This window comes from Acinetobacter gerneri DSM 14967 = CIP 107464 = MTCC 9824 (genome assembly GCF_000368565.1).
GTDB classification, from domain to species: domain Bacteria; phylum Pseudomonadota; class Gammaproteobacteria; order Pseudomonadales; family Moraxellaceae; genus Acinetobacter; species Acinetobacter gerneri.
Window position 1 is genome coordinate 73,258 of record NZ_KB849542.1, and the last position, 198,785, is coordinate 272,042.

The window sequence follows — 198,785 nt, forward strand, 5'->3', positions numbered from 1 at the left end:
CCATCAGGATTTGTCGTTGGGGTAACAAGCGTGTTTTTACCTGCAATGACAGTTGATTTTGCGGCTTTGGCCGTTGTATCAATCGCTTGAATTGCATCATTAACATTATCTTTGCCTGTACCGCCAATGTTCGATGTAGTCACAGTGCCATCAGGATTTACGGCAGCATTACCACCGATCACCGTTTTAAAGCTATCCGATACGCCGTAAAGCTGACTGCCATTGATCGCATCTTTAGAGTCGCTTGCTACTGTACCCGCAGTTAAACCTGTAATTTTTCCAGTTGTTGCATCGGCACGGATTGCACCGACGGTGACGGAGTTAAAATCAACATCATCTGCAGTTTCAACTTTATATTCAGTTGAGCCATCAGGATTTGTACTTGGCGTAACAAGGGTATTTTTACCTGCAATCACTGTTGATTTTGCGGCTTTGGCGGTTGTATCAATCGCTTGGATTGCATCATTGACATTGTCTTTACCTGTGCCACCGATGTTGGATGTGGTTACAGTGCCGTCTGGATTTACAGCAGCATTACCACCGATCACCGTTTTAAAGCTATCCGATACGCCATAAAGCTGACTGCCGTTGATTGCATCTTTTGAATCACTTGCTACTGCACCAGCAGTTAAACCTGTGATCTTGCCTGAGCTTGCATCGGCACGGATTGCACCCACTGTGACTGAATTAAAGTCAACATCATCTGCTGTTTCGACTTTATATTCGGTTGAGCCATCAGGATTTGTGGTTGGTGTCACAAGTGTATTTTTACCTGCAATCACTGTTGATTTTGCGGCTTTGGCGGTTGTATCAATGGCTTGGATTGCATCATTGACATTGTCTTTACCTGTGCCACCGATGTTTGATGTAGTCACTGTGCCGTCTGGGTTCACTGCAGCATTACCACCAATCACAGTTTTAAAGCTATCCGATACACCATAAAGCTGACTGCCATTGATCGCATCTTTTGAATCGCTTGCCACTGTACCCGCAGTCAAACCTGTGATTTTACCTGAGCTTGCATCGGCACGGATTGCACCCACTGTGACGGAGTTAAAATCAACATCATCTGCGGTTTCGACTTTGTATTCGGTTGAACCATCTGGGTTTGTGCTTGGCGTTACAAGCGTGTTTTTACCTGCAATGACAGTTGATTTTGCAGCTTTTGCCGTTGTATCAATGGCTTGGATTGCATCATTGACGTTGTCTTTACCTGTGCCACCGATGTTGGATGTAGTTACAGTACCATCAGGATTTACTGCTGCATTACCACCGATCACCGTTTTAAAGCTATCCGATACACCATAAAGCTGACTGCCATTGATCGCATCTTTTGAATCACTTGCTACTGTTCCTGCAGTTAAACCTGTGATCTTGCCTGTAGTTGCGTCAGCATTAATTGAGCCAACAGTTAATGAACTTGCTGTCACAGAGTTGAAATCTACATCATCTGCTGTTTCAACTTTATATTCAGTTGATCCATCTGGATTGGTGCTTGGCGTTACAAGGGTGTTTTTACCTGAAATCACTGTTGATTTTGCGGCTTTGGCCGTTGTATCAATGGCTTGAATCGCATCATTGACATTGTCTTTGCCAGTGCCGCCAATGTTTGATGTAGTTACAGTACCATCAGGATTTACTGCTGCATTACCACCAATCACCGTTTTAAAGCTGTCTGAGACACCATAAAGCTGACTACCGTTGATTGCATCTTTTGAATCGCTTGCCACTGTACCTGCAGTCAAGCCTGTGATCTTGCCTGTGCTTGCATCGGCATTAATTGAACCGACAGTTAATGAACTTGCTGTTACAGAGTTAAAATCAACATCATCTGCTGTTTCGACTTTATATTCGGTTGAACCATCAGGATTTGTGGTTGGCGTAACTAAGGTGTTTTTACCTGCAACCACGGTTGATTTTGCAGCTTTGGCAGTTATATCAATGGCTTGGATTGCATCATTGACATTGTCTTTGCCTGTACCACCAATGTTTGAGGTAGTTACAGTGCCGTCTGGATTCACTGCAGCATTACCACCAATCACAGTTTTAAAGCTGTCTGAGACACCATAAAGCTGACTGCCATTGATCGCATCTTTAGAGTCGCTTGCTACTGTACCAGCAGTTAAACCTGTGATTTTTCCAGTTGTTGCATCGGCAACTATCGTTCCAACCTTTAACCCACTTGCGGTTAAGTTGACATCATTACCAATGGCCACACCATCATTATTTACAAGAGTTTGGCCAACTTTTAAACTACCTGTATCACCAAGATCAACATCTTTAGCCAACGCAATATTGAGATTGCCATTAGCATCAGAATTGACACCAATGTTGCCTGAGGTTAATTCTCCCGTTGCTCCACCCAAAACACTGAGCGTTTCACCGAGATTTTTATGTACAGTTGTCGCATTATCCGCAACATAGTTTGTTCCAGCATTACTCAGACCATTTGTAACTGCAAACAATTGTGAACCATTAACAGCATCTGTACTTGTTGCACTTACATTACCTGCTGCAACATTTATAATTTGGCGCTCGGTTCCTTTACCACCGACACTCACCACACCACTTGCTACTGAACCTTTACCTGCAAAATTTTGATTTAGTCCCGCAATAACCATACCTGTTTCTACGGTTGCTGCTCGGTCAGTCGTCGCATTCCCCAATAACACACTATTATCTTGAGTCGATTTAATCGAGTTACCTACTGCCACTGTATTTTTATTTGCAACATTTGCGCTGGCACCTATGCCAATTGAATTAGCTCCTGCCACATTCGCCTGTCCCCCCATAGCAATCGAATTTGTACCCGTTGCCTTTGTTGCAGATCCAAGTATGCCTGCTCCACCAATAGCAATGGCTGAACTACCTGTTGCTTGCGCACCATTCCCTTGTGATGCTGCACCACCTAAAGCAACACTTCCAGTACCTGATGAAGTTGAATTATTACCTAATGAGACGGAACCTATTCCAGATGAATTACTAAATGAACCGAGTGCTGTTCCGTAACCAAAAGTACCTGTAGTTGCCTTGTATCCTACAGCTACGCTGTAACCGCCCTCAAGTATACTACTATAATTACCCGGCGCATTTGCCATATAGCCAAGTGCTGTTCCGTTATACCCAGCATTACTGTTATAACCTACCGCAACGCCATGTACACCGGCATTATTTGATCCACCGCCACCCGCACCAGAACCGACATTACCACCACCAATCGCAACCCCATATTCACCCGTTACGCTCGAATTGTTACCCAGTGCAACACCCCAATACCCTTCTCCAGTTCCTGCTGTATTTTTTGCATTTACAGAGGCACCACTACCAATTGCAATACCTGATAAAGTTTGTACGTTAGCGTCACTACCAATCGCTATTGAATTGTTGGCACTTGCCGCAATTGCACCATTACCCATTGCAATACCATTTGTCGCACTCGCTGTACTATTCACACCTGCAGCCAATGCATTAGTACCTGTCGCACCATCATTGTTATAATTTGAACCCTGAGTTCCACCATCATTCACACTGTAATAATGCGTTTCTTGCGCCTTAAGTTGAGCTAAATTTACCGCATCTGTATCAGCCTGACCTGCAGCCACATTTTCGATTTTATTAGATGATGCATCCAAACCTTGCGCTGTAACCTTACCAGCAAAAACAGGAGCATCGACAACATCATATTTATACGTTTTGCTTACAGGATCAAATGTGGCTTTGGTATTTTTACCATCAGCCATATTTAAAGTGCTTCCCAAAGGTAGATTTGTTGCTGTGCCACCATTCACAGCAAAATTTAACCCTTTATTGGCTGTCGTTAATGCAGTATCAGCAGTCGTTTTAACGATTCCAATGGCACCATCAATTGTAGAAGATGTGGTTCCACCGATATTTTTTGCAGTCATTTCTCCTGTTCCAGAGTCAATCATTGCACTCGGACCGATAAGATCAGCTAAATTACTTTGTGCAGCATAGAGTTGTGATCCATTTACAGCATCTTTGCTTTGTGCTGTGATTAGACCATCACCAACATTAGCAATATACAATCCTGCCGCATCTATACCAGTAGCAGTAAAGCTTGGACCATTTGTAATGCTCAACCCTTCTGAATTAACTAATGTGTCGCCAACAGCCACACTACCATTTTCTGTTAAATCAATATTTTTATTTAAATTAACTGCAATTTCAGCATTATTATCTGTACCCGTTTGCTGAACAGCTACGTTATTATCACCAGTAAATTTGACTGAGCCACCAGGTCCAATATTGGCAGGTGTCGTCCCATCAGTCGCTGTCCAACCTGAAGATGCCAATGTTTTCACAGCTTTTAACTGTGCAAGGTTTACAGCATCAGTGTCTTGACTCCCCGCCGCTACGCCTGTGATTTGACGGGTAATATTATTTGCACTGTCTCCAATAGACACAGCACCTGCTGTACTTTTCCAAGTACTAGTCGTATCAGTAGAAGCTGCTGAGGTTTTCGGATCATACCCCGCAGCTCCTGCCGCTGTATTTGATACAGAACTTGCACCTAATGCCACGCCTTTGTCCACAGATACATTTGTAGCATTACCTAGCGCAGTAGTGTTATCTCCCAGAGCAACTGCCGTGTTACCTAGTGCAACAGCGTTGGCACCAAGACCAGCTGCCCCTCGTCCTACAGCAACAGCATTCTCACCTTGAGTAAATGCAAATAAACCAGTTGCTACAGAATTTGTTCCAACAGCATTGGCACTACCGATCGCAATTGCATAATCTGCTGAATTTGAACCATCACCTATTGCAACTGAATTAAATCCAGCACTCGTGTTGTAGCCAACAGCAACCGCATTATCTTTTGCAACACCGTTGGCACCTATTGCTACGCCGCCATTTAAACTAGAATTATTATAACCAATGGCTACACTGCTTCTATTATTAAAATTTTGATTTACAGCAGTATTATTATTTCCAAGTACAACTTCATTACCAATCCCCTTGGTGCTGGAATTACTACCAACAACGATACCTCCAGCCGCTTTTGAATTACTACCAATGGCGATATCACCAGTTGTCGGTCCATTTATTGGTGTTAATACTGTCTCAGCATTTACATTTGAACCTATGGCAACTCCATTTTCACTATTACTAACTGCACCTACACCTGAAGCAATGGCATTTTTACCTGTTGCACCATCATTATTATAATTTGCACCAGTGCTGCCATTATCATTCACACTATAATAGTGAGTTTGTTGTGCCTTAAGTTGCGCCACATTTACAGCATCATTCGGTGCGACACCATTTGCAACATTTGAAATAACTTGATTGCTTGCATCGAAGCCTTGTGCTGTCACTTTCCCAGCAAAATTTGGCGCATCAACTACGCTATATTGATATGATTTTGTTGAAGAATTATAAGTTGCTGTAGTATTTTTCCCATTAGAAAAATCAACCGTTCCACCCAAAGGGATATTACTAGGATTTGCACCATTTGTAGAAAAATTCAAACCTAAATTTGCAGTTTTCAGCGCGTTATCAGCTGTTGTTTTAACAAAGCTGATCGCATCATCAATCGTATTTTGATTTGTTCCTGCAACATTTCGAACAGTAATCTCACCCGTATTAGAATCTATAAGTGCTGATTTACCAATCGCTGTCGCAACATTACTCATCGAATTGTAGAGTTGAGAGCCATTAATTCCGTCTTGACTCGAAGCTGTGACCAGACCATCAGCTAAATTTGCAAGATACAAACCATTTGCATCAAAAACCTCTCTGGACAATGTTGGGCCATTTTCAATATATAAGCCATCACCCGCTATAATCGAAGTACCATTTGAGTCCGTGATAGCCATCTCAGCATGGCTTAATTGCACTGCACTTAAAACTAAAATGCCACCAACAACCGTCACTTTACTGCTTTTTTTTCCAGCTTTAGCGAGTTCGGAGACAACGACCCAAACACCTAAAGCCTTGTTCCATACAATTTTATATACCTTATTCATGGGGGAATTCCTCAAAACATCACTTTTTATTCTGTGATTTAATATAGATTGTTGTGTTAAAGTGTGAACTTGTTATTGTTTTAGGATAGTTTATGTTTATTCTTTGAGCAATTAATATTTGAATAATTATTAAAATATTTTATAGATTAAGTTAACAAATACTTATCTTTTTGAATGGAATAATTAAATAAGAAACTGTGTTGGTGAGTATTTTACGTAGAATAGTCAAATTATTAGGATGACTTTTAATATATTTTTATTATTTTCACATAATTTTTCTAATAATATAAGTAAAAGTATAGATTTAGCTTAAATCTATACTTTTAAATTTTTATTTATAATATTTCAAAGTGGATGAACAGAAGCTATTTTTTCACTAATCATCGCTGCGGTTGCCGCAGACAATGTCCACCCTAGATGACCATGACCTGTATTATAAAAAATACGTTCATTTTTACCTTGCCGTACCACAGGCATCATATTGGGCATCATTGGACGTAACCCCGCCCAAGGCACACAACTTTTAGTTGAAATATTAAAGTTACGATTTGCCCAATCAATCAGAGGTTGGATTCGATCTGCCCGAATATCCCGATTATAGCCATTAAATTCGGCAGTACCTGCTATACGTAAGCGATCTTTACCCAATCGTGAAGTCACAATTTTTGCGCTTTCATCCAACAAGCTCACCCACGGCGCGACATCAACACTGTGTTGATCTAACAGATTGATCGTAATCGAATATCCCTTTACAGGATAAACATTGATTCGTTCACCTAATTGATGCGACAACTGATAACTCCCCACACCACCACAAACCAAGACAGCATCAGCTTGCAGAGTTTCAATTTGCTCTGCATCTGACTGCATGTTCTCTATACTTGCTTGATATTGGATTGAAACTGCGTGCTCTTGTTTTTTTATATCCATCACGTCATAGCCAAATAAATATTTAACGCCTAGACGCTCTGCTACTTTTGCCAATGCCACAGTAAATTTATGAATATCACCCGTTGCATCTTTTGGACAATAAAACCCAGCATAATATTTTCCTGTCAAAGCAGGTTCTATTTGCTTGATCTCATCTGCGCTGACTGCATGACGTTCTAAACCACCACTACACAATAGATCATTGACTTGGGTCGCAATTTTAAAATCATTTTCATTATGGTAAAAATGTAAAATCCCACGTTTTTCCAAATCAAACTGAATATTTTCTTGTTCAGCAATTTGAAATAATCGTTCTCGTGCCAGCAATGCAAGACGCACTGTTTCTCTTGTATTTTCTTGGTAATGCTTAATTTGCCCCAAGAACTCAACCAACCATGCATATTTATGTAAATCAAACGAAGGATTGAGCAATAAAGGTGCATCTTTTCTTGCCATCCACTTAATGCCTTTCAGTACAGTTGATTTTTGATTCCAGACTTCTGCATTACATGCAGACAACTGCCCACCATTGGCAAATGAGGTTTCCATGGCAGGATAAAGATGCCGATCGATGACAGTGACTTGATAACCTTTTTTTATCAACTCATAGGCGGAGGTCACTCCAGTAATCCCAGATCCAACAATCACAATATGACACATAGCACACTCCTTGAAATATGATCTTCCAACGTATGCCCCATCTGTCTCTTGTACCTGAGAGTTTCGATATAAATTTATAAATTTCAAATCTATACCATCCCCTTCGGTGAGCTATTAATCTATAAAAAAACAGCTACTCTCCAGATTTTGGTCATGAATACAGTCCTTTTGCCTGAGAGTTTCCGGGGTCGTTGCTCCTTCGGCGAGTGTTTAGCACTGCTCTCCTGCATTCATTTTGTGTTTTTATTGCACACTCTTTCTCAAATATATCGCTATTTTATGAACAATTGATGATGAACTATGGAGCAATAAATATGCCATCTATTCAACTTCATAAGCCCAAATGCTAAATTTAACGATATTTTCCTAGTTAAGATTTTGAAATATAACGACTTACATCCAAATCATCTGCTTGAATTTTTGGTGTTTGATTTGAGATCAAATCTGCCAATAACTGTGCAGAACCACAAGACATTGTCCAGCCTAGCGTTCCATGCCCTGTATTGGTATATAAATTTGTATATTTGGTTTTACCGACGATCGGTGTGCCATCAGGAGTTGCTGGACGTAAACCTGTCCAAAAATTTGCATTACTCATATCGCTTGCCAATGGGAACAATTGTTGTAAAACCATCAACAACGTCTCCTCACGACCTTGCTCTAATGAATAATCAAATCCAGATATTTCCGCCATACCACCTACACGAATACGTTCATCAAAACGTGTTAAGGCAATTTTATAGGTTTCATCCAAAATAGTTGAAACGGGTGACAATTCTGGATTTGAAATCTGAGTAGTGATCGAATAGCCTTTCAAAGGATAAACTGGCGCTTCGATATCCAATTGATGCAACATTTCATGGCTAAAACTTCCTGTCGCCATCACATAAATATCGCCTTTGACTGTACGACCATCTTTGAGTTTGACCGCAGTTATTTTATCTAGTTGTTTTTCTACACTTTCAATAGTTGAATTAAATAAAAAATTTACGCCTTGCTTGGCAGCGAGCTCCGCCAATTCGGTTGTAAATTTTTGACAATCTCCCGTCTGATCATTGGGAAGTCTTAAGCCTCCAACAAAGTCCACTGTCGCTTGCAATAATGCAGGCTCTGCTTGTATCACCCCTTTTTTATCCAACAGCTCATACGGTACGCCTTCTTCTTTTAATACGGCTATATCTTTCTCAGCAGCATCTAATTGTTGTTGTTTTCTAAAAAGTTGTAGAGTACCCAGTTGTCTTTCATCAAAATGGATCCCTGTTTCTGCACGCAATTCATTCAAACAATCACGGCTATATTCGGACAAGCGCACCATTCGTTCTTTATTGATTTTATAACGGTGAGTATTACACTCAGCCAGCATTTGTACCATCCAATGATACTGATAAAAATCGCCAGTCAATTTGATCGAAAGTGGTGCATGATGTTGAAATAGCCATTTGAATGCTTTTAAAGGCACACCGGGCGCTGCCCACGGTGATGCATAACCTGGAGAAATTTGACCTGCATTGGCAAAACTGGTTTCTAGAGCAACGCCCGGTTGACGGTCAATCACAGTGACTTCATGACCTGCTTTATTGAGATAATATGCTGTAGTCGTTCCAATGACCCCTGCACCCATTACGATTATATGCATAAAGCACCTTCAGTATCTTGAGTTATAAAATGTTCTAGGTTGTTATGACTATGCCGACTGAAAAACAGGGTTCTAATTTTGCTTAAAAATAATTCGATGTTATAAAATTAGCATGAATAATTGATTATTGTAATATCTGTTTTAGCACTTTTTCTTTACACTTAGCACATAAAAATAAGGCTCTAATCAACCTAATTGTTGTCTTTATCTTATTAAATGGACTTTTAGAATCATTTCAGAACTTAAAAGCCCTTATTCGATTAGAATTATTTAAAATAATAAAATCAATAATTCGGTAAATTAATGTGATTGCGACTGTAAAATCAGCTTAGCCAATTGTAAATCATCATAATAGGTTATTTTGATATTATCAGAACGCCCTTGCACAACTTCAACATTTACGCCGACATGCTCCAAAGCACTTGCTTCATCTGTAATCACTACTTGATCAGCCAATGCTTGTTCAATCGCATTTTTCAATATACTTAACGGCGCAATTTGAGGCGTTTGAGCTTGCCATAAAAACTCACGACTCACTGTTTTTTCGATCTTATTTCCAGATAAAACCTGCTTTAAAGTATCACGTACGGGTACAGCCAAAATTACACAACAACTTTTATCCTGTGCAGTTTGCAATAATTGCTGTAAAGACTCAAAACTCACACATGGACGAGCAGCATCATGTACCAAAACCAAATCATTCGGATCGGCGATTTTACTGAGATAATTTAAGGCATTTAAGACAGAATCAACGCGCTCTTTGCCACCCTGACAAAAATGTGCTTTATCTTTGTTTGAAAATGGCAAAGTCTGAGCAAGGTCGTCATCTGCTGAAATCGCCAAAACGTAACCCGCTAACGGCAGATCGTTTAAGCGCTGAACAGTATGTTCGATCACAGTTTTTTCTTGGATCAGTTGGTATTGTTTTAACTCGGTTTTTGAAAAACGACTTCCAGAACCAGCAGCAGGGATCACTGCCCAAATTTTAGTGGGCATCTTCTGTCAGAGCTCCATCACCATCTTCACTTCCAGTATTTTGTTTCAAACTTGGATCAAGATAAATAGGTTTATAATTGGTACTGACGGTACTCATTTGCACAAAAGTTTCATGTGGCTTAATTAGACCTAGATCTAAACGTGCATGCTCTTCAATTGCTTCTGCACCATTTTTCAGATCATAAACTTCAGCCGCTAAAATGCGATTACGCTCTTTCAGCTCAGTATTGACTGCTGCTTCTTGTTTGATTTGATCAAGCAAGGCTTGATGAGGGAAATACCCTCCCTCTCCGTACCAAAAGCTATATTGCAGTGCTGCAACAATAATCAGCGCAACAACCAATATCACTTTACTCGAAGTTGTCTTAAATACTTCTAACATACTATTTTATGTCTAAAATGTCTTATACCCACTAACACGCTAATATACAGCAATTTATATAGGCTAAAAACATCAACCTGCAAAAATATGCAAAACTATACAAAACTTTTATTCGATAAAAAGCTAAAAATTCAAATCATCACTATTTCCACAAAAAAACGATCTAAAACTAAAATTTATTGAAAGATTTGATATCCCAAATCTACTTTTAAAACATAGAAATAAGTGACTATTTTATATACTCAGCAATCTGATATTTTCAGCTCATACACACTTTGCATTTAAAATCCGATATATAAAAAAACGCCCAATGTGAACCATTGGACGTTTAATCAATAAGCTGTACTTATTTTAAAGATATCTAAACATTAAATGATTAGACTCGGTGAATTAATCACCTGTATAACCTTTTAATTTTAAACGCGCAGCATGTAAAAGTGGCTCTGTATAACCAGAAGGCTGTTCGCCACCTTTAAAGATGAGATCATAAGCTGCTTGGTATGCATAGCCATCAAAACCAGGTGCCATTGGCGTATATTCTGGATCATTCGCATTTTGCTCATCCACAATTTTAGCCATACGTTGCATCACTTCTTCAACTTGCTCTTTGCTTACGATACCGTGACGTAACCAGTTTGCAACGTGTTGAGAAGAAATACGAAGTGTTGCACGGTCTTCCATCAAACCAACGTTATTGATATCTGGAACTTTCGAACAACCTACACCCAAGTCAACCCAACGAACCACATAACCCAAGATACCTTGGCAGTTATTTTCAAGTTCTTTGGTTTTTTCTTCTTCAGACCAGTTGGTGTCTTTTGCTAACGGTGGAGTCAACAAATCATCAAGTGGTAATGCTTCAGTTTGCAACAATTCTTGCTGACGTGAAGGTACTGAAACTTTGTGATAGTGAATCGCATGGATCACAGCACCTGTTGGCGATGGAACCCAGGCACAGCTTGCACCTGCTTCAGGATGTTCGATTTTGCTGTTGTACATATCAAGCAACATATCAGGTTTTGGCCACATGCCTTTACCGATTTGCGCTTTACCACGTAAACCTGCTTGTAAACCAACCATAACGTTGCGGTTTTCGTAAGCTGGGAACCAAATTTGCGCTTTAACTTCACCCTTACGAACGAAAGGACCAGCTTCCATAAAGGTATGGATTTCATCACCAGTACGGTCCATGAAACCAGTATTGATGAAAATGGTACGATCTTTCGCTTGAGCAATACAGTTTTTCAAGTTTACAGATGTACGGCGTTCTTCATCCATAATCCCGATTTTTAAAGTTTTTGCAGGTAAACCGAGTGCTTGTTCCGCACGTTCGAACAATTCAACTGCAAATGCAACTTCTTCTGGACCATGCATTTTTGGTTTAACGATATACATAGAACCTTTACGAGAGTTCTTGATTTCGTTTTGACCTTTGATGTCTGCAAATGAAAGCAATGGAGTAATCAATGCATCCATGATGCCTTCATAGATTTCAGCACCATCAACCAAGATCGCAGGGTTAGTCATTAAGTGACCAACATTACGAAGCAACATCAATGAACGACCATGAATTTTTGTTTCACCACCGATCAAGTTTTTATGCGTTAGATCAGGATTAAGTTTACGTGTGATCGTCTTACCATTTTTCTCGATAGACTCTTCAAGCGTACCTTTCATCAAGCCTAACCAGTTACGGTAGCCTTCAACTTTTTCTTCAGCATCAACCGCTGCGATCGAATCTTCCAAATCTTGGATCGTTGTTACAGCAGCTTCCAATGTTAAATCTTTAACACCCGCTGTATCAGTTTGACCAATTGGGCTAGATGCATCAATTTCTATGACTACATGTAGACCATTGTTTTTGAGTACGATTTGAGTCGGTGCAGATGCTTCACCATTGAAACCAACAAATTGAGCTTCATGTTTTAAAGATGTTTTTGCGCCATCTTTTAAAGTCACAACAAGTTTATTTTGCTCAACCACATACGAAGTTACGTCTTTGTGCGAACCTTGTGCAAGTGGGAAAGTTTCGTCTAGGAAGTTTTTAGCAAATTCGATAACTTTTGCGCCACGAACAGGGTTATAGCCCTTACCTTTTTCAGCGCCACCTTCTTCTGAAATGACGTCAAAACCATATAATGCGTCATATAGAGAACCCCAACGTGCATTTGCTGCATTTAAGCAATAACGCGCATTACGCACAGGTACTACAAGTTGTGGACCAGCCAATAATGCAATTTCTTCGTCTACATTTTCAGTGCTGATTTTGAAATCTTCTACTTCTGGTAATAAGTAACCAATTTCTTTAAGGAAAGCTTTGTAAGCTTCTAATTCAAATTTATTGTTGCGGTGCCATTCATCAATTTTAGCCTGAATATCATCACGCTTCGCTAAAAGCGCTTTGTTTTTTGGGCTAAGATCGACAACAACTTGTTCAAAATTCTTCCAGTATGTTTCACTGTCCAAACCTGAACCTGGTAAAGCTTCATTTTCGATAAAATCGTAGAGTTCTTTAGCAATCGCTAACTTGCCTTTTTGAATACGTGCAGTCATTGTCTTTCCTGAATATTGCTACTTTTTATAACAAGAGATTCTTAGTATACCGATTTATACCTTGCTGAATAGTAATATCACGATCCTAAATAGTAAGCATTTTAAATTGAATACATGGTGATATTCCCAAATAAAATACAGATCAAGATATGAACAACATCAACAATTTGAATACTCTTTCCACAGTGTATAAAGTTTTGAAAATGTCGAAATTAGACTTAAGTGAAGAAAGTGCCATTATTTTTGATCATTTTTCATTTTATACAGTTTTATGCCCCTAGTGATTAAGCCATGAATATGCAAAAATGTCGATGATTTATACAAATCGTTAAATATTAAAATCGTAAAGCGGGATGAGTCGCTAAATGCCAAAACAAAAAATTAAAATAGCGATCGTAACGCCAACCTATCAACGTGATTTTTTTCTTGCCCAAACACTGTCCTATATCGAACAACAACAGCAAGCGTGTTTCGAATTGCGTTGGTTTGTCTTAGACGATTCAGCGCAAATTTCAAGCCATGCAATATATTTCCAAGATAAAAAATTTGTCGAATATATGTGGCTCGAAAAAAAATTACCTTTAGGGGAAAAGCGCAATCTTCTCAATCAAATGGCAAAAAATTGGGGCGCTGAAATGATTTGCAGTATGGATGATGATGATTGGTACGGACCAACCTATATTTCTGAAATGTACAATCTATTATTTTCCCAATCCGATTTGTTATTTTCAGGTTCAGCCGAAGACTATTATTATGATCTCGCGCACGATCGTATCTTGCGCATTCCTGCTTTCTATCCTGATTCAAGCTGCAATGGTGTTTTGTGCTACAAAGTTGCGGCACTTGATCAGCACCGTTACCAAGCTACAGCTCAGTTTGCAGAGGAAAGTCATTTTTTAAATCATGCAAAAGTGCTACAACTCCCTGATATCAAAAGTGTTCACTTAGCCTTGGCTCATCCAAGCAATACTGTTTCAAAAAAGAATTTTTGTTCGGAACAATATACAACTCAACTAAGTTTAGATGATTTGCCAATGTTGGAAAAAGACAAAGCATTTTATAGACAGTTGCATTTAGATTTTAACAATCGACAATAAGCCATTTTGCTTATCCATAAAAAAAGAGTGCCATAGCACTCTTTTAAAACTTGAAATTGAAAGTTTTATTCAACTTTCAACTCTTTTTCTTGGATCAGGCGATGTTCTGATTGTAAATAATCATCCGATTGCATTTCGAGTAAACGTGAACGTGTACGCTCAATCTCAAATGCCAATTTTTCGCCTTCATAAATTTCAATAATTGAATCAGCAGAGGTCAATAACAGTTTTACTCCACGATCATAAAACTCATCGACCAAATAAATAAAACGACGCGTTCCTTCAGACAGGTTGTCGTTTAAATGCGGCACATTGCTGACCAGAACAGTATTATAAATATTGGCAATTTCAATAAAGTCCGACGGGCTACGTGGCTTCATACAGAGTTCAGAAAATTCACACCAAAGTACATCTTCGGTATGACCCAATGTTTCGACGATACGATGGTTGATGGTAATCGGTGAACTTGAAACGGTTTGCGTTTGAGTCAATGCTGTAAAACGCTCATTCATCCATGCTTTATTTTCATCATTTAATGGCGTTTTAAATAATTGAGCTTGTTTAAGTACACGTAAACGGTAATCAATCCCTGCATCTACATTTAAAACGACACAGTATTTTTTAACCATTTCAATGGTCGGTATAAAACGATCACGATGGATACCATTTTTATAAAGTCCATCTGGTGCGATATTTGAAGTTGCCACCAAAGTGATCCCACGAGAGAACAGCTTTTGGAACAAATCGCTCAAAATCATCGCATCTGTTACGTTTGAAACGAAAAACTCATCAAAACAAATCACAACAGCGTCTTTGTAGATTTGATCTGCAACGATATCTAGTGGATTACGCTGACCTGAAAGTTTATTCAACTCTTTATGTACATATTGCATAAAGTGATGAAAATGCATACGTGTTTTACGACGAAATGGAATAGATTCGAAAAATTGATCCATCAACCAAGTTTTACCACGACCAACCCCACCCCACATATACACACCACGTGGCGAAGTTTGACGACGAAAACGTCTAAATGCTTTTTTAGAAGCTTTATAGCGGTTGATTAGCTCTTGCCAAACTCGGTCTAACTCACGAACGGCTTGCTCTTGAACAGGATCTGATACAAATTTTCCAGAACTAATCGCCTGTTCATATCGTTCCGCAGGTGAAACTGGAGTAAAAGATGTATTTTGACTTGATTTTAAATCTAACATAGCGCTCGTGTACTTTATTTTTGGCCGATGGAAGTATATCGAATTATCAACATTGGTAAATAACACTTTCGCATATTGCGCAAATTTCACTCATTTATCGACCATATTGCCGTGGGCTTCTGCCAAACCAGCGTTTAAATGCATGGTTAAATGCGGCTGGTTCAGAATAACCGAGCAATTCAGCGATTACTTCGATTGAATATTCTTTATATTCAATCAAACTGAGTGCTTTGTGTTTTATCAATTGTTCACGAATTCGTTTATAACTGGTATTCAATTGTTGCAATTGGTGTCGCAATGTCCTTTCTGGCAAGTTTAATGCCAAAGCGGTTTCTGCCATCGTAGGCATGACTCCATGTTGCAGCTCAAGATAATCATGAACACGCTGAATCAGTGAATGTTTCTCCAATTCTTCATGATTTAGACGTTCAATTTCAGCAATACATTTCGCTTCATAAACACGAAAAGTCATCGCATCAGCTGAAGGAATCTTGATATCTAATACATCTTGATCTAAGCAAAATGCAGCTTGTTCACAGTTGAAATGCAAATCAGCCCCATAATAATCCTGAAACTGCTGATAAACCTCGATAGAGTCAGGACTTGGAAATGGAAGTTCAACTCGTATATCGGGTAAGCTCAAACCTACCATTTTGTAAATATCTTGGATAAATTTAAAAGTCCCAGATATTTCACATTGGGCACGTAACAGCCCCATTTCAGTTGATAAATCGACAGGTCGATAAATCAGTGCAGCTTGTCCTTTGCTTTCGCGTAGCCCAAGTTGCCCAAATAAATGCGTAAGGCTTTGATATTGAATACCACAGTGCAAGGCTTTTTTAACCGTTTCACAGGTCACTAATAACATCAGCATTGGACCGTAACCCGCCAAAGCATAATGTTGTCCAATAAATAATCCCCGCTCAGGCTTCACACCCTCACCGATGACTTTTTGGATATCCCACTCTAAACTTGGATGGATAATCGAACTTGGATCTAATGCATCTGCCTGAATACCAATCTGCTTTAAACGAGTATCAACATCTATACCCGCATTACGCATACCTTGTATTAAGTACATCAAACCCAAAATTGAACGTTTCATGATTGCATATCTTCCTTGATCACCATTTTTTACAGCAAAGTGGCTTTTTTGGAAATTGCCGAATATATCAATTTTTATGTCGCAGAAATCATGTTTCATATACAGAAAAATCGCTAAGCTTAAAAACATGGAAAATCTCTGAGATAAAAACAATGAATCCCAATACAGTAGATCTAAATCAATGTCGTGTAGCCATTATCGGTGCTGGTTTTGGTGGACTTGCGATGGCTATACGCCTACTTCAAAATGGCATAGATGACTTCATCATCTTGGAAAAAGCCAATGAGGTTGGGGGAACATGGCGTGAAAATCAATACCCTGGCGCAGCATGCGACGTACAATCACATATGTATTCGCTTTCATTTGCACCGAAAAAAAACTGGTCTAAACGCTATGCTGAAGCACCCGAAATTTTTTCATATATTCAAGATTTGGTCGAAGAATACGACTTAGACAAATTTATAAAATTCAATCAAGAAGTCATTTCAGCTCAATACGATGAAAAACAAGCGCATTGGCAAATTGAGCTAAAAAGTGGCAAAAGTGTTCAATCCCAATTTTTAGTCTTTGCTTCTGGACCGTTACATGTACCACAAATTCCAAAAATTAAAGGTATTGAGCATTTTAAAGGAGAGATTTTTCACTCCTCCTCATGGAATCATGACTACGATTTAACTGGAAAAAATGTTGCTTCCATCGGCACTGGCGGAAGCGCTATTCAATATATTCCTGAAATCGCACACAAAGTAAAACAGCTTTATGTCTTTCAACGCACTGCCGCATGGGTAATCCCTCGTGATGAACGAGCTTATGGTGCTTTAGACAAAAAATTATTTGCCAAATATGACTGGTTTAGAAAATTACATCGTGCACGCTTATATTGGTCAAATGAATCCCGCGTAGTCCCTATCGTCCAGCCTAAGCTCATGAAATATGCTCAAAAACTCGCAGAGTTTTTTATAAAGCATCAGGTCAAAGATCAAAATATCGCTCAAAAACTTACCCCTGACTTTGTGATGGGCTGTAAACGTATATTGATTTCAAATAAGTATTTCCCAACATTTAACCGAAAAAATGTTGAGCTAATTACAGATGCAATTCAAGAAATCACCGAAGACAGCATCATTACAAAAGACGGTAAAAAACGTGAAATAGATTGTTTAATCTACGGAACAGGCTTTATTACAGATCCACGTATTTATTTGAAAAATTTTAAATGTATCGGACAACATGCAATTGAACTCAATGATGCATGGAAAGATGGTGCTGAGAGCTACTATGGCATCACCACCAAAAACTTTCCAAATTTATTTCAATTGCTTGGTCCAAATACGGTACTTGGACATAATTCGGTTATTTTCATGATCGAATCTCAGGTCGACTATATCCTGCAGCTCATCCAGTTGGTCGAAAAAACCAATACTCAAGCCATTGTTGTCCGTCCTCAAGTTCAAGATGATTTTAATGAGAAAATTCAAGAGAAACTGAAAGGAACTGTATGGCAATCAGGCTGTGTCAGTTGGTATCAACAAGATGGTGGAAAAAACTTTTCACTTTGGCCTACTTATACTTGGAAATATTGGCTAGAAACTCAAAAAGTGAACCCTGCTGACTATCAATTGTTAAGTTTTAGTCAACAAGTTAATGCAGCTTAAATAAATCCTTGCCATAATAAGCAGATGTTTATCATCTGCTTATTTTTATGCAATCTCTTTGGTTGATTACTCAGCTTCTTGTCTGTTTATTTTTAGGTTTCGTATTTGCACGACGTTTGCCAAATTGGCTTGAAAAACTCGCATTTAAGATCCTACCTTACTTTACTTATATTCTTTTGGTTGCAATTGCAGTTGAGTTTTCACAGACACTACACAGCATCGCTCATCCAGAAAAAATCCTGTCCAATGCCTTGATTATTGCAACGATGACGTCTGTAGGCGCATTTTTAGTCTGTTATGCGCTCTTCAAACTGATTGGTGTAAAACCAACTTCTGGTCGAGTTTCTCCAGAGCTACTAGTTAAATCATTGATTAATATTAGTTATGCATTTATTGCACTTGCTGTCGGTTACGGTTTAGCTGAATTTTCAGGATATTTAGGTTACCAATTGCATCTCAGTACTTGGAATCTACTTTTAGTCTTTATGTTCTTAATTGGACTTGATTTAGCTTATTCACCTTTGAATCGCTCTTGGCTTAATTGGAAAATTTTGCTGGTCCCGATCGGCTGCATACTTGGGTCACTGCTAGGAGCTTTTGTATCATTGTATCTCGTGCACGGAATTGGATTCAAAGACTTGATTATGCTGTCACAAGGTTATGGTTTTTATTCAATGACAGGCATCGTTGTATCTGAGCTTAAAAATGCAGAATTGGGCAGTGTTGCATTAATGAACGATTTATTTCGTGAAATTATCGCAATTTTATTTATGTATATCATTGGTTGGCGTTATCCACGTTCCGCAATTTCATCTGCAGCAGCAACAGCCATGGATGTCACCTTGCCAATGGTAAAACAAGCTTGTGGTAATGAGTTTATTCCACATGCGATGGTCAGTGGATTTATTCTTTCTGTGCTTGCACCGATTGCTGTGAGTGTATTGGCTGCGCTTTAGAATATAAAAACTCAGATAAAATATCTTATTATAATCAATGACATATAAAATAATCACACTCACCACAGCGATCATTTCTGTGGTGAGTGTGCAAGTGATCTCGTATTTTTTAGTCAATTAAAATACTCAATCATCCCCTATATTCACTGTTGAAAAAGATAATCAAATTACAATGTCGCTAAAATATCTTTTAAAGTTTGAGTCGGATTTTCAGACTTGGTAATTGGGCGACCAATCACCAAATGTGTTGAACCATCTAGCATGGCTTGTTTTGGAGTCACAATGCGTTTTTGATCATCGGCACTAGATCCTTCAGGACGAATGCCCGGTGTAACCAAAGCGAATTGTTGTCCCAAGTCTTCACGTAACATTTTTGCTTCTTGAGCAGAACAAACCACACCATCTAAGCCACTGTCTTTAGTCAATTTTGCGAGACGTTTTACTTGCTCAAAAGGTTCAATATCTAAACCTAAATCACGTAAATCTTCACGTCCCATTGAAGTCAAAATAGTCACTGCAATCAATTGAGTTTGATAATTTCCTGCTTTTAGACGTTCAACACATGTTTCCATCATTTTACGACCACCAGACGCATGCACATTGACCATCCATACACCTAGATCAGCCGCAGCACAGACGGCTTGAGCCGTTGTATTTGGAATATCATGAAATTTTAAATCAAGAAAAACCTCAAAACCTTGACCATGTAAAGCTTTTACAATGCTTGGTCCTTCATGAGTAAAAAGCTCTTTCCCCACTTTTACGCGACATAAAGCAGGATCTAACTGCTCAGCAATTTTTAATGCATCTAATTGGCTTTTCGCATCTAAGGCAACAATAATACTCAAGAGATATTTCCCAAAAACAAATTTTCGATATTATAAAGGTCTTTATCCACATGACAAAGCCTTGTGACTAACTTATTTAAGATCTTAGATGAGCAATCTCAAAACTGATTTAATTTTGTTCAGAAACTAATATCGCACGTGTACCACTTTCTAGTGCATCGAAAATATGTTCCTGATCAGCAGGATAGCAAATATAATCGCCTGCTTTTAATTCTACTGGATCTTCAATTAAACCGACCCTAGCACTGCCTTGCATCATAATAATATGCTCAACACTACCGATTGGATGTGGCTTTGAACAACGTGCTTCACCCGGTTCAACAGTCAAAATATACAAATCTCGTCGACTGCCCGGCGCACAAGTGGCAAGCAATACAGCTCGATAATGTGCGATTTCTGAATGTATTGAAACACCCTCACCAAAACGAATCACCTGAGTTTTACTTGAACTTTCTTCCATCAATTGCGCAAACGGAATATCCAAAGCCACACATAATGCCCACAAAGTTTCCAAACTTGGATTGCCTTGCCCTGATTCAAGTTGAGATAGCGTTGATTTAGCAATACCCGCCCGACGTGCAAGTTCAGCCAAAGATATCCCTGCTTTTTGCCGTTCTCTGTGCAAGCCTTTCGCTACAATTTCTATTGGAAGTGTCATATTTCACCATATATCGAACATTCGTTTTATTTGACGAACGATTTAATTCTATCTATTATATCGTACGTCCGTTCGATATAGATAAAAAAATGCCCAATAAATTGAACTTAGCATTGATCAAAGCCATCATATTACTCGCAATAGCGACTTTTCTCGTCGGAGTTTCGCTTGGGTCTCTCGCTGCGAGTTATAAATTAGCATTGTGGATTCCAATACTGCTTTCTTTAACTGTACTTGCTGGCGCAGCCGAATTTACCTTTATTGGGATGATCGCTACAGGTAGTCATCCTATTTTTGCAGCACTAACAGGTATCTTGATCAATCTACGCCATTTACCTTTCGGCTTGTCTGTTGATCATTTTATCGAAAAAAACGCACTCAGATTTCTTGCCAGTCATATCTTAAATGATGAAAGTGTCATGTTTGGTCTCAGCCAAAATGATCCTGCAACGCAAAAAACCGCTTACTGGTCTTGCGGCTTAAGCATAGCGATCGCTTGGCCTTTAGGTGTCTTTTTAGGATATTTATTAGGGCAAAATATACCCAATATTTATGCCTTTGGGATAGATGCAGCATTTCCTGCGATCCTTTTTGCCTTGATCTTAGCTTTACTCAAAAATAAAACCAGTAGAAATCGGGCATTGCTCGGCGCTGCATTTTCAGTCCTTACGATTCCATTACTTCCAACTGGTCTACCTGTTCTTATTTCTCTATTTGCATTATTTTTTTGGAAGCACTCGACATGATCAATCAGCAACTTATTCTCATAGGCATCTTATTGCTTGCAGGGGGAACATATATGATTCGGTATTCTGGATTTTATTTAGCAGATCGTTTTAGTTTCAGCTCAAATCAAAAACAAATGTTTTCTGATGCTGCTTGCGTATTACTATTCTCACTTGCAGTGCTCAGTACCTTTTTTAATGAATCAACGTTTAGTGGCAGTAGCAAAATTATAGGGGTAATGGTTGCACTCATCTTCGCTTGGAAAAAATATTCTTTAATCGTCGTCATAATAGTTGCCGTCATTTTAACAGCCCTATTTCGCTATATAGGTTTGTCCTAAAATGGCCCTTTTACAAATAAAGGGCTATTAAAAACTCTGAATGAGCATACCGAATACTGACAAAAATTAATTTTTTTAGAACATTTCAGAATTCTTTTTCTCATGTTGAGAGAATCAAACCACATTGAATAAAAATAGTCTAAGCTATTATAAATAAAAATTAAACTAGCCTTGAAATATGGCTTATATCATTTTCAAAGATTATTATTTTCATTAAAATGCTAAACAATTACTTACCATTCTTTAAAATAATTTAACAATAAATACATTAGTATGTTTTTACTTCATCAAATAAAAACATATACAGAATGCCAATTTATAAATTATCAAAGTCAAAACAAATCACTCTTGTTATCTTTTCCGTGTTGATCATTTTCATTTTGATCTACATTTTCAAAGATAACTCAAAAAATGTATCACAAAATACAAGCGCTGCCCCGCCAGCTTCGCAAACTCAAAAAAACAGCACAACAGATCAGGAGGTTAACCCGAAAAACGTATCTAATAATACAAATGCTCAACAACAATCAGATCATCCATCTGAGCAAGAAACATTGTATGACACCAAAAGTGACTTAACAATCCAACCTATTGATCCAGAAAAAGATCCTGGTAATCAAAGCAATTAGAGCAAATACCTATGAACAAAAATATCTTTATACCTCTTATTCTAGGAAGCTGCGTCATCACCACAGTTTCCGCAGCGAATATCACACCTGCTGCAGCTGAAAAACGTTTAAACACGGCAGCAGTAGATAAAGTCAATAAAGCACGTATCAATTTAAAATCATTAGTTCAAAACGACTCAAATGATCTCATTGTTGAATACAATATAGATACAGGTCCTTCTACGACTAGTGCAGAAAAAAGAAGCGCTATAGCCTCTGATAAACAAACGATCCGAAGAAATCATCTTCAATCCAAAGGCATTACAATATTGCGAGATTATAATAGCTTACCAATAACGACGTATCGAATTAATGATCGTGAGGCCTTAGTTGAATTACTCAATGACCCCAACATAAAAGCAGTCTATCCAAATCGTATCAACAAAGCTTTTGCTACAGATAATTTAAACCTTATCAATCAACCACAAACTGCTGCCAAAAAGTTTACTGGTGAAGGAACGAGTGTCGTCATCGCTGACACAGGCGTAGACTATCGACATTCGGATTTTGGTAATTGTACTGCTGTAAATACGCCCGCTTCTACATGTCGAGTCATTCAAGCATTTGATACTGCAACTGATGATCACCAATTGGATGATAATGGGCATGGTACCAATGTTGCAGGTATCGTTGCACAAGTCGCTCCCAAAACAAAAATCATTGGAATCGATGTATTTAGTAGCTCGGGAGGAGCATATGATAGTGACATTTTAGCTGCAATCAATTGGACTTCAAATAACGCGAAAACATATAACATTAAAGCAATTAACTTAAGTTTAGGCGTTTCTGATGAATACTCAGATGAATGTACACAAAGTAGTTATTCAACAGCATTTCAAAATTTGAGGAATAACAATGTTGTACCTGTCGTAGCCAGTGGAAATGACCAATTTACCAATGGCGTTGCTTACCCAGCTTGTAGCAAAGGTGCTGTTCGAGTAGGCGCTGTATATGCGGGTAATTATAGTGGCTTAACATGGGGTTCATTTAAGCAGTGTACTGACCGCGCTCCTGCACCAGATCAAGTGACTTGCTTCAGCAATAGTGGCAAACTTCTAACCTTACTTGCACCAGGAGCACTTATTACAGCAGGTGGTACTACTCAAGGAGGTACATCTCAAGCCACACCACATGTTGCAGGTGCTATTGCAATTCTACGTGCAAATAATGTCGTACCAGCAGAAACGATTGATCAAACCATCCAACGTCTGCAAACAACTGGTAAACCAATTCGAGATCCTCGCAACGGAATTGTTACCTCGCGAATTGACTTACTTGCAGCCACCAATAGTTTGAATATCAAATGATGTAGCGACATAAAGAATAAGCTCATTGAGCTTATTCTTTATCCAAAAATTTAGGCTTCAAGCCTTTTAGTAATAATAATAATAAGTGATCAAGTTAAATCTTTACTCCCCCTTCAAATCGTAAATCTGAATAATCTAAACTCGCTAATACCATTATAGAACCTTAAATAAAAACAATTCTTCTGATGATTTTCGTCTTCAACCCATCAAACTCAATATAAAAAAATAGCCCTTTATCAATAAAGGGCTATTTTGAATCTCGATCAGCTATGAATTATAACGGACGCTGATTTTGATCTTCAGGATGAATATCAAGCACCGTTTTTTCATGTCGGCTAGTTGCAGCAGCTTCTGCAGCAGCAAGTTGAGCAGACTGAATTTGTTCTTTACGTAACCGATCAATGTCTTTACGTAAGCGCTTTACTTCCCAGTTGTTTTGGAAAACGCGGAACACTTGCACACCAAGGAGCAAACCGACCACGATCCCAATCGCTAAGGTGAGTAACACTAACAAACCTAAACGCATTGCTGGTACAGTAGTAAATAACAGATCAACTTGTACTTCAGCGCTATTTTGTAGCACTAAAGCCAGTGCATAACCAAATATAACGATTAAAAGAACAACTAAGAAATAACGCATAAAGACTCCGTAAGAATTTTTATTTTCCTGCAGTTTCGTTTACTGCATCACGAAGCGCTTTCCCTGGTTTAAAATGCGGAACTGCTTTAGCAGCAACATCCACAGATTTACCTGTTTTAGGATTACGGCCTAAACGTGGTTCACGATGATGTAGCGCAAAGCTACCAAAACCACGAATTTCAATACGGCTGTCACTTGATAATGATTCGATCATTTGATCGATCATAATTTTTACAGCTTCTTCTACCAATGGTTCTGCTAAATGAGGGTTTTTTAAAGAAATACGCTCAATTAAGTCAGATTTGTTAAGTGCTTCTGTAGTCATCTATGACCTCGTTAATTATCATACTACTTAGGTATAACTAGAATAATAACCTGTTTAAATACAAAACGGTAGCGTAATAAGTAAATACTACGCTACCGTTTACAGTATTTGTGTAAATAAATTGATTAACTTACATTAACAATACAATTTACACAGACCTGATTAGTTGCCCATTTGAGCTTTAATCAAGTCACCAATAGTCTTAGGACCATTGTCTTGAGAGTTAGAAGTTTGACGCAAGTTAGCTACAGCTTCTTTCTCTTCAGCTTCGTCTTTCGCTTTGATAGACAAGTTGATTGTACGAGATTTACGATCAACATTGATGATCTTAGCTTCAACTTCTTGACCAACTTCTAAGAATTTAGTTGCATCTTCAACGCGGTCACGGTTGATTTCAGAAGCTTTCAATTGAGCTTCAACTTCGTCAGCTAACTTAACAGTTGCGCCTTTAGCGTCAACAGCAGTTACAGTACCTTTAACAAGAGCACCGCGTTCGTTAGCAGCTAAGAAATCGTTGAATGGATCGCTGTTCAATTGTTTGATACCAAGGCTGATACGGTTGCCTTCAGCATCTACAGACAAGATAACAGCTTCAACTGTGTCACCTTTCTTGTAACGACGGATAGCTTCTTCGCCTTGTTCGTTCCAAGAAATATCAGACAAGTGAACTAAACCATCAATTCCGCCTGGTAAACCGATAAAGATACCAAAGTCAGTGATTGATTTAATTGTGCCAGATACTTTTTCGCCTTTTTCATGGTTTTTAGAAAACTCTTCCCATGGGTTAGCACGAGTTTGTTTAATACCAAGAGAAATACGACGACGTTCTTCATCAACTTCAAGAACCATAACATCAACTTCGTCACCGATCTGAACAACTTTAGATGGGTGGATGTTTTTGTTAGTGTGGTCCATTTCTGAAACGTGTACTAAGCCTTCAACGCCTTCAGCGATTTCAGCAAAACAACCGTAGTCAGTTAAGTTAGTCACACGTGCTTTAACGATAGAACCTTTAGGATAACGGCTCATGATCGCTAACCATGGATCTTCGCCTAATTGTTTAAGGCCTAAAGATACGCGGTTACGTTCACGGTCAAATTTAAGTACTTTAACAGTAACTTCTTGACCCACTTCAACAACTTCTGAAGGGTGTTTGATGCGTTTCCAAGCCATATCTGTGATATGTAGAAGACCGTCAATACCACCAAGGTCAACGAATGCACCGTAATCAGTAAGGTTCTTAATAGTACCTGTAACTGTTTGACCTTCTTCAAGTTGAGAAAGCAATGCTTCACGGTCAGCTGAAGATTCAGCTTCCATAACAGCACGGCGAGATACAACAACGTTGTTACGTTTTGCATCTAATTTGATAACTTTAAATTCTAACTCTTTACCTTCAAGGTGAGTAGTGTCACGGATAGGACGAGTGTCTACCAATGAACCAGGCAAGAACGCGCGAACTGGACCGATGTCAACAGTGAAACCACCTTTAACTTTACCAGAGATAACACCAGTAACGATTTCACCATCTTCAAAGATTTTTTCAAGTTTAGTCCAAGTTTCAGCACGTTTAGCTTTTTCACGTGATAAAACTGTTTGACCCATACCGTTGTCAAGCGCTTCAACAACAACGTCTACAGTGTCACCAACATTAACTTCAAGTTCACGTTGGTCGTTTAAGAATTCAGAACGTGCTACAACGCCTTCAGATTTAAGGCCTGTATCAACAGTTACCCAGTCAGAATCGATGCTAACAACAACACCTTGGATGACTGCACCCTTTTCTACGTTGAGGTTTAATTCGCTTTCTTCAAAGAGGGCTGCAAAAGATTCGGTCATGATATACCTAGTAAAGTCAGCGGTCTTGGATCAGACAAGGCCGGTTTAGTTAAGTTTTCACATAGTCCATAAGAACTGATCAAGCTATGCTTCCACTAATATCTGTTATTTAGCTAACATTTTGTCGGCGTAATTCACCATTAAATTGAAGACTTCCTCAATAGATAATGTAGAACTATCAATAATATAGGCGTCTTCAGCAGGCTTCAAAGGAGCTACGGTTCGTTCCATATCTCGCTTATCACGAGCCTGTATGTTAGCTAAAATGTCGCTTATTTTAGCATCCAAACCCATGCCCTGCAACTGTTTTACACGGCGCGATGCTCGTGATTCAGCCGATGCAGTCAGGTAAATTTTAGCCTTTGCTTGTGGAAAAATAGAAGTGGCCATATCACGACCATCAGCGACCAAGCCCGGCTCGCTCGCAAATGCATGTTGACGATCAACTAAAGCCGCGCGTAATGCAGGAATCGCAGCCACTTTAGATGCATATTCACCGACTTGTTCAGTACGAATGGTTTGACTCACATCTTCGCCATCCAGTAAGACCTGAGTGCCCTGCTCCGTACTGACAAATTTGATGTCTAAATTTGTTGCAATTTTTACACTTTGTTGCAAAGCATTTTCATCATCTAATTTTTCTAATAACGCATTTTTAAACAATGACAACCCAAGTAAACGATATAACGCACCCGAATCCAATAAATGAAAGCCATAATGCGCTGCGAGTTTTGCTGCAAGTGTGCCCTTACCAGAACCACTTGGCCCATCAATAGTGATAATTTGAGTTGTCATTCAAGATCCTGTTAGACAGATTTAGCTAATTTGGAAAATCCTAGTGTAATCGCTAGCTTGAGCTGTGCAAGTATTATTTTGCTGATAAAGGGTGCACGTGCTTGCAATTCAATCGTATAAGTCACCAACGTTTTATTTGGTGCAAGTGATTGAAATTCTATCACCCCGAGGTGATGCTTAATCAAAGGATTTTTAATCAATTTATATTCAATACGTTGATTCGGTTCGAGCAGTGTAATTTGTTCTTGAATCGGTTTAACTGGTCCAAAACCCATACGACGAATTGAACCTAAACCATCAGGGCGCTCTGGATCAGCAGAATCTTTGACACGGACCACTTGGATCGGTGCAAATGCGATATTGTAAGTTGCATGTTTAGACAATAAATCAAACACTTGCTCTACAGGTGCATTAAACTCTTTTTTTACTTGGATTGAATTCATTTTTATCGCTTCCAGATTTGTTTATATTTGACAATTTCAATTGTCATGATTCGTGTTTATTCTAAATTATTTATCTGGATCATTTAAGCTTTTTTGTCGTACACGTTCAGCTTTTTTTTGTTCTCTGCGATTTTTAAAAAATTCAGAAAGTTGACTCGAACATTCAGCCTGCATACAACCTTGTTCAAAATCAAACTTGTGATTGTAATAACCATTTTCCAACAATTGCCTAGCACTCATCAAAGAGCCTGCTTTAGGTTCTGTAGCTGCAAATACAACACGATGAATCCGCGCATGAATCAAAGCCCCTACACACATCGTGCAAGGTTCAAGTGTCACATAAAGTGTGGCATCTACTGGTAGGCGATAGTTTTCGATTTTCTCACAAGCATTTCGGATCGCAATAATTTCAGCATGTGCGGTCGGATCATGTGAGCAAATCGGCGCATTGTGACCTATACCAATCACTTTACCTTCACTTACGATCACAGCACCTACAGGTATTTCACCTATAGAAGCAGAAAATGCAGCTTGCTCATAGGCAAGCTGCATCCATTTTTGGTCTTCAAGTTGATCAATATCAGACATGTTCAGTGCTTAGATCACACCATATTGTTTCAACAAAGCATTCCAACTTTCATTATCTGTCACAGGAGGATGATCACCTAAAATGCCTTTAAGCGACATATCTGCTGTTTTTTTCCATTCTGGAGATAAATCTTTGTCTACCAAGCGTGCACGCACACCTTCAACAAAATCAGGATGCGCTATTTTCCAACTAGAAATCTGAGTTTCGAGTGCAAAAACTTCATTCCAAGAATGCACTTGTCTGCCCCATTGCCATAGCAACCAAGTAATTGCAGCAGTCGCAGGAGAACCTTTTTGCAAGTTTTCACTGGCTTGACGCAACCAATCACTACGTGCATCACTCAGACCAATGATTGCTTCATAATCGTGCTCAAAATTGGCACCACGACTCACACTATGAATCACATCCAATGAGTTTTGTAATGGACCTGGTGCAACAGGACGATGCAGACTATTTAAAGTATCATCTAGCGCACGGAAGTCACCCGCTGGATAATGATCCCAGTCGATATTCAATAATTTTTGCAAAACTACATCACGTTGAGTATCACAAACATGGGTAGCCCAGCCGATACTATAAGCACCTGCCGCTGTCATAATTGAGCCTGTTAGACCTGTAAATAGACCAATTGGTCCACGATCTGCAAGGAAACGTGTTGCACCAACATCTGGATACAAACCGATATTGATTTCAGGCATTGCTAAACGTGAATATGGTGTCACCAATCTAAATGGTGCAGCCATAAATAAGCCTAAACCACCACCCATGACATAGCCTTCACCCCATACGACGATCGGCTTAGCATAATTGTGCAATAACAAATCTAGTGCATATTCTTGTTCAAAGAATTTGTTGGCTGCTTCTGATTCATTATTGATCACCAATTGGCGCAATTTACGCACGTCCCCACCAGCACAGAAAGCTTTAGGAGTTGTTGAATCAAACCAAATTGCTTTGATTGAGTCATCATGATGATAATCTTCAAACAATTTAAGTAATGCAGTGACAATAGACTCATCTAATGCATGCAATGATTTTGGTCGATTTAAACGAACGATACGCCATCCATTTGAAGCGGTTTCAACTATTAAATCAGGATGATAAAGATTTGAATCGGGAGAATTTGTCATGCGTCCAGCTGCCAGTCAATTGGCTCTATGCCATTTTGTTTCAGATAATTATTGCTTTTCGAAAACACTTTACAACCAAAAAAACCACCACGGTTTGCAGATAAAGGCGATGGGTGTGCTGCCTTTAAAACCAAATGTTTTTCTTGATTGATGCGTTGTCCTTTGCGCTGCGCATAAGCACCCCAAAGAATAAAGACAACATGCTCACGTTGTTCATTTAACACATCAATTACATTGTCAGTAAAATCTTCCCAACCTTGTTTTTGATGTGATGTAGGTTGTCCAGCCTCCACAGTTAACACACTGTTGAGTAATAAAACACCTTGTTCAGCCCATTTACTTAAGTCGCCATGACTTGGTGTATCAATGCCTAAATCGGTACGTAATTCGTGGTAAATATTACGCAAAGAAGGAGGTAAAGTAACACCCTTTTGGACAGAAAAGCTTAATCCATGTGCTTGATTGGGTCCATGATATGGATCTTGACCCAAAATTACAACCTTAACCTGATTGAGTGGAGTAGTATTTAATGCATTAAAAATTAAAGAATTTGGCGGATAAATCACTTTATTTGCCTGTATTTCTTCACGTAAAAAATGCCCTAATTGTTGCATTTTCGGACTGAGCAAAAACTCAGCCAAATTTGCCTTCCAACTATCATCCAACCGAACCTGATTTAACTTTTGTTGTTCTTGTTCAGTCAACTGCATTACGACAACATCCTAAATTTTTTTAAAAATGATTAATTAAAGCTTAACTTGCAAAGTCACTTCTGGATTTTGAAACTTCATTCCTTGTAGCAATTTGGCATACATTTCATGATCTGCCCATTCAGCTTGAATCTGATCAGAGAAAATGATGTCTTGTAGGCTCAATACCCCCATTTGTTCATTTTCAATATCTTCACGGAAGCTTTGTGCATAGCCTGTATCTGTTTCATGAACAATCACAGAATAAACCTCTACATCACCTTCCCCATTTTGGGTGATGGTTGATTTCAGCACTTGATCTGCCAAATAAAAAAACACACGCGAAAACTGTTCAGCTGATGGCGATACAGGTAAAGCCACCCATCTTGCACTAAACGTTTTACATGCACGAATGTATTCTGGATCATCATTTTGCCAAAAGCAGATTGCATGATCAAAACTATCATAAATGTCTTTAATCACGCCTTTAAGCAGTCCAAAGTCATATACCATTTGACCATGATCTAACTTCGAAGCCTTAAGCAATAATTCTACTTTGTAGCTATGCCCATGAATGGAACGCTTACAACGATCCGAAGTACAGTTTCGTACAATATGTGCATTTTCAAACTTAAATAACTTACGTATTAACATGCGCCAAAAAATATCAACAATTTGCTAAGAAACTTGATTATAAAACAAAATCCTCATGTTGAGGATAGATTTTAACGTTCATGACAATTAGCAAAAGGTATCAATCTGTGTATCTGGCTTTTCAGTCAAAAAAAACATGGATCAAAATGGGGCTAAACTTCGTGTATAAACATAGACTTGTTTATTGTTACGGTATAAATAACTTGAAAATTGACGTTTTCTATTGTTTAAAACAACTTCTGTTTGTGCTTTGAAATAGTTGCTTTTTACATCAAATAAGCGATTGGCTATATCTTTAGACGACTGTTCTAGGTTAGAAAATGGTGCTGTTGCTAACAATTCAGGGGCAGTATTGAAATGTTCTAGCTTAGCTAATTTCTCTTCTAAAAGGCTATTGACCGCATTTACATCAACATTTGGATCAATACTGGCGAGCACCAAAGCAGGAGCCGTATTGATATTTATTTTAGAGTTAATATCTGGTGAAGCCGTTACATAAGCTTCGATTAATTTGTATTTATTTCCTTCAAAACCACGCACCAATTTAAGCTCTTCAACACTTCTAAACTTACTGTTTGGTGTCAGATAAGGTTTGGTTAAACCTTGATAATAACTACTTTCTGCCCCCATAGAACCCACTGTTGCATCGTCTGGATCTTGCCAATCGATCACGGCTTGAGAAAGTTCTGCTGGCAAGCCAACTCGTTGTAAAAGCTTTTCAAAATAAGCTTTAGCAACGTCATTTGGCGTACCATCACTTTTCAACAAACTATTGAGATTGAATTTACCAGATTCATCCACGATCAGACCAGAGATCGTTCCACCATCAACAGGAAATGGTGGCATCGGTTTTGCCCATGTTTCTTGTAAATCATCAACATTTGGTGCATTTTGGCTGTCTTGGATCAACAACTCAGAAAAAAATGCTTCAGCACTTTTTGCATAAAGCAGCGATTGATTTTGTCGAATCAAATAAGCCGTATCTTCAGTCGTACTCATCTGCCGCTTAGCAATTGTGGCTGCAAGAATGGTTGCCAAAGCCACCATGATTAGGATCGTAATCAATGCGACACCACGTTGCTGTTTCATGTCAAAATCCTAATCTGTTGCATCTTTTTGCCACCTCAAGAATCAGTCTTTGGTGTGGATGTACTACTTTCACTATCCGCTGGATTTAATTTTTTCAAGAAATCAGTATTCAGCAAGCTAAAAATCCACTCATACTCGACATTGTCGATACTAAAACGGATGCGCAATCCCTTTGGTAAAGTCTGCAAAAGCTGTTTGTTATTAAAATCTATCGTAGGGTCAGGCCATTGAGTCATTTCATCAGGGTTGAGCACTGTCACTTGATACTGATCCACATGATTTAGTAAGACACTTGATTTGGGTTGGACTGAGTTTGAAATGTTTAAGTTCTCATATTTCAGTCGATAGAGTTTTTTTGCCTGTGCATCATAGCGATATTCGATACGTTCATAAGGTGATAACCCTTGCTGTAATGGATCGCTTACCCCTGCTTTGCTCATCACTAAACGCGGATTATCAGTATTATTACTCAGTGATAATGCCGGCTCAAGCTGCCCCCCCACATTGGCCGTCAATGGGATAATTTGCAAAGTATCACGTTGTACTTGCTGATATGCGCTCTGCAATTCTCCTAACTTTTGCTCTTTTACGACATTTCGTTCTTTAACTTTGATCAAATAGTCAAAAACTTTCCAACCAAGTGCAGTTAAAATTGCAAAAATCGCAATAGCAACCAAGACCTCAACCAAAGTAAAGGCTGCTTGCTTATGTGCAGGCTTTCTCATGATGTACCTGCCTGCTGACTATGGATATAGAACACTAGATCCGTCACACCATTGACGACTTTTGCCGTATCTTTATCATATAAACTAATTTGAATTGAAACCCGCTGTACATTTGGGCTAATAGTCGATTCGGCTTTTTTATCTATTTGCCAAGTTTCACCTTGTGAGGTGACTTGCTTTGATTCAGTACCCGTGAGCCATTCCCGATTGATCTCCATACGATGGATTTCATTCATCGCCACAAATTGCCCTTTGGTTTTTAAAATTGAATTTGCAGTTGCTTTCGTATACTGCATTGCCACTTTACTGAACGCCAAAGCTGCAACCGCAAAGATAGCCAAGGCAACGATGACTTCGATCAGGGTAAATCCACGACTAGTTTTGCTCATCGACCTTACCCATATAATCTACGTTGATTGGATCACCAACAGGTTTTTGATCATAATAAATTTGGATCCGTACAGGTTTTGCCTCACCATTGCCATACCAAATTAAGCTCGGTGCATTTGCACCCGTCAAATCTGTATTATTTGAATTTTGCAATGAATGATCACTCGCTTCGACCATAAAAGTCACTTTATTTGGCAAAGTTCGCGGTTCATAATCACTCACGGCTTTCCATTTATTTTGTTGAATTACTTGAATATTATTGTTTTTATCAACGACTGATGGCTTATATTCAACCACTGCATATTGAAATGGCGCAACATCCGTCGCATTTTGCACACCTAAGGCATATATACGAGATTGATCATTGGCTTCACGGTTAATCTTACGTAAATCAAGGATCAAAAGCTCTCGTGCTTGCATCGCTTTACGCTGGTTTATCCCTTCAATATTGAGAATAACCAAAGATGCCGTAATGCTCATAATCACAATAACCACCATCACTTCAACCAAAGTAAATCCAGCTTGAGATGATGATGGTCTATTCATAATGAACCTTTAAGCAAACTGTTCTGATTCAATATTATGTTTTGGCATAGCCAAAGCTTGATCAATCAATGCAACACGTAAGGTGTCACGATTTTCCAGATAACGCTGATAAAAACTAGAATTTAAAATCGCAGCGCCGCCATGGGTGATAGACCAAATCGAAGCCAAATAATCTCGAACCGTCATTTCACTTTGAATGGATTCAAGGTATTGCTCAGTCATACGAATGATAATGCGCAATCTCGCCTTACGAACTTGGTACAACTCTTTAAAAAGTTGATGTATTCCCTGACCTGTCGTAGACAACCTTTCTTCAATCTGGTGAAACAACACCGTACGTTCTGGATGATGCAAATGGTGCAACATAAAGAAAGCTAAATGTTCAGGAAAACCTTTTTCTTCATCTCTGACCATTTCGAGTAGCATATTTTCATTGCGGATAATGAGCAGCATATACAGCTCATCTTTACTCTGAAAATGCTTATAAAGGGTCCCTTTCGCCAGATCAAGCTCTGCCGCAAGAGCGTCCAAGGTCATCCCTGACTCACCGTTTTCTAAAAGTAGCTGTTCTGCTATTTGAAATATTAATACTTCTCTTGCTCGGAACTGAGCTTGACGATCCATCTTCACCCTATCACTCTCTTTTTCTCGTATGCTCTTCAAAAATTTTTACTTCATTTTTAGGAGATTATCAAAGTTTTGTGAAGTAATTAATGCCATCTCCTCTAATGACTTATGATATACATCACTCAAGGCTTTGGCTACATAAGGAACATATTTTGGTTCATTTGTTTTACCACGATAAGGGACAGGAGCCAAATATGGGCTATCTGTTTCAATCAATACACGATCAAGTGGTACTTGTTTGGCAACATCTCGTAAATCTTGTGCATTTTTAAATGACACAATACCCGAAAAAGAAATGTAATAACCGCAATCGAGAACTGCTTTTGCAGTTTCCCAATCTTCCGTAAAGCAATGCAAAATCCCGTGTGTTGAATTTTCTGCACGAATAATTTCAACCGTGTCCTGTTTGGCAGAACGGGTATGCACGACAACAGGTTTTTTTAAAATTTGTGATGCCTGAATATGTCGAGCAAAACATTGTTTCTGTTCTGCGATAAAATCTGTGCTATGGAAATAATCCAAGCCTGTTTCACCGATCGCCCAAGCTTTCTCAGCACGACCTTTTTCAACTAAATATTCAACTGTTGCTTGAGCCATCACGTCTGGATCTTCACACGGATGAACACCAACGCTATAACCAACGTCGCTATTCTCACTTGCAATCTTGGCAAGTTTTGCATGATCAGCCATATCGACTGAAATACCCATAAATCTTGAAACCCCTGCTTGACGTGCCGCATCAAGTGCAAGGTTTAAGTCACCTGCATAAGGTTCCAAGTCCAACATGGTTAAATGACAATGCGTATCAACAAACAAAATATTTTCCTAAACAAGCTTTGCAAAGTCACATTGTAAAGCTTAGACAATCTAAAGACATACTACCTGCAAGCAATTTTTCTGCTTCATTTTTGTAATAGTTGCCTTTTTCACCAGACAATTGCATTGCAAATCCCTGTGGCTTATCACCCATTTGCTTATACGAAATCCAAACTACTTTGCCAGTCAATGGGATTTTTTGAGACTGTCCAGGTAAATTGGCCAGTACAAAAACCTCATCACCAAGACTCACTTTTTTATCTGTGCAAACAAATAGACCACCACCAGATATAGCAGGCATATAACAGGCTTGCAGGGTTTTACGATCAGGGATACTGATCTGGATTACTCCGCTTTTTGCCATCATGATTATTCTCCCCAAGTATGTAATAAATATTAAAATTCAAAAAAAATAGTAAGGTATTTTAAAATTTTCAAATAAAACTCAAGCAATTTTCCATATAAAGTATGCTCGATCTACCCCAAAAGACTGTTTATTCATGGCACACTAAATTGTATGCTCAGCATAAATCAGCATAGCAAATCACAGTTCATGTATATTTAAAGATGAAAATCTCACTAGAGTTTGCTTGTGCTAAAGACCAAGAGGCAAGTATAAAGAAGAATCTACTCAAACGCGATGCTAAGCAAAATTAACATTGTATATCTTGTACTAGACAGGTTATTACCAACTACAAAAGGAATATTTTTTGTACTGCAACATTTAAAATATTGTTGTATTTCTAAAGAAACAAAAAAGGGATTTAATTTTTTAAAATATTTATAGTTTATTTTTCAGGCAGAGTAATGCTCTGTTTTAGGATGTTGTAATGAATAGAATTATTATTGATAAAAATGATGCATTTTATAAATCTAACATACAAATCATTTATCTTACATTGATATTCGCCTGTATAGGCAATATTTTATTTTACGTGACAGAAGAAGATATTTTTTGCTCTATTTATGCAGCATTCATGACCTTATTTATGTTTGGTTTTAGCTATTTTATAAAAAGTGCTTTCTCATACTCCTTATATATATTTTCACTTTATTTGTATTTTATTTTTCTATCGATTGGATTTCAAATTTATTATTCTTCAAAATACATTGGTTCTTATACATTTATTTTTATATTCTATTTAATTTTACTTTTCCTTGTGTTTTTAGATTATTTAACACTCAAGCGTAAAGGCTTGTTCAACCGAATTTTCACTAGCTTTGATAAAAGTATTGTTCATGTTGTGGATGTCTTTGGGGAAAGAACAAGTTATTTAAAAATATCAAAAGCTCGAGAGAACAAGCATGAAATTAAAATTTCTGAAGGAAATATATTTTTTACAATTATTCTTGCGTCAGTTTTATTAATTTCATTCATACTCGCACCATTTGTAAAGAATGTACCAGTCATTGCAGGGTATTTTGTCTCCAAACTTGATACGCCAATTGAGCTTGATATAATATTTATATGTACCTTACTATTAAATTTTATATTTTTTAAATTCATATATATAGGCTATAGTTCAGTTCTGTACTTTTATAAAAAATAGTATTTTTTGTATATAAATGATCACTACGTTATAAAGCTATAATCTAACCAAGTTTGACTTACAAAATATCAAATTTAATCTAAGCAATGTGATAACAAAAGATGAGTTATGAACAACCACAGGTCTTTTCATATTTAAAGGAAAGCTAAAATAAAACGCATTGCTAAATAAATAACCATAAATTCATTATTAAGCTAAGAATGAATGTGCCTATAAAATCACACAATATTAACAATTCATCATTTGAATAAAAAGCTGATCTACAACCAGATTGGTTTGTACATTTTGTTCAACTTGTAGTTTGGATTGTTGCAACTCTTGATAAATATGAAATAAACTTTCCAGATTGTATTGTTCAGCCAAAACACTCAAATCAAGATCTATATTTTTATAAGCTTGTTCAAGTTTAATCGCGACTATATCTGCCAGCAAATATTCAAACATTTGGATAAAATCAGCAAAATTAAGCTCTTTATTCCATTTGGTTGCATACTGCATTGGCATATTTTTTTGCACAACTAGTTTTTGCCAATCTTGCACAAACTCAGCACGGCGGTTTAGCCAAGCACTCTCAGCCAAAGCAACTGCAGCAAGAGGCATTTGATTGGACAAATTCATCAACAACTGACTTTGTTGCGCTGCTTGTTCTGGTAAATGTTGCTGTATATATTGTTCAGCTTGGGCTGTACTCACCCGATCCAAAGCAAAATGTTGTAAACGACTGCGTATCGTTGCTGGCAGTTTTAAATAATGATCTGCAAGCAAAATAATGACTGTGCGCTCACCCGGCTCTTCCAAGGTTTTGAGCAAAGCATTACTCGAAGCGACATTTAAGGCTTCAGCAGGTTCAATCACAATTACCCGCCAACCATCGACAGTCTGCTGCACAAAAGGTAAAAGATCACGGATTTTTTCTATCTTGATCTTGGCATTTTGCTTTTTATTTTCTTCATCGGTCGTGATATGCACATAATTTGGGTGTGTATCAGATTTCAACCACTGACAACTACTACACTCACCACAAGCTGCATCTGCGTGTTTATTTAAACAGAGCACCCAAGCCAAAAACTGCTGAGTAAATTCAGCTTTACCCGCACCTTTCTTTCCATAAAATAACAAACCATGTCCTAGATTTGGAAAACGCTTGGTGAGTGTTTCCCAAACAGGTTGTTGCCATGGATATATTTTTGACTCAGTTTGCATAGACTCTGTTTGCACCATCTTCTCTTACTCGAAATGCTCAACAGCCATCGCATTTAAGCGATCAAGATCTTCTTGGGTATCTACGCCTGGTGGTAAATTGACTTGTGCCACATCAATTGCAATACGATGACCATTTTCCAGAACGCGTAATTGTTCCAAACTTTCTAGTTTCTCAAGACTACCCATATCCCAAGTTACATATTCTTGAAGTAACTTGACGCGATATGCATACAAACCTAAATGACGAAATGCCATCGCATGTAATTTCAAATCTGCTTGTTTTGCACCATCACGATCATAAGGAATCGGTGAGCGACTAAAATACAAAGCTTCATTGCGATTTGACATCACCACTTTGACAATGCTGTCTTTTTGAAACTCTTGTAAATGGTGAATAGGCTCACACAGAGTTGACATCGAACATTGTGGTTTTTCAATCAAAAGTTCAGCGACTTGTTGCACCAATTTTGCAGGCAATAATGGCTCATCACCTTGCACATTTACAATAATATCGTCAGCATCCCAACCTTTGATGCGAGCAACTTCGCTTAAACGATCTGTACCCGATGGATGGTTTGGATTGGTCAATACCACATCCACACCTTCAGCACGGCATACGGCTGCAATTCGCTCATCATCTGTGGCAACGCACAAATCATCAAAACCTTGAACTTTTTTTGCCTGATCAACCACACGCAAAATCATCGGGCGACCATGAATATTGAGCAAAGGTTTGCCCGGCAAACGTGAACTTTGATAACGCGCAGGAATAACGATATGTTTCATTAAATTAACCTAGTGGATTTGAATACCCAATGCGCCCAATTGTTGATCTAACAATTGATAACATTGTTCAGACAAAATTGCCTCTACAGGGACAACCCAAATTTCTCGTTGATATGAGGGATGTTTCTTGAGTAATGGTAATAGTTTAACAGCATCTTTTTCAGTAGTGATAATCGGATTCATGTCTTCAAAATGCAGATCGCTTATTTCATAATCATAATGATCTGGAAATTCGTGACATTGGAACTCACACACTCCCATCGTTTCCAAAGTATGGTAAAACCGCTTTGGAAAACCAATCCCAACCACCGCATAATAATCCAGTGTTGGATCAAAAATAGATGCTTGATCAAATTGTGGATTGAGCAAATAAGGCTCAGCAACTTCTAAATGCATATGCAGATGTGAGTGAGGTTCATGTGCATGTTCAATCACAGTCCCCTGTTCAAGTCTTGATACAGGTTCACGCAGATAACCTTCAGGCAGAATTTTTTGGTTACCTAGACCACGATTATTGTCCAGTACAATCCATTCTAACTGACGATCGAGTGCCAGATGCTGTAAACCATCATCACTAATAATCAAGTCTAGTTCGTAGTGCTGCAATAACAACTCAATCGCTTCACGGCGATTACTTCCAACCGCCATGGGCACACCAGTAGACTGCACAATCAGACAAGGCTCATCACCAACCACATCAGGAATCGAATCCAAAGTCACTTGATGAGGAAATGGACCTTCACCACCATAACCGCGACTGATCACTCCGACTTTTACATTTTTTGATTGGAGATATTTCACCAACTGAATTAATAACGGGGTCTTACCACTACCACCAACCGTAATATTTCCAATCACCATAACAGGGATGGGTGCATGATATTTATGTTTAATACCCGATTGGTATAAAAATTTGTTAAAACCAAAGCCAAAACCGTACAACCACGACAGTGGGCGCAAAGCAATCAGCCACTTGGATTGTTTATTCCAAGCATTTTGAATGATTTGCGCTATAGACATGTCGTTATTCCTCGAAGTTTCGTTGATATAACTGGTAATACGCACCATGCTGTGCAAGTAACTCAGCATGCGTACCTTTCTCAATAATACGACCTTTATCCATGACCACGATACAATCTGCATTTTCAATAGTAGAAAGTCGATGCGCGATCACAATGGTTGTTCGATGTTGCATCGCCTCATCAAATGCTTTTTGAATATAATGTTCAGACTCATTATCCAAAGCACTTGTTGCTTCATCCATAATGAGAATGGGTGCATTTTTCAAAATCGCACGCGCGATAGCAACACGCTGACGTTGACCGCCAGAAAGTGTTAAACCATTTACACCCAATATAGTGTCATAACCATGCGGTAATGCCATGATAAAGTCATGTGCATAAGCTGCTTTTGCCGCCTTGATAATATCCTCTTCACTGGCACCTTGCAGTTGACCATAAGCGATATTTTCACGGACTGTTCGATCAAATAAAACCACTTGTTGATTGACCATGGCAATATTTTGACGCAGATAAGAAAGTTCAATATCTCGAATCGCATTTCCATCAAAGCTAATTTGCCCTGAAGACAATTCTTGAAATCTCACCAAAAGATTGACCAGAGATGATTTACCAGCTCCAGAACGCCCTACCAATGCAACCGTTTGCCCCGCTTGAATATCTAAGCTAAAGTCATGGATTGCATGTGAACCATCTGGATAAACCAAATTTACTTTGTCGAAAGTCACTTGACCATCCAACTTTGGTTTTAATGTGCCGTTATTTTCCTCTTCTGGTAAGTCCAAAAGCTCAAATACTGAGTGCGCTGCAGCCAAACCACGTTGCAATTTTTCATTGATATCAGTCAGATTTTTAGTTGGCTTACCGAGTAAACCCGCCGCAGTAATGTAGGCAACAAATGCGCCCGCAGAGGTATCACCCAAAATCTCAGGACGTAAAGCTAACCAGACAATGATACTCATCGAGATCGCCATGATCAGCTGAACAACGGGGCTATTCAGTTGCTGCACTACAACCATTTTCAAGCCACGTTTTAAATTTTCATTGGAATGACGATAAAAACGCTCTTTTTCGTAATCTTCACCAGCAAAGCCTTTTACTACACTTTGACCAATGACAGTTTCCTGTACCACGTGGTTAATATCACCCATGGTATTTTGAACTTGAATAGAAAGTTTACGAAGTCGCTTCGCTGCTTTACGAATCAAACCACCGATCAATGGCGCAAAAATAAGGATACATAAAGTCAATTTCCAGTTGGTATACAACAAGAAACCAAGCAAACCAATCGTTACCAAGCCCTCTTTAATCAAAGTTTGTAACGATTCTGTTGAAGCTGCTGTGACTTGCTCGACGTTATACATCAATTTTGCAGAAATCTGACCACTTGAATGATCAAGATAATACTGTGAAGGTAAACGCATCAATTTCGAGAACACTTCTTGACGCAAATTAAATACAAGACTTCTAGAAATAACTGCCGAAAAATAACCGCCAACAAATAACCCCAGACCACGAAAAAAGATCAAAGCAACGATCAATAATGGAAATAAATTTAAATTTTGCTGATTGTGATTTTGAATCGACTCAATAATATATTTGAGCAATCTTGCAACAGAAACTTCAGTACCCGCATTAATCGCAAAACCAACAATGACAAGTATGATTGCCCATTTAAAACTCTTTAAATAAGATAGCAATCGTAAATAAACTTTAAAATCCTGTTTCACTAATTAATAACCTCGAGCAGGAACCTTTGTGCTGATATTGACATTCACAAAACCGAGTTGACCCGCAACATCCATAACACGAATCACATCTTGATGAGTGGCTTTTGCATCTGCTGCAATCACAAACATTAAATCTTTTTCATGATTGGTCGCTTGTTTAATTGCAATAATCAAATCAGATACTTCTGTGCTGGAAAGGGCTTGACCATTTACAGCATAATGACCCGTAGAGTCTACCATGACTTCAACTTTATGATCATATTGTTTTGGTGGAACACCCTCTGCATCAGGCAGAGTGAGATTTATACGACTACTTTGACTAAAAGTGGTTGTTAATAACAAAAAAACTAATATAAACAACAAACAATCAATCATAGGCGTCAAATTTATCTGAATATCCTCCACATTTGTACGTTTAAATTTCATTTTTGATCGCCTAAAACTTCATCTGTCGATTCATCTGCGCTATTTCGATAAAACAAAGTTGCATGAAATAAAGTGGATTGTTGTTCCAACTCAGCTACATAATCTTGTACTAAACGCTGAAAATATCGATAAGCAAATAAGGCTGGAATTGCTACAAGCATCCCCGCAGCCGTAGTAATCAGCGCTTTAGAAATCCCAGGAATCATTGCCGTAGGATTACTACTACTCCCTAGATCCATCATCAAAAAAGATTCAATAATCCCAATCACTGTACCTAATAACCCAAGTAAAGGCGCTGCAGCACTCAACGTTCCCAAAAAATTGATATTCTTTTCCAAAAATGAAATTTCAACCGATGCTCTCACTTGCATCTGCGCCTGAGCGAAATCCCCACTTTGACTTTTTGCTAAAAAACCCGCTGTAAAAATTTGCCCTAATGCAGACTGTTCCGATCTTTTATCCTGTTCTATCGTTCGAATTATTTTAGATATATCACATGACTGTGATAATAAAATTTGCTTAGGTAAAACCAAATTGCGTCTTAAACGAATAAATCTTTCTAGCACTATGGCTACGGTACAGATTGAGCACAATGCAAGAGGCAGCATTAACCAACCACCAGCCTTAACCAATTCCCACATAAATTCCCCACAAAATAAAATATCACAAAAAACTAAAACTTAAAAAACAACAAACAGTATTAAAAACTTATATTAATCAAAATATTAATCAAAAAAGAAATAGTAGACTACAACCGCACCCCGTTTCCAACTTAGAAAAACATGATCAGTATAAAATATAGAAGCATACAAATAAAACCAGACTTACAATTTTTCTAAACTTTATAAAATATAGATAAATTACTGAAAATATTAGAATAATTTACAGACATGTATTTATAAAATACACATATTTGCTTAGGCTATTTTCAAAACAGCTCAAAACGTATTACCCGAACCTTATTCCAAATCAAAAACAAAAAAACGGCGCATTTCACGCCGTTTTAATCTCGTATCCAACTTAACTTTCTGGCAAACAGATATTTAAAATTCCATCCAATTCATCTAGTGAATGGTAATGAATTACAAGTTTACCTTTGCCTTGTTTATTGTGATCAATTTTCACATTTGCACTAAAACGCTCAGATAGTTTTTGTGTCAATTGCTCTAAGTCTGCAGACATACGTTCTTGTGGTTTGTCTTGTTTAGGTGCATTCCATTCACGAACCAATTGCTCAGTTTGGCGCACCGATAAACTTTTAGAAACAACGATTTCAGCAACTTTCAACTGATCTTTTGCCTTCAAAGTCAAGATGGCACGGGCATGCCCCATATCCATTTGACCTTGTTGCATATAGTCTTTGACTTGCTCTTCAAGACTAAGCAAACGCAGTAAATTACTGACTGTAGTACGTGCCTTGCCTACGGTATCGGCAATTTCTTGGTGACTTAAACCGAACTCTTCATGGAAACGCTGCAATGCCAATGCTTGATCAATCGGATTGAGATCTTGACGTTGAATATTTTCAATCAATGCCAGTGCAATCGCCACTTGGTCAGATAGATCACGCACAATTGCAGGGATTTCAGTTAATCCAGCAATTTGTGCAGCACGCCAACGACGCTCACCCGCAATAATTTCATAATCAAACTGTTCATTTTCAACAGGACGAATCACGATAGGCTGCATCACACCATGTTTTTTAATTGATGCTGCTAGCTCTTGTAAATCTTGTTCATTGATAAAACGACGTGGTTGATATTCACCACGACGTAAAGTTGCTACATCAACCTGTTTCAATTGCCCATGATCAAGGGATTGCGCTTCAAGTTGTAATTTTTCTTTTTGGATTGAGCCTAATAACGCATCTAAACCACGACCTTTAGCCAATCCGCGTTTTTTTGTGGTCATGCTTTATTTCCTTTCTTCACTTTGCTCTTCTTTAACAATTCTGCTGCCAAATTTAAGTATGCGATCGCACCTTTGGAGCTTTTTTCAAAATATATAATCGGTAAACCGTGTGCTGGCGCTTCAGCCAAACGCACATTTCGAGGCACAACTGTATCATATAGCTTTTTGCCAAAATACTGCTCAAGCTCAGCAGATACATCACGTGTTAACGCATTTCGTGCGTCATACATGGTACGAACCACACCGATGATTTGCAATTCTGGATTTAAAGCTTGTTGAATACGATCAATCGTTTGGGTCAAATCAGCCAAACCCTCAAGCGCATAGTATTCACATTGCATCGGGATAATCACACCTTCTACCGCAGCCAAAGCATTGACGGTAATCAAACTCAAACTCGGTGCGCAATCGACGATAATATAATCAAAATTCTTTTCAACTTCTTGCAATGCATTACGCAAAATAAACTCACGGCCCTCTTGCTCTGCAATAGCAAGTTCGACACCTGATAAATCACGGTTTGCACCTAAAACTTTATAACCAACTTCAGCTTTAGTAATGGCATTTTCAATTGAAACTTCACCTAAAAGCACATCAGTTATGGAGTAAAGCAAATCATTTTTTTGAATGCCTGACCCCATCGTTGCATTCCCTTGTGAATCCATATCCACCAAAAGAACACGCTTTTTTAAGACTGCGAGTGAAGCAGCTAAATTGACTGCTGTGGTCGTTTTGCCCACACCACCTTTTTGGTTCGCAATCGCAATAATTTGAGCCATGATAACCCCAGTCCTTAATACATTAGATCTGTTTTAATAAAAGTAAATGACGTTGCTCGTCTAAACGCGGCACGTGTAATTCAATAATTTCACATGAAAAATCATTTTTAAGCTGTGCAATTTCATCATTTGGCACCAAGCCTTTCATGGAAGCAATGATGCTTTTTTCATGCATATAAGGCGCTGACGCTTTAACAAAATCTGTCAATGAAGCAAAGGCACGGCTGGTGATCACATCAAACTGCCCCAATTCTTGAATAGAATCTTGATCTTCTACTCGCGTTTGAACCGCAATCACATTTTGTAATTTTAAGTCTGCAATAAACTGTTTGAGAAAACGAATTTTTTTACCATTTGAATCAAGCAATACACATTGGCGTTCTGGTTGACATAAGGCAATAATCATCCCAGGCATACCACCGCCCGTACCGATATCAAGCAAACGCCCTTGCGGTAAATCTTTTAAAATACTTAAACTATCGAGCAAATGCTTCACCAGCATTTCTTTCGGATCACGAATCGCTGTCAAGTTATAAGCTTTATTCCAAAGCACCAAAGCATCTTGATATTTTAGTAATAGGCCGAGCACATCTTCACTTAGATTTAAACCAAGCTTACGACTGCCTTTCTCTAAGTCTTGAAAAAATGGATGCATAAACAATTCACATCTCAAAAAAATTTAGTTGGAAGTATACCGATTTATTAACATTGTCACAGTAGTTAACGATTAGTGAATACGCACTTAAGCGTATTCACCCTGTCTAATTTGTAGATCTAAGGCTGTTAATCGTTCAGGTGTCCCCACATCTACCCAAGCACCCTGCATTTTCTCTGCTGAGATTTTAGCATTATTCATGGCATTTTTTAAAAATGGTAGCATGGGTTGCTTACCCGGTTTTGCACCTTCGAATAGTTTAGGCGAAATCACCGCAACTCCGCTATAGGTTAAATTTTCACCTTGGTGATTTTGCTCAAATGTATATGCACGACCATCAGCCAAAGTAAAATCACCCTTAGGATGTTGTATTGGATTTGGTACAAATACAAGATGCGCTACATCTTGCTCAAGCTGAATCTCCAACAATGATGCGAAATCCATTGTCGTCCAAACATCACCATTCACCAAAATAAAAGGATCGTCACCAAGCAAAGGCAACGCATTGATAATACCACCTGCTGTTTCAAGCCCTTCCTCTTCACGTGTCCACAAAATCTTGACACCAAACTGAGAGCCATCACCAAGCGTGCCGATCAAGACATCTGCAAGCCATGCAGAGTTGATCACAATCTCTGTCACACCAATGTTCTTTAGTTTTTCAATATGCCATACAATCAAAGCCTTACCACCAACTTCAAGCAATGGTTTTGGCTTGTATAATGTTAGCGGACGCATACGATTACCTAAACCTGCCGCTAAAATCATCGCTTTCATGCTGTGACAACCTCGTATTGACCATATTTTTCAATAAATGCAGGCATGACTTTAGAATGAATGAACTGCATAAACGGTTGAAGTTCTGTGTAATTTTTACTTTCTTCAAGTAAATACCACATCACACGAGGCAAATCTTTGAGATAACCCGTTTTACCATCACGTTCAAATAGACGTACAAAAATGCCTAAAATCTTGATATGGCGTTGAATCGCCATCAAATCCGCATCACGAATCAATTGCTGTTCGCTACGAGCGGCACGGATCTCTTCTGGCAAAAGCGCGTAGAACTGTTTAAACCAGGTATAAACACGTTCTGGATTCCATTGCACATAAGCATCACGAGTCAATGAAATCAAATCATAACTATAAGCACCAATGACCGCATCTTGGAAATCAATCACGCCAAGATCGCTTTCATTTTCAAGTTTCATCAAGTTTCGACTATGAAAATCACGGTGTACGATCACTTGAGGCTGCGCTAAAGCTTCTTTTGCCAAGAAATCAAAAGCATTTTCGATCATGGCTTTTTCAGTCTGATCTGTTTCGATTTTTAAAGAAGGTAACATCCACTCGGTCAATAAATGCATTTCTTGCATGAGTTTTTCATAAGCATAAGCAGGAAAATGCCCTGTTCCATCAATTGATTGCAACTGAATCAATTGTTTAAAACATTGCAAATAATATGCATCTACCGTGTCTTCATCGAGCAAGGTCGATAACAAAGTATCACCAAAATCTTCCAGCAATAAAAAGCCATTGTCTAAATCTTTAGCAACAATATGCGGTACACGGACGCCATTTTTATCGAAAAAATCATCTATTTTGACAAAAGGCACACAATCTTCTTTATCTGGAGGTGCATCCATGAGCATAAATGTTTTATTATTCAGGATAATTCGTGCATAACGACGGAAGCTCGCATCGCCTGCTAAAAAGTTGATTTTAAATTGATCTGAATCTAATACAGATGCAACCCATGTTTGTATCAATTGTTCACGTTGTGTATTCATTTGCAATTAAATCTAATTCAGGCTGATTTTTTTAAAGTGCTAAGTGTAGCCACTTATCAACTTTTTCTCTATCATGCGACAATAATTAATTGCGATCAGCATACTTGGTTAATGAGACAAATGAAGCATCAGTTTAAATTTAATCCTTTAGCGACTGCTATTTTGACACTACTCTGTGGAACTTCTGTATCAAGTTATGCAGAAACTACGGATGGCGTCGTTTCGACTGTCGATAACAACCAGTTAAAGCAAAGCATTAAAGAAAGCTATCCTGGACAAAATTTCTTTGAACAATACTATGTCAGCAAAGACTCACCTGAGGCGATGCAGCATCAACAAAGTTTAAAAGCCAATAAAAATGCCAGTAGTGATCAATTTTGCCAAAATGTTTGGGTAACACCAGTTGATCCAAATACCCCTGCTGTTGCACCTAAAGATGCCACATCAGTGATTACTGCGGACAATGGTTATTACAATCCAAATGGTGATTCCACTTTAACGGGGAACGTCGTGATCGACCAACAAGGTCGTATGATTCGTGCGGATAAAGTCACCATTGATAAAACGCAGACCCATGCCAATGCTGAAGGTAATGTTCAGCTTGCTCAAGCAGGTATTTTGGCGCAAAGCGACCAGATTAATTACAATTTAGAAACATCGACAGGTGATCTAAACAATAGTTTTTATATCGCTGAACAACAACATGCGCACGGACATGCCGAAAAAATTATTCGCAAATCTCCAGATGTGCTTGAACTTGAGAATGCAACCTACACCACTTGCCCACCTGATGAAAAACCAACTTGGAATATCAAAGCTAAAAAGATCGAGCTTAACCAAGATACAGGCCGTGGTGTAACACGTAACACTCGTATTTATGTCAAAGATGTCCCTGTTATTTCAGTACCGTATTTCAACTTCCCTATTGATGATCGTCGTACCACAGGTATTTTAAACCCTAACTTTGGTTATACCAATGATGGTGGTTTACAGCTTACAGTTCCTGTCTACCTCAACCTTGCACCAAATTATGATACGACCATTACCCCGAGCATTTTGGGTTCACGTGGTGCAATGTTACAGGGTGAATTTCGCTATTTGACGGAAAACTTTGGTGCTGGTCAGTTAGAAGGTAGCTTCTTACCTCAAGATAGAAAGTATAATGACGAAGACCGTAAAGATTTCCATTTCCGTCATTACTGGCAAATCAATGACCAATGGTCAACCAATGCTGAATACAACTATGTATCAGATAAGGACTTTTTCTCAGATTTTGATAGCAATCCAAACTCAAAAACTGAGTTAAACCAACGTCGTGCATGGCAACTAAACTATGCTCATGGTATTCCTGGTTTGAAAGCACAATTACGTGTTGAAGATTTCCAAACTTTGGATAAAACATTACCTGATGTTGATAAACCATATGCTCGTTTACCGCAGCTTTTAGTGAACTATATTGCAGGTAATCCACAAGGTGTCCAATTTGAATATAACAATGACACAGCATATTTCAAAAAATCAATTAATGATGTAACCGACTACAATACTCAACCTAGCGGTACACGTTTATATAATGAATTTGCCGTACGCTATAACTTTCGAAACCAATATGCATTTTTGATTCCTGAAGCATCAGTTCGTACATTAAATACCTTCTATGATCAAAATACGATTGATGCACTCAATGCGACTGGTAACACCTCTCAGGACAACAAAAACAAATCTGTCGTCGTACCACAATTTACTTTAGATGCAGGTTTAACCTTTGAAAAAGAAGGTAAATACTTACAAACCATCTCACCACGTATGTTCTATGCTTATGCACCATACAAAAACCAAGATGGCTATCCAAACTTCGATACAACATCAGCTTCAATTAGTTATGACCAGTTGTTCAACCCATCACGTTTTTATGGGCATGACCGTTTAGATGACAACAACTTCATGTCTTTAGGTCTAAGTTATAGCTTGTTTGATACAGCCGGATTAGAACGCTTAAGAGCAAGTATTGGTCAAAGTTATTACTTTGAAGATCGTCGTGTTAACTTATCCAATAACCCAGATATTATTGACCGACAATCAAAAACTGGACCTGTGATTAGCTTATCAAGCCAGTTAAATCAAAATTTTACGATTTCTGCTGATTCCGCTTGGATGTCAAATGGCGACAATGCGCAGCGCGATTTCCAAGTCTATTATTCTAATGAACACGGTAATCTTTACAATTTAGGCTATTTTAATCGTAAGTACATTGCGGATCGTCAAGAAAATTATGATCAAGTTGTTGCATCCTTTATACAACCAGTACATAACAACTGGAGTATTATGGGGCACGCTCAATATGACATCGATAACAGTATTTTCCGTGAATATTTACTCGGTGTAAATTATGAGTCTTGCTGTTGGGGTATTTCAGTATATGGTCGTTCATACTATAACGATCTTGACAACGTAAATGATTCAAATGTAAAACCAAAACGTGCGGTTATGGCCGAATTCACACTCAAAGGCTTAGGTGGTTTGAATAATAAGCTCGCTTCTTTACTTCAAAACCGTATTTTAGGCTTCGACAAAACAAACCAAACTTGGACACAACGTTAATGAAGACGCAAATTTTTAAAAGTTTATTTAAGGCGGCAACTTTGTCGCTCCTAATTTCTTCATCTATGCCTTCATTTGCAGAACCTACTGATGAAATTATTGCGATCGTAGGAAATAGTGCCATTTTAAGAAGTGATCTTAATCAAGCAGTTAATGAAGTAAAACAAACTTATCAAGCACAAAAGAAAGAAGTACCGCCTGAACAATATTTAAAAATGCAAGCACTTGATGCCATCATTATCCGTGATGCTCAGCTTGAACAAGTTAAACGTTATGGCGTAAAAATTGACGAAGCAACGTTAAATGATGCAGTACTCAAAGTTGCCAAACAATCTGGTAGCAATAGCTTAGAGAGTTTTCAGCAAAAACTTGATGCTTATAGCCCCGGTGCTTATGCAGGCTTACGTGATCGAGTTGCAGAAGATTTAAGCGTACAAAAACTTCGCCAACAAATGGTGATGTCACGTATTAAAATCAGTGACCAAGATGTCGATAACTTCTTAAAATCGCCACAAGGTCAAGCTGCAGTAGGCAGTCAAGCTCATATTTTACATATGCGTATCGCAGGTAGTGGTTCAGAAGCTGAAATTAATCAAACTGCCGCAAATGTTAAAAATGCCTTACAAGACAGCAATGATACTGCTGCAATCGCCAAAAAATTCAGTACTGCCAATGTTACAGTTGATGGCGCAGATATGGGGTTCCGCAGTTTTTCAGACATCCCTGCTGAACTCGCTGCACGAGTGACTAATATTAAAGTAGGTCAAACTTCCGAGTTGATACCCGCTAAAGACGGTATTCACATTTTAAAGCTTCTTGATCGTAAATCGAATGATCAAAAAGCCCTTGTTCATCAATACCAAGTTCGCCACATTCTCATTCAACCCTCAGAAGTTGTAACTGCAGACATGGCAAAACAAATGATTGATAGCATTTATAGCCGATTAAGCAAAGGTGAAGATTTTGCAACGCTTGCAGCAACTTATTCAAATGATCCTGGTTCAGCACGTGATGGTGGTAGCTTAGGTTGGGTGAGTCCTGGCACAATGGTTCCTGAATTTGAACAGCAAATGAAAGATACACCAGTCAATCAGATCAGTCAGCCCTTCCAAAGTCAATTTGGTTGGCACATCTTACAAGTGACGGATACTCGTGACCAAGATATGACTTCAGAATTGCAAAAGCGTATGGCGAAACAAATTTTAGGTGAACGTCAATTTGACTCTGAGTTAGACAGTTGGTTACGTGAGCTTCGTGCCAGCACTTATGTAGATATCAAAGACAAATCGCTAGATCAAAAAGCAATTGAAAAAGCTCAAAATGACTCGACTCAAGAAGCTGAACAAAAATAGTCATGTCACCATAACATAGACAGATATCAAAAAAGCCCAAATCAATTTGGGCTTTTTTAATCGTTAATTTTTCATGTCAAACATCGATACAACTCGAAAAATGCTAGATATTGCTTACATCGAATTTTTAACACAAAAAAAAGACGCATGATGCGTCTTTTTTTTCAATTCTTAGATTAACGATTATTTTCGTCTTCTTGTGAATCTTCAAATTTAGTTTCGCTTTCAAAGCCACCTTGACCGCCAAAACCACTTTGACCACCGAAGCCACCTTGACCGCCGAAGCCACCTTGACCACCGAAGCCACCACCTTGACCACCGAAGCCACCTTGACCACCAAAACCGCCTTGACCGCCAAAACCTTGACCACCAAAACCGCCTTGTTGACCGCCACCGAAGCCACCTTGTTGACCGCCACCAAAGCCACCTTGACCACCAAAGCCGCCAGCTGTGCCTTGAGCACCAGCAGGAGCACCAGCAGGACGTGGGTTACGTGCAGGAACAACAGTTGAAATAGCGTGTTTGTAAACCATTTGGCTTACAGTATTTTTAAGTAACACTACATATTGGTCAAAAGATTCAATATGACCTTGTAATTTAATACCATTTACAAGAAAGATAGAAACTGGAATACGTTCTTTACGGAGAGAATTCAAGAACGGATCTTGTAAAGTTTGGCCTTTAGACATTTTATAACTCCAAAAAAATTTTTAAATCAGCGCAAAAAGCCATCTTTATTTTTCAATTAAAATTTATAAAAAAGATGGTCATTGAATTTTGCTTCATCCATACAACTTTCGCAAGTCTTCATGTGCCTGCTTTATCGACGAATAAGTTTTAAAATGGTGTAATTCTTGCAAAGATCGTAACCAAGTGTATTGACGTTTTGCAAGTTGTCGTGTCGCGAATAAAGCTTTGTCCTCCATTTCAGCATATTTTTTGAGACTTCTATCACCATTATTTAAAAAATCTAAAGCCTGACGATAACCGACGCAGCGCATGGAAGGCAAATTTTCATTTAGATCGTATTTTTTAATAAGGTCTTCAACTTCATTTAAAAAACCGATTTCCCACATTTTTTTTAGGCGAAGTTGAATCCTCTCGTGTAATTCTACACGATCAGGCAACAAAGCATAGTTATGAAATGTGTAACGATACGGTATATTTTTAGGTTGTTCACGCTGTAATTGTGTAATTGGCGTGCCAGTTATACGAAAAACCTCTAAAGCACGGATGATCCGTTGGCGATCACTGACCTTAAACTTTTCACCTGCTTCAGGATCAACACGAGCTAGCTCATCATAAACCTCTTGCCAACCGTTTGCTTCAGCCTGAGCTTCAATTTCAGCGCGAATCTGAGGATCTGCATTGGGTAGATTTTCCGACAAACCTTCAAGTAATGCTTTGAAATACAACATAGTGCCACCCACTAAAATTGGGGTTTTAGCACGTAAATGTATGTCATCAATCAGGCGACATGAATCTTCAACGAATTGTGCAGCAGAATAAGTTTCTAATGGCGTTATCACATCGATCAGATGATGCGGATAAAGCGCCTGTTCTTGTTTTGTAGGTTTGGCAGTACCGATGTCCATGTCTTGATAAACCAACGCAGAATCCACTGAAATAAGCTCAAAACCGCCACGCTCATAAAGTTCACAAGCCAAAGCAGTTTTACCACTTGCAGTAGGTCCCATTAAGTTAATCACAGGTAATTGTTTAGACATCAAAAATTACTCTCCACGAGCAAAAAGTTTATCAAGTTGTGAAAGTGGAAATGCCCGCCATGTTGGACGACCATGATTACATTGGCTAGCAAACTCAGTTTGCTCCATTTGTCTCAACAAAGCATTCATTTCAGAAAGGCTTAGCATACGATGCGCGCGCACAGCACTATGACACGCCATACCTGCCAAGATTTGATCACGTTTTTGTTGTAGCGCTGTTGCCTGATCGTTTGGATCTAAATCATTTAACAGTTCAGGGATAAGCTCTGCAAAATCTGCTTTTTGTAAAATAGCAGGCACACCACGCACAATGACTTGATCATCACCATATTGATCAATATCGAGTCCCAAACGCTCCAATTGTGGTTTTAGCTCATCAATACGCATGGCTTGCATACGTGTAATTGAAACAACTTTTGGAATTAATAATTGTTGTGAAATCCAAAACTCAGGTTTATCCCAAGCCATTTTCATTTGCTCAAGCACAATACGCTCATGTGCTGCATGCATATCAACGATGATCAGACCTTCAGTATTTTGCGCCAAAATATAAATACCGTGTAGCTGCGCAATCGCAATCCCCAATGGATGCTCATCAACATGAGAATGCTGATCAACTTTAGGCGCGATATTTTCCAATGCATGGTTAAATTCAGATTCAATTGCACCTTCATCTGAAGATTCACGTAAAGGCGCAAGATAACTTTTCAATGCATTATTGAGCTGTTGACTACCTTGATATGAACTTTGCGGTTGATAAGCGACAGATTGCGGCTGAGTGCTATTAAAATCAGTTAAGCCACCATTAAATCCTGTTTCACGATAAGATTCAGGTGAATTTTGCTGCTGTGCTTGTTGATCGCGATGTAAACTAAATTGTTCTTGATATCGTGGCTGTGCCACAGAAGCATGAGAATCTTGCTCATTTTGTTTCATCGCTGAAGACAATTCTGCGCTTGCTGTTTGAAATTGCGATAATGTTTCTTTGGCAAAATGGCGCACAAACTCATGCACTTCACGTTGATTTAAAAAGCGGATTTCATGCTTCGTTGGATGCACATTGACATCGATATTTTCAGGATCAACTTCTAAAAATAACAAATAGGCTGGGTGCTGATGACCATGTAAAATCCCATCATAAGCCATGCGCAGTGCATGCGAAATGGTCTTATCTTTGACGATACGTCCATTGACATAAACATACTGTAAATCAGCCTGAGCACGTGCATCAGAAGGATGCCCTAACCAACCCGATAAGCGCATGCTGATACTATCCGAATCAGTCCAGTAGGCATTTTCAATAAACTGACGACCAAGTAACTGCTGCACACGTTGAAAGCGCAATTCGCCACTATCTGCGACTGGAAGATTCAAACGAATATTATCGTTATGTTCCAAGACAAATCGTATATCAAAATGCGTCAATGCCAAACGACGAACAATTTCTTCGATATGTCCGTATTCAGTGGTGGGTTTTTTTAAGAATTTCCGACGTGCTGGCACATTAAAAAACAAATCCTGCACACGAATATGTGTACCACGCTGTGCAGCAACGGCTTGGATTTCTTGATGATCAAAAGCAGTACCATTCACCTCAACTTGATAGCCCACACCATCATCATTTTGACTACTGGTCAAAGTCAAACGTGACACAGCTGCAATCGAAGCTAATGCCTCACCACGGAACCCCAAACTCACAATCGCATGCAAATCTTCCGCTGATTGAATTTTACTGGTGGCATGACGCGTCACGGACAATGGCAAATCTTCAGGATGAATCCCTCGCCCATTGTCGATAATTTCGATCAGCGTACTACCGCCTTGAGCGATACGAATAATCAATTCTGATGCACCTGCATCAATTGAATTTTCAAGTAATTCTTTTACGACAGATGATGGTCGTTCAATCACCTCACCCGCTGCAATCTGGTTTGCCAAAGCTGGATCAAGCGTATGAATACGACGCAAACTTAAACGATCATCTGTCATCTTGTCTTCCTAATGGCAACAATTCAATTTAATGCTGAAGGGCTTGAATGAATTCTAGAGAATTTGAGTGAATCGTTACAAAACGCATATGTTCTTGACTGGTATCATCTGCTGATTTTTCAATTTCAATGACATAGTCCGCTTGTGGAATTTCATCACCACCTTTAGACGGCCATTCAAACAAAAAAAGCGCATTTGGAATATCCAAATAATCTCGGATCCCCATCAGTTCAAGCTCATAAGGATCGTTTAAACGATACAAGTCAAAATGAAAGATTTCTTTTCCATTAATTTTATAAGGCTCTACCAAGGTATAGGTCGGACTTTTCACCGCCCCTTGATGTCCCAAACTTTGTAATAAATAGCGCGTCAGCGTTGTTTTACCAGCACCCAAATCCCCAATCAGATAAATCACACCTTGGTTGAGTTGCTTCGCCAGCGTTTCTGCTAACTTTTGAGTATCTTGTTCATGACTTAAAGTTAATTTAAACGAATGCAACATAGGGTCCACAACATGATTCAAAGCAAACGAATATGATAACATTGACCAAGCCTAAAGCCTATGTGCAATTTAATGCTTTGAAACAAATGCTTTAAATTTTGCGCAAATCAAAGCATTAATAGCTATTTTTTAGTTTATCTACTTAACCCAGTCAGCTCAAACCTTTATGTCTAATTTGCCCTTACAACCAAATTTTATTCCTCCGATGCGAAATGGCGTTACGGCAAGCAAGGTTTTTATTGAAAAATCTACGCATTCTTTTAGCAGTTTATACGAATATTTATGCCAACATTTTTCGCATATTTTGCCACAAGAATGGCAGCAGCGTTTTGATGATGGTCTGATCTATGATTTTCATGGGCAAGTTTTAAACCGACATAGCCCCTATATCGCCAATACGCATATTTACTATTACCGTTTTTTGGCACATGAAATTCATGTTCCTTTTTATGAGAAAATTCTCTTTGAAAATGACGATATATTGGTCGTCGATAAACCTCATTTTTTAACCATGAGTCCAACAGGTCAATATGTTCAAGAAACTTTACTTGTTCGCTTAAAAAATACGACAGGAATAGCGGAACTCACACCGATTCATCGACTAGATCGAGAAACAGCAGGTGTTGTTTTATTTTCCAAACGAGCTGAAACGCGTGGTATTTATCAACAAATGTTTGCAAATCGACAAATCCAAAAAATCTATCATGCGATTGCGTCTTACGATTCGAGCTTAAAGCAAAACTTAACGATTAATTTAAGAATGGAAAAGGGACAACCTTTTTACACCATGCAAGTCGTGGATGGCGAAGCCAATACCCATACCGAATTAAAAATAATCGAGCATGATACAAACTGGGCACTATATGAACTAAAACCAACAACAGGTAAACAGCATCAGTTAAGAGTTCACATGAATCATCTTGGAATTCCAATCAAAAATGATCCGTTTTATCCCGTTATTTCACATAAAAATGAACAAGATTTTACTCAACCGTTACAACTACTTGCCAAAGAGATTTTATTCATCGATCCGATAACAAAGCAGCAAAATCACTTTTGTTCGGAACAAGTATTGACGCTATAATTTCATTGTAATGACAAAAAATACACTTTTTATCGCTAAAAGATTGAAATTACATTTAGTTTCATTAAAATAAACGCTTAAAGCTAATGATGTTTGGTCACCATTCATGAGAAAAACAGAAGTTTATCAAGTCCGACTTGATTCACAAGAAAAAAAACAAGCGTTTGCTGTCTTTAAACAGCTCGGGATTACCCCTGCTCAAGCGGTTCGTTTATTCTTCAAACAAGTGGTTTTAACAAAATCCATTCCCTTTGCAATTGAAAACCAAAATATCAACATGGAACAATTGTTAAAGCTACGTAAACTCAAACAAGAGCAACTGGATACCAATGCTCAAACACCAGCGACAGAACTTGACTTAGATGATCATGATGACATTTTTGAAGAGTTAAATGCCCTGCTTGGTGAAAGTGACAAAACTTAACAGTGAAGCATTTATAAACAAACTTTAACTCGATCCTTATTCATTTTTCGTTATGCTCTATTGCCAAACAAATAAAAATGACAGTGATACCAAACTGTTGTAATAAAAAGTGCAAGGAGCTGAAAATGATCGTAAGACGCGCAACACAAGCAGACTTAAACCAACTTGCAGTTTTATTTGATGAATATCGCCAATTTTACGGCGCATCTTCCAACATTGACCAATCTTTAAATTTTTTAATTCAACGCTTTGAAAATCAAGAAAGTGTCTTCTTTGTTCATGTGAAAGATGATGTATTTACAGGTTTTGTTTTACTTTATAAAGGGTTCAATTCTGTCGCATGTTCGAGTTATTATATTTTAGATGACGTCTATGTGACTCCAATTTTTCGACGTCAAGGCTCTGCAAAACAACTCATAGACACCGCAATTTTATTTGCACGACATGAAAATGCGCTTCGCATCAGCCTCGAAACTCAAAAGACCAATTATCAGTCACAGCAACTTTACGAAAAAATGGGCTTTGTTCGTGATGATGAATTTATCACTTATCATTGCTTCCTCAAGTAAGTTGATTTTTGGCAGCCAAAATTTGTGATTCATCAAGATAAGTCCAGTTGGATTCTTCAAGTGAATTTTCCTTAAAATCATCAAGTGAAAGTTGTCCGATTTGGTGGCGATGTAATGCTTCAACTTTATTACCAACCGCTGCCAACATCCGCTTAACTTGATGATAAACGCCTTGGTGAATCGTCATTTGCAATTCGTTTTCAGCACGTTTTATCACATCTGTCGCTGCAAAGACTCCTTTTTCATTTCGCAGTTCAACACCGTGTTGTAAAGTTTCAATCTGTTCATGATCGATTGGATCAGCCAAAAGCATGCGATAAACTTTGGGCACATGCTTACGTGGATTCGTCAGTGCCTGTAAAAATTGACCATCATCTGTCAATAACAATAATCCAGAGGTATCCTGATCTAAACGCCCTACACATTGCAAACCACGATTGAGTAAAATCTCATCAAAAAGCTCAAAGACACTTAAATGATGTGTCGCTTGATGTGAGCATTCATAGCCTTTGGGTTTATTCAGTGCAATATAAACTTTTTCACGGTAAATATACGGAATATTAAACACAGAAAATTGCAAATTTTGCGGTTTAAATTTCTGTTTTAAATCATGAATTGTTCCATTTTCTACGCATACAGCACCACTTTTAATCAATTGCTGACAATATTTTCGAGAGCCAAAGCCCTGACTCTGTAAAATTTTTTCAAGCAAAATCATAAAAGCACCTCATTTTCAATTTTGCATAGTCTAATCTGTTTTGGAGCTGATTGAGCAATTTCGTTGCATGCAACTTGTCTTTTTGCTGTAATTATTGTCTATAATGCTGTCATTTTCCTGTTTTCATAAAGAAAGAACGAATATGGCAAATTTAGATCTCAACCTAATCGTATTAATTATTTTATTAGCGTGTGGGATTTTCAGTCACAATACTGCTGTGACCATTGCTGCTGCCGTATTGATTGTTTTTAGAATCACACCTTTATCAGAGTATTTTCCACTTTTACAAAATCATGGCTTAAATATTGGGATTATCATTTTAACCATCGGCGTACTCACACCGATTGCAAGCGGTAAAATCCCAGGGGATGAGATTTTAAAATCATTTATGAGCTGGAAATCTATCCTTGCGATCTTAGTCGGACTTACAGTCGCGTGGTTAGGCGGTCGTGGTGTAAAACTCATGACCTTACAACCCAATGTCGTAGCAGGTTTATTGATCGGAACAGTAGCAGGAGTTGCACTACTACGTGGCGTCCCAGTAGGACCACTCATCGCAGCAGGCATCTTGTCACTTTTGATCGGAAAAGGATAATTGTTGCAATAAAAGCTGTCTTTGATTTTTTCGCTCACGTTTACTTTTATACATTCGCAAATCAGCCATTTCTTGCAATTTTTCAATCGTTTGGGCTTCATCTGGAAAAACCGCACTTCCAATACTTGCGCTCATTTGTAGAATTTTATCTTCGAACTCAAAGGGCATGCTGCAAAGTTGCTCGATATGTGCTGTAGCAGAAACAACTTCTGAAGCTTCGGAAATATGATTGAGAATAATAGCAAACTCGTCACCACCTAAACGCGCAACCAAATCTTCTTTGCCTACGGCATTGACCAATCTTCTGGCAATTTCTTTAATCGCTTCATCGCCAAAACGATGCCCAAACTGATCGTTTATTTTTTTTAATCCATCCATATCAATCGCAAGGATTGCCATAAGATGTTGATCTTGTTTTGCTTGTGAAATAGATAAATGTAAACGATCACGGAACAACGAACGATTTGCCAATCGTGTTAAAGAATCACGTGTTGCGAGTTGATATAACTCCTCTGCCCCATAACGCGAGCTATGATAAATCGCAGCAGCAACCTGTTCCGCAAGCAAGCTTAAAATTTGAATATCTTGTTCACCAAAACCGTCCAAATGTTCAGAATAGACTTTTAAAACACCAAGTGGCTCACCGACATGCGCAAGTGGAACGACAACCATAGAACGAAATTCTATTTTTCGGCGATTAATTGGGTCTATTCGTGGATCATTTTCAGCATCAGGGGAATAAAAAATTTCGTTTTGTAAATAACACAAACCGGACAAACTATGATTTTTTTTAAGGCGTATTCCCAATAACGAAGCTGCACTTTGTGAAACAACGCTATAGAGCATTTCATCGCCATCAGGAAGCTCAATGACCACACCTTTGGCATTGGTCATCTCTTGAATTTTATCAACTACTGTAGCCATTACAGCTTTACTGTCCAGACCCAATTTTGCAATCTGAATCTGCAGTTGAATAATACTCATGAGCTGTTTTTGCGTAAGCAGTCTTGATCTAGGCATACACCTTTCCCAGTTGGATTTTTACCAAATAAGGAATTTAAATAGTAATACATTTTTCAGATATATTATGATATTTTCGAACAAAGTTACACATATTTATCATATAAAATTCAAACAGATATTTAAAATGAAAACCAGATCACAATAGTTTAAAAAAATACAATTTAACTTGCATAATAGCTGTTACGTTTTTGCGAAAATTTTTCTAACTGTTTCAAGAAACCTTCGAAATAATTCTTCTCTTTCTCCTCTATTCGATATCCTGCATACAAAGTTCGACGTAAGCCATTTGTTGCGACACAGTCTAATCTTTTAGAAGTTACCCAGCCTTTTTGCTCATATTCGTTGACGACCCAATCAGGTAAAGCTGCAATCCCTCGACCACTTGCCACCAATTGAATCAACATCTGAGTTAAATCTGTAGTACGTACCTGCTTTGGTAAAATATTTGCAGGAATGAACAACTTTGCTATGATATCTAAGCGGTGTTTATCAACTGGATAGGTAATCAAAGTTTCTTCAGCCAACTCTTGAACCGTAATATTTTTTGCACGAACCAATGGATGAGTATTGGACAAAACCAAACGCGACTCGTACTCAAAAATTGGAAAGTATTCAATACCTTTTAATGCAATTGGATCGGCTGTAATTAACAAATCAAACTCAGCATTTTGTAAAAGTTCATGCGGATTTGCCTCAAAACCAGAAGCAAAATCCAGATCAACATCAGGATATTGTTGGCGGTATTGATTAAGCAAAGGCATTAACCAGTCAAAACAACTATGACATTCCGATGAGAAAATAATCCGCCCCGTTTGACCATGTACAATCCGCGTAATATCCGTTTGCGCAATTTGAATCTGCGGCAAAATGTCATCCGCAAGTTTTAACAGGCGTTGTCCAACATTGGAAAAGGTGACTGGACGACTACGTCGATTGACTACTTCTACCCCGTACCAATGATCAAGTTCTTTAAGTTGATGAGAAATCGCCGAAGGTGTCAAACACAAATCATTTGCAGCAGCAACCAATGAACCATGTTCACGTAAAGCAATTAAAGTTTTTAAATGGCGAATTTCCAACATGAATAAGGTTCCAACATTGCGCTGATTTCTGAATCAAAATTTCTAAATTTTTTAAACTAATCTAACAATTTTAAACTTATAAAATGTGAAGCATTTATCACAAAAATAAATATAAAAGACAGATTAGTATAAATGAATAGTATTCACTATATCATGAAATTAATTAGTTTGTCTCATCATGAGAAATATTTAATTATTATTTTAACAAATGAATTTTATTAATTAGATTTAGGGCTAAATAAAATGACTATTCAAACTCATATTTTAGGATATCCACGTATTGGTGCAAAACGTGAACTTAAATTTGCATGCGAAGCTTATTGGAAAAATGAAACTTCACAAACTGAATTTTTAGAAAAAGCATATGCCGTTGAAGCAAGCAATTGGCAAGCTCAAATCGATGCTGGTACATCATTGCTAACTGTAGGCGATTTTGTTTTATATGACAGTATATTGACTCATGCTGTACGCCTTGGTGTCATTCCAGCTCGTTTCCATGAAGCCTCAAAACTCAATCAGATTGATCAACAATTTTACTTGGCGCGTGGACGTGCACCGAACTGTTCTGACGTCGCCGCACTTGAAATGACCAAGTGGTTTGACACCAATTATCATTATCTCGTACCTGAATTAGATTCAGCTCAAACATTTAATGCTGATTTTTCTGAGCTATATGCACAAGTTGACCGAGCAAAAACATTGAAACAGCCACTTAAAGTCGTTGTTCCTGGTTTACTCACTTTCCTTTACCTTTCACGCATTGTAGATCAGCAACAAAGCTCTGAAGTTCAGGATCATCATAAAGAGCATGACTGTGAATGTGGCCATGAACATGCCGAACTTGCAGCTGATAAAGCGACACTTCAGTTTGTTGATGCTCTCATTCCCATTTATGCCAAATTATTTGATGAATTGAGTGCCCGTGGGGTTGAATATGTGCAAGTCGATGAGCCTATTTTAGTACTCGATCTCGCTCCAGAATGGCAAGCAGCTTTTGAACGTGTATATCACTTATTGCAACGTCGTGATGCTCTAAAACTTATCATCACCACCTATTTTGAAACTTTGGGTGAAAATCTAAATCTCGCGGTAAATCTACCAGTTGCAGGTTTGCATATCGACATTAGCCGTGAAAAAGCAGGTGAATTTTTCTGGAAAAAAGTCATCGATCAACTTCCTTCACATAAAATCCTCTCTTTGGGTGTGATTAATGGCCGTAGTGTTTGGGCGAGTGATTTGGTCAAACTCGATGAAATTGTCCAAACTGCACAAAAAACCTTAGCTGATCGTCTATGGTTATCCACTGGTTGTTCACTTTTACATGTCCCAGTAGATTTAAGCTCGGAAACTGTACCAAGCAATATCGATGGTAAACTTGCTTTTGCTCGACAAAAACTTGATGAATTGGTTGCACTTGCGTCTGGCAACATTTATGTAAATGAAAAACTCAGTAAGGCTGCAGAACATAGCTTTGATCTCGTTGCTCAATCACGTCCTGAAGCATTTGAAATCCGTTTCAAAGCACAACAAGAAAAATTTAACTTACCGCTTATACCAACCACCACAATCGGCTCATTCCCACAAACAACAGAAATCCGAGCAGCGCGTGCAGCATGGAATAAAGGTCAACTTTCAGATGCTGATTATGAAACAGCAATGAAAAAAGAGATTGCATATGCAATAGAGCAACAAGTAGCATTGGGCCTAGATGTTTTGGTGCATGGCGAGGCTGAACGTACTGACATGGTTGAGTACTTCGCAAGTCTGCTCGATGGTTTCTGGTTATCAAAATTTGGTTGGGTACAATCTTATGGTAGTCGTTGTGTACGTCCACCGATCATCGTAGCTGATATCAGCCGTCCAAATGCAATGACTGTGAAATGGATTGAATATGCAAATAGTCTATCTGACAAAATTGTTAAAGGCATGTTGACGGGTCCTGTCACCATTTTGAACTGGTCATTCCCACCTGCGCATCGCACACGCCGAGAAGTCTGCTTACAACTTGCTGAGGCGATTCGCCTAGAAGTTTCTGATCTGCAAACAGCAGGTGTCGAGATCATTCAAATCGATGAAGCAGCATTCCGTGAAGGTTTACCTCTACGTAAAGCTGATCGTCCAGAATACTGGGATTGGGCAGTTAAATCATTTAAACACTGTTCAAGCAGTGCCAAGTTAGATACCCAGATTCATACTCATATGTGTTATTCAGATTTTAAAGATTGCTTAGCTGAAATCACAGCAATGGATGCGGATGTCATTACCATTGAAACCTCACGCTCAGGTTTACAGCTTTTAGAGGTATTCCACCAACAAGGCTATCCAAATGCAATCGGTCCGGGGGTATATGATATTCATAGTCCACGCACTCCAAGCAGTGAAAATATGCGTAGCGTAATCGATGGTGCTTTAAAAACCATCCCTGCTGAGCGTCTTTGGGTCAATCCTGACTGCGGTTTAAAAACACGTAACTGGGCAGAAACGAAAGCTGCACTGACAGAATTAGTCAAAATGGCAAAAGAAATACGAAAAGAATTAGAAGCTGCTTGAAAATAACAATTGAAATAATTATAAATTGCGCAAAGCCTCAGAAATGAGGCTTTTTTTATCATATGCCTGTAAAGCAATACAATTAAAATTCAATATGCTTATAACTGCTCTTGAGCTATTTTTAGTCCACTATCGGCTGCTTTTTGAAACCAATAGTTTGATTTTTCAGGATCAATCTCAACCACGTTTCCGCCCTTTTTATAAATAGCGCCCAAATTGTACATCGCTTCAGGCAAGCCTAAATTTGCTGCTCTTGTAAGTAAATCTATCACTTTAGTTTTATTTTCATCCAGCAACTTTTGATTAGATAAATAAATCGAAGCAAGATTATACATTGCCTTTGCATTGTTTTTTTCAGTAGCCGCCTGCAAGATTTCAATCGCCTTATTTTCATCTTTAGCAACACCATATCCAAAACTATAAAGCGTTGCCAAGCCAACCTCTGCTTCTTGATTGCCATGCTGAGCAGCTTTTTGATAATAGTCTTTTGCGATTGCATAGTCTTGAACTACACCATCGCCATGAAAATATAAAGTCCCAAGATTATATTCTGCATCAGCCAACTGTTGATCAGCAGCTTTCTTCCAAAGTTCAGCCGCTTTCTTATAATCCGGACTCACGCCCAAACCATCTTTATACATCATAGCTAGATTATTTTGTGCATAAGCATTGCCCTGCTTCGCTGCCAAGCTAAGCCAATGAATAATTTCAGCATAATGTTCAGAACCTCCTTTCCTAAACAATACTTCGCCCAATTCACTTTGCGCGCCAACATCATTTTTCTGAGCTGCAAGCCTATACCAATCAATAGCTTGGTCTAAATCCTCATGTCCATAAGTGTTATCTCTATAAATCAAACCCAAATAATTTTGCGCCAAGGTATCACCTCGATCCGCAGCTTTTTTAAACCAATAAATCGCTTGATCAATATTTTTTGGAATTTTTTCACCATCCAAATAATGCTGTCCCAACACAACTTGAGCATCAAGGTTTCCACTTTCTGCTAGAGACATAATATTTTTTATATTGTCTTCTTTTTTCTGACTTGAACATGCAGAAGCACTTAATAAGATTGAAATTATAAAAATAATATATTTTTTCTTATTGATCAAAATGTTCTGCATTTGACTAAATCTCCCATTCCCCTTGCTGTGGATCGAACTTAGCAAACTCTCCTGTATCAGTAAACTCTGAAGCTGTCATACTTATCTCGAAAATATCATCCGCATTTGAAGCCGCACTAAAATACAATCCAAATTTTGTGAGTATTGCTTGGACACTAAAATCGACTTTACGAAATTCTAAATAGTCTTTCTTCGTGACAAGTAATTCATAATCATAAGCAATCAAGCGATCTTTCAGCTCTTCAAATTGTTGTTCAGTCAACTCACTCAAATTTTCACTATGTTCAAAAAAATCATCGGTATGTAAATTTTCAAAATTTCGCATGGTCTGTATATTAAATATCTGTACGTTATAGCTCATTGTTATCTTCTTTTATCAAATTGATTTATTTAAAAATCAAAGTTGTAATTAAAATTGCATTAAAATCATGCTTTAGCTTTTTCTTTTGAAAATTATATCTTCTCTATTTCCTATTTCCTATTTCCTATTTCCTATTTCCTATTTCCTATTTCCTATTTCCTATTTCCAGATAGTATCTCATGTAAATATCGAATAATGTTCATTTAATATTTCACAAAAAAATGCGCTCATTTAGCGCATTTTTTTGATTCATTTTAGAAAAATTTAATGATGGTTTGTATGACCACGGCATTAATAATATCGATAAAGAAAGCACCACAAAGTGGAATGATCAAAAAGGCTTTATGCGATGGCCCATAACTATTGGTGACCGCTTGGATGTTTGCAATTGCTGTTGGGGTTGCTCCCATTCCAAAACCACAGTGACCTGCTGCAAGTACCGCAGCGTCATAATTGCTGCCCATAATTTTAAATGTCACAAAACCAGCATAAAGTGCCAATACCAAGGTTTGAACCAATAAAATGATAATCAATGGTCCTGCCAAATCCGCCAATAACCATAATTGTAATGACAATAACGCCATTGCCAAATAAAGAGATAAGGAGGCATTACCAAACACATCAATCGCACGATCGAAAATTTTAATTTTAAAAATATTTTCAATAATATTACGTAAAACCACGCCTGATGCGAGTGCCCAAACAAAAGTAGGAAGCTCAAACCACTGCCCACGTCCGATTTCAGTCATCCAATTGGCTACAAAAATACAGGTCGCGAACATACCTAAAGTTGTCACCGCATTGCTTGCTGTAATTAAACGAGTTTTTGTCGGATATTCAAACGGCGCAACATCAGTTGTCGGAGGAGTTTCATCACTTTGGCTATCATGCGTCAAACGTTCTGCTAAATGGTGTTTTTTGATCAAAAATTTGGCGACAGGTCCGCCAATAATACCACCAATGATCAGACCAAAAGTCGCACTTGCCATCCCTAAAACAATCGCACCTTTGATACCATGCTGTGACTCTAAAATAGAACCCCATGCACCTGCTGTACCATGCCCACCCGTTAATGTAATGGAACCTACTATTAGCCCAATTAAAGGATCAAGTCCAAGCAAGGTTGCAAGCCCCATACCAACAGCATTTTGCACAATTACGAATACAGCAACACAGATCAGAAAAACAAATAATGCTTTTCCACCCTCTTTTAATTTGACAAAACTTGCACTTAAACCGATCGATGTGAAAAACATCAGCATCAGTGCCTTCTGGATTTCAGCATTAAAAGTCGCACTAATATTGAAAAACTTATATAAAATATAAGCACATATGGCTGCAACCAAACCACCAACCACGGGTTCTGGAATATTGTAGTTTCTAAAAAACTTAATTTTATTGACTAAAAACCGTCCAATTAAAAGAACAACCACCGCAATTACGATTGTTCCAAATGCATCAATGCTAAATGTCATAAATTCCCCACGAATGCATAAATAAAAGTTTATTATTATATTAAAAATTTATATTGAGAATTTGTCATGTATAAAAATGTAATTTTTAAGTTATTGTGTTTATTGATTTAAATAAAATATATAAACAAATCAGCTGTATAAAATACTTTCTATTTCATCAGATTTTCCATAGAAAATTATTGTTTTGGGTGTCGCACATTATTGATTTAATGAAAACCAATTCTCGTTTTACAAATCTTAAGATAGACAGAATAAAATTAAAGCTCAATCGATCAAAATGTTTATAACTCCATTTTGATCGATAAGATTGACAACAATGCTTTTTAATTATCAGGAAGTTTTTTTCCGCAATGCGGACAATAGCAATACTGCTCTCGTTCTTCTTTCAACTCCTGTTCTTTTTGTTCACGTAATAGTTGCAGCAAAATATCATGTGTTTGCTCGACCGTTAAACCTACGTGTTTACGCAATTCTTCGATTTTGTCCTGATCGGTGACCAAATCAATATCTTTATCATTGATGACCATTTCACGAAATTTTAATTCTAGTTTTTGCTTTCTTTGTTCTAACTCATTTGCAAGACCATTCGCCAAAATACCTGCGGGTAATGCTGCCAAACCCACACCAAGTATGGTGATCAAAGCACCTAAAAAACGTCCCAGTGGCGTGATTGGCGTAACATCTCCATAACCTACTGTAGTTAATGTCACAACTGCCCACCACATCGACGCAGGAATTGAGCTAAACACGGCGGGTTGGGCGCGACTTTCTACAACATAAACACCGGCAGCCGACATCACGATCATAATCAATAAGATAAAAATAACCGCTTGGAAAGAGCCTTTTTCACGTTCTATTACACGTAATAAAATCTGTAAAGACACAAAATAACGTGTCAGTTTTAACAGACGTAATAAACGTAAAATTCGCAGGAATCGTAAGTCGATATGCACTAAGAAATTGAGATAAGCAGGCAAAATAGCCAATAAATCAATAATCGCAGCACCGCTTGTGATCCATTTTAAGCGTGCTTTCCAAGCAGGCATAAAGGGATCTTTTTCAACAACGCTCCAAAATCTAAGCAAGTATTCTGCTGAAAATATCACGATCGAAAGATTTTCAAAGATATCAAAATAGATTTGATATGCTTTATAGATATCATTCACAGACTCAAGTAAGACCGCAATAACGTTACCAATAATGAGAATAATCAACAAATAGTTAATCGAACGACTAAACCATGTTTCATAATCGTCATTGTGCAAATTGTTATAAACAAACTTTCTTAACGAGTACCAAGCGGTAATTCTCATACTTCGTGCTTATTTTTTTCAAAAAAGCATGTTAATACGTGACCAATAAAAATAATATATTTCAACTGATTTCTTATAACTTTTCATACAATTTTGAGTGTTAAATAAGCAATATTCATCATTCATAAATATAATTACTCAATTGAATAAAAAAATATTATATTTGTGCGATAATTTCATTATTTTTCAATCTTTCACCCAAAATATATGGGATGTTATGTCTTCCAGCACTAAAAGTCAGCTTAAACATGGCTTATCAAATCGTCATATTCAATTGATCGCACTTGGTGGTTCGATTGGCACAGGTCTTTTCCTCGGTATTTCACAAACCATTAAACTTGCAGGTCCATCTGTCATATTGGGTTATGCCATTGCAGGTTTGATCGCCTTTTTTATGATGCGTCAGCTCGGTGAAATGGTGGTTGAAGAGCCTGTCAGCGGATCTTTTAGTTATTTTGCCTATCGTTATTGGAGTCCATTTGCAGGCTTTATGTCTGGCTGGAATTATTGGGTGTTAAATGTACTGGTCTGCATGGCAGAGTTATCTGCTATCGGACTTTATGTGCAATATTGGTTTCCAGATATACCGACATGGGTTTCAGCATTAGGCTTTTTTATATTCATTAATATCATTAACTTAATGCATGTCAAAGTATTTGGTGAAACAGAATTTATATTTTCTATTATCAAAATCTTAGCCATTATCGGTATGATCGGCTTTGGTGCTTATTTGCTCGCAACTGGAAATGCTGGAGCGCAATCACACATTAGCAATCTTTGGGCATTGGGTGGATTTTTCCCAAATGGCTTGATGGGCTTAGTGATGGCAATGGCGGTGATCATGTTCTCTTTTGGTGGTATAGAATTGGTCGGTTTGACTGCTGCTGAAGCAAAAGATCCTACGACGACCATTCCAAAAGCAGTCAATCAAATCGTTTATCGCATCTTGTTGTTTTATATTTTGACGATTTTCATTTTGCTTTCACTCTATCCATGGAATCAAATTGCGGAAGGTGGTAGTCCTTTTGTACTGATTTTTGATTCACTTGGCTCGCAGTATGTCGCAACAATTTTAAATTTTGTCGTGCTAACTGCTGCAATTTCTGTATATAACGGAACCAGTTATGGAACGAGCCGTATGCTTCTAGGACTTGCAGAACAAGGCAATGCTCCAAAATTTTTAGCCAAAATCAATCATCGCGGTATTCCTTATTATGCGATTTTGACCTCAGCTGCTGTAACACTGATTTGTGTTATTTTAAATTATGTCTTTCCAGAGAAAGCTTTTAAATTACTCATGAGCTTAGTTGTTTCTGCAATTGTGATTAACTGGATGGTGCTTTCGCTTACCCATTTAAAGTTTAAACGTCGCATGAATAATCAAAAGAAAAAGACTATATTTCCAAGTATTGCGTATCCTTTTTCAAACTATATTTGTGTCGTATTTATGCTGGGTATTTTACTGATCATGTGGTATACCCCCGATATGAAAATTGCAGTCATTTTGATTCCATTTTGGTTAATGATTTTGACCATTGCTTATCGTTTAAAACAACGCAAACTTAAGAAAGTTTAAATAGATTCTCTTGATCATAGATTGGAATGGTTTTATTTATTTTTTTAAAATCTTAAAATATAAATGAAGTCGACAAATAGCACCTTTAAAGCACCCTTCTCTAAAGGTGCTATTTGTACAATCAAAGCCAGTCTCCCAAATGACTTCGATTTCATGAGACTATTTTAGCGTATGATGTATTTAAAATTTTCCCTAATTCGCCCCTTCTCGCACCCAGTTTCAGCAAAATTTTTCATATTTTTGTCGATTAACAGAAAATTTTTCTTTGGTTTAAATTATGAATGACTCTAAACATACATTAGACAAGATTGATCGCAAAATTCTGTCAGCACTTCGCCAAGATGGTCGGCTAACTGTTGCCCAATTGGCTGATATCGTTGGTTTATCAACATCCCCTTGTTGGACTCGATTAAAACGTTTGGAAGCGCTAAAAATTATCGATGGTTATAGTGCCAATATTGATCCCAAAGCCATTGGTATAAATGAGTTATTTTTCATTGAAATCACTTTGGAACGTCATGATGACGAAATACTTGAACAATTTAGTGAAGCTTTAGCCGATATTCCTGAAGTAATAGAAGCACATTTGGTTACTGGTGATTATGATTATTTGGTGAAAATTGCAGTAAAAGATGCGGAACATTATGAGCGGTTTTTACGTAAAAAATTATATGCAATGAAAGGTATTCGTCATACACGTTCTATTTTTGCCTTGCGCCCTCTAAAGCTTGAAAATAAAGCTGATTTGATGTTAATTGATTGATTAGCTCATGATAATAAACTATTGAATTATCATTTAAAATGAATTGATCTTTTGAAGAAAATGGCAAGCCACTACATTGTATTTAAAAGATCAATTTGCGAATTAAAATCTCTTCTCATTGAACTTAAACTCGCAAGACGCGACACTTAATCTAACAAAAATCAATCTAAGAAAAACCAGTTAAGCAGTTTTAGTCCATATTTTACAAAGCAACTATTTTGTGGCTTGTATCATATAGTTATTATATTACGTGAAATATTCATCAAAATAAATTGCTTTTAGAGGCTGTAAAATGTCAAAAATATTGAAAATCTCCTTAGTGCTAAGTACTTTAGCACTCAGCGTAGAGATGCTTCATGCTGCCACTGTAAGCTCAGAATTCTATGGCAAAACAGCAAGTGGTGAAAATGTTCAGCAGTTTATTTTTAAAAATGCAAATGGCATGAATGTCAAAATTATCAATATTGCAGGCGCAATTACTGAAATTAATGTGCCTGATAAAAATGGTAAAATCGCAAATGTCGCTTTAGGCTTACCCAATGCTGAAGCTTATGCGACAAAAAATGATCCGCATTTTGGTGCAATCATTGGTCGTTATGCCAATCGTATCGCCAATGGTCGCTTTACTTTAAATGGCAAAACGTATCAGCTCCCTTTAAATGATGGACATAATACTTTGCATGGCGGTCCTTCTACTTTTGCCCAAGACCTTTGGACAGCCAAAATTTTGCCACAAAAAAACCCAGCAGTAGCCTCTGTCGAAATGAGCTATTTTTCTCCAAACGGTCAGAATGGTTTTCCTGGAAACTTAACCACTACCGTGACTTATAGTCTCAATGATCAGAATGAACTGTCTATACATTATTCAGCACGTACAGACCAAGATACTGTCATCAATCTCACCAACCATACTTATTTGAATTTGGCAGGTGAAAGTAGCGGCAATATAGAAAAACAACAAATTCAAATTCTTGCATCACGTTATACACCTACAGATAAACAATCACTCCCTACTGGGGCAATTGTTTCTGTAAGCAATACACCGCTTGATTTTCGTAAAATGAAGGCTATCGGCGATGATTTGAGAACTAATTTTGATCAGATTAATTATGCTCGTGGTTATGATCAAAATTGGGTATTAGATGCTTATGTTCCAAATGCAACTCAGCCTCGTTTAGCTGCACGTGCTTATGATCCAGAATCTGGGCGTACACTTGAGTTATCAACGACTCAACCTGGATTACAGTTTTATACATCCAATAGTTTAGATGGCAGCGTGATCGGATCATCAGGCAAAGCTTATCGTCAAACAGATGGCTTTGCTTTTGAAGCTGAACATTTTCCAAATTCAGTAAATATTCCGAGTTTCCCTTCTACAGTTCTCAAAAAAGGTGATACGTATAGTGAAACGACTGTTTATAAATTTGGCATTCAACGATAATCTGCTGCTATTGAATCGAGATTTTATTCGATTTAAAGCTGATTTTATGTTTTAATGTGCGCAGTATGAGATGAGCCTTATATGAGTATAACGAGAGTTATACGACTAGCCCCCTGAAAATGGGGGCTTTTTATATGCTAAATTGATAGCAGAATACATATTAATCATTTAATATCAAATCATTAGAAATAATAAGCCAAAGATACATAGGCTCGTTTAAACCAATCTCCATTTGTTCCTCCTGCCGCTAAGCCTTCGCTATCCCCCACGTATGGATCATGTTTACCAATCAGTAATTCAGCTTGAACCGTTAACTTTTCATAACTAAAAGCCAGTCCAGGAATAAAGCGCGTGGAATTTTTAAAACCATCTTCATCTTTGATATAAGTACTGTAGTTTAAATAGGGTCTCACACCTGTAAATGGTCCCACTTTATTGGGAAAGCTATAACTGACTTCTGCTGAATAAATTTGACCTTTGGTCGCAGAATTAAAAGAACCATCAAATCCACCCAATGTAATTTGATTTGGAAATTGGTGGTCGGCATTATCTATATTTTGATAGCCAGCCAATGCTTGAACATTCCACTGATGGTATGTGTTATTTGCAAATATGGCATAGACTTGGCGGCTCCCTGTTTGTTCTGATCTTTTATTTTCTACTTGTGAGTACCATGCAGAGGCACCCAATTGGGAACTTATTTTTTCATCATTATTTATATTTTTAAAAGTATGTGCGCCCCTAACTACGATTGCATTTTTCTCCCGGGTGTTTGTTCCATCTTTAACATAATCATCAGCATTGACTAGGTTTACACTAAAACGTTTCGAGTCCTTGCTATGTCCGTAAAAATTGCCTCCATCGGTGGGATAGTAAGCCAACTGAAACTCATTTGTGCCATTGTTAAAATCGTATTTGATACCTAAATCATGCACATCTTCCAAGCCTGCTGCGTTCGCTATGCCCAGATAAAAGGTATTTCCCCAAAAACGTCCTAAACCAAATGGTACTGGATTTAAACCAGCGATGATTTTACTATTCTGATCTATTTTATAACCGAACCAAGCATCTGTTAACCAACTGGCATCACCTAAATGACCATAGTACTCATAAAACCGATAATCTAAATGACCGATCCATTGTGGCGAGTTATAGTCGAGCCAAATTATGGCATCCGAAAAAGAAAACTTACTGTCGCTAGGTGTAGTGTCAAAGTTATAAACATATTTCGCACGTATCGCACCTGAGATCGCAAGTTCGCCACTTTGTGCTTTGGTATCGCCAAAACGAATCGCTGCATGAGTTGAACTATATGAAGAAAATAAAGAAATCAACAACAAACCTAATTTTAAGTTTGGTTTTTTAATTTTATTTACCAATGTGAAAGACATATATTATTATCCGTTTTCTTTTTGATTTTGATCTTATATTACATTAATTTATTTAAATAAATACGAATAATAGATAATCTAGTCGCAAATTAAGCTAAGCCAGCGCTATCTTTTTTTCATACAACAATATCTTTATAAATTCTAATTCTGACACATTAAATTATCTATACTCTAGTATTCATAGCGCTATAATTATTATGAATAAATTTGTTAATGATAGTCAAAAATCAGATATTGCACATTTAAAAAAATGGTTTATATGGAAAACTGAATGGCCAACATGGCTATTGATTATATTCTTCTATATGGCTTGTTATTTTACACTTACTCATTTTGAACATCTGGGTTCGTTGATCAGTAGTATTTTATTATTATTGTTGATCACTTTTTATATGTCATTACAACATGAGTTACTACATGGACATCCAACACGATATGATGAATTAAATCGTCTGTTTGGTTTGCTGCCATTTGCACTCCTGTATCCCTTTGATTTATATAAACAACAGCATCTTATTCATCATAGTGATGAACATTTAACTGATCCGATCCTCGATCCTGAAAGTAATTATATTTTTGTTGAAAATTGGCAAGCTTTGAATCTGCTACAAAAGTGGCAATTTCAACTTAATCGCAATCTACTCGGACGTTTTTTGGCAGGTCCATTTTTTTCTTTCATTTCAGTACTTAAACAAATTTTTTTAGATTTTTATCAGCTAAAATTGCGTGCCATTTTAATGTGGATTGAACATTTTATATTGATTGCTGTGCTATTTTGGGCACTCAAGTCGATCTTTCACGTTCCGATCAGTCTATATATCATCATCGCGTATTTTTCGATTTCAATTGCCTTAATTCGTTCTTTCTATGAGCACAGGCCCGCAGTGAATATCTCTGATCGCACTGTAATCAATGAGGCTGAATTTATCTTTAGAATTCTATTTTTGGATAATAATTATCATTTAATCCATCACGACTTACCTCATGCACCGTGGTTTATGTTAAAAACAATTTTTAAAAGACATCAACAAGATTATCTGATTAAAAATAATGGCTTTTATGTCAGAGGTTATAGAACACTTTTTAGATTGCATAGTATAAAAGCGATAGATTCACCGATATATCAGCACAGTTTAGAACAAGTCCAATCTAAAATTAATCAGCGTAAATAAAGAGGATCAATATGTCACAGTTATGGAAAATTGGCCTACCCATGTATTTATTATCAGAACAAAATCAGGATTATTATGATTTGTTTTTACAATATTTTATGAAAGAAATTAAACGCTTAGACTTTAAAGATAATATCGAAATCATCTCAAAATTTCCTGAGGACTTATATATTTGGTGGCAGGATCAAGATGTCCTTTTTACTCAATGCTGTGGCTATCCTTTGATTAAATCATTAAAGGATCAAGTCCAGCTCATTGCAAAACCTGATTATGCTGTTGTAGGTTGTGAAAATGGATATTATCGAAGCGTCTTGATTACACATCGCGACAATATTTTTGATTCTTTAAACTCATTTATAGATCAGCGAATTGTGATCAATCAAATAGATTCAAATAGCGGAATGAATGTTTTACGTGCTGAGATTGCAGCTCTTGTCGATGATAAGCCTTATTTTCAGACTGTAAAAATTTCTGGATCACATCTCAATAGTATCCAAGCGATCACGGAACATCGAGCTGATCTAGCAGCAATTGATTGCGTCAGTTTTGCATATATAGAAAAATTTCGCCCAGAACTTTTAAAAGAGATACGTATCCTTTCCTATAGTGTGCAATCTCCAGCTTTACCGATCATTGCATCAAAGGAACTAAAAGACCAATATAAAAATCTCGTTTTCCATGCCTTAAAAAACATGCTTAAGCTGCATCCACAATTGTACCAAGCCCTTTTAATCAAAGATTTTTTAAGGACTGATCTAAAGGAATATCAAAAAATATTGGATTTAGAAAAACAAGCTCAGCTTATCCAATTTGATTTCAATCAAGATTTAAGCCTAATCTAAAATAATTAAAAGCAATCCTAATCCTCACTCATATCAGATCTTATCGATATCCATTTGATAAATTTCATCATACAAATTTAAAAAAAATTACTATTAGTAAGTAACATATCAATAGTAATTAAAGGATTTATGAATGTGCTTCTCGCTTCCAAGGAGTCACATACCGTTCAAATGTACGCATACTAAAATCAAAAACGATAGACACTAAAGCAACAGCGATCGCACCTTGTAAAATTTGTGACGTACTATTGATCGTAAATCCAACGATAATCGGCGAACCTAGACTTTCTGCTCCTACCATTGGCGATAATGCTGCTGTAGCAATGATCAGCAAAATACTAATTCTCAGCCCTGAAAGTATTGAGGGTAATGCTAATGGCAATTCAACTTTAAAAAAGATTTCTCTCGGACTTAGTCCTATACCTTTTGCAGCGTCAATGGTTTGAGTATCAACATTTTCAATCCCTGTGATCGTTGCCTGTAAGGTCGGCATCAATCCAAATAAAAACAAGGAAAAAATAGCGACTTTTGAACCAAACCCAAAAATAGGTAAGAAAAGAAATAACACAGCCAAAGGCGGTAAAGTTTGGCTCACTGTGGCGATATTTCTAAGTAATGGTGAAAAACTTTTTCCACTTGGTCTGGTCACAAATATCCCCAAAGGAATTGCTGTGAGTATGATCAATAAAGAGGTATATAAAATAATCAGTGCATGATCTTTAAATAACTCAATTAATGAGGATTGTTCATATAAAAGTGCTTGTCCGTCAGATAAAAATGGTGACAACAGCGCTTGCCACAAACCTTGCCAATAGAACAAAGTAATTAAAACTGGCCACACCAATATCGCAATCATATTACGCATCGATATCGTTCTATGCGGTTGACTACTCATAATGCACCTCTGATAAAATCGTGTACGCTCACGCGTGCAATCGGCTTTTCATCATCATCTAGCACCAATAAGCTAGGTACGCCTGACAACAATTTACTCAGTGCATTTCGGGCATTGGCTTTAATAGAAATCGTATGCTCTTGATTTATATTTACCTGTTCTAAATCAAAAAAACCGTGACCTTGCTGTATGATATCTCCAACAAGATGTAAACTCAGCCGTTGTAATTCTCGTTCTTGACCCAAAAATTGTGCAACAAAGTCATTTTTAGGTGATTTTAAAATCTGATCTGGAGTATCAAATTGTACGATTTCGCCCTCTTGCATCAACGCAACCTTATCACCTAAACGTACTGCCTCATGAATATCATGAGTGACAAAGACAATGGTTTTTTTGACCTGAGTTTGAATTGCTAAAAGTTCTGCTTGTAATTGTTCTCGTGTAATCGGATCAACTGCACTAAACGGTTCATCCATTAACAAAATTGCAGGATCAGCAGCTAAAGCTCTTGCAATCCCGACACGTTGCTGTTGACCACCTGAGAGTTCCTTAGGATAACGATGGGCAAATTTTTCAGGCGCCAACCCAACGACATGCAACAATTCTTGTGCACGTTGTTTGCGTTTAGCTTTATCCCATCCCAAAAGTTCAGTCACAATTTCAACATTTTTTTCTACAGTTAAATGTGGAAATAATCCTGCATTTTGAATTACATAACCAATCGAACGACGTAATTTCACCGGGTCAAGATTTAAAGCATTTTCACCATGAATCAGGATTTCGCCCGAAGTCGGTTCAATCATACGATTGATCACACGTAACAATGTCGATTTACCACAACCAGAAGGACCAATGAGCGTAACCAGTTCACCATTTCGGATTTCTAAATTGATTTGTTTTAAAGCGCTAGTATTGCCATATTGTTTTACGATATTTTTTAAATGAATCATTATTTTAATCCTTTTGCGGTAAATACACCTTCGATCAAGCGTAAAAACGCATCAATCACCAAAGCCAAGACGACTGCTGGAATACACCCCAATAAAATGAGATCTTGTACCGACTGTTCTGTTCCACGCATCAATAACACACCTAAACCACCGGCATTAACGATCACAGCAATCGTGGCCAAACTGATCAACATCAGGCATGTCAAGCGTATACCATTGATAAAAAATGGAAACACTAAAGGTAATTCAACTTTCCAAAAGATTTGATGCGGGCTTAGTCCGATTCCCTTAGCGGCATCAATGATGTCTTTCGGAATATTTTGTAGGCTACTATGTACATTGACGATCAAAGGAAATACGCCATAAAGCACCAAAGCAATCAGCGCAGGTGTTGTCCCCAACCCTCTCACGCCCAATTCGTCCCAATGACTTGTTAAATGAAAAGATGAGAACCATTGAATTGGATGGGTAAAAAGTTGATAAAACAAATTGGTCAAGATCGGCAAAAATACGATGATGCCAAAAAATACAATAAAGCCAATCGTAATTTTAATCTTGCTCGTCAATGGTCCATAAGGTAGCCATTTGAAACTTAAGCGTCCTAAAACGACCAATGCAATAATGATCAATAAAAGACCTAAGCTCTGCTGCACCGTAAAGACTTTGCCAAAAAAAGAAAGTAATGGTAATAACAAGCCGTATAGTGCAATAGAAGGAACTGTTTGCATAAAACCATTTAAACTTAAAATCACTTCCTCTAACCAAGCTTTTTTTGTAGCAACAACACCTAAAACTGTACCCAAAACAATAATCAAAGGTAATGCACTAAGGACTAAAATAATGTGTTGCCACAACTCACTTTTAAATATCTCCGAGTTTGCAATATATTCTCGATAAATCCCCCAATGCTGAAACGGTGCAATTGCTGTAATGATCACGATAAAAAGAATAGGAATGAGCACCCATTTTTTACTTTCCTGATAAACAGAGAACAACAAAATATAGAGAGCGAAAGCTGAAAACCAAGCACCTGTCGATAAGCTAATACGACTTAAATGATCTTGAACTAAATCTACACTTCCAAAAGTACTTGCAGCGATAATCAGGACACAGCTCAGACTTGCGGCCAAGACCAAAAGAACCTGTTTACTTCGTCCTCTTGGCATAAATGCAACCACAAGCACAGCGATCCATGACAACAAAATAGCCCATAGCCACGGAATTGATCCTGTTGCGTGCTCAGTTAAAGCCCATAAATCAAATGATTCACCGAGTGGTAATACACGATTTGCATATTTCGTCACAAAAGGATGTGCCAAAGCAAATAGTCCAAAACATACAGCCAATAATGCGACTTGATTAACTTCTGTTCGAAAATATAAAAAGGAAAAAAATCCACTATATGTTCTTGGTTTTCCGCTTATATTCTTTTTAATATATTCTTGTTCCGAAACAACACTTTTTGTCATTTTATAAATCCTCGTTGCTTCAGATATTGTTCTGCAACACTTTTCGGTGTTTGACCACCCACCACAATTTGGCTATTTAATTCAGATAAAACTGGAGAGCTAAGCCCCGCAAATAAAGGTTCTATACTTGATTTAATTTCAGGATGACTATTTAACACCGACGCTCTTATCGTTACAGCTGGCTGATAGGTTTCTTGTGCACCTTGTGTATCTTTCAAAGCCACTAAGTTTAATGCTGCAAGCTGTCCATCCGTTCCATAGGCCATTGCAGCATTAATTTTATTCGCACCTCTCGCCAATGCTGTTTCGGTTTGGGCTGTATTTCCACCTGGCAACATAATCAGTTGATTGGATTTCAATTTAAATTTGTATTTTGATTCGAACGCCTTCAGACCATCGGCACGGGATACAAACTCATAGCTGCCAATCAGTTTGACATGATTGCCAGAATTGACATAGCGGGCAAAGTCATCCATTGAATTGATATGTTCTGAATTCGCCATTTTCTTTGTAATAGCAATGACAAAAGTATTGTTGGCTGGTGCAGGCTTTAACCACACGATCTTATTTTGTTTTAAATCTGCTTGAACTAAAGTTTGATAAATCTTCAATGGGTCCTTTGAGTTGGTTTTAACATTTTTTACCAGATTTTGTACATTGCCCGTATATTCTGGATATAGGTCAATTTCACCTTCAAGCAAGGCTTTACGCACGACTTGTGTGACTCCTGTTGAGCATTTATCGATTATTTTTAAGCCTTGATGACTCAGTGTTAAATGAATCATCTGACACAACAAGTTACTTTCAGTATCGATTTTTGACCCAATCACCACTGGACGATCTGCATGAATGATTTGACTCATCAAACAAAATAGACTGAAAATGACTGGAATCTGACATTTTATGGGAAATAGACTATTCCCATTTGATTTGCTCATAATTTACTGTTCTTATTGTCAATATTGATCAGAGTTTATTTAATTATGTTAATTAATAAACTATTTTTTTTAAATAAGATTATCTTAAAGAAATGTTTAACTTTTGAGTATTTGATTTTTGCTCAATCTTCAAACATATGCTTTTATATATTTTTTTATACTTATCAACCTATTAAGACATAAAAGCTATGTTTTTAAGTCGCCATTGTTTAAAGTGTCTATACACTTAAGAGAAATTAAATAATTCGGATCTGAGAAAAATAACGCTAAAAAGGACTCAAGCCACGAGTTAAGTTAAAAATACCCAACCTACAACTTGTGTCCTTCCATTGAAATCATTTGGTTTATTGTGCTGTATAGCCACCATCAACCAAGACTGATGTACCATTTACAAATGAAGCTTCGTCACTTGCCAAGAACATTACAACATTTGCAACTTCTTCAGGTTTACCTAAACGACCAATTGGATGAAGTTTTGCGAGGTTTTCTTTTTGTCGTTCATCTGCTCCGCTCAATAGCGGTGTGTCAATATAGCCCGGACACACAGCATTGACACGAATACCTTTAGCAGCATAATCCGTTGCCAAAGTTTGAGTGAGTAGTTTTACGCCTGCTTTGGCAGCAGCATAAGCCGTCACCCCTTTTTTCCCTACCCAACTATGAATAGAACCACAATTTACAATCACACCTTTTTTATCATGCGCCAACCAATACTCAATCGCATATTTATCCAATAAATAAACTGCAGTTAAATTGATATCTATGGTTTTTTGCCAGTGATCTAAAGCCAATTTATCGATAGGTCCATCACTTGCAATTCCAGCATTGGCAAAAATAATATCTAAACCTGAAAATGTTGTAATTGCATGTTGAACCAAGTCTTTATTTTCTTGTTCGTTTCGTACATCTATTTTAAAGAAGCTGGTAATAAACCCCTGATCATTTAAGTCATCACTGATTGCTTGACCATGATCATTGAGGTCAGCTATCACAACTTTTGCGCCCTTTTTACAAAAACCAATTACTGATGCTAAACCAATACCACTTGCACCGCCTGTTACGATTACAACTTTATTATTAAAATTCATATATTTTCCTCATTTTTCATATTATATTTTTAGCATATCTTAAGAACAAATCCCATAGTTTATTTATGGTTTAATTAACTCTGCATACTTTGTTTTCTAAAAATAGTAGGTTCATAAATTTATTTCTTAGTCCCATCTGTGAGCATTTTATTAAAAATTTACCCTTATCTTAGCCTTGCCCTCACTGCGTCCTACGTTACAATCAAAGCAACACTTTCATACTTGCTCAAGGAGCAAGAGACTTACTATATTAATTTTTCAAAATGATAAACGATTGTATATTTTTGATTTTTATAAATAGATTTAGAAATCAAACAAATGTATTTAATCTTAATTTTCATATTTTCCAATAGAAAATAAATAAGTGATGAATAATGGTCCAATTGATGAGCAAGCTATAAATAATAATGTTTTAAACTCAATTCTCGCTCCTATAAACATGATACATGCTACCGAAAGAAGCATTGTCACAAGAAATAAAAAAATTAAAATTTTCATGAAATCTCGTGTATTATATTTAGCAATTCTTTTTTGAATAAAATGACTTACATATACATTGATAATAAAGAAAGAGAACATAAATACCATTCCCAAATTTTCAACTTCATATGTATGAGTAATAAACATAAGAAAATAAATTACAACCAAACAACAAGATAAAAAGAAACCGAAGCCATAGGCAAAAAGCGCGAAAATATAAGATTGGATCGTCATTTATCTCTCCATTCATTCAATAGAATAAGTTTTATTTTCATATCTCATTCATCTATATGTATGAATGACTTCACTATTACTTATTAATTATAATTAATAGATATTATAGACTATTAAGTTACTGTTCAATTTATTATTCTTTTCATAAAAAAATAAGGGCTGATTACTCAGCCCCTATTCTATACAAATCGCTTAACTTTTCAATTAATTAACTTAATTGAGCAGCAGCAATTTTCTTCGTATCAACATTCGCAGCTGCGTCTGTATAGTCTTCCATCTTATCAAAGTTCAAGTATTGATAGATGTCGCCAGCCATGCTGTCGATTTGAGCAGCATATTCTTGATATTCTGCAGGAGTTGGCAATTTACCAAGTACAGCAGCAACAGAAGCAAGCTCAGCAGAAGCTAAGTAAACGTTTGCACCTTGACCTAAACGGTTAGGGAAGTTACGAGTAGAAGTAGATACACAAGTTGTGTTCGGTGCTACACGTGCTTGGTTACCCATACATAATGAACAACCTGGCATTTCAGTACGAGCGCCAGCTTTACCATAAATGTTATAGAAACCTTCTTCCATCAATTGACGCTCGTCCATACGAGTTGGTGGAGCCAACCATAAACGAGTAGACAATGAACCACCTGGTACTTTATCAAGTAATTTACCAGCTGCACGGAAGTGACCGATGTTAGTCATACATGAACCAACGAATACTTCGTCGATTTTAACGCCAGCAACGTCAGAAAGAAGTTTAGCGTCATCTGGATCGTTCGGGCAGCAAAGAACTGGTTCTTTGATATCGCTAAGATCGATTTCGTAAACTTTAGTATATTCTGCGTCAGCATCAGCTTTAAGCAAGCTTGGGTTAGCCAACCATTTTTCCATGTTCTCAACACGACGAGCCATAGTACGCGCATCGCCATAACCTTGAGAAATCATCCACTTCAACATCGTGATGTTAGATTGTAAGTATTCAGCAACTTTCTCTTCAGAAAGAGTGATCGAACAACCCGCAGCAGAACGTTCAGCAGAAGCATCAGAAAGTTCGAATGCTTGCTCAACAGTCAACTGAGTTTCCATTTCTGTTAAGTCGATTTCTAGGATACGACCAGAGAAAATGTTTTTCTTACCTTTTTTCTCTACAGTCAAATCACCTTCTTGGATCGCACGGTAAGGAATCGCATGAACAAGGTCACGTAAAGTGATACCAGGTTGCATTTTACCTTTGAATTTCACAAGAACTGATTCAGGCATATCAAGTGGCATAACACCAGTTGCTGCAGCAAATGCTACAAGACCAGAACCCGCTGGGAATGAAATACCGATTGGGAAACGAGTATGTGAGTCACCACCAGTACCAACTGTATCTGGAAGAAGCATACGGTTTAACCAAGAGTGAATGATACCGTCACCTGGGCGAAGTGATACACCACCACGGTTCATGATGAAGTCAGGAAGTGTATGTTGCATTTGCACGTCAACTGGTTTTGGATAAGCAGCTGTGTGACAGAATGATTGCATAACCAAGTCAGCAGAGAAGCCCAAGCAAGCTAAGTCTTTTAACTCGTCACGAGTCATAGGACCAGTTGTATCTTGAGAACCAACTGTAGTCATCTTAGGTTCGCAGTATGTACCTGGACGAACACCTTGACCTTCTGGAAGACCACATGCACGGCCAACCATTTTTTGAGCTTGAGTAAAGCCTTTACCAGTATTCTCAGGTTGAACTGGAGTACGGAATAAAGTAGATGGTGCAAGACCAAGTGCTTCACGAGCTTTAGCAGTTAAGCCACGACCAACGATCAAGTTGATACGACCACCCGCACGAACTTCGTCAAGAAGTACTGGAGTTTTAAGGTCAGCTTCAGCGATTTGCGCGCCATTTTTAAAAGCAGTTACTTTTGCAGCAGCATGATCAATTTTAAGAGTAACTTCGTCACCCATGTTCATGTCAGCAACATCAATTTCTACAGGTAATGCACCAGCATCTTCCATAGTATTGAAGAAAATCGGAGCGATTTTAGAACCTAAGCACACACCACCATCTTTTTTGTTTGGAATGTGTGGAATGTCATCACCGAAGAACCAAAGTACTGAGTTAGTCGCTGATTTACGGCTTGAACCTGTACCAACAACGTCACCCACGTAAGCAACTTGGTTGCCTTTCGCGATAAGGTCTTTGATTTGGTTTAATGGACCAACTTCACCTGGTTTTTCAGGGTTGATACCATCACGTTCGTTTTTAAGCATTGCATTTGCATGTAATGGGATATCTGGACGGCTCCAAGCATCTTGTGCAGGAGACAAGTCATCAGTATTTGTTTCGCCAGTTACTTTAAATACAGTAAGTTTGATTTCTTCAGGAACGTCTTTACGGCTAGTGAACCATTCAGCATCAGCCCAAGATTGTAAAACTGATTTTGCATTTTCATTGCCAGCTTTTGCTTTATCAGCAACGTCATGGAATGCATCAAATACAAGTAAAGTTTTTTTCAATGCTTCTGCAGCTAAACCAGAAAGTGCAGCATCATCTAATAATTCTACTAATGGAGCTACGTTGTAACCACCAAGCATAGTACCAAGTAAGTAAACCGCACGTTCTTTAGAAACTAATGGAGAGTTTGTTTCACCTTTAGCGACAGCAGCTAAGAAAGCCGCTTTAACGTAAGCTGCTTGGTCAACACCTGCAGGAACACGGTTTTCAAGCAAATCAACTAAGAATGCTTCTTCACCTGCTGGTGGATTTTTTAATAATTCAACCAACTCAGCAGTTTGAGCATCGTCAAGTGGCTTCGGTGGGACTCCGAGTGCGGCACGTTCTTCAACGTGTTGGCGGTAAGCTTCTAGCACGGTGTTATTCCTCTTTTGTAAAAAATTACTCGTAAATTCCAGCTTGTCAAAAGCTTCACGGGTAATGTGGACATTTAAATTTTACTAAAAAACAGGACAAAAGTTAATGCAAGTACAGTGTTAATTCGTGATGATCATTATTTTATAAATAAATATGATCAGACTTTTGTACACCGAGCGTTCAGAGTTTGAATGTTTTTTACTCAATCTTATAGATCGCATCAATTTTGCCATTTTTAGTCAATAAAAAAGGGCAATGTATAATGCCCTTTTTTTTGTAAAAAATACATTAAACCTTAGTGTACTGTTGTACTTTTAAGATAAGACTCAAGCGAATGCTTATCCCCTTCAAACTTCAATTGGATTTCATCATCATGCATCATGATGTGTTCAGCCGATGCAAATGAAATCTTGACCTGATATAACTTGGCTTGTTGATCAATCAACTCTTGTAAATAAACCTGATCACCAATACTCAATACATAATGACTTCCGCAAATCACAGCGACGCCTTTTTCATCTTCCAAGAGCAGATCTGCATTATGTAAATACGCGATAACTTCCATACTTTTTGCTCTCACTATTGTTATTTTGATGATTTATTATTCATTTTTTTGCTAAGCTTTTCTATATTTCTGCTTATAATTTTTCTGTTAGTAAATGTTGCATAAATCCTCGATTTAGGGTTAAGCCGATTTATAACAAAATATCTCATCGACCATTCCTAAAGAACAGCATAGAAATTTGTACTAAAATCACGATCTATGCCTAAGCAATGAATTTTTGAAAATGTCATTCTTAGAACTCACCAATCATTTAAGGAAAATTGTAGGATAAATATCTGAAAATAATGATCTCGGAGATCAGCATCATTTATATGTAAATATATTTACTTAATTGTGTCTTTTCTGATTAGAAGAAAATTTCATTGTGCCTTATATAAATAAAAACAATATATATCAATGCATTACAAGGAAATTAAACTTAAAAAATCCTATCAAGGTAGGATTCAGTCATTAGGCTGAAGTATATAAATAACCCCCAGCCTAACAGCAGATTTATTACTTTACATCTTTGAAAACTAAGGCAACCCACCGAAGCAAATCACCTAGAATCATCATGATAAGTTAGCTTATAAGGAAGAATTTAAAACCTACCTTATATCATCAACGCTATTTAGAACGGTTTATACTCTGGCATTTTGTTTGGATCATGTGGAGTAGTGATACATTTTTGAGTGGCATCATCTTTAAATTTTGCCTGAACAGCATCTTTATCCGCTTTTAATTGATCTTCTGGCATTGCATAAATAACTTTGATTTGTTCAAGAATAAATTTATGCGTCGTAGGATCAGTCACTTTATTGGCATAATCCAAAGCTTCTTGTTTTAAAATGCCATTTTGTCGATCTAAGGCAATCGTCCGCGCAGCATTACCGATACTGGTGCAGTAGCCTTGCCATTTTTCTTCAGGTGTTGCCACTTTTTTTTCAGAACAACCGACTATAGTGAATAAGGTCACTAAAATAAGAATCTTTTTCATCAAATCTCTCCTGTGCCCATATCATACTGAAAGAGATTCGAAATGGCAGTTTAAATTGAAAAACTTTTCGATTATTTTTCAAATTGTGCATAGCACTATCTATAAATAGTTGGCAATTTTCTGAATTTTTGAGAATTTGTAATAGTGTTTAAAATTCTAAGAGAATTTCAAAGCTTTATTTTTTATTCCTTTGGGGATGGCTAAAGCTTCGAATACATTGAGGCTCAGATAAAGTTCATTGATATTTTTTAAAATTGGCTATGCTGAATGACTTACAACATAGCCAACCATTGTTACCGACATACCTGAGTCGCATGCACATTCAGCATAGCAATGATTATGTTTTTTCAAATATCTGTTTGCGTATATTTCATTGTCATCTAACAAAAATGAAAATATATTTGTGTTTGAAATAACATATTTTCTGTTTTGTGTTGGATAGTAGATTTCAATTTTAGAAATCAATCTTCAATTATCGGTGCAAATAAAATTAAAAATAGCGTTTGGACGATGTCACCTAATAAATTATAGTTTAATGTATCATTAGTCTGGTGTGATTTAACCAATAAATAAACTTTAATATATTATAAAAGGAATTAAAATGAAATTAATCTTAGTTCATGGAATATGGCAGAATAGCCCTAAAGATAAGTTGGAAAAGCAATGGATCGCTTATTTAAAAACAGGTTTTGAAAATCAAAATCTTGACTCAAAAATCCTAGATGGTTTAGAAATTGATTTTGTTTATTACAATGATGTTAGAAAGAAATATAAAGTTTCAAAAGTTGAACTATTAGATAACAATTTGTTTAATCAAGCTATGGACCCAATCACATTAACTGCATCAGAATTAATCTATGAATTTGGAGAGCCTGAACATATAAGAATGATGGAGCAAAGCAATCTTCTTCCAAACAAATATACTGCTCTAAAAATATTAGCAAAAATTATAGATGGATCTAGAGCATCTGTACCATTAGCAAGAATATTTGCTGAAGAAGTATTTTTATACCGCAATAATGATAATTATAGAAATGAAGTTAATCAAAGATTTTTAAATTGCCTAGGCTATCCCTCTGTAGTATTAGGACATTCATTAGGAAGTGTAGTTACATTTAATAGTCTAACGAATCAAAACCTTCCTATAAACACCTATATAACATTAGGCTCACCTTTAGCTGGAAAAACATTTCACAATCTTGTGAAACCTTTAGCCAAGCCCAAATGTTGCAATCAAAAATGGATTAACATCTATCATAATAATGATCCAGTTTACATGAAAGAGTTAAAAACAATGGATGATAATATTGAGATTACATCTGATGCGCAAAATCCTCATGGAATTTCCACGTACTTAACACATAAAAAAACCGCACAAGTCATTTATGATGCATTAACTCAATAAAAATCCTTTAAAACCCTATTCAATGGCTTTTAAATTGCACCACACTCACACCTACTATATATAGCTACAGTATCAATGATCCTGAGTAAGATTTTGCTATCCTGCCCTATCCCAATTTTATGCGGCTCGGGCAAGATAGCGTTTGAAAACTAATATATAAATTTCTCTAAAACTTTACATCACCAGTATGATCTTCATTCTAGAAATCCTATATCAATGCAGAAGCGTCTAGGTTTAAATTTTGGCGTGAGTTCCGTATTTATCAATCATATTTGTGCTTGCTTCATTCAAACCACTTACTGTCACTTTGACACCATTTTTTTGAAATTTACTGACGACTGAATGGTAATCCTCCCATAACTAACTGAAGTTAAAAGTAGAGGTTAAGCAGCCATTAGAGGAGGCCTTCCTTTGTTGGCTTGGTGTGGTCTTTCATGATTGTAATGCCATAGCCAATTCGTTGCATAATCTTGTACTTCATCCAAAGTATCAAATAAATGTTTGCTTAGCCAACTATAACGTATGGTTCGATTATAGCGTTCAATATACGCATTCTGTTGTGGGTTACCTGGTTGAATATGTTCAATACGAATACCGTGTTCAGTTGCCCAGCGTACGAATTCATGACTGATAAACTCAGGTCCATTGTCGCATCTAATCACCAAAGGTTTTTCCCGATATTCCAACAACTGATTGAGTGCTCGAATAACTCGTATTGCAGGTAGTGAGAACCCTGCTTCAATAACTAAACCTTCGCGGCGGTAATCATCAATCACATTCAATAATCGAAATTTGCGACCATCGGAAAGCTGATCGTGCATAAAATCCAGTGACCAGACCTGATTTTCACGGATGGGTTCTTTCAATGGTTCAGGCGCATGTCGTTTTAGTCTTCTTCTTGGCTTAATACGCAGATTCAGTGCTAACTCACAGTAAATGCGGTAAACCCGCTTGTGATTCCAACAGTGACTCTTAACATGCCGTAAATATGAGAAGCATAGACCAAAGCCCCAATCGGAATTTTCCTCAGTGAGGTCAATAAGCTGTTCTGCAATGAGCACATTGTCATCACTGAGTTTAGCTTGATAACGGTAGCAGGTTTCACTTATGCCAAATGCAGTGCAAGCCAAACGGATACTAACAGCATGTCGGGCCACTGCCTGTTGAGCCATCTGACGTCGACAAGATGGCTTCACCACTTTTTTGACATCGCTTCCTGAATAATTTCTGCCTTTAACCGCTCTTCAGCATACATTTTTTTCAGTCTGGTATTTTCTGTTTCCAACTCTTTCAGCCGTGCCATCAAAGATGTATCCATGCCGCCATATTTAGCACGCCATTTATAGAAGGTTGCATTACTCATACCGTGTTCACGACATAGGGCAGCAACAGGTGTACCAGACTCCGCTTGCTTTAAGATGGACATGATCTGGCTGTCTGTAAATTTAGATGTTTTCATGCAGAATCTCCTGCTTGTATCTTAAGAGAAAATTCTACTTTTAGATCCTATTATTTTTAGGGGGGATTACCATACAACTTCAAAAGAAGATAAAATGTATCCCTATGCTCAATGGGCATATTATATATCCATGTATAAAGCGGGACATAAGGAATACGATATTATTATGCAAAAATTTATTGAATCACAAACGGATGAAATAATGAAGCGTAATTTTGAATCATTATATGAAAGTGAAGTCGAACCACTTAAAACACAGAATGCATCTAATACAAATTAATAATACTTAAGCAATGCATCAATTAATAATTCTTTATTCGCTCTATACTCATAACATATCTTGCCATGTTTCGATATTCTGTGATGCCGAATTGTTTTAGTTAGAATGGTATGTTGACTGTAAATAGTTAATTCTAAAATCCCTATTTACTTAATTTATTAACCACACAATAATATTTATTTGCAAGGCCTATCAATAATATCCTTTTCTTTACTTGATAACATCTTCCACTTTAGCTGCTTTTTACTTAACCACGAATAAAAATCACTATAGGAATTTACTTGTGCTTGATAAGGAATTCTATAACTATCTAATAAAATAAAATTAGCCATCAAACATAATGAATTGATAGATTTAACTTTTACCTCTTTTTCAAGCTCATAGCCCTCACCGGAGTCAAATTCTAAACGTTGCAGTAACATAGCTTTTGCTACAGCTCCATCGTAAACTTTTTTTGTTAAATGATTTGGTTGCTCCTTTGATGCCTCGATATATATTTTTTCATCCAAACCTATAACAGCTACCGTCATTGGTATTTGTGATTTTATTTGTTCACTTGTTGATAACCCTTTAGTGCATCCCGAGAAAATACCAAAAGAAATAACAAGGCAAAGAGTTATACATTTATTTAGTCTACCATTCACTTTGTACTTCTCCTGAGGTTGGGTATTTTCTAAATCTACTCACGATTATTCTGAGCTGTAGCAAGCTGATAAGAACTTTCAAGTTGCTTTTTTACTTGGTCATCTTTTGTAGAATTTATAAATTCTTCTAATTTAAACTTAAAATCTTCATGCCCTGCTTTATACATTGATAGAAAATAACCCCATTGGCTATAAGCATATTCAGGAGTTTTTTTAGACGTTTCATCCAATTCTTTTTGAAATGCGGATGCTAACTTTTCATGACATTTTTCAAACTCTTGTTTAGGACGTTTCAGATTATATATTAACTCGCACTGGGTTAATAAATTGGTAATAAAAGGATGATCTTTTAAAATTTTAGTATTGAGTGCATAAGCCTCTTCATACATACCTGTAGAAAGGTAAATATTCATTTGTATTTTTTCTCTTTCATCATTATCTTTGATTTTATTGATTGCAAGCAAACTTTCTTTCATTGTTTTATCTACAAGATCCCGATCGCTCAAATCTAAACTATTCGTCTGATCTTTATACTTTTTTATAATTGCATGATCTTGTATAGAAATTTGCGACTCTTTGCTTTCCGCTTTAGCCTCAAAAGCCTCTTTACTGCTTGAAGAACAAGCCATGCTCAATAAAAAACTGCATATAAAAAATAAAATTAGAGATTTTTTCATTGTACATACCTAAAACACTTCACACTTAAAATTTAGAAAATTCTACATTGATAGTTCGATCGTCTACAAATAATGTAGTATCCATTTGCTCGCACACCATTCATCGAGACAAACACGTTTTGAGTTAGAAGTTTTACCATCTTTTTTTCGATTTCATAAAAAAACAATTGCGATTAACATTTTTTGCTAATGTTACATTTAAGGATTATTAAATTATCTTGGATAAATACTGATGAAAGCTATGGGCGTAGATGGCTCAACTACTTCACATGGCGGTATTGTAAAAGCCACACAAAGTACGACGAAGACTGATGGTAAGCCATGGTTAAGAGAAAGTGACGGATTTGCATGCCCGAAATGTAAAACGTGGTCAACATTAATTAGAAATAATACGACTGTGAGTGTTCATGGTAAAAAAGCTGCTGTAGTCGGCGATAAATTTACTTGTGGCGCAACTTTAGAACAGGCTCAATCTTATACTTGGGTTGGAAGTGGAAGTGAGGCTATAGCTGCTTCAAGCATATCAGGTTTACAAAGTACTACATCCTCACAAAACACAAATAGTAATTTGGTTGGTGATAAAGATAAGTATGAAATTTACTATATTGAACGAAACAAAACAGATTATGTCACATTTAAAAATTTTATCTTCCCTTATGATGAAGATAAAAAAAGTCTTTTCGGAGTTGTAACACAAGCAATTTCTGGAGTTTGCACTTTTATTGTTACGTATATTGTTAAAGGTTTAGATTTATTTGTAACTGTTTCTTTTATACCTCCTAGTCTAAGTGCAGATGCTACAATTCATCCGTCTGCTACATTAAAAATATATAGAGAGGAAAATAGACAGTTTGAATTTATTTCATCTGAAACACTCAAAATTGGCAATGGAATATGGAATACTGAAAAAGGAGTTGAGCCTGTAGGTTCATGTAATATCAAACTTCCAAAACCAAACTTATCCACCCTTAAGGTAACGCAGATTCAAATCCCAAGTGCAACACACTTGTAGTTAGTTGAAAAAGTTAGGTGTATTCATAGAATCATTAGACTTTTTCAACTCGCAATTGGAAAGCACACAATGAAGAAATACACCCAACTTTCTCAAGATGAAAGATACGAAATTTATGCTACTTTGAAAAGTAAAAGTTCAATCGCTAGCCTTGCTCGGGAGTTAGGGCGTTCACGATCAACCATCTACCGTGAGTTAAAAAGAAATACTGGGCAACGTGGATATAGAGCTCAACAGGCAGTGAAATTTGCAAGTCAAAGACGGTACCATCCTTCATCATCCATGACAGCATTTGCCTTCGCTTATATTGATTACTTAATTGGCTTAGACTGGTCACCAGAACAAATTTCAGGTGCTTTAACACAACGCGGTTGGCTGGATGTACCTTCACATGAGTGGATTTACCAGCACATTTATCAAGATAAATCACAAGGAGGTAACCTCCATCTACACTTAAGGCATCAGAAGAAATATCGAAAACGAGGTTACAAAAACACGGATCGTAGAGGGCAAATCATTGATAAAACAAGTATTCATTGCCGAGACCAGGTCATTGATCAGCGACAACGTTTAGGAGATTTCGAAGGTGATACGGTGATTGGTAAACATCATAAAGGAGCTTTATTAACCCTCGTTGATCGAAAGAGCCTGTACGTACATATTGTTCATTTAGGGTCAACGAGAGCATCCTCTAAAACGATTACTTGTGCATTAGATCGTTTACGAATGAGCCATGCTTATAGTGTAACATTTGATAATGGAAAGGAATTTGCCGAACACAAAAGAATTACTGATGTCGGCATAGATACTTATTTTGCTGATCCTTACAAGTCTATTCAGCGAGCTAGAAATGAAAATACGAATGGTTTAATCCGGCAATATCTGCCAAAATCATCATCGTTTGATGACGTGTCAAACGATGAAATAGAGCAGATAGAATTTTCACTCAACCATCGTCCTAGAAAAACACTAGGCTGGTATACGCCAAGTGAAGTTATGGCTGGTTTTTATACTGTTGCACTTGCTGCTTGAATCCGCCTAACATTAGATCTGGGATATGAAGCTAAACATGATGGTGGAACAGCGGTTCCAAATCCAAGGTTTACAACTCATACATTTACATTATCATCAGGGAGTAGGCTTGCTAAATGAAAAGTCAATTAATTCTATTCTTTCTTTGTAGTTCTATAATCGGCACTGCATGTTCTAATAATAGAAATAATTCCATTCAAAACGACACAAATTTTGAGCAGAATGATGAACAGAAAGAAAAAATAAGTTTAGATGATAAAAAAATTATCGAAAATCATAAAAAATTAATTAAAAATTTAGATATGAGTAATAGGATTAATGTTGAAAATGAACTAAGGAAAAATCTACTGGAAATTGAAAAAATTCAAAATAAACAAGAAAGAGAAAAAATTCAAAAAAATATATATCTTTCACTCGGTATGTACCAAGAGGCATATGACTTAAATGAGAAACAATTATCAGAAAACCCGTCTCCCCAAAAACAATTTATTAAATGTGAATTAATGCAGTCATTAAAATTTGATGATAATAAAATAAAAAAATGTCATGAGATATCTGCTCAAAATATACAAAAAGAGTTGAAAGCAACCTCTAAAAATGATCTTTTATACAGCTATGGTGAGTGGACTTATCTTTTAGAAATGTATAAAGCAGGTCATAGTGAATATAAGCAAAAAATGCAAGACTATATAAATTCAACTACAGATGAGAAAATGAAATTTCAATTTCAAAGTTCTTTTGAATTGGCTACTCAATAGATATTTAAAGAATCAATACTGACTAAAAGCACTCACTCAGAGGGCCAACTTTCATCTAATTTTTCTTCATTAGCTCTGTGCTCATCAGCATATATCTTGCCACTAATTTCGGATTCACTTCCAAATCATAAGAGTACGCTTAACAGTACTATAAACATATTCGTGGACATTTTTAGAAGTGCCATCCAACGCTTTATGAAAACTAAATTTTTCATCGCATTTTTTAACTCTTGATGGCCACGTTACTCTTTCAGCACCTTTCTTATTGTTTCTAAAATAAAAGCCTTGTATCAAACAAGGCTTTTAAAATTTTACTTTAAATCTTGGAACCTAGAAGCGCCAGTTATAGAACAAGTCGATTGCTTTTTCTAAAGATTGGCTAGCTTCAAGATATAAGCGTTGGTTCATTTGATAACGCAAAGTCAATTTATTGACTGGGGTAAAGACACCCACACCATAACGGATAAATAGATCAGGTGTAATATAACCCGTCACACTCACCTGAGTATCTGTACCTGTACCTTGAGCGTCCAATGCCAAACCGCTTAATCCAAATGTTTGACCAATTTGGTTAGTAAAAGCACGTGTTCCACCTAAACCTAAACTGATCCCTGCTGCCGCAATCGTATTGTTTACATCGGAACGGAAACCATCAGCATTACTTAAACTGCTCGAACCATCATTGATACGTCCCGTAATCAACGCATTCAAAGCTTCTTGCTCAGACAAACCAGCATCATTATAAATCTTGATTTGAGGGCTAGTCGCTGTACCCGTCACACGCACACCAACTGTACTACCTTGAATAGATTTAGTGGTTTCAATATCCAGCGTTGGATTTGCCAAAGCACCATTGAAACGGGCAATTGCGCGGTTTAGATCCAGACGTTGACCATAGGCTTCGATCGTCACTTTTTGACTAACACCGATCGCACCGTTAGCACGCATAGCCGTTGCCAGACCACGCTGTGTTAAATAGACACGTCCAACCAAAGGAATTCGACTATTAAAGCCTTGGAAAATGACCTGATTGCCCAATTTCACATCGACATCAGCATTGATATCCCATGGTTTAGCCGCTTTTAAAATCGCAAGTTGGTCCTGACCTTCTTTAACCACTCGTACATCTGGTGACACGTTGACCACAGTAGCGGATGATTCTGGCATTGAAATCAAAGCACGTGGTATCTCAACAGAACCTTTCACACTCAAACGTTTATCAGCAGGCAAAACATCCATACTAAATTTAGGTGTAACCAATGCGGTAATCAACGGAGCTTGGCGAATTAAGAGGTTTTCACCACTCAAATCAAAATGCATCCGCGGATCATTTTTCCAGTCTATATTTCCTGTAATTTTACCCACACCGCGACCACTGTTAAATGCACCGTTGATGTCGGCATGGTCTTGTCGAATCGCAGAATAAACTTGGATATTGGTCAAATTAACAGGCAATGAAATCATGCTAATTACGCCATTTTTCAGACGTAAATCACCATTAAATAATGGTTGGGTCAAAGTCCCACCAATCTTACCTGCAAGTGAAAGTGTTCCTTCCATTTTACGAACATCAGCAATAAATGGTTTGAAGACTTTCAACTGTACTTGGTCAAATGCGATTTCACCGTGCATCGGTTTGGCATCGACATATGGATTGACGATCACACTCGCATAGCCAGTACCAATATCAGGCGTTTTTAAATCAAGGCGAAGTAACAAGCCATCATTAACACTTTTAGCGATGACGCTTATTTGGTCATAATTCAGTGTAGATGCAGGATCTTGCGGATCCGCAGCTGCTAGACCGATTACGCCATTTTGGGTAATTAATTTTGCATCAATTTTTGGTTTAGAGCCTTCAGCCCAAGATGCTTTTGCAAAACCATTTAATTTTCCAGTCATTGCCAAACCTTCTGGCATAAAGGCTGCAAAATCGTTTAGATCTAGATTTTTTGTGACAAATGAAACATCACCTTTGGCTTTGCTCGCACGAATTGGCTGATCAAAACAAAGTTGGCTTTCATTACTCGCCCAACAATGCGCCCCAACAAATAGCTCTGATTTTGCAGTGTTATAAATCACCGATGCATTTTGTTGTTGGGTCAAATGTGCACGAACGGAGTCAAAATCACCTTTTTGGATTTGACCCATCCAGTTATTTTGCGCATTAAATCCACCTGCAAGTTGCACATAGAATTTTGTATAATAGTTCCAACCCTGAACCTTCAGCACATGTGATTTTCGAGTACCTGCAAGGTTAATTTCACCATGCTGAATTTCTCGATTACCGCTACGCAAAGTATCAAATTTACCCGTCAACAATGAAGGTACTGTTTCTGACGTTGGCAACTGACCTTGGATACGAATGGTCTTCACACTGATCGAGTTATACGCCAAATTGTCCACAGCAATATTGGCACTAGCGGTTAAACGAGGTGATGAGGCTACGTTGACATAACCATATGCTCGACCACGTAAGCCTGGCAATAACTCATAAAGTGCAGGTGCATTTAACTTAATTTTTAAATTTTGCGCATTACCTGTCGCTTGTAATTGGTTATTGGCATAGCTCAAAAATAGATTATTGGCTTCAAATTGTTGTGGTAAAAACCCTTTTTGATTTGAATTGAGCACCAGTGCCAAGTTACCCTTACCACGTAATGGTTTATTGTTGATCATGCCTGCAAGGTTTAGGTTATCGATCATGACTCTTTTCAGTTGATCAGACCACGTCCCTTGTGTTTTCACATTACCAGACACTTCACCACGAACACTCGATACAAAATACTGCGGTTTAAAGCGAACCAATGATGCATTAAGATCCCAAGTAAAGCCATTTTTGATATGTACCATACCATTGGCTAAAATTTTACCTGCCACACCAGCATGCTGTAATTCATTGATTTTAACCAGCTCTGGTGTACCGGCAATTTTAAATTTCAATAATCCATTGCCTTGCTGCATATTTTTGGCAGTTAAAGCACCATCATAATTGACTGCATAACCTTTAAACGCACCACCTTGTTTTGCATCATTAAATAAAACGGCGATGGTACTTTTACCCGTTAAACGAACAGTTTCTGGCGGATTTTGGTTAGCGATACGACCTGATAAATCAATCGCATTGAGCTGGATAATCTGCTGATTTGGTAATGCATAACCATTGGCTTTAATCTGGCCATTGAGCAAATCAACTGGTGCTTCAGCCACTACACTTTGCGGATTGAAATTTTGAGCATTCAGGTTTGCTGTCCATTTCAATTGATGTTTATCAGAAGGTAGCTCAACCACGGCATTACCTGCCAAAGAACCATTATCTGCTGCATAGGTAAATGCTGGAACATTTAAAATATTGTTATGCAGATTTAACTTGGCATCATATAAACCTGCTGGCAATGAGCTTTTCTCATTTTTGCCTACACGTGTCGATACGATAATGTCTTGCTTATTTTCCTCTAAAGCAACATTTACATGCCCAGATTCACTGCTTAACCAGCCTACATAAGGAACGGCACGGTCAAAGTTTTTCCAATTTACATCAAGCAACATCGGCTCAGGCGTTTTGCCTTTTTGCTCAGCTTGGTCGAGTTTTACCGCCCAATTTTCATATTTATCAAATGCAAGATTTGCCAGTAAATGTAAACCTTGTTTGAGATCACCTTTTGAGTTGATATTTGCATCTAAACTCGGAGGTAAAAAGTCTTGTACCGCTAATGGGATCAACTTGTCTTTAGGGTTGAGTCGATTCAATCGTCCAGTGACATCCCAATGCACGTGATCTTTCCAGTTAACCAAACCAGATAAACTCACCGAGCCACCCATCAATTGACCATTAAAATCATTGATATTTAACTGGTGAACCAAGTCTGTATTCATCAAGGCTGTATACTGACCTTCTGGGATATTTTTACCGCTCAAATCCGTATTGATATCTAGATCTAGCTTTTCAACATTACCAATAAATTTGGCTACACCATTTTTCGAAAGTAATTTTTGATCGAGCATCAACGGCCAATGATAGTCTTTAAAGTTTAATTGACCATTCATTGGTACATGCTTACGCATCGGATGCACCACAGCCCAACCCGTTAACAAATCAGGAGTATTGGTCGCAACACCTGCTTTTAGGGTATCCAGTGTGCCACGTGCATGTACGTATATATCTTCAATATTTAATGATTTTAAAGCAGGAATTTTTAAAATCGCTTTGGCTGTTATTGGATATTTACCCTGAAAATCCATGCGTCCTGTTGCATCTTTTACAGATAAATAGCCCATATCAAGCGCCGTATTTTTAAAAGTCAGCTCAGTACCTGACCAAAGTGCATCTTCTAAATGTAGGTTTTTAAAATCGACATTGGTTGTACCATTTTGGATCACCATCTGATCGACATCAGCTTTATCTATACGTAATACAAATGGTAATTTAATTGGTGAAAATTTAAATTCTTCATCACTTGGTGGCGATTTATTGATAATACGTAAATTATTGACATCGGCATGGCTCAGATGAATTTCTTTGTCCAATATCGCACGCCAACCGAGAGATACATCCGCACGATCTATTTTTACATCCACTGCAGTCAAAGTAACTAAAACATTTTTTAGAACAATCCCTTGTAAAAGATTGCCCTTTTCATATTCATAGTGAATAATTTTTTGGCTGGCAGCAACTCGATCCAGTAGGAACTTACTTCCTTTGTCAGTTGTGATCATGACCACAAAAGCACAGACAATGATTAACAACACTATCCCGATCGCGAGTAGTGTATTCCTCAACCATCGGCTTGTTTTTTCCAATGATTCTGGTGTTAAGTCTGGTTGCTCTTGTTCAGCCATTTTCTTCTCATTTCACAATAATTTTGAATAGGATCAGCGTATTTAAATGTTATAACTGAGGACCAATGAAAAAATGTAAACGAATCGGATGATTTGGATCAGAAATTCCTGAAGCCACATCGATACGAATTGGTCCAATTGGTGATTTCCATCTTAAACCTAGACCAAGACTATATTCGGTATCATTTTTAAAATCTTGGTCATAGGCATTACCAAAATCGGTAAAGATCGCGCCACGCCAACCATCTTTAAATTGATAATTGTATTCTAAAGAACCAATCGCCAAACCTTGTCCACCGACTTTATAGCCAAACTCCATTGGAGATAAGCTCTTATAGTCAAAACCACGTATGCTTTGATCGCCACCCGCAAAGAACCGCAAGTTATATGGCACTTTTTCAAATTTGTCGGTAAAGATATAACCTAGATTTGTACGTCCAACAAATTGGTGATTGTCATTCTGCCCAAGCGAATAGATAAAGCTCCAATCTGCATTGACGATCGCCATGTTGGCATCCGAAAGTAATGAATCACTACCCAATTGCAATTTATAACTTTGTTTAAAACCACGAGTCGGATTCAGACGGTTATTACTATCTGTTTTAGAAAGCTCAGCACCTAAAAGTAAAGATTCTTGTTGGGCTTGTGCACCTGGAACTTTAAAGTTATCAGGAATATCATCTTCATTTACAATACCATTTTGACTTAGACGATCTAAACGATAACGCACACCATAAGTCTGCTGCCATTGTCCACGCGGATTTTTGATAATTCTATCAATACCAGCAACAGCGGCTTCCGTTGTCAAACTCATGCCTGGTCCGACACCATCACGTTCTTCACGTTCATAACCACCCACCAATGCAAAATAATCATTGATTGGATGTTTATATGGAATATTGTAATGTCCCTCAATCGATTGACGGATTTGCGACAACTCCATGTTGGCATCAAATGAATGCCCAAGATGATTGACGATCGAACGGCGATACTGGGTACGTAAACGAACACCTGTATCGGTTCCATAACCAATACCCGCCTCGATATTATTTAAACGATCTGCATTTAAGGTGACAATGACAGGAATTTTTTGCTCTTCTCGTGCTTTGTCTTTGAGTTGGTCTTCCTCAGTTTGTTGCTGTTTTTGCTCTGAACGCATCTTGGCAAGATTTTCATTTTCCTGCTGATCACGAACCCCTGCAAATTGGTCTTCATTGACCACATTTTGGGTCACTTCTTTGGCTGAAGTTTCCGATTTTGGTTTTTGTTTAGCAATATTTAGATCTGACTCAGAAACACCTTGTTCATCGATCAATTTCTGTAAGTCTGGTGGTAATTCTAGCGGTTTTTCAATTGGATCAGGTTTAATCGCATCAACCAAGGTATAGTTAAAATAACGCGAGTTAGTCAAGTTATTTGCCAAAGTATTGACTTTCCAAAAGGCATAATCATCACCATCTTTAAATGGTGCCAATTTTTTCAATACCTCTAAATCAATTGGAAATGGCTTATTAGGATCGCTCATACGAAACTCGACGTCACCTATTTTATAACGACCGCCTGTTTCGTATTTTAAATTAATGTCAGCGGTATTATCAGGTTGAGCTATTCGGACGTCATGTAAACGCCAATACGCATCAAAAAATCCGTTATTGCTTGCCGCATCATTTATACGGGTTTTGGTGGTTTCATAAAGCCCTGAATTGAAAATGTCGCCCTCATTTAAATCAGGCAAGACTTTTAACACTTGTAATTGAGGAATATTTTGCCCTGCACCTGTAAACTCGATATTTTGCGATTTGACTTTAACAGGGTCATTTGGCGTCACTTCTACTTTGACCTGATTATCACTCACTTTTGAAAATTTAAATTGTGCTTGATAATAACCGACTGCTTGGGCTGCTTGAGTTGTCAAAGAACGTAATTGGGGAATCGCTGAGTTGTAATCTGAAAAAGATTCAACAGTAAATGATGAAAGCTTGGCTTTAATATTTTGAGCCAAAATATCAGGAGCACCCGAAACGGATGCAGTGATTTTTGGAACAGATTGATCTTGCTGTTTTGGATGAAAACGTTTCAACAAACGTTTAAAAAAGCCCTGCTTTTCTTCATCAGCTTTATTTTCTGCCGCACTTAAATCATGTAATGTCCGACCTGCATCATTTTGCTCAACCACAATTTGTTTATCAGCCTGAATGCTTTGCATCAATTGATCAACATTGACTGGAGCTTGAGTCAATTGGGTAACTTCTTGAGAAGTCGCTTCATTGATCACTGGCTCAGGCGCTTTGCTTACACCTGCATTATAATTTGCCGCTTCTGCCTTCGCTTCTTCCGCAACTTTAAAAATTTCATCCGCCATAGACTGATCAACTGGCATGATTGGCAAATCTTCAAGATCATCAAACTGAATGGGGTTAAATGCGGGATCGGCTGGTGCGTTGATTTGTTGATTCAACATTTGTTGACTATCAACCTGATTTTCTAAGTCTTTTACAACTTGTGCTTTTTGTGCCTGATTTATTTTTTCTTGAGCAAGCTGAGTATCTGAGCCCAAAGCTGCATCAGCCTGAGAGATCGACTTAGAATTCAATGTTACACTGCTATTGCTCGTGATCGGCGGCTCATCTTGAGCCTGAGCCGTTGAACTTACAAAAATTCCTAAAAAAACACTTGCGCACAATAATTTATTTACATCATTTGTGCTAAAAATAATATGCATGTATTCAGCGAGTTTAGATTTTTTGAATTTGACTTCTAGTGGCATCTCAAGCTCTTGATCGGATTTTTGATATTCAAATGGGATAACACCTTAATCATATCCCAAAACTATGTCTAATCTATTAGATTTTTCATTCAAATCAATGCAAAACTAACATAATTATGATTCACTTTACTGTTACAGATTCGTCACGATTCTAAGCAATACTTAAAGAAGCAAAGACTTATGCAAAAAACTGAACATATTTTGGGCACAAGACGTTTTTTACCCATGTTCTTAACCCAATTTTTTGGTGCGCTTAATGATAACGTCTACAAACAATCGTTATTGTTAGTCATTACTTACGGATGGATACAACAACAATCAGCTTCTGTGAGTACACTGAATAATCTCGCGGCATTGTTATTTATTCTACCTTATTTCATCTTCTCAGCGACCGCAGGACAAATCGCAGATAAGTATGAACGCTCATTTTTAGTACGAGCGATAAAAATATTAGAAATAATCATCATGCTGATCGCCTCTGTTGGTTTTATGTTCGGCAATTTATGGATATTACTCATTGCTTTATTTTTAATGGGCACACACAGTACATTCTTCGGTCCGATCAAATACGCTATTTTGCCTGACATTTTAAAACCAAATGAACTGATGTCTGGAAATGCGCTGTTCCAATCAGGGACGTCGATTGCAATTTTAATTGGGATGATCTTGGGCGGTACAGTGATTTCAGCCTCACAAGGAAATATGGTTTGGATCAGCCTCACCATTCTCTCTATCGCTGTCATCGGGTTTATTTGCAGTCGCTTTATTTTAAAACAAGAAGTCTCCAGTAATGATCTAGAAATAGACTGGAATTTTTTTAGAACCAGTTTTCAAACTTTAAAATATGCCAAAAGCTTACCTTTAGTATTTTTAGTTTTGCTTGGCAATTCATGGTATTGGTTTTATGGCGCGACCTATTTGACCCAAATCCCACAGCTCACTCAACAATACCTTCATGCCAATGAAAATGTCGTGAGTTTATTATTGACATTTTTCTCAGTGGGTATTGGTATCGGTTCATTGCTTTGCCGTAAAATCGGTGGAAGCGAAGTCAACATCAAAATGGTTCCGATCGGCGCAGTGGGTCTGACTGTATTTGCACTTTATCTCGCGATCAGCATGTATTTTTTACCACAAATGACAGGACCTTTAATCGGTATACCTGCCATGTTTAGCTCAGGTGCTGTCTATTATCATGTGATGATCGCCGTAACTTTGCTTGGAATCAGTGGTGGTTTTTATATCGTGCCGTTATATGCGATGATGCAAGCTTATGCTCCTCGCTCACATCGTGCACGAGTAGTTGCTGCAAATAATATTATTAATGCTATATTTATGGTGGCTTCAGCGGTCTTCTCTATTATAATTTTAAGTCTATTACATATAGATATGAAGATCCTGTTTTGTATCACTGCTGTATTAAGTGCAATTTTTACTACGTGGTTGTTAATTCGTCTTAAACCGAAAGTTGCCACGACTCAAATCTCTCTGGAGGATTAACTATGCGTCAATATACTGGCATAGACAAACTCATCAATTCTTTTGATCAGGCTTTACGTAGCTTGGTACCGGGGGCAACTTCAGCACAACGTGCAAATCCTGGAAATGTCGTTGAATCACAGCTTGGTGTGAGTGAAGCACGCCATGTCGCAGGGTTAATGCGTGTCAATCATAGTGGCGAAGTTTGTGCGCAAGCGCTCTATCATGGTCAAGCATTGACAGCAAAACTGCCTAATGTCCGTCGTGAAATGGAATTTGCTGCCATCGAAGAACAAGACCATCTAGCATGGTGCGAAGACCGTTTAAAAGAACTCAATAGCATCCCTAGTTTACTCAATCCAGTTTGGTATGGATTATCCTTTGGCATGGGTGCGCTCGCAGGAATTGCAGGTGACAAATATAGCTTAGGTTTTGTCGCAGAAACTGAACGCCAAGTGAGTTTGCATTTACAGCACCATATTTCACAACTACCTGCTCAAGATGAACGCTCACGTAAAATCTTGATGCAAATGGACGAGGATGAACTGCATCATCGTGATACGGCACTCAATGCAGGTGGTGTCAATCTGCCACTACCTGTGCGTATTACCATGACCGCAATTTCGAAATTGATGACAAAGACAAGTTATTATATTTAGAGTTTATTTTAAATAACATCAAAATCGAACCTACACTTTTGAGTCTGAAAATACAGGCTCAAAAGTGCTCTACTTGACTCTCTTTCCCGTAAAAATAAACAACAACGACAGGATATAAAATGCAGAACTCAGCTAAATATAGCAAAATATTGATCACTGGCCTTCTGCTTGGCTTATCTTCGCTTTCTTATGCTGATCTCAACTCACTCAAAAAATTTGAAACTGACATCCTCAAGCAATATCAAAATAAAGATTTTTATGAAAATAATCAGCAAATTGAACTTGATATTCACAATCAATTAGCCAAAGATCCTGCGAGTTTCAATTATGATTTTCCAAAATTGAAAAAAGCTCATTTTATCGATATCAAATATTCACCTGATAAAAAATTGAAATTTTATAATTTTGATGTCAGTGGTGGTGGCACTATGGGCGAGTGGACAAATTACGTCCAGTACAAAGTCAATAATAAAATGAAACTCGACTCATTTGACTCAGGCTATATTCAAAGTATTAGCCAAAATAACATTAAAAATCAGCCCGTATATCTGGTAAAAAGCTACTATAAAGGTGATAACTGCACAGGCATGCATGAAGTACGAGCAGTTCAGGTTGGCTCACAACAATTGATCAAATCTTATATTTTTCAAACTAATACTCAAAAACTTGATCGCATCACGGTAGATTTTAATTGTTCTAAAATCAAAGATTATCAAAATATGCCTGAATATATGAGAATTGGACCCAAAGCAGTTGATATTATGTTGATTGATAAAAATGATGTTCCTCAAAATAAATATCTACGCTACAGTTTTACTCAAAATATGTATAAATACACGGGTATCGTCAAGTAAAACCTAAGGCTTTGCCTGTTGCTAAATCACGAGATATTGAGCAACATGGCACAGCGTTTTTCACGCGGAAAACCCGATGCCTGTTCTTGCTTGAGTATTTTTTCCAAATAATCTAGCAAAGAGATACGATCAAGCTTCTCAAATCCAAGCTTTTGATAGAAATCATGATTCCAAGCAACATCGACAAAAGTCGTCAATGTCACGGCATCGAAAGCTTGTTTTTTTGCAATATCTATCATGTGATTTAACAACAATCGTCCTAAGCCCTGTTTTTGCATATTTGAAACAACATCAAGCTCGATAATATATAAATCATTTGCCATTTTCTGAGCATAAATAAATGCAATAGCTCGATCTTCGGAATTGGCAATAACAAATGCATAATCATTTTCAATCAAAGCTTGATGTTCTTCAGACGACAAAACAGGACTTGTTGCGATCCATGCATAGTCTGTTGCTAAAAAAGCTTGTGCTGCCGAGCGTTCGATCTCAATCAAATCAGCAATATCAGATATTTTAGTTGGACGAATCGATTTATTTGTCTTCATTTAAGGTACTTAGATTGCTTAGGCTATTTTCTTTTCAACATGTATGAGCGTTTATCGGTCCTGTCTCAAGGAGATTTTGCTCTATAGCGATTTACCAATAAATCGTAAACCAACACCCGGCTCAGTGATGATATACTTTGGTAATACCGCATCATCACATAATTTTGCACGTAACTTTGCCACCAATATACGTAAATAATGCGTATCTTCTTGATGGGATGGTCCCCACAATTCTTTTAATAATTGCGGTTGAGTAATCAATTGTCCCTGATGTTGTGCCAATAAATTGAGGAGCTGATATTCTTTACGTGTAAGTGAGATCAGAGTTTGGTTTAAAAAGACCTGACGTTGCGCAAAATCTATTTTTAAAACGCCATCATCAAAAATAGAATGCTCTACTTGCTGCGGTGCATTGCGAAAAATGACTCTTATTCTCGCCATAAATTCCTGAATACTAAAGGGCTTTGTCACATAGTCATTAGCACCTGCATCCAGTAATTTTACTTTTTCTATTTCATCAGAACGTACTGACAAAATCATTACAGGAACTTGGCTCCAACTCCGAAGCTCTTTAAGCACTTCGCAACCATCCAAATCTGGTAGACCTAAATCTAAAATCACCAAATCTGCCCCTTGTAAGGCTAAAATTTCTAAGCCTTTTTGACCATTTTCAGCCATTAACACTTTATAGCCTTGTGCACGTAGCGCGATGTCTAAAAATTTTCTGATTTGCGGTTCATCATCGATGATCAATACATTGACCATACTTGATGCCGATTTATTCATTTCAGACATATTGTTTCCTAAGCTGAGATCATCTGTTGAATCGGAAGGACGATCCGAATACATGTTCCTTTTTGCTGGCGTCCTGAAGATGCAGAAATTTGCCCCATATGCGCACCAATAATTGCTTTCACGATCGTCAAACCTAAACCTGTACCGTATTGTCCACGATCACCTCTTTGCATGGTATAGAACATATCAAAAATCCGATTGCGCTCATCTTCGGGTATGCCTTGCCCTTGATCGGTGATCGAAATTTGGATCTGTTGATCATTTAGCTTTTCAACGTCCAATTCAACTGCTTCATCTTCTGGCGAAAATTTGGCTGCATTTTCCAGCACATTAAAGATCGCTTGCTCAATCAGCGCGGCATGGACAAAGAGGCTTAAGTTCGCCTCCGAAAATTTTACATTGACTTTAATTTTTGGCAAATACCTTTTCAGACGCCGAACCGCTGAACCTACCAGCTCATCCACACCAATCCAATCACGGCGTAGGGTCAGACCTTCATGTCCTAAACGTGTCATATCTAACAAATTTTGGATATAACGATCAAGTCGCTCACCTTCTAAATGAATGGCTTGTAATAAATCATCCTGATCTTGTTGATTCATATTATGCCGATAATTACTCAAAGTATCAGCGGCGCCAATCATCGAAGCCAGTGGTGAGCGCAAATCATGAGAAACGGATGATAACAATGCTGAGCGTAACTTTTCTGTTTCAGAGCTTACTTTGGCAAGTTCCAGATCTTGAGTAAGCTGTGTCCGTGAAATGGCTTGAGCAATATTTTCAATCATCGCTTCCGCCAGACGCTTTTGTTCTAAAGTCATCTGTGAAATGCTGTATTCAAATTTAATTCCGACGACACCTAGACACTGTTTCGATGCCAAAAGAGGTAAAAACCACCATTCATTTTCCGTGAGTGTTTGTGTGAATTTTCCAGAAGGCTGACTATTTTTAAATGTCCAATCAGCAGAGATTTTTTCTTTTTGGGAAAGTGTATGATGATTGATCTGTTCAAGATAAGGCGCATTTTCCGCTAAATTGAACCAAATTTTTGCCTTCAAATTTTGTGATAATTGATTGAGTGCAATATCTAAAACTTGTTCAAGATTTGCAGCAACAGAAAGCTTTTGACTTAGATCTTGCATAATACTGTTATAACGATTGGCAGCTTTTAAGGCATTGACCTGCTCTTTTAAACGCGAAGCTAAACGACTGGCAATCAACGCTGCCGCAAGAAAAGCCACAATTGTGATAAAGCCTTTCGGTGCAGATATATCAAAAGTAAACTTGGGCAATATAAAGAAAAAATCATAGGATAAAAACAATAAAATAGCAGCCGTGGTTGCTGCCATCATGCGTGTTTTTGATGCGATAAAAACCACAGCCGTGATGAAAATAATGGAAATCTCACTTATTCCCAAATATTTTTCACTTAAACTTGCGATCGCTATACTGCATATCGTGATCAATAAAACAAAAAGTGTTTCGCTTAAACTCAGCAAATAACGTTTATTTAAATGTTTAGATTTTACTTGATGATTCTCTTGAATTGGCACGATACTCAATTCAAATTTTGGATGATTTTTCAATAAGTGATCTATCAAACTTGGCTGAAAATATTTTTGCAAGATGCTCTCATTTTGCTGTGCCAAAACGATGGTCGAAATCCCCCGCTCAATCGCATATTCAGACAATACTTTGGCGTGTTTTTCGCCGTATAAAATCTCAGTCATTCCCCCCAATTGTCTTGCCAAATTTAGCGCAGTCTCAATTTCTCGACTATGCTCATCTAGCTTCAGCGCATCACTCGTCGCATTATCCTTAAAAAATGCAACAACAGTCCAAGTAGCCAAACGATTTTCAGCCAAACGACATCCTGCCCTCACTAATGCTTCTGCTTTCCCCTTTGCTTCGATCAAAACCAAAATATGATTTTTCAGTGGAATGGGGGCAATGCCTTGTATAGCAAAGTTTTCACGAACATCACTATCGACATGACTTGCCACAGTTTGCATTGCCAATTCACGCAAAGCCGTCAGATTGGATGGTGTAAAAAAACCTTTTAGCGCATGTGAGGCTTGTTCTGGAACGTAGACTTTGCCTTGATTGAGTCGCTCGATCAGTTCATTTACTGGCAAATCAATCAAACGAATATCACGAATACGTTCAAATACCCGATCTGGAACAGTTTCTAAAACACGCACACCTGTGATCTGCAGTACCACATCATTTAAACTTTCTAGATGTTGAATATTCATAGTGGTAAAAACATCAATCCCTGCATCGAGCAGTTCATTGATATCTTGCCAGCGCTTTTCATGACGACTGCCCGGCATATTGGTGTGAGCAAATTCATCTACCAATACGATATGTGGCTTTTTTTCAAGTACCGCATCAAGATCCATTTCTTGTAACTGATGCCCTTGATAGCTCACCATTTTTCTCGCAATAATCGGCAATCCATCAACCAAATGATCAGTTTCCGCCCGACCATGTGTTTCAACATAAGCGATCACGATATCGACACCTTGTTGAAATAAGTCATGCGCACGGACCAACATGGCATAGGTTTTTCCAACTCCGGGAGCTGCCCCTAAAAATATCGTCAAGCGACCTGATTGGTAACGCTTGGTGTGTTGTAGCAAAACATCTGCTTTATTGTCTCTATTTTCACTCATGTGCTTTGGTCTTGATTTTTATTGACGATTGGGCTGATCAAATCAGATTTAAATGTTGTTTAGATCTAACCATTTCCTCTTATGGATGTTCCACTCTACGCAAAACATCCATTGCATGATTCAGATTTTGCTTTGTTTGATCTTAACTTTGAATCTGATCCAGTGCTAGATTTAGTTCAAGCACATTTACCCGAGCTTGTCCCAACAACCCCAAAGTCGGTTTTTGAGTATATTGATTGATCAATTCTCGCACTTCTTGTTCCGATAAATGTCGAGCTTTTGCGACCCTTTTCACTTGAATCGTTGCAGCTTGCACACTGATATGTGGATCTATACCACTACCCGAACTGGTCACCATATCACTCGGAATTTGCTCTACAGCAACATGCTCTCGCTCTGCAATATGGCTAACACGTTGTTGAATTTGCGCAAGCAGCTCAGGGTTGCTTCTCGCCAAATTACTGCCTGCCATGGTCATTGGATCATATTTTGCAGCAGAAGGACGCGAACTAAAATATCGATCTTGCACAAAAGGTTGCGCCACTAAACGAGAACCTACAATTTTTCCATTTTGCTCAATCATGCTGCCATTGGCTTGTTCAGGAAAGAGAATTTGTCCTATACCCGTCGTAACAGCACTATATACAAAACCGCATAATGTCAATGTAATTACACTCAAACCCAGTGCTGCACGTAATCGTTGTGTAGGTGAAGATTCTTCTAAAATATTTTGCTCAATATTCATCATTTTCATCCTTAAGCTTACAAAAATGGACTGATCATCAAATCAATCAGTTTGATCGCAATAAAAGGTAAAACCACTCCACCCACACCATAAATCAGCATATTGCGACGTAAAAGTTGAGTCGATGTCGATGCCCTAAATTTCACACCACGTAATGCAATTGGGATCAATAACGGGATAATGATCGCGTTAAAAATCAGGGCAGATAAAATCGCACTTTCGGAACTCGCTAAATGCATGACATTTAAGACATTCATTTGTGGAATCGCCGTGACAAATAATGCTGGCAAGATCGCAAAATACTTGGATACATCATTGGCCAGAGAGAACGTTGTGAGCGCACCACGGGTGATGAGCTGTTGCTTACCGATTTCAACCACTGCAAGTAACTTAGTCGGATCCGAATCGAGATCCACCATATTCCCCGCTTCTTTGGCAGCTTGTGTCCCAGAGTTCATTGCCAAACCAATATCAGCCTGCGCCAATGCAGGTGCATCATTGGTCCCATCACCCACCATCGCAACCAAATGCCCTTTATTTTGTTCAGTACGGATACAACTCAATTTATCTTCGGGTTTTGCCTCTGCAATATAATCATCCACTCCTGCTTCTGCGGCAATCGCTGCTGCAGTTAAAGGATTATCTCCCGTAACCATCACCGTTTTAATGCCCATTTCACGTAAGCGTGCAAACCTTTCCTTGATCCCAGACTTGATCACATCTGAAAGTTCGATCACACCTAAAAGCTCATGATTTTTTGCCACAACCAATGGCGTCGCGCCTTTTGAAGCGACTTGTTCAACACGTGTTTTCAATTCTGGATGAGCAAGCTGATCTTGCGCTGAAAATTTTAAAATAGCATCAAATGCACCTTTACGAATTTGATCTCCATTTGCCAAATTGATCCCTGAAATCCGTGTTGCTGCATTGAAAGGGATAAATTCAGCGTGTTCTGGTTCTTGGACTTTTTCACCTTGCTCTTTGGCAAGTGCAACAACTGATTTACCTTCTGGCGTTGGATCTGCCAATGAGGTCAAGACCGCTGCCTGACGTAATTGTGATTCAGTCACGCCCGTTAACGGATAAAAGGCGGTCGCCTGACGATCCCCATAAGTAATCGTTCCAGTTTTATCCAAAAGCAGCACATCGACATCACCTGCAACTTCTACAGCTTTACCTGATTTTGCGATAACATTGGCTTTTAAAGCTCGGTTCATGCCTGCGATACCAATTGCAGGAAGCAAACCACCAATTGTCGTTGGAATGAGACAAACCAATAAAGCCACTAAAATAATCGGATTGATTGAAACATGGAGGAAATGTCCAATAAATGGCAGGCTCAGAACAACTGTTATAAAGGTTACTGTCATCACCGTTAATAAAATCCCAAGCGCAATTTCATTCGGTGTTTTTTGTCTATTTGAACCTTCAACCAAGGCAATCATTCGGTCTAAAAAACTATTGCCTGCTTCTGCGGTGACTTGCACGATGATGCGGTCAGTCAATACTTTTGTGCCCCCGATCACACCAGATTTATCCGTACCCGCTTCACGCAATACAGGTGCAGATTCTCCTGTCACTGCGGCTTCATTGATGGTCGCAAAACCTCGAATAATTTCTCCATCAGCAGGAATTAACTCACCTGCCCGAACGTCAATGAGGTCATTCATTTTCAATTCTGTTGCTGCGATTTCTAAACCATCCTCAGCATCAACTGACGATATACGGCGTGCAGTCAAATTTTGTCGTGCTTGACGTAAAGACGATGCTTGACCCCGTCCTTTGGCTTCTGCAACGGCTTCTGCATAATTAGCAAATAGCACCGTAATAAATAAAATCAAGCTGACTGCAGCACCAAATATCAGATTAGATTTGGCTAAAACTGTGCTACACAGACTCACAATCGTACCTAGCCAAACAATTGCCATCACAGGGTTTTTAAACGCATGCTGTGGCAAGAGTTTGATAAAGGCATTTTTCCATGCTTCGGCTTGAAACAAAGTCGAATTTGAAGATGCTGAACTGTTTTGAGTTGAGTTGATTTGGTTTGAATTGCTTTGTTTAGTCATACTCATGAGATTTATCTCCCTAACCTTGAACCAATAACAAATGATCAGCAATCGGTCCCAAAACCAGGACAGGCATAAATTGCAATAAGGTCAGCATGACGACGATCGCAATCATGGTGAGCGCAAATGTTGGCGTTTCAACTTTTAAACTACCGCTACTTTCAGGTGCTTGCCGTTTAGCTGCCAAACGAGTTGCAATCATCAAAGGAATAATCAGCGTCGGAAATCTTCCAAGTAAAAGTGCAATACTGCATGAAACATTCCACCACACCGTATTGTCCGCTAAGCCTTCAAAACCAGAACCGTTATTGGCAAAGGCAGAAACATATTCATAAAGAATCTGAGAAATACCGTGAAATGCTGGATTTGAATTGCCAGTTAAACTTGGAAAGAACAAAGCAATTGATGTCAAAGCAAGAATAGTGATCGGCTGAATCAAAATAACCACCGCAAGCAATTTGATCTCACCTGCTTCAATCTTCCGACCAAAGATTTCTGGTGTACGTCCTGTCATCAAACCTGCGATGAAAACAGCTAAAAATAGATAAATGATAAATTGTTGCAGACCACAACCTATACCGCCCCAAATCGCATTGATGAGCATATTGGATATCGCAATCAAACCTGTTAATGGTGCAGCTGAATCATGCATCATATCGACAGAGCCATTGTTCACTTGCGTTGTGATCGCTGTCCAGAGCGCAGATGAACTTTCCCCCAAACGCATTTCCTTACCTTCCATTACAGAAAGTTGTGATGCAGTCTGTGAAATACTTTCAGACCAGATCGCACTCGTCGCTGAGATCACTGACATAAGCAGCATCGAGGCAAAGACAAAGGCAGCAAATTTTCCGCGTTTCGTGAAAAAACCCAACATAAAAATCACAGAAATGGGAATTAATAAGATCGCAAACATTTCCATAAAGTTGGATAAAGGGCTGGGATTTTCCAAAGGCGTTGCACTATTTGGACCATACCAACCACCACCGTTACTCCCCAATTGTTTAATGGCAACCATCGGAGCAACAGGTCCAAGCGGAATTTTCTGTGACTTCAACTCACTATTTTGTTGATCGATGACTTGAACTTCAGGACCACCTTGAAATGTCGAAGGCACACCTTGTTGAGTCAAGAACAATGACCAGACCATACAAAGCGGAATCAAAAAACGAAAAGTAGGACGAATCAGATCCGCCCAATAATTTCCGACATTGATTTTTCGCATCCGCGTAGATAAATCACGAGCATGTTCATCATGAGAAAGCTGATTCGATTGATTGAAAAATAATGCACGCACTGTCGCGACAACCATCGCAAGCCCCATCATCGGTGTGATGATCTGCAAACCCACAATCCCCATCATTTGTGATAGATAAGACAGTTGAGCTTGTCCCGCATAATGCTGCTGATTGGTATTGGTTAAAAATGAAATCATGCTATGCAAAGCCAAATCCCATGACATATTCGGTGCATGATTTGGATTGAGCGGTAAAAAGGCTTGATTCATAAAGAGAATCCAAACCAATAATCCCAGAATCATGCAACTCAGCACAAAGCTTTGGATATAGCTTTTAACATTCATCCCCTGCTGAGGATTGGTTCCCAAAACAGCATAGATAGGTTTTTCAATCCAATTGAAAAGTGGATCAATTTTCATGTCACGATTTTGCATAATCAGAGCGAGATATTTTCCAAGTGGATAAGCCAAAATCGTAACCAGTACCAGCAATAAGCAAAGTTCTAACATGGCATTTCTCCTGACTTGGAAATGTCCTGTTTAAAATAAATATTTTTCTCAGACTTATGCCGTTCTAAGGCTATATTTTGTGGTGCTGTATGTAGATGGATTATGCTTTTTGCACACATCGCTGTTGTCCTAAACATCGGGATATTCCAGTGTTTAGTATCTGTAAAAGTCGCGTAAACTCTCTATTTCGAGAAATGGGATAGGCGTAAATTTTGCGTAAAATTATGGGGTTTTAGAATGTTATCGACGTCCATACCGACTTTAATTTTTTAATATTGATAAAGATTTTAAAAGCTGAAATAGACACATATCAGGCAAAATACTAAGTCATGTCCTTTACATCACTTCGATACGAATAAAAGTGAAATATACCTACAAAGCGATTTAAAAATTAAAATAGTGAAATGGCTTTAAAATGTTGAAGGGATAATTTTCAGTGGGTATTTTTATTTGAAGCTAAATCTTCTATAAAACCTCAATAATCGAACTTCTATAAAAATCACATAAACTAAAAACAAATCATATAAATGACTGTTAGCCATCACAGCGAACGACTGGATATTGATGCGGTGGATGTTGGAACATTTCATCTTTCCACAAATCAAACATTGGGATTTTCACATCAAGCGCAAGCGGTAGTTTCTTAGGATTGAATTGCATCTCAGATAAATCTTTGCCCCAAGCAATCAAATCTACATCTAAGGCAATTTGATGTGAAGGTCTGATACGCCCCGAATCTGCTTCCATTTTTTTCAATAAAATAATCAATTCATCACGTGATAATTTACATTTAAGTAAACACGCTGCATTCCAATAATCTGCCCCAATCCCATCACGACAAGGAATCAAGTAAATTGGAGAAAAATGCACAACACCCAAAGCTTTTAATTGGGCGAAAGCAGATTGAAAATGTTGTTTGGGATTGAAATTACTCGCCAGTGCTAAGGCGAAAATCTGATCTGTGGCGTTCAAGACTTATTCCTACAGAATTTGCTTCTGCAATGATAGCGGGTTTACGAATGGTAATTTTAATCGAATCTATCGCAGAAAAGGTAGTAAAAAGCGTGGTTAAAACCAATTTTGCTGCATGTTCGATTAATTTTGGTGCAGCTTCTTGTATGACTTTACTCGACAATTCGCAAATTTCTGCATAATTCAATGTATCTTCAAGCTCATCAGAACTCGCCGCTTGTTCCAAATCCGTGTGAATGAGCAAATCTAAAAGCAAAGGTTGTTTGATCTGGCGTTCCCAAGCAAAACAACCAACAACAGTTTCAACTTTTAAACCTTCGATGATGATCGAATCCATAAAATTCCAATTTTACCAAGTACAATGACAACACCCAAATCATGAGATCTGGACCAATTTATCTCGCTGTATATTATGCCATAAATCGGCTTTTACCTTATAAACAGCATCAAATTTTATAAATTTAGCATCGTTTTTTATTTTATCTTTGACCTCACATAAAAAAACCTCCATTTCACCTAGAATAAATCCGACAAAATGGAGGTCTTTTAGATTTAGAGTCTGATCCTACAAATCAGGCAAATCATCAATGCTTGAGCAAAAACTCTGGCGTCATCTGCATTTGTAAACGTGAATCTGCATAAATATCTGTATACGGCGCAAGTACTCGCATGAAGCGATCAAAGTACAACATTTGCTTGAACAATAATGCAAAATCACGCGGGAAACGAATACCGTGACGTTCACCAACAGTTACCATATCCATCATGATATCATTCAGATCAGAAGGCTTAGAGGTCAATAATTCTTGCGGATCAACCGTTAAAACACCACTAAATAAACGTTCAATATCCTGTGCTAAAACATCAGTATCCACATGCTGACTGGTTGCACCCATTTTCAACATATTTTCAGCCATCGCCTGATAATCCGTTCTTTGCAATGCATCCATAAATGTAATACATGCAGACCAAACTTCAGGTTTTAACTGTCCGACTATTCCAAAATCAATAAAACCGATACGCCCATCTTCAAGCAACATGAGATTGCCTGCATGTAAGTCTGCATGGAAACTTTTGCACATCATCAAGCTACCAAACCATGTATTCATCGCTGTAATGAGCACTTGTGACGGATCTTTAGCGTATTTTTTCACGATTTCAAAATCAGTCAAAGGCACGCCAAATAATCGTTGCATGGTCAAAACACGGCGTGTTGAAAACTGGTGATAAACACGAGGTGCAGTCGCTGCTTGATTATTGGTGACTTCAAGATATTCTCTAAAATCATCTATATTTTGAGCTTCTTCAATAAAATCAACTTCACGTACCATACGTGTTTTGATTTCTTCTACGATATCGGCAAGTGAAGCAAATTTGACTTTGGGTACGACTTTTTCAAGTGCTTTGGTTGCAAAATGCAACACATTTAAATCGGTATAAAGAATCGTTTCTACACCAGGCTTTTGCACCTTGATTACGACATCTTCGCCTGTGACCAATTTTGCTGCATGAACTTGCGCGATCGAAGCTGAAGCCAAAGGCTTTTCATCAATTGAGGCAAAAATTTCACTCAAATCACGGCCTGCAAACTCAGCATCCAAAACACCTTGCACATAGCTAAAAGGCAATGATGGGGTTTGATCTAAACAGCCTTGGAATTCTTCAACAAATTCACGAGGAAATAGTGAAGGTGTACTCGCGATAAATTGACCTAACTTAATATAAGTTGAACCTAAAGACTCAAAGGTTTCGCGCATCAATTTGGCATTACTTGGCTTCTCAGTCGCATACTTAATGCCTGCTTTGGCTGCGACCACTGCTGTTTCGCCCATACGAGCGACAGAGCGCATTCCGTCTAACAAGATACTTTTTTTCATAATGTCTATAAAACGTGAATTTGTTCCAGTGTATCAAAATTAACTTAGTCAGAGGATAATCTTGCCTGACAAATTGGACATTCTTCATCATGCACAAAAGATAAAAGCTTCTGTTGCATATTCAATCCATCCCAAAGCAACAACTTTTCTTTCAAAGCAGTGATCCCCAATCCCAGATAAAGTAATGCATGGTGTGCTTGTAAACTTGCCATAACATTGGGAGTAGTCGCTAAAACGCCCGAATCTGCGCAGCGCAAATTTTCATTTTGATGATGTTCTTTAGGAAAAAGACACTCATAACAAGCACTCTCGCCTTCGACCATAAACAGTTGACCTTGAAAACCGATCGCCGATGCACTGATCAAAGCAACATTGTGTTGTTTACACCCAGCATTCACCAAATAACGCGTCGTAAAATTGTCACAGCCATCAAGGACCAAATCCTGCATAGCGATCAATTCATCCGCATTACTTTCATCAATTTTTTGCGTGAAGCTTTGTACTTCGATATGAGGATTGATCTCCATCAATCTTTTCGCCAAAATTTCAGCTTTATAGAAGCCAACATCTTGTGGCATAAAAGCCACTTGGCGTTGTAAATTACTGATTTCGATAATATCTGGATCAATCAGACTAATTTTGCCTACACCCGCTCGTGCCAACAACTCCGCGGTCATACAACCGATACCACCCGCCCCAACAATTAAAACATTGGCTAGTTTCAATTTTTCTTGAGCCTGTATATCCCAACCATCAAGTAGAATTTGACGACTATACAAATGCATCTCTTCGTCGCTTAATTCAAAATCTTGATTAAAATCAGTCACATTATACCTATATATCAAAACCAGCATTGTCGTCAGTATAAATAAAATCACAGCAATGTAATATGAATAAAATTTTTTATTTTCCCAAATTAAAACTTATGAATAATCGATGTTAACTATCATCTTTAGTTATCATTGAATATAAATAAAATAATATACATTCATAAATAAATTAAAAAATTCTATTTATTTTTGCAATTAGCACAAATTGGCATATTAGATCTGATTACTCCGTATAATTTATAAACATTATATGAATAAGCAATATTTCATTATCGATCATACAAACAACATTAACCGACTAAATCACTCTGATTTAAGATCCCCAAAAATATCACTCCGATATAAAGTTATTTTTAATATTACTTAAATATATTATATAGTGAAAATTGATTAATTCTTCTAAATTATCAATAGCTTAAAAATATTATTTTAATTTTATCATATTTTTATTACACAATATTTAACACTTTACCTAAATTATGTGAAATACAACTCTATAAGTTAGAGTGAATTAATAGAGTTTTGTTACATATTAATAAAAATAATTATTATTTTTTGATTACAAAATTATTAAAATAATAACTATTATATATGCATGGTTTAGCAAAATTTAACAATAAACCATCATTTCTAGAATACTCATTGATATTTTGAGTATTCTGCACTCCCAATTTTCGGATAAAAGCGAAATAGAACTCCTCTATATTTTCTATTGGAGAATTGATGAAAACTTTCTTAAAAGTAAAAACTGTGGGTAGCGGTATGACTCGTCTACTCAATGACTTTTGTATTTTGCATGATTTAGAATCACCAGTGAGCCGTGAATATGCTATCGATGAACAAATTACTTTTGGGAAATGGTTAAAAAAACTAAAATATTTAGATAGGCAATATCGTAAAGAAAGTATAGGGCTAGAAATTGGCGCGCTGATCAATCCAACCCACATTGGTATTTCAGCTTACTTAGCCAATTCTTGTACCAAATTAAGTGATTTCTTAGAGCTTTCTGCAAAATATACCAAGCTTTGGTATAACTATATGCCTAAAAAAATCAGCTTTAATGAGAAACAATTTATCGTTTCTTGGGACAAACCTGCCTATCTTGAAGCTGGGCTATATACCCGCGAAACTGCGATATCTGAAGAAATCCAAGTTTCTATTTTTTACCACCGTCTAAAACAGCTAGTAGGCAATTACTCTCAAATCATAGACTCTATTGAGCTTGCGACACCCCGCCCAAGCCAAACTGATATTTATGAAAAAATGTTCAATTGCCCAGTCAAATTTGATACTGAACAAACACGCATTTTTTTACCTAGAGAAATTTTAGACATCCCGATTGCACATTCAGATCCTTTTTTATTTCAGATCTTATGCAAGGAAGTGGATCGGATATTGGCGGAAATGCCTAAAGAAGATAGTTTTGCTGAAATTGTAAATAACACGATTATTAGAGCGCTGCAGGATAACCATGCACATATCGAATATGTCGCACGTAGTTTAAATATTTCAGCACGAGTTTTACAAAAAAATCTTAAAGAAAAGGATCTCAGTTTTCAGGAAATGTTAAATGAAATTCGTTTTAATTTGGCGATAAAATTTTTGCAAGATGAAAATCTAAGTATCGCTGATATTTCCTTTTTATTGGCTTATAGAGATCAAACGTCATTTAACAGAGCTTTTAAAAACTGGACAGGTATGGCACCTTCTCAATGGCGAAAATCAAAAGTTCCAATAAGTAAAAATAACCTGTGCTTAACTTAGCATAATGATAATTATTGTGAATCTATTTCTGTTTCAACCTCCCTCTATAACCAATAGTCAAAAAAAAACCATATCTTTGTCAGAGGGGCAAAGATATGGCTACGTAAAAACAATCCCATCAAAATTTGGGAGATATTTAATTTGTTATTTTTATCTACTATATATAAACAATCCCTATAAAATCTTAGCTTTATAACTCTTCTTTTATAGCAATTTACGTACTTAATAGATTTTGTATTTCATAACAAATTAAACCGCTTAGCTTGCACCCTACGTGGGAAAAGTCATTTATATCTATCGATGATGAAACATACATTCATAAAGTAATTGAGCAGAGATTTGCTAGCACTAACTCGGGCAATCAAAATCGTTTTTTTGAAAATAATAAAATCTATGTTGATAGAGCTAAAACTTATGATGTATTGAAAATAAAATTGGTTTTTTGGAGAGTGGTAACAGCTTGATATTTCAAAATGAGCGCAAAGGAGAGAATTTTAGCTTAAAAACAATTTCACTAACTTAAACCGAAATCTAAGCTAGCGATAAATTTTCTTGATTTTACTTATTATTTAGGTTGCATACGGATTGCACCATCCAAACGAATCACTTCACCATTCAAATACGCATTTTCCATGATATGCCCAACCAAATGTGCGAACTCTTCAGGTTTTGCAAGGCGTGGAGGAAATGGCACCATCGCACCTAAAGCTTCCTGAACTTTTTCAGGTAGTCCTTTGAGCATCGGTGTTTCCATAATCCCTGGTGCAATCGTCATCACGCGGATCGCATGTTGAGCAAGTTCACGAGCCAATGGTAAAGTCATCGCAACCACAGCACCCTTCGATGCTGAATAAGCAGTTTGCCCAATTTGCCCATCATAAGCTGCAACAGATGCGGTATTTACAATCACTCCACGTTCTTCCTCACCCGATTTCAGTTCATATTTTGAAATCAAATCAGCGGCAAAACGTAGCATATTAAACGTACCCGTCACATTGATATTGAGTACTTTTTGAAATGCTGCTAGATCGTGGATACCATTTTTACCTAAAACTTTTGCTGAAGGCCCGATCCCAGCACAGTTAATTAGCCCATTCAGCTGACCATATTTTTCAGCGACATTTTTATAAAATTGCTCCACTGCACTTTCATCTGTCACATCCAATTTTACAAACTCTGAATGTTCCCCAAGTCGATGTTGCATTTCAGTACCAAGTTCATGATTCATATCGACCATGATGACTTTGCCACCCAATCCAACCAGATGTGTTGCTGTTTCAGCACCCAAACCTGATGCACCACCTGTAACGACAAAAACTTTTCCTTTTACAAGCATCTTATTTTCCTAATATATTTCAAAATTACAATTTATATTGAGTATTCTCCTCTGCAAGATTAATCTTTCCTCATCTTGAGTACAATTTCCAAATGTTGCATCTTCAGTGATGTATTTGGACAATGATAAAATCCTGTGAGAATAAGATTTGAAACTGGCGGTTGAAAGTAAAGGAACGATTTCAGTTGCACTGCTCCATGAAGCATTGCTGCAAATTGATCAATCTAAGCTCGATATGCAACATATTTTACGTAGTGTTGGCATTTCACCCGAAATTCTAAACTCAACCAAAGCTCGAATTGCAGTTTCAAACTATGCGGCGCTGTGGATCGCACTTGCGGATCAACTTAATGATGAATTTTTTGCTATGGATCGGCATCCCTTGCGTCGTGGGACTTTTCAATTGCTGTCTCGATTTGTGATACATGCGCAAAATTTACAGCAAGCTTTGCAACAAATTTTACAATTTTTTAATGCAGTATTTGATGATTTAAAAAGTGAATTGTGCATTGAAAATGAAATGGCTTATATCATCATGCACGATCATGATCAGCCTAAACGAATGTTTCACTATGCGACTTATTTGATGCTGATTCATGGATTGATATGCTGGCTTACTGGTCAACGTATTCCTCTCAACCAAATCCATGTACGCTGCCCTGCACCTATAGATGATCAAGACTATCGGGTAAGATTTTGCGAAAAAATTCACTACCTTTCAAATGAAAATTCTGTGCAATTTGATGCTTCTTATCTCAGTATTTTGATTAAACAAGATCAAAGTACTTGGTATCAATTTATCAAAAATACTCCACAAAACTTATTGGTTCGATTTAAAAATCCTCATGCCAGTAGTGCCATAGTTCGCAAAATATTACTCGAAAACGGTCATCTCTACTGGCTTGAGCTACATGAAATAGCCAAACAAATGCACATTTCAGAAATTACCCTACAACGGCGTTTAAAATCTGAGGGACTAAATTATCAACAACTCAAAAATGAATTGAGATGTGATATCGCCATTGAATATTTAACTCAATCAAATTATTCAATCGCCGAAATCAGCCAAAAATTGCACTTCAATGATTCGAGTGCTTTTTATCGTGCTTTTAAAAAATGGACGGGAGTCAATCCCAGTGCTTACCGTGTAGATCATGAAAATGACGAGCCAGTCATCATTTGAATTTTATATAAAATATAGACACATAATATTGAATTTTAATAATAAAAATTTATTCTCCCAGATTGAGGTAGATTTGCTAAAAATATCAAAATAGGTTATTTTTTACACATATTTTAAAGCTTTTGCTTATTCTTCCTCCTAAGTCACCTTAAGGTCCTACCATGTTTAAGATGATTGATGTATTTGGTGAAAACCTAGTACAGAATTTTCAACATAATTTAGCCAGCCCTTGTGATCAATTTGATGAAGTGCTTAACCAATGTATTTTGAATGCACCAGAATCAAAACTTCATGATGCGATTTCGTACTTTTTCAGCAATAACGATGTGCTCGATATTGCAGCGGCACTTGATATCGAACCAAGCCGTGTGTACAACTTACAGCAAGGTCTTGATCTACAAGCCCAAGACAATATCGAAAATACCGCGAAAGTCGTTATGCTCTGCTTAGCATTGGAAACAGAAATGTTAGAAAATGTGCATATTGCTGAGAGCTTAACCGATTATCCGATGTGATTTTATTTTCGCATTCACATATTTTATCCCATAAAAAAGCGACCCGATCAGTCGCTTTTTTATTGATTAGCAAATTTTTATTTAGTACATAAGTCAGCCACTTTAAAGCTGCGCCAAACTTACTCGATCATTGCCACCATAATCTTTTAGCGTTTGGATTTGCTTAAACCCATGATTTTGAAAAATCGTTCGCACTGCCAAACCTTGATCATAACCATGCTCTAGCGCAATCCAAGCATTGGGATTTAACCATTTTTTGCCTTCAGAGATAATGACTTCAATATCAGCCAACCCATGATTTTTCGAGACCAATGCTCTTTCAGGTTCAGTCTGCAAATCATGTAGATGGTGATCTTCTTCATCAATATAGGGCGGATTGGATACAATCAAATCAAATTTTTGCTTTGGCAAAGCTTCAAACCAAGCCCCGCAATAAAACTTCACTTGATCAAGATGATGGGTTTTAGCATTTTCCTTTGCGACATCTAAAGTCGGCTGGTAAATATCTGTTGCATTGACTAGCCAATCTGGCTTTTCGCTCGCCAAAGACAAAGCAATCGCACCCGTTCCTGTCCCCAAATCAACGATATTGGCATTTTCAGGTAAGTTTAAATTGAGTACAGTTTCAACCAACACTTCAGTATCAGGTCGTGGTACTAAAGTGTCAGGTGTGACTTTGAGATCCAAAGTCCAAAAAGGCTGTGAACCAATGACATAAGCCAAAGGTTCGCCATTTTCAAGGCGCTGAATAGCGCTTAGAAAATCTTGCTCTTGTACCTGTGTCAAAACGTGTTCGGCTTTGTATTTGATCTGCAAAGCATCCATTTGTAAAATCTGCTCTAGCAACCAGATACTTTCCTGACGTTCGTAACTATCTATTTCGCCACGAACTGCCAAAGCTTCGCTAATTTTCATTAGCCACCATTTTGTTGTGCAAGCAATGCCAATTGGTCCGCTTGATATTCACGATGCAAACTATCTAATAGTTCAGTCAAATCACCTTCCATAATCGCGTCTAACTTATATAAAGTTAAATTGATACGGTGATCAGTCATACGACCTTGTGGATAGTTATAAGTCCGGATACGTTCTGAACGGTCGCCCGAACCTACCAAGTCACGGCGCATTTCTGAAGTTGCAGCATCGGCAGCAGCACGTTTTGCATTTTCCAAACGTGAAACCAATAAAGCCATCGCTTTGGCTTTATTTTTATGCTGCGAACGCTCATCCTGACATTCAACAACTGTTCCTGTTGGAATGTGCGTGATACGCACAGCAGAATCTGTTTTGTTAATATGCTGACCACCCGCACCTGAGGCACGGTAAGTATCGATACGTAGATCGGCGGGATTGATCTCAACAGAAGTATCGACATCGATTTCAGGCAAAATCGCAACAGTACAAGCTGAAGTATGCACACGACCTTGAGATTCGGTTGCAGGTACACGTTGCACACGATGAGCCCCACTTTCAAATTTCAAACGACCATATACTCCGTCACCATTGATCAGGCAAATGACTTCTTTATAACCGCCGTGCTCACCTTCATTTTCAGAAAGGATTTCAATACGCCAACCTTGAGTTTCAGCATATTTACTATACATACGGAATAAATCACCAGAAAATATCGCAGCTTCATCACCGCCTGTTCCAGCGCGAATTTCCAAATATGCAGAGTTCGCATCATTTGGATCTTTTGGAATCATCAAAATATTTAAATCAGATTCTAAGCTATCAATGAGTGCCTTATTTTCCTGAATTTCTTCTTGAGCCATTTCCTTAAAATCTGGATCAGAAAGCATTCCTTCAGCAGTCACAATGTCTTCTTCTGCTTGTTTGTATTTAGACCAAACTTCAGTAATTTCGCTTAAATCACTGTGTTCACGTGACAAATTACGAAAGCGTTTATTGTCAGAAATCACTTCCGCATCGGCTAAAAGTGCTGTTAATTCTTCATAGCGATCACACAATTGATCTAAACGTAGACGTAATGAATCTTTCATTTTTTAAAATATCTCAATCTCGAACTTAACCCACAAGCCTTACAAAGCTTGAAAATGCTAAGCAATTCAAATTGCGCATAGTTTACCGATTCTCAGAACTAAATGACATAACTATTAAAATGGATACTGGAAATAAATTGCGGTCATAGATTTGAAATGTTGAATTGTTCTTTATTAAATTGAAAATAATTTGCTGATCTTCACATTTTGCTGCGATTGTTGAAGTATTAGATGAATAATCCGTCGATTTTAATAGAATACATACATTCCGATACGAAAATATTAAACAAAAGACGCTTATCTCCATATTTAAATTGAATCCTTTTGTTACATTTATCTCATCAAATAGAGCTGTCCTTTTTTTTGGACATGGAGCAAATAAAATGAAATTTAATGCAATCCTGTTAAGTTCTGCACTTGCAGTAACGTCTATGTTTACAGTAAATGCCCATGCAGATAATACAGCTCGTGTTGCAGCAACTTCAGCTTTAGGTAGTGTTGCTGGTACTGCATTAGGTAAACATATGGGTGGTAACTCAGGCGCTATGATCGGTTCTGCTGTCGGTGGTGCTGCTGGTGGTGCTGTAGCTGCAAACAAACGTGACCGTACTTCTGCTGCGATCGGTGGTGGTGTAGGCGGTGTTGGTGGTTATGCTGCTGGTAAAAGTATTGGCGGTACAAGTGGTGGCTATGTAGGTGCGGCATTGGGTGCTGCAGGTGGCTCTGCTTTAGGTAATAAAATTTCTAAAGACAAACATTCAACCAGTAACAAACGTTATTACAAAAAACGTCATCACCGTCGTTAATCGTTCATGAGCTGATTCGGCTCAGATCGAACAATATTAAAACACCTTCGGGTGTTTTTTTGCTTTAAAATTTGGTGTAATTTTCATCTATTTATTCAAGGTGTTTTTTAAATAATCATCCCTTTTAATGTTGGGGTTACATTAAAAATAAAACTCAACAAAACCTTTACCAAACTGTAATAATCACATTTTAATTATCCATTTTCTTTCTAAAATTTATTGATAATTTAGCTGCAAGTTAAAGATAAATACTTAAAAGATTCAAATGGAGTGAAGTCATGAAAATGAATCGTTGGTTTTGTGCCGTACTATTAGCCAGTTCAACCATTGGTATCACACATGCAGATAGTGGTTTAGGTGTAGCAGCAACCTCAGCACTCGGAAGTGTGCTCGGTACAGCTGTTGGTAAATCAATGGGTGGTAATACAGGTGCGATGATTGGCTCAGCAGTAGGTGGTGCTGGTGGTGCAGCCGCAGCAAGTAATCGACGTGACCGTACAGGTGCAGCGATTGGTGGTGGTCTAGGCGGTGTTGGTGGTTATGCTGCGGGTAAAAGCATAGGCGGAACATCAGGTGGCTACATCGGTGCTGCTCTAGGTGCAGGTGGTGGTTCAGCTTTAGGGCGTAAAGTCAGCCAAGACCGTCGCTATGACAATGACCGCTATTATGGTGATCGTGGCTATTCAAACCGCGGTTATTATCACCGTGACAATGGTCGCCATCGTGGACATTATAAACACCGTTATAATGACTAAGACTGATCGCTTTTGCTAGAAGCGATTCAATATTTTAAAGCACCGCTCAGGTGCTTTTTTTGTATGAAATGATTTTAAATACTAGAACTTAATTTTAAATATATATTTCATGTGAAATATATATATATTTTCACCACCCTTTGCCTGAAAGTTTGTTATATATCGTAAATAAACGATATACAAAACTCGACTTATATCGTAAAATTTCGATATACATTGAGAATGGATATGCATATGCGTACGCTGCAAGATACTAAATTTTCTATACTCGAACTCGCACCTGTTAGAGATGACAAAAGTGTTGAGTTTTCTTTAAAGCATGCATTAGAACTTGCTCAATACGCTGAAAAATTAGGTTATGAGCGTCTATGGTTGGCTGAACACCACAATATGACAGGTATTGCCAGTTCGGCTACAGCAGTACTTATCGGTTATATTTTAGCAAATACCCAAAGTATCCGAGTGGGTTCAGGGGGCATTATGCTACCCAATCATGCACCGCTCGTTGTTGCAGAACAATTCGGAACCTTAGCCACACTCTATCCAAATCGAGTCGAGCTTGGTTTGGGTCGTGCTCCTGGTACAGATCAAATGACCATGCGTGCGCTTCGCCGCGGCCGTCAAGAAACAGAAGATCAATTTCCACAAGACGTATTAGAGATTTTACAATATTTTGATGAGCCTTATGTGGGTCAACAAATCATTGCTACGCCCGGTCAAGGTACTCATGTTCCAGTCTGGTTACTTGGATCTAGTTTATTTAGTGCACAACTTGCAGCAAAACTCGGTCTACCCTACTCATTTGCATCACATTTCGCGCCGCGTATGTTAGATCAAGCGATCAAGCTCTATCGTGAAAATTTCCAACCTTCTGAATATCTATCACAGCCTTATGTATCAATGGGTGTCCCTGTTGTCGTTGCAGAAACTGATGCAGAAGCAGAAAAGCTTGCAACCAGTCCTTATCAACGTGTACTCGGTCTTATTCGTGGTGATTTACGTAAACTCAAAGCGCCGGTTGAATCAATGGATGGGCTTTGGTCTGTTTCAGAGAAAATGGCTGTCGAAAACTTCTTAGGCAAAGCACAAATTGGTTCAACTAAAACCGTAAAAGCAGGTTTGGAAAATTTATTGGCTCAGTATGATGTTGATGAGTTTATTTTTACGTGTGATGTTTATGATACTGATCAGCGTTTGAATAACTTTAAATTATTGATGGATATCAAAAATAGCTAATTACTTTAAGAGCTATAGCAACCTTGCTATAGCTTTTTAAACCCATAAATTTGAAATATATAAAATATTTTAAATCTACAGTCAAATTAACACATCAATTTATTGACCACTTGATTTGCCTCAATAGCTTTACTAAATAAAAATCCCTGCCCGATTTTACAGCCTGATTTGATCAAAATTTCGAGTTCACTATGTTTTTCAATCCCTTCAGCGATGATATCCAATTGTAATTTTGGAGCCAGTTGGATGATTGCTTGTACTATGGCTAAAGTCTCTTTATCTGGCTCGATGAGTTGAATAAAACTACGGTCTATTTTCAAACAATCAATTGGATAATCTTTCAATCTAGAAAGTGAAGAATGCCCCGTCCCAAAGTCATCTAAAGATATTTTCACACCTTTTGACTTCAACAATCGTAAAGCACGCAAAACATAATTGGCACTTCGTTCAGATAATACCTGCTCGGTTACTTCAACCTCGATTAAATGTGCGGGGATTTTGTATTTTTCAAGTCTGAGTAAAAATTTCTCAGCATAGTCATCCCTTAAAAACTCCACAGGCGCAGCATTAATCGCGATCGGCACCACATCAACACCTTGTTTCTGCCAAGATGAAATGTCAGCAAAAATTTTAGTTTGCATAATACTACTAATCTTGGTCGCCAATTGATAATCCTTAAATGCCTCTTGTAAAACGCTTGGAAAACTTAACCCTTCACTTGGAGAAATCCAACGCAATAAAGCCTCAAAACCAACAATTTTTTGAGATAGTAAGTGAACTTTAGGTTGATAATAGGGAACAATCCAATTTTTTTGGATAATGTTTCTTGCTTGATGGAGTTGCTTGGCCGTTTGATCACTTAAAAATAACATATGCTCATCATAGAAACGGATTCCACCACGACCATCATTTTTAATATCATGTAATGCTGTATCTACACATCGCATCAAACCATTTACATCTAAAGCATGATGGGGATAGATCGCACAACCGATACTCATCCCACCGTTGATACGTTTACCGTCATAGCTAATCGGTGTTTCGAGTTGTTTTGCTACAGTTTCTGCAATCGCATATAGTTCATTTTCATTTTCAAGATTGTTCACTGCAACAGCAAATTCATCACCACCAACCCGTGCAATAAACACCTTATCAGTTAAGGTTGTAATCAGGCGCTTCGATAAAACGCGTAATAGATGATCTCCCGCTGCATGTCCTAACATTTCATTGATATGCTTAAAATAATCCAAACCTAATAAAATCAAGCCAACCTGTTGGGCTTGATCTTTGGCACTATCAAGTAGTTTTTTAAGTTGGTTTTTAAAAATTTTGCGATTGTATAAACCTGTAAGTTGATCCAATTCACTATAGTTTTGCAATTGCTTCTTAGTATTTATTTGATGAGTAATATCTCTAGAAATACACAGCACCGATTGGGTTTGATTATTGTCATCTACGATTGGGGTAAAACGTATATTCCAAAATTTTACTGAACCTTCCTCAGGAGTTTCCATTTTAGCAAAAGAGTTTTTACCCGAAAAAGCAAGTTTTAAAGCATTTCTACAGCGTGACTTAAATGCCAAAGGAACTAAATCAAACCAATTAAAAACAGTCGCTCCATCTTCTGGAGGCAAACCTAAAAGCTTTCTGCCATTTTTATTGACATAAAGTAATGTCCCATCTTTATCCAACAATTTAATACAATCAGCACTAATATCCAGCATATTTTTATATGAGGAAAATTGATGGGTAAAGTTTAAATGCTTAGTCTTACGATTGTGTATATTAATCGCACTAATTAAAATCACTTTTTTTGTACTTACGTCATCAAAATAAATTTTAACTTGAATAAAGTACCAATGGTTTTTTTCAGCAATATCAAAAAGCTGAACTTCCTTTAAAATTTTCTGTTGGCTGTTTGGCAATTGGATCAGTTGTTCAACTAAATCCTGCAAATCATCCATCGAAATTATTCTAAAAAAATTATCAATATTTCCAACCATTTCCAACCATTCACGGTTTAAAAAAAGAGTAGAACCATCACTTTTAAATACGCCAAGTAAATGGGGTAAATAATTAAAGGGATTCAATAATTTTTCATGAAAATCATCAATATTTAATCGCTCAAAATTGTCATCATTTTGAATGATTTTACTGTATTGAAGATCTATTTTGTATTTTTGTCTTATCAGATCAATATCCATAGCAAACTCGCCAATATTAAAAAAGGTTAAGAAAAATAATTAATTTTTATTATTGTTTATTTTATATACTATCCATTAAGAAAATTAAATAGCTAAACATTCAAAACACTTTATCAAAAAACACTAAAAAATCATTAAATACGCCTTGAAATCTACTTATAATAATCAATTTATATCAAATAAAAACAAATATATAAATAAAATACATCTTTGCAAGACCATATAGTTTATATTAAAATTCTATATGAAATTTACTCAACTATTCATGTATTTTGAAAGAAATGCATCAAAGACTAAAATAAAAATAATCAACAGATAATAAAATACATTTAAAGTTTTATAGCATACATAATATTAATTCTTTTATTTAAAAAAATTAACACTCATATTGATAAGAGAGAATCTTATCATTTTACGAAAATAACGATGACTGTATAGACAAAAATACAACTTTACCTCACAGACATAGTCAGATATATCTTAACTTGCAATAATCGCAACACGACATTAAAAATAAAAATGCATGAAAAGGGACGGATATGTCAAAGGATAAAAAGAATCAATTATCAGGTTTTTTTCAAAATCTACCAGAGTTTTTTACCCTATTTAAAGGTCAAATTATTGAGGCTAAAGACATAAAATTGACTGATTTAAGTCATAAAAAAGTTGCTGTGATAGGCGCTAATCAACTTTCAGTTTCATATCTAGATCACATCACACAGCATGCAGAATCTGTGAAAGTATTTCAAATCAAGCCACATTTCGTTCTGCCTCATACTGAAAAGGCAATTCATCGGATACTGAATCATCCTTTATTATTAAAAAAGAGGCTCAAGTTTAAACCGCAACTTAAAATTTTATTGGCTACCCGCTTCTTGGAATCGCAGATCCAAGATAATTGGTTGAAAAGACACTTGATGCCAAACCCCACATCAAAGAATAGAATTTTTTTTAAATCAGATGCTTATTATGCTGCTTTGCAAAAAGGTAATTGCAAACTCATTACATGGCCCGTACTTAAAGTCACTGAAAATGGTGTCTATAGTTTAGAAGGTATTGAGCATAAAGTTGATCTCGTTGTGACAACATTTGAGTAAAAACTTATGCAAATAGAGACTTAAAATTTATTTTTAAGCAAATTTTCTTAAGATTTCAATCATGCCCTGTAGATCGACTGCTTGGCTAAAATAGTAGCCCTGTCCGATATGACAACCTGATTCAACCAAAATATTCAACTGCTCTTCAGTTTCAATACCCTCTGCAACTATATCCAAATTGAGTTTAGGACCAAGCTCAGTAATGGCCTGAATGACCGCCAATATGGTACGGTCAGTTGCAATCAAGTTAATGAAGCTTTTATCAATTTTCAAACAATCTACAGGATAATCTCTTAAACGTGTCAATGAAGAATGCCCAGTCCCAAAATCATCCAAAGCAATTCTAACACCTTTACGTTTAAGTATTTCCAATGCACGTAAGACAAAATCTGAGCCACGTTCTTCTAAAATTTGCTCAGTCACTTCGATTTCCACTAAGTGATAGGGAATATTATATTTATCAATTCTTTGTAGTAATTTTTCAGCATAGTCATCACGTAGAAATTCGACTGGTGCTACATTAAGTGCTACAGGTACAACATTTAGATCATTTTCAATACATTGTGCAAGTTGCTCAAATATTTTATTGTGCATCAACTCACTGATTTTTGAAGCTAATTTATAATCTTTAAATGCCTCACGAACCTCATTCGGCATTTGTAGCCCAAGTTCAGGGCTTTCCCAACGAAGAAGTGCCTCAAAGCCAACTATTTTACGTGTGATTAAATCAACTTTGGGTTGATAATATGGTGTCACCATATCCATACGTATGATATTACGTGCACGATTCAACTGTTTTGCGGTAATTTCCGTATTAATCAACATTTGTTCATTATAAAAACGAATACCGCCACGCCCATCTGCTTTAAGATCATTTAAGGCAGTATCCACGCATTGAATCAAACCTGCACTATCTTCAGCATCTCGCGGATATAAGGCACAACCAATACTCATCCCACCATTAATCAAACGTCCCGAATAACTGATCGGCGCATCCAGTTGCTGAGAAGCTAATTCAGCAATTTTGCTAAATTCTTGCTCTGATTTTAAACCGCCCACAGCAATAGCAAATTCATCACCCCCCAAACGAGCAACAAAGCCTTGATCATCAGAAACAAGTTGTAATCGTTTGGATAAAACGCGCAGTAAATGATCTCCAGCTGAATGGCCGAGGGTATCATTCACATGTTTGAAATGGTCTAAATCAATTAGCAAGATTCCAGCCATCTGCTGTTTATCTTTGGCATCTGAAATCAGACGTTTTAATCTATTTTTAAATAATTTACGATTATATAACCCAGTCAAATCATCTAATTCACTATTTTCACGGAGTTTATTTTCAGCTTCTTTTTGCAAGGTAACATCACGCGAAACACATAAAATAGTCTGTGTTTGACCATTTTCATCAACAATTGGAGTTAAAATATTATCCCAATATTGAGTGATTCCAGCACCTACACTTTTACCTGCAAATCGCGCATTCTGCCCTTTTACTGCTTCGATTAAAGCTTTTTTGCCTCGACCACGCACTTCTATTGGCAAAAGATCCATCCATTTCATGCCGAATTTTTTTTCATCAAGTGGTACACCAAGTGCTTTTCGACCAGATAGATTCATGTGTTTGACATTGCCGTCAGTATCTAAAACTTTGATACAATCAACACAAACATCCAGCATATTTTCATATGCACCTAACTGTTCTAATAAGCTCACTTGCCCTATTTTTTTATTTTGGATATTTGCAGCAGTCGTGATAAATACTTGCTGTTGAATTTCATCCATAAAAAAACTATTGATACGTAACACATACCATTGATAGCCATGATCTTGGCATAAGATACGGCATTCGAACTGGTTAACATCATCCTGCGCATTATTTTGAATTGCCGACTTCAACGTTAAAAAATCATCAGGATGAATAATGGAATAAAAAAACTCAGATTCCCCAATATGGTTTTTCCATTGTTTATTATTAAATATATTTTGACCATCAATTAAGAATATATTAACTGACATCGGCAATAACTCATAAGTTTGAAAGAGTTTTTGCATTTTGTCATAGTTTAAAACTTCAGCTTTGTTGACTTGTCCCAACGGTACATCTTTATCTTCTTCTCGCTTAACCATAGTATCGGGTTGAGCATTTAGAATAGACATTTGCCAACCCTCCTATAATCTCAGTTTAGCAATTTACATGAATACTTGTGACATTGTTCACAATTATAACTGTTATTTCGATTTTAACAATGTGTATATGCACACATCTTTGCAATCAAAATGCATAACTCAGGATCATTTTTTTAATTAATAAAAAATTATTAATAATAATTGAATATGTTAGCGATACATGAGCAGCCAAAGTCTGATTCTTTATAAAAAGACGTGTTTGATTATTTATTATCCACACCTTTATTTTCCTTAAATTCAGCTTAATCTATTTTAATTTTCATATAATATTTATTTAAATAAGGAACATGAATAATGTTTTTAAATTAACATTCGACCAATGTCTAATAATTGTACAAATTAAAAGTTACCTTCTATTCTCACACATAATAGTTTAGTTTTTCTTAATATTATTAATCATAACTTTGAGTTGTTTTATTTTAAAAATCCTAAAATAATATTCTAAACCCCAGAAAAAAGCTCAGACTGAGCTGAGCTTTGAGAGAGAATTTTTTACTTCTAAAAAGATTAACCGATACGACGCTTCAATCCTGTCATCTGCAAAATACGTGTTGAAATCTCTTCAATCGACATTTCTGACACGTTTAAATATTTGATGCCTTCAGAAATATAAATTCCTTCAACTGCACGAAGCTCCATCTGACATTGGCTGAAACTTGCATAACGGCTGTTGGCTTTGCGTTCAGATCGAATCGCAACCAAACGTTCTGCATCAATCATCAACCCAAACAATTTATGTTTATGTTCTTTAAGTACAGATGGCAATCTGTTGTCATCCAAATCTTCTTCAGTTAGCGGATAATTTGCTACACGAATTCCAAATTGTAATGACAAATAAATTGAAGTTGGTGTTTTACCCGAACGGGATACTCCAATCAAAATCAAATCAGCCTTATCATAATGACGCGTGCGTGCCCCATCATCATTGTCTAAAGCAAAATGAACTGCGTCAATTCTCGCCTTATATGACTCAGAATCAGTCACTGCATGGGTTTGTCCGACTAAAGTTGTAGGAGGTGTACCAAGCTCATCAGACAACTTACTGATCATTCCTTCAAACACATCGAGGTTTACTGCGTTTGCTGTGTTGATAATATCACGCACATAAGGATCAACTAAAGTATCGAAAACTAAAGGCATTTGTCCATCAGAGTCAGCTCTTTTGTTGATTTCTGCGACCACATTCATGGCTGCTTCTTCAGTGGTAATATAAGGAATAATATGAATGTCAAAATCTACATTTGGAAACTGTGCAAGCAGTGAGTGGCCTAAGGTTTCAGCAGTAATTGCCGTTCCATCGGAAATAAAAAACACACTTCGCTTAATTTCTTTACCTTCTGACATTAAAATTCTCCTCAAAAATTTGTCTAAGTGCTATATAATCTTTATAGTAAGCTCATCTTACATGACTGTCGCTCAGATAAGTCAAATATCTAAGTGATTTGTTATGATTTCTTGCCAAGATAGTGATTAATACTGCAAAAGTGGAGTAACAACTTTGGAAGCGCGCGTAATCGGTCTGGAAAAATTAGGGAAACACGACGTAGAAATCGTGGGTGGTAAAAACTCATCTTTAGGTGAAATGATTAGTCATTTAGCTAATGCTGGTGTATCGGTACCTGGCGGTTTCGCAACAACTGCTGAAGCCTATCGTGAATTCCTAGAACAGAGTGGTTTAAATGCCAAAATTCAGGCTGAACTAGTTCAACTTAATGTTGATGATGTAAATGCATTGGCTGAAACTGGCGCTAAAATTCGCCAATGGATCGTAGAAACTCCACTTACTCCAGAATTAGAAAAAGAAGTACGCGAAGCTTTCGCTGCTCTTTCAAGCGGTAATGCTGATATTGCAGTTGCTGTTCGTTCATCTGCTACAGCTGAAGATTTACCAGACGCTTCATTTGCAGGTCAACAAGAAACATTCTTAAACATTCGCGGTATCGATAACGTTTTAATCGCAATTAAAGAAGTCTTTGCTTCTTTATATAATGACCGTGCGATTGCTTACCGTGTACACCAAAACTTCGCGCATGACATCGTAGCTCTTTCTGCCGGTGTTCAACGCATGGTACGTTCTGAAACTGGCGCTGCTGGTGTAATGTTTACACTCGATACAGAATCAGGTTTCCGTGATGCAGTATTTATTACAGCATCTTATGGTTTGGGTGAAATGGTTGTTCAAGGTGCAGTAAACCCTGACGAATTCTACATTTCTAAACCATTGCTTCGTGCAGGTAAACATTCTATTTTACGTCGTAATCTTGGTTCTAAGCACCAAAAAATGATTTACGGTGAAGAAGCTTCTGCTGGTAAATCAGTTGTTGTTGTTGATGTTGAAAAAGCTGATCGTCAACAATTTGCGTTGAATGATCTTGAACTTCAAGAACTTGCTAAACAAGCATTGATCATTGAAGAACATTATCAAGCACCTATGGACATCGAATGGGCGAAAGATGGCGATGACGGTAAAATCTATATCGTTCAAGCACGTCCTGAAACTGTAAAAAGCCGTGAAAATGTCGGCACTATGGAACGCTACCTATTAAAACAAAAAGGTACAGTTCTTTGTGAAGGTCGTTCTATCGGTCAACGTATCGGTTCTGGTCGCGTTCGTATTGTGACTTCAATCAAAGAAATGGACAAAGTACAAGCAGGTGATGTACTTGTATCTGACATGACTGACCCAGATTGGGAACCAGTAATGAAACGTGCAGCTGCGATTGTAACAAACCGTGGTGGTCGTACTTGTCACGCTGCAATTATTGCACGTGAACTTGGTGTTCCTGCGATTGTTGGTTGTGGTAATGCAACTGAAGTATTGACTGATGGTCAAGAAGTAACTGTTTCTTGTGCTGAAGGTGATACTGGCTTTATTTATGAAGGTTCATTAGATTTTGAAGTTCAAAAGAACTCTATCGAATCTATGCCTAAACTTCCGTTCAAAATCATGATGAACGTAGGTAATCCTGACCGTGCTTTCGACTTCGCGCAAATTCCAAACGAAGGTATTGGTCTAGCTCGTTTAGAATTCATCATCAACCGTATGATTGGTGTGCATCCTAAAGCATTACTTAACATTGACAGCTTACCACGTGAAACTCGTGCAGCTGTGTTGGCACGTACCGCTGGCTACTCTACTCCTGTTGAGTTCTATGTTGAAAAATTGGTTGAAGGTATCGCAACACTTGCTGCTGCATTTGCTGACAAACCAGTTATTGTGCGTATGTCTGACTTCAAATCAAACGAATACGCAAACTTGATCGGCGGTAAACTATACGAGCCTGAAGAAGAAAACCCAATGCTTGGTTTCCGTGGTGCTAGCCGTTACGTTTCTGAAAACTTCCGTGATTGCTTCGAATTAGAATGCCGTGCATTGAAAAAAGTTCGTGATGAAATGGGCTTAACCAACATTCAAATCATGATTCCTTTCGTACGTACAGTTGCTGAAGCGAAACGTGTGATTGAATTATTGGGCTTAAATGGTCTTAAACGTGGTGAAAATGGTCTTAAAGTGATCATGATGTGTGAATTGCCAACCAATGCTTTATTGGCTGAACAATTCCTTGAACACTTCGACGGTTTCTCTATCGGTTCAAATGACTTAACTCAGTTAACACTTGGTCTAGACCGTGACTCTGGTATCGTTTCACATTTGTTTGATGAACGTGATCCTGCAGTTAAAGCACTTCTTTCTATGGCTATCCACGCTTGCCGTAAAGCAGGTAAATATGTAGGTATCTGTGGTCAAGGTCCTTCTGACCACCCTGATCTTGCAAAATGGTTAATGGAACAAGGTATCGAATCTGTTTCATTAAACCCTGACTCTGTTTTAGATACTTGGTTCTTCTTATCTGAAGAAAAGACTAAACAAGACTAATAAAACGTGGTAAAAAAGACCCTCTAGTAGGGTCTTTTTTTTCAAATAGTATTTCTGATTCATTATTTTGATTAGGTTTGAGATTTAATTTTTATGCAAATTTACTTGGCGCGGAATAATCAACAAGCAGGTCCATACAGTTTAGACGATGTCAACGAAATGCTTGCCAATCAACAAGTATTACTTACAGACTTGGCATGGCACGAAGGTATGTCTGAATGGAAAGCTTTAGGTGAACTCACTCAAGGTAAACTTGTGTATCAACCACAAGCCACTCCATCTGTGCAAACAACACCGCAATTTCAAAATCAAACTTCAACGATTCAAAATATTGAAGTTAAAAAAACAGCTCGCACACAAGTCAAAGCTGCATCTGTAGGTAAACGAATTGGGGCAAAACTTATAGATTTTGCTTTATTATACATTCCTCAAATCGTAATTTTATTTGCCTTCTTTCCATTTGATGAACTGATCAAGCAAAATCCACAAACGTATGCTGAACAAATGCAATTTATGGATAATGTTATCATTAACTTGCTTAATAGTTCGGCGGTTTATTATTTCTATGCACTATTTGCTTATATTTTAATTTTACTTTTCACACAATCATTCATGATCAAAAAATATGGTCAATCAATTGGTAAGAAAATATATAAATTGAAAATCGTTGATATAGAAACAAACGAAAATCCTGGTCAACTACGTGGATTTTTTGTTCGTTCATTTTTATTTCTAGTGATTTCTCAAATGATGAATTTCTTCCCATTATTAATCATCATTTTCATTGCAGATATCGTTATGTTTTTCTCAAAAGAAAATATATCACTACATGATCGCTTAGCAAAAACAAAAGTAATAGATATTTCAAATTAATAGAAAGGCGATTTATCGCCTTTTTTTAAGTTTATCTTATTAAAAAAACAAGTAATTCCTCCCTCCCACTGACAATTCCAACTAAAAGAATCTAGTTTTATTCAACCAATATTTAGCTAGCTTATGTATAGCTAAGTTTGCCGATATGAGGCATAATGCCCTACAACGTAGCGGTGTATCATGATTGAGAATTAGCGTGATTTATCACAAATTCGATTTTCAATCATGCGACACTTTAATCGCTATCCCAGATTTATAAGGGAATGGGACTCTTCACCGAGGTTGTAAAATGAGACAAACGATTTTAGCTGTATTGTCTTTATCAACGCTTGCTGCACTTTTAACAGGGTGTGGTGGTGATATGGTACTTCTAAACTCTAAAGGTCCAGTTGCTTCAGGTCAAAGTAACCTGATGATGACTGCGATCTATTTAATGCTTTTGGTGGTTATTCCATCAATTATTATGGCATTGTGGTTTGGTTGGAAATATCGTGCGTCAAATAAAGATGCAGACTATAAACCTACTTGGGCACACTCAACTGCAATTGAAATTGTTGTTTGGGGTATCCCAGTCATTATTATTGGTATTCTAGCTTATCTAACATGGTGGGGCTCACATCAGTATGACCCATACCGTCCGTTAGATTCTGAGAAAAAACCGTTAACCGTTCAAGTTATCGCTGAACAGTTTAAATGGATTTTTATTTATCCAGAACAACAGATAGCTACCATTAACGAAGTTCGTTTCCCTGAGAAAACACCTGTTAACTTCCAGATTACTTCTAACTTTACGATGAACTCTTTCTTCATCCCAGCGTTATCTGGTCAAGTTTATGCAATGGCAGGTATGAAAACTCAGCTTCACATGTTGGCAGATAACGTCGGTACTTACCGTGGTTTCTCTTCTAACTATAGTGGTTACGGTTTCACTCAAATGCGCTTTAAAGCTCACAGTGTAACTGAAGCTGAATTTACAAATTGGGTAGACGCTGTAAAAGCTGGAAAAGGAACATCAATCAATCCTGAAGCTGTAGATAAACCTGTTTTAGATAAAGCAGTTTTTGCTACGCTGAAAGATGGTGATCGTTCTAAACACCAAATTGAAGCAATGGTTAATAATGCTCATACAGCTAAAGAGAAAGAAGCAGCAGAAAAAGCGGAACGTTTAGGACCATTCCCGACAAAACCGTATCCTGTAACTTATTATTCTTCTGTCGAGCCTAACTTGTTTGATTCAGTAATCAATCATTATATGGGTAATTATCACGGTGTTGACCATGATGCTGCTCATGCTGATGCTGAACATGCAGCTTCTGTAGGGGAATAAGTCATGTTGTTATTAGGTAAACTCAATTGGGATTCAATCCCTAAAGAGCCAATTGTACTAGTAACCATGGTCATTATGGCTCTTGGTGCAATTGCGCTTCTTGGCGGTATCACTTATTTTAAAAAATGGGGATACCTCTGGAAAGAATGGTTTACATCTGTAGACCATAAAAAAATTGGTATCATGTATATCGTCGTATCTGTTGTCATGTTATTGCGTGGTTTCGCCGATGCGATCATGATGCGTTTACAATTATTCCTAGCGAAAGGTGGTGGTGAAGGTTACTTACACCCTGACCATTATGACCAGATCTTCACCGCACACGGTGTGATCATGATCTTCTTCGTGGCAATGGGTCTAGTTGTAGGTATGATGAACATCACTGTACCTCTTCAAATTGGTGCACGTGACGTAGCATTCCCATTATTGAACTCTGTAAGCTTCTGGTTATTTGCTGGTGCTGCAGGTCTGATGATGCTTTCACTTGTATTAGGTGAATTCGCAGCGACAGGTTGGATGGCTTATCCTCCTCTTTCTGGTATTCAATATTCGCCTGGTGTTGGTGTTGACTACTATATTTGGGCACTTCAGGTCTCTGGTCTAGGTACGCTATTAACGGGTGTTAACTTTTTTGTTACCATCATCAAAATGCGTGCGCCTGGCATGACACTTATGGATATGCCGATCTTTACATGGACTGCACTTTGTACAGCCGTATTGATCATCGCATCATTCCCTGTGTTAACTGCAACTATTGCAATGTTGACGCTTGACCGTTACTTCGATTTCCACTTCTTCACCAATGAGCTTGGCGGTAGCCCAATGCTTTATGTGAACTTGATTTGGACTTGGGGTCACCCAGAAGTATATATCTTGATCTTACCTGCATTTGGTATTTACTCAGAAGTTGTATCAACTTTCTCTCGTAAAGCATTGTTCGGTTACAAATCAATGGTATATGCAACCATCGCGATTACTGTTTTAGCATTCGTTGTATGGGTTCACCACTTCTTTACAATGGGTGCTGGTGCCAACGTTAACGCGTTCTTCGGTATCATGACCATGATCATTGCGATCCCTACTGGTGTGAAAATCTTCTCATGGTTATTTACCATGTATAAAGGTCGTATCACCTTTACATCGCCAATGTACTGGACGCTTGGATTCTTAGTAACATTCGGCATCGGTGGTCTTACTGGTGTACTTATGGCTGTTCCACCAGCTGACTTCTTGGTACATAACTCATTGTTCTTGATCGCTCACTTCCATAACGTAATTATCGGTGGTGTAGTGTTCGGTATGTTCGCAGGTATCACTTTCTACTGGCCAAAAATGTTTGGTTGGAAGTTAAATGAAGCTTGGGGCAAGGCATCTTTCTGGTTCTGGTTCTTCGGTTTCTATTTTGCATTCATTCCATTGTATATCCTTGGTTTCATGGGTATGACTCGTCGTTTGAATACATATGACAACCCTGAATGGGATCCGTACCTTGCTATTGCGTTCTTCGGTTCTTGTTTGGTTGCTATCGGTATCGCATGTTTCATCATGCAAATCGTTGTAGGTTACTTACAACGTAACGATAACATGGACAACACAGGTGACCCATGGGATGCGCGTACTCTTGAATGGTCAACTTCTTCCCCTGCTCCGTTCTATAACTTTGCTCAAGTTCCACAAGCTGACGGTATCGACCGCTTCTGGACTGATAAAGAGAATGGTGTAGCGTATGCACGCCCTACGCATTATGAAGATATTCATATGCCAACTGACCGTGCTGCTGGTTTTGTTATTGCAATGTTCATTACTGGTATGGGCTTCGCTTTAATCTGGCACATCTGGTGGTTAGTTGTAATTGCTTTCTTAGGTGCAGTCATCAGCTTTATCGTTAGTTCATTCACTAAAAAAGTGGATTACTACGTTCCTGCTGCTGAAGTTGAACGTATCGAAAACGAACGTTATGCGTTACTTGAACAACACTTGAAGAAGGACTAAGTAAAATGGCTGAAGTACTTCATCACGAAAACCACGGACACGATGAACATCATCACGATGATACAGACATCACCGTCTTTGGTTTTTGGACTTATTTGATGAGTGACTTGATTTTATTCGGTACACTCTTCATCGCGTTTGCTGTTTTGAGCAGTCATGTTCCAGCTGGCACTCCAGATGCAAAAGAACTCTTTGGTCATACGCTTGATTATGTATTAATCGAAACGTTTGCCCTTTTGATTTCTTCTGTAACTTTTGGTTTTGCTGTTCTTGCTTCTTATAAGAAGAACGTAAATCAAGTGATCACTTGGTTAATCGTGACTTTCATTTTCGGTGCTACGTTCATCGGAATGGAAGTAAACGAGTTCCATCACTTGGTTGCTGAAGGTCATGGTCCTAGTACCAGTGCATTCTTATCTTCATTCTTTACCTTAGTGGGTACTCACGGTATCCACGTAACATCAGGTTTAGTGTGGATGATCGTGCTCATGGTTCAAATCAAGAAATATGGTTTGACTACTGCCAACACTCGTCGCCTTGCTTGCTTAAGCTTATTCTGGCACTTCCTTGACATCGTATGGATCTGTGTATTCAGCGTAGTCTACTTATTAGGAGTTCTATAATGAGTCATGATCATAACGCTGCTGGCGCGGCTCATGGTAATGTTAAACAATATACAGTTGGCTTTGTTCTATCAGTTATTTTAACCATCATTCCTTTTGGAATGGTGATGACTGGTGGTTTTGGCCGCGGTTTATTGGTTAGCGTAATTGCAATCACTGCAGTGATTCAGGTTCTTGTTCAATTAGTTTTCTTCTTGCACATGAACTCATCTTCAGAACAACGTTGGAACGTGATCGCATTTGTTTATACAGTGCTTTGTATCGCAGTTCTTCTGATCGGTTCTGTATGGATCATGAATTACTTACATTCAAACATGATGCTCTAAACGGGTGTCATGTTGAAGAAATATCTATTCCTGACTAAGCCAGGAATTCTCTTCGGTAACTTCGTTACCACTTTGGGCGGCTTTTTCTTAGCCGCTCAAGGTTCTGTAGATTTCCTTTTACTTCTCATCACACTACTTGGTACAACTTTGGTTGTGGCATCTGGCTGTGTTGTGAATAATGTCATCGATCAAGACATCGACCAAAAAATGGCACGAACTCAAAATCGCGCCCTAGTCAAAAAAACCATCTCCCCTACTGTCGCTTTGATTTATTCAGCAGCGCTTGGATTACTTGGTTTTGCTTTACTTTGGTTTTATGTCAATGCCTATGCATTTGGTTTTGCAGTGCTGGGGTTCTTGGTCTATGTAGTATTCTATAGTCTGTGGAGTAAACGAACTACAATTCACCAAACAGTGATTGGTAGTATTTCAGGTGCAAGTCCACCTGTAATTGGATACACAGCCGTTTCACATGAATTTGACGTTGCTGCTTTGCTGATCTTTTTAGCATACGGTTTATGGCAAATGCCACATTCATGGGGAATTGCAATCTATCGTTTTGATGATTATAAAAACGCAGGGATTCCAATTTTACCAGTTGCGCGTTCGATTCAACGTACCAAAGTTGAATGTTTAATTTATGTATTGCTGTTCGCAGCGGTACTCAATGGTTTGTATTGTTTTGGCTATACCAACTTGTTTTTCCTAATTACATTCAATGCACTTTGTGCTTATTGGCTGTATTTATCGATTATCGGTTTTAAAGCAGAAAACGATCAGATTTGGGCAAAAAAATACTTTTTGTATTCGGTGATTCTGATTACAGCATTAAGCGTCAGCTTTGCTTTTAGTTTTGTATCCCCCGCCCCACATCTACCCATTTTTTAAAAAGATAGAGTCTGACTCTATCTTTTTTTATTTCCGCCCCATTTTTTATTTGCTATGATCCTCAAACTAATAATAAGGATCAACTCATGCAAACCCATTTTTATTCCATTATAAAATTTTTAGCTCTTACATCATTACCTCTATTTTTTTATAACCAACAAGCTCAAGCTGGTTCAGATCCAGTATGTGCGCCAGTCATTGGTAGCCTTAACAATACCTATGACAATTGCAATAACTTTCCTATCCTTACACCATCCAATGACAATGAAACCAACATTGCCCTGCTACTGAGTGATTTGGGCTTGGCGAAAATAAAATTTGCAGATGCCGACAGCAAACTCTGGACAGCGGTCTACGGACCAACACCTTTTGAAGTAGGTACGGTCTCGCTTGAAAATAGCATTCCAAATCAACGAAAAATAAAAGTAAGCGACAATAGTTTTTCAGATGAACATTGTGGCAGTATCAGTTCAGGCGCAGCGCAATTTATCCAGCAAGTCCAAAACAATAAAAATATCCCCGCCAATGAAAAAACCATATTGATTAATGAAAGAAAAAAACAAAATAACTGTGACAGCAAATTTGACTTGATCACAGTTCAACCCAGCTGGACAAAAACAACCCAACAATACGCTTCTTATCTCAACGCAAATATTGCTTTTTACAATACTAACTTTAGCACAGCAACTAAGATTTACACCGTGATTAGCCAAGTCGAAGATCCTTGGATCAAAGAAACAGCACAATATATGCTTATCCGTTCATCTTTAAATACAGCTTATATTACTGGTCGTGGTGAATATGGCGATATCGATTTTAAAAAAATCAATCAAAACTTATTAAATGAATTTTTTAATCACATTACTGCCTATTTCAAGCTTTATCCCAATGGTCAATACATCGCAAGTGCTCGTGGTTTCTTGCGACGCGGTTTGTGGTTAGCCAACAAACCAGAACTTTTAGTCAATGAATATGTTTGGCAAATCAACAACCCAAAATCACCTGTCTATAATTTGGAAATGGGAAATATTGCATACGAAATCGATCAAAAAGTTTTGCTCAACCCTGCGCTAACAGCAAATAAACTCAGTGATCCATTCTTTTTGGCTTTATATGATTTGATGAATATGCGTGCTTCTGATCGAGATGGTTATCAGCCCATCACTTGGTCACAACTCAATGCACAAAAAGATCACTTTAAGAAAAATCCTGAATTATTTCAGTATCTTTTAGCCAACCACTTATATTTTATACAAAAGAAACCCAATGAAGCATTAAAACTTTTAAATCAAGTGGATCCATCACACTTTAATACTTATCTTCAACTCAGTTCAGTCTATTTAAAGGGCAATTTATTGGAAGTAACCAATCAGCTTCCTGCTGCTGAACAATTTTGGAAAACGGCGCTTAGCCAAGCGAAAACAGCAACACAATCCAGCCTTTTTGAAAATCAGTTGATTTATATTTTAAGCGTACAAAATAAGCAAAATGAGGTTTTAAATTTACTCCCTAAAATCAAACAAGCCAACTTACAAAAAGCTTGGATCAGTCAAATTGCTGATGCCAATAGTCTTGAAAAAATAATCAACGGACAAACCTTCAATTCTGCACAAAAAAATGCTGCATTATATGTTTTATTAAATCAATCTCTGACCTATCAAGATTATTCGTTATTTAATAAAGCACAAAATTGGCTACCAAAAGATGCCAACCTTTATAAAGCTGATCAAAGTAATGCAGAAAAATATAAAGATGCTGCACCTCTGTCCAGATTTATTTGGAATGGCTCACAAATCAGTACACAAATCAAATGCCCTAACCTTGCAACGATCACAGCCAATTTACAACAACAACCCAAAGACCTAAATACACAACTTTGCCTAGGCGAATATGCCCGAAATGTTGGCATTTACAGCATAGATCCTGCTGGTTCGTATACTGAAGCCAGTTTTTCTATCAAAAAGACTGCATTTCACGGGACAACTTTTGCACGTGGCAATACTTATAAAAATATCATCAAAAGCATGCCAAATGGCGAGTTGAAAGCCTATGCACTCTATCGTGCAATACAATGTTATGCACCATCAGGGGCTAATGATTGTCAAGATGAAGATGTTGCAAAGTCAGTACGTAAGCAATGGTTTGATCAAATCAGACGTGATTATCCAAATACATCATGGGCAAAATCACTTAAATATTATTGGTAAAAATACATGATTGGTTTAAAACACTTGTATAAATTTGGGATTTTTGGGCTGATTTTTCTTGCTGCCTGCAATCCCAACCAATCGGTGCTTTCATCAGAAAAAATTGATGCCAATCATTTTGATCGTTTTTGGATATGGGGCAATATTTCTACTGCACCATATCTAAAAAAAGCGAAAGAACTCTATATATTACAAGGTGATGTAAAATATGATAAAAAAATTAAACAAAATAAAGTAACTGCGCAAGGCGTTGGTATACTTCACATTCCCGAACAAAAAGTTTGGCTGGTATTTCGCAACCATCAACTGACGTGGCAGAACACTGAATTAGAAGTGATCTTAAATCGTGTTCGACAATGGGAAAGTCAGGGTAATCAGATCGTTGGAATCCAGATCGACTTCGATAGTAAAACCCAAAACTTATATCAATATGCCCTTTTCTTAAAAGAAATCAGAGAAAAATTACCTAAAAAATATCAACTCAGCATCACGGGTTTGATGGACTGGGCAAATATCAAAGATCAGAAAACCATTGATTTATTGAGACAAAATATTGATGAAATCATCATTCAAACTTATCAAGGTACAAGGACTATCGATCAATATCAAAACTATTTGCAACGCTTTGTCAAGCTCAAGCTCCCTTATAAAGTGGGATTGGTACAAAATTCTGAATGGCAACCCCTCAATTTAGCCCAAGATCCTCATTTTAAAGGCTATGTGGTTTTTTTATTACGCTCTAAATAGCGCAATTATTGCTTTCACTTTCGCAAATTGTCCTATTTTTTTTAATTTAAAATTATCGTGAACTGGGCTTTAAAAACAGTCTGTAATTCACCAAGCAAAATAAAAACCAGCACTTATCAAAAAAATATCCAGATAAATTTGTAATCAGCGTCTATTTTCACTATAATCTTCGCCATCGCAAATTTGCGACACAACTTATTCAATTAAGCTGTGACTCCTTGCTTCTAACTTAAAGTTAGGGGCTGAATAATCCGTAAGGAGCTGACAATGCGTCACTACGAAATCGTAATTCTGGTACATCCAGACCAAAGCGATCAAGTTGTGGGAATGGTAGAACGTTACATTTCTCACATCAAAGAAGCTGAAGGTCAAATTCACCGTCTTGAAGATTGGGGCCGTCGCCAATTGGCTTACCCAATTAACAAAATCCACAAAGCGCACTACATTTTGATGAACATCGAATGTGGTCAAACTACGCTTAATGAATTAGAAGAATTGTTCCGTTATAACGATGCAATCCTTCGTAATGTTATTATTCGTCGTGAACACGCTATCACTGAAGAATCTTTACTTGCTAAAAGTGCTGAAGAAAAACGTGCGCGTAAAGCTCAACGTGAAGAAGCACAACAAGCACACGATTCTGCTGAAGCATAAGGAGAACATCAATGGCACGTTTTTACCGTCGTCGCAAGTTCTGCCGCTTTACAGCTGAGAACGTTACGTACATCGACTACAAAGATATCGACACCTTAAAACAGTACATCACTGAAAACGGCAAGATCGTTCCTAGCCGTATTACAGGTACTAAAGCTCGTTATCAACGTCAATTAGCGCTTGCTATCAAACAAGCTCGCTATTTAGCGTTGATTCCTTACACTGACAATCATAAGTGAGGTTGAGCCGTGGATATTATCTTATTACAACGCATTAAAAACCTTGGTAAATTAGGCGATAAAGTATCAGTTAAAGCTGGTTACGGCCGTAACTTCCTTATCCCTCAAGGTAAAGCAGTTGCAGCTACTGAAGCTAACACTGCTGCTTTCGAAGCTCGTCGTGCTGAACTTGAGAAACAAGAAGCTGAAATTTTAGCTGCTGCTCAAGCACGTGCTGACCAATTGAATGAAGTAAATATCGTAATCACTGCGAAAGCTGGTGACGAAGGTAAATTATTCGGTTCAATCGGTACTCGTGACATCGCTGACGCATTAACTAATGCTGGTCTTACTGTAGACCGTGCAGAAGTTCGTTTACCTAACGGTGCGCTTCGTAACACTGGTGAATTCAACATCGCAATCCAATTGCATCATGATGTTGCTGCAGAAGTTCTCGTTACTATCGTATCTGAGTAATTTCTCGCAAAGAAAAGAGCATGTGAAAACATGCTCTTTTTTTATGCCAAAAATTTATGATAAAAATTGGCGATCAACTATAAAGATGTGATCAATATCCCATAACTCGCATTTAAATACTGCCCTTTCTTAATCACATCCTCACCATTGGCATGACGCACAAGCAGCTCTTGTTTCAATACATCAAAATGTAAAGAATCAAAACAATCTTGATGCTGTGTTAGCCATTGCAAAGTATCTACTAAGCTCTCATCTACAATATAAGTTTCAGATTTAAAATCTTTGGACATGTAAAACTCGCATTAAAATGCAAAATGGATGCGCTAGTTTAACGAAGATCATTGAATTGATATAGAAATAATCTAATGAATTTGGAATTTGGAATTTGGAATTTGGAATTTGGAATTTGGAATTTGGAAGCACAATAAACGTGATCAATTGAATAAAACAGATTTTTTATATCATCACATCAATGTATAACATGATGATAGCTTTCATTTAAGATGAAATATAAAATAATAATTTAGAATTGGTTCAAACAACGAAAGCAATCAATGATGCTGTGCTCCACACTTTCGGCATTCTTTAATTTGAACGGAATTTTCACCCAGTTCATATTCATACACATGAATGCAAAAAATCTTTTTTAAAATATGAAGCATAATGAACTCCTTTGTCTAATTGTCTTGAGCTTCTAAAGATATTTCATCCTGAAACATCCATGTCATTTTCATGACTTGTGAATATATTAATCATATTTTGTGATAGAGTTCAAACTTTTTTGATTTATTTTTTGAAGTTAAATTAAGCCATTTAAAATTAAATATATTTATCTCATTTCGAGAATCTTTTTATTTTTTCACATTCTATATCTTCTATTTATTAGAAAATAAAACATTTTTGATAATTTAAACACTGGCTAATCTATTGTTATTTAAAGAGCTATTTAAGAAAAATTCACATTTATTTCATTACATCTCTTGATTTAATTTTAGAAAACTTTAGGATGAAATCTAATCGAAAATATTTTCTATTTCAAATAATTTGTAAAGAAATAGCGATTAAATATTAGGAAATAATTCAACAAAAACAAAGTGAAAAAAGGACGAAATCTATGTTAGGAAATATGATGTTTCAGCCACTGTTAATCAGTAGCTTAATCGAACATGCTGCGCGTTATCATGGTGATACACCTGTTATTTCAAAAAATACGGATGGCACCATCACCAAGACTGACTGGACTCATATCTCAGAAAATGCCAAACGCTTAGCCAATGCTTTACGTGGTTTGGGCTTAAATAGCGCGGATCGCGTTGCGACTATTGCATGGAACAACCATCGACATCTCGAAGCGTGGTATGCCATTTCAGGTAGTGGTATGGTTTGTCATACCATTAACCCTCGTTTATTTCCAGAACAACTGATTTTTATTATCAATGATGCCCAAGACCGTGTCGTATTGTTTGATAAAACATTTTTACCTTTAATCAAAGGTGTGAAAGCACATACGCCAAATGTTGAACATTTTATCTATTTGGGGGCATTTGATCAGGATGTTGCGGATGCAATTCCAGAAGTTAAATTTTATGATGCTTTAATCGCGGAAAACTCTGCTGATTTTGATTGGCCTGAAATTGATGAGTTATCTGCGAGTTCACTTTGTTATACCTCAGGGACAACTGGAAACCCTAAAGGCGCGTTATATACTCATCGCTCAACCATTTTACATACTTATGCGATCAGTCTACCAGATTCACTCAATCTTTCCTCTCGTGACATTATGTTGCCTGTTGTGCCGATGTTTCACGTCAATGCTTGGGGAACGCCTTATGCAGCGGCTATGGTCGGCGCAACGATGGTTCTACCAGGTCCTGGCTTAGACGGCGCAAGTTTAGTTCAACTGATTGATGAATTTAAGGTCACTGTGGCGCTTGGTGTTCCTACAATTTGGCAAGGTTTATTGACAGCTGCAAAACAAGCTGGTTCTAAACTTGATAGCTTGAAACGCAATATCGTCGGTGGTTCTGCATGCCCTCCTGCGATGATGGCTACATTTAAAAATGATTATGACTGTGAAACGATTCATGCATGGGGAATGACTGAAACCAGCCCTCTCGGTTCGTCAAATCAACTGAAAGCTAAACATGCAACATTAAGTGAGCAAGATCGCTTTAAAGTTCGCCTTTCACAAGGTCGTCCACCTTTTGGGGTCAATCTGCGTATTACCGATCAAGAAAATGGAACGCATGAATTGGAAAGAGATGGGCATACTACAGGCAATTTACAGATCAAAGGTCACTGGATCATCAATCAATATCTAGGTAAATCCTCTTCTGCCCTGACTTCGGATGGTTGGTTCGATACTGGTGATATCGCTTCACTCGATCAAGATGGATACCTCACTCTTAGTGACCGTTCTAAAGATTTGATCAAATCTGGCGGTGAATGGATTTCTTCCGTTGAACTGGAAAATATCGCGATGGGTCATCCGCAAATCGCGATGGCAGCAGCTATTGCAGCTCATCATCCTAAATGGGATGAGCGCCCTGTCATCATTGCAATCAAAGCCCCTGATAGTGAGATTACAGAACAGGCGTTATTAGATTATTTCGCAGATAAAGTCGCTAAATGGCAAATTCCAGATAAAGTCATTTTTGTCGACTCTATACCGTTAACTGGTACTGGAAAAATGTTGAAGCGTGATTTACGTGAACAATTTGGAAATGTGTTGTTGTCATAACAAATACCTCAAGCCAATCTTTTTTAAAGCCTAAACTCAATCGTTTGGGCTTTTTTTATCACAATATTTGTTTAAATGATCATCTTTTTTGATCATACTCAATAAATAAACGATTTCTCATTTCTATTCATTTTTATGATAATGCTGAGGTTCAGTAGGCAGTTTTATTGAATATTCATCCATTTTGGCATTTAAATGATAGGGAACATCAATGTACTTCACACTCGTTATTTTTCTTGTCGGTATGCTTATTTTGATTTGCCTCTGGAGTGCCTTGGAGGTTTATTTGGATAGGAAAAATTAGTGAAAAATGCCTTTGCAGTCTAACTTTCTCAAATTTTCTTCATTTAGTATTATCATTTCATCCCAATTATTTATTTCAATAAACAAAACTTATATTTTTGATTAAGAAATATGCATATATTTCACCTTAATGTGTAAAGCTCTTGTCTTTGATTTCTTTTTTCGCTAGTATTCATGTCGAAATTACTTGTGATACAAGTATTTATCGGGCCTATAGCTCAGTTGGTTAGAGCAGCGGACTCATAATCCGTTGGTCCCGTGTTCAAGTCACGGTGGGCCCACCATATCAAACCTCGTAGATCATTGATTTATGGGGTTTTTTATTGCCTGTTATTTTTAGACCATCGGATTTTTCGGTCTATTCTGTGGTCCATCCATTCGATAGTCCGTTGGTCTATATCTCACATGTAAATCTCTCCCCCCCACTTAACGTTTTCTAGCACTTCGGCTTTCCACTCGATCTACGATGAAGATGAATCTTTTATAATCCAGACCATCGAGGCGTAAAGCGTGTGGAAAACGATTAGGCTTGGGGGGATTTGGATTTTCTGCTGTTTGACCTTTTTCCCCTATCTGCTTAGGGGATTCCTGATTGAGGTATGGGGAGTTTTCTATAAGGGTATTTATCTTGTGTAGAAACTGATTGAATAAAAATTTTAGCATTTAGATGATTGCTCGTTGTACTGATATCAAGAACTAGGATAGAAATTCTGATTAAACCCTGTATGTACGCGGTTTAATCAGAAGTCCTGAAAATTATATATAATATCTTTTTGTGGTACTCCCACATAAGCTAAAGTTGAGAAGCATCATGTTCTTTCAATAGGGACTCAGCTTGAGCAAAGATTTCGCTTTTACTTATCATTTGATTGCAAAAAACGAGTACTGAGAATCTGGACGTCTAAGATCATTCATAATATCAATTGAGTTTAGTAGTAACTGAATTTTTCTTTTTTTGTTGGGTTGAGTCTTAGCTTCATTGTAGTCCTGTATTGCTGTTTTAACATTTGATTCGTATGTCTTAAATTGAACCAGCAAATCTGCAAAAGGTCGCCAGATTCGCATTCCCTATTCTGGACTATTTATTTGCAATGTGCTGATCCCACTCAATCTGAAATTCATGAGCTAACTGGGCTAAGGTTGTAGCTTTTAAATTACTAATTAATATTTGTTGAGCATTAATAAAAGCTTGATCTAACGATCGATTTACCACAACTTCAACAAGACAGTTGGGCTCTTCATTTTGATTACCTATTGCAAAAATAGAAGGTTCTCCAACGGCTAAATAAATATCATATAGAGAAATATCTTTCAGATCCTGAACTAAAGTCCATCCCCCACCAGGACCCTTCTCAGAATCAACAAATCCAGCCTTTTTTAGCCCAGACATTGTTCTACGCACAACCACGGGGTTTGTGTCTAGCATTTCTGCAATATAGTCTGATGTAAAAGGCTTATTTTCACGTGCCATATGTAACAGTACATGCAGCATTCTTGAAAGTTTACTGTCTTTACGCATAAGGATAGTCAAAATAGTAATTTGTCATTATTGTAACATTAAAAGTTTCAATTATAGAGATTAGTTTGATATAGTAACTTTAAATGTTACTTATTGGTGTGTCAAAATGAAATATGAGGTTGTTATCATCGGCGGAAGCTATGCAGGGCTTTCAGCAGCATTACCATTAGCACGTGCTCGTCGTCAGATTTTGATAGTTGATGCAGGACAGCGTCGAAACCGCTTTGCAGAACATTCCCATAACTTTTTAACTCAAGATGGTCGTTCGCCTAGTTCAATTGCAGAAGAAGCCCGTGCACAAGTTGAGAAATATTCAACGGTCTCATGGTTATTTGAAACAGTAACGGATGTGAAAGCTTTAGATGATCAGTATTTGGTAATCGCTGGAGAGCAACATATTCAAGCTGAAAAAATCATTATTGCGACAGGGGTAAAAGATGAATTGCCTCCAGTAGAAGGCTTAGCAGAACGTTGGGGAAAATCAATTTACCATTGTCCTTATTGTGATGGATATGAATTAAATTTAGGTGAGATTGGTGTACTCGCATCTGGTATGCATTCACTTCATCAGGCATTGATGTTACCTGACTGGGGGAATACAACCTTATTCTTAAACGATAAGATCAATACTAATGAATTAGATGATGAAATTTTAGCAAAATTATCTAAGCGTCAAGTTCTAATAGAAACTCGTAAAATTTCTCGTATTGAAGGTCATTGCGATGTTGTATTCACAGATGGTGAACGCATGACTGTGAACGGATTATTTGTTGCAACAGTGACCCGCTTACAGGCAAATTGGATTCGTGATTTAGGCTTAGAAATTGATAGCAATGAATATGGTGAAGCGATTAAAACCTCACCTACAAAAGAAACGAATGTCAAAGGTGTTTATGCCTGCGGAGATGTAACTCGCTCAGGAGGATCTGTTGCTCTATCAGTCGGTGATGGAGCTATGACAGGGATTGTTGCACACAAATCCTTAATCTTTTAAGTCTGTTGGAAAGGTTGAGTCTAATTTTTCCTTCAATATGAATTAAATGATCAATCAAAGCCATCCTATTTTTATGTAAATGATGGCTTTGATATTTAATTAATTTTTAAATTCAAATATTAGCGAGCGCATTTAGATGCTTGTTGAAATCGCATTCAACTCCAACAGCATTTACATGGTAAAAGTAGTTATACCAACCGCTTGCTTTGATACCGTCGAGTAGAGCATTGCAAACCTCTTGATTTGGAAAGTGCCAAACAGCTAAGAATTGATGGTCACTACTTTGATCAATTTTAGAGTCAATTTGAGTGAGTGTTAGCGCTTTAACTCCAGCATCACACAGTCCAGCCATTGCAGACCCAACATTATTTAAATAATTTTCGCGTTCATCGAATGATAACGCTTTCCAAGCAGAATTTGGGGTATAAAGCTCGACAAGATAATGATTCATGTTTATTCCTTATTGGTGAGGTTGTTTGAGACTTTTTCTAATAATTGGGTTAATTGATCACGCTCTTCAAAAGAAAGATTACCAAATAGGCCTGAGATCCAGCGACTGTGTTGATCAAAAACTTCTTTAGCTATTAGCTTTCCTTTTGATGTGAGTTGTATTTTTAAAGCACGACGATCCTCTGTGTCCGCTTGTCGTTCTACTAATCCTTCACGTTCTAGACCATCAAGCAAGCCTGTTACTGTCGCGCGAGTGATTCCAGCTTGTTCTGCAAGAGTTTTAGGGGCAATTCCTTCACCAGCTGCTTCAAGTAAAAATAGGAGAATGAATCGTCCTTCAGATAGACCATGAACAGAGAGTTGATTTGCACAATCACGATCTATACTGGACGCAAGTGAAAGAGTCATAAAACAAAGTTGTATTCCTTCGATATCAGGTAATTTTCGTTTTTTTGCTTCACCTAAAAGAGCTTTGTATTTTTGATCGAGATTCATTTAATTAGCTTAAATATAGTAAGTGGGCTAACTATATTTAAAAAGACTATAGATTGTCAATGAATTAGTTGATGATCACTTAAATGAATACTAAAAAGAAATTTACAATTCACAGCAAGTAAATAAATATGAATTTAACTAATTTTCAAACACATATTATTTTCATGGTCTTTAACCACTAAAGGAGTGACCATGAAAAAATACTATCCAGAACTCGAATCTGTTTCTAAAGTAATCGAGATTCTTCCCCATCCCCAATGCAAATCTATAGCCAAAGCGATTCGGGTCTGTAATGATAAAAAGACAGACCTAACAACAAAGCTTTGCACTGTTGCTCTTGTGTTTATTTAAATGGGGAAATCGATGCTTATCTTGCAACAATGGCTGACTGAGCAACGTCAAGCAAAAAATTTAAGTTTGGAGCAATTGGCTAATCTATTAGCAAAACCTATTTCCTATGTTCAGAATGTAGAAAATGGGAAACATTCGTTAGATATCGTGGAGTATTTATATTACTGCAAAGCTTTAGGAATTAGCCCTAATCAGGGTTTAGTACTTATTGAATCAAATCTAACTTCTAGCTAAAAGCTTCATCGCTTAAGGCATTCAGTCCTTAGGTCCTATGAGCACTTGCTCAATCAAAATCAGTCCATCTTGCGGATCAACGCCTAGCTTACGGCAATACCAAACATATTCAACCACATCTAAACGGCGTTCGCCTTGTTCAACTTTTTGAACAAACGAGTGTGGTTTATCCATGCGTTCTGCTAATGCGCGCATAGAACAGTTTTGGTCCTGTCGTGCTTGCTTCAACCAGTTCGTCAAAGCCTGCATTTCTTTCGTATTGATACTTGCTGTCATGCGCTTATTATCGATACAATATGCAATGTACCCAATATAGGTACATTATTTTGATTTGGACTCAAAAGTTGAGCTTAAGCTATTACTTTATAACCATATTTATAGGAAATTGTATGGGGTTTTCTAATCTACTTAACTCCGCTTTGACAGCGGTAGCAACTTTATCAGGTGATCCTGATGTGCAACGGGTGGCAAACTCTGCTAATGATCTTGTCGTGTCTTATCAAACTCAGCAACAGCAAGCAATGGCTGAGCGTATCTTGAATTCTCCAGACGGGGTTATCCCTGTCACTGAAAAAGGCGTCACTGTTTGGAAAGCATTGCAATACAACAGAAATGGTGAAGTTGTTGGCTTTTCTGACTTTAACAGCAAAGAGGAATATTTATTGTTAAAACAGCAAGAGCTTAAAGCTCAGCAGTTGCGACAACAGCAACTTCAAGCTGAACAGGTAGAAGCTCAACGTAAGTATGCTTCCCAACAAAAGTATAAATCAAGCTCGACTTCAGAGATTGATGCTTATGGAAAAATGCTAGGAGGTTTAGAACAAGCTGTATTGGCATGTTCCAAATATCGTGAAAATACACCACCTTGGAATGATTGTATTTATCGTCTAGTTAACTAATCAAATATCGAGATCTTTATGAAAAATTTTAAAGTTTTATTATGTCTTATTTTAGGCATCACACTTTCAAACGTAGCTTTGGCAAAAACGGAGCAAGTCACACTTAAAAAGAATCTTATCGTGAGTGGCGAAGCTGTTATTTTCCCAACCACAAAGGGCGAAGTTGTTTTGAATACATCTATGTTATCCAATCAAGTTGCAAAGCAAATGAAGCCTTTCAAAAAAGGTCAATGTCTACAAATCCAGTCAAAGAATGGATTTTTCAACGACACCAATGATGGTCAATACATCCAAAGTATTCGACTATGCCCGAAAAAATAATTGTGACTATATAGGATCATTTGATGAAAAAGCTCATATTCTTATCATTGCTGGCAGTCACTGGATTTGCTCATGCAGTACCCAATGTTTGGCAATCTAGCTATGCTCAAGGCTTTTCTGAATATTCAATTCAGGATACCAAAGGCAATACACTTTGGGTGACATGTAATGATGGTGCAGGTGATGATTATGATCACTCTGTACGCTTTCAAACTCCAAAGAAAAGCTATGAAAATTCGGACTCAAAATACCCTTTGACCTTCTTATTGGATGGAAAAAGTAAAGTAGCCGCATCAGCATCGACAAAATGGCGTAATGGTGCAAATGCTTGGTATGAGTTCTCACAAGGCATTTCCAAAGCCAAAAAGATTGATGTGTACCTCAATAATAAAAAGGTCACAACTATGACACCTACCCCCAACAGCATCAAATCAGTAGCAAAACATATTGCTACATGTAATGCGATGTTCTAACCCGTAATCTCAATTTTTCAGTCCCGATGTGCTCTTGCAGTACATCGGGATTTTTTACGCTTAAAGGAAGCCATTATGCAATCAAGAATTTTTGACAAAATGAATCAGACGCTCATTAAAACATGGAGTTGTAATAAGTTATCGGACAGAGCTAAAGGTCAGCTTAAATATCAACTCTGGCAAGATAATGACGATCAAAGCTTTGGTATCGCCCTAAGTGAAAATGAATCATCAGGTGGATTCAGTACAGAATTGATCAAAGTTGAGCAGATCATTTTAACCTTACAGAAGCTTTATCACTCAGCAAAGCCATTCCATGCTGTTGCATTGAAAGAATTATTCGTAGGCAAGTCAGTCAACAATGCAAGTTTTCTAGGAGCTGCTTTAGTTGATCAAGGTGTAATCCGCCCGCATCCACAAACTGCACGATTACTTGAAGTAAATGATGAATATGAACTTTGGCCACTTTCATTTGATGATGCTGTACAACAAAGTTCATCACCCTCTGAATCTTCTCATGATATTAAACCTGTAAGTGGGAAACGAGGTCCTAAACCAAAGAATCAACAATCAACTCAGATTGATGACTCAGATGCCTTAGCCAATGTGGGGGATGAAAATGCAGTACATCAAGAGCCAATCTGACTTACAGCAAGTATCAGATGATTCAATTCGAGCAAGTATTTCACTGCACATACAGACACTCGAACATCAGTATGATGAACTTTATCAAGCCACCCTGCATGGGTGGTTTGTTATTTGTGAGTATGACAATGATTTAACTGAGCCTTTTGCACAACTCAGTTTTAGCCTATCTGAAAAGCTGTCATTAGGCGAAGTTGAATTTGTTGAGAAAAAGCATGATTGGTATGAGGTGTATATCATGCTGAACGACAATGAAGGCATTTTGATCTATGTACCGACTGAGATTTTAGAGCGCCATAAAATCAATCAAATCTAAACCTCTTCACAGACCACCGCCCGCACATTTTTCTATTAATTTTTATGTGAGACGTATTTATGACAAGGCAACGACTATTCGCTTTGGGTCAAGTTGTATCTACACCCAATGCTTTGGCTTTTGCAGAGAAAAATCAAACTGATTTACTCCAATTACTTTATCGTCATCAGACTGGTGATTGGGGAGACTTAGAAGATGAAGACAAAGAATCAAATGAGGAAGCATTAATTAATGACACTCGGATATTCTCTAGCTATTCGATAGCTGAAGATAAAATTTGGATTATCACGGAAGCTGATCGTTCTTTTACGACATTGTTGATGCCAAGTGATTACTGACCTAACCGTAAAATAGACCCCAAGACCGTTCTGGCCTTGGGGTAATTTTGTATCGTTTTAAGTGAGACAACCAATGATGCTTTACACAAATAACCTGTCGGACGTTCTACTAGTCCTCGGGTTTGTAGTTAGGATTTTCTACAGTATAAAAGCCTATCCTATTAATTGATGATCTACATATTAAAAGTCTAAAGTCACTTTTCTCTAGGTTTTCACGAGCATTTTTGAAATACCTATTAAAGTTTCTTCTTGATTGGGGCTCCCCTGATTTAGTTGCGTAGTATCGCGAATAGTATATATCTCTTAAATTAGCTGTTGACTCAAATCCCATACTATTTAATAACTCACTCAGAAGATCCATCATCTGCTGTGCTTGATGATTAATTCTTCTCCAGCTCTCAATCTTGGTTTTATTTATTTTGTGATGAACCTGTTCAGAATAATCACACTCTTTTTTCAAGCCTTGAAAGTTCTGCCTATATCTTGCAGCAGTCGAGTAAGGTGAGTTCTGTATCGCCATAATCTCTTTAATTGTTAAATTTGGATTAGCCATTAAGGCTTTATAAACAAGCTTTGGAATATATATGGACATTATTCAGTTCGGTGACATCAAACCAATATTATAAACTCTATATACATTTTATAGTAAAAAATAATTTTGTAACATTATGCCATTTCATTATATAAAAATATAAAAATATTAATTTAATTAATCATTCTTATAAAAAATTTACTATCAGGACATTTCGAATGATAATTAATTTTATTACCTTGTTTTAACCAGTTACAATTAAATACTAAGTAAAATATAAGAACTTTAATTACTCAAAACATGCCATTGTCCATACTTCAATAAAAATATAATCTTATTTTCATTCCATTCAATGGAATAAAATGCACATTAATCCAATTAAATACAGTGAGGATAACCCAATGAAAGCTAACGTTTGGACGGAAGAAAAAGTAATGCAGCAAGCTGCATTTAATCTCAGAAATGAAATATCTGATGCCACACACGACATATTTACCCATTTTGCTAGTGTTTACTATAATTTTAAAACTTATAAAGAATTTGATAACGTCGACATATTAAATGAAAAGGAAAACTTAAAACTGAGCTTAAAAAAGCTTGGTAAGAAAGAAACTCCTCTGACAATACAGTGTGATTTTAAAAGTTACACTACTAGGGAATATATTAACTATATTTCTCACAAAGTTTGTGATGAGCTATTAGATTATGCAATGTGTAAAGATATTCCTTTATTGGTGATTCAGAATAAGTTTAATCTAAAAACATTAAAGGTTAATTGTATGACTTACCAATCAAATTATGATTTCATAGAAATGCTGCATGACTACCAACCAGCTAAAATTATTTTAATCCAACCTAATAGGAATACTTATTTGCTTGAAGGCAGCATTTTGGGAATTTACTTATTAGATGGACAAGATAATTTTATTATCAAGCACATCATACAGTTTATAGATGAAAAAAATGCACCTAAGGGGTGTAAAAAACTCCGTGTACCCAAGACTGTAAGTGAGTTTTATGATTCATATTAATTTTTAAACCTACCTAGACGCACTTACTTCCCTAGCAAATCATCATACATGGTCTCACGATCAGGGATAAGTGCGCCTCTTTTTCATAAGGAGAACCAATGAACACACCTTTTCCACTTAAATCATTAGCAAATTTTGGGATGCCTCAGTTATTCAATATCGAGCAACTTACGCTACCAGAGGGTAAATCCAAAGTCGAAATTTCAGTTCCTCATGTAAAAGGACTCAAAGTTGTTATATCCAATATAAGTAAGACTTTTATGTTCAGAGCTGTCTTTAAGGGAAAAAAGATCAGCACGACATTAGGTAAATATCCTGAAGTGTCCTTACAGCAAGCCATTAGTATGGTAGATAACTACCAACTTATGCTAAGTAAGGGAATTAATCCTCTTGAGGAAAAGGCACGTATTGAGAATATTCCAACGCTTTTAGCTTTCTTCAATAAGACGTATCTGCCTATGGCTCAATTAAACAAGAAATCTTGGAAGGACGATGTTTCAAGATTTAAGAATCATATTGAGCCTACTTTAGGGCATATCCAATTGACTCAAATTACAGCAGCAATGCTCAGTGATTTGATGCTTGAAATCAAAACAGAGGATCGTGCCAACGCAACAGTCAATCGAACACGAGCATTATTGAGCAGTATGTTTAATGTGGCTTTTGAACGAGAGATTATCGATCAATCACCGATGAGCCGTGTCAAAAAATTGATTGAACAAAATCAGATTGAGCGTTACCTCGATGAGGATGAGTTAAAACGTCTGATGTACGTTCTAGCACATCCCAATGTCCATAATATCGATAACCAAGTCATTGTTGGTATTGTGGAAATGCTGTTATTAACAGGAGCCCGTAAAGGTGAAGTGTTAAACCTCAAATGGGCTGATTTAGATGAGAACAACCATCTTTGGAAGCTTAATGAGAATAAATCGGGTAAACCTCGAATTATTCAACTCAACAGTCAAGCACAGCAAATCATTCGCAAAATGTCACGCAAGTATTTGTATGTGTTTGCCAATCCTAAAACTGGACTACCTTTTAATGATATCCGCAAAACTTTCCAAAAAATCCTAGAAGCATCTCAGATCGAGAATTTCCGTATCCATGATCTACGTCATAACTTTGCCAGTATGGCAGTTAATAATGGTTGTGACATTTATGTGGTTCAACACTTATTAGGTCATGCTTCACCTACCACTACTCAGCGTTATGCACATTTACGTCAGGATACGTTGCGTAATGCTTCTGAAATGCTTGCTGAACGTATCAACAGCGCTCGTCCAAATCTCTAACTTTTCATCTTAACTTATTGTCAGGGTATGTCGCTAAGCGACATGCCCTAAGGATTTCTCATGTCTAAAAAAGCATTTCAGCTTATCCCCAACCAATATTTATCTACATTTGGTATTAAGGTTGAACCTAATCAATCCACTTTTCTTGTTGCTCCAACTGGTGCAGGAAAGACCACGTTCACGATGGAGGAGCTAAGAGATCAATTTAAATTTGTACTCATTCTTGTACCAACTCAAGCTAAAGTCATGGAGTTACAACATGAATATTCAGGAAAATGTACAGCTCTTTCTAAATACTTATTTTTTTGTGCAAATGAAAATCCTGATGAGACTATTCGTAAGTTCAAAGGCGTCATAGTTGCAACCTATGATAAATTCGACAAAATTATTAAATTAATGTCTGATTCTCAAAAGAAATCAGCTCTACTGGTCATTGATGAGGCGCATAAATTATATTCGGCTGGTTCATTTCGGGATGATGCTTTAACGCCTGTGATTTGGCATCTACAAAAGCGTTCAATACCTACAAGTTTATTCTTGACTGCAACCAAAACAATAGAGCTATTTGATCAGCTTAAAATAGATATTGATCAAGAAATTATTGTTAAGCATCAAAACCCACCTGTACGTAATATCAAAGTAACCTCTTTAACCAATGGGGATCAATACACAGCTATTGCGATTATTGAGGAAAAAGTCAAAGAGTTAATTAGTTTATCATCTGATTCGGCTAAAGGGAGATGTGGCAAAACGATTATTGTACGTGTGAACTCTAGGGACAAATGCGAAAGCTTTAGGCAATACTTTGAACAACGCTACAAACTTAAATGTATTGTGGTACATAGTAAAACTAAGGGTTTAGCCGATGTCAAAGAAATTTTTGAGACACAAAAAATCCCGACTGGCATTGATATTGTCTTTACAACTTCTATTATGGATGAGGCTGTGAATCTCAACAATCCCGAAATTGAAATTGATTCAGTTTTTATTTTAGGTAAACAAGCGCACGTCGAAGAATTGGTTCAGTTCATTGGTCGATTACGAATCGCAAATGTACCATGCCACATTTTATTACACACTGGAATATCTAGATCAAATGGCAATCCAGAGCAATTTCACAGCAAGCATCTTAGAAGGTTAAATGATTTTATTACTCGTGTGAATGAAATTGCGAAAGCTTTAGCGAGTTTAGCAGAAGACTATAAATTTGATTTTCAAGATAACGAGAAGCCCAATATTTATGACAAAGTTAGTCGAATGAACGAGAGTTTTCGAGACTGGTTTGATTGTAAGTTATTTGCTGTATATCAAGGGAAATCCATCCAAAATACTGCCAGTTTGGTCTCAGCACTGTATTTAATTGATACAAGCTATTTTTACAGTAGCTTTGAATATATGGCGTGGCGTATTAAGCAATTCTTGCCTAACTGTGTAATTGAATTTAGTGAGAATTCAATATCTACTCCCCTCTATATCGCTGATTTCTTTGATGAGCAAAAGGCTAATGCTGACAGTGCCTATGCTGTAAGTATCAAACCTGCACTAAAAATCTTTCTTGAACACTTTCAGAAAGGTCATCAAAAACCTGAATCCTTAAAAGAGATGTCTACTCAGTTTATCGAGCACAAACAGCTTGATGAAGATTACATCGATAATCTAGCCTATTACTGTGATGAACAACCTATATACCCTGTTAAAGTAGCTCAGATTCTAAATGAAGTTGTTTATCTAGCTCAGTACATTGGTAATCTTCATGATATCTATCAAGTCCTTTCTCAAAAAAGATTTAGCCGAGTTATTAAAGTAGCAGATGGATATGCAAAAAATGTATTTGTCCAATATATTGCAAGGCAATTTTATATGCGTTGTCCTGAAAAATATTTGGAAAATAAGCATATACTCAAAGGTCCGCAAGCAAGTAAATTACTGTGTAGTACCTTTAAGGCGGTGCAGAAACAAACAAATCTTCCAATGAAGTCTATTGTCAAAGCTAACCTTATCAAGGGAATGAATTATGACCATATTTCAGACTCATTTGAGATTGATAATAGTAAAGCACTTAATTTTCTTGCGACATATTTTGATGTCATAGATCGCAACAAAAACAAGCCTAAAAGACGCTATCTTGAATTTCAAGGCATTGCAGTAGATGGACTCGAATATTTACATCTGAAAGATTGGCAAGGTAAACATCTTATTCTTAGAGAGCCATTTATCATGGATGGCAAAACCTATGATGCCTATACAGGTGCGACCAATATGATTCGCAAAGCTACTCAGAAAGAGATAGATGAATTGTTTAGTTAGATCAAAGTCACCTTACTTGTACTAGCCTAGTACCATCTATCGCATGTCCAATGTCCACAAATAAGTTACTTTCTGTTCTCACCCTTTCACGATTAGTTCATCCTGAAAGTAACTTATTTCTGCACGATGTAGCAGTATTTTTGTGGGGGGAGTTTTTCTGATGAGGGAAAATTTTTTGGTGTGCGTTACGTTGCATCGAATTGTGTGAAAGCTTGTAGGGGGAGTTTTGTTATTTTTGAGAAAATCTAGGTTAATTGCAGTAAATCTTTAAGTAATAATCTAATTTCAAATTTTATCTTACTTCTAAATTACTCAAAAAAGGGAAAATGAATGATTTATCTGAATAAATTTTTCAAAGTCACTTATTTAAGTAATAGACAATGCAAGATTTTCAATGTAAAAAAGGATCTTATTGATATTTTTAATTATTTGGTATGACCTCTAGCTTTTATTTACAAAGAAAACTTTATGATCATGAAAAAGAATACACTGAACTTGAAGTCTTAGACGCTTTTCAGATAATCATTATTTTAGCTGAGCCCGGTGCAGGCAAGTCATCTCTTTTGGAAAGTTTTTCGAATCACTTAAGTATAAAAAAGAAAACAGCAAATATATTTAACAGTAGAAATAATCATGATGAAAATTCAATTTTAATTATTGATGCGTTAGATGAATTAGTAAGAGTAGATCAGTCAGCTGTTAGTAATTTACTTGGCAGAGCTGCCGACTTAGAGCCGAGAAAATTAATTATTTCTAGTAGATCAAGTGAATGGGAAGAGTCTTATACTAGTTTAGTCAGAGATTTTTTTGAAACCGAACCTAGAGTTTTTCGTTTATATCCATTTAATGAATCTGAACAGCAGCAAATTTTTGAACATTATAAACCGCAGGAAGATTTCAAAAAATTTGAATCTGAAGTAAAAAAATATAACTTAGAACAGCTACTTGCAAATCCACAGTTTTTAAAGATTTTTGCAGATGCATATATTGAAAGTAATAGAGTCTTTTCTGATCGAAAATCTATTTTTAGTCAAGCAGTTAAGGCTTTGGCAAAAGAAACAAACAACACTTTCAATGTAAGAAATGATTTACCATTACTAAAAAAAATAGAACATACTGAAGAAATATTTGCAAAATTACTGTTATCAGGATCTGAGGGTGTGAGTACTAATGTAGATAATTTAGATACATTGTACCCTCGGATAGACTCACTAATTAGATTAGATAATATAGATCTATATCCATCACTATTATCTAGCAGACTTTTTAAATTAGCAGAAAATGAGAGCATACATCAGCCAAGTCATAAAATTATTGCTGAATTTACAGCTGCTAATTATTTAGTAAGAAAAATTAATGCTGATTGTAATCATATTTCACTTCATCAATGTCTGTCGATAATTGCGCCAAATGGAGTTGTACGTGATGAGTTGAGAGGGCTGGTTGCATGGATGGCTGCTTTAGGTGATAAGTCTATACAAGAGACATTAATTAATATTGATCCTTATGCCGTATTAGCCAACGGAGATCCTTCTCAGCTCCTACCATCATCAAAAAAATACTTATTAGAAAAATTAATATGTCTTGTTGATGAGGATCCCTATTTCCGTAGAAGTGATATGTGGAGAACTTTTTCTATTTCAGGATTTTTTGATAATGATTCTGTAACTTCTGTTAAATATATATTAACAAATTCAGATAAAGGATTATTACGTGGGTTAGTTTTAGAATTAATAGAAAATGCCGTAATTCTTGAATCTTTGTTACCTGAATTGGAAGAAATTCTAATGAATGAGGCAACTGATAAATACATAAGAGAATTAGCAGGAATAAGATTAACGGAAATAGTTAATTATGAAGCAGCACAGACCATTAATCGACTTATAGAACAAGGCACAAAATCATCCTTAAATATAGTTGCGCATTTGATAGAAAGAATTAATATCAAATCCCTTTCTTTTGAAGTAATTTTAAGATTTTTAGAAAAATGTACTTTATTATATCCAAATAAAAATGTTGGACGAGAAATAACTATAGGTGAACGTTATTTTATTAAAAATTTCATTACCAATCTTGATTATGAGTTAGTTGTAAATCTTCTAGATAAATTATCTCATGATCTTTATTGTACGTGTAAGAAAGAACAATATGATTGTTATTGTCGAAATGGAATAAGTAAAATTATCGGAGTGCTTCTTGATCGTTATTTTGAACTTGAAAAAAATTCTTATGATCCTCAAAAAATATGGTTTTGGTTAAAAAATCTAAATTTCCATGGTGGAAAGCGTGAAGAAGATAGCGTTGCTGTAAAAGTATTACAAAACGATGATAATCTACGCCAAAATATTATTAGGTTAGCATTTGATGGGGTAACTTCAATTGAAGATATAAATCAAGTACGTTGGAAAACTTTATCATCACATTCTGGTTTGAGTTTAAAGATACAAGATTCTTACTTCATTCTAGATTATGCTTTTGAAAATAATAATACAAACTTATGGTCTTATTTTGTTGAGACTCATCATTTTCATGCAACAAATAGAAATGAATCTCTATATGAGTTACGCAAATATGCAAAACATCAGGCTAGAGAAAAGAATGAACTTTTAAAAGCATGGATTAAAAAAAACTTAGCTGTTAAAAAAAATTATTTGGATACACAAAGAATAGTTAATAGGCGTCGTATAAAAAATAGACAGTTCAAAAGACAAAAAATTAAAAATGAAAATATTCAGTATATTCAAAACAATCGTGAACTAATAGAAGCTGGAAAACATTTTGGTTGTTTGATCGACTTTGCTAATCTAACGTTACATAGTCCTGAAAGAATAAAAGAGGAATTTAACGATATAAACTTAGTAAAGACATCATTGAAGAATTGTTTACCCTTTATTGAATCTTATGTGCATAATTTAGGTGGACTAGCTAAAGCACAATGTAATTCAACTAGATACCATGCAGAAGTTATTCTATATGCTTCATGTTTAGAAATATTTAGAGATATCGGAAATCTTGAAAGTGTTAAATTAGATTTATTACAAGCATTACGTACAGATATTGATAACCGTCCCACTGCTGTTAATGAGAAAGAACATGAGGAATTTAGAAATGAAGTTGATCGAATCCTTTTTCCAGATTCTAAGAGTCGACTACAATTTTTAAAAGATTATATTGAACCTCAACTTACATATAGCGACTGTCAATATACACAAGTAAGTTGGTTGCGTTACAGTGATACATTTAAAGAATTTCAAGCAACTTTACCTCTAGAGTGGCTAGATCAATACCCAAATATCAGTATAGAAACGACAAAAACATTGTTCGATTTAAGTGCTCAATTTTGCGATAAAAATAAATTGATAAAATTAATCGCACTAAGATGTGAGGAATTTAATAAACAATACATAACACATGCTACCGATATAGAAAGTATAAATTCTAAAGTAATTTTTTGGTTTGTTAGGGGATTTTTCTTTTTGGATGAATCTGAGATCGAGCCATACTGGAAGCATTTAAAAGAACAAGAAAAAATTATATTTATTTTAAATGATAGGGCTGAAGGTATTCGTCATGGTGATCATCCATTCTGGCCAACATTAACACCGACTAAAATATGGTGGATTTTAGATGAGTTTATAGATCAGTGGCCAAAAGTTGATTTACCTGATTCTTGGGGTATGCAAGATCCTCCAAATGAAACAGGTTACAGATTTTTAAGTAATTTAATTTGGAATTTTACCAAGCATGTTTCTGAAACTACTTTATCAATTGTGAATCACTTGATTGCAGATTCAAGGTTTGAAGGTATGCTATTAGCTTTAAAGAGTATTCGTTCAACCCTTATTCGAAACCTTGCTTTAGTTAATTTTAAGGCTCCATCCTCAGAAGAAATCGTTAATTTTTTAGATAATGATAGTGTGATTACAGTAGAAGGTTTAAGAGCATTAATTTTAGAAGAGCTAGAGTTTTATCAAAATGATCTCCGAGGAGGAGATACAACATCACCTTCGCTTTTTTATCATAAGCAATATGATGGATCGACTGTTTCAGAATATATTCATTTAAATGAGGTAGATGCTACTAAAATTGTTGCAGATAGATTGAAATTAAGACTTTCAAATAAAGGGGTTATTGTAACCTTAGAGCATCAGATGCAACATGCTAATCGTTGTGACATAACTTTTGCTAAAGTAATTGATAATCAGAGAAAACTTCTAGTACTAGAATCTAAAGGCCAATGGCACAAGGAGTTATACAATGCGGCATCAACGCAGTTAGCTGAGAGATATTCGATCCATCCAGATGCGGAACAGCAAGGAATTTATTTTGTATTATGGTTTGGCACGAATGAGAAAGTAGCCAATCTTATTAAGCATGGAATTAGCTCAGCTCAAGAATTGAAAGTCATTTTAGAGAGCAAGCTACCAAGTGACTTAAAAGGTCGTATTGATATATTTGTTTTAGATGTTTCTTTAGAAGGTTCTGCGGTCTAGTACTTTGTTTACAAAGTAAGCATGGTCTTTGAGGTCTATAAAAAAACCTTTGCATTTCTGCGGTCTATCTTTGCGGGACCGCAGTAAACAGAGGTCTTTTTGCGGTTTTCGTTAGTTTTTTGCACAAAAAATAGCTTATTATTCTTATACCTAGAAAAACTCGCATTTGGCTCTTCTTCGTCTTAGAAAAGTCAAAAGCCTTAGTTTTCTTACACTTCTAAATTTATCCGCGGTCTCGTTGATCTTATTCACTTTGACTATTTAAAAAAATCACAAGATATTGTTTCTTATAGTAAAATTATAAAAAACTGTCTCCGCTCATAATCCGTTGGTCGACAGTTCAAGTCTGTCTGGGCCCACCAAATAAAACAACCACTTAGGTGCGCTAATCCTAAGTGGTTTTTTTGTATCTGCTTTCATGTAAGCATTATGTAAGCGCTCAAATATAAACTTTTAAATATAGAAATAATGCTAATAGGAATAAATATGAAACCTTGGCTCTACACTTACATTGAGCAACCACAATTATTTGATCAATTATCAATACGACCATATTTAAATATTACTATTACAATAGAGTTTTGATATTATCTCCTCTTTTTACAAAAGGGGAAATCTGATGAAGAAAATAGCTATTAGCTTAATGTTGCTAGGATTAACTGGTTGTAGTGCTGGTATGATTAATCAATCAAAGAAAATATTAGGCTTAAAACTTTATCAAGATTCACAAGCAGAACATACTTCAAATATTCGCATAGAACACAATAATATTTTCTCTGTTACCCTATATCCAAATGGATGCATAACATCTTTACAGCCAAAATTTCAAATGTTACCCGAGGTCAATAGCGCGGGATCTTTAAAAAATCAACTACTAAGTAAACCAATTGAATATAAACAAAAGCTACTAAATATGCCTTTTCCACCTGAGGAAAATAGAAGTTACTCAGAATTCAAGTTACCTGCAAATCGTCTTCTTGCGATTGGGGCATCTAAAGGTTATTACAATGGTGTTGAATACCGAGGTTGTGGAGTTAATGCTATATATAAATTTTCTGAAAATAAAAATTATGAATTGCTAGACAATACATCTCAATGCACCCTACAAATCAATGAGATCAGAAATAATGGAGAGCGCGTAGAGTTAAAACCATTAAAATATCTCAACAACGTGAATGAATGGGCAGGTTGTGATGCTCAAATTAAAGATTTGCAATAACCAAATTACTCAGAACCCCACCCATCATCTAATTTTTCCTCATTAGCTCTGTGCTCATCAGCATATCTTGCCGTTTTTCGATATTCTGTGATACCGAATTATTTTACTAAGGGCGGGATATTGACTGTAAGTGATTAATTCTTTATAAACTGTTTTAACTAGAGGATTGATAATCTTATGGATATCTCAAAAAAGTTGATTCCAAATACATTTGGCTCAGTTTTAGCACTTACCATTATTTCGTTTGTAGTTATCTATATATGGTTTGGCTGTTCAGATTTTCCAGAAAGAGATCAATTAAAGGAATCACTAACTTTAACGGCTACATTTTTTAGTGCATATGCGACGCTAGGTGCTGCGTATATTGCTGCAAATCTCTTTAATGATTGGAGAGCACAGAAAAAATATGAAATTATTGCTCAATTAACCCTTGATGCTTCTTTGGATTTAATAAGAGCTAAAGATACATTTCATTTCTATTTATTTCAGTATATTTACAAAACTGATGAAATAACATACAAACAGGTAGATGATGTTGTATTCCATGCAATAAGTAAAATTGATCTGCTAAATCAAGTTTTAGAACGTTACAATATGCCAAATATTACAAATGAGGTGAATAAGTTATATCGTGAAAGCTATTGTAAGCTCCCTCGCCTATTACAAGAAAAAAAATATTTAATGAAACTAAGTGAAATAGAGTTAACTAAATACTCTGAAAAATCCTTTGATGGGCTTAAAGAATTAAATGAAAAAATGTTAGCTAATCTAAAAATTTAGAATTGAAAATATAGATATGAATAAACTATTAGGGTCTGTTGACATTTGTTGCCTAAAAAAATAGCGAGATAGTAAAATTAAATCGCCAAACCCAATTTTACCCTCGCTATGCCTCGTACAATGCTGAATGATCAACACTGGTCTAAGTTACTCTCTATTTTCCGTCACTTTAATATTTATCTCAAACTAAATTTAAGAAATTTTATCGAAGCTATTCTATTTCGTATCAGAACAGGCTGTCCTTGGCGAGATTTACCTCAAGAATTTGGTAAGCCAAACTCTATCTTTAAAAAATACAATCGGTGGTCTAAAAATGATAAGTTTATGAATATTTTTAGATTATTTAGTAAACATGCTGATAAAGAATGGATATTTATTGATGGTAGCCATGTACGGGCACACCAACATTCTTCGGGTATTAATCATCAAGATATTTCTAAAAGTATTGGTGGTAATAGTTCAAAAATACATTTAGCAGTTGATTCTAATGGTAATCCCATTGAGTTTATTATTTCAGATGGAACTTCCCATGATATTAAAATAGCCCCTGATCTGGTATCAAAATTGGATTTAACTGAATCAGAAATATTATGTGCTGATAAAGGTTATGACTCAGACAATTTCAGGACTCAAATTGAGCAAACAAAAACTAAGTCAAATATTCCTAGAAAATCAAATACCAAGTCTAACAATGATCATATGGATTGGCATATCTATAAAATCAGGCACTTAGTTGAGAATTCATTCTGTAGGTTGAAGCAATTTAGAGGGATTTCAACTCGATATGACAAGCTAAAGCGCAATTATCAAAGTGCTATCGCTCTAGCTTGTATATTTATTTGGTTACCTTTGTAGGTTAAGTTCCATACTGCAAATGTCAACACACCCTAATATTATTTAGCGCAATCTCTATCTCAATTACTGGTCATACTGCCAGTAATCAAAATCCATTAATCCTAAAGCCTGTCAAAGTTCATAACGTAGAAGAGCTAAAATATATTATAAATTTATATGCCTATGCGAGAAAAAAAGAATTAAATGATAAACAATACTCATTAGAAGATTATCAAAATACTCCTGAAGCAAAAGTACAATTATGCCAACAAACTGGATTTCTAGAAAGCTATTGGGATTTTATCGAATTAAATAAAGATCTTCTAAGCCCAGCCCTGACTAGACTGGTAATCTTTTCAAAGGAATACGATAAATCTGTAATAAAGCAAAACTATGAGATTCTAAAAGGCGATTGTGCTAAATTTAATTATAATCCACCATTAATAAATGAATTATAGTAATTTCACGGCCAAGCTTCTATCAATCGCTCTTCATCAGCTGTGTGTTCATCTGCTGCATCGGCTTTGGCTTTAGCAATCTCAGCTTGTTGCATGATTTCATGCTTGTTTGTATTTTTCAAAGTGATCCATGATTATCTCATTATTAAAATTCATCTTTTTTACTTTTTACTATCAACATTTAACATTGCAAATCATCTAGCATATACGTCGCATTATTTAACCCAAGTAATAGATGGTTTTAACTGCTAATCCGATTAAGAATAGGGTGCTTCTGACGAATCCATTGCACGATATCTTTAGGATAAAATAAAAATTTATGCAAGCAAGAATCATCTAAGTTCAATAAATATACTAATGCTGCTGCTTCAAAAGCCCAATAACCGCTATACGCCACACTACTTTCTAAATCGAGATGGCTATTGTACCAAGATTGATTTTTATGATTCTTATACCAAGAAGCTAAATAATCATCTAAAAGCTCTAAAGCATGTTTAGGATCATTTTTCTTCTTAACCTGATCTATAACATCACACAATGGTGAATACGAAAGATCATATAACGTACCTTCACTTACAAATGGATGTTTAGGATCATTCAGTCCAAAAAGCTTGTTGATTATTTCATCTTCATTCATATGTGCTTGATCTTCGCCATTCACCAATTGATGAATAACATGTAGTAAATCTTTTTGATCAAGTAAATAAGCTAGGCTTATGATATTTAACGTTTCATTTTCTGTGGGGATCACTGACGGTTTTTTGCCATTTTCAAAAATTGCTAAAGCTTCAGCCTTTTTATCAAAAGCATTAATAGTTTTTTGAAATAAGGAAATGAGTTCAGTGATAGAAAAACCTGCCGTATACTCTAAAAATAAAAGATTCCAATAACAATCTTTTATTCCACTCCAACGTTCTGCTTCACCACAATTATATTTATCATCTTCAAAGTGATCACTTTCTAAAACCAATGGAATCGATTCATCTCGATATTCTCTATAGCCAATATAATATGTTTCAGTCAAATATTTTTGTCTGCGTTGGTTTTCAAAGTGATCCATGATTATCTCATTATTAAAATTAATAATTTTTAGTTTTTTACTATCAACATTTAACATTACAAATCATCTAGCATATTCATCTCAACTACCTTGTATATCGTTAGCTATTATGTTCGTATCTATACATAAAGAAATGATTGCTGAGAATTTGTTCGCTGATCATATCGCGATCAACTCCTATCGTGAAATTATCCGATATATAGGCGATAAACATCCAACAACTAGAGATATATTAAAAAATATTTTAGCTCAATAAAGAAAAAACATACCGATTTATTGACTGATGCCTCAGTATATTTTCCATACAAAATTTCCTAAAAGTGTTTAAGATTTTGAATAATTTGTTAATTCATCACTATTTTTTAAAAATTATATTTCTTGACAATTTTTAGCAAAAAAATTCATCAATTTGTCATTTTTATCTTGTCATTGTGCTTGCATCAGATCAAACTTGCCAAAATATTTTTTGTACAAATGTATTTTATGAAAAAGCTGATTGGTGAACTCACATTTAAACTTGCAGGTTGGAAATATAAAGTCGAACCTGAAGTTTTAGAAAACAAACAAGTGATTATTGGTTTTGAACATACGTCAATGATGGATGCAGTGCTTTCATTGGCCATTTTCCAAATTCATGATATAGAAATTCATACTTTAATCAAAAAAGAACTCTTTAAAGGACCGCTTAAGCCGATTTTAGAAAAAATTGGTGGGATCCCTGTTGATCGTAAATCAAGTAAAGACATCGTGGCTCAAATGGTTGAGCAATTTCAAAATAATGAAAAATTTAACCTTGTCATCGCTCCAGAAGCCACACGTGCCAAAAATGGTGAATCACGTCGTCCGATTCGTACAGGTTTTTGGCATATTGCAAAAGCTGCCAATGTCCCGATTGTATTGATGTACGCCAATTCCAAAACAAAACAAGGCGGTATTTTTGGAAAAATCTATCCTTCCGATTTAGATCAAGACCTTGCGGAAATTAAAAAACTCTATAAAGCGCATACAGGACTCGATATTATTATCCCTGAAGCAAAAAAAGATGAATAACTGGATATTTTCTAAAATATAAGCACTTTCTCTAAAAAAACAGCTTGTGGTAGAATCTACCCCAATTTGATATGGCATACAGCCAGTCTGTAAGGAGCAAATTTCGCATGGCGGGTCATTCTAAGTGGGCCAATATTAAGCATCGCAAAGCAAAACAAGATGCAAGTCGCGGTAAAGTATTTACCAAATATATTCGTGAGCTAGTCACAGCAGCAAAATTGGGCGGTGGTGATGTTGCGAGTAACCCTCGTTTACGTGCTGTAGTCGAGAAAGCGCTTTCAGTCAACATGACGCGCGATACGATCAACCGTGCGATCCAACGTGGTGCTGGTGGTGAAGACAACACTGATTTGAAAGAAATTACTTATGAAGGTTATGGTGTTGGTGGTGTTGCTGTTTTAGTTGAAACGATGACAGATAACCTAAACCGTACAGTTCCAGACGTTCGTCACTGTTTCTCTAAAACCAATGGTAATTTGGGTACAGCAGGTTCTGTTGCTTATCTATTTACCAAACGTGGTGAGATTACTTTTGAAGATGTATCTTTAGAAGATCGTATCATGGATGTCGCTTTAGAAGCTGGCGCAGAAGATATCGAAGTGGATGAAGATGAAATCTTAGTCATCACGACTCCAGAATCTTTTGGTGATGTTCAAGATGCTCTAACTGCTGCAGGTTTAAAATCTGATAATGCAGAAGTTGTGATGAGCCCATCAACTAAAGCTGAAATCACTGATATTGATCAAGCTAAGCAAATCTTGAAAATGATCGATATGTTTGAAGATCTTGACGATGTTCAAAACGTTTATACAAATGTTGAATTCTCTGATGAAGTCTTAGCTCAATTGGATGCATAATTTTTCAGATGTTTTGAATATTTTAAAACGCGCTAAATGCGCGTTTTTTTCTGCCTGAATTTAGGGTCTGTTGACATTTCATAACTGAATTGTGTTGTCGGCTAAAATTGAGCAGGCAAGGCATGAAATGCAGAGAATGGCGAGACCATGTTCAAATTTCGTAACGAAGCCTGTGATAATTTTAGCCACAACCCTTCGGGACGAGAGTGTTTTTTGATGCTATATCGTTGTAGATTGATCATTTAGATCACTAAATTTCTCAATCTACGCCTCATATCACCTAAAAAACACTCATCGTCGCAACCAATTTGAAATGTCAACAGACCCTACTTATATTTAATGCAAATCTATTTTTATCTTATATCACGAATTAATTTTGATCATCTCAAACATATGACTGAGCAGATCTTTCAAATTTTAAAAACTTCATATATTCTTTATTTAATTATTAATAAATATCAAATATTTAATTATTTTTTAGGGGAATGAAATGTTTATTTCATTGGGGTACACATATAAAGATGGTGAAGAAATCATTGTCAAAGGTTATATCTTGCATCCGCATAATACTCGCGAAACATGGATCGTGTTAAAAGATATATTATTGGTGGATATTTACAGTGAACCTCACTACCGAACCATTGAAGAAATCAACATTCGACGTGTTTTAGAGCATGTTTATAACCGCCATTTACCCGGTTTACGCGTGCCCTCATCTTATGTTTATTATATAGATCGTGAAAATAAAGCATTTCATCTTAATTTCCATTATCGTAGAAAAATACTATTTAAAAATCAATCCATTAAAGTTAAAAATTATTTCTTAGATGAAATTAATGAATATAATCCTGAACATGCTTCACGGATTGTTCTTGCCAATGAAATGATTCAAAAACTTAAATAAAAATAAGGTTTTAATCATTTCAAAATTCAAAAGTTTTCTCACCCCCTCCTTTGATAAAGGAGGGAGTTATATGTTGAAAATATTTTATGAACACTATTGATTAACATGAGTTTTATAAAAGCTTTTAAATGCCGTTAAAAACTCATAATCAATCATCGACTATAGTGCGTCAGCAAATGTTCGTACTTTTTGCAAAGTAGCTTCTACACCCTCTTTCGCCAAAGTATCGACTAAAGCAGAACCTATAATTACCAAGTCTGCCTTACCTGATAGTGCACGAACCTGCTCTACACTTTTAATCCCAAAACCAATCCCGACTGGGATATTAAAAAAGGATTTTAGACTTTGTATCTTGTGATCCAATTGATTTTGTTGGTGTAACTGCATACCAGTCACGCCATTTTCAGAGACGTGATATAAAAACCCTGAAGCATTTTCGGCAATTTTTGCAAGTCGCTGATCTGGTGTAGATGGTGCAGTTAAACAAATAAAATGCATTTCGTTGGCTTTAATCAAATCAAGATATTCTGCTTGATATTCATAAGGTAAATCTACGATAAGCAATGCATCAACCCAACCTTTGGCATCTTGGATGAATTGCTGCATGCCATATTGTAAAAGTGGATTGAGATAGCCCATCAATACTATAGGTGTATCATTATCTTTTTCACGTACTTCTTTGACTAGTTTTAGTGTCTTTTTCAAGTTTTGCCCAGATTGTAAAGCACGGATATGAGCAGCTTGAATCACTTCGCCATCTGCAACTGGATCTGAGAATGGCATACCAATTTCGATAATATCTGCACCATTTTCACCCAATTGACTGATCAAAGCTAAACTTGTTGCATAATTTGGATCGCCAGCAGTGAAATAACAGACTAAACCGCTACGTTGTTGCTGCTTCAATGAAGCGATTTTTTGGTCTAAACGATTCATTATTCAGCTCCATTTTCAGTTTCAGAAGAAACATAATTTTTCACGGTATTTATATCTTTATCACCTCGTCCACTGAGATTGACGATCAAGATTTGCTCTTGATCCATTTCCGCAGCAAGTTTGCAGGCATAAGCAATTGCATGTGAACTCTCAAGCGCGGGGATGATGCCCTCTTTTTGCGTCAACAATTTAAATGCTGCAATCGCTTCATCATCTGTCACTGCAAAGTACTGTACACGTCCTGTTTCTTTTAACAGCGCATGCTCTGGACCGACACCCGGATAATCCAAACCAGCTGAAACTGAATGTGCTTCTGCGATTTGGCCATCGTCGTCTTGTAGTAAATAAGTCAGATTGCCATGTAAAACACCGGGACGACCGCCTGAAAGTGAAGCCGCATGTTCGGTTGTATTTAGCCCCTTTCCTCCAGCTTCTATTCCATAACATTTCACATTTTCATCTTTTAAAAATGCGTGCATTAAACCAATAGCATTTGAGCCGCCGCCGATACATGCAACCAAAGCATCAGGCAAACGTCCTTCTTTTTGTAAGATTTGCTCTTTGGCTTCGATACCAATAATTTTTTGAAATTCGCGTACAATCATTGGATATGGATGTGGGCCTGCGCCAGTCCCGAGTAGATAGTAAGTATCGTCCACATGACTAATCCAATCTCTAAGTGCTTCATTCATTGCATCTTTTAAAGTAGCATTCCCCTTGGTAACGCTGTGAACTTCAGCACCTAATAACTTCATTCTTTCAACATTCATTTGCTGTCTTTGGACATCGACTTCGCCCATAAAAATCACACATTTCATGTTAAAAAGCGCACAAACCGTTGCCGTTGCTACACCATGTTGCCCTGCACCAGTTTCCGCAATAATTCGGGTCTTACCCATTTTTTTGGCAAGTAAAATTTGTCCAATGCAATTATTAATTTTATGAGCACCAGTATGATTTAAGTCCTCACGTTTTAAGTAGATTTTTGCTCCACCACAAAGTGCTGTTAGATTTTTTGCAAAATATAAAGGACTCGGACGACCGACATAATCACTCAAAATTTGATGGTATTCAGCCCAAAATTCTGGATCGTTTTTTAATATATTAAACTGATTTTCAAGTTCGTTGATCGCAAGCATCAGGCTTTCTGGCATATATTTTCCGCCAAATTGACCAAAACGTCCGAGAGCATCGGGTCCATCACCTGTATATAAAGTTGTCATCATCTAAAACCACTTATCTTGAATTATTTTTATTTTAATGATTTTAAATGTTCTGAAAATTGATATATTCTAACCATATCATGTAAAAAAAACTAACATCATGAAAATGCGTAACCTCCCTCCTCTGAATGCCTTAAAAATGTTTGAAGCAGTTGCTAGAAATAGTAGCTTTAGTCTTGCCGCTGAAGAGCTATGTATCACCCATAGTGCGGTCAGCCATCAAATTAAATTGCTTGAGTCATGGATGGGAGTCAAACTTTTACAACGTCACTCACATGGTGCAACACTCACTCCTGCTGGACAGATTTTATTTACCACCTGTGTGCAACTTTTTAACTCTCTTGAAAATTGTATCAATGATATTCAACAAAAGCCGATCAACCACGGGATTACCTTAGGCGCACCAAGTAGCTTTATGGCGAACTGGTTAATTTCTAGGATTGAGAGTTTTGAAGAAAAGTATCCTGAAATCCAAATTAAATTGATGACCAGTAATGACTTTAAATTACTTGAAAATGAACAGATTGATTTACAAATTCTTAGCTTAAACCGACAAGTACAACTCAAATCTGATCTTGTGAAAATTCATCTTTTTAAAGATAAAATTGGACCTGTTTTATCATCGGAGAAAGCTCATAATATTACGCAACCCTCTGATCTTTTAACTCAGACTTTATTACACACCGAATCCAATAAAAATGCTTGGTCTTTTTGGGCGACGCAGCATCAAGTTAAGTTAAATGAGGCAAAAAACCAACGCTATTTTGATCACTTAAATCTTATGTTAGAAGCCGCTGCCAATGGACTGGGTATCGCCATCGCCCCAGAAATACTGGTTGAAAAGCAAATTTTAAATGGGCAATTGATCGCTCCATTTGGGTTTACAGACAGTGACGCAGAATTTACATTGTGTTTGAAACAAAACTGTTTGAAAAACTCGAACTTACAAACATTTATTGAATGGATTCAGTATCAAGTCAGCATAGATTGATGCACTTCCAAGAGGAAGCTATGACCTAAAGAATTTAAAATCAATATGTTAAGTTTAATACATATTGAATAAATAAAGCTTTTTGCTTTCGATACTGTTCCATATCAGTTTGGCTATATTTCAGTTTGATCTGGTTATATTCTTCAACTAATTCTTTTGAGTTATTCAAACAATCCCTGAATTTCAAAAAACATTGCCACTCAGAATCTCGAACCACGAGCTGGATTGCGACATCATCATTTAAATCACAATCCAACATACATAAATCATGAGCTCTGTGGGTATGCAATTTTTCATGAAATCCCAATTGTTTAAGTTGTCCCAGCGCAAATTCGAAATCATTTTGTGAAACTGCGACATATATATCTAGATCACCTTTGGAAATTGCATGATTAATCGCAGATGCACCGATATGCTCAATTTGAACATCAGGCAATTTCATCTGAATTTGATGTTTATACAATTCAAATAAATGCTCACACCTAGCTTGATACTGATCAGGATGGAACAACTGAATCATTCAAACGTCCTAAGCACGATTGAGTAAGCCACTACAGTTAAAGACATTGTTATATTCTTTAATCACAAAACTAGAATGTAATGCAACTACATGATCAATTTTACCAATTCTTCTCAATAAGATATCACTATAATTTTCCATATCCTTTGCAACCACTTCTACTAAAAAATCCGCAGATTGCCCAGTGACCAAAAACGCATTGATGACTTCTGGAATATTTTCCAATTCATCTAAAAACATCGCAAAAGTATCCGTATCATGCTTATCTAAAGATACTTGAAGAATCACATGTAATTTAAATCCCAATTTTTCAAAATTGATATCACGTTTTAGATTCGTCATGATATTAGATTCGATTAAATGTTTGATTCTACGATGTATTGAGCTTACAGATAAATTAATACGCTCAGATAACTCATTTAAATTGACATCTTCATGAGTCAAAATTTCTAGTATTTGTTTATCAAAACGATCAAGTTCCATCATGTGTACCATTTTATTTTCAATTAGATTGATTTGAAATTATTCAAACTCAAAACCCAGTATCCACATACTGGGTATTTTTTACATATAATTTAGATTATCAAATATTATTTTAAAATTTTCAATAATGATGCAATTAATTTTCACATATACGCAAGAACATGAAAATTAACACAAATAACTAAACGCCTCGCCAATCTGTTCGAGCATTCCGCTCTGTAAGATATATTCTTTGCACATACTGTCCTACAGGAAGTTCTAATAAAGCTTGTTGATAATCATAAAAATCATTTGAAACTTCACCTGAATGATCGCTTTCCCAAGGTGTATTACTGATTTCTAGCAGTGGCGCGATCATCGAACATACAGAAATATCAGCCAGCCCTAAGCGATCTCCAACGAAATATCTCGCACCATTTTCAAGTAATAATTCATTTAAATTTTGAATAATTTTATCCATCATTTCTTTGGATTCAGCAACTTTATCTTGATCCAGTTTATAGCCTTTGGACATGAGCGTTTTGATTAGAGGTTTAGATAATTTTTCAAATTGACGTAAATATCCTTGTTCACCAATCATAATATCAATCGAATCATCATTTTGTGAAAGCGCATTTGCCAAACCAAAACGGCGTACATGTACGCCAAGCTCATTTGCCAATGAGTTAATGTTTATCGCTTGAGTACGTAAAGTTTGGTCAGCTCGCAAGAGGCTATGTTCGGGATAATAGTTGTCTAAATACAAAGCTATTTCCGTTGAATCCGCAATAAATCTGTCCTGATCTTTTAAAATTGGCAGTTTATTTTGTCCAGTTTTGAGCTGAGCAAATGCCAGATGAACGCCAGGGATCAGGTTATGCGCCTCATAATCCAACTCTTTATGGTCGAGTAACCAGCGGGCTTTCTCACAATAATGTGATAGAGGAAACTGGTAAAGTATGCGCATAAATTCTCCATTTATTTTTCTATTGAACAAAGCTTTGCAGTTTGTTTTGCTACTTTAGTCACTCTTTGATGAGATGACAATATTCTTTTGTATTCAAATTCTTGTTTTCATTTAGAAACATATTGTAATGAGTTATATATTTTTCAGGATTTATTATGAAATGAAATGCTATTTCAACCGATATAAAATGTGAAATTTCATGGTTTATTTATATATATTTTATTTAAATTCAATTAATTGAATTATCTTATTTTTAAAATAATTAATCATATTTTTTACTTAACACACTTTGTGATAATGATTGCAAAAAGCCTCATTTGGGAATTTGTAAATTTGGATTTAGCGTTTTGATATTGTTTAAAGGTATCGTTATGTCTAGTTTAAATTTAGAAAATATTCATGTTATTGAACATGATCAAGCAGCGATCAATGCAGCTTATCAAGTCGCTGATGCAGCCCTAAGCGATCGCAATCATCGCGATCAAAATCGCGAATTACCTTTTGATATTATAGATTTATTTAGTCAAAAAGGTTTAGGGGGGATTCGTGTTCCAAAAGAGTATGGTGGTGCTTATGTTTCAAATAAAACACTAACACAAGTATTCCGCATTTTATCCAAAGCTGATGCAAGTGTAGGTCAAATTCCACAAAATCAATTTGGTTTGCTTAATCTTTATCTTTATATCGCTTCACCTGAACAAAAAAAATTTATATTTTCCGAGATTTTAAATGGCAAAAGAATTGCTAATGGCGGTCCAGAAAAAAATAGTAAAAATAGTTCTACTATTCATACAAAACTAAGCATTGAAAATAATCAATATTTACTGAATGGCGAAAAGTTTTATTCGACAGGTACTATTTTCGCTGATTGGATTTCATTACGAGCGCTGCACCCTGATGGACATACCGTCATTGCACTTGTAAAAAAGGATGCTGAAGGACTAAAAGTTGTCGATGACTGGGATGGTTTCGGTCAACGCACGACCGCAAGTGGAACTGTCATCTTAAACAATGTTGCAGTCGATCCTTTTTTAATTTTAGATGAATCTAAACTTGAATATTCAATAAATTTTAGAGGTGCATATTCCCAACTCATCCAAGTCGCAATTGATGTTGGGATTGCTGAGGGTGCTTATGAAGATACCATTTCAACGATCAAGAAAGCCCGCCCCATTATTGATGCGCAAGTTGAAAAAGCCAGCCAAGAACATTACACCTTACAAGAAGTTGGTAAATTAAAAATCTTGCTTGATGCAGCAATTCTGCTGCTTGATGAAGCTGCTGAAGCTTTAGATGAATTAGAACAAGTAGAAAAGTTGACCGAAGCCCAGACCCAAGAGGCAGCGATCAGAGTCGCAGAAGCCAAAATTTACGCCAATGATGCTGCGCTACAAATTTCTGAAAAACTCCTTGAACTCGGTGGCAGTCGAGCAAGTCTTCAAGAAGCCAATCTGGATCAGCATTGGAGAAATGCTCGCGTACATACACTGCATGATCCTGTGCGTTGGAAACTACATGCCGTTGGTAATTACTACCTAAATCACCAATTCCCTGCCAATCATGCTTGGATTTAAGGAGAAAATCATGACATCTTTTCAAAATATTCAGCCCTTAAATACGCAGCAATACGCCAAAGCACATATTCTCCGTTCTGATCAAGAAGCACTTGAAGTTGCACATGATCTTGCTGAGCAATTTAAGCTAAATGCGATTGAACGTGATGCAAAAAGAACTTTACCTTTCAATGAAATTGAAGCATTTAGTCAATCTGGTTTGTGGGCAATCACTGTACCTAAAGAATACGGCGGAGCTGATGTCGATACATTCACCGTCGCCCAAATTATCGCATTGTTTAGTGGTGTTGATGGCTCTATAGGACAGATACCTCAGAACCATTTTTATGCCTTAGAGGTTTTAAGAAATAACGGCTCTGAGGCCCAGAAACAAAAACTTTATGCAGAAGTTCTTGCTGGTGCACGATTTGGTAATGCTTTAGCCGAGTTTAAAACCAAAACTGCTGCACAAAAACAGACTTTATTATCTCAAAATACTGAAAGCTTTGTGATCAATGGTGAGAAGTTTTATTGCACAGGAAGTCTATTTGCTCATCGCATTCCTACTCTAGTAAAAGATGAACAAGACCGTGAATTTTTAGTTTATGTTTCTCGCGATAGCGAAGGTTTAACACTCATTGATAACTGGACAGGTTTTGGCCAAAAAACAACTGGAAGCGGAACGGTAAAATTCAACAATGTTCCAGTGACTGAAGATGACATTGTTCGTTTTGATACTGTATTTAGCAGCCCCACTCTTGTAGGTCCTTTTGCTCAAATTTTGCATGCTTCGATTGAAACAGGGATCGCCAGAGCTGCTCTTGAAGAAACATTAGAACGCGTACGCTTAGCACGTCCTTGGATAGACTCAAATGTAGAGTCTGCCGAGCTTGATCCCCTAACAATTTACGAAATAGGTCGAATTGCAGTCGATGTTCGAGCAAGTGAAGTTTTACTTAAACAAGCCGCTCGTTCTATTGAAGCGGCCAAACCTCATCCAACAGCTGAAAATATCGCAAAAGCCTCATTAGATGTCGCAAAAGTACGTGCTCATAGCACCGAAACAGCATTAAAAGCCTCTTCAAAATTAATTGAGTTGGCAGGAAGCCGAGGTAGTCAGCAAAAAGATGGCTTAGATCGTCATTGGAGAAATGCTCGCGTGCATAGCTTGCATGATGCTGCACGATGGAAATATTATTTTATTGGAAATTTTGAATTAAATCACATCCTTCCTCCTAGACGAGGAACACTGTAATGAGTCATTTTCCCAAAAAAATTCTGCTAAATGCATTTGATATGAACTGTGTTGGTCACATCAATCATGGGCTTTGGACACATCCTCGAGATCAATCTTTTCGCTTTAATGAAATCGAATATTGGACGGATCTCGCCAAAACATTAGAAGCTGGCTTGTTTGATGGACTATTTATCGCTGATATTACAGGCTCTTATGATGTCTATCAAAATAGTTTGGATTTAACTTTACGTGAATCCATTCAACTTCCAAGCCATGATCCGACAACGCTCGTTTCAGCTATGGCAGCCGTGACTCAACATATTGGTTTTGGCATTACAGTCAACTTAAGCTATGAACATCCATATCAATTTGCGCGTCGTTTTGCCAGTTTGGATCATCTTACAAATGGCCGCCTAGGTTGGAATATTGTCACAGGGTATTTAGACAGTGCTGAACGTCTTATAGGTCACAAAAATTTAAAAGACCATGATTTACGTTATGACCAAGCAGAAGAGTTCCTTGAGTTGAGTTATAAATTTTGGGAAGGCTCTTGGCAAGATGATGCCCTACTTAAAGACAAAAAAAATCGCATTTTCACTGACCCTAAAAAGGTTCATTCGATTGAACATCATGGACGCTTTTATCAAAGCCAAGGTGTATTTCAAGTTTCGCCATCCAAACAACGCACCCCTGTTTTGTATCAAGCAGGAAGCTCAACACGTGGTTTAAAATTTGCAACCAAACATGCCGAATGCATTTTTATTGGTGGAGATAATCCTGAAAAAATCCAACAACAGGTGCAACAAATACGTCAATTAACACGTGAAAATGGTCGCAGTGAAGATGCAATTAAAATCTTCTTAGGCATCAGTGTGGTTGTTGCTAAAAATAATGACTTAGCACATGAAAAATTACGTGAATATCAATCCTATGCAAATCCGGAGGCTGGTCTAGCACATTTCTCAAGCTCTATAGGAAAAGATCTCTCAGTGTACAAAGATGATGAAGCTATTCCTTATCAAAAAACCAATAGTATTCAATCAGTCAATAATCGTTTTAAAGAGCAAAAAATTACCATTCAAGACTTAAAAAATCAGCACAGTCTAGGTGGTCGTTATCCTCTCTTTGTGGGTTCGGGTGATGAGATTGCTGAAGCACTTATCAATTTACTCGATTTTACTGGTATCGATGGTTTTAATCTGACACGTACAGTCACACCAGAATCACATCAAGATTTCATTAAATTTGTCATACCAGAACTACAATCACGCGATCGATTTAAAACAAAATATGAAAATGGCACGTTGAGACACAAACTCTTTCAGCATGGTGATCACTTATCAAACTTACATCCTGCACAAGAATTTCGATGTTTTAAGCAAACAGATTCACATAAAAATACACGCGATCTAACGCAACAAACTGCTTAAAAAATATCGGAAAAATAGAGAAATATTATGTCTTCAAAATCAAAACTCATTTCAATTTTAGTTGTATTAATTCTTATTATCGTGGGGTTGTTTTATTGGCAACAACATAAAAAATCGGGAAATGACGAAATTGTGATTGGTATTAGCCCGCCATTTGCAAAACCCTTACAAGTAGCTGTAAATGAGGCTAAAAAACAAGGAATTAATGTAAAAATTGTTGAATTTTCTGACTGGAATACACCCAATATTACGCTCAGTCATGGCGATATTGACGCCAATTATTTTCAACATCAGCCTTTCTTGACAAATGCAATCAAAGAAACTGGCTTTAAATTAAAACCAGTAGGTGTTGGGGTGGCGACACATGTTGGCTTATATTCTAAAAAATATACAACACTTGATGCAATTCCCGATCACGCACGTGTCGTCATTCCAAATGATCCAGTCAATCAAGGCCGAGCTTTGTTGCTTTTACAACAAGCAAAACTTGTGCAACTAAAAGATCCAAATGATCATTTATCAAATTTGCAGTCGATTGCAAACAATCCTAAGCAATTGAATTTTATCGAAGTTGAAGGACCACAAACTGCACGTGCCGTAGATGATGCTGATCTGGTATTTAGCTATCCATTGTATTTACGACTAGCCAAAACAATTGATCCAAACAAGGCATTATTACTTGATGATGAAACCAATAAACGCTATGCCATTTTATTTGTAGTCCGTGATGATTATGAAAATAAACATCCTGAAAAGGCTGAAAAATTAAAGAAATTTATCGAGATTTATCAAACATCGCCAGCAGTCAATCAAGCCTTGAATGATGATATCGGGAAAAATCTTTGGTTTGCGGGTTGGAAATAAGGAGAAAATCATGCCTATTTCCCAGAAAAAAGCCAGTAGAAACTGGCTTATTGGACTAGTCGTCTTAATACTGATTTTGAGCCTATTTGCCTATCGTTATATTAAAAACCAGCAACACGATGACACCCTGACTATTGGGATCAGCCCACCTTATGCTGAACTATTACAAACGGTGGCTAAGCAAGTTGAATCTCAAGGCATTCATGTCAAGTTAGTTGAGTTTTCCGATTGGCAAGCTCCAAATGTTGCTGTTCAAAACCGAGATATTGATGCCAATTTCTTTCAACAGAGTGTATTTTTAAAAAATGCAATCAAACAGACGGGCTACGATCTTCACCCCTTTGCAATCGGTAGTGGTAGTCATGTAGGACTCTATTCAAAAAAATATAAATCACTTGATCAATTACCTGAACATGCACGTGTTGTCATTCCTAGTGATCCTGTAAATCTAGCACGTTCGCTGATCTTATTGGATCGTGCTGGTTTGATTAAAATCAAAGATACTTCAAATGAACTTTCTAGCAAGCAAGACATTATTTCAAACCCTAAGAATCTTGATTTTATCGAGGTTGAAGGACCTCAAACGGCACTGGCTTATAACGATGCAGACCTGATTTTCGGTTTTCCACATTATTTGAAAATGGCAAAGATTACTGATCCAAGTACTGCCCTCTTTTTAGACCAGACAGACAAAAAGTACGCCATCCTTTTTGTCACAAGATCTGACTATCAAGATCACAATGACAAACTTAAAAAATTCGTCAGCGCATTTCAAAACTCAGCAGAAGTCAAAAAAATTCTTGATCAGGATTTTGGTAAAGGGCTTTGGTTTGAAGGCTGGAAATAAATTTAATGAAAATTATAGCAATATGAGGACAATATCATGGTGAGTTTTGGTGCAAATTTAGACTTTGCTGTACCCCATATAACCATTCGCGATTTAAACAAATTTTATGATGGACAAGATAAAGTTCACGCTTTAAAAAATATCAATCTCGACATTCCTGAAGGTAAAATTTTTGGAATTATTGGTAAAAGCGGTGCTGGTAAATCATCTTTACTACGAACCTTGAATGGCTTAGAAAAAGCTTCTCAAGGATCTATTTTGATCCATCAAGAAAATTTATCTGAACTTTCACATGCTGATTTAATTAAAATTCGACAAAAAATAGGCATGATTTTCCAACATTTCAACTTGATGTCTGCCAAAACTGTTTGGGAAAATGTCGCACTGCCATTAAAAATTTCAGGTGTTTCTGCACAGGAAATCCAATCACGTGTCGATGAAGTTTTGCATTTAGTGGGTTTGAGCGCGAAAGCACAACAGTATCCAAGCCAACTTTCAGGTGGACAAAAACAACGTGTTGGTATTGCTCGCGCCTTGGTACATCACCCAGAAATTTTACTCTGTGATGAAGCCACTTCTGCACTTGATCCCGAAAGCACGGCTGTTATTTTATCCTTACTCAAAGAAATTAATCAAAAGTTGGGTATCACCATCGTGCTCATCACTCACGAAATGCAAGTCATACGTGAAATCTGCGATCAAGTCGTGGTGATTGATCATGGTGAAATCGTAGAGTCAGGACAAGTTTGGTCTGTATTTTCCAATCCTCAGCAGGCGATCACTCAGGAGCTTCTCAATTTAGAACAGCTTGATTTACCATTTGAAATTTCAAATGAAAAACAAAGTGATTCGACTCAATTTATTATCAAAATTAAATATGAATCCGATCATAAAAATCCTTCTGATTTAAATCAGATCTTAAAGCATTTTAACGCTGGTGCTTTTATCTATCAGAGTCATATCGACACGATACAAAATCATCTGATTGGTTCATTGATTATTGGTACGCCAGATTTCGATCTGAATATTGATGAGTTAAAAAAACAACTAAAATCCCATATCGCCAACATTGAGGGCTTAGGCTATGCAAGACCAACTCATTGATTTATTGATCGAAGGCACAATAGATACACTACTTATGGTCGGTGTCTCGGCATTTTTCGCCTTTTTAATCGGTTTACCCTTAGCGGTAATTTTAGTCAATACCTCAGCTAAAGGCATACACCCAAATAAAAAGATTAATCACGTGCTTGGTTCTGTGATTAATATAACAAGATCTGTACCTTTTCTAATCTTAATGGTCGCGCTCATTCCATTCACCCGATGGATTGTAGGAACAAGCTATGGTGTTTGGGCTGCAGTTGTGCCCCTAACACTCGCTGCTACGCCTTTTTTCGCCCGAATCGCTGAAGTGAGTTTGCGTGAAGTTGACCAAGGGCTGATTGAAGCTGCACAAGCAATGGGCTGTAACCGTAAACAGATCATCCGTCATGTGTTGCTACCAGAGGCTTTGCCCGGTATTGTCGCTGGTTTTACCGTAACCATCGTCACCATGATTAATTCCTCTGCTATTGCTGGGGCAATCGGCGCAGGTGGTTTGGGCGATATTGCTTATCGATATGGTTATCAGCGTTTTGATATGCAAATCATGCTGGCTGTGATTGTTGTTTTGGTTGCTTTGGTCATTGCAGTACAAGCTTTTGGAGATCATTTATCGAGACAACTCGATAAAAGAAAGGTCTAATATCCGTTGAAAATTCATTTAAAACCATAAGTTAAAATAGATACTGAGTAGTAATACTCAGTAGAGTTCTTGCATAAGTCATTTTTTGCTCAAGTTTATACCCTAATGATTTTGCTTCAAAATTTAATAAAATTTGCAATTAAGGCAGGATGCCGTTCGTCAAACAAGGGAGTTCCGCAATTTTTAAAGCAGTGCTTTAAAAATTGCTCAGGATGTATGTCCATTTGTTTGACAATGGTTTTCTTGCGAAATATATTTCTCATTTGTCCGAAAACAAAGTAAGAAAGATTGTCTACGCAAAGTAAATTAAATAACTCACAGTAAATGTGACTGTATGATACTTTTCATCCAAATACCTGATCATTTTTTAATTCATGAAAGAAATCTAGTATTTATTTCTATATTTTTCATCTAAATAATCACTTATTAAATTCGCTTGCAAATCTCCCACTAATCCAATGGCAACTCTGTCGTTTGCTTCACTTTCTGTAAAGGAATTTCAGTTTTTACGTTTTGTATTCCACTAATTTTATTGAGATGATTAATTTGAAATTGGCGATAATCATCCAAATCAGCAACTACAATTCTTAGAAAAAAGTCACAATCCCCCGCCATCAAATGACATTCAACAACTTGTGGTAACTCCATTACTGAGTCAATAAAATGATTGACCGTTTTTGGATCTTGTTCTTTTAGCCAAATTCGAGCAAAAACAGTAAGTTTCAGATTGACTTTATTTGAATCAACAATAGCAACGTACTTTTCGATAATGCCAGTATCTTCCAACTGTTTTACCCGCCGAAGACATGGTGATGCCGATAAACCAATTGCAGCAGCCAACTCGTTATTTTGCAATTTTCCATTACGTTGTAAGGCTTGCAATATGCGCTTATCTACCTGATCAATTTTCATGCTTACCTTTTTGATATTTTCATCTCAATATTTCACAAATATTAGCATTAAATTTCAATTATAGCGAAAATTAAGCCAAAATAAGCGACAAATTTCTCTTATGTGGGCATAAAATCATTAATCTATCTATTCCACGTTTTTAAACTTGGTTGTTCACTATGTCTAGCTTTAAAAGTTCAGTAAAAGATTTAAATTATTCTGCAGATTTCAAAGAATTTCTGCGTGGAATCAAAATTTCTATTCCTGTACTGCTAGGTATTATTCCTTTTGCGCTGGTACTTGGTGCACAAGCAGCACAAAAAGGTTTTTCTGTATTAGAAGTCCCGCTTTTAACTGGGACTAATTTTGCGGGTGGATCTGAGTTTGCCATCATTGAAGTATGGACAAATCCTCCCAATATTTTATTCCTTATTCTTATAACTTTTCTTGTGAATAGTCGTCATCTTTTAATGGGAGCAACCATCGCACCCTTTATTCGTCATTTACCCAACCGTAAAACATTGCCGATGTTATTTTTCATGTGCGATGAAAGTTGGGCAATGAGTTTAGCTGATGCACAAAAACGCAATCCAAACAATCCTTACCAAGGCTTTAGCATGTCCTTCTATGCAGGATTGTGTTTTGCCCTATATGTGATGTGGGTCAGTTTTACCGCGATGGGCGTTGGAATCGGCTCAATCTTAGGTGATATCACCAAATTTGGCTTCGATATGGCATTTCCTGCTGTATTTTTAGTGCTACTGCGTGGTATGTGGAAAGGTTTTAAAATAGCAAGACCTTGGTTTATCAGCTTAATTGCATCCGCATTAGCCTATAAATATCTTCCTCAAGGCTGGTATGTCTTGGTTGGGGCACTATCTGGAATCATCTCAGCATTTTTTCTAGTTGGAGATGAAAAATGATTCACTCTTCAACTTTAATTGCAATTTTTTGTGTTGCTGCAACAACTTATTTGACCCGAATATTAGGGTATTTATTACTTAAAAATAAAACACTTTCAACTCGAGCCCAACGTATTTTACAAGTTGTGCCTGGCTGTGTACTGATCTCAGTGATTGCACCCTATTTTGTCACTGACAATCCTGCAAATCTGATCGCTATGGCCATTACTTTACTTGCAGCATGCTATTTATCCTTACTACCTACTGTCATCATTAGCATTGCAGCATCAGGATTTTTACGCTATTTCATCCAATAAAAAAGGAGCCTCAAGGCTCCTTTTTTATTTATTCATTACAGAAAGATTCACACAAATCCAATAATCGATTTGCATATCCCCATTCATTATCATACCAAGCATAGACTTTGGCTTGATGACCGACCACCATCGTTTGAGTCAAATCGACAATCAGTGAATAAGGTGAATGGTTAAAATCACTTGATACCAGATATTCATCCGTACAAGACATGATTTCCGCATAATCTTCTTTGGCTGCTTTAAGCAAGGCTTGGTTAATCAAATGTGTGGTAATCGGCATTTGAGCAACAAAAGTCAGGTCAATCGCAGCCACATTGATGGTCGGCACACGAATCGAATACCCCTCTATACGATCTTCCATTTTAGGCATCACTTGCTTTAATGCGCCTAGAGCAGATGAGGTCGTTGGGATAATATTATGACCTGAAGCCCTTGCACGACGTAGATCACGATGGGCATGATCAAGTACAGACTGATCAGCCGTTACTGCATGTATTTCTGTCATCATCGCAGTTTCGATACCAAAAGCATCGTCTATAATTTTAACCAAAGGAACTAAGGCTTGCGTTGTACAAGAAACGCCGGAGATGATTTTATCCGTCGGTTTAACTTCGGTATGATTAACGCCATATACTATCGCAGCATCCACATTATCAAATGGCGCAGCGCCAATAATCACCCGTTTCGCCCCAGCAGTAATATGCTTCGTTGCCGCTTGGTGTGAGCGAAATAAGCCTGTACATTCTAAAACAACATCAACATCTAAGGCTTTCCAAGCCAAATTTTCAGGATCGCTTTCACGTAATACTTGTACTTTTAAGTGCAATAAACCGACACTGATATTTAAATAAATTTTATCGTGATTATTCTCTATTTCCACTTGACCATTGAAGCGTCCGTGGGTCGTATCATATTTAAATAAATGAACTAAGGTTTCAACATCTGCAACATCATTGATTGCAACAATTTCAAAATGAAAATCTTTAGGATTTTCAAACCAAGCTCGAAGTACATTGCGCCCGATTCGACCAAATCCATTAATTGCCACTCGTTGCATCGTTATTCCTTCAGATAGAAACCCGCATTTGCTATATGTTAATAGATTTAAAGCCTTCTAAGATATAGAAAGATCATAAACTCAGTTATTTTAGTGATATTTTTTCATTAAATTACTAGGGTCTGTTGACATTTCATAACTGAATTGCGTTGTTGGCTAAAATTGAGCAGGCAAGGCACGAAATGCAGAGAATGGCGAGACCATTTTCAAATTTCGTAACGATGCCTGAGATCATTTTAGCTACAACCCTGTGGGATGAGAGTATTTTTTGATGCTATTTCGTTGTAGCTTGATCATTTAGATCACTAAATTTCTCAATCTACGCCTCATATCATCTAAAAAATCTTGCGGAGTATACTCCTCACGTCGCAACCAATTTGAAATGTCAACAGACCCAATTTGTTAGTTACTTTATAAAAGTTATCTTGATCTTCATTTAACAACCGACTTCTTTTTCAATAACGAAATTCGATCCTTGCCTACTGCTTAACATTAGTTTCTCAATATTACTTTCCCCCATCTAAAAACATTTCAGACGGTAAATGTTGTTAATTTGCTCTAAATTTTATCTCGAAAGCCCAATTATTTCGAAATCTAATTTATTCCAGCTAAAATCATTGGTGGATCAAGCTTTTTCCGTTATAATTTGGCGTTTTTAAAAAATTAAGCCCGTACCCAATCGTTGATTGTATGAAAATCAAATATGGTACATTTGCCAAATTCAAAAATTATGGAGTGACTTGGTTGTGAGTACTCGTTTTATGACATCCGCTGAAATTCGCGAAGCTTTTCTAAGCTACTTTGAATCGCAAGGACATACTCGTGTCGCGTCAAGTTCTCTAGTTCCCGCCAATGACCCTACATTATTATTTACCAATGCGGGTATGAATCAGTTTAAAGACTGTTTCTTGGGTCTTGAAAAACGTGACTATACACGTGCTACAACTTCTCAAAAATGTGTCCGTGCTGGCGGTAAACACAACGACTTAGACAACGTCGGTTATACAGCTCGTCACCACACTTTCTTTGAAATGTTAGGTAACTTCTCTTTCGGTGATTATTTCAAACGTGATGCGCTGCATTTTGCATGGGATTTTTTAACTGGTGAGAAATGGTTAAATCTTCCTAAAGATAAATTGTATGCTACTGTTTATCATACTGATGATGAAGCTTATGACATTTGGAATAAAGAAATCGGTTTAACACCTGACCGTATTATCCGTATTGGTGATAATAAAGGTGAAAAATACGCTTCAGACAACTTCTGGGCAATGGGTGACACTGGTCCTTGTGGTCCTTGTTCTGAGATTTTCTTTGACCATGGTGATCACATCTGGGGTGGTTTACCAGGCACGCCTGAAGAAGATGGCGACCGTTTCATTGAAATCTGGAACAACGTATTTATGCAATTCAACCGTACTGCGGACGGTGTATTGCATCCTCTTCCAGCGCCTTCTGTTGATACAGGTATGGGCTTGGAACGTATTTCTGCTGTATTGCAACATGTCAATTCAAATTATGAAATCGATTTGTTCCAACATTTACTTAAAGCAGCGAGCGAAATTATCGGTGTAGATACTACTGCACTTGAAGCAACTGCAAATGAAACAGGCAAACCAGTAGATTACCCTGCTTCACTTAAAGTTGTTGCTGACCATGCACGTTCTTGCTGTTTCTTGATTGCTGACGGTGTAAACCCTTCAAATGAAGGTCGTGGTTATGTTCTACGTCGTATCATTCGTCGTGCGGTTCGTCATGGTAATAAAATGGGCGCAACTGGAACATTCTTCTACAAAATGTTGCAACCTTTGATCGAAGTGATGGGTGAAGCTTATCCTGAGCTTGCTGAACGCCGTGCTGTTATCGAAGCATCGTTGATCCGTGAAGAAGAATTATTTGCAAAAACATTAGAGCAAGGTTTGAAATTGCTTGAAGGTGAGCTTGCAAACTTAAAAGGCAAAATCATTCCGGGTGAAACAGTATTTAAACTTTATGATACTTATGGTTTCCCTACAGATTTAACTGCTGACATTGCCCGTGAACGTGATCTCGAAATCGACGAAGCTGGTTTTGAAGTTGAAATGGCGGCACAACGTCAACGTGCGCGTGATGCAGGTAAATTTGCAGTCGACTATAACAGTATCGTAAAAGTTGAAGGTGAAACTCAATTTGATGGCTATGACGCAACCAATGGTCAAGGTCAAATTCTCGCAATCTATAAAGATGGCGAGCAAGTTGAAGAAGTAAATGAAGGTGATGAAGCACTGATCGTCTTGAACCAAACACCTTTCTATGCAGAAAGTGGTGGTCAAATCGGTGATACCGGTATTTTCAAAAACGAAACAGGCATTTTTGAAGTTCAAGATACTAAAAAATCTGGTGGTGCATTTGTCCATCAAGGTATCGTGACTATGGGTAGCTTAAAAGCTACACAAAATGTTGAAGCGATCGTAAAAGCAGATATTCGTGAAGCGACTTCTCGTAACCACTCAGCGACTCACCTTTTACATGCCGCTTTACGTCAAGTTTTAGGCGAACATGTTCAACAAAAAGGCTCTCTAGTTGCAAGTGATGTTTTACGTTTTGACTTTGCAAATGACCAACCTGTAACGTTTGAACAACTTCAACAAGTTGAACGTATCGTCAATGCTGAAATTATTGCCAATACAGCCGTTGAAACTGAACTTTTAGAAATCGAAGCAGCCAAAGAAAAAGGCGCGATGATGCTGTTTGGTGAAAAATACGGTGATGAAGTACGTGTACTTTCTATGGGTTCAATCAAAGATGAGAAAAACTTCTCGATCGAACTTTGTGGTGGTATCCATGTAAAACGCACTGGTGATATTGGTTTATTTAAAATCACTTCTGAAGGTGGTGTTGCTGCTGGTGTACGTCGTATCGAAGCCGTTACAGGGACTAAGGCGGTAGAAGCAGTCCAAAAAGCAGATAGTGAAATTAATCATATCAATGCTTTACTCAAAGCTCAAAAAGATCAAACTGTTGAAAAAGTTGAAGCGACTGTAGAACATGCTCATCAGCTTCAAAAACAAATTGAACAATTGAATCAGAAACTTGCAAACTTCTTAGCTTCAGATTTAATCAATCAAGCTCAAGAGATTGCATCTCGTAAAACACTTATTGCGACAGTTAAAGGTCAAGATGCGAAATCTCTTCGTCATCTTCATGACAGTGTCAAATCAAAATTAGACAATGCTGTAATTGTCCTTATTGGTGTTGATGCAGACAAAGTGAGCTTAATCGCTTCTGTTGCAAAAGAATTTACGGGCAATATTAAAGCTGGGGACATCATTAAACACCTTGCAACTGAGCTTGGTGGTAAAGGTGGTGGTAAACCAGATTTAGCACAAGGTGGCGCGCCACTAAACGAGAAGTTTGATCAAGTGATTGCAGCTTTACCTGCTTGGCTTGAATCAAAATAATACTTCACTTTTGTGTAAAGACCCTGATTTTGCTACTCAGGGTCATGGCTTAAATGGAACAACTATGGCATTAATCGTACAGAAATATGGCGGTACCTCTATGGGTACTCCCGAGCGCATTTTAAATGTTGCTCGTCGTGTAAAGCGTTGGCATGATCACGGTCACAAGGTGGTTGTGGTCGTATCAGCAATGAGTGGTGAAACCAACCGCTTATTGGCTTTAGCGAAAGCCATTACCGAGACCCCTGACCCACGTGAGTTGGACCAAATGGTTTCAACAGGCGAACAGGTAACGATTTCTATGTTAGCGATGGCGTTGAACTCAATTGGAGTAAATGCTCAATCACTAACAGGTCGCCAAGTTGGTATTAAAACTGACAGTTCATTTACCAAAGCACGTATCGAAGCGATTGACACAGATGTCATGAGTTCTTTGCTTGATGCTGGAAATGTTATTGTTGTTGCAGGTTTCCAAGGTGTAGACGAAAACGGCAATACCACTACTTTAGGTCGTGGCGGTTCAGATACTACAGGTGTTGCCCTAGCAGCAGCATTAAAAGCTGATGAGTGCCAAATTTACACAGACGTTGATGGTGTATATACCACTGACCCACGTGTAGCACCAAAGGCGAAAAAAGTAGATCGCATTTCATTTGAAGAAATGCTTGAAATGGCATCCCTTGGTTCAAAAGTATTGCAAATCCGTTCTGTGGAATTTGCAGGAAAATACCAAGTGCCTTTACGCGTATTATCAAGTTTTGATAATGACAATGATGGCGCATTCGACGAAGACTTCAAAAAGAATGTCGGAACACTAATCACTACTGAAGCGGAAGACAACATGGAAAATCCTATCATCTCAGGTATCGCGTTCAATCGTGACGAAGCTAAATTAACTATTTTAGGTGTGCCTGATGAACCAGGTATTGCTTCTAAAATCTTATCGCCTATCGGTGATGCCAACGTCGAAGTGGATATGATTATCCAAAACGTCGAAGAAGATGGCACAACTGATTTTACTTTTACAGTAAACCGTAGTGAACTTAAAAAAGCGAAATCAATTTTAGAACAAACTGCACAAAATATCGGTGCACGTGAAGTTGCTACTCGTGATGACATCGTAAAAGTGTCAATCGTAGGTGTAGGTATGCGCTCTCATGCGGGTGTTGCGAGCAAAATGTTTAGCGCGCTTGCTGATGAAGGCATCAACATTTTGATGATTTCGACTTCTGAGATCAAAATCTCAGTCATTATCGAAGAAAATTATTTAGAACTTGCTGTTCGTTCGCTCCATACAGCGTTCGGTTTAGACCGTGAACATGGCGAATCTAGCGTACGTGCATAATATTTGATCAAATATTAAATTTATGTAGCAGTAAATAGCAAGAAAATCACAGAGCCGCTATAGTCTTTTCTATAGTGGCTCTGTTATATTAAGGCTTAGCTTTATACAGAAAATTACGATAGTCTTGCCAAAAATGGTTATTCTGTCACAGATTTCTGTTCTAATTGTCATAGTATTTTTTAGGTTGTGCTTTTAATTTGACAATTGTTGCAGGTTTAGCATTTTAGCAAGGAGATAAACATGCTGATTCTGACCCGTCGTGTCGGAGAAACATTAATGATTGGGGATCAAGTCAGTGTTACTGTACTTGGTGTCAAAGGCAATCAAGTTCGTATTGGTGTCAATGCTCCAAAAGAAGTATCTGTTCATCGTGAAGAAATTTACCAACGTATTCAACATGAACGTGCGATGCATGAACATCTTCAACACTTAGACCAAGATTATCAACCTTCTTTCGAGGAAGATAATTTTTCTCAAAATAATAACTACAATCGCTAAGCGTTTGTTGTTATTACTGGAGAATAAAGCGGCTCATAGGGCCGCTTTAAACATTTTTACAATGTGATTTTTATTTTTGTTGCTCTAAAGCACGTCTAACGGGTGCATAAGAACGACGATGTTCATCAATCACACCATGCGCTTCAATCGCTTCAAAATGTGCTTTGGTTGGATATCCTTTGTGTTTGGCAAAGCCATATTGTGGATATTTTTTATCAAGCTCGACCATTTCGCGATCTCGTGTTACTTTTGCCAAAATACTTGCTGCACTGATTTCAGCATGTGTTGCATCTCCACCTACAATCGCCTCACAGGCAATTTCTATCCCCTTTGGAATCTGATTACCATCTACGATTACTTTTTCAGGTTGGGGCTTTAAACCATCTACAGCGCGTTTCATGGCTAAAAAAGTCGCTTGTAAAATATTCAGTTGATCAATTTCAGTATGTGATGCTTCTGCAATCGACCATGCCAATGCTTTTTCTTGAATTTCTATAAATAGTTTTTCGCGTTTTTTTTCGGTTAATTTTTTGGAATCGTTCAATCCTTCAATTGGATTATTTGGATCTAAAATTACAGCAGCAGCAACCACAGTACCCACCAATGGTCCACGACCCGCTTCATCTACACCCGCAATTAACATACATTTACCCTAAAAAAATGGCTGAACAAAGTCAGCCATTTTATGCTTAAACGCATTATAGTGCATGCGTTTATCATAAATAATTTAGAGAATAAATTATTGAATCGCTTGTGTTACACACTGATTAATCGTTTTAGTAACAGCATTGGTGACAATCGTAGTACGTGCTTGTGGATCTAATGCAGCAGTTGCCAAATCTACAGCGCTGATGTTTTCAGGCGCTTTGTCGCTTACACAACCACAAATATTTGATTGAACTTCTTGTTTTTGATCAGCAGTCATCAATTTTGTTGCAGTTTGCCAAGCAGGAAGATTGTTTAATTCTGTTGTACATTTTGCATTAATTGCAATTTTTAACGCGGCCCCACCCAATTGCTGTGCTGTTGTAGCTTGTGTACCATTTGTACCAGCAGCACCTGTTCCGTCCATTGTTGCACAAGCAGTTAAAGATAAAGCCAAAGGTAACAATACCGCGAATATTTTTTTCATTACTCAATCCAATTGGAATTTAAATTCGCGGCTATTCTGCCAAATATCTCACACAATTAATATTAATGATGAAGATATTTGATGTAATCATATTGTATCTGCACAAATTAAATACTTTTTGATTTTCGTAAAACTCTCAATTGTGTATCAGTGTTGCAAATTTGGCATGATACCGTTGCAAAATCATACTTAATGTGTACTGCATTTTTGATTAATATGTCACAACCTCCAGATTATTTTGAGCATAAAATGCAGTCAAACTCTCAATACTATACAAAAACCGCTCAAGTGATCCATTGGATCATGGCAATTATCTTTATTACTGCTTGGCTGATTGGATTTTATAGCGGTAATTTTTTAAGTTATGAAAATGATGGTTCTTTTAAAGGAGATGTCATTACTTTACATAAAAATATTGCAACGACGATTATTTTCTTAGTCGTTATTCGTATATTTTGGCGTTATACCCACCCAGTTCCAGCCCTGCCAGAGTCTATGTCACCGATGATGAAAACCATGGCTCATCTTGGTCATTTGGTACTGTATTTATTACTTTTGGCTTTACCAATTACGGGTTGTTTGTTTAGTTGGAGTGCTGGTCACCCTGCTCCTGTTTTATATTTATTTAATATTCCTCAGCTTATAGGGGAAAACCCTCAAATCATGAGCATCGTTAAACCTATGCATATCTATCTTTCTTGGTTCGCAGGTTTTGTTGTTGCAGGTCATATTCTCATGGCGTTAAAACATCATTTCATTGACAAAGATAATGTTTTACGCAGTATGCTTAGACAAAAATAATCTAAGATTCAAATTTTCTAAGAAAAAATACACTCAGCCTATTTCTTTGGAATAGGCTTTTTTGATTGTTTTATTTTCATCAAATCGGATCATCTTGGCTAAAAATTAAAATTCTCATTTTCATAAAAAAAAGCATCTACCTCCGTGAAGATAGATGCTTGATTCATTTAAATTATTTACTTAGGTGCTAATCATTGACTTAAGCGCAATCATTTACTTAAGCAATAGTAATCTGATGATTTGCCAACAATGTTGCCAAGTCAGTTTGAATATTATTCATCACAAGCAAGTCTGTATACTCACCTGCACCATTTCGATCAATCTGCACATGGGTATTGGTGCCATCAAAATAAACATTGAGATACTTCGAAATATTATCACCTGCGTTGATCGTCGCTACACCGTTGATATATTTTGCTGAATAACCATCTGTACCAGAAGCGGTATAGCCATTTAACAAACCTTGAATATCTATACGGTCAGCATCAGGTGCCGTTTCAAATGTTCCGACAAAGAAGCCATTAACTGTATCGACACCATTACCACCTGTAGCATCCGTCACATTGATCAGCTTATAAATCAGTGTATCGTGACCACCATGGTTTATTAAATTGAAAATGTCATTTCCACCACGACCTTCAAAATAATTATCAGCGGCATTATTGGTGAAGACATCATTGCTCGAAGTCCCCGCGATGCCTTCGATATTGATAAACTTCGCAAAGTTATAGCCCGTGATTTGATAACCTGTTTTGCTCAAATCAATCGTGATACCAGAAGTTGAATTGCGGTAATCAACGATATCTATACCACCAGTCGCACTCCAAACACCAAATCCTGAAACTTTACTCCAGCCACCACTACCGTTATAAACATAAGTTCCCGTGTCTGCGATAAATGTGTCGTTATAACCCGTTCCTGTCAATGTACCTGAATGGATTCCTGTCGCAGCAACAGCAGTCAATGCATAACTTTCAGTACCATCACCTGCGACCAATCCAGTCCAAGTCACATTATTTGACACACCCTTGTTCATTTTCACAATCGTTGCCGAATAAGTCTCATTTGGATCAAGGCCATAAAAGTTCACAATCGCAGATGCATCGTTAGAGCCAATCCCAGATTGAGGATTGATGATTTGCGAGGCAACCAATCGACCTTTTGAATCATAAAGTTGCACTGTATTGCCGTAGTAGACATTGATCCCTTCACTATCCACAATACGTAAATGCATTGCTGTACCTTTGGCAATAGCTTGTTCATTGTGAATCAGCGCAATGCTGCCATTTGCCTGAGATACCATGAGATCCACTGCACCATCCCAGTCATAGTCTAGAGCTGCAATACCTGTGACATTGACCAATCCAGATCTGAGTAAGCCTGTGTTCCAGTTTGTACCAGAGTTAAGATTGGTAAATAAGGTCGCCGTTTGTGCGGTGCCATAGGTTGTGAACTTGACTAGATCCATCATACCGTCATGGTTCCAATCGAGCGCTACAGATAGATATCCTGCTGATGCCGTACTGCCTACAGTACTTATCGTCGATGAAAGTTTTCCAGCATTGTTATAATAAATCCCACCAATAGTGTTGTTATAACCTGTGGATAAATATAAATCCATATAACCATCACCATTAAAATCAGCCCAAGTCAGCGATGCCGAATCTGTTGTGGATTCATGTGTAGCATTAGCAAATACATTCGCAATACTTTGCCCCACACTTAATGATGTGCCATTATTATTAATCACAGTTAAGCCATAAGCTCCAGCTTGTGTAGCATGCTGGGCAATGTCAATGGTACCGTCGTTGTTGATATCAACACCTGATATCTCACGACCTGAATTATAATTCGCCATACCTGCACGACCACCTGTACCATCTGGAGCGAGTACACCATTGGTATTGGCAATAAATGTCATTGAATCATGACCACCATCACCATAAGCAAGGTCTAGATAGCCATCACCCGTTTTGTCGTATACAACTACTCCACCATAATAAATCGTAGTCCCCATATTCAATTGAGATAAGGCGTAACCACTTCCCGTATTGGTATAAAATGATTGAGTTGAGTTACTATAACTCGTATCTGTGCTTGCAATACTAAGCAACCCAGAACGGTTAAAATCTAAACCTGCAACGCTCACAGTCGTACCATGTGAAGTCGTAAGAGTCGCATAATGGGTATAGTTTGAAATACTTGTGCTGTTATAAACCTGATGATTTGCAACGATTGTCCATAGGCCATCAGTATTTAAAGCATAGCTAATGGTATTGTTGGTAGATGATCCTGGATTTGCAGTAGTTGCCCAACTTGATGTTGTCGGTGCAACATCTGCTGTAGTTTGTATAATCAATGGTGCATTTGCCAATGATGAAACAACACTACCATCATCAGTTTTAACCACTTGAGCAGTCACAGTATAAGTTTTTGCAGTTAAAATATTTGCATCTGGAATTTGCACATACCATTTATGATTTGCCAAATCTAAAACAACAGCCCCTGTAAGCGAACTATAGGTAACCCCATTCACAATGACATTGAGATGCTCAGTCGCTGTCAACATATCAAAGTTGATCGTACCAGTGAGCAACGGTGTCGTATCTGCTGTAGTTTGTCCTTGTATTCCTACATTTAGAGCTACAGTTAAATTCACTGAAGCTTTTGATGCCGTATTACCTGTTGTATCGGCCACAACGGCTGTAAAAGTATAATTAACCCCATTTTTGAGCAAATCAGTGACGTCAAATGTCCATTCTGTACCTGAAACCTTTGCAAAGCCTAATAATGTTGTTCCATTATAAATCAGCACTTTTTCATCGACAAAAAGCGTATCACTAAGCTTACCGCTCAGTTGAATTTGACGATCATCCGTTACAGTTCCTGTACCTGTAAAATCACCTTGTACTGCCCCAACATCATCATGAAAGGCAATAGTCGTCGTTGTCGTTGGTGAAACGGTATCGACGATCAGCGTAAACGGATCAGATGGTGTACCTGAAATACCTGTGTCGCTTTCAATCACGGCTGTAAAGGTGTAAGTAGCGTCAGCAAGATTGGATAATGCACAGCTCCAATTTTTACCATCTATAGTCGCTGTACCCATCAATGTCGTACCAGCATAGATGCGTAATACTTGTCCATTTTCAAGTAAAGCAGACAAGGTTCCATTGAGAACTGGTGATGTATCATCCGTCGAAGTACCAGACAAGAAATCTCCAACAAAGGCACCAACATTGTCCGTATAGCTGTCAATCGTTGCATACACTTCAGACACAGTCACAACATTGACCAATGTAGGCTCACTCACATTGCCAGCTACATCTGTCGCAGTAACACTCAGCATATCTCCTTCAGAGAGACCCGGCATTGTGACGCTCCATTTGCCAGTACTATCTGTAATCGTGGTGACTGTATTCCCGTGAATGTCTTTTACTGTCACTACAGAATCTGGCTCAGCACGACCAGCCAATTCAGCAACACTATTGTTCTTAATAATTGGGGCAGTTGGTGCAACAGTATCCGCTACACCTGTTAATTTGACACTGCTTTCGTTACCAGCCGCATCCATTGCTGTCACTGCTCCACTTGTACCGTCGGCAAGAGGATTCGGTTTAAATGACCATAGACCATTTTCATCTGCTGTCGTGGTCAAGGTATGACCATTACCCAAGTCAAGGGTGATCAGCGTATTAGCTTCACTTGTACCTGACAAGCTTGCTGCATTGTTCAGATCAACAACTGGCACTAAAGGTGCAACTGTATCCGCTTTCTCTGTAATGGTTTCAGCTCCAATATTACCTGCGGCATCAGTTGCCGTAAGCGTAGCAGTTTCATCATTTTCAATCGGGTTTGGTGCAAATGACCATTTGCCTTGACTATCAGCTGTCGTGGTCAAGGTATTGCCATGACCCAAATCCAGCGTGATCACTGCATTGGCTTCACTTGTTCCGACCAATCCTGCTGCATTGTTTAGATCAACACTTGGTGCCAAAGGTGCAACCGTATCCGCTTTATCTGTGGTAATCGATAGACCAATGTTTCCTGCCACATCTGTTGCTGTCAGTGTTGCGGTTTCACCATCAGCAATTGGGTTGGGTACAAATGACCATTTGCCTTGACTATTGGCTGTCGTAGTCAAGGTAGTGCCATTGCCCAAATCAAGGGTGATCACAGCATTGGCTTCGCTCGTACCTGACAAACTTACTGCATTATTTTGTTCAACACTTGGCGCGAGTGGCGCAACCGTATCTGCTTTATCAGTGGTAACCGATGGACCAATGTTGCCTGCCGTATCGGTTGCAGTCAGCTTGCCTGTTTCACCATA

At 37.2% G+C, this 198,785-nt stretch carries 174 protein-coding genes, 1 tRNA gene, 2 pseudogenes and 1 riboswitch; of the genes and pseudogenes, 81 read left to right on the forward strand and 96 right to left on the reverse strand.

What is annotated here, in order from left to right; translation table 11 throughout:
- From F960_RS21460 to F960_RS05950, 6 genes and pseudogenes are all read right to left on the reverse strand, one after another.
- Positions 1 to 5,927, reverse strand: a pseudogene (locus F960_RS21460) (hypothetical protein); the annotation flags it as partial.
- 405 nt (positions 5,928 to 6,332) lie between these two features.
- The gene (locus tag F960_RS05930) at positions 6,333 to 7,577 is read right to left on the reverse strand and encodes a D-amino acid dehydrogenase (protein ID WP_004860759.1); all 1,245 of its coding nucleotides are present in this window, start codon (positions 7,575 to 7,577) and stop codon (positions 6,333 to 6,335) included.
- Between the two features lie 150 nt (positions 7,578 to 7,727).
- Positions 7,728 to 7,814, reverse strand: a riboswitch (glycine riboswitch).
- A gap of 133 nt (positions 7,815 to 7,947) precedes the next feature.
- Positions 7,948 to 9,213 (reverse strand): D-amino acid dehydrogenase, encoded by a 1,266-nt coding sequence (locus tag F960_RS05935; RefSeq protein WP_004860762.1) that lies wholly within the window; start codon positions 9,211 to 9,213, stop codon positions 7,948 to 7,950.
- 300 nt (positions 9,214 to 9,513) lie between these two features.
- Positions 9,514 to 10,209, reverse strand: a complete 696-nt coding sequence (ispD, locus tag F960_RS05940) for a 2-C-methyl-D-erythritol 4-phosphate cytidylyltransferase (protein WP_004860765.1) — start codon at positions 10,207 to 10,209, stop codon at positions 9,514 to 9,516.
- Positions 10,199 to 10,591 (reverse strand): septum formation initiator family protein, encoded by a 393-nt coding sequence (locus F960_RS05945; protein ID WP_004860768.1) that lies wholly within the window; start codon positions 10,589 to 10,591, stop codon positions 10,199 to 10,201. The genes ispD and F960_RS05945 overlap by 11 nt, the downstream gene beginning before the upstream one ends.
- A 390-nt stretch (positions 10,592 to 10,981) precedes the next feature.
- Positions 10,982 to 13,144, reverse strand: a complete 2,163-nt coding sequence (locus F960_RS05950; RefSeq protein WP_004860769.1) for a malate synthase G — start codon at positions 13,142 to 13,144, stop codon at positions 10,982 to 10,984.
- Positions 13,145 to 13,509: 365 nt separating this feature from the next.
- Here F960_RS05950 and F960_RS05955 point away from each other — a divergent pair, with 365 nt between their 5' ends.
- Positions 13,510 to 14,241: a glycosyltransferase family 2 protein gene (locus F960_RS05955; RefSeq protein WP_004860773.1), complete on the forward strand. Its 732-nt coding sequence runs from the start codon at positions 13,510 to 13,512 to the stop codon at positions 14,239 to 14,241.
- A gap of 65 nt (positions 14,242 to 14,306) precedes the next feature.
- Here the strand turns inward: F960_RS05955 and zapE are convergent, their stop codons facing one another.
- Positions 14,307 to 15,455 (reverse strand): cell division protein ZapE, encoded by a 1,149-nt coding sequence (gene zapE / locus F960_RS05960; RefSeq protein ID WP_004860776.1) that lies wholly within the window; start codon positions 15,453 to 15,455, stop codon positions 14,307 to 14,309.
- 94 nt (positions 15,456 to 15,549) lie between these two features.
- Positions 15,550 to 16,560 carry an AraC family transcriptional regulator gene (locus F960_RS05965; RefSeq protein WP_020846621.1) on the reverse strand — a complete coding sequence of 337 codons (1,011 nt, stop codon included), beginning with the start codon at positions 16,558 to 16,560 and terminating at the stop codon, positions 15,550 to 15,552.
- Between the two features lie 152 nt (positions 16,561 to 16,712).
- Between F960_RS05965 and F960_RS05970 the strand changes: the two genes are divergently transcribed.
- Both F960_RS05970 and F960_RS05975 read left to right on the forward strand, forming a co-directional pair.
- The gene (locus F960_RS05970) at positions 16,713 to 18,215 is read left to right on the forward strand and encodes a flavin-containing monooxygenase (protein ID WP_004860782.1); all 1,503 of its coding nucleotides are present in this window, start codon (positions 16,713 to 16,715) and stop codon (positions 18,213 to 18,215) included.
- A 47-nt stretch (positions 18,216 to 18,262) separates the two neighbouring features.
- Complete coding sequence (locus F960_RS05975; RefSeq protein WP_004860785.1) at positions 18,263 to 19,171, forward strand: LysO family transporter; 909 nt, start codon at positions 18,263 to 18,265, stop codon at positions 19,169 to 19,171.
- A 167-nt stretch (positions 19,172 to 19,338) separates the two neighbouring features.
- Here the strand turns inward: F960_RS05975 and pyrF are convergent, their stop codons facing one another.
- Together pyrF and F960_RS05985 are read right to left on the reverse strand one after the other, a co-directional pair.
- Positions 19,339 to 20,019: an orotidine-5'-phosphate decarboxylase gene (gene pyrF, locus F960_RS05980; protein WP_004860788.1), complete on the reverse strand. Its 681-nt coding sequence runs from the start codon at positions 20,017 to 20,019 to the stop codon at positions 19,339 to 19,341.
- Between the two features lie 109 nt (positions 20,020 to 20,128).
- Complete coding sequence (locus F960_RS05985; RefSeq protein ID WP_004860791.1) at positions 20,129 to 20,677, reverse strand: helix-turn-helix domain-containing protein; 549 nt, start codon at positions 20,675 to 20,677, stop codon at positions 20,129 to 20,131.
- A gap of 89 nt (positions 20,678 to 20,766) precedes the next feature.
- Between F960_RS05985 and F960_RS05990 the strand changes: the two genes are divergently transcribed.
- From F960_RS05990 to F960_RS06005, 4 genes are all read left to right on the forward strand, one after another.
- Entirely contained in the window at positions 20,767 to 21,423 is a 657-nt protein-coding gene (locus tag F960_RS05990) for an AzlC family ABC transporter permease (RefSeq protein WP_004860795.1), read from the forward strand.
- Positions 21,420 to 21,743, forward strand: a complete 324-nt coding sequence (locus F960_RS05995) for an AzlD domain-containing protein (protein WP_004860801.1) — start codon at positions 21,420 to 21,422, stop codon at positions 21,741 to 21,743. Before F960_RS05990 ends, F960_RS05995 begins: the two co-directional genes overlap by 4 nt.
- 308 nt (positions 21,744 to 22,051) lie before the next feature.
- Positions 22,052 to 22,372 (forward strand): hypothetical protein, encoded by a 321-nt coding sequence (locus F960_RS06000; protein WP_004860804.1) that lies wholly within the window; start codon positions 22,052 to 22,054, stop codon positions 22,370 to 22,372.
- A gap of 11 nt (positions 22,373 to 22,383) precedes the next feature.
- The gene (locus F960_RS06005) at positions 22,384 to 23,718 is read left to right on the forward strand and encodes a S8 family peptidase (RefSeq protein WP_004860806.1); all 1,335 of its coding nucleotides are present in this window, start codon (positions 22,384 to 22,386) and stop codon (positions 23,716 to 23,718) included.
- Positions 23,719 to 23,992: 274 nt separating this feature from the next.
- Here the strand turns inward: F960_RS06005 and F960_RS06010 are convergent, their stop codons facing one another.
- The 16 genes from F960_RS06010 to F960_RS06085 form a co-directional block, all read right to left on the reverse strand.
- A complete protein-coding gene (locus F960_RS06010) occupies positions 23,993 to 24,358 on the reverse strand; it encodes a lipopolysaccharide assembly protein LapA domain-containing protein (RefSeq protein ID WP_004860808.1) in 366 nt (121 codons plus the stop codon).
- 19 nt (positions 24,359 to 24,377) lie between these two features.
- Positions 24,378 to 24,683, reverse strand: a complete 306-nt coding sequence (locus F960_RS06015; protein WP_004860810.1) for an integration host factor subunit beta — start codon at positions 24,681 to 24,683, stop codon at positions 24,378 to 24,380.
- 162 nt (positions 24,684 to 24,845) lie between these two features.
- On the reverse strand, positions 24,846 to 26,522 hold the full coding sequence (gene rpsA, locus F960_RS06020; protein ID WP_004860813.1) for a 30S ribosomal protein S1: 1,677 nt from the start codon (positions 26,520 to 26,522) through the stop codon (positions 24,846 to 24,848).
- A gap of 105 nt (positions 26,523 to 26,627) precedes the next feature.
- Entirely contained in the window at positions 26,628 to 27,317 is a 690-nt protein-coding gene (cmk, locus tag F960_RS06025; protein WP_004860816.1) for a (d)CMP kinase, read from the reverse strand.
- Between the two features lie 11 nt (positions 27,318 to 27,328).
- A complete protein-coding gene (locus tag F960_RS06030; RefSeq protein ID WP_004860819.1) occupies positions 27,329 to 27,760 on the reverse strand; it encodes an SRPBCC family protein in 432 nt (143 codons plus the stop codon).
- Positions 27,761 to 27,826: 66 nt separating this feature from the next.
- Complete coding sequence (gene tadA / locus F960_RS06035; RefSeq protein WP_004860823.1) at positions 27,827 to 28,348, reverse strand: tRNA adenosine(34) deaminase TadA; 522 nt, start codon at positions 28,346 to 28,348, stop codon at positions 27,827 to 27,829.
- Between the two features lie 9 nt (positions 28,349 to 28,357).
- The gene (locus F960_RS06040; RefSeq protein ID WP_004860826.1) at positions 28,358 to 29,479 is read right to left on the reverse strand and encodes an enoyl-CoA hydratase/isomerase family protein; all 1,122 of its coding nucleotides are present in this window, start codon (positions 29,477 to 29,479) and stop codon (positions 28,358 to 28,360) included.
- Complete coding sequence (ung, locus tag F960_RS06045; RefSeq protein WP_004860828.1) at positions 29,476 to 30,189, reverse strand: uracil-DNA glycosylase; 714 nt, start codon at positions 30,187 to 30,189, stop codon at positions 29,476 to 29,478. Before ung ends, F960_RS06040 begins: the two co-directional genes overlap by 4 nt.
- 36 nt (positions 30,190 to 30,225) lie before the next feature.
- Positions 30,226 to 30,822 (reverse strand): 6-pyruvoyl trahydropterin synthase family protein, encoded by a 597-nt coding sequence (locus F960_RS06050; protein ID WP_004860830.1) that lies wholly within the window; start codon positions 30,820 to 30,822, stop codon positions 30,226 to 30,228.
- A 141-nt stretch (positions 30,823 to 30,963) separates the two neighbouring features.
- The gene (gene gspK, locus F960_RS06055) at positions 30,964 to 31,911 is read right to left on the reverse strand and encodes a type II secretion system minor pseudopilin GspK (RefSeq protein WP_004860834.1); all 948 of its coding nucleotides are present in this window, start codon (positions 31,909 to 31,911) and stop codon (positions 30,964 to 30,966) included.
- A 35-nt stretch (positions 31,912 to 31,946) separates the two neighbouring features.
- Complete coding sequence (gene gspJ / locus F960_RS06060) at positions 31,947 to 32,636, reverse strand: type II secretion system minor pseudopilin GspJ (RefSeq protein ID WP_004860837.1); 690 nt, start codon at positions 32,634 to 32,636, stop codon at positions 31,947 to 31,949.
- Positions 32,633 to 33,025 (reverse strand): type II secretion system minor pseudopilin GspI, encoded by a 393-nt coding sequence (gene gspI, locus F960_RS06065; RefSeq protein ID WP_004860841.1) that lies wholly within the window; start codon positions 33,023 to 33,025, stop codon positions 32,633 to 32,635. Before gspI ends, gspJ begins: the two co-directional genes overlap by 4 nt.
- Positions 33,012 to 33,572 carry a prepilin-type N-terminal cleavage/methylation domain-containing protein gene (locus tag F960_RS06070; protein ID WP_004860843.1) on the reverse strand — a complete coding sequence of 187 codons (561 nt, stop codon included), beginning with the start codon at positions 33,570 to 33,572 and terminating at the stop codon, positions 33,012 to 33,014. The genes gspI and F960_RS06070 overlap by 14 nt, the downstream gene beginning before the upstream one ends.
- 9 nt (positions 33,573 to 33,581) lie before the next feature.
- Positions 33,582 to 34,196, reverse strand: coding sequence for a TetR/AcrR family transcriptional regulator (locus tag F960_RS06075; RefSeq protein WP_004860846.1), 615 nt, complete (start codon positions 34,194 to 34,196; stop codon positions 33,582 to 33,584).
- Between the two features lie 45 nt (positions 34,197 to 34,241).
- Positions 34,242 to 35,015 (reverse strand): TatD family hydrolase, encoded by a 774-nt coding sequence (locus tag F960_RS06080; RefSeq protein WP_004860849.1) that lies wholly within the window; start codon positions 35,013 to 35,015, stop codon positions 34,242 to 34,244.
- Positions 35,016 to 35,043: 28 nt separating this feature from the next.
- Entirely contained in the window at positions 35,044 to 35,382 is a 339-nt protein-coding gene (locus tag F960_RS06085; protein ID WP_004860852.1) for a PilZ domain-containing protein, read from the reverse strand.
- 463 nt (positions 35,383 to 35,845) lie between these two features.
- On the opposite strand from F960_RS06085, the gene F960_RS06090 reads away from it, so the two are divergent.
- Positions 35,846 to 36,565 carry a hypothetical protein gene (locus tag F960_RS06090; RefSeq protein ID WP_004860855.1) on the forward strand — a complete coding sequence of 240 codons (720 nt, stop codon included), beginning with the start codon at positions 35,846 to 35,848 and terminating at the stop codon, positions 36,563 to 36,565.
- Positions 36,566 to 36,793: 228 nt separating this feature from the next.
- On the opposite strand, the gene F960_RS06095 is transcribed toward F960_RS06090, so the two are convergent.
- From F960_RS06095 to F960_RS06145, 11 genes are all read right to left on the reverse strand, one after another.
- Positions 36,794 to 37,786, reverse strand: coding sequence for a DNA polymerase III delta subunit-related protein (locus tag F960_RS06095; RefSeq protein WP_004860857.1), 993 nt, complete (start codon positions 37,784 to 37,786; stop codon positions 36,794 to 36,796).
- A gap of 6 nt (positions 37,787 to 37,792) precedes the next feature.
- Entirely contained in the window at positions 37,793 to 38,554 is a 762-nt protein-coding gene (kdsB, locus tag F960_RS06100; protein ID WP_004860860.1) for a 3-deoxy-manno-octulosonate cytidylyltransferase, read from the reverse strand.
- Between the two features lie 9 nt (positions 38,555 to 38,563).
- Positions 38,564 to 39,574 (reverse strand): tetraacyldisaccharide 4'-kinase, encoded by a 1,011-nt coding sequence (lpxK, locus tag F960_RS06105; RefSeq protein ID WP_004860863.1) that lies wholly within the window; start codon positions 39,572 to 39,574, stop codon positions 38,564 to 38,566.
- A gap of 4 nt (positions 39,575 to 39,578) precedes the next feature.
- Positions 39,579 to 41,303 carry a lipid A export permease/ATP-binding protein MsbA gene (gene msbA / locus F960_RS06110; RefSeq protein ID WP_004860865.1) on the reverse strand — a complete coding sequence of 575 codons (1,725 nt, stop codon included), beginning with the start codon at positions 41,301 to 41,303 and terminating at the stop codon, positions 39,579 to 39,581.
- A gap of 3 nt (positions 41,304 to 41,306) precedes the next feature.
- On the reverse strand, positions 41,307 to 41,729 hold the full coding sequence (locus F960_RS06115) for an ExbD/TolR family protein (RefSeq protein ID WP_004860868.1): 423 nt from the start codon (positions 41,727 to 41,729) through the stop codon (positions 41,307 to 41,309).
- The gene (locus tag F960_RS06120; protein WP_004860871.1) at positions 41,726 to 42,370 is read right to left on the reverse strand and encodes a MotA/TolQ/ExbB proton channel family protein; all 645 of its coding nucleotides are present in this window, start codon (positions 42,368 to 42,370) and stop codon (positions 41,726 to 41,728) included. Before F960_RS06120 ends, F960_RS06115 begins: the two co-directional genes overlap by 4 nt.
- Before the next feature lie 379 nt (positions 42,371 to 42,749).
- Entirely contained in the window at positions 42,750 to 43,640 is an 891-nt protein-coding gene (locus F960_RS06125) for a ParB/RepB/Spo0J family partition protein (RefSeq protein WP_004860874.1), read from the reverse strand.
- Positions 43,637 to 44,419, reverse strand: a complete 783-nt coding sequence (locus F960_RS06130) for a ParA family protein (protein WP_004860877.1) — start codon at positions 44,417 to 44,419, stop codon at positions 43,637 to 43,639. The genes F960_RS06125 and F960_RS06130 overlap by 4 nt, the downstream gene beginning before the upstream one ends.
- A gap of 22 nt (positions 44,420 to 44,441) precedes the next feature.
- A complete protein-coding gene (gene rsmG / locus F960_RS06135; protein ID WP_004860880.1) occupies positions 44,442 to 45,074 on the reverse strand; it encodes a 16S rRNA (guanine(527)-N(7))-methyltransferase RsmG in 633 nt (210 codons plus the stop codon).
- Between the two features lie 87 nt (positions 45,075 to 45,161).
- Complete coding sequence (gene murU / locus F960_RS06140) at positions 45,162 to 45,851, reverse strand: N-acetylmuramate alpha-1-phosphate uridylyltransferase MurU (RefSeq protein WP_004860883.1); 690 nt, start codon at positions 45,849 to 45,851, stop codon at positions 45,162 to 45,164.
- Entirely contained in the window at positions 45,848 to 46,864 is a 1,017-nt protein-coding gene (locus tag F960_RS06145) for an aminoglycoside phosphotransferase family protein (protein WP_004860886.1), read from the reverse strand. The genes murU and F960_RS06145 overlap by 4 nt, the downstream gene beginning before the upstream one ends.
- Positions 46,865 to 46,984: 120 nt before the next feature.
- On the opposite strand from F960_RS06145, the gene F960_RS06150 reads away from it, so the two are divergent.
- Positions 46,985 to 49,465 (forward strand): LPS-assembly protein LptD, encoded by a 2,481-nt coding sequence (locus F960_RS06150; RefSeq protein WP_004860889.1) that lies wholly within the window; start codon positions 46,985 to 46,987, stop codon positions 49,463 to 49,465.
- Positions 49,465 to 50,817 (forward strand): peptidylprolyl isomerase, encoded by a 1,353-nt coding sequence (locus F960_RS06155; protein WP_004860892.1) that lies wholly within the window; start codon positions 49,465 to 49,467, stop codon positions 50,815 to 50,817. Before F960_RS06150 ends, F960_RS06155 begins: the two co-directional genes overlap by 1 nt.
- 176 nt (positions 50,818 to 50,993) lie before the next feature.
- Here the strand turns inward: F960_RS06155 and hfq are convergent, their stop codons facing one another.
- From hfq to tsaE, 4 genes are all read right to left on the reverse strand, one after another.
- Positions 50,994 to 51,506 (reverse strand): RNA chaperone Hfq, encoded by a 513-nt coding sequence (hfq, locus tag F960_RS06160; RefSeq protein WP_004860895.1) that lies wholly within the window; start codon positions 51,504 to 51,506, stop codon positions 50,994 to 50,996.
- 93 nt (positions 51,507 to 51,599) lie between these two features.
- The gene (gene miaA, locus F960_RS06165) at positions 51,600 to 52,544 is read right to left on the reverse strand and encodes a tRNA (adenosine(37)-N6)-dimethylallyltransferase MiaA (RefSeq protein ID WP_004860897.1); all 945 of its coding nucleotides are present in this window, start codon (positions 52,542 to 52,544) and stop codon (positions 51,600 to 51,602) included.
- Positions 52,545 to 52,550: 6 nt separating this feature from the next.
- Positions 52,551 to 54,533, reverse strand: a complete 1,983-nt coding sequence (gene mutL, locus F960_RS06170) for a DNA mismatch repair endonuclease MutL (protein WP_004860900.1) — start codon at positions 54,531 to 54,533, stop codon at positions 52,551 to 52,553.
- Positions 54,534 to 54,561: 28 nt separating this feature from the next.
- Positions 54,562 to 55,035: a tRNA (adenosine(37)-N6)-threonylcarbamoyltransferase complex ATPase subunit type 1 TsaE gene (gene tsaE, locus F960_RS06175; RefSeq protein ID WP_020846623.1), complete on the reverse strand. Its 474-nt coding sequence runs from the start codon at positions 55,033 to 55,035 to the stop codon at positions 54,562 to 54,564.
- A 166-nt stretch (positions 55,036 to 55,201) separates the two neighbouring features.
- On the opposite strand from tsaE, the gene F960_RS06180 reads away from it, so the two are divergent.
- The 3 genes from F960_RS06180 to F960_RS06190 all read left to right on the forward strand — a co-directional run bounded on the left by F960_RS06180 (position 55,202) and on the right by F960_RS06190 (position 57,112).
- A complete protein-coding gene (locus F960_RS06180) occupies positions 55,202 to 56,119 on the forward strand; it encodes a pseudouridine synthase (RefSeq protein WP_004860905.1) in 918 nt (305 codons plus the stop codon).
- A 106-nt stretch (positions 56,120 to 56,225) separates the two neighbouring features.
- Positions 56,226 to 56,543 (forward strand): type II toxin-antitoxin system RelB/DinJ family antitoxin, encoded by a 318-nt coding sequence (locus F960_RS06185; protein ID WP_004860908.1) that lies wholly within the window; start codon positions 56,226 to 56,228, stop codon positions 56,541 to 56,543.
- Between the two features lie 125 nt (positions 56,544 to 56,668).
- Positions 56,669 to 57,112 carry a GNAT family N-acetyltransferase gene (locus tag F960_RS06190; RefSeq protein ID WP_004860910.1) on the forward strand — a complete coding sequence of 148 codons (444 nt, stop codon included), beginning with the start codon at positions 56,669 to 56,671 and terminating at the stop codon, positions 57,110 to 57,112.
- Here the strand turns inward: F960_RS06190 and F960_RS06195 are convergent.
- Positions 57,105 to 57,827 (reverse strand): pseudouridine synthase, encoded by a 723-nt coding sequence (locus tag F960_RS06195; RefSeq protein ID WP_035373095.1) that lies wholly within the window; start codon positions 57,825 to 57,827, stop codon positions 57,105 to 57,107. The two genes, F960_RS06190 and F960_RS06195, sit on opposite strands and share 8 nt — an antisense overlap.
- 145 nt (positions 57,828 to 57,972) lie before the next feature.
- Between F960_RS06195 and F960_RS06200 the strand changes: the two genes are divergently transcribed.
- Complete coding sequence (locus tag F960_RS06200) at positions 57,973 to 58,425, forward strand: DUF441 domain-containing protein (RefSeq protein WP_004860915.1); 453 nt, start codon at positions 57,973 to 57,975, stop codon at positions 58,423 to 58,425.
- Here the strand turns inward: F960_RS06200 and F960_RS06205 are convergent.
- Both F960_RS06205 and F960_RS06210 read right to left on the reverse strand, forming a co-directional pair.
- On the reverse strand, positions 58,402 to 59,445 hold the full coding sequence (locus tag F960_RS06205) for a sensor domain-containing diguanylate cyclase (RefSeq protein WP_004860917.1): 1,044 nt from the start codon (positions 59,443 to 59,445) through the stop codon (positions 58,402 to 58,404). The genes F960_RS06200 and F960_RS06205 overlap by 24 nt on opposite strands.
- 164 nt (positions 59,446 to 59,609) lie before the next feature.
- Positions 59,610 to 60,530 (reverse strand): LysR family transcriptional regulator, encoded by a 921-nt coding sequence (locus F960_RS06210; RefSeq protein ID WP_004860920.1) that lies wholly within the window; start codon positions 60,528 to 60,530, stop codon positions 59,610 to 59,612.
- A 243-nt stretch (positions 60,531 to 60,773) separates the two neighbouring features.
- Between F960_RS06210 and metE the strand changes: the two genes are divergently transcribed.
- Complete coding sequence (metE, locus tag F960_RS06215; protein WP_004860923.1) at positions 60,774 to 63,080, forward strand: 5-methyltetrahydropteroyltriglutamate--homocysteine S-methyltransferase; 2,307 nt, start codon at positions 60,774 to 60,776, stop codon at positions 63,078 to 63,080.
- 98 nt (positions 63,081 to 63,178) lie between these two features.
- Here metE and F960_RS06220 read toward each other — a convergent pair whose 3' ends face one another.
- The 4 genes from F960_RS06220 to F960_RS06235 form a co-directional block, all read right to left on the reverse strand.
- Positions 63,179 to 64,204, reverse strand: coding sequence for a tetratricopeptide repeat protein (locus tag F960_RS06220; RefSeq protein WP_004860925.1), 1,026 nt, complete (start codon positions 64,202 to 64,204; stop codon positions 63,179 to 63,181).
- Between the two features lie 4 nt (positions 64,205 to 64,208).
- The gene (locus tag F960_RS06225) at positions 64,209 to 64,565 is read right to left on the reverse strand and encodes a hypothetical protein (RefSeq protein ID WP_004860926.1); all 357 of its coding nucleotides are present in this window, start codon (positions 64,563 to 64,565) and stop codon (positions 64,209 to 64,211) included.
- Between the two features lie 254 nt (positions 64,566 to 64,819).
- A complete protein-coding gene (gene gltS, locus F960_RS06230; RefSeq protein WP_004860929.1) occupies positions 64,820 to 66,040 on the reverse strand; it encodes a sodium/glutamate symporter in 1,221 nt (406 codons plus the stop codon).
- Between the two features lie 323 nt (positions 66,041 to 66,363).
- On the reverse strand, positions 66,364 to 67,353 hold the full coding sequence (locus F960_RS06235; RefSeq protein ID WP_004860932.1) for a potassium channel family protein: 990 nt from the start codon (positions 67,351 to 67,353) through the stop codon (positions 66,364 to 66,366).
- A 217-nt stretch (positions 67,354 to 67,570) separates the two neighbouring features.
- Here F960_RS06235 and F960_RS06240 point away from each other — a divergent pair, with 217 nt between their 5' ends.
- The 3 genes from F960_RS06240 to F960_RS06250 all read left to right on the forward strand — a co-directional run bounded on the left by F960_RS06240 (position 67,571) and on the right by F960_RS06250 (position 71,133).
- On the forward strand, positions 67,571 to 68,929 hold the full coding sequence (locus F960_RS06240; protein ID WP_004860935.1) for an amino acid permease: 1,359 nt from the start codon (positions 67,571 to 67,573) through the stop codon (positions 68,927 to 68,929).
- Positions 68,930 to 69,206: 277 nt separating this feature from the next.
- The gene (locus F960_RS06245) at positions 69,207 to 69,692 is read left to right on the forward strand and encodes an Lrp/AsnC family transcriptional regulator (protein WP_004860938.1); all 486 of its coding nucleotides are present in this window, start codon (positions 69,207 to 69,209) and stop codon (positions 69,690 to 69,692) included.
- Between the two features lie 292 nt (positions 69,693 to 69,984).
- The gene (locus F960_RS06250) at positions 69,985 to 71,133 is read left to right on the forward strand and encodes an aldose epimerase family protein (protein WP_004860943.1); all 1,149 of its coding nucleotides are present in this window, start codon (positions 69,985 to 69,987) and stop codon (positions 71,131 to 71,133) included.
- A gap of 182 nt (positions 71,134 to 71,315) precedes the next feature.
- Here F960_RS06250 and F960_RS06255 read toward each other — a convergent pair whose 3' ends face one another.
- The gene (locus tag F960_RS06255) at positions 71,316 to 72,524 is read right to left on the reverse strand and encodes a hypothetical protein (protein ID WP_004860947.1); all 1,209 of its coding nucleotides are present in this window, start codon (positions 72,522 to 72,524) and stop codon (positions 71,316 to 71,318) included.
- Between the two features lie 197 nt (positions 72,525 to 72,721).
- Here F960_RS06255 and F960_RS06260 point away from each other — a divergent pair, with 197 nt between their 5' ends.
- Both F960_RS06260 and F960_RS21465 read left to right on the forward strand, forming a co-directional pair.
- The gene (locus F960_RS06260; protein ID WP_004860950.1) at positions 72,722 to 73,696 is read left to right on the forward strand and encodes a fatty acid desaturase; all 975 of its coding nucleotides are present in this window, start codon (positions 72,722 to 72,724) and stop codon (positions 73,694 to 73,696) included.
- Between the two features lie 11 nt (positions 73,697 to 73,707).
- Positions 73,708 to 74,538, forward strand: coding sequence for a phosphate/phosphite/phosphonate ABC transporter substrate-binding protein (locus F960_RS21465; RefSeq protein ID WP_004860953.1), 831 nt, complete (start codon positions 73,708 to 73,710; stop codon positions 74,536 to 74,538).
- Between the two features lie 127 nt (positions 74,539 to 74,665).
- On the opposite strand, the gene F960_RS06270 is transcribed toward F960_RS21465, so the two are convergent.
- The 8 genes from F960_RS06270 to F960_RS06310 form a co-directional block, all read right to left on the reverse strand.
- The gene (locus tag F960_RS06270) at positions 74,666 to 75,433 is read right to left on the reverse strand and encodes an ABC transporter permease (protein ID WP_004860957.1); all 768 of its coding nucleotides are present in this window, start codon (positions 75,431 to 75,433) and stop codon (positions 74,666 to 74,668) included.
- Positions 75,430 to 76,383: an ABC transporter ATP-binding protein gene (locus F960_RS06275; protein WP_004860960.1), complete on the reverse strand. Its 954-nt coding sequence runs from the start codon at positions 76,381 to 76,383 to the stop codon at positions 75,430 to 75,432. The genes F960_RS06270 and F960_RS06275 overlap by 4 nt, the downstream gene beginning before the upstream one ends.
- The gene (locus tag F960_RS21470) at positions 76,383 to 77,852 is read right to left on the reverse strand and encodes an ABC transporter permease (protein WP_004860962.1); all 1,470 of its coding nucleotides are present in this window, start codon (positions 77,850 to 77,852) and stop codon (positions 76,383 to 76,385) included. The genes F960_RS06275 and F960_RS21470 overlap by 1 nt, the downstream gene beginning before the upstream one ends.
- The gene (locus tag F960_RS06285) at positions 77,849 to 78,790 is read right to left on the reverse strand and encodes a glycine betaine ABC transporter substrate-binding protein (RefSeq protein WP_004860964.1); all 942 of its coding nucleotides are present in this window, start codon (positions 78,788 to 78,790) and stop codon (positions 77,849 to 77,851) included. The genes F960_RS21470 and F960_RS06285 overlap by 4 nt, the downstream gene beginning before the upstream one ends.
- A gap of 344 nt (positions 78,791 to 79,134) precedes the next feature.
- On the reverse strand, positions 79,135 to 79,878 hold the full coding sequence (locus F960_RS06290; protein ID WP_004860965.1) for an SDR family NAD(P)-dependent oxidoreductase: 744 nt from the start codon (positions 79,876 to 79,878) through the stop codon (positions 79,135 to 79,137).
- A gap of 922 nt (positions 79,879 to 80,800) precedes the next feature.
- On the reverse strand, positions 80,801 to 83,440 hold the full coding sequence (locus F960_RS06300) for a bifunctional aconitate hydratase 2/2-methylisocitrate dehydratase (protein WP_004860972.1): 2,640 nt from the start codon (positions 83,438 to 83,440) through the stop codon (positions 80,801 to 80,803).
- Positions 83,441 to 83,736: 296 nt separating this feature from the next.
- Positions 83,737 to 84,006 carry a hypothetical protein gene (locus tag F960_RS06305; RefSeq protein WP_004860974.1) on the reverse strand — a complete coding sequence of 90 codons (270 nt, stop codon included), beginning with the start codon at positions 84,004 to 84,006 and terminating at the stop codon, positions 83,737 to 83,739.
- A gap of 610 nt (positions 84,007 to 84,616) precedes the next feature.
- Positions 84,617 to 84,982, reverse strand: a complete 366-nt coding sequence (locus F960_RS06310; protein ID WP_004860977.1) for a hypothetical protein — start codon at positions 84,980 to 84,982, stop codon at positions 84,617 to 84,619.
- 601 nt (positions 84,983 to 85,583) lie between these two features.
- Here F960_RS06310 and F960_RS06315 point away from each other — a divergent pair.
- Positions 85,584 to 86,387 (forward strand): hypothetical protein, encoded by an 804-nt coding sequence (locus F960_RS06315; RefSeq protein WP_004860980.1) that lies wholly within the window; start codon positions 85,584 to 85,586, stop codon positions 86,385 to 86,387.
- Positions 86,388 to 86,621: 234 nt separating this feature from the next.
- Here F960_RS06315 and F960_RS21770 read toward each other — a convergent pair.
- From F960_RS21770 to F960_RS06340, 4 genes and pseudogenes are all read right to left on the reverse strand, one after another.
- A pseudogene (locus F960_RS21770) lies at positions 86,622 to 86,729 on the reverse strand (STAS domain-containing protein); the annotation flags it as partial.
- A gap of 41 nt (positions 86,730 to 86,770) precedes the next feature.
- A protein-coding gene (locus F960_RS06320) for an IS3 family transposase (protein WP_085945816.1) occupies positions 86,771 to 87,846 on the reverse strand; the annotation gives its coding sequence in 2 pieces (ribosomal slippage) (positions 86,771 to 87,594 and positions 87,594 to 87,846; 1,077 coding nt in all).
- 456 nt (positions 87,847 to 88,302) lie between these two features.
- Positions 88,303 to 88,770, reverse strand: coding sequence for a hypothetical protein (locus tag F960_RS06335; RefSeq protein ID WP_004860990.1), 468 nt, complete (start codon positions 88,768 to 88,770; stop codon positions 88,303 to 88,305).
- Positions 88,771 to 88,805: 35 nt separating this feature from the next.
- A complete protein-coding gene (locus F960_RS06340) occupies positions 88,806 to 89,447 on the reverse strand; it encodes a hypothetical protein (protein WP_004860992.1) in 642 nt (213 codons plus the stop codon).
- Between the two features lie 232 nt (positions 89,448 to 89,679).
- On the opposite strand from F960_RS06340, the gene F960_RS06345 reads away from it, so the two are divergent.
- From F960_RS06345 to F960_RS06355, 3 genes are all read left to right on the forward strand, one after another.
- Entirely contained in the window at positions 89,680 to 90,459 is a 780-nt protein-coding gene (locus F960_RS06345) for a PAAR domain-containing protein (RefSeq protein ID WP_004860994.1), read from the forward strand.
- A gap of 69 nt (positions 90,460 to 90,528) precedes the next feature.
- Positions 90,529 to 91,491: an IS30 family transposase gene (locus tag F960_RS06350; protein WP_004860996.1), complete on the forward strand. Its 963-nt coding sequence runs from the start codon at positions 90,529 to 90,531 to the stop codon at positions 91,489 to 91,491.
- A gap of 116 nt (positions 91,492 to 91,607) precedes the next feature.
- Entirely contained in the window at positions 91,608 to 92,249 is a 642-nt protein-coding gene (locus tag F960_RS06355) for a hypothetical protein (RefSeq protein WP_004860998.1), read from the forward strand.
- 330 nt (positions 92,250 to 92,579) lie between these two features.
- On the opposite strand, the gene F960_RS06360 is transcribed toward F960_RS06355, so the two are convergent.
- Together F960_RS06360 and F960_RS06365 are read right to left on the reverse strand one after the other, a co-directional pair.
- Positions 92,580 to 97,088 carry a translocation/assembly module TamB domain-containing protein gene (locus tag F960_RS06360; RefSeq protein ID WP_004861000.1) on the reverse strand — a complete coding sequence of 1,503 codons (4,509 nt, stop codon included), beginning with the start codon at positions 97,086 to 97,088 and terminating at the stop codon, positions 92,580 to 92,582.
- 49 nt (positions 97,089 to 97,137) lie between these two features.
- Entirely contained in the window at positions 97,138 to 99,855 is a 2,718-nt protein-coding gene (locus tag F960_RS06365; protein ID WP_004861002.1) for an autotransporter assembly complex protein TamA, read from the reverse strand.
- Positions 99,856 to 100,035: 180 nt separating this feature from the next.
- Here F960_RS06365 and F960_RS06370 point away from each other — a divergent pair, with 180 nt between their 5' ends.
- The 3 genes from F960_RS06370 (at position 100,036) to F960_RS06380 (ending at position 102,847) form a co-directional block, all read left to right on the forward strand.
- Positions 100,036 to 101,355 (forward strand): MFS transporter, encoded by a 1,320-nt coding sequence (locus tag F960_RS06370; RefSeq protein WP_004861004.1) that lies wholly within the window; start codon positions 100,036 to 100,038, stop codon positions 101,353 to 101,355.
- 2 nt (positions 101,356 to 101,357) lie between these two features.
- Positions 101,358 to 101,993 (forward strand): 2-polyprenyl-3-methyl-6-methoxy-1,4-benzoquinone monooxygenase, encoded by a 636-nt coding sequence (gene coq7, locus F960_RS06375; protein WP_004861006.1) that lies wholly within the window; start codon positions 101,358 to 101,360, stop codon positions 101,991 to 101,993.
- Between the two features lie 119 nt (positions 101,994 to 102,112).
- Positions 102,113 to 102,847: a hypothetical protein gene (locus F960_RS06380; RefSeq protein ID WP_004861007.1), complete on the forward strand. Its 735-nt coding sequence runs from the start codon at positions 102,113 to 102,115 to the stop codon at positions 102,845 to 102,847.
- 26 nt (positions 102,848 to 102,873) lie between these two features.
- Here the strand turns inward: F960_RS06380 and F960_RS06385 are convergent, their stop codons facing one another.
- From F960_RS06385 to F960_RS06430, 10 genes are all read right to left on the reverse strand, one after another.
- The gene (locus tag F960_RS06385; RefSeq protein WP_004861009.1) at positions 102,874 to 103,395 is read right to left on the reverse strand and encodes a GNAT family N-acetyltransferase; all 522 of its coding nucleotides are present in this window, start codon (positions 103,393 to 103,395) and stop codon (positions 102,874 to 102,876) included.
- A gap of 81 nt (positions 103,396 to 103,476) precedes the next feature.
- Complete coding sequence (locus F960_RS06390; RefSeq protein ID WP_004861011.1) at positions 103,477 to 104,190, reverse strand: response regulator; 714 nt, start codon at positions 104,188 to 104,190, stop codon at positions 103,477 to 103,479.
- Positions 104,191 to 104,198: 8 nt separating this feature from the next.
- Positions 104,199 to 106,865, reverse strand: coding sequence for an ATP-binding protein (locus tag F960_RS06395; protein WP_004861015.1), 2,667 nt, complete (start codon positions 106,863 to 106,865; stop codon positions 104,199 to 104,201).
- 142 nt (positions 106,866 to 107,007) lie between these two features.
- A complete protein-coding gene (gene kdpC / locus F960_RS06400) occupies positions 107,008 to 107,610 on the reverse strand; it encodes a potassium-transporting ATPase subunit KdpC (RefSeq protein ID WP_035372976.1) in 603 nt (200 codons plus the stop codon).
- 17 nt (positions 107,611 to 107,627) lie between these two features.
- A complete protein-coding gene (gene kdpB / locus F960_RS06405; protein WP_035372993.1) occupies positions 107,628 to 109,679 on the reverse strand; it encodes a potassium-transporting ATPase subunit KdpB in 2,052 nt (683 codons plus the stop codon).
- Positions 109,680 to 109,698: 19 nt separating this feature from the next.
- Entirely contained in the window at positions 109,699 to 111,426 is a 1,728-nt protein-coding gene (gene kdpA / locus F960_RS06410; protein WP_004861024.1) for a potassium-transporting ATPase subunit KdpA, read from the reverse strand.
- 534 nt (positions 111,427 to 111,960) lie between these two features.
- Complete coding sequence (locus F960_RS06415) at positions 111,961 to 112,398, reverse strand: 2-amino-4-hydroxy-6-hydroxymethyldihydropteridine diphosphokinase (RefSeq protein ID WP_004861026.1); 438 nt, start codon at positions 112,396 to 112,398, stop codon at positions 111,961 to 111,963.
- Positions 112,355 to 112,735 (reverse strand): dihydroneopterin aldolase, encoded by a 381-nt coding sequence (gene folB, locus F960_RS06420; RefSeq protein ID WP_004861029.1) that lies wholly within the window; start codon positions 112,733 to 112,735, stop codon positions 112,355 to 112,357. Before folB ends, F960_RS06415 begins: the two co-directional genes overlap by 44 nt.
- Before the next feature lie 247 nt (positions 112,736 to 112,982).
- Positions 112,983 to 114,275, reverse strand: coding sequence for an ABC1 kinase family protein (locus F960_RS06425; protein ID WP_004861032.1), 1,293 nt, complete (start codon positions 114,273 to 114,275; stop codon positions 112,983 to 112,985).
- 44 nt (positions 114,276 to 114,319) lie between these two features.
- Entirely contained in the window at positions 114,320 to 115,129 is an 810-nt protein-coding gene (locus F960_RS06430; protein WP_004861035.1) for a HesA/MoeB/ThiF family protein, read from the reverse strand.
- A 699-nt stretch (positions 115,130 to 115,828) separates the two neighbouring features.
- On the opposite strand from F960_RS06430, the gene F960_RS06435 reads away from it, so the two are divergent.
- On the forward strand, positions 115,829 to 116,869 hold the full coding sequence (locus F960_RS06435; protein WP_004861038.1) for a helix-turn-helix domain-containing protein: 1,041 nt from the start codon (positions 115,829 to 115,831) through the stop codon (positions 116,867 to 116,869).
- A 565-nt stretch (positions 116,870 to 117,434) separates the two neighbouring features.
- On the opposite strand, the gene F960_RS06440 is transcribed toward F960_RS06435, so the two are convergent.
- Entirely contained in the window at positions 117,435 to 118,205 is a 771-nt protein-coding gene (locus F960_RS06440) for a 3-hydroxyacyl-CoA dehydrogenase (protein ID WP_004861040.1), read from the reverse strand.
- 148 nt (positions 118,206 to 118,353) lie between these two features.
- Between F960_RS06440 and F960_RS06445 the strand changes: the two genes are divergently transcribed.
- The gene (locus F960_RS06445; protein ID WP_004861044.1) at positions 118,354 to 119,388 is read left to right on the forward strand and encodes an AraC family transcriptional regulator; all 1,035 of its coding nucleotides are present in this window, start codon (positions 118,354 to 118,356) and stop codon (positions 119,386 to 119,388) included.
- Positions 119,389 to 119,549: 161 nt separating this feature from the next.
- Complete coding sequence (locus tag F960_RS06450) at positions 119,550 to 119,903, forward strand: hypothetical protein (protein WP_004861046.1); 354 nt, start codon at positions 119,550 to 119,552, stop codon at positions 119,901 to 119,903.
- 102 nt (positions 119,904 to 120,005) lie between these two features.
- Here the strand turns inward: F960_RS06450 and prmC are convergent, their stop codons facing one another.
- Entirely contained in the window at positions 120,006 to 120,818 is an 813-nt protein-coding gene (gene prmC, locus F960_RS06455; RefSeq protein WP_004861049.1) for a peptide chain release factor N(5)-glutamine methyltransferase, read from the reverse strand.
- Positions 120,818 to 121,906: a peptide chain release factor 1 gene (gene prfA / locus F960_RS06460; RefSeq protein ID WP_004861051.1), complete on the reverse strand. Its 1,089-nt coding sequence runs from the start codon at positions 121,904 to 121,906 to the stop codon at positions 120,818 to 120,820. The genes prmC and prfA overlap by 1 nt, the downstream gene beginning before the upstream one ends.
- A gap of 383 nt (positions 121,907 to 122,289) precedes the next feature.
- On the opposite strand from prfA, the gene F960_RS06465 reads away from it, so the two are divergent.
- The 3 genes from F960_RS06465 to F960_RS06475 all read left to right on the forward strand — a co-directional run bounded on the left by F960_RS06465 (position 122,290) and on the right by F960_RS06475 (position 124,703).
- Complete coding sequence (locus F960_RS06465; RefSeq protein WP_004861053.1) at positions 122,290 to 122,712, forward strand: glycine zipper domain-containing protein; 423 nt, start codon at positions 122,290 to 122,292, stop codon at positions 122,710 to 122,712.
- 278 nt (positions 122,713 to 122,990) lie between these two features.
- Positions 122,991 to 123,467 carry a hypothetical protein gene (locus F960_RS06470; protein WP_004861055.1) on the forward strand — a complete coding sequence of 159 codons (477 nt, stop codon included), beginning with the start codon at positions 122,991 to 122,993 and terminating at the stop codon, positions 123,465 to 123,467.
- A 234-nt stretch (positions 123,468 to 123,701) separates the two neighbouring features.
- Complete coding sequence (locus F960_RS06475) at positions 123,702 to 124,703, forward strand: LLM class flavin-dependent oxidoreductase (RefSeq protein WP_020846561.1); 1,002 nt, start codon at positions 123,702 to 123,704, stop codon at positions 124,701 to 124,703.
- Positions 124,704 to 124,789: 86 nt separating this feature from the next.
- On the opposite strand, the gene F960_RS06480 is transcribed toward F960_RS06475, so the two are convergent.
- Complete coding sequence (locus F960_RS06480) at positions 124,790 to 126,907, reverse strand: EAL domain-containing protein (protein ID WP_004861059.1); 2,118 nt, start codon at positions 126,905 to 126,907, stop codon at positions 124,790 to 124,792.
- Between the two features lie 539 nt (positions 126,908 to 127,446).
- Here F960_RS06480 and F960_RS06485 point away from each other — a divergent pair.
- On the forward strand, positions 127,447 to 128,004 hold the full coding sequence (locus F960_RS06485) for an NAD(P)/FAD-dependent oxidoreductase (protein ID WP_004861061.1): 558 nt from the start codon (positions 127,447 to 127,449) through the stop codon (positions 128,002 to 128,004).
- A gap of 33 nt (positions 128,005 to 128,037) precedes the next feature.
- Here the strand turns inward: F960_RS06485 and F960_RS06490 are convergent, their stop codons facing one another.
- Positions 128,038 to 130,161, reverse strand: a complete 2,124-nt coding sequence (locus F960_RS06490) for a sensor domain-containing protein (RefSeq protein ID WP_004861066.1) — start codon at positions 130,159 to 130,161, stop codon at positions 128,038 to 128,040.
- Positions 130,162 to 130,698: 537 nt separating this feature from the next.
- Positions 130,699 to 131,535 carry a posphoenolpyruvate synthetase regulatory kinase/phosphorylase PpsR gene (gene ppsR, locus F960_RS06495; protein WP_004861070.1) on the reverse strand — a complete coding sequence of 279 codons (837 nt, stop codon included), beginning with the start codon at positions 131,533 to 131,535 and terminating at the stop codon, positions 130,699 to 130,701.
- 154 nt (positions 131,536 to 131,689) lie between these two features.
- Between ppsR and ppsA the strand changes: the two genes are divergently transcribed.
- The 12 genes from ppsA to rplI all read left to right on the forward strand — a co-directional run bounded on the left by ppsA (position 131,690) and on the right by rplI (position 144,400).
- A complete protein-coding gene (ppsA, locus tag F960_RS06500; protein ID WP_004861073.1) occupies positions 131,690 to 134,068 on the forward strand; it encodes a phosphoenolpyruvate synthase in 2,379 nt (792 codons plus the stop codon).
- 93 nt (positions 134,069 to 134,161) lie between these two features.
- Positions 134,162 to 134,941 carry an RDD family protein gene (locus tag F960_RS06505; protein WP_004861076.1) on the forward strand — a complete coding sequence of 260 codons (780 nt, stop codon included), beginning with the start codon at positions 134,162 to 134,164 and terminating at the stop codon, positions 134,939 to 134,941.
- Between the two features lie 289 nt (positions 134,942 to 135,230).
- Positions 135,231 to 136,268 (forward strand): ubiquinol oxidase subunit II, encoded by a 1,038-nt coding sequence (gene cyoA / locus F960_RS06510; RefSeq protein ID WP_004861079.1) that lies wholly within the window; start codon positions 135,231 to 135,233, stop codon positions 136,266 to 136,268.
- 3 nt (positions 136,269 to 136,271) lie between these two features.
- The gene (gene cyoB / locus F960_RS06515) at positions 136,272 to 138,260 is read left to right on the forward strand and encodes a cytochrome o ubiquinol oxidase subunit I (RefSeq protein ID WP_004861082.1); all 1,989 of its coding nucleotides are present in this window, start codon (positions 136,272 to 136,274) and stop codon (positions 138,258 to 138,260) included.
- Between the two features lie 5 nt (positions 138,261 to 138,265).
- Positions 138,266 to 138,883, forward strand: coding sequence for a cytochrome o ubiquinol oxidase subunit III (cyoC, locus tag F960_RS06520; RefSeq protein ID WP_004861085.1), 618 nt, complete (start codon positions 138,266 to 138,268; stop codon positions 138,881 to 138,883).
- On the forward strand, positions 138,880 to 139,209 hold the full coding sequence (cyoD, locus tag F960_RS06525) for a cytochrome o ubiquinol oxidase subunit IV (RefSeq protein ID WP_085945821.1): 330 nt from the start codon (positions 138,880 to 138,882) through the stop codon (positions 139,207 to 139,209). The genes cyoC and cyoD overlap by 4 nt, the downstream gene beginning before the upstream one ends.
- A gap of 9 nt (positions 139,210 to 139,218) precedes the next feature.
- Positions 139,219 to 140,097, forward strand: coding sequence for a heme o synthase (cyoE, locus tag F960_RS06530; protein WP_004861089.1), 879 nt, complete (start codon positions 139,219 to 139,221; stop codon positions 140,095 to 140,097).
- An 86-nt stretch (positions 140,098 to 140,183) separates the two neighbouring features.
- Positions 140,184 to 142,304, forward strand: a complete 2,121-nt coding sequence (locus F960_RS06535; protein ID WP_004861092.1) for a PA5441 family protein — start codon at positions 140,184 to 140,186, stop codon at positions 142,302 to 142,304.
- 6 nt (positions 142,305 to 142,310) lie between these two features.
- Positions 142,311 to 143,051, forward strand: a complete 741-nt coding sequence (locus tag F960_RS06540; protein ID WP_004861095.1) for a DUF3142 domain-containing protein — start codon at positions 142,311 to 142,313, stop codon at positions 143,049 to 143,051.
- Between the two features lie 267 nt (positions 143,052 to 143,318).
- Positions 143,319 to 143,705, forward strand: a complete 387-nt coding sequence (gene rpsF, locus F960_RS06545; RefSeq protein ID WP_004861100.1) for a 30S ribosomal protein S6 — start codon at positions 143,319 to 143,321, stop codon at positions 143,703 to 143,705.
- An 11-nt stretch (positions 143,706 to 143,716) separates the two neighbouring features.
- The gene (gene rpsR / locus F960_RS06550) at positions 143,717 to 143,944 is read left to right on the forward strand and encodes a 30S ribosomal protein S18 (protein ID WP_004719336.1); all 228 of its coding nucleotides are present in this window, start codon (positions 143,717 to 143,719) and stop codon (positions 143,942 to 143,944) included.
- 9 nt (positions 143,945 to 143,953) lie between these two features.
- Positions 143,954 to 144,400: a 50S ribosomal protein L9 gene (gene rplI, locus F960_RS06555; protein WP_004861103.1), complete on the forward strand. Its 447-nt coding sequence runs from the start codon at positions 143,954 to 143,956 to the stop codon at positions 144,398 to 144,400.
- A gap of 77 nt (positions 144,401 to 144,477) precedes the next feature.
- Here the strand turns inward: rplI and F960_RS06560 are convergent, their stop codons facing one another.
- Entirely contained in the window at positions 144,478 to 144,690 is a 213-nt protein-coding gene (locus F960_RS06560) for a hypothetical protein (protein ID WP_004861106.1), read from the reverse strand.
- A gap of 824 nt (positions 144,691 to 145,514) precedes the next feature.
- Between F960_RS06560 and F960_RS06565 the strand changes: the two genes are divergently transcribed.
- Both F960_RS06565 and F960_RS06570 read left to right on the forward strand, forming a co-directional pair.
- Positions 145,515 to 147,140, forward strand: coding sequence for a long-chain-fatty-acid--CoA ligase (locus F960_RS06565; protein WP_004861111.1), 1,626 nt, complete (start codon positions 145,515 to 145,517; stop codon positions 147,138 to 147,140).
- A gap of 510 nt (positions 147,141 to 147,650) precedes the next feature.
- Positions 147,651 to 147,727, forward strand: a tRNA-Ile gene (locus F960_RS06570).
- A gap of 794 nt (positions 147,728 to 148,521) precedes the next feature.
- Here the strand turns inward: F960_RS06570 and F960_RS06585 are convergent.
- Positions 148,522 to 148,962 (reverse strand): Rrf2 family transcriptional regulator, encoded by a 441-nt coding sequence (locus F960_RS06585; RefSeq protein ID WP_004861116.1) that lies wholly within the window; start codon positions 148,960 to 148,962, stop codon positions 148,522 to 148,524.
- Positions 148,963 to 149,068: 106 nt separating this feature from the next.
- Between F960_RS06585 and F960_RS06590 the strand changes: the two genes are divergently transcribed.
- Positions 149,069 to 149,956 carry an NAD(P)/FAD-dependent oxidoreductase gene (locus F960_RS06590; protein WP_004861120.1) on the forward strand — a complete coding sequence of 296 codons (888 nt, stop codon included), beginning with the start codon at positions 149,069 to 149,071 and terminating at the stop codon, positions 149,954 to 149,956.
- Positions 149,957 to 150,068: 112 nt separating this feature from the next.
- Here F960_RS06590 and F960_RS06595 read toward each other — a convergent pair whose 3' ends face one another.
- Both F960_RS06595 and F960_RS06600 read right to left on the reverse strand, forming a co-directional pair.
- On the reverse strand, positions 150,069 to 150,407 hold the full coding sequence (locus tag F960_RS06595) for a DUF6616 family protein (RefSeq protein WP_004861125.1): 339 nt from the start codon (positions 150,405 to 150,407) through the stop codon (positions 150,069 to 150,071).
- Positions 150,408 to 150,409: 2 nt separating this feature from the next.
- Positions 150,410 to 150,901 carry a MarR family winged helix-turn-helix transcriptional regulator gene (locus F960_RS06600; protein WP_004861129.1) on the reverse strand — a complete coding sequence of 164 codons (492 nt, stop codon included), beginning with the start codon at positions 150,899 to 150,901 and terminating at the stop codon, positions 150,410 to 150,412.
- A 192-nt stretch (positions 150,902 to 151,093) separates the two neighbouring features.
- On the opposite strand from F960_RS06600, the gene F960_RS22625 reads away from it, so the two are divergent.
- On the forward strand, positions 151,094 to 151,252 hold the full coding sequence (locus F960_RS22625; RefSeq protein ID WP_004861133.1) for a hypothetical protein: 159 nt from the start codon (positions 151,094 to 151,096) through the stop codon (positions 151,250 to 151,252).
- Between the two features lie 12 nt (positions 151,253 to 151,264).
- Positions 151,265 to 151,486: a helix-turn-helix domain-containing protein gene (locus F960_RS06605; protein WP_004861136.1), complete on the forward strand. Its 222-nt coding sequence runs from the start codon at positions 151,265 to 151,267 to the stop codon at positions 151,484 to 151,486.
- 21 nt (positions 151,487 to 151,507) lie between these two features.
- Here F960_RS06605 and F960_RS06610 read toward each other — a convergent pair whose 3' ends face one another.
- Positions 151,508 to 151,762 carry a helix-turn-helix domain-containing protein gene (locus F960_RS06610; RefSeq protein ID WP_004861140.1) on the reverse strand — a complete coding sequence of 85 codons (255 nt, stop codon included), beginning with the start codon at positions 151,760 to 151,762 and terminating at the stop codon, positions 151,508 to 151,510.
- Positions 151,763 to 151,875: 113 nt separating this feature from the next.
- Between F960_RS06610 and F960_RS06615 the strand changes: the two genes are divergently transcribed.
- The 6 genes from F960_RS06615 (at position 151,876) to F960_RS06640 (ending at position 154,478) form a co-directional block, all read left to right on the forward strand.
- Positions 151,876 to 152,385: a hypothetical protein gene (locus F960_RS06615; protein ID WP_004861143.1), complete on the forward strand. Its 510-nt coding sequence runs from the start codon at positions 151,876 to 151,878 to the stop codon at positions 152,383 to 152,385.
- An 18-nt stretch (positions 152,386 to 152,403) separates the two neighbouring features.
- Positions 152,404 to 152,706 (forward strand): hypothetical protein, encoded by a 303-nt coding sequence (locus F960_RS06620; protein WP_004861146.1) that lies wholly within the window; start codon positions 152,404 to 152,406, stop codon positions 152,704 to 152,706.
- A gap of 23 nt (positions 152,707 to 152,729) precedes the next feature.
- Positions 152,730 to 153,179: a YfjT/YkfB family phage-associated protein gene (locus F960_RS06625; RefSeq protein WP_004861148.1), complete on the forward strand. Its 450-nt coding sequence runs from the start codon at positions 152,730 to 152,732 to the stop codon at positions 153,177 to 153,179.
- A 75-nt stretch (positions 153,180 to 153,254) separates the two neighbouring features.
- Entirely contained in the window at positions 153,255 to 153,824 is a 570-nt protein-coding gene (locus F960_RS06630) for a hypothetical protein (protein ID WP_004861150.1), read from the forward strand.
- A complete protein-coding gene (locus F960_RS06635; protein WP_004861153.1) occupies positions 153,799 to 154,140 on the forward strand; it encodes a hypothetical protein in 342 nt (113 codons plus the stop codon). Before F960_RS06630 ends, F960_RS06635 begins: the two co-directional genes overlap by 26 nt.
- A 59-nt stretch (positions 154,141 to 154,199) precedes the next feature.
- Positions 154,200 to 154,478: a hypothetical protein gene (locus F960_RS06640; protein ID WP_004861155.1), complete on the forward strand. Its 279-nt coding sequence runs from the start codon at positions 154,200 to 154,202 to the stop codon at positions 154,476 to 154,478.
- Between the two features lie 109 nt (positions 154,479 to 154,587).
- Here the strand turns inward: F960_RS06640 and F960_RS06645 are convergent, their stop codons facing one another.
- A complete protein-coding gene (locus F960_RS06645; protein WP_004861158.1) occupies positions 154,588 to 155,070 on the reverse strand; it encodes a hypothetical protein in 483 nt (160 codons plus the stop codon).
- A 341-nt stretch (positions 155,071 to 155,411) separates the two neighbouring features.
- Here F960_RS06645 and F960_RS06650 point away from each other — a divergent pair, with 341 nt between their 5' ends.
- The 7 genes from F960_RS06650 to F960_RS06680 all read left to right on the forward strand — a co-directional run bounded on the left by F960_RS06650 (position 155,412) and on the right by F960_RS06680 (position 166,990).
- On the forward strand, positions 155,412 to 156,041 hold the full coding sequence (locus F960_RS06650; RefSeq protein WP_004861161.1) for a hypothetical protein: 630 nt from the start codon (positions 155,412 to 155,414) through the stop codon (positions 156,039 to 156,041).
- Positions 156,042 to 156,139: 98 nt separating this feature from the next.
- Positions 156,140 to 157,336 carry a site-specific integrase gene (locus F960_RS06655; protein ID WP_004861163.1) on the forward strand — a complete coding sequence of 399 codons (1,197 nt, stop codon included), beginning with the start codon at positions 156,140 to 156,142 and terminating at the stop codon, positions 157,334 to 157,336.
- A 60-nt stretch (positions 157,337 to 157,396) separates the two neighbouring features.
- Entirely contained in the window at positions 157,397 to 159,643 is a 2,247-nt protein-coding gene (locus tag F960_RS06660) for a DEAD/DEAH box helicase (RefSeq protein WP_004861167.1), read from the forward strand.
- A 434-nt stretch (positions 159,644 to 160,077) separates the two neighbouring features.
- Positions 160,078 to 164,136: an NACHT domain-containing antiphage protein EruA gene (eruA, locus tag F960_RS06665; RefSeq protein ID WP_004861169.1), complete on the forward strand. Its 4,059-nt coding sequence runs from the start codon at positions 160,078 to 160,080 to the stop codon at positions 164,134 to 164,136.
- A gap of 619 nt (positions 164,137 to 164,755) precedes the next feature.
- The gene (locus tag F960_RS06670; protein ID WP_004861177.1) at positions 164,756 to 165,355 is read left to right on the forward strand and encodes a hypothetical protein; all 600 of its coding nucleotides are present in this window, start codon (positions 164,756 to 164,758) and stop codon (positions 165,353 to 165,355) included.
- Positions 165,356 to 165,532: 177 nt separating this feature from the next.
- Positions 165,533 to 166,135 carry a hypothetical protein gene (locus F960_RS06675; protein ID WP_004861180.1) on the forward strand — a complete coding sequence of 201 codons (603 nt, stop codon included), beginning with the start codon at positions 165,533 to 165,535 and terminating at the stop codon, positions 166,133 to 166,135.
- A 108-nt stretch (positions 166,136 to 166,243) separates the two neighbouring features.
- On the forward strand, positions 166,244 to 166,990 hold the full coding sequence (locus F960_RS06680; protein WP_004861184.1) for an IS5 family transposase: 747 nt from the start codon (positions 166,244 to 166,246) through the stop codon (positions 166,988 to 166,990).
- A gap of 678 nt (positions 166,991 to 167,668) precedes the next feature.
- Here F960_RS06680 and F960_RS06685 read toward each other — a convergent pair.
- A complete protein-coding gene (locus F960_RS06685; RefSeq protein ID WP_228134752.1) occupies positions 167,669 to 168,544 on the reverse strand; it encodes a PoNe immunity protein domain-containing protein in 876 nt (291 codons plus the stop codon).
- A 426-nt stretch (positions 168,545 to 168,970) separates the two neighbouring features.
- Between F960_RS06685 and F960_RS06690 the strand changes: the two genes are divergently transcribed.
- The 3 genes from F960_RS06690 to F960_RS06700 all read left to right on the forward strand — a co-directional run bounded on the left by F960_RS06690 (position 168,971) and on the right by F960_RS06700 (position 171,298).
- The gene (locus F960_RS06690) at positions 168,971 to 169,537 is read left to right on the forward strand and encodes a 1-acyl-sn-glycerol-3-phosphate acyltransferase (RefSeq protein WP_020846555.1); all 567 of its coding nucleotides are present in this window, start codon (positions 168,971 to 168,973) and stop codon (positions 169,535 to 169,537) included.
- Between the two features lie 107 nt (positions 169,538 to 169,644).
- Positions 169,645 to 170,394, forward strand: coding sequence for a YebC/PmpR family DNA-binding transcriptional regulator (locus F960_RS06695; RefSeq protein WP_004861192.1), 750 nt, complete (start codon positions 169,645 to 169,647; stop codon positions 170,392 to 170,394).
- 490 nt (positions 170,395 to 170,884) lie between these two features.
- On the forward strand, positions 170,885 to 171,298 hold the full coding sequence (locus tag F960_RS06700; protein ID WP_004861196.1) for a hypothetical protein: 414 nt from the start codon (positions 170,885 to 170,887) through the stop codon (positions 171,296 to 171,298).
- A 159-nt stretch (positions 171,299 to 171,457) separates the two neighbouring features.
- On the opposite strand, the gene trpA is transcribed toward F960_RS06700, so the two are convergent.
- Both trpA and trpB read right to left on the reverse strand, forming a co-directional pair.
- Positions 171,458 to 172,234 carry a tryptophan synthase subunit alpha gene (trpA, locus tag F960_RS06705; RefSeq protein WP_004861198.1) on the reverse strand — a complete coding sequence of 259 codons (777 nt, stop codon included), beginning with the start codon at positions 172,232 to 172,234 and terminating at the stop codon, positions 171,458 to 171,460.
- On the reverse strand, positions 172,234 to 173,460 hold the full coding sequence (trpB, locus tag F960_RS06710; RefSeq protein ID WP_004861201.1) for a tryptophan synthase subunit beta: 1,227 nt from the start codon (positions 173,458 to 173,460) through the stop codon (positions 172,234 to 172,236). The genes trpA and trpB overlap by 1 nt, the downstream gene beginning before the upstream one ends.
- 97 nt (positions 173,461 to 173,557) lie before the next feature.
- Between trpB and F960_RS06715 the strand changes: the two genes are divergently transcribed.
- Positions 173,558 to 174,448, forward strand: coding sequence for a LysR substrate-binding domain-containing protein (locus F960_RS06715; protein ID WP_004861204.1), 891 nt, complete (start codon positions 173,558 to 173,560; stop codon positions 174,446 to 174,448).
- 40 nt (positions 174,449 to 174,488) lie between these two features.
- On the opposite strand, the gene F960_RS06720 is transcribed toward F960_RS06715, so the two are convergent.
- From F960_RS06720 to F960_RS06730, 3 genes are all read right to left on the reverse strand, one after another.
- Complete coding sequence (locus F960_RS06720; RefSeq protein ID WP_004861209.1) at positions 174,489 to 174,968, reverse strand: GrpB family protein; 480 nt, start codon at positions 174,966 to 174,968, stop codon at positions 174,489 to 174,491.
- Positions 174,969 to 174,977: 9 nt separating this feature from the next.
- Positions 174,978 to 175,451, reverse strand: coding sequence for an Lrp/AsnC family transcriptional regulator (locus tag F960_RS06725; RefSeq protein ID WP_020846554.1), 474 nt, complete (start codon positions 175,449 to 175,451; stop codon positions 174,978 to 174,980).
- A gap of 181 nt (positions 175,452 to 175,632) precedes the next feature.
- Positions 175,633 to 176,397, reverse strand: coding sequence for a glutathione S-transferase family protein (locus F960_RS06730; RefSeq protein ID WP_004861214.1), 765 nt, complete (start codon positions 176,395 to 176,397; stop codon positions 175,633 to 175,635).
- Positions 176,398 to 176,768: 371 nt separating this feature from the next.
- Between F960_RS06730 and F960_RS06735 the strand changes: the two genes are divergently transcribed.
- The 7 genes from F960_RS06735 to F960_RS06765 are packed head-to-tail and all read left to right on the forward strand — an operon-like array spanning position 176,769 to position 184,072.
- A complete protein-coding gene (locus tag F960_RS06735) occupies positions 176,769 to 177,971 on the forward strand; it encodes an SfnB family sulfur acquisition oxidoreductase (protein WP_004861218.1) in 1,203 nt (400 codons plus the stop codon).
- A gap of 10 nt (positions 177,972 to 177,981) precedes the next feature.
- Positions 177,982 to 179,205, forward strand: a complete 1,224-nt coding sequence (locus tag F960_RS06740; protein WP_004861220.1) for an SfnB family sulfur acquisition oxidoreductase — start codon at positions 177,982 to 177,984, stop codon at positions 179,203 to 179,205.
- A complete protein-coding gene (locus tag F960_RS06745) occupies positions 179,205 to 180,617 on the forward strand; it encodes an LLM class flavin-dependent oxidoreductase (protein WP_004861222.1) in 1,413 nt (470 codons plus the stop codon). The genes F960_RS06740 and F960_RS06745 overlap by 1 nt, the downstream gene beginning before the upstream one ends.
- Before the next feature lie 27 nt (positions 180,618 to 180,644).
- Positions 180,645 to 181,481 (forward strand): MetQ/NlpA family ABC transporter substrate-binding protein, encoded by an 837-nt coding sequence (locus F960_RS06750; protein WP_004861224.1) that lies wholly within the window; start codon positions 180,645 to 180,647, stop codon positions 181,479 to 181,481.
- Positions 181,482 to 181,491: 10 nt separating this feature from the next.
- Positions 181,492 to 182,328, forward strand: a complete 837-nt coding sequence (locus F960_RS06755; protein ID WP_004861227.1) for a MetQ/NlpA family ABC transporter substrate-binding protein — start codon at positions 181,492 to 181,494, stop codon at positions 182,326 to 182,328.
- Positions 182,329 to 182,364: 36 nt separating this feature from the next.
- Positions 182,365 to 183,432: a methionine ABC transporter ATP-binding protein gene (locus tag F960_RS06760; protein WP_004861231.1), complete on the forward strand. Its 1,068-nt coding sequence runs from the start codon at positions 182,365 to 182,367 to the stop codon at positions 183,430 to 183,432.
- The gene (locus F960_RS06765; RefSeq protein WP_004861233.1) at positions 183,413 to 184,072 is read left to right on the forward strand and encodes a methionine ABC transporter permease; all 660 of its coding nucleotides are present in this window, start codon (positions 183,413 to 183,415) and stop codon (positions 184,070 to 184,072) included. The genes F960_RS06760 and F960_RS06765 overlap by 20 nt, the downstream gene beginning before the upstream one ends.
- 450 nt (positions 184,073 to 184,522) lie before the next feature.
- Here the strand turns inward: F960_RS06765 and F960_RS06770 are convergent, their stop codons facing one another.
- On the reverse strand, positions 184,523 to 184,978 hold the full coding sequence (locus F960_RS06770) for an Lrp/AsnC family transcriptional regulator (RefSeq protein WP_035372978.1): 456 nt from the start codon (positions 184,976 to 184,978) through the stop codon (positions 184,523 to 184,525).
- A gap of 164 nt (positions 184,979 to 185,142) precedes the next feature.
- Here F960_RS06770 and F960_RS06775 point away from each other — a divergent pair, with 164 nt between their 5' ends.
- Together F960_RS06775 and F960_RS06780 are read left to right on the forward strand one after the other, a co-directional pair.
- Entirely contained in the window at positions 185,143 to 185,886 is a 744-nt protein-coding gene (locus F960_RS06775) for an AzlC family ABC transporter permease (RefSeq protein ID WP_004861240.1), read from the forward strand.
- Positions 185,883 to 186,182, forward strand: coding sequence for an AzlD family protein (locus tag F960_RS06780; protein ID WP_004861244.1), 300 nt, complete (start codon positions 185,883 to 185,885; stop codon positions 186,180 to 186,182). The genes F960_RS06775 and F960_RS06780 overlap by 4 nt, the downstream gene beginning before the upstream one ends.
- 28 nt (positions 186,183 to 186,210) lie before the next feature.
- On the opposite strand, the gene gap is transcribed toward F960_RS06780, so the two are convergent.
- On the reverse strand, positions 186,211 to 187,239 hold the full coding sequence (gene gap / locus F960_RS06785) for a type I glyceraldehyde-3-phosphate dehydrogenase (protein WP_004861246.1): 1,029 nt from the start codon (positions 187,237 to 187,239) through the stop codon (positions 186,211 to 186,213).
- A gap of 746 nt (positions 187,240 to 187,985) precedes the next feature.
- On the opposite strand from gap, the gene alaS reads away from it, so the two are divergent.
- From alaS to csrA, 3 genes are all read left to right on the forward strand, one after another.
- Positions 187,986 to 190,679: an alanine--tRNA ligase gene (gene alaS / locus F960_RS06790; protein ID WP_171066248.1), complete on the forward strand. Its 2,694-nt coding sequence runs from the start codon at positions 187,986 to 187,988 to the stop codon at positions 190,677 to 190,679.
- Between the two features lie 64 nt (positions 190,680 to 190,743).
- Positions 190,744 to 192,024: an aspartate kinase gene (locus F960_RS06795; protein WP_004861251.1), complete on the forward strand. Its 1,281-nt coding sequence runs from the start codon at positions 190,744 to 190,746 to the stop codon at positions 192,022 to 192,024.
- A gap of 240 nt (positions 192,025 to 192,264) precedes the next feature.
- Positions 192,265 to 192,522: a carbon storage regulator CsrA gene (gene csrA / locus F960_RS06800; protein WP_004861254.1), complete on the forward strand. Its 258-nt coding sequence runs from the start codon at positions 192,265 to 192,267 to the stop codon at positions 192,520 to 192,522.
- A gap of 70 nt (positions 192,523 to 192,592) precedes the next feature.
- On the opposite strand, the gene rnhB is transcribed toward csrA, so the two are convergent.
- Together rnhB and F960_RS06810 are read right to left on the reverse strand one after the other, a co-directional pair.
- Complete coding sequence (rnhB, locus tag F960_RS06805) at positions 192,593 to 193,165, reverse strand: ribonuclease HII (RefSeq protein WP_004861257.1); 573 nt, start codon at positions 193,163 to 193,165, stop codon at positions 192,593 to 192,595.
- A gap of 96 nt (positions 193,166 to 193,261) precedes the next feature.
- Positions 193,262 to 193,654, reverse strand: coding sequence for a hypothetical protein (locus tag F960_RS06810; protein ID WP_004861261.1), 393 nt, complete (start codon positions 193,652 to 193,654; stop codon positions 193,262 to 193,264).
- 249 nt (positions 193,655 to 193,903) lie between these two features.
- On the opposite strand from F960_RS06810, the gene F960_RS06815 reads away from it, so the two are divergent.
- The gene (locus F960_RS06815; protein ID WP_004861263.1) at positions 193,904 to 194,455 is read left to right on the forward strand and encodes a cytochrome b; all 552 of its coding nucleotides are present in this window, start codon (positions 193,904 to 193,906) and stop codon (positions 194,453 to 194,455) included.
- A gap of 217 nt (positions 194,456 to 194,672) precedes the next feature.
- Here F960_RS06815 and F960_RS06820 read toward each other — a convergent pair.
- On the reverse strand, positions 194,673 to 198,785 hold a 4,113-nt coding region (locus tag F960_RS06820), incomplete at its 5' end, for an Ig-like domain-containing protein (RefSeq protein ID WP_004861266.1).

Excerpts from the sequence above, each read along its gene's own strand:
- gspJ (WP_004860837.1), bottom strand. The coding sequence starts at position 32,636 with ATGAGAAAGCCTGCACATAAGCAAGCAGCCTTTACTTTGGTTGAGGTC.
- F960_RS05995 (WP_004860801.1), top strand. The coding sequence starts at position 21,420 with ATGATCAATCAGCAACTTATTCTCATAGGCATCTTATTGCTTGCAGGG.
- F960_RS06600 (WP_004861129.1), bottom strand. The coding sequence starts at position 150,901 with ATGAATCTCGATCAAAAATACAAAGCTCTTTTAGGTGAAGCAAAAAAA.
- gspI (WP_004860841.1), bottom strand. The coding sequence starts at position 33,025 with ATGAGCAAAACTAGTCGTGGATTTACCCTGATCGAAGTCATCGTTGCC.
- lpxK (WP_004860863.1), bottom strand. The coding sequence starts at position 39,574 with ATGTCTATAGCGCAAATCATTCAAAATGCTTGGAATAAACAATCCAAG.
- F960_RS22625 (WP_004861133.1), top strand. The coding sequence starts at position 151,094 with ATGAAAAAATACTATCCAGAACTCGAATCTGTTTCTAAAGTAATCGAG.
- tadA (WP_004860823.1), bottom strand. The coding sequence starts at position 28,348 with ATGTCTGATATTGATCAACTTGAAGACCAAAAATGGATGCAGCTTGCC.
- ppsR (WP_004861070.1), bottom strand. The coding sequence starts at position 131,535 with ATGTCAGAAGGTAAAGAAATTAAGCGAAGTGTGTTTTTTATTTCCGAT.
- F960_RS06010 (WP_004860808.1), bottom strand. The coding sequence starts at position 24,358 with ATGCGTTATTTCTTAGTTGTTCTTTTAATCGTTATATTTGGTTATGCA.
- F960_RS06070 (WP_004860843.1), bottom strand. The coding sequence starts at position 33,572 with ATGAATAGACCATCATCATCTCAAGCTGGATTTACTTTGGTTGAAGTG.
- F960_RS06635 (WP_004861153.1), top strand. The coding sequence starts at position 153,799 with ATGCAGTACATCAAGAGCCAATCTGACTTACAGCAAGTATCAGATGAT.
- F960_RS21465 (WP_004860953.1), top strand. The coding sequence starts at position 73,708 with ATGTCACAGTTATGGAAAATTGGCCTACCCATGTATTTATTATCAGAA.
- F960_RS06505 (WP_004861076.1), top strand. The coding sequence starts at position 134,162 with ATGCAAATTTACTTGGCGCGGAATAATCAACAAGCAGGTCCATACAGT.
- kdpC (WP_035372976.1), bottom strand. The coding sequence starts at position 107,610 with ATGAATATTGAGCAAAATATTTTAGAAGAATCTTCACCTACACAACGA.
- F960_RS05985 (WP_004860791.1), bottom strand. The coding sequence starts at position 20,677 with ATGACACTTCCAATAGAAATTGTAGCGAAAGGCTTGCACAGAGAACGG.
- F960_RS06355 (WP_004860998.1), top strand. The coding sequence starts at position 91,608 with ATGAAAAGTCAATTAATTCTATTCTTTCTTTGTAGTTCTATAATCGGC.
- F960_RS06680 (WP_004861184.1), top strand. The coding sequence starts at position 166,244 with ATGCCTCGTACAATGCTGAATGATCAACACTGGTCTAAGTTACTCTCT.
- kdpA (WP_004861024.1), bottom strand. The coding sequence starts at position 111,426 with ATGTTAGAACTTTGCTTATTGCTGGTACTGGTTACGATTTTGGCTTAT.
- F960_RS06735 (WP_004861218.1), top strand. The coding sequence starts at position 176,769 with ATGTCTAGTTTAAATTTAGAAAATATTCATGTTATTGAACATGATCAA.
- F960_RS06695 (WP_004861192.1), top strand. The coding sequence starts at position 169,645 with ATGGCGGGTCATTCTAAGTGGGCCAATATTAAGCATCGCAAAGCAAAA.
- F960_RS06315 (WP_004860980.1), top strand. The coding sequence starts at position 85,584 with ATGAAATTAATCTTAGTTCATGGAATATGGCAGAATAGCCCTAAAGAT.
- csrA (WP_004861254.1), top strand. The coding sequence starts at position 192,265 with ATGCTGATTCTGACCCGTCGTGTCGGAGAAACATTAATGATTGGGGAT.
- F960_RS06090 (WP_004860855.1), top strand. The coding sequence starts at position 35,846 with ATGAATAGAATTATTATTGATAAAAATGATGCATTTTATAAATCTAAC.
- prmC (WP_004861049.1), bottom strand. The coding sequence starts at position 120,818 with ATGAAAATTAGCGAAGCTTTGGCAGTTCGTGGCGAAATAGATAGTTAC.
- F960_RS06480 (WP_004861059.1), bottom strand. The coding sequence starts at position 126,907 with ATGGATATTGATCTGATAAGACAAAAATACAAAATAGATCTTCAATAC.
- F960_RS05970 (WP_004860782.1), top strand. The coding sequence starts at position 16,713 with ATGAATCCCAATACAGTAGATCTAAATCAATGTCGTGTAGCCATTATC.
- F960_RS06125 (WP_004860874.1), bottom strand. The coding sequence starts at position 43,640 with ATGACCACAAAAAAACGCGGATTGGCTAAAGGTCGTGGTTTAGATGCG.
- F960_RS06130 (WP_004860877.1), bottom strand. The coding sequence starts at position 44,419 with ATGGCTCAAATTATTGCGATTGCGAACCAAAAAGGTGGTGTGGGCAAA.
- F960_RS06675 (WP_004861180.1), top strand. The coding sequence starts at position 165,533 with ATGGATATCTCAAAAAAGTTGATTCCAAATACATTTGGCTCAGTTTTA.
- F960_RS05965 (WP_020846621.1), bottom strand. The coding sequence starts at position 16,560 with ATGAAACGTTCAATTTTGGGTTTGATGTACTTAATACAAGGTATGCGT.
- eruA (WP_004861169.1), top strand. The coding sequence starts at position 160,078 with ATGACCTCTAGCTTTTATTTACAAAGAAAACTTTATGATCATGAAAAA.
- rpsA (WP_004860813.1), bottom strand. The coding sequence starts at position 26,522 with ATGACCGAATCTTTTGCAGCCCTCTTTGAAGAAAGCGAATTAAACCTC.
- rpsR (WP_004719336.1), top strand. The coding sequence starts at position 143,717 with ATGGCACGTTTTTACCGTCGTCGCAAGTTCTGCCGCTTTACAGCTGAG.
- F960_RS06210 (WP_004860920.1), bottom strand. The coding sequence starts at position 60,530 with ATGTTGGAAATTCGCCATTTAAAAACTTTAATTGCTTTACGTGAACAT.
- ispD (WP_004860765.1), bottom strand. The coding sequence starts at position 10,209 with ATGCCCACTAAAATTTGGGCAGTGATCCCTGCTGCTGGTTCTGGAAGT.
- cyoA (WP_004861079.1), top strand. The coding sequence starts at position 135,231 with ATGAGACAAACGATTTTAGCTGTATTGTCTTTATCAACGCTTGCTGCA.
- F960_RS06615 (WP_004861143.1), top strand. The coding sequence starts at position 151,876 with ATGGGGTTTTCTAATCTACTTAACTCCGCTTTGACAGCGGTAGCAACT.
- F960_RS06740 (WP_004861220.1), top strand. The coding sequence starts at position 177,982 with ATGACATCTTTTCAAAATATTCAGCCCTTAAATACGCAGCAATACGCC.
- F960_RS06650 (WP_004861161.1), top strand. The coding sequence starts at position 155,412 with ATGAAAGCTAACGTTTGGACGGAAGAAAAAGTAATGCAGCAAGCTGCA.
- F960_RS06120 (WP_004860871.1), bottom strand. The coding sequence starts at position 42,370 with ATGTGGGAATTGGTTAAGGCTGGTGGTTGGTTAATGCTGCCTCTTGCA.
- F960_RS06390 (WP_004861011.1), bottom strand. The coding sequence starts at position 104,190 with ATGTCTGAAATGAATAAATCGGCATCAAGTATGGTCAATGTATTGATC.
- F960_RS06595 (WP_004861125.1), bottom strand. The coding sequence starts at position 150,407 with ATGAATCATTATCTTGTCGAGCTTTATACCCCAAATTCTGCTTGGAAA.
- F960_RS06585 (WP_004861116.1), bottom strand. The coding sequence starts at position 148,962 with ATGCGTAAAGACAGTAAACTTTCAAGAATGCTGCATGTACTGTTACAT.
- F960_RS06470 (WP_004861055.1), top strand. The coding sequence starts at position 122,991 with ATGAAAATGAATCGTTGGTTTTGTGCCGTACTATTAGCCAGTTCAACC.
- F960_RS06350 (WP_004860996.1), top strand. The coding sequence starts at position 90,529 with ATGAAGAAATACACCCAACTTTCTCAAGATGAAAGATACGAAATTTAT.
- F960_RS06430 (WP_004861035.1), bottom strand. The coding sequence starts at position 115,129 with ATGCTGGTTTTGATATATAGGTATAATGTGACTGATTTTAATCAAGAT.
- F960_RS06690 (WP_020846555.1), top strand. The coding sequence starts at position 168,971 with ATGAAAAAGCTGATTGGTGAACTCACATTTAAACTTGCAGGTTGGAAA.
- F960_RS06685 (WP_228134752.1), bottom strand. The coding sequence starts at position 168,544 with ATGTTAAATGTTGATAGTAAAAAACTAAAAATTATTAATTTTAATAAT.
- murU (WP_004860883.1), bottom strand. The coding sequence starts at position 45,851 with ATGAAAGCGATGATTTTAGCGGCAGGTTTAGGTAATCGTATGCGTCCG.
- coq7 (WP_004861006.1), top strand. The coding sequence starts at position 101,358 with ATGCGTCAATATACTGGCATAGACAAACTCATCAATTCTTTTGATCAG.
- F960_RS06260 (WP_004860950.1), top strand. The coding sequence starts at position 72,722 with ATGAATAAATTTGTTAATGATAGTCAAAAATCAGATATTGCACATTTA.
- F960_RS06395 (WP_004861015.1), bottom strand. The coding sequence starts at position 106,865 with ATGAGTGAAAATAGAGACAATAAAGCAGATGTTTTGCTACAACACACC.
- F960_RS06540 (WP_004861095.1), top strand. The coding sequence starts at position 142,311 with ATGATTGGTTTAAAACACTTGTATAAATTTGGGATTTTTGGGCTGATT.
- F960_RS06085 (WP_004860852.1), bottom strand. The coding sequence starts at position 35,382 with ATGATGGCAAAAAGCGGAGTAATCCAGATCAGTATCCCTGATCGTAAA.
- F960_RS06465 (WP_004861053.1), top strand. The coding sequence starts at position 122,290 with ATGAAATTTAATGCAATCCTGTTAAGTTCTGCACTTGCAGTAACGTCT.
- F960_RS06345 (WP_004860994.1), top strand. The coding sequence starts at position 89,680 with ATGAAAGCTATGGGCGTAGATGGCTCAACTACTTCACATGGCGGTATT.
- F960_RS06255 (WP_004860947.1), bottom strand. The coding sequence starts at position 72,524 with ATGTCTTTCACATTGGTAAATAAAATTAAAAAACCAAACTTAAAATTA.
- F960_RS05935 (WP_004860762.1), bottom strand. The coding sequence starts at position 9,213 with ATGCATATAATCGTAATGGGTGCAGGGGTCATTGGAACGACTACAGCA.
- F960_RS06310 (WP_004860977.1), bottom strand. The coding sequence starts at position 84,982 with ATGAAAAAGATTCTTATTTTAGTGACCTTATTCACTATAGTCGGTTGT.
- F960_RS06360 (WP_004861000.1), bottom strand. The coding sequence starts at position 97,088 with ATGGCTGAACAAGAGCAACCAGACTTAACACCAGAATCATTGGAAAAA.
- gltS (WP_004860929.1), bottom strand. The coding sequence starts at position 66,040 with ATGACATTTAGCATTGATGCATTTGGAACAATCGTAATTGCGGTGGTT.
- F960_RS06380 (WP_004861007.1), top strand. The coding sequence starts at position 102,113 with ATGCAGAACTCAGCTAAATATAGCAAAATATTGATCACTGGCCTTCTG.
- F960_RS06475 (WP_020846561.1), top strand. The coding sequence starts at position 123,702 with ATGCGTACGCTGCAAGATACTAAATTTTCTATACTCGAACTCGCACCT.
- F960_RS21470 (WP_004860962.1), bottom strand. The coding sequence starts at position 77,852 with ATGACAAAAAGTGTTGTTTCGGAACAAGAATATATTAAAAAGAATATA.
- F960_RS05990 (WP_004860795.1), top strand. The coding sequence starts at position 20,767 with ATGCCCAATAAATTGAACTTAGCATTGATCAAAGCCATCATATTACTC.
- F960_RS06240 (WP_004860935.1), top strand. The coding sequence starts at position 67,571 with ATGTCTTCCAGCACTAAAAGTCAGCTTAAACATGGCTTATCAAATCGT.
- cmk (WP_004860816.1), bottom strand. The coding sequence starts at position 27,317 with ATGACAACTCAAATTATCACTATTGATGGGCCAAGTGGTTCTGGTAAG.
- zapE (WP_004860776.1), bottom strand. The coding sequence starts at position 15,455 with ATGTTAGATTTAAAATCAAGTCAAAATACATCTTTTACTCCAGTTTCA.
- F960_RS06075 (WP_004860846.1), bottom strand. The coding sequence starts at position 34,196 with ATGGATCGTCAAGCTCAGTTCCGAGCAAGAGAAGTATTAATATTTCAA.
- F960_RS06220 (WP_004860925.1), bottom strand. The coding sequence starts at position 64,204 with ATGCAGAACATTTTGATCAATAAGAAAAAATATATTATTTTTATAATT.
- F960_RS06810 (WP_004861261.1), bottom strand. The coding sequence starts at position 193,654 with ATGAAAAAAATATTCGCGGTATTGTTACCTTTGGCTTTATCTTTAACT.
- F960_RS06145 (WP_004860886.1), bottom strand. The coding sequence starts at position 46,864 with ATGAATACACAACGTGAACAATTGATACAAACATGGGTTGCATCTGTA.
- F960_RS06030 (WP_004860819.1), bottom strand. The coding sequence starts at position 27,760 with ATGAATTCAATCCAAGTAAAAAAAGAGTTTAATGCACCTGTAGAGCAA.
- F960_RS06630 (WP_004861150.1), top strand. The coding sequence starts at position 153,255 with ATGCAATCAAGAATTTTTGACAAAATGAATCAGACGCTCATTAAAACA.
- F960_RS06560 (WP_004861106.1), bottom strand. The coding sequence starts at position 144,690 with ATGTCCAAAGATTTTAAATCTGAAACTTATATTGTAGATGAGAGCTTA.
- F960_RS06225 (WP_004860926.1), bottom strand. The coding sequence starts at position 64,565 with ATGAGCTATAACGTACAGATATTTAATATACAGACCATGCGAAATTTT.
- F960_RS06485 (WP_004861061.1), top strand. The coding sequence starts at position 127,447 with ATGTCAAAGGATAAAAAGAATCAATTATCAGGTTTTTTTCAAAATCTA.
- F960_RS06385 (WP_004861009.1), bottom strand. The coding sequence starts at position 103,395 with ATGAAGACAAATAAATCGATTCGTCCAACTAAAATATCTGATATTGCT.
- F960_RS06490 (WP_004861066.1), bottom strand. The coding sequence starts at position 130,161 with ATGTCTATTCTAAATGCTCAACCCGATACTATGGTTAAGCGAGAAGAA.
- F960_RS06760 (WP_004861231.1), top strand. The coding sequence starts at position 182,365 with ATGGTGAGTTTTGGTGCAAATTTAGACTTTGCTGTACCCCATATAACC.
- F960_RS05950 (WP_004860769.1), bottom strand. The coding sequence starts at position 13,144 with ATGACTGCACGTATTCAAAAAGGCAAGTTAGCGATTGCTAAAGAACTC.
- F960_RS06250 (WP_004860943.1), top strand. The coding sequence starts at position 69,985 with ATGTCAAAAATATTGAAAATCTCCTTAGTGCTAAGTACTTTAGCACTC.
- F960_RS06290 (WP_004860965.1), bottom strand. The coding sequence starts at position 79,878 with ATGAATTTTAATAATAAAGTTGTAATCGTAACAGGCGGTGCAAGTGGT.
- F960_RS06815 (WP_004861263.1), top strand. The coding sequence starts at position 193,904 with ATGCAGTCAAACTCTCAATACTATACAAAAACCGCTCAAGTGATCCAT.
- F960_RS06720 (WP_004861209.1), bottom strand. The coding sequence starts at position 174,968 with ATGATTCAGTTGTTCCATCCTGATCAGTATCAAGCTAGGTGTGAGCAT.
- F960_RS06715 (WP_004861204.1), top strand. The coding sequence starts at position 173,558 with ATGAAAATGCGTAACCTCCCTCCTCTGAATGCCTTAAAAATGTTTGAA.
- F960_RS06775 (WP_004861240.1), top strand. The coding sequence starts at position 185,143 with ATGTCTAGCTTTAAAAGTTCAGTAAAAGATTTAAATTATTCTGCAGAT.
- tsaE (WP_020846623.1), bottom strand. The coding sequence starts at position 55,035 with ATGTTGCATTCGTTTAAATTAACTTTAAGTCATGAACAAGATACTCAA.
- cyoB (WP_004861082.1), top strand. The coding sequence starts at position 136,272 with ATGTTGTTATTAGGTAAACTCAATTGGGATTCAATCCCTAAAGAGCCA.
- F960_RS06435 (WP_004861038.1), top strand. The coding sequence starts at position 115,829 with ATGAAAACTTTCTTAAAAGTAAAAACTGTGGGTAGCGGTATGACTCGT.
- trpB (WP_004861201.1), bottom strand. The coding sequence starts at position 173,460 with ATGATGACAACTTTATATACAGGTGATGGACCCGATGCTCTCGGACGT.
- F960_RS06245 (WP_004860938.1), top strand. The coding sequence starts at position 69,207 with ATGAATGACTCTAAACATACATTAGACAAGATTGATCGCAAAATTCTG.
- metE (WP_004860923.1), top strand. The coding sequence starts at position 60,774 with ATGACTATTCAAACTCATATTTTAGGATATCCACGTATTGGTGCAAAA.
- ung (WP_004860828.1), bottom strand. The coding sequence starts at position 30,189 with ATGCAGTTGACTGAACAAGAACAACAAAAGTTAAATCAGGTTCGGTTG.
- rpsF (WP_004861100.1), top strand. The coding sequence starts at position 143,319 with ATGCGTCACTACGAAATCGTAATTCTGGTACATCCAGACCAAAGCGAT.
- F960_RS06620 (WP_004861146.1), top strand. The coding sequence starts at position 152,404 with ATGAAAAATTTTAAAGTTTTATTATGTCTTATTTTAGGCATCACACTT.
- F960_RS06235 (WP_004860932.1), bottom strand. The coding sequence starts at position 67,353 with ATGAGAATTACCGCTTGGTACTCGTTAAGAAAGTTTGTTTATAACAAT.
- F960_RS06270 (WP_004860957.1), bottom strand. The coding sequence starts at position 75,433 with ATGAGTAGTCAACCGCATAGAACGATATCGATGCGTAATATGATTGCG.
- F960_RS06450 (WP_004861046.1), top strand. The coding sequence starts at position 119,550 with ATGTTTAAGATGATTGATGTATTTGGTGAAAACCTAGTACAGAATTTT.
- F960_RS06700 (WP_004861196.1), top strand. The coding sequence starts at position 170,885 with ATGTTTATTTCATTGGGGTACACATATAAAGATGGTGAAGAAATCATT.
- F960_RS06750 (WP_004861224.1), top strand. The coding sequence starts at position 180,645 with ATGTCTTCAAAATCAAAACTCATTTCAATTTTAGTTGTATTAATTCTT.
- F960_RS06180 (WP_004860905.1), top strand. The coding sequence starts at position 55,202 with ATGTCTAATTTGCCCTTACAACCAAATTTTATTCCTCCGATGCGAAAT.
- F960_RS06015 (WP_004860810.1), bottom strand. The coding sequence starts at position 24,683 with ATGACTACAGAAGCACTTAACAAATCTGACTTAATTGAGCGTATTTCT.
- F960_RS06645 (WP_004861158.1), bottom strand. The coding sequence starts at position 155,070 with ATGTCCATATATATTCCAAAGCTTGTTTATAAAGCCTTAATGGCTAAT.
- F960_RS06005 (WP_004860806.1), top strand. The coding sequence starts at position 22,384 with ATGAACAAAAATATCTTTATACCTCTTATTCTAGGAAGCTGCGTCATC.
- F960_RS06535 (WP_004861092.1), top strand. The coding sequence starts at position 140,184 with ATGCAAACCCATTTTTATTCCATTATAAAATTTTTAGCTCTTACATCA.
- F960_RS06285 (WP_004860964.1), bottom strand. The coding sequence starts at position 78,790 with ATGAGCAAATCAAATGGGAATAGTCTATTTCCCATAAAATGTCAGATT.
- F960_RS06565 (WP_004861111.1), top strand. The coding sequence starts at position 145,515 with ATGTTAGGAAATATGATGTTTCAGCCACTGTTAATCAGTAGCTTAATC.
- F960_RS06115 (WP_004860868.1), bottom strand. The coding sequence starts at position 41,729 with ATGAAATTTAAACGTACAAATGTGGAGGATATTCAGATAAATTTGACG.
- F960_RS06670 (WP_004861177.1), top strand. The coding sequence starts at position 164,756 with ATGAAGAAAATAGCTATTAGCTTAATGTTGCTAGGATTAACTGGTTGT.
- F960_RS06205 (WP_004860917.1), bottom strand. The coding sequence starts at position 59,445 with ATGCCTAGATCAAGACTGCTTACGCAAAAACAGCTCATGAGTATTATT.
- F960_RS06780 (WP_004861244.1), top strand. The coding sequence starts at position 185,883 with ATGATTCACTCTTCAACTTTAATTGCAATTTTTTGTGTTGCTGCAACA.
- F960_RS06340 (WP_004860992.1), bottom strand. The coding sequence starts at position 89,447 with ATGAAAAAATCTCTAATTTTATTTTTTATATGCAGTTTTTTATTGAGC.
- F960_RS06200 (WP_004860915.1), top strand. The coding sequence starts at position 57,973 with ATGGCAAATTTAGATCTCAACCTAATCGTATTAATTATTTTATTAGCG.
- F960_RS06155 (WP_004860892.1), top strand. The coding sequence starts at position 49,465 with ATGAAGACGCAAATTTTTAAAAGTTTATTTAAGGCGGCAACTTTGTCG.
- hfq (WP_004860895.1), bottom strand. The coding sequence starts at position 51,506 with ATGTCTAAAGGCCAAACTTTACAAGATCCGTTCTTGAATTCTCTCCGT.
- F960_RS06040 (WP_004860826.1), bottom strand. The coding sequence starts at position 29,479 with ATGACAAATTCTCCCGATTCAAATCTTTATCATCCTGATTTAATAGTT.
- F960_RS06275 (WP_004860960.1), bottom strand. The coding sequence starts at position 76,383 with ATGATTCATTTAAAAAATATCGTAAAACAATATGGCAATACTAGCGCT.
- folB (WP_004861029.1), bottom strand. The coding sequence starts at position 112,735 with ATGGATTCGATCATCATCGAAGGTTTAAAAGTTGAAACTGTTGTTGGT.
- rsmG (WP_004860880.1), bottom strand. The coding sequence starts at position 45,074 with ATGCATCCATTTTTTCAAGACTTAGAGAAAGGCAGTCGTAAGCTTGGT.
- miaA (WP_004860897.1), bottom strand. The coding sequence starts at position 52,544 with ATGTCTAAACAATTACCTGTGATTAACTTAATGGGACCTACTGCAAGT.
- F960_RS06610 (WP_004861140.1), bottom strand. The coding sequence starts at position 151,762 with ATGACAGCAAGTATCAATACGAAAGAAATGCAGGCTTTGACGAACTGG.
- cyoC (WP_004861085.1), top strand. The coding sequence starts at position 138,266 with ATGGCTGAAGTACTTCATCACGAAAACCACGGACACGATGAACATCAT.
- F960_RS06440 (WP_004861040.1), bottom strand. The coding sequence starts at position 118,205 with ATGCTTGTAAAAGGAAAAGTTTTTGTCGTTACAGGTGGTGCATCAGGT.
- F960_RS06745 (WP_004861222.1), top strand. The coding sequence starts at position 179,205 with ATGAGTCATTTTCCCAAAAAAATTCTGCTAAATGCATTTGATATGAAC.
- F960_RS06185 (WP_004860908.1), top strand. The coding sequence starts at position 56,226 with ATGAGAAAAACAGAAGTTTATCAAGTCCGACTTGATTCACAAGAAAAA.
- kdsB (WP_004860860.1), bottom strand. The coding sequence starts at position 38,554 with ATGAAACATATCGTTATTCCTGCGCGTTATCAAAGTTCACGTTTGCCG.
- F960_RS06425 (WP_004861032.1), bottom strand. The coding sequence starts at position 114,275 with ATGAAAAAAAGTATCTTGTTAGACGGAATGCGCTCTGTCGCTCGTATG.
- F960_RS06305 (WP_004860974.1), bottom strand. The coding sequence starts at position 84,006 with ATGGAAGTTATCGCGTATTTACATAATGCAGATCTGCTCTTGGAAGAT.
- F960_RS06095 (WP_004860857.1), bottom strand. The coding sequence starts at position 37,786 with ATGGTGCAAACAGAGTCTATGCAAACTGAGTCAAAAATATATCCATGG.
- kdpB (WP_035372993.1), bottom strand. The coding sequence starts at position 109,679 with ATGACTAAACAAAGCAATTCAAACCAAATCAACTCAACTCAAAACAGT.
- F960_RS06625 (WP_004861148.1), top strand. The coding sequence starts at position 152,730 with ATGAAAAAGCTCATATTCTTATCATTGCTGGCAGTCACTGGATTTGCT.
- F960_RS06590 (WP_004861120.1), top strand. The coding sequence starts at position 149,069 with ATGAAATATGAGGTTGTTATCATCGGCGGAAGCTATGCAGGGCTTTCA.
- F960_RS06000 (WP_004860804.1), top strand. The coding sequence starts at position 22,052 with ATGCCAATTTATAAATTATCAAAGTCAAAACAAATCACTCTTGTTATC.
- gap (WP_004861246.1), bottom strand. The coding sequence starts at position 187,239 with ATGCAACGAGTGGCAATTAATGGATTTGGTCGAATCGGGCGCAATGTA.
- rnhB (WP_004861257.1), bottom strand. The coding sequence starts at position 193,165 with ATGTTAATTGCGGGTGTAGATGAAGCGGGTCGTGGACCATTGGTGGGT.
- F960_RS06050 (WP_004860830.1), bottom strand. The coding sequence starts at position 30,822 with ATGTTAATACGTAAGTTATTTAAGTTTGAAAATGCACATATTGTACGA.
- F960_RS06660 (WP_004861167.1), top strand. The coding sequence starts at position 157,397 with ATGTCTAAAAAAGCATTTCAGCTTATCCCCAACCAATATTTATCTACA.
- F960_RS06640 (WP_004861155.1), top strand. The coding sequence starts at position 154,200 with ATGACAAGGCAACGACTATTCGCTTTGGGTCAAGTTGTATCTACACCC.
- F960_RS05930 (WP_004860759.1), bottom strand. The coding sequence starts at position 7,577 with ATGTGTCATATTGTGATTGTTGGATCTGGGATTACTGGAGTGACCTCC.
- F960_RS06190 (WP_004860910.1), top strand. The coding sequence starts at position 56,669 with ATGATCGTAAGACGCGCAACACAAGCAGACTTAAACCAACTTGCAGTT.
- F960_RS06655 (WP_004861163.1), top strand. The coding sequence starts at position 156,140 with ATGAACACACCTTTTCCACTTAAATCATTAGCAAATTTTGGGATGCCT.
- prfA (WP_004861051.1), bottom strand. The coding sequence starts at position 121,906 with ATGAAAGATTCATTACGTCTACGTTTAGATCAATTGTGTGATCGCTAT.
- mutL (WP_004860900.1), bottom strand. The coding sequence starts at position 54,533 with ATGACAGATGATCGTTTAAGTTTGCGTCGTATTCATACGCTTGATCCA.
- F960_RS05945 (WP_004860768.1), bottom strand. The coding sequence starts at position 10,591 with ATGTTAGAAGTATTTAAGACAACTTCGAGTAAAGTGATATTGGTTGTT.
- gspK (WP_004860834.1), bottom strand. The coding sequence starts at position 31,911 with ATGAAACAGCAACGTGGTGTCGCATTGATTACGATCCTAATCATGGTG.
- F960_RS06730 (WP_004861214.1), bottom strand. The coding sequence starts at position 176,397 with ATGCGCATACTTTACCAGTTTCCTCTATCACATTATTGTGAGAAAGCC.
- F960_RS06795 (WP_004861251.1), top strand. The coding sequence starts at position 190,744 with ATGGCATTAATCGTACAGAAATATGGCGGTACCTCTATGGGTACTCCC.
- F960_RS05955 (WP_004860773.1), top strand. The coding sequence starts at position 13,510 with ATGCCAAAACAAAAAATTAAAATAGCGATCGTAACGCCAACCTATCAA.
- F960_RS06605 (WP_004861136.1), top strand. The coding sequence starts at position 151,265 with ATGCTTATCTTGCAACAATGGCTGACTGAGCAACGTCAAGCAAAAAAT.
- F960_RS06765 (WP_004861233.1), top strand. The coding sequence starts at position 183,413 with ATGCAAGACCAACTCATTGATTTATTGATCGAAGGCACAATAGATACA.
- F960_RS06150 (WP_004860889.1), top strand. The coding sequence starts at position 46,985 with ATGAAGCATCAGTTTAAATTTAATCCTTTAGCGACTGCTATTTTGACA.
- F960_RS06725 (WP_020846554.1), bottom strand. The coding sequence starts at position 175,451 with ATGGAACTTGATCGTTTTGATAAACAAATACTAGAAATTTTGACTCAT.
- trpA (WP_004861198.1), bottom strand. The coding sequence starts at position 172,234 with ATGAATCGTTTAGACCAAAAAATCGCTTCATTGAAGCAGCAACAACGT.
- F960_RS06755 (WP_004861227.1), top strand. The coding sequence starts at position 181,492 with ATGCCTATTTCCCAGAAAAAAGCCAGTAGAAACTGGCTTATTGGACTA.
- F960_RS06370 (WP_004861004.1), top strand. The coding sequence starts at position 100,036 with ATGCAAAAAACTGAACATATTTTGGGCACAAGACGTTTTTTACCCATG.
- cyoE (WP_004861089.1), top strand. The coding sequence starts at position 139,219 with ATGTTGAAGAAATATCTATTCCTGACTAAGCCAGGAATTCTCTTCGGT.
- F960_RS06365 (WP_004861002.1), bottom strand. The coding sequence starts at position 99,855 with ATGCCACTAGAAGTCAAATTCAAAAAATCTAAACTCGCTGAATACATG.
- F960_RS05975 (WP_004860785.1), top strand. The coding sequence starts at position 18,263 with ATGCAATCTCTTTGGTTGATTACTCAGCTTCTTGTCTGTTTATTTTTA.